Origin of the sequence: Pseudomonas poae, from assembly GCA_028869255.1 — a bacterium.
GTDB lineage: Bacteria > Pseudomonadota > Gammaproteobacteria > Pseudomonadales > Pseudomonadaceae > Aquipseudomonas > Aquipseudomonas poae_C.
In genome coordinates this window covers 3690332-3917491 of sequence record CP110972.1, presented here as the reverse complement: position 1 = coordinate 3917491, position 227160 = coordinate 3690332, and the positions used below count along the sequence as shown (strand labels likewise).

At 60.7% G+C, this 227160-nt stretch carries 202 protein-coding genes, 4 tRNA genes and 14 pseudogenes (2 of these 220 only partly in view); 131 read left to right on the top strand and 89 right to left on the bottom strand.

The genetic code is table 11. The features are described 5' to 3' along the window. A protein-coding gene (locus tag LRS56_17640) for a nucleobase:cation symporter-2 family protein (GenBank protein ID WDU60694.1) crosses the window boundary here: on the top strand, positions 1-1016 show its 3' portion. 487 nt of this gene lie to the left of the window's left edge; only the last 1016 of its 1503 coding nucleotides appear in the window; its start codon lies off the left edge, out of view; the stop codon is at positions 1014-1016. A 36-nt stretch (positions 1017-1052) separates the two neighbouring features. Here LRS56_17640 and LRS56_17635 read toward each other — a convergent pair whose 3' ends face one another. Both LRS56_17635 and LRS56_17630 read right to left on the bottom strand, forming a co-directional pair. Further along, positions 1053-1985, bottom strand: a complete 933-nt coding sequence (locus LRS56_17635; protein WDU60693.1) for a proline iminopeptidase-family hydrolase — start codon at positions 1983-1985, stop codon at positions 1053-1055. A 93-nt stretch (positions 1986-2078) separates the two neighbouring features. Continuing rightward, complete coding sequence (locus tag LRS56_17630) at positions 2079-2843, bottom strand: LuxR family transcriptional regulator (protein ID WDU60692.1); 765 nt, start codon at positions 2841-2843, stop codon at positions 2079-2081. A 182-nt stretch (positions 2844-3025) separates the two neighbouring features. Between LRS56_17630 and LRS56_17625 the strand changes: the two genes are divergently transcribed. Genes LRS56_17625 through LRS56_17600 form a run of 6 tightly spaced genes read left to right on the top strand, consistent with a single transcriptional unit; the run spans position 3026 to position 9186 of the window. Continuing rightward, the gene (locus LRS56_17625; protein WDU60691.1) at positions 3026-3913 is read left to right on the top strand and encodes a proline iminopeptidase-family hydrolase; all 888 of its coding nucleotides are present in this window, start codon (positions 3026-3028) and stop codon (positions 3911-3913) included. Positions 3914-3916: 3 nt separating this feature from the next. Further along, positions 3917-4864, top strand: a complete 948-nt coding sequence (locus LRS56_17620; GenBank protein WDU60690.1) for an ABC transporter permease — start codon at positions 3917-3919, stop codon at positions 4862-4864. Continuing rightward, positions 4861-5718 (top strand): ABC transporter permease, encoded by an 858-nt coding sequence (locus tag LRS56_17615; protein WDU60689.1) that lies wholly within the window; start codon positions 4861-4863, stop codon positions 5716-5718. The genes LRS56_17620 and LRS56_17615 overlap by 4 nt, the downstream gene beginning before the upstream one ends. Next, complete coding sequence (locus tag LRS56_17610) at positions 5715-6671, top strand: ABC transporter ATP-binding protein (GenBank protein WDU60688.1); 957 nt, start codon at positions 5715-5717, stop codon at positions 6669-6671. The genes LRS56_17615 and LRS56_17610 overlap by 4 nt, the downstream gene beginning before the upstream one ends. Next, entirely contained in the window at positions 6668-7639 is a 972-nt protein-coding gene (locus LRS56_17605; GenBank protein ID WDU60687.1) for an ABC transporter ATP-binding protein, read from the top strand. The genes LRS56_17610 and LRS56_17605 overlap by 4 nt, the downstream gene beginning before the upstream one ends. 32 nt (positions 7640-7671) lie before the next feature. Next, a complete protein-coding gene (locus tag LRS56_17600; protein WDU60686.1) occupies positions 7672-9186 on the top strand; it encodes an ABC transporter substrate-binding protein in 1515 nt (504 codons plus the stop codon). A gap of 189 nt (positions 9187-9375) precedes the next feature. Here LRS56_17600 and LRS56_17595 read toward each other — a convergent pair whose 3' ends face one another. The 4 genes from LRS56_17595 to LRS56_17580 form a co-directional block, all read right to left on the bottom strand. Continuing rightward, positions 9376-10116, bottom strand: a complete 741-nt coding sequence (locus LRS56_17595) for a YciK family oxidoreductase (GenBank protein ID WDU60685.1) — start codon at positions 10114-10116, stop codon at positions 9376-9378. Positions 10117-10279: 163 nt separating this feature from the next. Beyond that, positions 10280-10951 (bottom strand): N-acetylmuramic acid 6-phosphate phosphatase MupP, encoded by a 672-nt coding sequence (gene mupP / locus LRS56_17590; GenBank protein ID WDU60684.1) that lies wholly within the window; start codon positions 10949-10951, stop codon positions 10280-10282. A 4-nt stretch (positions 10952-10955) separates the two neighbouring features. Continuing rightward, the gene (gene ubiG, locus LRS56_17585; protein WDU60683.1) at positions 10956-11654 is read right to left on the bottom strand and encodes a bifunctional 2-polyprenyl-6-hydroxyphenol methylase/3-demethylubiquinol 3-O-methyltransferase UbiG; all 699 of its coding nucleotides are present in this window, start codon (positions 11652-11654) and stop codon (positions 10956-10958) included. Positions 11655-11718: 64 nt separating this feature from the next. After that, complete coding sequence (locus LRS56_17580; GenBank protein WDU60682.1) at positions 11719-13050, bottom strand: TRZ/ATZ family hydrolase; 1332 nt, start codon at positions 13048-13050, stop codon at positions 11719-11721. Positions 13051-13158: 108 nt separating this feature from the next. Here LRS56_17580 and mtnA point away from each other — a divergent pair, with 108 nt between their 5' ends. The 17 genes and pseudogenes from mtnA to LRS56_17495 all read left to right on the top strand — a co-directional run bounded on the left by mtnA (position 13159) and on the right by LRS56_17495 (position 33486). Beyond that, complete coding sequence (gene mtnA, locus LRS56_17575; GenBank protein WDU60681.1) at positions 13159-14235, top strand: S-methyl-5-thioribose-1-phosphate isomerase; 1077 nt, start codon at positions 13159-13161, stop codon at positions 14233-14235. 423 nt (positions 14236-14658) lie between these two features. Next, positions 14659-17313 (top strand): DNA gyrase subunit A, encoded by a 2655-nt coding sequence (gene gyrA / locus LRS56_17570; GenBank protein ID WDU60680.1) that lies wholly within the window; start codon positions 14659-14661, stop codon positions 17311-17313. Positions 17314-17555: 242 nt separating this feature from the next. After that, a pseudogene (gene serC, locus LRS56_17565) lies at positions 17556-18640 on the top strand (3-phosphoserine/phosphohydroxythreonine transaminase). After that, a complete protein-coding gene (pheA, locus tag LRS56_17560) occupies positions 18640-19734 on the top strand; it encodes a prephenate dehydratase (protein ID WDU60679.1) in 1095 nt (364 codons plus the stop codon). Before serC ends, pheA begins: the two are co-directional and overlap by 1 nt. A gap of 9 nt (positions 19735-19743) precedes the next feature. Next, the gene (hisC, locus tag LRS56_17555) at positions 19744-20856 is read left to right on the top strand and encodes a histidinol-phosphate transaminase (GenBank protein ID WDU60678.1); all 1113 of its coding nucleotides are present in this window, start codon (positions 19744-19746) and stop codon (positions 20854-20856) included. A gap of 28 nt (positions 20857-20884) precedes the next feature. Next, positions 20885-23095 carry a bifunctional prephenate dehydrogenase/3-phosphoshikimate 1-carboxyvinyltransferase gene (locus LRS56_17550; protein ID WDU65768.1) on the top strand — a complete coding sequence of 737 codons (2211 nt, stop codon included), beginning with the start codon at positions 20885-20887 and terminating at the stop codon, positions 23093-23095. Continuing rightward, positions 23092-23781, top strand: a complete 690-nt coding sequence (gene cmk, locus LRS56_17545) for a (d)CMP kinase (GenBank protein ID WDU60677.1) — start codon at positions 23092-23094, stop codon at positions 23779-23781. Before LRS56_17550 ends, cmk begins: the two co-directional genes overlap by 4 nt. Positions 23782-23900: 119 nt before the next feature. Further along, positions 23901-25592 carry a 30S ribosomal protein S1 gene (rpsA, locus tag LRS56_17540; GenBank protein WDU60676.1) on the top strand — a complete coding sequence of 564 codons (1692 nt, stop codon included), beginning with the start codon at positions 23901-23903 and terminating at the stop codon, positions 25590-25592. 159 nt (positions 25593-25751) lie between these two features. Then, a complete protein-coding gene (locus LRS56_17535) occupies positions 25752-26036 on the top strand; it encodes a hypothetical protein (protein ID WDU60675.1) in 285 nt (94 codons plus the stop codon). A 132-nt stretch (positions 26037-26168) separates the two neighbouring features. Further along, positions 26169-26465, top strand: a complete 297-nt coding sequence (gene ihfB, locus LRS56_17530) for an integration host factor subunit beta (protein ID WDU60674.1) — start codon at positions 26169-26171, stop codon at positions 26463-26465. Between the two features lie 24 nt (positions 26466-26489). Continuing rightward, positions 26490-26732 carry a lipopolysaccharide assembly protein LapA domain-containing protein gene (locus LRS56_17525; GenBank protein WDU60673.1) on the top strand — a complete coding sequence of 81 codons (243 nt, stop codon included), beginning with the start codon at positions 26490-26492 and terminating at the stop codon, positions 26730-26732. Positions 26733-27069: 337 nt separating this feature from the next. Then, positions 27070-28227, top strand: coding sequence for an NAD-dependent epimerase/dehydratase family protein (locus LRS56_17520; GenBank protein WDU60672.1), 1158 nt, complete (start codon positions 27070-27072; stop codon positions 28225-28227). Between the two features lie 20 nt (positions 28228-28247). Continuing rightward, positions 28248-29270 (top strand): glycosyltransferase family 4 protein, encoded by a 1023-nt coding sequence (locus LRS56_17515; GenBank protein ID WDU60671.1) that lies wholly within the window; start codon positions 28248-28250, stop codon positions 29268-29270. Between the two features lie 78 nt (positions 29271-29348). Further along, positions 29349-31343 carry a nucleoside-diphosphate sugar epimerase/dehydratase gene (locus LRS56_17510; GenBank protein ID WDU60670.1) on the top strand — a complete coding sequence of 665 codons (1995 nt, stop codon included), beginning with the start codon at positions 29349-29351 and terminating at the stop codon, positions 31341-31343. Positions 31344-31461: 118 nt separating this feature from the next. Then, entirely contained in the window at positions 31462-31794 is a 333-nt protein-coding gene (locus tag LRS56_17505) for a ComEA family DNA-binding protein (protein ID WDU60669.1), read from the top strand. A 183-nt stretch (positions 31795-31977) separates the two neighbouring features. Next, positions 31978-32622, top strand: coding sequence for a GntR family transcriptional regulator (locus LRS56_17500; protein ID WDU60668.1), 645 nt, complete (start codon positions 31978-31980; stop codon positions 32620-32622). Positions 32623-32637: 15 nt separating this feature from the next. Continuing rightward, positions 32638-33486, top strand: a complete 849-nt coding sequence (locus tag LRS56_17495; GenBank protein ID WDU60667.1) for a DUF1989 domain-containing protein — start codon at positions 32638-32640, stop codon at positions 33484-33486. A 7-nt stretch (positions 33487-33493) separates the two neighbouring features. Here LRS56_17495 and LRS56_17490 read toward each other — a convergent pair whose 3' ends face one another. Next, positions 33494-33661, bottom strand: coding sequence for a DUF2897 family protein (locus LRS56_17490; GenBank protein WDU60666.1), 168 nt, complete (start codon positions 33659-33661; stop codon positions 33494-33496). Positions 33662-33772: 111 nt separating this feature from the next. Further along, positions 33773-35137, bottom strand: a complete 1365-nt coding sequence (eat, locus tag LRS56_17485; GenBank protein ID WDU60665.1) for an ethanolamine permease — start codon at positions 35135-35137, stop codon at positions 33773-33775. 393 nt (positions 35138-35530) lie between these two features. Here eat and kdpF point away from each other — a divergent pair, with 393 nt between their 5' ends. The 6 genes from kdpF to LRS56_17455 all read left to right on the top strand — a co-directional run bounded on the left by kdpF (position 35531) and on the right by LRS56_17455 (position 43513). Continuing rightward, positions 35531-35620 (top strand): K(+)-transporting ATPase subunit F, encoded by a 90-nt coding sequence (gene kdpF, locus LRS56_17480; protein ID WDU60664.1) that lies wholly within the window; start codon positions 35531-35533, stop codon positions 35618-35620. Positions 35621-35629: 9 nt separating this feature from the next. Continuing rightward, positions 35630-37324, top strand: coding sequence for a potassium-transporting ATPase subunit KdpA (gene kdpA, locus LRS56_17475; GenBank protein WDU60663.1), 1695 nt, complete (start codon positions 35630-35632; stop codon positions 37322-37324). 9 nt (positions 37325-37333) lie between these two features. Then, positions 37334-39397, top strand: a complete 2064-nt coding sequence (kdpB, locus tag LRS56_17470; GenBank protein ID WDU60662.1) for a potassium-transporting ATPase subunit KdpB — start codon at positions 37334-37336, stop codon at positions 39395-39397. A 64-nt stretch (positions 39398-39461) separates the two neighbouring features. Next, a complete protein-coding gene (gene kdpC / locus LRS56_17465; GenBank protein ID WDU60661.1) occupies positions 39462-40007 on the top strand; it encodes a potassium-transporting ATPase subunit KdpC in 546 nt (181 codons plus the stop codon). 127 nt (positions 40008-40134) lie between these two features. Continuing rightward, positions 40135-42786 (top strand): sensor histidine kinase KdpD, encoded by a 2652-nt coding sequence (locus tag LRS56_17460; GenBank protein ID WDU60660.1) that lies wholly within the window; start codon positions 40135-40137, stop codon positions 42784-42786. Positions 42787-42823: 37 nt separating this feature from the next. Continuing rightward, positions 42824-43513 carry a response regulator gene (locus tag LRS56_17455; GenBank protein ID WDU60659.1) on the top strand — a complete coding sequence of 230 codons (690 nt, stop codon included), beginning with the start codon at positions 42824-42826 and terminating at the stop codon, positions 43511-43513. Between the two features lie 99 nt (positions 43514-43612). Here the strand turns inward: LRS56_17455 and LRS56_17450 are convergent. Beyond that, positions 43613-44649, bottom strand: a pseudogene (locus LRS56_17450) (patatin-like phospholipase family protein). Between the two features lie 216 nt (positions 44650-44865). Here LRS56_17450 and LRS56_17445 point away from each other — a divergent pair. From LRS56_17445 to LRS56_17435, 3 genes are all read left to right on the top strand, one after another. Beyond that, the gene (locus LRS56_17445) at positions 44866-45144 is read left to right on the top strand and encodes a hypothetical protein (GenBank protein ID WDU60658.1); all 279 of its coding nucleotides are present in this window, start codon (positions 44866-44868) and stop codon (positions 45142-45144) included. A gap of 53 nt (positions 45145-45197) precedes the next feature. After that, a complete protein-coding gene (locus tag LRS56_17440) occupies positions 45198-45959 on the top strand; it encodes a CHAD domain-containing protein (GenBank protein ID WDU60657.1) in 762 nt (253 codons plus the stop codon). 97 nt (positions 45960-46056) lie between these two features. Continuing rightward, the gene (locus LRS56_17435; protein ID WDU60656.1) at positions 46057-46854 is read left to right on the top strand and encodes a thioesterase family protein; all 798 of its coding nucleotides are present in this window, start codon (positions 46057-46059) and stop codon (positions 46852-46854) included. A 6-nt stretch (positions 46855-46860) separates the two neighbouring features. Here the strand turns inward: LRS56_17435 and LRS56_17430 are convergent. From LRS56_17430 to LRS56_17410, 5 genes and pseudogenes are all read right to left on the bottom strand, one after another. Next, positions 46861-47109 (bottom strand): annotated as a pseudogene (locus LRS56_17430) (terminase). 121 nt (positions 47110-47230) lie between these two features. Then, positions 47231-47635, bottom strand: a complete 405-nt coding sequence (locus LRS56_17425) for an Imm50 family immunity protein (GenBank protein WDU60655.1) — start codon at positions 47633-47635, stop codon at positions 47231-47233. Continuing rightward, positions 47632-52347 (bottom strand): HNH/endonuclease VII fold putative polymorphic toxin, encoded by a 4716-nt coding sequence (locus LRS56_17420; protein ID WDU60654.1) that lies wholly within the window; start codon positions 52345-52347, stop codon positions 47632-47634. The genes LRS56_17425 and LRS56_17420 overlap by 4 nt, the downstream gene beginning before the upstream one ends. Before the next feature lie 198 nt (positions 52348-52545). Beyond that, positions 52546-54027, bottom strand: a complete 1482-nt coding sequence (locus tag LRS56_17415; GenBank protein ID WDU60653.1) for a methyl-accepting chemotaxis protein — start codon at positions 54025-54027, stop codon at positions 52546-52548. A 96-nt stretch (positions 54028-54123) separates the two neighbouring features. Further along, on the bottom strand, positions 54124-54930 hold the full coding sequence (locus LRS56_17410) for a TatD family hydrolase (protein WDU60652.1): 807 nt from the start codon (positions 54928-54930) through the stop codon (positions 54124-54126). 236 nt (positions 54931-55166) lie between these two features. On the opposite strand from LRS56_17410, the gene LRS56_17405 reads away from it, so the two are divergent. The 3 genes from LRS56_17405 to LRS56_17395 all read left to right on the top strand — a co-directional run bounded on the left by LRS56_17405 (position 55167) and on the right by LRS56_17395 (position 57692). Then, positions 55167-56588, top strand: coding sequence for a transglycosylase SLT domain-containing protein (locus LRS56_17405; GenBank protein WDU60651.1), 1422 nt, complete (start codon positions 55167-55169; stop codon positions 56586-56588). A gap of 103 nt (positions 56589-56691) precedes the next feature. Beyond that, complete coding sequence (locus tag LRS56_17400; protein ID WDU60650.1) at positions 56692-57126, top strand: DoxX family protein; 435 nt, start codon at positions 56692-56694, stop codon at positions 57124-57126. 257 nt (positions 57127-57383) lie between these two features. Next, positions 57384-57692 carry a class I SAM-dependent methyltransferase gene (locus LRS56_17395; GenBank protein WDU60649.1) on the top strand — a complete coding sequence of 103 codons (309 nt, stop codon included), beginning with the start codon at positions 57384-57386 and terminating at the stop codon, positions 57690-57692. 4 nt (positions 57693-57696) lie between these two features. Here the strand turns inward: LRS56_17395 and LRS56_17390 are convergent, their stop codons facing one another. The 3 genes and pseudogenes from LRS56_17390 to LRS56_17380 form a co-directional block, all read right to left on the bottom strand. After that, positions 57697-59439: a Gldg family protein gene (locus tag LRS56_17390; GenBank protein WDU60648.1), complete on the bottom strand. Its 1743-nt coding sequence runs from the start codon at positions 59437-59439 to the stop codon at positions 57697-57699. A 15-nt stretch (positions 59440-59454) separates the two neighbouring features. Then, positions 59455-60180 carry an ABC transporter permease gene (locus LRS56_17385; GenBank protein ID WDU65767.1) on the bottom strand — a complete coding sequence of 242 codons (726 nt, stop codon included), beginning with the start codon at positions 60178-60180 and terminating at the stop codon, positions 59455-59457. 3 nt (positions 60181-60183) lie between these two features. Then, positions 60184-61104: pseudogene (locus LRS56_17380) on the bottom strand (ABC transporter ATP-binding protein). Positions 61105-61295: 191 nt separating this feature from the next. Here LRS56_17380 and LRS56_17375 point away from each other — a divergent pair. After that, the gene (locus LRS56_17375) at positions 61296-62282 is read left to right on the top strand and encodes a hypothetical protein (GenBank protein WDU60647.1); all 987 of its coding nucleotides are present in this window, start codon (positions 61296-61298) and stop codon (positions 62280-62282) included. A gap of 113 nt (positions 62283-62395) precedes the next feature. Next, positions 62396-62869, top strand: coding sequence for a transcription elongation factor GreB (greB, locus tag LRS56_17370; protein WDU60646.1), 474 nt, complete (start codon positions 62396-62398; stop codon positions 62867-62869). 45 nt (positions 62870-62914) lie between these two features. Here the strand turns inward: greB and LRS56_17365 are convergent, their stop codons facing one another. Both LRS56_17365 and LRS56_17360 read right to left on the bottom strand, forming a co-directional pair. After that, positions 62915-65425 (bottom strand): ABC transporter permease, encoded by a 2511-nt coding sequence (locus LRS56_17365; GenBank protein ID WDU60645.1) that lies wholly within the window; start codon positions 65423-65425, stop codon positions 62915-62917. Continuing rightward, a complete protein-coding gene (locus LRS56_17360) occupies positions 65425-66108 on the bottom strand; it encodes an ABC transporter ATP-binding protein (GenBank protein WDU60644.1) in 684 nt (227 codons plus the stop codon). Before LRS56_17360 ends, LRS56_17365 begins: the two co-directional genes overlap by 1 nt. Before the next feature lie 10 nt (positions 66109-66118). Between LRS56_17360 and LRS56_17355 the strand changes: the two genes are divergently transcribed. The 3 genes from LRS56_17355 (at position 66119) to LRS56_17345 (ending at position 68149) form a co-directional block, all read left to right on the top strand. Then, entirely contained in the window at positions 66119-66724 is a 606-nt protein-coding gene (locus tag LRS56_17355) for an arylesterase (GenBank protein ID WDU60643.1), read from the top strand. Between the two features lie 58 nt (positions 66725-66782). Beyond that, the gene (locus LRS56_17350; GenBank protein ID WDU60642.1) at positions 66783-67076 is read left to right on the top strand and encodes a hypothetical protein; all 294 of its coding nucleotides are present in this window, start codon (positions 66783-66785) and stop codon (positions 67074-67076) included. A gap of 104 nt (positions 67077-67180) precedes the next feature. Continuing rightward, positions 67181-68149, top strand: coding sequence for a L,D-transpeptidase family protein (locus LRS56_17345; GenBank protein WDU60641.1), 969 nt, complete (start codon positions 67181-67183; stop codon positions 68147-68149). A gap of 79 nt (positions 68150-68228) precedes the next feature. On the opposite strand, the gene oprI is transcribed toward LRS56_17345, so the two are convergent. Next, positions 68229-68480 carry an outer membrane lipoprotei OprI gene (gene oprI, locus LRS56_17340; protein WDU60640.1) on the bottom strand — a complete coding sequence of 84 codons (252 nt, stop codon included), beginning with the start codon at positions 68478-68480 and terminating at the stop codon, positions 68229-68231. A 612-nt stretch (positions 68481-69092) separates the two neighbouring features. Here oprI and LRS56_17335 point away from each other — a divergent pair. Beyond that, entirely contained in the window at positions 69093-69374 is a 282-nt protein-coding gene (locus LRS56_17335; GenBank protein WDU60639.1) for a GNAT family N-acetyltransferase, read from the top strand. A gap of 56 nt (positions 69375-69430) precedes the next feature. Here the strand turns inward: LRS56_17335 and LRS56_17330 are convergent, their stop codons facing one another. Then, positions 69431-70507, bottom strand: coding sequence for a 3-deoxy-7-phosphoheptulonate synthase (locus LRS56_17330; protein WDU60638.1), 1077 nt, complete (start codon positions 70505-70507; stop codon positions 69431-69433). A gap of 129 nt (positions 70508-70636) precedes the next feature. Further along, positions 70637-71070 (bottom strand): annotated as a pseudogene (locus LRS56_17325) (PilZ domain-containing protein). On the opposite strand from LRS56_17325, the gene LRS56_17320 reads away from it, so the two are divergent. From LRS56_17320 to cysB, 5 genes are all read left to right on the top strand, one after another. Next, positions 71069-71455, top strand: coding sequence for a thioredoxin (locus tag LRS56_17320; GenBank protein ID WDU60637.1), 387 nt, complete (start codon positions 71069-71071; stop codon positions 71453-71455). The pseudogene LRS56_17325 and the gene LRS56_17320 sit on opposite strands and share 2 nt — an antisense overlap. After that, positions 71452-72405: a putative 2-dehydropantoate 2-reductase gene (locus tag LRS56_17315; GenBank protein WDU60636.1), complete on the top strand. Its 954-nt coding sequence runs from the start codon at positions 71452-71454 to the stop codon at positions 72403-72405. The genes LRS56_17320 and LRS56_17315 overlap by 4 nt, the downstream gene beginning before the upstream one ends. 15 nt (positions 72406-72420) lie before the next feature. Continuing rightward, positions 72421-73338: a 5'-nucleotidase gene (locus LRS56_17310; protein WDU60635.1), complete on the top strand. Its 918-nt coding sequence runs from the start codon at positions 72421-72423 to the stop codon at positions 73336-73338. 66 nt (positions 73339-73404) lie between these two features. Then, positions 73405-73905 carry a universal stress protein gene (locus tag LRS56_17305; protein ID WDU60634.1) on the top strand — a complete coding sequence of 167 codons (501 nt, stop codon included), beginning with the start codon at positions 73405-73407 and terminating at the stop codon, positions 73903-73905. 104 nt (positions 73906-74009) lie between these two features. Then, positions 74010-74984, top strand: a complete 975-nt coding sequence (gene cysB / locus LRS56_17300; protein ID WDU60633.1) for an HTH-type transcriptional regulator CysB — start codon at positions 74010-74012, stop codon at positions 74982-74984. Between the two features lie 124 nt (positions 74985-75108). On the opposite strand, the gene LRS56_17295 is transcribed toward cysB, so the two are convergent. Both LRS56_17295 and LRS56_17290 read right to left on the bottom strand, forming a co-directional pair. Then, entirely contained in the window at positions 75109-75591 is a 483-nt protein-coding gene (locus LRS56_17295) for a transcription elongation factor GreAB (GenBank protein WDU60632.1), read from the bottom strand. 5 nt (positions 75592-75596) lie between these two features. Continuing rightward, a complete protein-coding gene (locus LRS56_17290) occupies positions 75597-75965 on the bottom strand; it encodes a hypothetical protein (GenBank protein WDU60631.1) in 369 nt (122 codons plus the stop codon). Positions 75966-76097: 132 nt separating this feature from the next. Between LRS56_17290 and earP the strand changes: the two genes are divergently transcribed. Then, positions 76098-77231, top strand: coding sequence for an elongation factor P maturation arginine rhamnosyltransferase EarP (earP, locus tag LRS56_17285; protein ID WDU60630.1), 1134 nt, complete (start codon positions 76098-76100; stop codon positions 77229-77231). A 49-nt stretch (positions 77232-77280) separates the two neighbouring features. Then, positions 77281-77853, top strand: coding sequence for an elongation factor P (locus LRS56_17280; GenBank protein WDU60629.1), 573 nt, complete (start codon positions 77281-77283; stop codon positions 77851-77853). A gap of 65 nt (positions 77854-77918) precedes the next feature. Here LRS56_17280 and LRS56_17275 read toward each other — a convergent pair whose 3' ends face one another. The 4 genes from LRS56_17275 to LRS56_17260 all read right to left on the bottom strand — a co-directional run bounded on the left by LRS56_17275 (position 77919) and on the right by LRS56_17260 (position 81119). After that, entirely contained in the window at positions 77919-78935 is a 1017-nt protein-coding gene (locus LRS56_17275) for an alpha/beta hydrolase (GenBank protein WDU60628.1), read from the bottom strand. 27 nt (positions 78936-78962) lie between these two features. Then, entirely contained in the window at positions 78963-79382 is a 420-nt protein-coding gene (locus LRS56_17270) for an organic hydroperoxide resistance protein (GenBank protein ID WDU60627.1), read from the bottom strand. A 254-nt stretch (positions 79383-79636) separates the two neighbouring features. After that, positions 79637-80089, bottom strand: a complete 453-nt coding sequence (locus tag LRS56_17265; protein ID WDU60626.1) for a MarR family transcriptional regulator — start codon at positions 80087-80089, stop codon at positions 79637-79639. Between the two features lie 79 nt (positions 80090-80168). Next, positions 80169-81119 (bottom strand): LysR family transcriptional regulator, encoded by a 951-nt coding sequence (locus LRS56_17260; protein WDU60625.1) that lies wholly within the window; start codon positions 81117-81119, stop codon positions 80169-80171. A 108-nt stretch (positions 81120-81227) separates the two neighbouring features. Between LRS56_17260 and LRS56_17255 the strand changes: the two genes are divergently transcribed. Beyond that, positions 81228-81977, top strand: a complete 750-nt coding sequence (locus LRS56_17255; GenBank protein WDU60624.1) for a sulfite exporter TauE/SafE family protein — start codon at positions 81228-81230, stop codon at positions 81975-81977. Here the strand turns inward: LRS56_17255 and LRS56_17250 are convergent. After that, positions 81967-82848, bottom strand: coding sequence for a LysR family transcriptional regulator (locus LRS56_17250; GenBank protein WDU60623.1), 882 nt, complete (start codon positions 82846-82848; stop codon positions 81967-81969). The genes LRS56_17255 and LRS56_17250 overlap by 11 nt on opposite strands. 70 nt (positions 82849-82918) lie before the next feature. Here LRS56_17250 and LRS56_17245 point away from each other — a divergent pair, with 70 nt between their 5' ends. Beyond that, positions 82919-83125 carry a DUF1127 domain-containing protein gene (locus LRS56_17245; GenBank protein ID WDU60622.1) on the top strand — a complete coding sequence of 69 codons (207 nt, stop codon included), beginning with the start codon at positions 82919-82921 and terminating at the stop codon, positions 83123-83125. A 45-nt stretch (positions 83126-83170) separates the two neighbouring features. Beyond that, positions 83171-84388, top strand: a complete 1218-nt coding sequence (locus tag LRS56_17240; GenBank protein WDU60621.1) for a winged helix-turn-helix domain-containing protein — start codon at positions 83171-83173, stop codon at positions 84386-84388. Positions 84389-84574: 186 nt separating this feature from the next. Here LRS56_17240 and LRS56_17235 read toward each other — a convergent pair whose 3' ends face one another. After that, positions 84575-85921: a 3-deoxy-7-phosphoheptulonate synthase class II gene (locus LRS56_17235; GenBank protein WDU60620.1), complete on the bottom strand. Its 1347-nt coding sequence runs from the start codon at positions 85919-85921 to the stop codon at positions 84575-84577. 124 nt (positions 85922-86045) lie between these two features. On the opposite strand from LRS56_17235, the gene LRS56_17230 reads away from it, so the two are divergent. Further along, complete coding sequence (locus LRS56_17230; protein WDU60619.1) at positions 86046-86801, top strand: spermidine synthase; 756 nt, start codon at positions 86046-86048, stop codon at positions 86799-86801. A gap of 107 nt (positions 86802-86908) precedes the next feature. On the opposite strand, the gene LRS56_17225 is transcribed toward LRS56_17230, so the two are convergent. Then, a complete protein-coding gene (locus LRS56_17225; GenBank protein WDU60618.1) occupies positions 86909-87700 on the bottom strand; it encodes a crotonase/enoyl-CoA hydratase family protein in 792 nt (263 codons plus the stop codon). 423 nt (positions 87701-88123) lie between these two features. Between LRS56_17225 and LRS56_17220 the strand changes: the two genes are divergently transcribed. After that, positions 88124-89797: a DEAD/DEAH box helicase gene (locus LRS56_17220; GenBank protein WDU60617.1), complete on the top strand. Its 1674-nt coding sequence runs from the start codon at positions 88124-88126 to the stop codon at positions 89795-89797. 206 nt (positions 89798-90003) lie between these two features. Here LRS56_17220 and LRS56_17215 read toward each other — a convergent pair whose 3' ends face one another. After that, positions 90004-90771, bottom strand: coding sequence for a class III extradiol ring-cleavage dioxygenase (locus LRS56_17215; protein WDU60616.1), 768 nt, complete (start codon positions 90769-90771; stop codon positions 90004-90006). A 104-nt stretch (positions 90772-90875) separates the two neighbouring features. Between LRS56_17215 and LRS56_17210 the strand changes: the two genes are divergently transcribed. After that, positions 90876-91532 carry a thiopurine S-methyltransferase gene (locus LRS56_17210; GenBank protein WDU60615.1) on the top strand — a complete coding sequence of 219 codons (657 nt, stop codon included), beginning with the start codon at positions 90876-90878 and terminating at the stop codon, positions 91530-91532. A gap of 956 nt (positions 91533-92488) precedes the next feature. On the opposite strand, the gene htpX is transcribed toward LRS56_17210, so the two are convergent. Together htpX and LRS56_17200 are read right to left on the bottom strand one after the other, a co-directional pair. Beyond that, positions 92489-93376: a protease HtpX gene (gene htpX / locus LRS56_17205; protein WDU60614.1), complete on the bottom strand. Its 888-nt coding sequence runs from the start codon at positions 93374-93376 to the stop codon at positions 92489-92491. A gap of 304 nt (positions 93377-93680) precedes the next feature. Next, the gene (locus tag LRS56_17200) at positions 93681-94892 is read right to left on the bottom strand and encodes a pyridoxal phosphate-dependent aminotransferase (GenBank protein ID WDU60613.1); all 1212 of its coding nucleotides are present in this window, start codon (positions 94890-94892) and stop codon (positions 93681-93683) included. Positions 94893-95094: 202 nt separating this feature from the next. On the opposite strand from LRS56_17200, the gene msrB reads away from it, so the two are divergent. The 3 genes from msrB (at position 95095) to LRS56_17185 (ending at position 96635) form a co-directional block, all read left to right on the top strand. After that, on the top strand, positions 95095-95487 hold the full coding sequence (gene msrB, locus LRS56_17195; GenBank protein WDU60612.1) for a peptide-methionine (R)-S-oxide reductase MsrB: 393 nt from the start codon (positions 95095-95097) through the stop codon (positions 95485-95487). A 174-nt stretch (positions 95488-95661) separates the two neighbouring features. Next, a complete protein-coding gene (locus tag LRS56_17190) occupies positions 95662-96147 on the top strand; it encodes a glutathione peroxidase (GenBank protein ID WDU60611.1) in 486 nt (161 codons plus the stop codon). After that, the gene (locus tag LRS56_17185; GenBank protein WDU60610.1) at positions 96144-96635 is read left to right on the top strand and encodes a MarR family transcriptional regulator; all 492 of its coding nucleotides are present in this window, start codon (positions 96144-96146) and stop codon (positions 96633-96635) included. The genes LRS56_17190 and LRS56_17185 overlap by 4 nt, the downstream gene beginning before the upstream one ends. Here LRS56_17185 and LRS56_17180 read toward each other — a convergent pair. Continuing rightward, positions 96589-98898, bottom strand: a complete 2310-nt coding sequence (locus tag LRS56_17180) for a response regulator (GenBank protein ID WDU60609.1) — start codon at positions 98896-98898, stop codon at positions 96589-96591. The two genes, LRS56_17185 and LRS56_17180, sit on opposite strands and share 47 nt — an antisense overlap. A 163-nt stretch (positions 98899-99061) precedes the next feature. Here LRS56_17180 and LRS56_17175 point away from each other — a divergent pair, with 163 nt between their 5' ends. Both LRS56_17175 and LRS56_17170 read left to right on the top strand, forming a co-directional pair. Then, positions 99062-99952 (top strand): ATP-binding protein, encoded by an 891-nt coding sequence (locus LRS56_17175; GenBank protein WDU60608.1) that lies wholly within the window; start codon positions 99062-99064, stop codon positions 99950-99952. Continuing rightward, positions 99949-100431, top strand: a complete 483-nt coding sequence (locus LRS56_17170; protein ID WDU60607.1) for a GAF domain-containing protein — start codon at positions 99949-99951, stop codon at positions 100429-100431. The genes LRS56_17175 and LRS56_17170 overlap by 4 nt, the downstream gene beginning before the upstream one ends. On the opposite strand, the pseudogene LRS56_17165 reads toward LRS56_17170, so the two are convergent. From LRS56_17165 to LRS56_17130, 8 genes and pseudogenes are all read right to left on the bottom strand, one after another. Then, positions 100432-104093, bottom strand: a pseudogene (locus LRS56_17165) (transporter substrate-binding domain-containing protein). Between the two features lie 8 nt (positions 104094-104101). After that, the gene (locus LRS56_17160; GenBank protein WDU60606.1) at positions 104102-104728 is read right to left on the bottom strand and encodes a response regulator transcription factor; all 627 of its coding nucleotides are present in this window, start codon (positions 104726-104728) and stop codon (positions 104102-104104) included. Between the two features lie 256 nt (positions 104729-104984). Further along, complete coding sequence (locus LRS56_17155; protein WDU60605.1) at positions 104985-105380, bottom strand: response regulator; 396 nt, start codon at positions 105378-105380, stop codon at positions 104985-104987. A gap of 171 nt (positions 105381-105551) precedes the next feature. Continuing rightward, positions 105552-106882, bottom strand: a pseudogene (locus LRS56_17150) (deoxyguanosinetriphosphate triphosphohydrolase). Positions 106883-106953: 71 nt separating this feature from the next. Continuing rightward, positions 106954-108117 (bottom strand): EAL domain-containing protein, encoded by a 1164-nt coding sequence (locus LRS56_17145; GenBank protein ID WDU60604.1) that lies wholly within the window; start codon positions 108115-108117, stop codon positions 106954-106956. Between the two features lie 108 nt (positions 108118-108225). After that, positions 108226-108564 carry a hypothetical protein gene (locus LRS56_17140; GenBank protein WDU60603.1) on the bottom strand — a complete coding sequence of 113 codons (339 nt, stop codon included), beginning with the start codon at positions 108562-108564 and terminating at the stop codon, positions 108226-108228. Then, positions 108561-108944, bottom strand: coding sequence for a phage holin family protein (locus tag LRS56_17135; protein ID WDU60602.1), 384 nt, complete (start codon positions 108942-108944; stop codon positions 108561-108563). The genes LRS56_17140 and LRS56_17135 overlap by 4 nt, the downstream gene beginning before the upstream one ends. Before the next feature lie 3 nt (positions 108945-108947). Continuing rightward, positions 108948-109262: a YqjD family protein gene (locus tag LRS56_17130; protein ID WDU60601.1), complete on the bottom strand. Its 315-nt coding sequence runs from the start codon at positions 109260-109262 to the stop codon at positions 108948-108950. 353 nt (positions 109263-109615) lie between these two features. Here LRS56_17130 and LRS56_17125 point away from each other — a divergent pair, with 353 nt between their 5' ends. Continuing rightward, entirely contained in the window at positions 109616-110824 is a 1209-nt protein-coding gene (locus tag LRS56_17125; GenBank protein ID WDU60600.1) for an ammonium transporter, read from the top strand. Here the strand turns inward: LRS56_17125 and LRS56_17120 are convergent. Then, positions 110811-112547, bottom strand: coding sequence for a monovalent cation:proton antiporter-2 (CPA2) family protein (locus tag LRS56_17120; GenBank protein ID WDU60599.1), 1737 nt, complete (start codon positions 112545-112547; stop codon positions 110811-110813). The two genes, LRS56_17125 and LRS56_17120, sit on opposite strands and share 14 nt — an antisense overlap. Before the next feature lie 318 nt (positions 112548-112865). Here LRS56_17120 and LRS56_17115 point away from each other — a divergent pair, with 318 nt between their 5' ends. The 3 genes from LRS56_17115 to LRS56_17105 all read left to right on the top strand — a co-directional run bounded on the left by LRS56_17115 (position 112866) and on the right by LRS56_17105 (position 114474). After that, positions 112866-113102 (top strand): glutaredoxin family protein, encoded by a 237-nt coding sequence (locus LRS56_17115; GenBank protein ID WDU60598.1) that lies wholly within the window; start codon positions 112866-112868, stop codon positions 113100-113102. 74 nt (positions 113103-113176) lie between these two features. Further along, positions 113177-113512, top strand: a complete 336-nt coding sequence (locus LRS56_17110) for a transcriptional regulator (protein ID WDU60597.1) — start codon at positions 113177-113179, stop codon at positions 113510-113512. A 71-nt stretch (positions 113513-113583) separates the two neighbouring features. Next, positions 113584-114474, top strand: a complete 891-nt coding sequence (locus LRS56_17105) for a pseudouridine synthase (protein ID WDU60596.1) — start codon at positions 113584-113586, stop codon at positions 114472-114474. Between the two features lie 57 nt (positions 114475-114531). Here LRS56_17105 and LRS56_17100 read toward each other — a convergent pair whose 3' ends face one another. Continuing rightward, positions 114532-114753 carry a YgdI/YgdR family lipoprotein gene (locus tag LRS56_17100; protein WDU60595.1) on the bottom strand — a complete coding sequence of 74 codons (222 nt, stop codon included), beginning with the start codon at positions 114751-114753 and terminating at the stop codon, positions 114532-114534. Between the two features lie 80 nt (positions 114754-114833). After that, the gene (mobA, locus tag LRS56_17095; GenBank protein WDU60594.1) at positions 114834-115436 is read right to left on the bottom strand and encodes a molybdenum cofactor guanylyltransferase MobA; all 603 of its coding nucleotides are present in this window, start codon (positions 115434-115436) and stop codon (positions 114834-114836) included. Between the two features lie 76 nt (positions 115437-115512). Here mobA and moaB point away from each other — a divergent pair, with 76 nt between their 5' ends. Together moaB and LRS56_17085 are read left to right on the top strand one after the other, a co-directional pair. Then, positions 115513-116052: a molybdenum cofactor biosynthesis protein B gene (moaB, locus tag LRS56_17090; GenBank protein ID WDU60593.1), complete on the top strand. Its 540-nt coding sequence runs from the start codon at positions 115513-115515 to the stop codon at positions 116050-116052. Continuing rightward, positions 116036-117262 carry a molybdopterin molybdotransferase MoeA gene (locus LRS56_17085; GenBank protein ID WDU60592.1) on the top strand — a complete coding sequence of 409 codons (1227 nt, stop codon included), beginning with the start codon at positions 116036-116038 and terminating at the stop codon, positions 117260-117262. Before moaB ends, LRS56_17085 begins: the two co-directional genes overlap by 17 nt. Before the next feature lie 95 nt (positions 117263-117357). Here the strand turns inward: LRS56_17085 and LRS56_17080 are convergent, their stop codons facing one another. Continuing rightward, on the bottom strand, positions 117358-117687 hold the full coding sequence (locus LRS56_17080) for an EscU/YscU/HrcU family type III secretion system export apparatus switch protein (GenBank protein ID WDU60591.1): 330 nt from the start codon (positions 117685-117687) through the stop codon (positions 117358-117360). Next, positions 117684-119261, bottom strand: coding sequence for a flagellar hook-length control protein FliK (locus LRS56_17075; protein WDU60590.1), 1578 nt, complete (start codon positions 119259-119261; stop codon positions 117684-117686). The genes LRS56_17080 and LRS56_17075 overlap by 4 nt, the downstream gene beginning before the upstream one ends. Positions 119262-119461: 200 nt before the next feature. Here LRS56_17075 and ccmA point away from each other — a divergent pair, with 200 nt between their 5' ends. From ccmA to LRS56_17025, 10 genes are all read left to right on the top strand, one after another. Continuing rightward, positions 119462-120097 carry a cytochrome c biogenesis heme-transporting ATPase CcmA gene (gene ccmA, locus LRS56_17070; GenBank protein ID WDU60589.1) on the top strand — a complete coding sequence of 212 codons (636 nt, stop codon included), beginning with the start codon at positions 119462-119464 and terminating at the stop codon, positions 120095-120097. Beyond that, complete coding sequence (gene ccmB / locus LRS56_17065; protein ID WDU60588.1) at positions 120094-120762, top strand: heme exporter protein CcmB; 669 nt, start codon at positions 120094-120096, stop codon at positions 120760-120762. Before ccmA ends, ccmB begins: the two co-directional genes overlap by 4 nt. An 84-nt stretch (positions 120763-120846) precedes the next feature. Then, entirely contained in the window at positions 120847-121602 is a 756-nt protein-coding gene (locus LRS56_17060) for a heme ABC transporter permease (protein WDU60587.1), read from the top strand. Continuing rightward, positions 121599-121775, top strand: a complete 177-nt coding sequence (gene ccmD / locus LRS56_17055; protein WDU60586.1) for a heme exporter protein CcmD — start codon at positions 121599-121601, stop codon at positions 121773-121775. The genes LRS56_17060 and ccmD overlap by 4 nt, the downstream gene beginning before the upstream one ends. Then, positions 121772-122227, top strand: coding sequence for a cytochrome c maturation protein CcmE (gene ccmE / locus LRS56_17050; protein WDU60585.1), 456 nt, complete (start codon positions 121772-121774; stop codon positions 122225-122227). Before ccmD ends, ccmE begins: the two co-directional genes overlap by 4 nt. Positions 122228-122230: 3 nt before the next feature. Continuing rightward, positions 122231-124219: a heme lyase CcmF/NrfE family subunit gene (locus LRS56_17045; protein ID WDU60584.1), complete on the top strand. Its 1989-nt coding sequence runs from the start codon at positions 122231-122233 to the stop codon at positions 124217-124219. Beyond that, positions 124216-124752, top strand: coding sequence for a DsbE family thiol:disulfide interchange protein (locus LRS56_17040; GenBank protein WDU60583.1), 537 nt, complete (start codon positions 124216-124218; stop codon positions 124750-124752). Before LRS56_17045 ends, LRS56_17040 begins: the two co-directional genes overlap by 4 nt. Then, complete coding sequence (locus LRS56_17035; protein WDU60582.1) at positions 124749-125222, top strand: cytochrome c-type biogenesis protein CcmH; 474 nt, start codon at positions 124749-124751, stop codon at positions 125220-125222. The genes LRS56_17040 and LRS56_17035 overlap by 4 nt, the downstream gene beginning before the upstream one ends. Further along, positions 125215-126399, top strand: coding sequence for a c-type cytochrome biogenesis protein CcmI (gene ccmI / locus LRS56_17030; protein WDU60581.1), 1185 nt, complete (start codon positions 125215-125217; stop codon positions 126397-126399). The genes LRS56_17035 and ccmI overlap by 8 nt, the downstream gene beginning before the upstream one ends. 15 nt (positions 126400-126414) lie before the next feature. Continuing rightward, on the top strand, positions 126415-126807 hold the full coding sequence (locus tag LRS56_17025) for a hypothetical protein (protein ID WDU60580.1): 393 nt from the start codon (positions 126415-126417) through the stop codon (positions 126805-126807). A gap of 176 nt (positions 126808-126983) precedes the next feature. On the opposite strand, the gene LRS56_17020 is transcribed toward LRS56_17025, so the two are convergent. Then, positions 126984-127259: a DUF6124 family protein gene (locus LRS56_17020; GenBank protein ID WDU60579.1), complete on the bottom strand. Its 276-nt coding sequence runs from the start codon at positions 127257-127259 to the stop codon at positions 126984-126986. Positions 127260-127637: 378 nt separating this feature from the next. Beyond that, positions 127638-127967: a hypothetical protein gene (locus LRS56_17015; GenBank protein WDU60578.1), complete on the bottom strand. Its 330-nt coding sequence runs from the start codon at positions 127965-127967 to the stop codon at positions 127638-127640. Between the two features lie 230 nt (positions 127968-128197). Between LRS56_17015 and LRS56_17010 the strand changes: the two genes are divergently transcribed. The 7 genes and pseudogenes from LRS56_17010 (at position 128198) to LRS56_16980 (ending at position 134179) form a co-directional block, all read left to right on the top strand. After that, a complete protein-coding gene (locus LRS56_17010; GenBank protein ID WDU60577.1) occupies positions 128198-128779 on the top strand; it encodes a histidine phosphatase family protein in 582 nt (193 codons plus the stop codon). A gap of 187 nt (positions 128780-128966) precedes the next feature. Beyond that, positions 128967-129086 (top strand): annotated as a pseudogene (locus LRS56_17005) (phosphonate C-P lyase system protein PhnL). Beyond that, positions 129076-130125, top strand: a complete 1050-nt coding sequence (locus LRS56_17000) for an alpha-D-ribose 1-methylphosphonate 5-triphosphate diphosphatase (GenBank protein WDU60576.1) — start codon at positions 129076-129078, stop codon at positions 130123-130125. The pseudogene LRS56_17005 and the gene LRS56_17000 overlap by 11 nt, the downstream one beginning before the upstream one ends. Then, entirely contained in the window at positions 130125-130697 is a 573-nt protein-coding gene (gene phnN / locus LRS56_16995; GenBank protein WDU60575.1) for a phosphonate metabolism protein/1,5-bisphosphokinase (PRPP-forming) PhnN, read from the top strand. Before LRS56_17000 ends, phnN begins: the two co-directional genes overlap by 1 nt. Further along, positions 130688-131437 carry a phosphonate metabolism protein PhnP gene (gene phnP / locus LRS56_16990; GenBank protein ID WDU60574.1) on the top strand — a complete coding sequence of 250 codons (750 nt, stop codon included), beginning with the start codon at positions 130688-130690 and terminating at the stop codon, positions 131435-131437. Before phnN ends, phnP begins: the two co-directional genes overlap by 10 nt. Before the next feature lie 715 nt (positions 131438-132152). After that, the gene (locus LRS56_16985) at positions 132153-133805 is read left to right on the top strand and encodes a M10 family metallopeptidase C-terminal domain-containing protein (protein WDU60573.1); all 1653 of its coding nucleotides are present in this window, start codon (positions 132153-132155) and stop codon (positions 133803-133805) included. Then, positions 133718-134179, top strand: a complete 462-nt coding sequence (locus LRS56_16980; GenBank protein WDU60572.1) for a M10 family metallopeptidase C-terminal domain-containing protein — start codon at positions 133718-133720, stop codon at positions 134177-134179. Before LRS56_16985 ends, LRS56_16980 begins: the two co-directional genes overlap by 88 nt. Before the next feature lie 27 nt (positions 134180-134206). Here LRS56_16980 and LRS56_16975 read toward each other — a convergent pair whose 3' ends face one another. Next, complete coding sequence (locus LRS56_16975; protein WDU60571.1) at positions 134207-135079, bottom strand: LysR family transcriptional regulator; 873 nt, start codon at positions 135077-135079, stop codon at positions 134207-134209. Between the two features lie 255 nt (positions 135080-135334). Here LRS56_16975 and LRS56_16970 point away from each other — a divergent pair, with 255 nt between their 5' ends. Beyond that, the gene (locus tag LRS56_16970) at positions 135335-135523 is read left to right on the top strand and encodes a type II toxin-antitoxin system HicA family toxin (protein WDU60570.1); all 189 of its coding nucleotides are present in this window, start codon (positions 135335-135337) and stop codon (positions 135521-135523) included. Between the two features lie 11 nt (positions 135524-135534). Continuing rightward, a complete protein-coding gene (locus tag LRS56_16965; GenBank protein ID WDU60569.1) occupies positions 135535-135939 on the top strand; it encodes a type II toxin-antitoxin system HicB family antitoxin in 405 nt (134 codons plus the stop codon). Between the two features lie 6 nt (positions 135940-135945). Here the strand turns inward: LRS56_16965 and LRS56_16960 are convergent, their stop codons facing one another. Beyond that, positions 135946-137142 (bottom strand): MFS transporter, encoded by a 1197-nt coding sequence (locus LRS56_16960; protein WDU60568.1) that lies wholly within the window; start codon positions 137140-137142, stop codon positions 135946-135948. 176 nt (positions 137143-137318) lie between these two features. Between LRS56_16960 and LRS56_16955 the strand changes: the two genes are divergently transcribed. After that, positions 137319-137933, top strand: coding sequence for a DUF5666 domain-containing protein (locus LRS56_16955; protein WDU60567.1), 615 nt, complete (start codon positions 137319-137321; stop codon positions 137931-137933). A 68-nt stretch (positions 137934-138001) separates the two neighbouring features. Here LRS56_16955 and LRS56_16950 read toward each other — a convergent pair whose 3' ends face one another. The 8 genes and pseudogenes from LRS56_16950 to gcl form a co-directional block, all read right to left on the bottom strand. Beyond that, a complete protein-coding gene (locus LRS56_16950) occupies positions 138002-139006 on the bottom strand; it encodes a sulfate ABC transporter substrate-binding protein (GenBank protein ID WDU60566.1) in 1005 nt (334 codons plus the stop codon). 105 nt (positions 139007-139111) lie between these two features. Beyond that, the gene (locus LRS56_16945) at positions 139112-139936 is read right to left on the bottom strand and encodes an ion transporter (protein ID WDU60565.1); all 825 of its coding nucleotides are present in this window, start codon (positions 139934-139936) and stop codon (positions 139112-139114) included. Positions 139937-139967: 31 nt separating this feature from the next. Next, positions 139968-140842, bottom strand: a pseudogene (locus LRS56_16940) (urea transporter). 109 nt (positions 140843-140951) lie between these two features. Continuing rightward, positions 140952-142367, bottom strand: coding sequence for a pyruvate kinase (gene pyk / locus LRS56_16935; GenBank protein WDU60564.1), 1416 nt, complete (start codon positions 142365-142367; stop codon positions 140952-140954). Beyond that, complete coding sequence (locus LRS56_16930; GenBank protein ID WDU60563.1) at positions 142357-143637, bottom strand: glycerate kinase; 1281 nt, start codon at positions 143635-143637, stop codon at positions 142357-142359. The genes pyk and LRS56_16930 overlap by 11 nt, the downstream gene beginning before the upstream one ends. A 109-nt stretch (positions 143638-143746) precedes the next feature. Further along, positions 143747-144637, bottom strand: a complete 891-nt coding sequence (locus tag LRS56_16925) for a 2-hydroxy-3-oxopropionate reductase (GenBank protein ID WDU60562.1) — start codon at positions 144635-144637, stop codon at positions 143747-143749. Positions 144638-144801: 164 nt separating this feature from the next. After that, positions 144802-145584, bottom strand: a complete 783-nt coding sequence (gene hyi / locus LRS56_16920) for a hydroxypyruvate isomerase (protein WDU60561.1) — start codon at positions 145582-145584, stop codon at positions 144802-144804. Between the two features lie 10 nt (positions 145585-145594). Continuing rightward, positions 145595-147370: a glyoxylate carboligase gene (gene gcl, locus LRS56_16915; GenBank protein ID WDU60560.1), complete on the bottom strand. Its 1776-nt coding sequence runs from the start codon at positions 147368-147370 to the stop codon at positions 145595-145597. 256 nt (positions 147371-147626) lie between these two features. Here gcl and LRS56_16910 point away from each other — a divergent pair, with 256 nt between their 5' ends. After that, positions 147627-148067 carry a heme-binding protein gene (locus LRS56_16910; protein WDU60559.1) on the top strand — a complete coding sequence of 147 codons (441 nt, stop codon included), beginning with the start codon at positions 147627-147629 and terminating at the stop codon, positions 148065-148067. 110 nt (positions 148068-148177) lie between these two features. Here the strand turns inward: LRS56_16910 and LRS56_16905 are convergent, their stop codons facing one another. The 3 genes from LRS56_16905 to LRS56_16895 all read right to left on the bottom strand — a co-directional run bounded on the left by LRS56_16905 (position 148178) and on the right by LRS56_16895 (position 150565). Then, positions 148178-148636 carry a transposase gene (locus LRS56_16905; protein ID WDU60558.1) on the bottom strand — a complete coding sequence of 153 codons (459 nt, stop codon included), beginning with the start codon at positions 148634-148636 and terminating at the stop codon, positions 148178-148180. 205 nt (positions 148637-148841) lie between these two features. Continuing rightward, positions 148842-149447: a TetR/AcrR family transcriptional regulator gene (locus tag LRS56_16900; GenBank protein WDU60557.1), complete on the bottom strand. Its 606-nt coding sequence runs from the start codon at positions 149445-149447 to the stop codon at positions 148842-148844. A 155-nt stretch (positions 149448-149602) separates the two neighbouring features. Then, entirely contained in the window at positions 149603-150565 is a 963-nt protein-coding gene (locus LRS56_16895) for a hypothetical protein (GenBank protein ID WDU60556.1), read from the bottom strand. A gap of 261 nt (positions 150566-150826) precedes the next feature. On the opposite strand from LRS56_16895, the gene LRS56_16890 reads away from it, so the two are divergent. Beyond that, complete coding sequence (locus LRS56_16890; GenBank protein ID WDU60555.1) at positions 150827-151741, top strand: DUF808 domain-containing protein; 915 nt, start codon at positions 150827-150829, stop codon at positions 151739-151741. A gap of 52 nt (positions 151742-151793) precedes the next feature. On the opposite strand, the gene LRS56_16885 is transcribed toward LRS56_16890, so the two are convergent. Further along, entirely contained in the window at positions 151794-152582 is a 789-nt protein-coding gene (locus tag LRS56_16885; GenBank protein ID WDU60554.1) for a VacJ family lipoprotein, read from the bottom strand. Beyond that, entirely contained in the window at positions 152575-153873 is a 1299-nt protein-coding gene (locus tag LRS56_16880) for a serine/threonine protein kinase (GenBank protein WDU60553.1), read from the bottom strand. Before LRS56_16880 ends, LRS56_16885 begins: the two co-directional genes overlap by 8 nt. Positions 153874-154108: 235 nt before the next feature. Between LRS56_16880 and LRS56_16875 the strand changes: the two genes are divergently transcribed. Beyond that, a complete protein-coding gene (locus tag LRS56_16875; GenBank protein ID WDU60552.1) occupies positions 154109-154477 on the top strand; it encodes a hypothetical protein in 369 nt (122 codons plus the stop codon). 97 nt (positions 154478-154574) lie between these two features. Here LRS56_16875 and LRS56_16870 read toward each other — a convergent pair. Beyond that, a pseudogene (locus LRS56_16870) lies at positions 154575-156129 on the bottom strand (glycosyl hydrolase family 17 protein). Positions 156130-156461: 332 nt separating this feature from the next. Here LRS56_16870 and LRS56_16865 point away from each other — a divergent pair. From LRS56_16865 to LRS56_16855, 3 genes are all read left to right on the top strand, one after another. After that, positions 156462-157313 (top strand): glycine betaine ABC transporter substrate-binding protein, encoded by an 852-nt coding sequence (locus tag LRS56_16865; protein ID WDU60551.1) that lies wholly within the window; start codon positions 156462-156464, stop codon positions 157311-157313. A gap of 262 nt (positions 157314-157575) precedes the next feature. Next, entirely contained in the window at positions 157576-157887 is a 312-nt protein-coding gene (locus LRS56_16860; protein ID WDU60550.1) for a DUF485 domain-containing protein, read from the top strand. Beyond that, positions 157884-159542 carry a cation acetate symporter gene (locus tag LRS56_16855; GenBank protein ID WDU60549.1) on the top strand — a complete coding sequence of 553 codons (1659 nt, stop codon included), beginning with the start codon at positions 157884-157886 and terminating at the stop codon, positions 159540-159542. Before LRS56_16860 ends, LRS56_16855 begins: the two co-directional genes overlap by 4 nt. Before the next feature lie 236 nt (positions 159543-159778). Here the strand turns inward: LRS56_16855 and gltA are convergent, their stop codons facing one another. After that, a complete protein-coding gene (gene gltA / locus LRS56_16850) occupies positions 159779-161068 on the bottom strand; it encodes a citrate synthase (protein WDU60548.1) in 1290 nt (429 codons plus the stop codon). A gap of 364 nt (positions 161069-161432) precedes the next feature. Here gltA and sdhC point away from each other — a divergent pair, with 364 nt between their 5' ends. The 11 genes and pseudogenes from sdhC (at position 161433) to LRS56_16795 (ending at position 175513) form a co-directional block, all read left to right on the top strand. Beyond that, positions 161433-161807, top strand: coding sequence for a succinate dehydrogenase, cytochrome b556 subunit (sdhC, locus tag LRS56_16845; protein WDU60547.1), 375 nt, complete (start codon positions 161433-161435; stop codon positions 161805-161807). Further along, complete coding sequence (sdhD, locus tag LRS56_16840) at positions 161801-162169, top strand: succinate dehydrogenase, hydrophobic membrane anchor protein (GenBank protein ID WDU60546.1); 369 nt, start codon at positions 161801-161803, stop codon at positions 162167-162169. The genes sdhC and sdhD overlap by 7 nt, the downstream gene beginning before the upstream one ends. Positions 162170-162172: 3 nt before the next feature. Beyond that, positions 162173-163945 carry a succinate dehydrogenase flavoprotein subunit gene (gene sdhA / locus LRS56_16835; protein ID WDU60545.1) on the top strand — a complete coding sequence of 591 codons (1773 nt, stop codon included), beginning with the start codon at positions 162173-162175 and terminating at the stop codon, positions 163943-163945. An 11-nt stretch (positions 163946-163956) separates the two neighbouring features. Next, positions 163957-164661 (top strand): succinate dehydrogenase iron-sulfur subunit, encoded by a 705-nt coding sequence (locus LRS56_16830; protein ID WDU60544.1) that lies wholly within the window; start codon positions 163957-163959, stop codon positions 164659-164661. Positions 164662-164923: 262 nt separating this feature from the next. Then, on the top strand, positions 164924-167755 hold the full coding sequence (locus LRS56_16825; protein WDU60543.1) for a 2-oxoglutarate dehydrogenase E1 component: 2832 nt from the start codon (positions 164924-164926) through the stop codon (positions 167753-167755). Positions 167756-167799: 44 nt separating this feature from the next. Then, positions 167800-169023, top strand: a complete 1224-nt coding sequence (odhB, locus tag LRS56_16820; protein WDU60542.1) for a 2-oxoglutarate dehydrogenase complex dihydrolipoyllysine-residue succinyltransferase — start codon at positions 167800-167802, stop codon at positions 169021-169023. A gap of 99 nt (positions 169024-169122) precedes the next feature. After that, positions 169123-170559 (top strand): dihydrolipoyl dehydrogenase, encoded by a 1437-nt coding sequence (lpdA, locus tag LRS56_16815; protein WDU60541.1) that lies wholly within the window; start codon positions 169123-169125, stop codon positions 170557-170559. 204 nt (positions 170560-170763) lie between these two features. Next, positions 170764-171930 (top strand): ADP-forming succinate--CoA ligase subunit beta, encoded by a 1167-nt coding sequence (gene sucC / locus LRS56_16810; GenBank protein ID WDU65766.1) that lies wholly within the window; start codon positions 170764-170766, stop codon positions 171928-171930. Next, entirely contained in the window at positions 171930-172811 is an 882-nt protein-coding gene (gene sucD, locus LRS56_16805; GenBank protein WDU60540.1) for a succinate--CoA ligase subunit alpha, read from the top strand. The genes sucC and sucD overlap by 1 nt, the downstream gene beginning before the upstream one ends. Before the next feature lie 416 nt (positions 172812-173227). Beyond that, positions 173228-174541 (top strand): branched-chain amino acid transport system II carrier protein, encoded by a 1314-nt coding sequence (gene brnQ / locus LRS56_16800; GenBank protein ID WDU60539.1) that lies wholly within the window; start codon positions 173228-173230, stop codon positions 174539-174541. Positions 174542-174775: 234 nt separating this feature from the next. Then, positions 174776-175513, top strand: a pseudogene (locus LRS56_16795) (DUF599 family protein). A gap of 95 nt (positions 175514-175608) precedes the next feature. Here the strand turns inward: LRS56_16795 and LRS56_16790 are convergent. Next, on the bottom strand, positions 175609-175860 hold the full coding sequence (locus LRS56_16790) for a hypothetical protein (protein WDU60538.1): 252 nt from the start codon (positions 175858-175860) through the stop codon (positions 175609-175611). Positions 175861-176018: 158 nt separating this feature from the next. On the opposite strand from LRS56_16790, the gene LRS56_16785 reads away from it, so the two are divergent. The 4 genes from LRS56_16785 (at position 176019) to LRS56_16770 (ending at position 179733) form a co-directional block, all read left to right on the top strand. After that, complete coding sequence (locus tag LRS56_16785) at positions 176019-176495, top strand: PaaI family thioesterase (GenBank protein WDU60537.1); 477 nt, start codon at positions 176019-176021, stop codon at positions 176493-176495. Then, the gene (locus tag LRS56_16780) at positions 176492-176944 is read left to right on the top strand and encodes a PaaI family thioesterase (GenBank protein ID WDU60536.1); all 453 of its coding nucleotides are present in this window, start codon (positions 176492-176494) and stop codon (positions 176942-176944) included. Before LRS56_16785 ends, LRS56_16780 begins: the two co-directional genes overlap by 4 nt. Positions 176945-177033: 89 nt before the next feature. Next, complete coding sequence (htpG, locus tag LRS56_16775) at positions 177034-178938, top strand: molecular chaperone HtpG (protein WDU60535.1); 1905 nt, start codon at positions 177034-177036, stop codon at positions 178936-178938. Between the two features lie 66 nt (positions 178939-179004). Then, a complete protein-coding gene (locus LRS56_16770; protein WDU60534.1) occupies positions 179005-179733 on the top strand; it encodes a dienelactone hydrolase family protein in 729 nt (242 codons plus the stop codon). 99 nt (positions 179734-179832) lie between these two features. Here LRS56_16770 and LRS56_16765 read toward each other — a convergent pair whose 3' ends face one another. Both LRS56_16765 and LRS56_16760 read right to left on the bottom strand, forming a co-directional pair. Next, positions 179833-180699 (bottom strand): pirin family protein, encoded by an 867-nt coding sequence (locus tag LRS56_16765; GenBank protein ID WDU60533.1) that lies wholly within the window; start codon positions 180697-180699, stop codon positions 179833-179835. A 64-nt stretch (positions 180700-180763) separates the two neighbouring features. After that, entirely contained in the window at positions 180764-181180 is a 417-nt protein-coding gene (locus tag LRS56_16760; protein WDU60532.1) for an OsmC family protein, read from the bottom strand. A 139-nt stretch (positions 181181-181319) separates the two neighbouring features. On the opposite strand from LRS56_16760, the gene LRS56_16755 reads away from it, so the two are divergent. Then, complete coding sequence (locus tag LRS56_16755) at positions 181320-182342, top strand: amidohydrolase family protein (GenBank protein ID WDU60531.1); 1023 nt, start codon at positions 181320-181322, stop codon at positions 182340-182342. Between the two features lie 96 nt (positions 182343-182438). Then, a pseudogene (locus tag LRS56_16750) lies at positions 182439-184065 on the top strand (methyl-accepting chemotaxis protein). A 915-nt stretch (positions 184066-184980) separates the two neighbouring features. On the opposite strand, the gene fabB reads toward LRS56_16750, so the two are convergent. From fabB to LRS56_16725, 5 genes are all read right to left on the bottom strand, one after another. Then, a complete protein-coding gene (fabB, locus tag LRS56_16745) occupies positions 184981-186201 on the bottom strand; it encodes a beta-ketoacyl-ACP synthase I (GenBank protein WDU60530.1) in 1221 nt (406 codons plus the stop codon). 11 nt (positions 186202-186212) lie between these two features. Continuing rightward, the gene (gene fabA, locus LRS56_16740; protein ID WDU60529.1) at positions 186213-186728 is read right to left on the bottom strand and encodes a 3-hydroxyacyl-[acyl-carrier-protein] dehydratase FabA; all 516 of its coding nucleotides are present in this window, start codon (positions 186726-186728) and stop codon (positions 186213-186215) included. Between the two features lie 249 nt (positions 186729-186977). Continuing rightward, positions 186978-188879, bottom strand: a complete 1902-nt coding sequence (locus tag LRS56_16735) for an ATP-binding protein (GenBank protein WDU60528.1) — start codon at positions 188877-188879, stop codon at positions 186978-186980. Next, the gene (locus LRS56_16730; protein WDU60527.1) at positions 188876-189805 is read right to left on the bottom strand and encodes an ABC transporter substrate-binding protein; all 930 of its coding nucleotides are present in this window, start codon (positions 189803-189805) and stop codon (positions 188876-188878) included. The genes LRS56_16735 and LRS56_16730 overlap by 4 nt, the downstream gene beginning before the upstream one ends. 1 nt (position 189806) lies before the next feature. Beyond that, a complete protein-coding gene (locus tag LRS56_16725) occupies positions 189807-191927 on the bottom strand; it encodes a TonB-dependent receptor (protein WDU60526.1) in 2121 nt (706 codons plus the stop codon). A 195-nt stretch (positions 191928-192122) separates the two neighbouring features. Between LRS56_16725 and LRS56_16720 the strand changes: the two are divergent. The 9 genes and pseudogenes from LRS56_16720 (at position 192123) to LRS56_16680 (ending at position 199967) form a co-directional block, all read left to right on the top strand. Beyond that, positions 192123-193147: pseudogene (locus LRS56_16720) on the top strand (NAD(P)H-dependent glycerol-3-phosphate dehydrogenase). Between the two features lie 10 nt (positions 193148-193157). Continuing rightward, positions 193158-193505: a DUF4389 domain-containing protein gene (locus tag LRS56_16715; protein ID WDU60525.1), complete on the top strand. Its 348-nt coding sequence runs from the start codon at positions 193158-193160 to the stop codon at positions 193503-193505. Beyond that, on the top strand, positions 193502-193951 hold the full coding sequence (gene sixA, locus LRS56_16710; GenBank protein ID WDU60524.1) for a phosphohistidine phosphatase SixA: 450 nt from the start codon (positions 193502-193504) through the stop codon (positions 193949-193951). Before LRS56_16715 ends, sixA begins: the two co-directional genes overlap by 4 nt. A gap of 85 nt (positions 193952-194036) precedes the next feature. Next, positions 194037-195686 (top strand): AMP-binding protein, encoded by a 1650-nt coding sequence (locus LRS56_16705; protein WDU60523.1) that lies wholly within the window; start codon positions 194037-194039, stop codon positions 195684-195686. A 31-nt stretch (positions 195687-195717) separates the two neighbouring features. Beyond that, positions 195718-196161, top strand: a complete 444-nt coding sequence (locus tag LRS56_16700; GenBank protein WDU60522.1) for a hotdog fold thioesterase — start codon at positions 195718-195720, stop codon at positions 196159-196161. A gap of 97 nt (positions 196162-196258) precedes the next feature. Then, positions 196259-197062, top strand: a complete 804-nt coding sequence (locus tag LRS56_16695; protein WDU60521.1) for an alpha/beta hydrolase — start codon at positions 196259-196261, stop codon at positions 197060-197062. Further along, on the top strand, positions 197059-197913 hold the full coding sequence (locus tag LRS56_16690; protein WDU60520.1) for an alpha/beta fold hydrolase: 855 nt from the start codon (positions 197059-197061) through the stop codon (positions 197911-197913). The genes LRS56_16695 and LRS56_16690 overlap by 4 nt, the downstream gene beginning before the upstream one ends. 101 nt (positions 197914-198014) lie before the next feature. Next, positions 198015-198833 carry a DUF4892 domain-containing protein gene (locus LRS56_16685; GenBank protein WDU60519.1) on the top strand — a complete coding sequence of 273 codons (819 nt, stop codon included), beginning with the start codon at positions 198015-198017 and terminating at the stop codon, positions 198831-198833. Between the two features lie 72 nt (positions 198834-198905). Continuing rightward, on the top strand, positions 198906-199967 hold the full coding sequence (locus LRS56_16680; GenBank protein ID WDU60518.1) for an AI-2E family transporter: 1062 nt from the start codon (positions 198906-198908) through the stop codon (positions 199965-199967). Here LRS56_16680 and LRS56_16675 read toward each other — a convergent pair. Then, positions 199964-200998, bottom strand: coding sequence for a HAMP domain-containing sensor histidine kinase (locus LRS56_16675; GenBank protein WDU60517.1), 1035 nt, complete (start codon positions 200996-200998; stop codon positions 199964-199966). The two genes, LRS56_16680 and LRS56_16675, sit on opposite strands and share 4 nt — an antisense overlap. Beyond that, positions 200998-201762 carry a response regulator transcription factor gene (locus LRS56_16670; protein ID WDU60516.1) on the bottom strand — a complete coding sequence of 255 codons (765 nt, stop codon included), beginning with the start codon at positions 201760-201762 and terminating at the stop codon, positions 200998-201000. The genes LRS56_16675 and LRS56_16670 overlap by 1 nt, the downstream gene beginning before the upstream one ends. 259 nt (positions 201763-202021) lie before the next feature. Here LRS56_16670 and pyrF point away from each other — a divergent pair, with 259 nt between their 5' ends. Continuing rightward, on the top strand, positions 202022-202720 hold the full coding sequence (gene pyrF / locus LRS56_16665; GenBank protein WDU60515.1) for an orotidine-5'-phosphate decarboxylase: 699 nt from the start codon (positions 202022-202024) through the stop codon (positions 202718-202720). 59 nt (positions 202721-202779) lie between these two features. On the opposite strand, the gene LRS56_16660 is transcribed toward pyrF, so the two are convergent. Next, positions 202780-203787 (bottom strand): NADP-dependent oxidoreductase, encoded by a 1008-nt coding sequence (locus LRS56_16660; protein ID WDU60514.1) that lies wholly within the window; start codon positions 203785-203787, stop codon positions 202780-202782. A gap of 228 nt (positions 203788-204015) precedes the next feature. On the opposite strand from LRS56_16660, the gene LRS56_16655 reads away from it, so the two are divergent. The 3 genes from LRS56_16655 (at position 204016) to LRS56_16645 (ending at position 208465) form a co-directional block, all read left to right on the top strand. Continuing rightward, the gene (locus LRS56_16655; protein ID WDU60513.1) at positions 204016-204777 is read left to right on the top strand and encodes an SDR family oxidoreductase; all 762 of its coding nucleotides are present in this window, start codon (positions 204016-204018) and stop codon (positions 204775-204777) included. A 203-nt stretch (positions 204778-204980) separates the two neighbouring features. After that, on the top strand, positions 204981-206393 hold the full coding sequence (locus LRS56_16650; protein ID WDU60512.1) for a PLP-dependent aminotransferase family protein: 1413 nt from the start codon (positions 204981-204983) through the stop codon (positions 206391-206393). Positions 206394-206497: 104 nt separating this feature from the next. Further along, the gene (locus LRS56_16645) at positions 206498-208465 is read left to right on the top strand and encodes a methyl-accepting chemotaxis protein (GenBank protein ID WDU60511.1); all 1968 of its coding nucleotides are present in this window, start codon (positions 206498-206500) and stop codon (positions 208463-208465) included. Positions 208466-208498: 33 nt separating this feature from the next. Here the strand turns inward: LRS56_16645 and LRS56_16640 are convergent, their stop codons facing one another. Both LRS56_16640 and LRS56_16635 read right to left on the bottom strand, forming a co-directional pair. Continuing rightward, positions 208499-209311, bottom strand: a complete 813-nt coding sequence (locus LRS56_16640; GenBank protein ID WDU60510.1) for an alpha/beta fold hydrolase — start codon at positions 209309-209311, stop codon at positions 208499-208501. A 118-nt stretch (positions 209312-209429) separates the two neighbouring features. After that, positions 209430-210200: a hypothetical protein gene (locus LRS56_16635; protein WDU60509.1), complete on the bottom strand. Its 771-nt coding sequence runs from the start codon at positions 210198-210200 to the stop codon at positions 209430-209432. A 359-nt stretch (positions 210201-210559) separates the two neighbouring features. Between LRS56_16635 and LRS56_16630 the strand changes: the two genes are divergently transcribed. The 5 genes from LRS56_16630 to gltS all read left to right on the top strand — a co-directional run bounded on the left by LRS56_16630 (position 210560) and on the right by gltS (position 212387). Continuing rightward, positions 210560-210635, top strand: a tRNA-Glu gene (locus tag LRS56_16630). Positions 210636-210639: 4 nt separating this feature from the next. Next, positions 210640-210715: transfer RNA gene (locus tag LRS56_16625), tRNA-Gly, on the top strand. Positions 210716-210819: 104 nt separating this feature from the next. Beyond that, positions 210820-210895, top strand: a tRNA-Glu gene (locus LRS56_16620). Positions 210896-210898: 3 nt separating this feature from the next. Continuing rightward, a tRNA-Gly gene (locus LRS56_16615) sits at positions 210899-210974 on the top strand. Positions 210975-211175: 201 nt separating this feature from the next. Then, positions 211176-212387 (top strand): sodium/glutamate symporter, encoded by a 1212-nt coding sequence (gene gltS, locus LRS56_16610; protein WDU60508.1) that lies wholly within the window; start codon positions 211176-211178, stop codon positions 212385-212387. Between the two features lie 30 nt (positions 212388-212417). Here gltS and LRS56_16605 read toward each other — a convergent pair whose 3' ends face one another. From LRS56_16605 to LRS56_16580, 6 genes are all read right to left on the bottom strand, one after another. Then, a complete protein-coding gene (locus LRS56_16605; protein ID WDU60507.1) occupies positions 212418-214157 on the bottom strand; it encodes a dipeptidase in 1740 nt (579 codons plus the stop codon). A gap of 95 nt (positions 214158-214252) precedes the next feature. Next, the gene (locus tag LRS56_16600; protein WDU60506.1) at positions 214253-215470 is read right to left on the bottom strand and encodes a phospholipase D-like domain-containing protein; all 1218 of its coding nucleotides are present in this window, start codon (positions 215468-215470) and stop codon (positions 214253-214255) included. A gap of 57 nt (positions 215471-215527) precedes the next feature. Then, a complete protein-coding gene (locus tag LRS56_16595) occupies positions 215528-216175 on the bottom strand; it encodes a MotA/TolQ/ExbB proton channel family protein (protein ID WDU60505.1) in 648 nt (215 codons plus the stop codon). Between the two features lie 17 nt (positions 216176-216192). Beyond that, positions 216193-218475 (bottom strand): TonB-dependent receptor, encoded by a 2283-nt coding sequence (locus LRS56_16590; GenBank protein WDU60504.1) that lies wholly within the window; start codon positions 218473-218475, stop codon positions 216193-216195. 23 nt (positions 218476-218498) lie between these two features. After that, complete coding sequence (locus LRS56_16585; GenBank protein ID WDU60503.1) at positions 218499-219227, bottom strand: energy transducer TonB; 729 nt, start codon at positions 219225-219227, stop codon at positions 218499-218501. Between the two features lie 2 nt (positions 219228-219229). Continuing rightward, positions 219230-219637, bottom strand: coding sequence for a biopolymer transporter ExbD (locus tag LRS56_16580; protein WDU60502.1), 408 nt, complete (start codon positions 219635-219637; stop codon positions 219230-219232). 190 nt (positions 219638-219827) lie between these two features. On the opposite strand from LRS56_16580, the gene LRS56_16575 reads away from it, so the two are divergent. Both LRS56_16575 and LRS56_16570 read left to right on the top strand, forming a co-directional pair. Then, entirely contained in the window at positions 219828-220382 is a 555-nt protein-coding gene (locus LRS56_16575) for a GNAT family protein (protein WDU60501.1), read from the top strand. Beyond that, entirely contained in the window at positions 220379-221953 is a 1575-nt protein-coding gene (locus tag LRS56_16570; protein ID WDU65765.1) for an alkaline phosphatase D family protein, read from the top strand. The genes LRS56_16575 and LRS56_16570 overlap by 4 nt, the downstream gene beginning before the upstream one ends. 209 nt (positions 221954-222162) lie before the next feature. Here LRS56_16570 and LRS56_16565 read toward each other — a convergent pair whose 3' ends face one another. Beyond that, entirely contained in the window at positions 222163-222789 is a 627-nt protein-coding gene (locus LRS56_16565) for an alanyl-tRNA editing protein (GenBank protein WDU60500.1), read from the bottom strand. Between the two features lie 89 nt (positions 222790-222878). Here LRS56_16565 and LRS56_16560 point away from each other — a divergent pair, with 89 nt between their 5' ends. Then, entirely contained in the window at positions 222879-223811 is a 933-nt protein-coding gene (locus LRS56_16560) for a LysR family transcriptional regulator (protein ID WDU60499.1), read from the top strand. A 130-nt stretch (positions 223812-223941) separates the two neighbouring features. Here the strand turns inward: LRS56_16560 and LRS56_16555 are convergent. Together LRS56_16555 and LRS56_16550 are read right to left on the bottom strand one after the other, a co-directional pair. Next, a pseudogene (locus tag LRS56_16555) lies at positions 223942-224348 on the bottom strand (dehydrogenase). A 75-nt stretch (positions 224349-224423) separates the two neighbouring features. Beyond that, positions 224424-226871, bottom strand: coding sequence for an acyl-CoA dehydrogenase (locus tag LRS56_16550; protein WDU60498.1), 2448 nt, complete (start codon positions 226869-226871; stop codon positions 224424-224426). Between the two features lie 191 nt (positions 226872-227062). On the opposite strand from LRS56_16550, the gene LRS56_16545 reads away from it, so the two are divergent. Further along, positions 227063-227160, top strand: the 5' portion of a protein-coding gene (locus tag LRS56_16545) for a transglutaminase family protein (protein ID WDU60497.1). Its footprint extends 562 nt past the window's final position; the window shows 98 of its 660 coding nt (coding positions 1-98); its start codon is at positions 227063-227065; the stop codon falls past the right edge of the window.

Here is a 227160-nt window from a genome sequence, read left to right as displayed (position 1 = left end):
GTGGCAACAGCCGTGCGGCAGATTTTGGCAGCATGCCCAATATCGGCCTGGCGGCGCTGACTCTGGCGCTGGTGCTGCTATTGAGCAAAATCGGCAGCGCCACCATCTCGCGCTTGTCGATCCTGCTGGCGATGGTGATCGGCACGGTAATCGCGGTGTTGCTGGGCATGGCGGACTTCTCCGGCGTGACTCAGGGGCCGATGTTCGGTTTCCCCACGCCCTTTCATTTCGGCATGCCGACCTTTCAGGTGGCGGCGATCATTTCCATGTGCATCGTGGTGATGGTGACCCTGGTTGAAACCTCGGCGGATATCCTGGCGGTGGGTGAGATCATCGACACCAAGGTCGACTCCAAACGCCTGGGCAACGGCCTGCGCGCCGATATGCTGTCGAGCATGTTTGCGCCGATTTTCGGTTCGTTCACCCAGAGTGCGTTCGCCCAGAACGTCGGCCTGGTGGCGGTTACCGGCGTGAAGAGCCGCTTTGTAGTGGCGACGGGCGGGGTGATCCTGGTGGTTCTCGGCCTGCTGCCGTTTATGGGGCGGGTGATTGCGGCGGTGCCGACCTCGGTGCTGGGCGGGGCCGGGATCGTGCTGTTCGGCACGGTGGCCGCCAGCGGTATTCGCACCCTGTCCAAGGTGGATTATCGCAACAACATGAACCTGATCATCGTCGCCACCAGCATCGGTTTCGGCATGATCCCGATTGCTGCGCCAAGCTTCTACGATCACTTCCCCAGCTGGTTCGCGACCATTTTCCACTCGGGTATCAGTTCGTCGGCGATCATGGCGATCCTGCTGAACCTGGCGTTCAACCATTTCACGGCGGGTAATTCGGACCAGCAGTCGGTATTTGTGGCGGGGACCGAGCGCAGCTTGTGCTTTCGCGATGTGTCGGAACTGCGTGACGGGGATTATTTCAGCGGCGGCAAGTTGTTTGATGCTGAGGGGCGGGAGATTCCGTTGGTGGCGGATACGCCGAAGAGAACACCCAAGCCTGAGACGACTGAGGTCTGAAAATGTGGGAGCCGGCAAGCCAGCTCCCACATTGATTCAGCCGGCTTTGAGTTCTTTGTAAGGCACCGAACACACCTCATCCAGGAACTTCACCACTGTCCCCATGCACGCCTGGCGTTCTTCCACATGGGGCATGTGGCTGGAGTCTTCAAACAGCGCCCAGCGTACATCGGCGATTTCATCCAGAAACGGCTTGACCACCAGCGGCGTCGCCTCGTCATGTCGGCCGGAGATCACCAGGGTCGGCACATTGATTGCCGACAGGCGGCCAGTCGACTTCCAGTCCTTCAAGCTGCCGATCACATGGAACTCGGTCGGGCCACTCATGGCGTGGTACACCGTCGGGTCTGAGTCGACTTGGGCGAAGGTCCGCGCCACTTCTTCCGGCCACGGGTTTACCCGGCATACGTGGTGGTCATAGAACACCCGCGAGGCGGCGAGGTATTCCGGGTCCTGGTAGGTGCCGGCGGCTTCATGCTTGAGCAGGGTTTCATGCACGCCTTCGGGCAGTAATTTGCGCAGGCGGTTGGCTTCGCTGACCCAGGTGCGCATGCACGTCGGCGAGTTGGCCGGGATGAAGGCGCGCAGGCCCTTGGGCTGCAGGATCGCGTGTTCACTGCCGAGCATGCCGCCCCAGGACTGGCCGAGGATCGCGTAGTTATCGCTGATCTGCAGGTGGTCCAGCAGGTTGTTCAGTTCGGCCAGAAACAGCTCGACCGTCCAGAAGGACGGGTCTTTGTCCGGCAAGTGGGTGGAGCGGCCGTTGCCCAGTTGGTCATAGTGGATCACGGCGTGGCCACTGGCGGCGACGTCTTTGAAAGCGTCTACATAGTCGTGGGTGCAGCCGGGGCCGCCGTGAATAACCACCAGGGGTGTGCGGCCGCTGCAGAGGTCACCGGTGACGCGGTACCAGGTCTGGTGGGCGCCAAACGCCGCATACCCTTCGCGGATTTTTTCGATGAATTCCATTTCGTACCCTGCTCTGAAAAAAGGATCAGGGGAACACGATAATGCGTGGGCGAAATTTAAGTAACTAGCAAAACAGCTAGGTTTTTGCCCAGGTCAGTCTTCGAGCAGGCGGTAATGGGTGGCGCGCACCACGGCCTGTACCCGGTTTTTAGCGCCCAGTTTGTGCATCGCCGAGGCCAGGTGCAGGGTGACCACCGCCAGCGAGCGGCTGAGTTGGGTGGCGATTTCGGCGGCGGTCAGGCCCTCGGCGGCCCACTTGAGGCACTCGCGTTCGCGTTTGGTCAGGTGAATGTGCGGGTAGGTGCGTAGCTCCTTGCTGAACAGCGGGTAGGCCGCTTCCTGCAAGGCATGGGTAATCAGGCTGAAATCCGACAAGGTCTGCTGCGCATCCTGCAGCACGCTACGTGCTTTACCAGTACGCAGGCCGGTCAGCGAAGCGAAACCACCACGGGGCAGGTGGATCGGCACGCTGACGCCGCAGGTCAGTTGCTGGTCGTGCAGGTAGGACGAAACAGGCGCGTGGCAGGGGTCGATGATCTTTTGCAAGGCAGTGTCGGCCTTGGCTTCGTACGACCACACAAACGGCGAAACCGTGCGCAGGGCCAGGTGCTGCACCGGGTCTATCTGGTAGAACCCTTTGCTGCACCACAAGGCATGCCAGTCGGCCGGAGTATTGCGCAGCTCCAGCACAGAGGGGGTGATCAGTGCACCATCCTGGTCGATCGGCACCGGCGTGTAGTCATACACCAATGCATCGAAGCCCAACTGCTGGGCGAGGATGAAAGTGTTGTCCATCTGCTCATCCAGGCTCCTGCCCGGCATCAGACGGTGATTTAAGGCAGTCAGCTTGGCCAGCATCCGTTCTGCTCCCGAATTCATTTGAATCTCGACTTGCTGCAAGTAGAATGCCACGCCCCGGCGAAGGACTGCCAGGCCAAACCTATAAGAAATGCTAGGTTATGGACGCACGGCATCCTAGGTAGTGTTGGCCGATACACGGCCGCTACCTGCCAGGCCGACACAACACAAGGAATGTATGCATGTGGCGTGAAATTACCCCCGACCAGCAGTACAACGTGCAAGTCGACGGCCATAACCTCGTGGTCTACAGCTTTGGCGACGGCGATGAGGTGCTGCTGTGCCTCAATGGCGGCCCCGGGCTGCCTTGTGACTACTTGCGCGACGCTCATGGCTGGCTCAAGGACCATAACCTGCGAGTGGTTGCATTCGACCAGCTTGGTACCGGCGCATCTGCCAGACCAACCGACGTTTCCTTGTGGGAAATCGGCCGTTATGTCGAAGAAGTTGAAACCGTGCGCCAAACCCTGGGCCTGGGCCGCGTGCATTTGCTCGGGCATTCCTGGGGCGGCTGGCTTGGGATCGAATACGCGATTCACTATCCCGATGCCCTTAAAAGCCTGATCCTCGAGAACACTGTCGGCGATATCCCGCACCTGTCCCAGGAGCTCGAACGCCTGCGCGGCGCGCTGGGCAGCGAAACCGTGGCCATGATGCAGCGCCACGAAGCCATGGGCACCCTGGACCACCCGCAATATCAGGCGGCCATCACTTTGCTCAACTATCGCCACGTGTGCCGTCTGGACGAATGGCCCGAGCCGGTCAAACGCTCCCTGGGCGACTGGAACATGGGCCCCTACGAAACCATGCAGGGCCCCAACGAGTTCCTCTACGTCGGCAACCTCAAGGATTGGAACCGTATCAAGGAGATGGGCGCGTTCCAGATGCCGATCCTGATCACCACCGGCCAGCACGACGAACTCACCCCGGCCTGCGCGATGCGCATGAAGATGGCGGCCCGCCACGCCGAACTGCATGTATTCCCCAACAGCAGCCATATGCCTTTCTACGAGGAACCCCAGGCGTATTTTCCGGTGCTGCTGGATTTCCTCGCTCGCCACCGAGGCTGACGGATGAACCTGGCGCGCTACCGTTTTGTGTTGTCCCGGCCGCTGCAATTGCTGCCGGTGCTGTTTGGCATCAGCCTGATTACCTTTGTGCTGGTGCGCTCGATCCCCGGCGACCCGGCGCGAGCCCTGCTGGGGTCGCGCAGTACGCCCGACGCCTTGCTGAAAATCCGCGCCCAGTACGGCCTCGACCAACCCTTGTGGCTGCAATACTTCTACTTCCTGAAAAACCTGCTCAAGGGCGACCTCGGCCAATCGCTGCTGTACAAGGTCGATGCTTTGAAGCTGATCGTCACCCGCATTGAGCCGACCCTGGTGCTGGTGCTCGGCAGCGTGGCGCTGGCGCTGCTGATCGCGGTGCCGCTGGCGACGTGGGCCGCACGCAATAAAGGTGGCTGGGCGGATAACCTGATCCGCGTGTTCACCACCATAGGCCTGGGCATGCCGGCATTCTGGCTGGGCTTGATGCTGATCCTGCTGCTCAGTGTGCAGTGGGGCTTGTTCCCGGTGTCCGGCTACGGGCGGACCTGGCTGGACAAGGCGCACCACATGGTGTTGCCCTGCCTGACCATCGCCCTGGCGCTCTCGGCGGTGCTGGTGCGTAACCTGCGGGCGAGCATGTTGATGGAATTGCAGGCGGATCACGTCACGGCTGCGCGGGCGCGAGGGTTGTCGGAAGCCGCCGTATTTCGCCGCCATGTGTTGCCCAATTCGCTGGTGCCGGCGGTCAACCTGCTGGCGGTGAATATCGGCTGGCTGATCAGTGGCACCGTGGTTATCGAAAGCCTGTTCGCCATTCCCGGCATTGGCCAATTGCTGGTGCGCGGGATTTTCACCCGTGACTACATGGTGGTGCAGGGCGTGGCCATGGTGCTGGCCTGTGCGACGGTGGTGGTCAACTTTGTCGCCGATGTGGTGACGGTGGCTCTCGACCCGCGAGTGAAGATGCAATGAGCAGCCGCCCGTTGATTGCCCCCTGGCGTTTGCGCCTGCGCTTTGGTTTTCGCAATGGCCGGCTGACGGCGGCATGGGGCCTGTTGATTCTGCTGCTGTGGTTGGCCCTGGCCGTGTTTGCCCCGTGGATCGCGCCCTATGACCCGATTGCGCAGAACACCGATATCAGCTTGCTCGGCCCGGGCCTGGCGCACCCATTCGGTACGGATAACTACGGGCGGGACATCCTGTCGCGAGTGATCTGGGGCGCGCGCATCGACCTGCAGCTGGCCATCGTCGGGGTGATCTTTCCGTTTATGATCGGCACCTTTATCGGTGCGGTGTCCGGCTATATTGGCGGGCGCTTCGACAGCTTCTGCATGCGGGTGATCGATGTGATCCTGGCGTTCCCGTTCCTGGTGTTGATGCTGGCAATCATGGCCATCCTCGGGCCGGGCTTGAAGAGCTTTTATATCGCCATGGCGCTGGTGGGCTGGGTGTCGTATGCGCGGCTGATCCGCTCGCAGATCCTTGTGCTCAAGGAAAGCGACTTTGCCCTCGCCGCCAAGAGCCTGGGCTTTGGCCATGGGCGCATTCTGTTTCGGCACTTGTTGCCGAATGCGATGTTCGGCTCGATTGTGTTTTCCATGTCCGATGCCGTGCTGGTACTGCTCAACGGCGCTGCCGTGAGCTACCTGGGCCTGGGTGTGCAACCACCGACCGCCGAGTGGGGCACCATGGTCGCTGAAGGCCAGGCGTTTATCACCACTGCGTGGTGGATCTGCACCTTTCCGGGCCTGGCCATTGTGACCCTGGCCATGGGCTTCAGCCTGCTGGCCGATGGTGTGGCGCAAGTGCTGGGGGATCGCGCATGAGCATTTTGCAGGTCCGGGACCTGAGCGTGATTGCCAACAGTACCGGGCGCGATGTCACCTTGGTTGACCGTGTGTCTTTCGACCTGGCCGAAGGTGAAATCCTCGGCCTGGTGGGTGAGAGCGGCTCGGGCAAGACCATGGCCTGTCGCGGGCTGATGCGCTTGTTGCCGTCGCCCAATCTGCGAGTGCAGGGCGGTTCGGTGCACCTGGCCGGGCAGGATTTATTGCAACTTGATGATGCCGGTATGCGTGCCGTACGCGGCGGCCAACTGGGCATGATCTTCCAGAACCCCAGCAGCCACCTCGACCCCTTGATGCGCATCGGCGAGCAAATCGCCGAGGGCATCCGGCTGCATCAAGGCGCGTCGAAAAAGGATGCACGCCGGCAAGCCATCGAGGTGCTGCGCCAGGTCGGCATTCCGGACCCTCAGGCGCGGGTCGATAACTATCCCCACGAGTTCTCCGGCGGTATGCGCCAGCGCGCCATGATCGCGGTGGCCCTGGGCTGCGACCCGCACGTGCTGATTGCCGACGAGCCAACCACCGCCCTCGATGTGACGGTGCAGGCGCAGATCCTGCGTCTGCTGCTGGAGCTGCGCGATCAGCGCGGCCTGTCGATCATCATGATTACCCACGACCTCGGCGTGGTAGCGCAGACCTGTGATTCCATTGCCGTGATGTATGCCGGGCGCCTGTGCGAACACGGCAGCAAATATGACCTGCTGGCCCATCCGCAGCACCCGTACACCGCCGGCTTGATCGACTGCCAGCCCGCCCACAGCAGCGGGCATGCCCTGCTGCGTACCATTCCCGGCCAGCCGCCGTTGCTGGATGCCTTGCCCGCCGGTTGCCGCTTCAACCCGCGCTGCCCGCAGGTGGGTACCCTGTGCACCGAGTTGCTGCCGGAGGGCGTGCGGGTGGCGTGTCACTATCCGTTGGGAGGCCGCCCATGAGCCTGTTGCAAATCAAGAACCTGGAGGTGCGCTTCGCGGCGTCCGGCAATGGCCTGTTCGGCCTGAACAAACAGTGGGTGAAGGCGGTGAACGGGGTGTCGCTGAACCTGGCCGCAGGCCAAACCCTGGGTTTGGTCGGTGAGTCCGGCAGCGGCAAAAGTACGCTGGGGCGGGCGATCCTGCACCTCAACCCGATCAGCGCCGGCCAGGTGTTGTTTGATGGCATCGATATGGCCCACGGCAGTGCGATTGACATTGCTCGCCTGCGCCATGAAACCGCGATGATTTTCCAGGACCCGTATGCCGCGCTGAACCCGCGCCATACCATCGGCGAAACCCTTGCCGAGGTCTTGCGGGTACAGCGCAAAGTCGCTTTGCAGCAGATCCCGGCCCGCGTGGTTGAGCTGCTTGACCTGGTGGGCCTGCGTCCGGAACTGGCCGGCCGCAAACCCGGCTCCCTCAGCGGCGGCCAGTGCCAGCGCGTGGGGATCGCCCGGGCGCTGGCGGTGGAGCCGCGCCTGATCATCGCCGATGAATGCGTGGCGGCGCTGGATGTGTCGATCCAGGGCCAGATCATCAATTTGCTGCTGGAGCTGCAGCAGCGCATGAACCTGGCGATCCTGTTTATCGCCCATGACCTGGCCATCGTGCGCCGCCTGTGCGACCGAGTGGCGGTAATGTACCTGGGCAAGATCGTCGAGGAAGGGCCAGTGGAAGCGGTGTTTACCGCGCCGCGCCATCCGTACACGGCGGCGCTGATCCAGGCGATTCCCGAGATTGATCCGCATCGGCCACTGCCCACGGAACCGTTGCCCGGTGAACCCCCGAGCCCGCTGAATTTGCCGACAGGCTGTGCCTTTCACCCGCGTTGCCGGTATGCGCGCGCCATGTGTTCCGTGGTGTTGCCGCCGACCCATTTCCTGCACGAGCATCGATACAGTTGCGTGCTTGAAGAACCGTTGCTTTAACCCTCTGCCATTCATTAACAAGGAGTTGTGATATGCAATCGCGCCACTTGAAGTTGCTCGCCGCCGCTACATTGACTGCATGGTCCCTTACCGCCGGCCTCGCCCAGGCCGCCGGTGTGCTGACCATCGGCTGCCGTGAAGACAGCACCACCTTCGACCCGATCAAAAGCGCGCAAAACCGCGATACCTGGGTGTTTGCCAACGTCTACGACACCCTGGTGCGCGTGGACAACCTAGGCACCAAGATGGAACCGGGCCTGGCAGAAAGCTGGGAAATTTCCAAGGACGGCCTGACCTACACCTTCAAGCTGCGCGAGGCGAAGTTCTCCGACGGCTCGGCGATCACCGCCGATGATGCGGCGTTCAGCCTGCTGCGTATCCGCGACAACAAAGCTTCGCTGTGGGCTGACCCCTTCAACCTGATCAACACGGCCAAGGCTGCGGACCCGAAAACCCTGGTGGTCACCCTGAAGACTCCGGCGGTAGCCTTCCTGTCGCAACTGGCGTCGCCGACGGTGTCGATTCTGTCGGAAAAGGCCATGACCAAAATGGGCGAAGACGCCTACTCGGAAAATCCGGTGACCTCCGGCGCATTTACCGTGGAGGAGTGGCGCAAGGGCGATCGGGTGATCCTGAAGAAGAACCCGAATTTCTGGCAGGCCAAGAACGTGAGCCTCGATGGCGTGGAATGGGTCTCCGTGACCGATGACAACACGCGTATGCGCATGGTGCAGAACAACGAGCTGGACACAGCGATCTTCGTGCCGTTTTCCCGGGTAGAAGAGCTGAAAAAAGACCAGAACGTGGTGATCCACTCCGACCCGTCCACCCGTGAGGATCACTTGTTGATCAACCACGCGCATGGCCTGCTGGCCAAGCCGGAAGTCCGCCAGGCGCTGGACATGGCCATCGATAAACAATCGCTGGTGAAAACCGCCACTTACGGCCAGGGTACCGTGGCCTATTCCTATATCCCCAAAGGCTCGCTGTACCACTACGCCAACAATCTGCAGCGCCCGTATGACCCGACGGCCGCCAAGAAGCTGCTGGCGGATGCCGGTGCCAAGGACTTGAAGCTCAACTACGTGGTCAACGCCGGCAACGAAGCCGACGAGCAGATTGCGGTGATCATCAAGGACCAGTTGGCCAAGGTCGGCGTAACGGCCAACCTGCAGAAAGTCGACCCGACCCAAAGCTGGCAGATGCTGGTGGACGGTGAGTACGATATTTCGGTGATGTACTGGACCAACGACATCCTCGACCCGGACCAGAAGACCACCTTCGTGCTGGGCCACGACACCAACCAGAACTACATGACCCGTTACAAGAACGACAAGGTCAAGGAACTGGTAGCGGCGGCGCGGATCGAGGCTGACCCGGTCAAGCGTGAGCAGATGTATGTGGACCTGCAAAAACTGGCGAAACAGGATGTGAACTGGATCGACCTGTACTACAGCCCGTACATCAACATCTCACGCAAGAATGTGAGCAATTTCCTGCAGAACCCGCTGGGGCGCTTCACCCTGGAAGAAGTGGTGAAGAACTAAACGTGTAACCCAATGTAGGGCGAGCCACGTGGCGAGCGGGCTTGCCCGCGTTGGGCTGCGAAGCAGCCGCACCGCGATCTAACAGAGCGCGCGCGGTGGCAGGTTTTGGGGCCGCGTTGCAGCCCAACGCGGGCAAGCCCGCTCGCCACAAAGGCCAGCCACTTTTGGGTTCTGCGGCGTTGCAGATGTTTACTGCGCGTCAAACGCCTGCCCATTAATGCCCGTGCTATCCGGACCCATCAGGTACAGGTACACCGGCATGATCTCCTCCGGCGTCGGGTTATCCGTCGGGTTCTCCCCCGGATACGCCTGGGCCCGCATGCTGGTGCGCGTGGCGCCCGGGTTGATGCTGTTGGCCCGTACCGGCGCAACCGTGTCCAACTCGTCGGCCAGGGTTTGCATCAAGCCTTCAGTCGCAAACTTCGACACCCCATAAGCCCCCCAATACGCCCGACCTTTACGCCCGACGCTGCTGGAGGTGAACACTACCGAGGCATCCTGGGACAGCTTGAGCAGTGGCAGCAAGGTGCTGGTCAGCATGAACATTGCGTTGACGTTCACGTGCATCACCCGCATGAAATTCTCGCCGGACAGCTGTTCGATTGGCGTGCGCGGGCCGATGATCGAGGCATTGTGCAGCAGGCCGTCGAGGTGGCCGAACGCCTTTTCGATCATCGCCGCCAGCTCATCATATTGATGGGGCAGGGCGGTCTCCAGGTTGAACGGAATGACCACCGGTTGCGGCTGACCCGCTGCCTCGATCTCGTCATACACTTGGGCCAGGTTGGCTTCGGTCTTGCCCAGCAGCAGCACGGTGGCGCCATGGGCGGCGTAGGTTTTTGCTGCCGCCGCGCCAATCCCGCGGCCGGCGCCGGTGACCAGGATCACCCGGCCTTTGAGCAGTTCTGGACGTGCGGAGTAATCAAACATAAACAACAACCTCTACAGAATTCGGATTGGTAACCCATTCATGTGGGAGCTGGCTTGCCTGCGATTGCGCAGTATCAGTCACCGCAAGTGCTGGCTGGCAGGCCGCAATCGCAGGCAAGCCAGCTCCCACATTGACCTCGGTGATTTCAAGAGCTTCGAACAGTCAGCAACTGCACAGAGCGTTATCCAGCACCTTGCGCAGTTCCAGCGGGTGATCCACCACCACGTCGGCGCCCCAGTGGCGCGGGTTGTCGTCCGGGTGGATGTACCCATAAGTGACCGCCGCCGTGCGCGTGCCGGCGTCGCGGCCGGACTCGATGTCGCGCAGGTCGTCGCCCACGAACAACACGCTGGCCGGGTCCAGGTCGAGCATCTTGCACGCCAGGATCATCGGCTCCGGGTCCGGCTTGCTGTTTTTTACATGATCGGGGCAGATCAGCAGTGCCGAGCGTTCGGCCAGGCCCAGTTGCTGCATGATCGGCTCGGCAAAGCGCAACGGCTTGTTGGTGACCACGCCCCAGATCAGCTTGGCTTTCTCGATGTCTTCCAGCAGTTCGGCCATGCCGTCGAACAATTTGCTGTGGACGGCGCAGCCCTTGAGGTAGCGCTCAAGAAATTCCTGGCGCAGCTCTTCAAAACCTGGGGATTCGGGGTCCATCGAGAAGGTCACGGCGACCATCGCCCGCGCTCCGCCGGAGATTTCATCACGGATGTGCTGGGGGTTGACCGGCGCCAGGCCACGGTCGGCGCGCATGGCCTGACAGATGGCGATAAAGTCCGGCGCGGTGTCCAGCAGGGTACCGTCCATATCGAAGAGAACCGCTCGCAACTTCACAGGCTCACTCCTCGCGCAGGGTCTGGATCATGTAGTTGACGTCAACGTCGCTGGCCAGCTTGTAGTGCTTGGTCAGCGGGTTGTAGGTCAGGCCAATGATGTCCTTGACGGTCAGGCCGGCCTGACGGCTCCAGGCGCCCAGCTCGGAAGGGCGGATGAATTTCTTGAAATCATGGGTGCCGCGCGGCAGCAGCTTCATGATGTATTCGGCGCCGATGATCGCGAACAGGTAGGCCTTGGGATTACGGTTGATGGTGGAGAAGAACACCTGGCCGCCCGGCTTGACCATGCGGAAACAGGCGCGGATTACCGAGGACGGGTCCGGCACGTGTTCCAGCATTTCAAGGCAGGTGACCACGTCGAACTGCTCGGGCAGCTCTTCGGCCAGGGCCTCGGCGGTGATCTGGCGGTACTCCACGCTCACGCCGGATTCCAGCTGATGCAGCTGGGCCACGGCCAACGGTGCTTCGCCCATGTCGATGCCCATCACGGTGGCGCCGCGCTGGGCCATCGCTTCACTGAGGATGCCGCCGCCGCAACCGACGTCCAATACCTTCTTGCCGGCCAGGTTGACGCGCTCGTCAATCCAGTTCACCCGCAATGGGTTGATGTCGTGCAGGGGTTTGAATTCGCTTTCGCGGTCCCACCAGCGGTGAGCCAGGGCTTCGAATTTGGCGATTTCGGCGTGGTCGACGTTGCTCATGGTGAATCCTCTAAACCTGATAAATCGTGTTGTCGGTGCTGAACGTAGGGGTTCAACACCGTCGTTATTCGCTGTGCCCGCTGATGCGTTCGCCCCAGGCAATGGCTGTGGCGGTCAACTGCTGTTCATCCATGCGGGTCAATTGCCGGTCGTCGAGTAACTGCTTGCCGGCGACCCAAAGGTGTTTCACACAATCGCGTCCGGTGGCATATATAAGCGTTGAGACCGGATCGTAGATCGGTTGTTGCGCCAGCCCGCAAAGATCGAAGGCCACGATATCCGCCGCCTTGCCGACTTCCAGCGAGCCGATCTCGCTTTCCAGGCCCATGGCACGGGCGCCGTTGAGCGTGGCCATGCGCAGGGCGCGGTGGGCATCCAGTGCGGTGGCCGACCCGGCGACGGCCTTGGCCAGCATCGCCGCGGTGCGGGTCTCGCCCAGCAGGTCCAGGTCATTATTGCTGGCGGCGCCGTCGGTGCCGATGGCCACATTGACCCCAGCCTGCCACAGACGCTCCACCGGGCAAAAGCCGCTGGCCAGTTTCAGGTTCGATTCCGGGCAGTGGATGATGCTGGTGTTGCTTTCTACCAGTAAAGCCAGGTCATCCTCGCTGATTTGGGTCATATGAACCGCCTGGAAGCGCGGGCCCAGCAAGCCTAGGCGACCCAGGCGGGCCAATGGCCGCTCGCCGGTCTGCTCGACGGCCTGTTGTACCTCAAACGCCGTTTCATGCACATGCATATGGATCGTGGCGTCCAGCTCTTCGGCGATCACGCGGATTTTTTCCAGGTTGGCGTCACACACAGTGTAGGGTGCGTGGGGGCCGAAGGTGATCTTGATGCGCGGGTGGTGCTTGAGGTCGCCGAACAGCTCGATGCCCTGGCGAATCGCCTCGTCGGCGGTGCTGGCGCCGGGGATCGGGAAGTCGAGGATCGGAATCGCGATCTGTGCGCGCATGCCGCTGTTGTGCACGCAATCGCTGGCGACCTTGGGGTAGAAGTACATGTCGGAGAAACACGTGATGCCGCCCTTGAGCTGTTCGGCGATGGCCAGATCGGTGCCGTCACGCACGAAGGCTTCATCGACCCACTTGGCCTCGGCGGGCCAGATGTGTTTTTCGAGCCAGGTCATCAGCGGCAGGTCATCGGCCAGGCCGCGAAACAGGCTCATCGCCGCGTGCCCGTGGGCATTGATCAGGCCGGGGCTGAGCAGCATGCCGGGCAGCTCGCGGACCTCGCTGGCCGCAAGCTTCAGCGCCGCTGCGCGGGGGCCGATAAACGCGATGCGCCCGTCGCGAATGCCCAGGCCGTGCTCCTTGAGCACGACACCGGCAGGCTCGACAGGTACCAGCCAGGTGGGCAGCAGCAATAAGTCGAGCGGGGCGGCAGTCGGTGTCATCGAGGGCGGTTTCCCAGGCATCTGTAAAGAACGGCGAAGTATACCCGAGCGTCTTGGCTGGCGGATCGCTATAATCGGCGGCTTTTGTTGATGAGTACGGGGTGAGGGATGCGCGATCGACTGTTGGCAGCGGAGAAAGTGAAGGCCATCGATTGGCGTGATGGCGCACTGCACCTGCTCGATCAGCGTTCGCTGCCGGCCCGGGAAAGCTGGGTGACCTGCAACACCGTCGAGGAAGTGGCCACCGCCATTCGTACGATGGTGGTGCGCGGTGCACCGGCCATCGGCATCAGCGCCGCCTATGGCCTGGTGCTCGCCGCCCGAGAGCGGATCGCCGAGGGCGGTGACTGGCAGGCTGCGTGGGAAGAAGACTACGCGCTGCTGGCCGATACCCGTCCGACTGCGTCGAACCTGTTCTGGGCCCTCAAGCGTATGCGCGACCGCCTGGACCGCCTCCGCAAGCACGCCGACCCCCAGGCGGTGCTCGAGGCCGAAGCCATTGCGATTCATGAAAGTGATCGCGAAGCCAACCTGGTCATGGCCCAACTGGGCGTCGAGAGGATTCGCAAGCACCAGGGCAACGCTCAGGCGATCCTGACTCACGGCAATGCCGGTGCACTGGCCACGGGCGGTGTCGGTACGGCCCTGGGGGTCATTCGTGCGGCCTTCCTGGAAGGGCTGGTGGAGCAGGTCTACGTCAATGAAACCCGCCCTTGGCTGCAGGGCTCGCGGCTGACGTCCTGGGAGTTGGCGGGTGAGGGCATCCCGGTCACGGTGAATGCCGACTCCGCGGGCGCGCATATCCTCAAGACCAAGGGCGTGACCTGGGTGATCGTCGGCGCCGATTGCATTGCCGCCAATGGCGATGTGATCAACAAGATCGGTACTTACCAGCTGGCGGTGTGCGCCATGCACCATGGCGTGCGCTTTATGGTGGTGGCCCCCAGCTCCACCCTGGACTTGATGATGGCTACCGGCGATGACGTCGCCCTGGAAGAGCGCGATGCGGGCGAGTTGCTGGAAGTCGCCGGCCAGCGTTTTGCCGCCGATGTGAATGCCTATAATCCGGTGTTCGACGTGACCCCGGCCGACCTGATCGACGTGATCGTGACCGAAAAGGGCGTCGTCGAGCGACCGGACACCGCCAAGCTGGCCAAGTTGATGTGCCGTAAACGGTTGCATTGAGGGCTTCGGTGTCGGTGAGGTCGCCATCGCAGCCAAGCCCGCTCCCACACTGAATGTGTTCACAGGTCAACATGTGGGAGGGGGCTTGCCCCCGATTGGCTTTATAAGTCAACAAAACCCTCGGATCTGCCCTCAGAAAACAGCACCAACCCAGCTCTGAGCCCCTCTCGTCGCCCTCAAGCCTGTCACCCGTCAACTTACTATGCTCCATGCGCATCAGGGGGATAGGTGCGTGGCGGCGATTGTGATAACATCCGGCGGTTTCCAGGGCCGCCCCAAGGGGTTGCCTATAACGTGCAGATCCGTGTCATAACTCGTTGATTTGTCGTAAGTCGTTGTCAGGCACTCTGCCGGCAGCGGCGAGCTTCGTTCGTCCCATATGGATGCGACGAGGTTTCACCCGAAAAAGGAATCAGGCTTCTCATGGGCGAACTGGCCAAAGAAATCCTCCCGGTCAATATCGAAGACGAGCTGAAACAGTCCTACCTCGACTACGCGATGAGCGTAATTGTCGGTCGGGCACTGCCTGATGCGCGCGATGGCTTGAAGCCCGTGCACCGGCGTGTGCTGTTCGCGATGAGCGAGCTGGGTAACGACTGGAACAAGCCGTACAAGAAATCTGCCCGTGTTGTCGGTGACGTGATCGGTAAGTATCACCCTCACGGCGACACTGCGGTGTACGACACCATCGTTCGGATGGCCCAGCCATTTTCCCTGCGCTACCTGCTGGTAGACGGCCAGGGCAACTTCGGTTCGGTCGACGGCGACAACGCCGCGGCCATGCGATACACCGAAGTGCGCATGACCAAGCTGGCGCACGAGCTGCTGGCCGACCTGCATAAAGAAACCGTGGACTGGGTGCCGAACTACGACGGCACCGAAATGATCCCGGCCGTCATGCCGACCAAGATCCCCAACCTGCTGGTCAACGGTTCCAGCGGTATTGCCGTGGGCATGGCCACCAACATCCCGCCGCACAACCTCGGTGAAGTCATCGACGGTTGCCTGGCCCTTATCGACAACCCTGAGCTGACCGTCGATGAGCTGATGCAGTACATTCCCGGCCCGGACTTCCCGACCGCCGCGATCATCAACGGTCGCGCCGGTATCATTGAAGCCTACCGCACCGGCCGTGGCCGCATTTACATGCGCGCCCGCTCGATGATCGAAGACATCGACAAGGTCGGTGGCCGCCAGCAGATCGTCATCACCGAACTGCCGTACCAGCTGAACAAGGCGCGTCTGATCGAGAAGATCGCCGAGCTGGTTAAAGAGAAGAAACTGGAAGGCATCACCGAGCTGCGCGACGAGTCCGACAAAGACGGTATGCGCGTGGTGATCGAGCTGCGTCGTGGCGAAGTGCCTGAGGTGATCCTCAACAACCTCTACGCCCAGACCCAGCTGCAAAGCGTGTTTGGTATCAACGTGGTGGCCCTGATCGACGGCCGCCCGCGCATCCTGAACCTCAAGGATCTGCTGGAAGCCTTCGTCCGTCACCGTCGCGAAGTGGTTACCCGCCGCACCGTGTTCGAACTGCGCAAGGCCCGCGAGCGCGGCCACATCCTGGAAGGCCAGGCGGTCGCACTGTCGAACATCGACCCGGTCATCGCCCTGATCAAGGCTTCTCCGACGCCGTCGGAAGCCAAGGAAGCCCTGATCAAGATGCCGTGGGAATCCAGCGCCGTGGTGGCGATGGTTGAGCGTGCCGGTGCCGATTCGTGCCGCCCGGAGACCCTGGACCCGCAATACGGTCTGCGCGATGGCAAGTATTTCCTGTCGCCGGAACAGGCCCAGGCCATTCTGGAACTGCGCCTGCACCGCCTGACCGGTCTGGAGCACGAGAAGCTGCTGGCCGAGTACCAGGAGATTCTCAACCAGATCGGCGAGCTGATCCGCATCCTCAACAGCGCCGTGCGCCTGATGGAAGTGATCCGCGAAGAGCTGGAAGTGATCCGCGCCGAATACGGCGACGTGCGCCGCACCGAGATCCTCGATGCCCGCCTCGACCTGACGCTGGGTGACATGATCCCGGAAGAAGAGCGCGTGGTGACCATTTCCCACGGCGGCTACGCCAAGACCCAGCCTCTGGCTGCGTACCAGGCCCAGCGCCGTGGCGGTAAAGGTAAATCGGCTACCGGCGTGAAGGATGAGGACTACATCGCTCACCTGCTGGTCGCCAACAGCCACACCACGCTGCTGCTGTTCTCCAGCAAGGGCAAGGTGTACTGGCTGAAAACCTACGAAATTCCGGAAGCCTCGCGTGCCGCCCGTGGTCGTCCGTTGGTCAACCTGCTGCCGCTGGACAGTGATGAATACATCACCACCATGCTGCCGGTCGAGGAATACACCGAAGGTCACTTCATCTTCATGGCCACCGCCAAAGGCACCGTGAAGAAGACCCCGCTGGAATCCTTCAGCCGCCAGCGCAGCGTGGGCCTGATCGCCCTGGAGCTGGATGAAGGCGACGTACTGATCTCCGCCGCGATCACCGACGGCGAGCGTGAAGTCATGCTGTTCTCCGATGGCGGCAAGGTCACGCGCTTCAAGGAATCCGACGTGCGTGCCATGGGCCGTACCGCTCGCGGTGTGCGCGGCATGCGTCTGCCGGAAGGGCAGAAGCTGATTTCGATGCTGATTCCGGAAGAAGGCAGCCAGATCCTCACCGCTTCCGAGCGTGGTTATGGCAAACGCACCGCCATCAGCGAGTTCCCGGAGTACAAGCGTGGCGGCCAGGGCGTGATCGCCATGGTCAGCAACGATCGCAACGGCCGTCTGGTCGGCGCGGTCCAGGTGCTCGATGGCGAGGAAATCATGCTGATTTCCGACCAGGGCACCCTGGTACGTACCCGAGTGGCTGAAGTGTCGAGCCTGGGCCGTAACACCCAGGGCGTGACCTTGATCAAGCTGGCCAAGGACGAAAAACTGGTCGGCCTGGAGCGTGTGCAGGAGCCTTCGGAGGTCGAAGGCGAAGAGCTGGAAGGTGAGGAATTCGAAGGCGAGGTGATCGCAGCAGGCGATGACAACGTCGACGAGCCAACCCTCGATGCTGCCGCAGACGAAGAAGAACCGCAGGAATAAGCGGACACACAGGGGGCGGATGAAGATTCGCCCCCTTGTTGTTTGTCCCCTTTGAAATACAGGTCCTTTGTCCGGACTCGGTCCATGTGGGAGCTGGCTTGCCTGCGATACAGGCACCTCGGTAGTTCAAGTGATACCGCGGTGATGCTATCGCAGGCAAGCCAGCTCCCACAAAGGTCCGCTCCAGAACAGGACGTTGCCGAATATGATTGCAGCCCCACCAGATCAGAGTGAGATTGGATGTGAGCAAGAGAGCCTATAACTTCTGTGCCGGTCCCGCGGCGCTTCCTGAAGCAGTCCTGCAGCGTGCGCAGGGTGAACTCCTCGACTGGCATGGAAAAGGCCTCTCCGTGATGGAAATGAGCCATCGCAGTGATGAGTTCATGTCCATCGCCACCAAAGCCGAGCAGGACCTGCGCGACTTGCTGGGCATCCCTCCAACTACAAAGTGCTGTTCCTGCAGGGCGGCGCCAGCCAGCAGTTCGCCCAACTGCCGCTGAACCTGTTGCCGGAAGATGGCACCGCCGACTACATCGACACCGGTATCTGGGGCCAGAAGGCCATTGAAGAGGCCTCGCGTTACGGTCACATCAATGTGGCAGGCACCGCCAAGCCTTACGATTACTTCGCGATTCCAGGTCAGAACGAGTGGAAACTGTCGAAGGACGCTGCCTACGTGCACTATGTGGCGAACGAAACCATCGGCGGCCTGGAGTTCGACTGGGTGCCGCAAGTGGGCGATGTGCCGCTGGTGTGCGACATGTCCTCGGACATTCTTTCGCGCCCGATCGACGTGTCCAAGTACGGCATGATCTACGCCGGTGCACAGAAGAACATTGGCCCGAGCGGCATCCTGGTCAACATCATCCGCGAAGACCTGCTGGGTCGCGCCCGCTCGCTGTGCCCGACCATGCTCAACTACAAGGTCGCGGCCGACAACGGCTCGATGTACAACACGCCGGCGGCGTTTGCCTGGTACTTGTCCGGCCTGGTGTTCGAGTGGCTGAAAGAGCAGGGCGGTGTCGCCGCCATGGGCAAGCTGAACGAAGAGAAGAAGCGCACCCTGTACGACTTCATCGACGCCAGCGGCCTGTACAGCAACCCGATCAACCTCACCGACCGCTCCTGGATGAACGTGCCGTTCCGCCTGGCTGACGACCGCCTGGACAAGCCATTCCTGGCTGGTGCCGACGAGCGCGGCCTGCTGAACCTCAAGGGTCACCGTTCGGTAGGCGGCATGCGCGCCTCCATCTACAACGCTGTCGACATCCACGCCGTCAAGGCGCTGGTTTCCTACATGGCAGAGTTCGAAAAGGAACACGGCTAATGTCTGAGCAAGAACTCAAGGCCCTGCGTGTACGCATTGACAGCCTGGACGAGAAAGTCCTGGAGCTGATCAGCGAGCGTGCGCGCTGTGCCCAGGAAGTGGCGCGGGTAAAAATGGCGTCCCTGGCTGAAGGCGAAGTGCCGGTGTTCTACCGGCCTGAGCGCGAAGCCCAGGTGCTCAAGCGCGTGATGGAGCGCAACAAAGGCCCGTTGGGCAACGAAGAGATGGCACGGTTGTTCCGTGAAATCATGTCCTCGTGCCTGGCGCTGGAGCAGCCGCTGAAAGTCGCGTACCTCGGTCCTGAAGGCACCTTCACTCAAGCCGCGGCCATGAAGCACTTCGGCCACGCGGTGATCAGCAAGCCGATGGCGGCGATCGACGAAGTGTTCCGTGAAGTGGCAGCCGGTGCGGTTAATTTTGGCGTGGTGCCGGTGGAAAACTCCACCGAAGGCGCGGTCAACCACACGCTGGACAGCTTCCTCGAGCACGACATGGTGATCTGTGGCGAAGTCGAGCTGCGCATCCACCACCACCTGCTGGTGGGCGAGAGCACCAAGACCGACAGCATCAGCCGTATCTACTCCCACGCGCAGTCGCTGGCCCAGTGCCGCAAGTGGCTGGATGCGCATTACCCGAATGTCGAGCGCGTGGCGGTGTCCAGCAACGCCGAGGCCGCCAAGCGGGTCAAGGGTGAGTGGAACTCGGCGGCGATCGCCGGCGATATGGCGGCTGGCCTGTACGGTCTGACGCGCCTGGCCGAAAAAATCGAGGATCGCCCGGATAACTCCACGCGTTTCCTGATGATCGGCAGCCAGGAAGTACCGCCGACCGGCGACGACAAGACCTCGATCATCGTCTCCATGAGCAACAAACCCGGCGCGCTGCATGAGCTGCTGGTGCCGTTCCACGATAACGGGATTGACCTGACGCGAATCGAAACTCGCCCTTCGCGCAGCGGTAAATGGACGTATGTGTTCTTTATCGACTTCATCGGCCACCACCGCGACCCACTGGTTAAAGGTGTGCTGGAGAAAATCAGTCAGGAAGCCGTGGCACTCAAGGTGCTGGGCTCTTACCCGAAAGCGGTTTTGTGAGGCTTTAACATGAGTGGCAACTTCCTCGCCCTGGCTCAGCCGGGCGTGCAACAACTGTCGCCTTACGTTCCGGGCAAGCCTGTGGACGAGCTGGCGCGTGAGTTGAACCTGGACCCTTCCAAAATCGTCAAGCTGGCGAGCAACGAGAACCCGCTGGGCCCTAGCCCTAAAGTATTGGCGGCGATTCGTGAAGAGCTGGCCGAGCTGACGCGCTATCCGGACGGCAACGGCTTTGCCCTCAAGTCCCTGCTGGCGGAAAAATGCCGGGTCGAGCTGAACCAGGTGACCCTGGGTAACGGCTCCAACGACATCCTTGAGCTGGTGGGCCGCGCCTACCTGGCGCCGGGCCTGAACGCGGTGTTCAGCGAGCACGCGTTTGCGGTGTATCCGATCGTCACCCAGGCCGTTGGCGCCGATGCCCGCGTGATTCCTGCCAAGAACTGGGGGCATGATCTGCCGGCCATGCTGGCTGCCATCGACGCCCAGACCCGCGTGGTGTTTATCGCTAACCCGAACAACCCGACCGGCACCTGGTTTGATGAGCAGGCGCTTAACGAGTTTTTGCAGGACGTGCCGGAGCACGTGCTGGTGGTGCTGGACGAAGCCTACATCGAGTACGCCGAAGGCAGCGACCTGCCGGACGGCCTCGACTTCCTGGCGGCCTACCCGAACCTGCTGGTGTCGCGCACGTTCTCCAAGGCTTATGGCCTGGCCTCGTTGCGAGTTGGCTACGGCTTGTCCACGGCTGTTGTCGCGGACGTGCTGAACCGCGTGCGCCAGCCGTTCAACGTCAACAGCCTGGCCCTGGCGGCGGCCTGTGCGGCGGTGAAGGATGCCGAGTACTTGGAGCAAGGTCGCCGTATCAACGAAAGCGGCATGCTGCAATTGCAGGAAGGCTTTGCTGAGTTGGGTCTGGGCTGGATTGCGTCCAAGGGCAACTTTATCTGTGTCGACCTCGGCCAAGTGGCCGCGCCGGTCTTCCAGGGCCTGCTGCGCGAAGGCGTGATCGTGCGTCCGGTAGCCAACTACGGCATGCCGAACCACCTGCGCATCACCATTGGCTTGCCGGCTGAGAACAGCCGCTTCCTGGAGGCATTGGCCAAGGTTCTGGCTCGTGGTTGATGTCACTGCATTGCAACCTGCTGTGCCTATGATCGGTCGCCTGGTGGTGGTCGGTCTGGGGTTGATCGGCGGCTCCTTCGCCAAAGGCCTGCGTGAAAGCGGGCTGTGCGGCGAAGTGGTCGGGGTGGACCTGGACCCGCAATCGCGCAAACTGGCGGTAGAGCTGGGCGTGGTGGATCGCTGTGAAGCAGATCTGGCGCTTGCGTGCCAGGGCGCGGACGTGATCCAGCTGGCCGTGCCGATCCTGGCTATGGAGAAGTTGCTGGCGGTGCTGTCCGGCATGGACTTGGGGCAGGCGATCCTCACGGACGTCGGCAGTGCCAAGGGCAATGTGGTGCGTGCGGCGCAGCTGGCGTTTGGCGGCATGCCGTCGCGCTTTGTGCCGGGCCATCCGATTGCCGGCTCCGAGCAGAGCGGGGTGGAGGCCTCCAATGCGCAACTGTTCCGTCGCCATAAGGTGATCCTGACGCCGCTTGAGCAAACCGACCCGGCGGCCTTGGCCGTGGTGGACCGTCTGTGGCGCGAGCTGGGGGCGGATGTGGAGCATATGCAGGTCGAACGCCACGACGAAGTGCTGGCGGCGACCAGTCATTTGCCGCATTTGCTGGCGTTTGGCTTGGTGGACTCCTTGGCCAAGCGCAACGAAAACCTCGAGATTTTCCGTTACGCCGCCGGTGGCTTCCGCGATTTCACGCGGATTGCCGGCAGTGACCCGGTGATGTGGCACGACATCTTCCTCGCCAATCGCGAAGCGGTGTTGCGCACCCTGGACACCTTCCGCAGCGACCTCGACGCCTTGCGCGACGCGGTCGATGCAGGTGATGGCCATCAATTATTGGGCGTGTTCACCCGTGCGCGAGTGGCGCGTGAGCATTTCAGCAAGATCCTGGCGCGCCGGGCCTATATGGAAACTGCTGTGAACGCCGATGAGCTGACCTTTCTCGCCAACCCGGGCGGCCGCTTGAGCGGGCAGATTCGGGTGCCGGGCGACAAGTCGATCTCCCATCGCTCGATCATGCTCGGTTCATTGGCTGAAGGCGTGACAGAGATCGAAGGTTTCCTTGAAGGCGAAGATGCCCTGGCGACCTTGCAGGCTTTTCGTGACATGGGTGTAGTGATTGAGGGGCCGCACCATGGGCGCGTGACTATTCACGGGGTGGGCTTGCATGGCTTGAAGCCCGCGCCAGGGCCGATCTACCTGGGTAACTCCGGCACGTCCATGCGCCTGCTGTCCGGGTTGCTGGCGGCGCAGCGCTTTGACAGCGTGTTGACCGGCGATGCGTCGCTGTCCAAACGCCCGATGAATCGTGTGGCTAACCCTTTGCGGGAAATGGGCGCGGTGATCGAGACCGGGCCGGATGGGCGCCCGCCGCTGACTATCCTTGGCGGGCAGGCTTTGAAAGGCGTGGCCTACTCAATGCCGATGGCTAGCGCGCAGGTCAAATCCTGCCTGTTGCTGGCCGGGTTGTATGCCGAAGGTAAAACCGCGGTAACCGAGCCTGCGCCTACCCGTGACCATACCGAGCGCATGCTGCGCGGCTTTGGGTATCCGGTGACGGTAGAGGGCGCGACGGCGTCGGTGGAAGCGGGGCATGCGCTGACCGCGACCCATATAGAAGTGCCGGGGGATATATCCTCGTCGGCGTTTTTCCTGGTGGCGGCGTCGATTGCCGAGGGTTCCGAGCTGTTGCTGGAGCATGTCGGCATCAACCCGACCCGCACCGGGGTGATTGATATCCTGCGGCTGATGGGCGCGGATATCACCCTGCAAAACCAGCGCGAAGTGGGTGGCGAGCCTGTCGCAGACCTGCGCGTGCGCGCTGCCGCATTGAAAGGCATCGAGATCCCCGAAGCGCTGGTGCCATTGGCGATTGACGAGTTTCCGGTGCTGTTTGTCGCGGCGGCCTGTGCTGCCGGGCGCACTGTGTTGCGCGGTGCTGCAGAGCTGCGCGTGAAGGAATCCGACCGTATCCAGGTGATGGCCGACGGTCTGCTGGCGCTGGGGGTGAAGTGTGAACCGACCCCCGATGGGATTATCATTGACGGTGGCCTGATTGGCGGTGGCGAAGTGCATGCCGAGGGCGATCACCGGATCGCCATGGCGTTCAGCGTTGCTTCCCTACGGGCGGCGGCGCCGATTCGTATCCGTGACTGCGCCAATGTTGCTACGTCTTTTCCGAATTTTCTTACACTGTGTGCCCAAGTCGGCATCCGTGTTGCCCAAGAGGCTCAATTGTGAATATCAAAGCACCGGTGATTACCATCGACGGGCCAAGCGGCTCGGGCAAAGGCACGATCGCCGGCATCCTGGCCAAGCGCCTGGGCTGGTGCCTGCTGGATTCCGGCGCGCTGTATCGCCTGCTGGCATTCGCCGCACGCAACCATGGCGTCGACCTGACCAACGAAGAATCCCTGAAGCTGCTGGCGGCGCATCTTGATGTGCAGTTCGTCGGGGCGACGGAAGGTCATCCGCAGCGCATCATCCTGGAAGGGGATGACGTGACCGATGATCTGCGCAACGAGCAAGTCGGCTCCTGGGCCTCGCAGGTTGCCGCGCTGCCGGCCGTGCGCGATGCCTTGCTGCAGCGTCAGCGGGCGTTTCAGGAGCCGCCGGGTCTGGTGGCCGATGGTCGCGACATGGGCACCGTGGTGTTTCCCGAGGCGCCGCTGAAGATTTTCCTGACTGCCAGCGCCGAGGAGCGGGCTCGCCGCCGTTACTTGCAGTTGAAGGGCAAAGTCGATGGTGTTAGTCTGTCGAGTCTGCTAGATGAGATCCGTGCACGCGATGAGCGTGATACCCAGCGCGCAGTAGCCCCGCTAAAGCCGGCGGCTGACGCCATACAGCTGGATTCCACGGAGTTGTCCATCGAGCAGGTGCTGGAACGCATCTTGAGTGAAATCGCCATTCGCGATATCGCCGGGTGACCAAGAAGGCCGCAGGGGACCAGTCATAGTCCTGTGGTGCTTCTTCTAATTGAAACTAACCCACACCGTCTGGGGTGTGGAGATGGGCGTATTCTTCGCCCTTATCAACAGGAATTAAAATGAGCGAAAGCTTTGCGGAACTCTTTGAAGAAAGCCTAAAAACCCTGAACCTTCAGGCAGGCTCCATCATCACCGGTGTTATCGTTGATATCGATTACCAAGCTCGCTGGGTAACCGTTCACGCTGGTCTGAAGTCTGAAGCTCTGATCCCGCTGGAACAGTTCTACAACGATGCTGGTGACCTGACTATCAATGTCGGTGACGAAGTTCACGTTGCTCTGGACTCGGTTGAAGACGGTTTCGGTGAAACCAAGCTGTCCCGTGAAAAAGCCAAGCGCGCTGAATGCTGGATTGTTCTCGAAGCAGCCTTCGCAGCTGAAGAAGTGGTCAAGGGCGTTATCAACGGTAAGGTTAAAGGCGGCTTCACTGTCGACGTTAACGGCATCCGTGCGTTCCTGCCAGGTTCTTTGGTCGACGTTCGTCCAGTGCGCGACACCACGCACCTGGAAGGCAAAGAACTCGAATTCAAGGTCATCAAACTCGACCAGAAGCGCAACAACGTTGTCGTTTCCCGTCGTAGCGTCCTGGAAGCAGAGAACTCCGCCGAGCGTGAAGCTCTGCTGGAATCCCTGCAGGAAGGCCAACAAGTCAAAGGTATCGTCAAGAACCTCACCGATTACGGCGCATTCGTCGATCTGGGTGGCGTCGATGGCCTGCTGCACATTACCGACATGGCTTGGAAGCGTATCAAGCATCCTTCCGAAATCGTCAATGTTGGCGACGAGATCGATGTCAAGGTTCTGAAGTACGATCGTGAGCGTAACCGCGTTTCCCTGGGCTTGAAGCAGCTGGGCGAAGATCCATGGGTTGCTATCAAAGCTCGTTACCCAGAAAGCACTCGCGTTACCGCGCGTGTTACCAACCTGACCGACTACGGCTGCTTCGCTGAGCTGGAAGAAGGCGTGGAAGGCCTGGTACACGTTTCCGAAATGGACTGGACCAACAAAAACATCCACCCTTCGAAAGTCGTACAAGTCGGCGACGAAGTGGAAGTTATGGTTCTGGACATCGACGAAGAGCGTCGTCGTATCTCCCTGGGCATCAAGCAGTGCAAATCTAACCCATGGGAAGATTTCTCTGGCCAGTTCAACAAGGGCGATAAAATCTCCGGCACCATCAAGTCGATCACCGATTTCGGTATCTTCATTGGTCTGGATGGCGGCATCGACGGCCTGGTTCACCTGTCCGACATCTCCTGGAACGAAGTTGGCGAAGAAGCTGTTCGTCGTTTCAAGAAGGGCGACGAGCTGGACACCGTTATCCTGTCGGTTGACCCAGAGCGCGAGCGTATCTCCCTGGGTATCAAGCAACTGGAAAGCGATCCGTTCTCCGAGTACGTACAAGAGAACGACAAAGGCGCAATCGTTAAGGGCACAGTGAAAGAAGTTGACGCTAAAGGCGCCATCATCACTCTGGCCGACGATATCGAAGCGACTCTGAAGGCCTCCGAAATCAGCCGTGACCGCGTTGAAGACGCGCGCAACGTTCTGAAAGAAGGCCAGGAAGTAGAAGCCAAGATCATCAGCGTTGACCGCAAGAGCCGCGTAATCCAACTCTCCATCAAGTCGAAAGACGAAGTGGAAGAGAAAGAAGCTATCCAGAGCCTGCGCGACAAGCCAGCCTCCTCGGATACTCCAGTTGACACCACTCTCGGTGCTCTGCTGCGTGCGCAAATGGAAAAACAGAACTAAGTTCTGTCAGACCATAGAAAAAGGGCGACTTCGGTCGCCCTTTTTTGTGCCTGAAATTCGTTGAATCAACACCGAGAACCAAGAGTCGCGGCTCACTGTCAGAACTGACTATAGTCTTATGAAAGCTGTTCCAGCGTTGTTGTTTCAATAAGGATTTGAATGAACAGGCTTATCGTAATATTCGTGGTACTCGTGCTTGCTGGCTGCTCGACCACCAGCGCCAAGACCCACGCCAGGCGTGGTGTCAGCGGTATAGAGATCGATTGCTCGGGGCTGGGCAACCACTGGGACAAGTGTGAGAAGCGCGCTGCCCGTGAATGCAAGATGCAGGGCTACAAGGTCATCACCCGGTCCAGTGACGCCAAGGATGAGGAGGGCGACTATCTATTCGGCTGGAACCCTGCTGGTGCAGTCACTCGCACTATGCTCGTCATCTGCAACTGAGCGTGTTGTGCGGCCGTTACGGCTGTTTATTCAACCAGCAGATAAGTTTATGTATGGGCTGTTCAAATTCATCAAGTCATGCTAAAACCTTCGAAGCGCTTTTCCTAGCTGCTTGAAAAAGAAGGGAAAAATATGACGAAGTCGGAGTTGATCGAACGAATTGTCACCCATCAAGGGCTGCTCTCATCCAAAGATGTGGAGCTGGCTATCAAGACCATGCTTGAGCAGATGTCCCAGTGCCTGGCGACTGGCGATCGGATTGAAATCCGCGGGTTTGGCAGCTTTTCGCTGCACTACCGCGCACCGCGGGTTGGGCGAAACCCCAAGACCGGGCAGTCGGTGAGTCTGGATGGGAAGTTTGTGCCTCATTTCAAGCCGGGGAAGGAATTGCGGGATCGGGTGAATGAGGATGAGGAAGAAGGCGTTTGAGTCTTTTCAGGTAAGGGGAAAGGTATGCTGAAGGCAAAGCGTATATTGCTGACCTTGATGGTTGCTGTCGTCATCTTGGCGATCTTGGCCTTTGTGCTTGAAAATCAGAATGGTGTTACGTTGTCGTTTCTGGGATTGAGTACAGCTCAGTTACCGGTGTCGGTATTTGTAGTGCTGGCACTCATTATAGGTATGCTGATAGGCCCGTTATTTGTGTTGCTGACCCGACGCAGCCACCGCCGTAAACAGACGGTTGTTGGTCAATAGTCTGCTTGGTTGCTGTCGCTATTGAAGTCCGAGGAACAGTAGTTGTTTGTCTTTTGCGAGACTTAACGCTTACGTGAAAAGGGCTTTAACTCCCGCGCACGTGCGCCGAACCTCTTTTTCCCGGGGCATGGTGTGCCTGTCCCAAGTTCACTGAACTGCTGAGGATAGAGCAGCACTCCTTGCCAGTTTTCCTGGGCCCACCCACAAGGCATTGTTGATTGCCTGGCCAGTTGGTCAGCCGATGAACTGAGTGTGGGGAACCCGACGCCCTCCCAAAAAAATCATCGTCACTTGCACCCTGCCTCGACTTCAATACGTACGCTTGGAGGTATAGGAAGTGCTGCGCGTTGCGTATGATGGCGCCTGCAGTTCGCTTGAACAAATGGCACCGCGTTTATCAATACGCGCTGAGAAACCATCGCTTTCCTGCCGCCGAACAGCTTCGGCAATTGGGTTTGGAAGAGGCCAATACTTTAATGATCGCCTTGAAGATACCGTTCAAGATTTCCAGTTGTGTTTTCAAATGAGGCCGCTCAGCAACGTGCTGCTTACGGGCGCAACAGGCTTCGTTGGCTCAGCGCTTCTGGCGCAGTTACTAACGCGTGCGGATCACTCGGTGACCATTGCGTCTCGAGCGGAAAATCCCGCCCTCGAGCATCAATGCCGTGTGCACAACCTCGGCAAATTCGGCGCTGAAACCTTATGGCATGACGCGCTGGCAGATATTGACTGTGTGGTTCACGTGGCAGGGCGTGCCCATGTCTTTGAGCAGGAGCACGACGCGCTTGAGCTTTTCAGGCAGGCGAATACTCACGCGACCCTGAACCTGGCCAGGCAATCTGCCGCATCCGGCGTAAAGCGCTTCATTTTCATCAGCTCGATCGGCGTGAATGGCGCGTTTACAACAGGCGCGCCTTTCTCCGAAGACTCCGTGCCCTCCCCAAGCACCGACTACGCCCTTTCAAAATATGAAGCCGAAACCGGTTTGATGCAGATTGCCGACGCCACGGAAATGGAGGTTGTAATTATTCGGCCGCCGCTGGTCTACGCAGCCCATGCGCCGGGGAATTTCTGGCGCTTGTTGAAGCTTGTCGGGACGGGGGTTCCTTTGCCATTTGGGCGCGTGAGAAACAGTCGCAGCATGATTGCTTTGGAAAATCTGGTTGATCTGATCATTGTCTGCATCAGTCACCCGGCGGCAGCGAATCAGATTTTTCTCGCGTCCGATGGCGAAGATCTTTCCACCGGACAGTTGGTAACCTGTCTGGCGCAAGGTATGGGGCGAGGGGCGCGATTGCTCCCGGTCTCCGTTGGGTTACTGCGAATACTCGCAACGCTTGCCGGTAAGCAGGGTATTTTTACCCAGCTGTGCGGTTCTTTGCAGATTGACTCATCCAAAGCTGTCCGCGTTCTGGGCTGGACGCCGCCGCTGTCGGCTGGAACTGCATTGAAGTCGGCGGGAAAAAAATTCATTGAGCGGGTTGCTGCTTCGTAGCGGCGTTTGGAGCTGGATAGATGGTTTGGATGTTTTTGATGATGGGCGGTGTTATTTCCTTGCTGCTCACCGCTGCATTACGACGTTATGCGCTAGCTAAAAGCTTGATCGATATTCCCAACGCTCGCAGCTCACATACCGTCCCTACGCCAAGAGGCGGGGGCGTGGCCATCGTGCTGAGTTTCCTGCTGTTGTTGCCCGTGTTCCCAGCCTTGTCCCTGCTGTCCTGGGCATTCACCTGGGGGCTGATTGGTGCGGGTGCTGGAATCGCCGTGCTGGGCTTCCTGGATGATCATGGGCACATCCCTGCGCGGTGGCGGCTGCTGGGGCATTTCGGTGCTTCGGCGTGGGCGCTTTTCTGGTTGGGCGGTTTGCCGCCGATCACCCTGCTGGGAACGACCTTCGACCTTGGTTATCTGGGCTATCTGCTTGCTGCCCTCTATCTGGTCTGGCTCCTTAACCTCTACAATTTCATGGATGGAATTGATGGCTTGGCCAGTCTTGAAGCAATCAGCGTGTGCCTGGGCGCATCACTGATCTATGCGCTGGCAGGTTTCAGTTCTCTGGCCTGGGCGCCGTTGTTGCTCGCATTTGCAGTTGCGGGTTTTTTGTATTGGAACTTTCCCCCGGCAAAAATATTCATGGGCGATGCCGGCAGTGGTTTTTTAGGTATTGCTCTCGGCGTACTGTCGTTGCACGCCGCCTGGATGGCACCCTCGCTCTTATGGGTCTGGATCATTTTATTGGGCGTATTTGTCGTGGATGCGACTGTCACGTTGATTCGACGGCTGGTTCGAGGCGAAAAAGTCTATGAAGCCCATCGAAGTCACGCCTACCAATATGCGTCGAGAAGGACGGGGCGGCACTTGCCCGTGACACTGGCCGTGGGGGTGTTGAATGTCTGCTGGCTGCTGCCTGTTGCTGTGTGTGTTGCTCTTTTCGGACTGGATGGGTTTTTGGGTGTAATAATTGCCTACACACCGTTAGTCGTACTGGCTTGGAAGTTTAATGCGGGTGCGGTGGAAGAACCTGTCAGCCAGTAGTGGATCCAGGGGTTGCGGCAAAGCGTTTGAATATCGGTAGTTGCTCATTTGTGAAGCGGCTCGCCTTTGGAGGTTGATATGGAGATGTTGCGAACCTACTTGTTGAGTTTGCCACGTCGATACAAAAGATCCATTCAGGTAGCGACCGATGTGCTCCTGGTATGGTTAGCGCTATGGATGGCATTTGTTGTACGGCTGGGTGTTGATGAAATGATCAACCCGGTCCGCATGCATTTCTGGTTGTTTTTGGCTGCGCCGGTTGTGGCTATCCCGTTGTTTATTCACTTTGGCATGTACCGCGCCGTTATGCGCTATTTTGGCAACGATGCGTTGATTGCCATTATCAAGGCCGTCAGCCTCGCCTCGCTGATGCTCGCCGTTGTCATGTTCTGGTACAGCAACCACCAGAACGTCGTGCCACGCTCGATCATTTTCAACTACTGGTGGCTCAGTATGGTGATGATCGGCGGTTTGCGATTGGCCATGCGCCAATACTTTCTGGGCGATTGGTTTACGGCTGCCCAACATGTGCCGTTCACCAATCGGGACAACGGCCTGCCCAAGGTTGCCATCTACGGCGCCGGTTCCGCCGGAAACCAGTTGGTTGCCGCCTTGCGTATGGGCAGGGTGATGCGCCCGGTTGCATTTATTGATGATGACATCAGTATTTCCGATCGGGTTATTTCCGGTTTACAGGTTTATAAACCCAAGCATATCCAGCGCATGATTGATGAGACGGGGGCCGAGGAAATTCTGCTGGCGATTCCCTCATCGAATCGCGGTCGCCGCCGTGAGATTCTCGGCTTTCTCGAAGGGTTCCCACTTCATGTAAGAAGTGTTCCAGGTTTTATGGATCTGGCCAGCGGCCGAGTGAAGGTCGACGATATTCAGGAAGTCGATATCGCCGATTTACTGGGTCGTGATTCGGTCCCGGCTCAAGCCGAACTGCTTGAGCACTGCATCAAGGGGCAAAGTGTGTTGGTGACGGGGGCGGGCGGCTCCATAGGGTCGGAACTGTGCCGGCAAATCTTGTCTCTTCGCCCCACTACGCTGCTGTTGTTCGAACACAGTGAGTTTAATCTCTACAGTATTCTCTCGGAGCTTGAGCAGCGTATTGCCCGGGAGTCGTTGCCGGTGAAACTTCTGCCGATACTGGGGTCGGTAAGAGACCAGTCCAAGTTGTTCGATATCATGAAGAGCTGGCGGGTAGACACGATCTATCACGCCGCTGCCTATAAGCATGTGCCGATGGTGGAGCACAATATTGCAGAGGGTGTGCTCAATAATGTGATTGGCACGTTGAATACCGCTCAGGCGGCGCTGCAAGCCGGCGCGTCCAATTTCGTGTTGATCTCGACCGACAAAGCGGTTCGCCCGACCAATGTAATGGGCAGTACAAAACGCTTGGCGGAGTTAACCCTTCAAGCCTTGAGTCGTGAATTGGCGCCGGTGCTGTTTGGCGATAAATCCAACGTTTCGCGCGTTAATAAAACCCGCTTCACCATGGTGCGGTTTGGGAATGTACTCGGCTCCTCCGGGTCAGTTATTCCCCTGTTCCACAAGCAAATCAAATCCGGCGGCCCGTTGACGGTCACCCACCCCAAGATCACCCGTTACTTTATGACGATTCCAGAGGCCGCCCAGTTGGTCATCCAGGCGGGCTCCATGGGGCAGGGCGGTGATGTGTTCGTACTCGATATGGGTGAGCCGGTCAAAATAGTCGAGCTCGCCGAGAAGATGATCCACCTCTCTGGCCTGAGCGTTCGTTCCGATAAAAACCCCCAAGGTGATATTTCCATCGAATTTACCGGGCTGCGCCCCGGCGAAAAGCTTTACGAAGAGTTACTGATCGGCGAGAACGTGGTGGCCACTCAGCATCCGATGATCATGAGTGCCAACGAGGATCATCTCTCGTGGGATGTGCTCAAAGGAAAGCTCACAGAGCTGCTGGCAGCCGTGGGCCAGGACGATTACACCCGCGTTCGCCAACTCTTGCGCGACACCGTCAGTGGCTATTCACCGGACGGCGAAATCGTTGACTGGATTTACCAGCAGCGTCGTCGGGAGCCTTGATTCAGCCGAGTTCACACTCTGTAACTCAGCCATTTTTGACACGCTCCAAACATCGCCTAAGTTTGAGAGGCAGCTTCGGAAAAGCTGCTTTTCTCTTACGCATGTCATGGAGCGTCAAATGCAAAACACCTACCTCACCTCGTTGATTTTCGCCTTCCTCACCACTCTCTCGGTCACCACCAGCGCAGCCCCGTCCATCAAGCCCGAAGCCCCGGCCCCCATCACCGCTCAAATCGCAAACCCCGAGCAATCCGCCAAGGTCAACCTGAACGCCGCGGACGCTGAAACCTTGCGTCGCGACCTCTTCGGCATTGGTGCCGCCAAGGCCAAGGCGATCGTTGCCTACCGCGAAAGCAATGGTCCGTTCACGGCGGTGGATGAGTTGTTGGAAGTGAAGGGCATCGGCAAGGCGTTGCTGGAGAAGAATCGCGACAAGCTGGTAATCAACTAAACCTCCAAGGAGGGCCGGTCATTGACCGGCCTTTTCAGCCTTGGGAATTTGCGCCTTCAGGCTTTCTCGCACCGCCTCCATATTCCGCATCGCCATCTCACAGAGCGTGTTCCGAAGACCTCTCGTTGGCATGAAAAGTGATTACTTCTTCGCATAGGATTGTTCAACAATCGTGAGGTAGTGATGACGCCCAGCCTGTCTTTAGCCGATCAGATTGCCCTGGAACTCCGTGCCGATATCATCGGCGGGCGGCTGTTGCCGGGCATGGCATTGGTCGAGGCGCAATTGGTGAAAGCCTATAACGCCTCGCGCAATACCATCCGCGAAGCATTGCACCGTTTGGAGCAGGAAGGGTTGACCCGTTACGTGCGTAACAAGGGCGTGATGGTCCGTAGGCTGGAGCGCACAGAGGTGCGTGATTTGTTTGTAGTGCGCCGCACCCTTGAACTGCAGGCCATTGCCCAGAGCGGCGGGCTCACCCACGACCAGGCCGAGCGCATGCAGCACGCCATCGACGCTACGACCCTGGCCCGTGAGCGCGAGGATTGGCGCGCCGTGGCCACCCACAGTCTGGTGTTCCACCAGCAGATCGTGGGGCTGATGCGCAGCCCATTGTTCGATGAGTTTTTCGCCCAGGTCATTGCCCAGCTGCGCCTGGTGTTTTGCGCGGCGCCCGATGAGCAGCGTTTTCAGTCGCCTTGGCTCGAGCGCGACCGTGAGATTTACACATTATTGATCCAGCAGGACAAACCGGCAGCCGGTGAGGCGATGAGCCTGTACCTGGATGATTCGGAACGCCTGTCGCTGGCCTTGTTTAACCACCCCTGATCGAGGATCCGCATCATGTACAAAGACTATCCGGCCGCTTACCAGGTCAGCAAAGGCTCGGCGTTGCAGATTGACACGGCGTTCTATGAGCGGATTCGCAACAACGTGGATCAGCGCACGCTGATCGAGCAGTTTGAGGTGCCGATCCGCACGGGCAGGGCGTGGAAGGTACCGGCCGGGCATGTGTTTCGTGTCACTACCCCGGTGGGTCCGCAGGTGGGGGACTTTAACGTGTGGAACGCCAACGATCCCCGCGAACGTCTCTGGGCGGCGCGTACCCGCCAATTGCAGGGCGCGCATGTGAGCACCCATGACCGGCTGTGGTCGAACCTGCCGTTTCTGCGCCCTCTGGTCACCATCACCGATGACAGCCTGGCCGGGTATGGCATTGATGAGCACGGCGGTCGCCTGCACGACTTACTCGGCACGCGTTGCGATCCCTACGTGAATCGCATGCTCACCGGTGAGGACTTCCACCACCACTGCCACTCGAACCTGACGCGTGCGGTTTTGCCCCACGGTCTGACGGAGTTCGATGTGCATGACGTGCTGAATATCTTCCAGTGCACCGGCCTGAACCACGACGATATGTATTTCATGAAGGCGTGCCCGGCGCAGAAGGGCGACTACCTGGAGTTCTTCGCCGAGATTGATTTGTTGTGCGCGCTGTCGACGTGCCCGGGTGGGGATCTGTCGCTGCCGATGTGGGGGCCGGACGCGCAGGACCCGTTGACGGTATGTCGCCCGCTGGGGGTTGAAATCTATAAGTTGGAGGAGGCGCTGCTAAACGGCTGGAGCCAGCCGGAGCGTGCTGCCTATAAAGGGCAGCACGGGTTGCAGATTGCCAGGGCAGATTGGGAGTAAACCGGCTTCAGCGATCCTGAGCGTCCTTGGCATCCGCCTGGGCGTTGCGCTCGGCCACGCGCTTGCGTTGTTCGTCGGTGAGTTCCACCTTGTTGGCGCTGTCACGCAGCATCATCAGGCCACCGACGATCGACCCGATGGCGACCACTAAAATCAACCATGCATACCACGGCATAAGGCTCTCCTTGAGGCAGATTGCCGTGGGAGAATTTTCCCACGGGAATAACTGCTTTGAGTGACGGGCTTTCTTACTAGTTCAGTGTAGGCCCGTTCTGCCTCCAGTGGATCAGAGCCCGGTCAACATCGCATCCGCTGGCGCATCGGCACGGTCTTGCGCGGTCATCTGGAAGTAGATGAAACCCACCGCCATAAAGCCGAGGAAGATCAGCCCGATCAGCGCGTTGAACCAGGCCATGGCCACCAGGCATACCACCGCCAGCACCAGCGCGATGCCCGGCACGATCGGGTAACCCGGTGCGCGGAACGTGCGCTCCAGCAGCGGTTCGGTCTTACGCAGCTTGAACAGGCTGAGCATGCTCATGATGTACATCACGATCGCGCCGAACACTGCCATGGTGATCATCGCTGCGGTCAGCGTCATGCCGCCCAGGTTGATCAAACCGTCGCTGTAGATCGCCGCGATGCCGACCACACCACCGGCGATGATTGCCCGGTGCGGTGTCTGAAAACGCGACAATTTGGCAAGGAAAGATGGCAGGTAACCGGCGCGGGCCAGGGCGAAGAATTGGCGCGAGTAACCAAGGATAATCCCGTGGAAGCTCGCCACCAGGCCGAACAGGCCAATCCACACCAGCATGTGCAGCCAGCCGGAGCTGTCGCCCACCACGGTTTTCATCGCCTGTGGCAGTGGGTCGTTGATGTTCGACAGGGTGCGCCAGTCGCCCACGCCGCCGGCGAAGAACATTACGCCCATGGCCAGGATCACCAGGGTCAGGATGCCGCTGATGTAGGCTTTTGGAATGGTGCGCTTCGGATCTTTCGCTTCCTCGGCCGCCATGGCGGCGCCTTCGATGGCGAGGAAGAACCAGATGGCAAACGGAATCGCCGCAAACATCCCGGCAATTGCCGGCGCGCCGAAGGTGTCGGAACCGGCCCAGCCATTCAGGGCGAAGTTGCTGAAGCTGAAGGCGGGGGCGACCACGCCCATGAATACCAGCAGTTCCGCGACGGCGAGCACGCACACCACCAGCTCGAAGGTGGCGGCGAGTTTTACGCCGAGAATGTTCAGGCCCATAAACACAATGTAGGCACCGACGGCCGCGTGCTTGGGGTCCAGTGCCGGAAACTGCACATTGAGATAGGCACCGATGGCCAAAGCAATGGCGGGGGGCGCAAACACGAATTCGATCAGGGTCGCGAGGCCGGCGATCAAGCCGCCTTTCTCACCAAAGGCGCGACGGCTGTAGGCAAATGGTCCGCCTGCGTGAGGAATCGCGGTAGTCAGCTCGGTGAAACTGAAGATAAAGCAGGTGTACATCGCGGCGACCATCAACGAGGTCACCAGAAAGCCCAAGGTGCCGGCTACGCCCCAGCCATAGCTCCAGCCGAAGTATTCGCCGGAAATCACCAGCCCGACCGCAATACCCCACAAATGCAGGGTGCCCAAGGTGGGTTTGAGTTGTGTGTTCATTGTGTTGCTCTCCCTGAACCGTTTGGAATGATTCAAGGTGTTGCAGCGGGCATGCCACTCCTGAGAACCGTGTCGTAAAGCTGCGCAACTGTCGCCGACGGGACGGTTTGGCGTTTGAAGTTTTCTCTTGTTGCACCAGATAAGTGCGGTGATGTTCGAACTGCCGTCATCGCGGGCAAGCCCACTCCCACACTGGAATGCAGTCACTGTGGGAGCCGGGCTTGCCCGCGATGGCCCGCTCCCAGCCTCTATAAATCCCCCTGTAAACCCCGCATAAACCCACTCTTTACGCCGTCTTTACGCCCCACCCACCGCCTCGCTCTCGTTCCTTTACGCCACTCCTGCCGACAATTGCCCCACACGCGGCACTCGCCGCTAAACGGAGAGACTTCCATGAGTGTTCTGGACGGGGTGTCACTGCTATTGGCCGTGGCGCTGTTCATTTATCTGCTGGTTGCGCTGTTACGCGCGGATCGGAACTAGGAGCAGGCTATGCACAGTTATGACTATTGGCTGATCATCGCCTTCTTTGCCGTGGTGCTGGTGCCGGCGCCGTTCCTCGGGCGGTTCTACTACAAGGTAATGGAGGGCCAGCGCACCTGGCTCAGCCCGGTACTGGGGCCGGTCGAAAATGCCTGTTATCGCCTCTCCGGTGTCGACGCGCAGGAAGAGCAGAGCTGGCAGAAATACATGCTGGCCTTGCTCGCCTTCAACCTCGCGGGTTTTGTGTTGTTGTTCGCGATCCTGTTGTTCCAGGACTATCTCCCACTGAACCCGCAGAAATTGCCGGGCCAGGAATGGACCCTGGCCTTCAACACTGCGGTCAGTTTCATGACCAATACCAACTGGCAGTCCTACAGCGGCGAGGCGTCCCTGAGCTACCTCAGCCAGATGGCGGGCCTGACCGTGCAGAACTTCGTCAGTGCGGCCACCGGCCTTGCAGTCCTGGTCGCGCTTTGCCGTGGGATCGGTCGCAAATCCACCAAGACATTGGGTAACTTCTGGGTCGATATGACCCGCGCCACCCTCTACGGCCTGCTGCCGATGTGCCTGGTGCTGGCGCTGTTCCTGGTGTGGCAGGGCGTGCCGCAAACCTTCGCGCATTATGTGAATGCGGTGACCCTGCAGGGTGTGGATCAGGTGATCCCGCTGGGCCCGGCGGCCAGCCAGATTGCGATCAAGCAATTGGGCACCAACGGCGGCGGCTTCTTCGGCGTCAACTCGGCGCACCCGTTTGAAGACCCGACCGCGTGGGCCAACCTGTTCGAACTGGCGGCGATCATTCTGATCCCGGTGGCGCTGGTGTTTACCTTTGGCCACTACGTGAAAGACCTGCGCCAGAGCCGAGCGATCCTCGGCTGCATGTTGGCGCTGTTCCTGATCGGCGGCGCGACCTCGCTGTGGGCCGAATACCAGCCCAACCCGACCCTGAACAACCCGGCCGTAGAGCAGACCGCTCCGCTGGAAGGCAAGGAGGCGCGCTTCGGCACCACCGGTACGGTGCTGTGGTCGGTGACCACCACGGCGGCGTCCAACGGCTCGGTGAATGGCATGCAGGACAGCCTCAACCCGCTCAGCGGAATGGTGGCGCTGGTCAACATGATGGTCGGCGAAGTGATCTTCGGCGGCGTCGGCGCCGGTATGTACGGCATGTTGCTGAACGTGTTGATCGCCGTGTTCCTCGCCGGCCTGATGATCGGCCGCACCCCGGAATACCTGGGCAAAAAGCTGCAGGCCAAGGAAGTGCAATTGCTGGTGGTAACCCTGCTGGTGATGCCCGTTGGCGTGCTGGTCCTCGGTGCCATCGCCGCAAGCCTGCCTGGCCCGGCCGGCGCCATCAGTAACCCTGGCGCACACGGTTTCAGCCAGTTGCTCTATGCGTATACCTCGGCCAGCGCCAACAACGGCTCGGCGTTCGGCGGCTTCAGCGCCAACACGCCGTTCCACAACCTGATGCTGGGCCTGGGCATGTTGATCGGCCGCTTCGGCTACATCCTCCCGGTACTGGCCCTGGCCGGCAGCCTGGCAATGAAGAAGACCGCACCGATTGGCCAGAACAGCTTCCCGACCCATGGCCCGCTGTTCGTGACCCTGTTGACCGTGACCATTTTGCTGGTGGGCGGCCTGACTTTCCTACCAACGCTGGCGTTAGGCCCCATCGCTGAACACTTGAGCATGGGCTTCTAAAAAGGGGATATGAAAATGAATATGCCTGCAAAAAACGCGGCTCCGGTGACCACCCAGGAACCGCCAAAAACCGCGATCTCCGCCCTGTGGCGCCCGGCGCTGGTCCAAGCGTTCGTCAAGCTGGACCCGCGCCAGCTGCAACGCTCGCCGGTGATGCTGGTGGTCGAGCTGACCGCCATCCTCACCACCGTGCTGTGCTTTGTGCCCGACACCGCCGTGCCGACTTTTGTCGCCGTGCAAATCGCCGTGTGGCTGTGGTTCACCGTGCTGTTCGCCAACTTCGCCGAAGCCTTGGCTGAAGGGCGCGGCAAGGCTCGTGCCGACAGCCTCAAGGCCGGCAGTGAGGGCCTTAGCGCACGCCGCAAGGAGGCCGACGGCAGTTTTAAAGTCATACCGGCCACCAGCCTGCGCAAAGGTGATGTGGTGCGTGTCGCCGCCGGGGAGATGATCCCGGGTGACGGCGAAGTCATCGAAGGCATCGCGGCGGTCAACGAAGCGGCGATCACCGGCGAATCCGCGCCGGTGATCCGCGAATCCGGCGGCGACCGCTCAGCCGTCACCGGCAACACACGCCTGGTGTCGGACTGGCTGCTGATCCGCATCACCGTCAACCCCGGCGAGTCCACGTTGGACCGCATGATCGCCCTGGTAGAAGGCGCCAAACGCCAGAAAACCCCCAACGAAGTCGCGCTGGATATCCTGCTGATCGGCCTGACCCTGATCTTCCTGCTGGTGGTGGTGACCCTGCAGCCGTTTGCGCACTTCGCCAATGGCAGCTTGCCGCTGGTGTTTCTGGTCGCACTGCTGGTGACGCTGATTCCTACGACCATCGGCGGCTTGTTGTCGGCCATCGGCATCGCCGGCATGGACCGCCTGGTGCGCCTCAACGTGATCGCCAAATCCGGCCGTGCCGTGGAGGCTGCAGGCGATGTGCACGTGTTGCTGCTGGACAAAACCGGCACCATCACCTTTGGTAACCGCCGGTGCTCGGCGGTGGTCGCGGCACCTGGCGTCAGCGGCCGGGACCTCGCCGAAGGCGCGCTGCTGGCGTCGCTGGCGGACGACACGGCCGAAGGCAAATCCATCGTCGAATACCTGCGCGCCCTGCATCCCCAGGCCGAGCCGTCGCTGGATGAGCTGACCGCCGTGCCGTTCAGTGCTGAAACCCGTTTGTCCGGGGTCGACTACCAGGGCCGCGTCTTCCGTAAAGGCGCGGTGGACTCGCTGCTGGCGTTTATCGGTCAACAACGTCGCGACCTTGCACCTGCGTTGTCGCGGGAAATCGACAAGATCGCCCAGAGCGGCGGCACACCTTTGCTGGTGTGTGCCGATGGCAAATTGCTGGGTGCGATCCACCTCAAAGACGTGGTCAAACCGGGCATCCGCGAGCGTTTCGCCGAGCTGCGCAAGCTCGGGATTCGTACCGTGATGGTCACCGGCGACAACCCGCTGACCGCCGCCGCGATTGCCGCCGAAGCGGGTGTGGATGACGTGCTGGCCGAGGCCACGCCAGAGAAAAAACTCGCGCGTATCCGGCATGAGCAGAACGACGGCCGTCTGGTCGCGATGTGCGGCGACGGCGCCAACGATGCCCCGGCCCTGGCCCAGGCGGACGTCGGCATGGCGATGAACGACGGCACCCAGGCGGCGCGTGAAGCCGCCAACATGGTCGACCTCGACAGCGACCCGACCAAGCTGCTGGACGTGGTGCAGATCGGCAAGGAACTGCTGGTGACCCGCGGCGCATTGACCACGTTTTCCATCGCCAACGACGTGGCCAAATACTTCGCGATCCTGCCGGCGCTGTTCGCCTCGATCTACCCGCAACTGGGGGTGCTCAACGTGATGCACCTGCAGAGCCCGCAGAGCGCGATCCTCTCGGCCATTGTGTTTAACGCGCTGATCATCGTGGTGCTGATCCCGTTGGCGCTGCGCGGTGTGCGCGTACAGGCGGCGAGTGCGGCGGCGTTGCTGCGGCGCAACCTGCTGATCTACGGGCTGGGCGGGATTCTGGTGCCATTCGTGGGCATCAAGGCGATCGACATGCTGCTGACCGCGCTGCACCTGGTTTGACCTGACTCCTGTGGACACCCAACGGGTGTCCACAGGTTGCAATGACTGAATTGAGGAATCCGAAATGTCCAACATGATCCGCCCGGCCCTGAGCCTGTTGGTACTCATGACCCTGATTACCGGCGTCGCCTACCCGCTGGTGGTGACCGGTGTCGCCCAGGTTGCGTTCCCGGACCAGGCCAATGGCAGCCTGGTGCGCGATGCCGGCGGCAAAGTGCGCGGCTCCAGTTTGATCGCCCAGGACTTTACCGGTGACAGCTGGTTCCATTCGCGCCCCTCGGCCGGCGCTTTTGCGACGGTGTCCAGCAGCGCCAGCAACCTGGGCCCCAGCAACCCGGCGTTGGCCACACGCATTTTTGATGATGCGAACAAACAACTCGTGCCAGGCCAGGGACCCGTGCCGTTGGCCTCGCTGACTACCTCTGGCAGCGGTCTTGATCCACACTTGCCACCACAGGCGATTGCCTATCAACTGGCGCGAGTGGCTGCGGCACGGAATGTGCCGGTGTCGACCCTGCAGCGCTTGCTCGATGAGCATATCGAAAGCCCGCTGGTGGGCCCGCCTGTAGTGAATGTGCTGGCGCTGAACATGGCCCTGGAAAAGTTGTAAGCAGCCGTGCCGCCATCGCGGGCAAGCCCGGCTCCCACAGGGAACTGCATTCCAAATGTGGGAGACGGGCTTGCCCGCGATGGCGGCCTGAAAGACTCTATATAAATACCTGAAGGAACCCCCGCGCATGAGCGACTCCGGCCGCGCCGATGCCCTGTTAGCCGATCTGCCCCGGGACGGCCGGGGTCGGCTCAAAGTCTTCCTCGGCGCCGCGCCGGGCGTGGGCAAGACCTACGCCATGCTCCAGGCCGCCCACACTCAGCTGCGCCAGGGCGTGCGGTTGCTTGCGGGCGTGGTCGAAACCCATGGCCGCGCCGAGACCGAAGCCCTGCTCAGTGGCCTGCCGCAGCAACCCTTGCTGCGCAGCGAGTACCGTGGCGTGATGCTCGAAGAAATGGACCTCGACGGCCTGCTCGCCGCCAAGCCCAAGCTGGTGCTGGTGGACGAGCTGGCCCACAGCAACGCGCCCGGCAGCCGTCATGAAAAGCGTTGGCAAGATATCCAGGAACTGCTCGCCGCCGGCATCAATGTGTTCACCACGGTCAACGTCCAGCACCTCGAAAGCCTTAACGACCAGGTGCGCGGCATCACCGGTGTGCAGGTGCGCGAAACCCTGCCCGACTGGGTGCTGCAGGAGGCCGACGAACTGCTGCTGATTGACCTGCCATCGCGCGAGCTGCTGGAGCGTTTGCGCGACGGCAAGGTGTATGTGCCGGAACAGGCCCGTGCCGCCATCGATGCGTTTTTCACCCAGACCAACCTGATGGCGCTGCGCGAACTTGCGATGCAAACCGCCGCCGCCCATGTCGATGATGATTTGGCCCAAGGCTATCGCCAGCTCGGCCAGGCTGCCCCGGCGGTGCGTGGACGCTTGCTGGTGGGCGTGGACGGCGACGCGCAGGCCGAGCGGCTGGTACGACATGCCAGCCGCGTGGCCCAGCGCCGGCATTTGCCGTGGAGCCTGGTGCATATCGATAACGGCCGTGCACGTGATGAACAATCGCGCCTGCGCCTGCAAAATGCCCAGCAATTGGCCGAACGCCTGGGCGGGGAGGTGGTGCTGTTGCGTGCGGGGGAGGTGGCCAAGACGCTGATCCAGCACGCCGCCGAACGCCGCGCCAGCCTGTTGTTGGTGGGGCAGTCGCGGATGCGCTGGCGCCGTCGCTTGTTCGGTGGCGGCCTGGCCGCACGTTTGTTGCGCAATGCACGGGGCCTGGAAATCAACGTGCTCGACAGCGACGACATTCCCGCACCGCCACGCCTGCCGGATGTACGCGGGCTGGTGTGGTTCGACTATGCCTTGGCCGTGCTCGCCACCGTGGTCGCTGCCGCCGTGGCCTGGGGCGTGTCCAGCGTGTTGCCGCTGCCGAATATCTCATTGGTGTTTCTCGCCGCCGTGTTGCTGGTAGCGGTGCGTAGCAGCCTGGGCCCGTCGTTGGTGTGCGCCGCGCTGTCGTTCATGACCTACGATTTTCTGTTTATTCCGCCGAATTTCTCCTTCGCCATCCAGCGCGAAGAGGATGTGTTGACCCTGCTGTTCTTCCTGCTGATGGCGGCGCTGACCGGCAACCTCGCTGCGCGCCAGCGCCGACAGCTGCAGGCGTTGCGCGACACCCAGGAGGAAACCAGCGAGCTGCTCGATCTGTCGCGCAAACTCACCGCCGCGACTGATCGTCAGGCGGTCATCAGCGCGGCGGCGCATCATCTGGAAGGCTGGAGCGACTTGAACCTGTGCCTGGTCAATCGCGACGGCCAGGGCGGCTGGAAGGTCGAGACCGGCGGCCCGCTGACCCTTACCGAAGCGGAACGCGCCGCCGCCGATTGGGCCTGGCAGCATGACCAGCCGGCAGGCATGGGCACCGGCACCTTGCCGTTCGGCCGCTGGTGGTGGTGGCCGCTGTCGAGTGAGGAGGGGCCCTTGGGCTTGCTCGGCGTCAGTGCGAAACCGGGCCTGGAATTGAGCGGCCAACGCCGCCGCTTGCTCACTGCATTAAGCCAGCCGCTGGCCCAGGCCCTGGCGCGGGCACAGCTGGCGCAGGAGCTGGAGTCGGCGCGCCTGCACGGCGAAACCGAACAACTGCGCAGCGCCTTGCTGGCCTCGGTGTCCCACGATTTGCGCACACCGTTGACGTCCATGCGCGGCAGTATCGACAGCCTGCTGGCGTTGGGTGAGGCCATCCCCCTGGAGGACCGCCGCGAGTTGCTCGAAGGCACCCGTGATGAGGCCGAGCGCCTCGACCGTTACATCCAGAACTTGCTCGACATGACCCGCCTCGGTCACGGCGCCCTGAAACTGGCGCGCGATTGGGTGTCGCCGGGGGATATCGTCGGCAGCGCACTCGGGCGTTTGCGTGCGGTGCTGGCGCCGCTGCAGGTGCACACCGATGTGCCGGCGCAGTTGCCGTTGCTGTATGTGCACGCGGCGCTGATCGAACAGGCCCTGGTCAACGTGCTGGAAAATGCGGCGCGGTTTTCACCGCCCCAGGGGCGCTTGCAACTGAGCGCCGGGGTAACGGACAGCCAGCTGTTTTTCGCTGTGGCCGATGAGGGGCCCGGGATTCCCGAGGATGAGCGTGCGAAGATTTTTGATATGTTCTACACCGCTGCCCGCGGGGATCGGGGCGGGCAGGGCACGGGCCTGGGCCTGGCGATCTGCCAGGGCATGGTCGGCGCCCACGGTGGGCATATCAGCGTGGCTGACGGCATCGACGGGCGCGGCACCTGCATCAGCTTGTTCCTGCCGTTGCCGACGCAGCCTGGCCTGGAAGGTGAGCCGTGAGCTACCCTCTTTTCTCCACGGGTTTTGATTGGACACCATGAGCCAGACCGCGACGATTTTAGTCATCGATGACGAACCGCAGATCCGCAAATTCCTGCGCATCAGCCTAGCCTCCCAGGGCTATAAAGTGATTGAGGCCGGCACCGGCAACGAAGGTCTGGCCCAGGCGGCGCTGAGCAAGCCGGATTTGCTGGTGCTTGACCTCGGCCTGCCGGACATGGACGGTCAGCAGGTGCTGCGCGAGTTTCGCGAGTGGTCGATGGTGCCGGTGCTGGTGTTGTCGGTACGTGCCAGCGAAGGGCAGAAGGTCGAGGCTCTCGACGGCGGCGCCAATGACTACGTGACCAAACCCTTTGGTATCCAGGAGTTTCTGGCCCGCGTGCGCGCCTTGCTACGCCAGGCACCGACGGGAGAAACCCAGGAAGCCGCCTTGCGTTTTGGCCCCTTGACCGTGGACCTGGCCTACCGCCGCGTGCTGCTGGACGGTGCCGAAGTGGCGTTGACCCGCAAGGAGTACGCGGTGCTGGCGCAACTGGCGCGGCATCCGGGGCGGGTGATTACCCAACAGCAATTGCTCAAGGATATCTGGGGGCCGACCCATACCGAAGACAGCCACTACTTGCGGATCGTGGTCGGCCATTTGCGCCAGAAGCTGGCGGACGACCCGACCCAGCCGCGTTTTATCGTGACCGAGGCAGGGGTGGGCTACCGGTTGTTGAATGCCTGAACCGGCGTCATCGCAGGCAAGCCAGCTCCCACATTTGGAATGCATTCTCCTGTGGGAGCTGGCTTGCCTGCGATGGGGCCATCAGCGTCACCCAGGATCTCAGCGCTGCTCACTCTCATACCGGTCCAACGTATCGCTGGCAATTTCCCTTCCCAGCGCAATCAACTCCGGCGCCTTGTAGAACTCGAAAAACCGGCACACCCGCTTGGGCACGTTGATCAGCACATCCGGGGGGTAGCCGGCAATCTTGTACTGCGCCAGCGACGTTTGCATCACCTCGAAACTCTGGTTGATCAGGTCCAGCAATGACGCCGGGCCGACGTTATCGATAATGAACGAGCCCGTCGCCGACTTCGGCGCCCCGGCTTTTCCGGCGCGGCGGCAGGTTGTTGGGATTCGGGCTCGGCGGAGTCCAGCCACGGGTTGATCTCGGCCGCCTGGGCCTGCAGGGCCTCCTGTTCGAGCTTCAATAACTGCTCAGCCTGTTTGCGGCGAAAGGGCAGGTGCGAACCGAGGGATTTCACCAGGCTGTCAAAACGACTTTTAAATGCCGGCGGGCGCTGGATCACCGGCAATTGGTAGTGCTTCTGGTTGGTGGCGTTGAGGTTGACCGCGATGATCAGGTCGCAATGGCTCGACACCACCGGCACGATAGGCAGCGGGTTCAGCAGGCCGCCGTCTACCAGCATGCGGTTGCCTTGCATCACCGGGGTGAACAGGCTGGGAATCGCCGCCGAGGCGCGCATGGCCTGGTGCAGGCAGCCCTCCTGGAACCAGATTTCCTGCTGGTTGGTCAGGTCGGTGGCGACGGCGGTGTAGGGGATGCGCAGCTCTTCGATATTGATCTCGCCGACGATCTTGCGGATTTGCCCGAACACCTTCTCGCCGCGAATCGCCCCCAGGCGAAAACTCACGTCCACCAGGCGCAGTACGTCGAGATAGTCGAGGCTTTCAATCCAGTTTCGATACTCATCCAGCTTGCCGGCGGCGTAGATCCCGCCCACCACGGCGCCCATCGAACAGCCGGCGACACAGGCAATGTCATAGCCGCGCCGTTCGATTTCCTCGATCACCCCGATATGGGCGTAGCCCCGGGCCCCACCGGAGCCCAGCACCAAGGCAACACGCTTTTTCATGGTCAATGTCCTCCCCTGGGCAGGTGCCCACAATGCACCCATTGAGGGGGCGGCTTCAATCTTCATCGGGCCTGCAATATTTTTCCAGAATAGCCACAGCGCTCGGGTATGCTTTGGCAATCGGCGAGATTGATTTCAGGCTGACTGACAAGGCACTTTTCCTTGTAGGCAACGTCTACACCGTACGACTGTTTTTCTTTAATTGAGGTGTCATCGATGAAAGCCTGGATGTGTGTGCCTGTGATCGTGTTGGCCCTGGCTGGTTGTGCCGGGAAAACCGCGTACCGCGACAGCTGCGGCACGCAACTGGATGCCGCATGGCACGAGCTGGACCTGGCCAAGGCCGAAGGTTTTGCCGGCACCGTGAGCTATTCCAAGGCCCTGTCGTTGTTAACGGGCGCCAAGACCCAGCAGCAATTCGAAGCGTTTGAAGGCTGCTCCAACAAGGCCGAGAAAGCGCGGTTCTATATTCGTGAGTCGCGCGCCGGGCGTTAAGCCGTCTAAGCTGGCGTGAGTCAGCGGGGCATTTTTATCGTCAAGGGGGAAGGATGTCTGCTTTGGTTGATCAGTTAGTCGCTCAGGTCATTGGCCTGGAAGTAGGGTTACTGAGCTGCCAGGCTCGCCTCGCGGCCGTCACCGACGATGAAGCCCTGCATGATCTGCGCACTACCGTGCGCCGTCTGCGCAGCCTGTTGCGCCCCCTGCGCGGGCTGCCGGGGGTGGAACAGCTTGAGTCGGCCGCCCGTGCGGTCGGCCAATTGACCACGCCGCTGCGCGACCGCGAGGTGCTGGCGGCGTATTTGCACCAGCAGGGTCATCATGAAGCGGCTGAGCGGCGCTTGCGCCTGCAACCCGATGCCTATCGCCAGGTGGCGCAAGGCCCGGAGCTTGCACATCTGCTGCAGATCCTCGATGCATTCCCGCGATTTATTCGCGCCTCCCAACACCAGAAATTGCTCAAGGGCCTGCGCCCGCGCATCGAGAAACGCCTGGCCAAGCAATGGCTCGGGCTAGATGATGCGCTGAAAGACCCCGGCCATGATCGCCATCGCCTGCGTTTGTTGATCAAGCGCGTGCGCTATGCCGCCGAGGCCTACCCCGAACTGGACAAACTCCCCGCCAACGCCATGTCACGCCTGAAAAGAGCCCAGGCTGCCCTGGGCGATTGGCATGACTGTTGGCAGTGGTTGGCCCAGGCCGAACACCAGGCCGACTTGCAGCCCTGCGTTGCGGTGTGGCATCGCACCATGGCCAAGGCTGAAGGGCAGGCGGACCGGGTGCTGGATAAACTCAGCGCCGATTGTTTCTGAGCCCTCACATTGTCCGGCTTTTGGCCGGAATAGGCGCTGTACCTGGCGAGCACGATGGTTAAGATCCCTCATCTGTTTCTTTTGATGTGAGGTCGTCATGCGCTTCAGTGATTTGCTCGACACTGCCCGTAGCAACCCGTTGGATGTGACCATCCCCGCCGAATGGGCCCAGGGCCGGGCCACCTTTGGTGGCTTGGTCGCTGCGTTGCAATATGAAGCCTTGCGCGCCCAGGTACCGACGGATCGCCCTTTGCGTTCGCTGGCAATCACCTTTGTTGGCCCGGTGGCACCCGATGTGTCTGCCAGTTATCAAGTCGAAGTGTTGCGCGAAGGCAAAGCCGTCAGCCAATTGCTCGGGCGTGTGGTGCAGAACGGCGAAGTGGCGACGCTGGTGCAGGCCAGTTTCGGCGCGTCCCGTGAGTCAGAAATCGCTGTCGAGAGCGAAGCACCGCCGGTGTTCAAACATTGGGATGAATGCCAGGAGCTGCCCTATATCAAGGGCGTGACCCCAGAATTCATGCGCCACCTGGCAATGCGCTGGAGTGTCGGCGGCTTGCCGTTCACCGGCAACAAATCTCGCGATATGGGCGGCTGGGTGCGCTTGCGCGGAGACGTGAAAGAAGAGCCGCTGACTGAGGCGCATATCCTCGCGTTAGTCGACGCTTGGCCCCCGGCGTTGCTGCCACACCTGAAAAAGCCCGCGCCGGGTAGCACCCTGACTTGGACCATCGAATTCATCCAGCCGCTGCAGAACCTGACGACCCTCGATTGGTGCCAGTACCACGTCAGCATCGAACACGCGCGCGACGGCTACGGCCATGCCGCCGCCGCACTGTGGAGCCCGACCGGCGAACTTATCGCCATCAGCCGCCAGACCGTGGTGGTCTTCGCCTGACTTTCAGAAACGCTTACTGGCTTGAGCTTCCAGCCTATGGCCGTGGCGTCGCAGCGCCACGCCTGCCAGCACACCGATCACACCGACGGCAAAACTCGCCAAGCTCACGCTAAACACACCGGACGCCAGCAGCAGAAACCCGATGATCAACAGCGGCACTGCAATCAATTGCAGCCCTACATTAGTCGGGTTTTGGTGGTTTTGTGGTTGATTGCGCCATTGCCAGGCGGGGAGATTAGGATGACGTTTGCCCATGATGGTGAATCCTCTGTCCGTTGAAACAACTTGGGCAGAGTTTAGGTGGGGTGGGTGGAGGGGGCGAATTGGGCTTGGCTATGGGGGGCATAGGAGGTCTATATTCATATACTTATAAGCCCTAGAAAAAATAATCATCAGGTCCGTTTATGTACACATTTGGATCGCAAAGTGAAATATATTTAGCCTTGAATTCAATTGAGGCGTTTTTGTTACTTGCTTGGAAGTGGAACTGATCATTATTACGTGTGATAGTTACGGAAAATACTTCACGAATGGGAAGGTTTTGAATTTTTAGGTCGCGGATGCCATGGCAGTCAATTCCCATTCTACAAGTGTTATAGCCTTTATCTTGCCATTTGGGCGGTAATATGTCTGGGAAGTCAGGGATGTCGAACCCCAACCCCAGCGACGGTCGATCGTTTTCTATCTGCAAAGAAAATAATGCAATTTTTCCAATCTCTACAGGTTTGCTAAATAGCTTCTCGAAAAATATATTCTGATCTAATTCGTTCCAGTATTTCATTTTTTAATCCTGAAGTTGTAATGTTCTTTCGCTCCGGAAATATGCCCGTTGCGGGGCTTGTCTATTGGCCGTAAGTTGAAGTGTGTTGTTTGGTCTCCCACTCCATCCGGTCTGCCAAATTTATGCCCGGCAGAATGGTCCTGAATAAGAACTTTGGAGCCATCTGCTCTGGTGAATTGATAAACCCTCGTATTAATGGTCCTGCCATTGTCATCCAGTACATTGTCATCATTCAAATCAGTCATTTTTTCTTTTCTGTATTGTGTTGCCCTGCCTGACTTCGAATGCGTAATCATATCTGGCTGTTGAGTCAACGGTATTTTGGCGTCTCTTTTGGCTTCCCGAAACGCCCCTTTACGAGATGCGTCAGGCAGTTCCGGCTCAGCAGCTAAGGCGCAGGTTGGTGTTTTCTCTGCTGAACCAGGGCAGTTAGCGTTTAGCCCTAACGGATCCACCCAACCCGTAGGATTGGGCACGTACTGGTACGCGTTAATCCCACCGGCCAGCTTCACCGGGTCCGGCGTCAGGTAGCGACCAATATCCGGATTGTAGTAGCGATGGCGGTTGTAGTGCAGCCCGCTTTCTTGGTCGAAGTATTGGCCTTGGAAGCGTAGCGGGTTGTCGACTTTGCCTACGTCGAGGCGGGCGATTTCGCCGTAAGCGCGGTAGTGCGCGGACCAAACGATTTCGCCGTCAGGGGCGGTGAGTTCCTGAGGCGTGCCCAGGTGGTCGAGTTGGTAGTGGAAGGGTTTGGTTTCTTTTGGGCCATAACCTTCGAGTAATGCCAGCGGCCGGAAGCTGTCCGGTTCGTAGAGGTAGCTGCGGTGGCGACCCGCGTGGTGTTCGGCAACCAGCTTGTCGCCTTGCCAAAAAAACTCGCTGGTTTTGCCATCCACGGTTTTGCTGATGCGCCGCCCAAACGGGTCATAGCGATAGCTGGCCGTCTGCCCGTTGGGTTGGGTTAGGCCGATCAGCCGATGTTGGCAGTCGTAGTGGTATTCGGTAACGAGTTGATGGCCCTTGCCTCGTCGTTCGCGGATCAGGTTGCCGAAGGCGTCGTAGTCGTAGTGGCGGTCGCCCTGGATGGTCAGGCGGTTGCCGGCGACGATGTCGGGGCCAGGGCGGTCTTGCATCAGGAGGTTGCCGGCGGGGTCGTGGGCGAAGCGTTCCTGGGTGTCTTGGGAGTGGTCGGCGCGGGTGAGGCGGTTCAGCGGGTCGTAGTGATAGTGGTGTTCGCCTTTGCGGGTGTCGAGCAGGCGGGTGAGGTTGCCGGATTTGTCGTAGTCGTATTGGCGTTGGTAGAGGGTGTGTTGCTGATGGGTGACGGCGTGGGCGTGCAGACGTTGCTGGTCGTCGTAGTGGTAGTGGCTGAGGAGCTGGCCTTGTTGGCGTTGGTGTTCCTGGCCGGCGTTGAACAGGTGTGAGGTCAGTACGGCGCCATTCAGTTCCACGGTTGATAGGTGCCCACCCTTACCGTGATTGAACACCAGGCGGTTGTTGTCCGGCAGGCGCAAGTTTTTCAGCTGGCCGCAGGCGTCGTAGCCGTAGCGCAGGGTGCCCCAGCCTTGATGCTCGGCGGTGAGGCGATTTTGCGCGTCGTACTCGTAGGCCAGCGCCCAGTGGCCGTCGTCGACGCTGAGGAGATTGCCCTGGCGGTCGTAGGCATAGTCCACAAGACTGCCATCGGGCAGGGTTTTTCGTACGAGTCGGCCGGCAGGATCGCGCTCGTAACGGGTGACTAGCTGACTGCCCTCGTCGCCGTGTTCGGTTTTCTCCAGCAGGTTGCCGTTGAGGTCGTAGGCATACGCCGTACGCTGGCCGTCAAACCCGGTCTCCTGCTGGATCAGGCCATTGGGGTGGTATTGCAAGCCGTAGGTTTCGCCGACTTCGTTTTCGATGTCGGTGAGCAATAACCGCACATTGTCGTAACGGTATTGGACCTGGGTGCCGTCGGCATTGATGCGACGGCTGATCAGGTGCAGCCCGTCGGCATATTCGTAGCGAGTGGTCTGCCCCAGCTCGTCACGTTCGGCGGTGATTTTTCCGTAGGGGTTGTAGCTGTATTCTCGCGTTGCCCCACCGGGTAGCACCACGCGAGTCAACCGTCCCACGCCGTCCCACTGATACTCGGTCAGCGCCCCATGCGCCTCCTCACGCGCTATCTGCCGCCCAAGATCGTCATAGCGATAACGCTTGATCCCGCCGTTCGGCAAGTGTTCCTCAAGCAGTTGCCCCCGCTCATTCCACACTAGCCGCAGACAGCTGTGATCCGGGTACCAAACCCCAATCAGTTGCCCATATTTGTCGTAGCTGTAATCGGTGACGTGGCCTTCAGGATCGGTCTTGCGGATGACGTCGCCTTGGTCGTTCCGCTCATACTTCCAAACCGCCTCACCGCGCCGCACCACCCGTACGAAACCATTGTCATGCTCGTAGGAAGTCGGCTCGTCATCCCCCGGAAACAACGCCACCAAGCGTCCGGCGTCGTCGTACTGATACGCCGTCACCGCCCCCAGAGGGTCCTGCTCGACCGTCAGCCGGCCTTTATCGTCGTAGGATTTGAAGTGTTCGGCGCCATCCGGATCGATGCGCTGCACCAGCCGCGCCCGATCATCGTGGACATACACTTCCTGGCTGCCATCGGCGTTAAAAACCGTGACGCGGCCTTTGTCGTTCCAGGCATACCGCGTGTCCATCTGCGAAAAGCTGGCCCAGTGTCGGATGCAGCGCGCCGCTTTGCCAGAGCGTTTCCACTCCCAGAAGAAACTCGCACCACCGGCCAGCCCACGTTCCAAAATGACGTGCTGTTCGTCGTACCGGTAAACCTCGCTTTCGCCGACGGCATTGGTCGCCGAGACCAGTCGGCCAGCATCGTCATAGGCGTAGGAAACAATGCAAAACTCGGTCATCCATTCGAAGGGTTCGCGGCCCTTGGCGCGCTGGATCTGGTAGTCCACCGCCACGATGCGGCCAGACTCATAACGCAGGAACAGCGAGCGGCCCACGCCGTTATCCAGGCGTTCAATTCGCCCCAAAAAGTCTCGGGAAATTCGCAACCGGTTGTCATACGCATCGCTGATGGAGACCAGCACGCCATCGCGAAAATGATAGAAACGTGATGCCTGGGCCAGCACCAGCTCATCTGGCAACGAGCCCAGGTAAATCGCGGCTTCAGCCAAGCTATTGGTGATCGCCGGTCGGGAGGCAGTTGGTAGAGGAAACTGAGTACTACGGTTTTCGTGGTCGACCCACACCACCGAATCGCCCACGACAGAAAGCCGCTGCGCCAGCGAATGACTCCACCCAAACCCCAACCCACAATCCACGTCCACCGCACTGGTGCGATACAACCGTGTCCACTCAAACGGAAAAATCCCGTCCAGCGTCCCATCGGTCAGGGTCAGCAATTCTTCGCCGGTGACCATCGACACCGGGCAGCCGTTGGTGGCCGTCTTATCCGCCGCCGCCGCCGCATCCCCGTTGAGGTTTTTACCCGAAGCCGGCGCATCGTCGACAAGCTCCTGGCGAACCAACACCGTCTGCTGCGTCTTGCTGCGCACCGCCAGCACCGGGTTGGAAGCCAACTGCTCCCCAGCCTTCAACTGCGCAGCCGGCACCGTCTTGATCTCCGCCGCCGGGCTGCTCAGCAAGAGCGGCTTAACCGCCTCGACATGCGAGTCCAGCTTGGGGCCCACCCGCCGATTCGCCAGTGTTTCCAGCCAGTTACGCACCCGCCCTGACTTGACATGACTCATCACCTGAGCACCCAACCGGAGCTGCACACCCATGCCCCGTGTCGCCCAGATCAGAAACAGATTGATCAATACTTCGCCGGTAATCTCACCCAGCAATTCATACATGTCCGGCGGCGGCAGCATCCGTATCCAGGCGAGCATCGCTGACAGGTAAATAAACAGCAGCGGCTCATCGCTGAGCACAAGCAAACCTTTAGCGATGGCGTCTTTGCCAAGTTTCAACAGTTCATCGAGCTCTGCCTGAGAGATGTACTGCAGTAGCTTTTCGCTGTTGGGCTTGATGTCCGCCAGCAGGTCATACAGCTGCGTTAGGTTGTCCCAAAGGTTGTAGAGGGCTTTGGCTATGCCGCTTGCAAACGCAACCCCTTGCAGTGCGCTGCGCTCCAAAGGCGTGGCGTTTGCAAAGTCGCTCCACTGCAGCTTGAAGGTGTTCTTCCATTCATCAAGCAAATGAGCTTCCAGCCCGGCAATTACCGACTGATAAGACGCATACAGTGCCTTGACGTGATCCTTGGAGAGGTCGGGGTAGAAGGTGATTTGGTACTTCTGGTCGCGGGTGCACTCCTTGACTTCAAGAATGCCGCTGGCACCGATGGTTTTATGAATTGGGGCACCCAGCGGGCTGCCATCCGCTGCAAGGGCTTGCAGCGTCACCGGTGTGTTGCCGATCGGCACGTACTGCGTGCTTTCAAACATATGCGCCAAGGTCATCGAACCTTGGGCTTTGCACACGGCTACCGTACGGCTTGGAGTTTTGGAGGAAACAGGCGCGACCAGCGCCACCTCATTCCCCACTTTAAACACTTGCTCGACTTGCAGCGTCGAACCACTCCAGAAGCTTTCGGCCCATTCATCAAAGGTGTTCAGGCAACCGCGGAAGTCACGAAGAATGTCTTCAGCGTCCGGCGTTTGAGCGGTCATCGGGGACAGGACAAACTTGCCTATGACCGGAATCAAGAGGCAGCCCCATTCAGCGGGCGGTTAAAAGACAAGCACATTGGCGGTCCCTCGCACTGGTTGGTCAGGCGAGAGACTTTGGAGAGGTTGCCAGGGAAAAGAAGTCGGCTTTATTCGCTACTAGTGGTGGGCAAATTCGCCAAAACCTTGGGTTAACCGAGGGGCTACTGTAGGAAGAGGATTACAGGTCGAAAGCGCCTACAGCTTCAACTGCCCAATCGCCTTGCTCAACTCCCCGGCCAACGTCGCCAACTCATTGCTGGTGGTGGCCGAATCCACGGTTTGCTGCACGGTGTTTTCGGTCACGTCTCGAATACTGACCACGGCGCGGTTCATCTCTTCGGCCACATGACTTTGTTGTTCGGCGGCGACGGCGATCTGGGTGTTGCTCTCGCGCATCTGCGCCACGGCGCCGGTGATTTGCGCGAGGGCGGCGCCAGCTTCCTGGGCCTGTTGCACACAGTCGTCGGCCTTGAACGAGCTCTCCTGCATAAAGTCCACCGCATCGCGGGTGCCGGCTTGCAGCGCCGAGACCATACGCGTGATTTCATCGGTGGAGCTTTGTACCCGCTTGGCCAGGTTGCGCACTTCGTCGGCGACTACGGCAAACCCACGGCCCATTTCCCCGGCGCGGGCGGCTTCGATGGCGGCGTTGAGGGCGAGCAGGTTGGTCTGTTCGGCGATGCTGTGAATCACATCGACCACGCCGTTGATTTTCTGGCTGTCTTCGGCGAGTTTCTGGATCATTTCGGCCGTCTGTTGCACGCCGGTCGATAGCCCGGCAATCGAGCGTTGTACGCGGCTGACCACTTCCTGGCCGCTGCCGGCAAGGGCGTCGGCGGTTTGCGAGAGGTCGCGAGTAGCCCCGGCATGTTGGGCGATATGGTGGACGGTGGCGGTCATTTCATTGATGGCGGTGGCGGCCTGGTCGGTCTCGCTTTGCTGGCCGAGCATGCCGTGCTGCACCTCGTTCATGCTGCTGGCCAGGCGCGCAGCGCCCTCGTCCAGCTGCCGGGCGGTGTGCGCCACAGTGTTGACCACCCGTTGGTAGCCGGCTTGCATGGCATTGAAGGCACTGGCCATTTGGCCGACTTCATCCTTGCAGGCCAAGGGCACGCGGGCCGAGAGGTCGCCGGTTTTCTCGACGTGCAGCATCACGTCCTTGAGGGTGTTGAGCTGGGCGAGCAGGAAGCGGATCAACAACTGCGAAGCACCGAGCATCGCCAGCATCAGGATCAACACCGCCACTGCATAGTGGGTAAAGCGTTCGCCAAATACCTGGATCAAGCTGGGGGCATAGGCAAGCACGGCAATGTATTGCCCATCAGGGCGGGCGATCACTTCGGCGCCCATCAGCGGGTTTTCGCCGAACAGCGGCATACGGTTGAGTTCGACCCAGCCGGTGGAGCGGCTTAGTGCTGACAGGTCGAGGTCGGCCAGATGTGGGACTTGGCCACGGGCAAACGTCAGCCAATGTTCGCTCTGGGGTAGGGCTTTGTCGGCTGGCCAGGCGCTGAGCAATCGCCCCTGCGCCTGCGCGGAAGCCATAGACGCATTACTGCGCGCTTGTTGTTCGAGCTGCACGGCGTACAGCACCAGCAGCAGTGTGGTGATGAACGCGACCGCGTTGACGGCCCAGAATTTGTATTTCAGCGAGATATTGCTAAGCCAGGCACCCATGGAAGGTTTTCTCTGATAGCGGAAACAGCATTGGCAAGGTGCCATTATTGTGCCGCTACTCAGGAAAACGGTTTTGACATGGGTCAATGCGCCGCATCAATCCACGGCCGGCAACCCAAAAAACGCGCGTGCACAGGCGCTGCTGTGCTGAGCCAGGTCGTCCACGGTCTCGTTGCGATGCAGGGCGACTTCGCGCAGCACCTCCGGCAAATACGCGGGTTCATTACGGCCATTTTTCGGCTTGGGTCGCAAGGTACGCGGCAGCAGGTAGGGCGCATCGCTCTCCAACATCAGACGGCCACGGGGAATTTCCCTGACCAGCGGGTGCAAGTGTGTCCCACGGCGCTCATCGCAGATCCAGCCGGTGATGCCAATGTGCAGGTCCAGGTCCAGGTAGCTGAACAGCGCCTGTTGTTCGCCGGTAAAGCAATGCACCACGGCGGCGGTCAGGTGGTCGCGGTAGTCCCTGAGGATGTCCAGCAGCCGCTGGTTGGCGTCGCGCTCATGCAGGAACACCGGCAGTTTCAATTCGACGGCCAAGGCCAGATGCTCTTCCAGGACTTTTTCCTGCGAAGGTCGCGGGGAAAAGTCCCGATTGAAATCCAGCCCGCATTCGCCCACGGCGCGCACCCGGGTTTCACCGAGCAAGCTGCGCAAGCGTTGGGCGCTGTTGCCGTTCCAATCGCTGGCAGAGTGGGGGTGAATGCCGGCGGTGCTGAACAGGCGCTGGCCGCTTTCATCGAGTTTTACACAGAGTTCCAGGGCCTGTTCGCTGCCGTCGATGCTGGTGCCGGTGAGTACCAATTGCTGCACGCCAGCGGCATAGGCGCGATCGAGAACAGCCTGGTGCTTCTCGTCGAAACTGGGGTTGGTCAGGTTGACGCCGATATCAATGAGTTGCATGGTGCTATCTCCGCCTGCGGCCGGAAAGCATATCAGAGCTGTAGATTTATAAGAAAATCGAAGAACTACAACGGGTTATAGCTGTCTTTGAACGTCGCAAGTGACATTGTGGTTGGTCGAACACCTTACCCTGTGCCACCGTTGCGCGCGAAGCCTGCGCATAAAGCGCTCTGTTTCTGACCCCCAGCGCCGCGTTTTTCGCGAGGTAGCTGGCCAGTATTCTTTCCGGAGAGCGGATGATCCGACCCTCGGCGTTGCTTATGTTGTGCCTGACGTTACTGCTGCCCATGGCGGCGGTCGCACGTTTGGACGGGCCGCTGGAAGTGACCAAGCCAAGCAAGGTCCGCGACCTGGCGGAGATTCGCGCCAGTCGAACCCTGCGTGTGCTGGTCAACCAGAGCCGCAACAGTTCCGGTGAGGTGCAGGGCCAGGCCATTGGAGTGGAATACCATCGCCTGCGCGCCTTTGAGCAATACCTCAATGGCCATGCCCGCGATGGCCAGGAAATCAATCTCAAGATCATCCCCAAGGCCAAGGACCAACTGCTCGGCGCGCTGGCCCGCGGTGAAGGTGACCTGGTTGCCCCCGGTGAACTGCTCGATGTGAACGCCGCGCACAAGATCACCACCAGTGACCCGATCGCCAGCGATGTGCCGTTGTGGCTGGTGGGGGTGAAGGGCGAGCGACGGTTTACCAAGCTGGAGCAATTGTCGGGGCGCACCCTGGCGCTGACCACCGGCAGCGCCGCGGCGGATGCCATCAGTCAGGTCAACCAGAAGCTGGCCCTGCATAAACAGCCGCCGATCAAAGTGGAGTGGGTCGATCCGACCCTGGCCGTGGAGGATGTGCTGGAGATGGTGCAGGCCGGCATATTTCACCTGACCATTGTTGAAAAGCCGATTGCCGAACGCTGGTCGAAGATCCTGCCGAAATTGCGCTTCGATAAGCAGGTGGCCATCAGCGAACCGGGCGACGAGTATTGGTTTGTGCGCCAGGATGCCTCGATGCTGCGGGCCAGCATTGATCGATTTCTCAAGACCTATCGAACCCCCTCCGATCAGGATGTAGCGTTCCAACGTATTTATCGCCGCCTCTATCAGGTGCGCAACCCGCTGGCACGGGCCGACCGCCAGCGCCTGGAGAAACTGCGCCCGGTCCTGCAAAAGCATGCCCGCGAGCAGGGTTTGGACTGGCTGAACCTCGCTGCGCTGGCCTTCAAGGAGTCGGCGCTTGACCCCGGTGCACGCAACAGTGGTGGGCCCACGGGTCTGATGCAGATCACACCGTCGGCGGCGCAGCGGGTGGGGGTCAATAATATCGAGAACCTCGACAGCAATGTGCAGGCGGGTGCGCGTTATCTATCGATGATTCGCCGCAAGTTTTTCTCCAGCCCCAAACTAAACGAGCGCGAGCGCATGGCTTTTGTGCTGGCGGCTTACAACATGGGGCCGGAGCGCGTGCAGGGCATGCGCACCGAAGCCAAACGCCGCGGGCTCAACCCCAATCAATGGTTCTTTCAGGTTGAACGCATTGCCATGGAGCAGGTGGGGATGGGCGGCGTCAGCTATGTTAATAGCGTGAACAAGTATTTCTTGGCGTTTGATCGGGAGCGAGAGTCCCTGGAGCCGTCGGCGCCGAAAGTTGCCTCACGCAAATGATCGGATTTATAGATATGTATTAAGCATTTTTTCGGCTTTTATCATTGTTTAATCCGATTAATATAGCGGCCAACCAACCCCTACTTTGAAAAGGATTATCCCCATGAGCCCACTGATCAATCGCATCCTGTCCACCCGCGCCGGTTACGGCCTGACCATTTTGCGCATTGTTGTCGGCATCATCTTCGCCGCCCACGGTTCGCAAAAACTGTTTGGCTGGTTCGGTGGCTACGGCCTGGCGGGCACCGCGCAGTGGATGGAAAGCATCGGCCTGGCGCCGGGTACCCTGATGGCATTGCTGTCGGGCGGTACCGAGTTCTTCGCCGGCCTGGCCTTGATCATTGGCTTGCTGGCACGCCCTGCGGCACTCGGCCTGGCCATCTTGTCGCTGGTGGCGATCTTCTCGGTGCATATCCATAACGGTCTGTTCATGGCCAACAATGGTTATGAGTTTGCACTGGCCCTGCTGGCCGGCTCGTTGGCGGTGCTGCTGGAAGGCGCCGGCAAACTGTCTGCAGACCGCGCGATCGCCAACTGATCCTCGATCAAGACCCTGAAAAGGCCCGCCATGTGCGGGCCTTTTCGTTGCTCGGGATTCTTGACACTGCACCACCGGCTTCTCTAGGATGCTGCTCAGCGCCGATTTAAACAGCTAATTGCGGGGCGCCACCGGGCTCAATGCAGCCCGACAGAAGCGTGTACTCATCGAGAGTCGGGCTTCGAAATACCGCTAAAGCGCTGGTTCGGTGTTGCCTCTCACCTGCCCGCAGACTTTTGAGGCAGAGACACGACACGATGAATGCACTACGCCCCCTGATACGCCTGGCCCCGATCACTGCGGACCTCACTCAGCGCAATCCGAAAATTCTCCTGGGCGGCAAGCACCAGCCGACGCTCCTGCGTTATCTGGATGGCTGGCCACGGCGTACCGGACGGCCTTCGGCGTTTCTGATCCAGTTTGTCGAAGACGGCGATTCCCTTGCCCGGTTTGCCAGCAACAGCTTTGACTTGGCGGTGATCCAGGCTCCGAGCGCTGACAACGCGGCTGACGTGATCCGCCAACTGACCCGCATTGCCCGGCAGGGGCTGATTGCCAGGCGTTGAGCGCTTAGCGAACCAGGCTGCCGGTTTGCATCCGACGCCGGCGGTGGCCTACAAAAATCACCCCGGCCATTAGGCATAACGTGAGCGGTATCGCAAAGGTTGCGACCAGCTTTATAGCCAGCTCCAGGCGATTCACCTTCGCGTAAGCTTCGACCCGCAACGCATTTAACTCGATGGGCAAGCGCAGGCGCTCTTTGTTGAGTGCTTGCAGTTGGGTCGTGGGGTTCACGGTCTGGGTGCCGAGAGGGGTTGTCTGCGGGTTAGTTTGTTGCCACTCCTGTTCCGTTCGCCGCAGGCGCCGTTCCAGTTCGCCGGCCTTCACGCGGTAGTCCTGCTCCGCGCTGTTGCGCAGGGTCTCCAGCACCGTTGGCGACTTTTCCAGCGTCATACGGGGGCGAACATTGGCCAGTGCATCCGGCACCGCCAGGTTATCCAATGTGTTCAAGACAAACAGTGAGTTGCCGTCAGGCGCCGAGCCGCTGACTGTGTCAGAGAGCACGTCTGTGTCGGCGACCACCACGACATGGATCTGCGCCGCTTTTTGCAAACCCGGTGGTTGCCCCTTGATGCCGTCAGGAAATGCCGAATACCCCGGCCCTTCGATACGGGCAGCAATCACATGGCGTTTTCCTTGGGGCGGCGTTTTTTCATCCAGCAAATCGAAGGCGGTCAAGGCCGAAAAACGCTCGGTGCCCAGCAATTCGGATTGCTCGGAGCTCTGCAGGAGTGGGATCACGGTGGTGCGGCTTTTACTGAGCCGTGAGAGGGCGCCGCTGGTCGATACCGTGACCCTGTTCAATCTCCATGTGCTGATATCTTGGGTATTCATCGCCGGACGGGGCAGATTCAATCGGGCCGGCGGCTGCGCGGATTGGTTTTCGGGACCTGGCGTGTCCCACAACGCATAGTTGTCGACCAGAAATTTGTCTGCGGGCATCTGCACACCCCATGCGGCAAGCAGCCCGTCCAATCGCGTATTGGCAGGCGTGGCATTTGGGCTTTGTTCGCTGAGCGGGTCGATAAAAATCATCAACTTACCGCCCCTCAGTACAAACTGTTCAATCCCATACAGGGTACGCTCGGGCAGTGCTCGGGGGTGCACGACCATCAGCGTCTGAACGTGTTCCGGTATGCGCTCGGTGGTCGATTCCAGGTTGACCAGGTTGAAGTGCTGTTGCAGCTCCGTCAGCAATCGCCCCCCGGACTCAGCCATCGCCACCCCTGACAGCAGCCCGATAAGAGGGCGTTCCGGGTGCTGCAATTTATAGATCAGGTGGCTGATTTCGTACTCGAGCAAGGGCTCTCGCTCGGGGCTGAACGATTCGATGCGTTGCGCACCGTGACCGGCACGTGTGCCGATAAGGCCAATAAACCCAACCTTGTTGTCGAGGCCAAATACCCCGGCCTTGTAAGCATCTTCTGAAAAAGGCGCTGGCTCGATAAGGTGCAGGTTGATCATGCCCTTGGCTGCTTTTTCATACTCCTTGAGCAAATCCTCAATGCGCTTGCCATAGCGGTTTATGGCGTAGCTTCTTCTCGGGTCGCTGTTTGCGTTGAAATAGTACAAGTCCAGTGGGTCATCCAGTGAGGCGAGCAACTGCCGGACAGGGGGCGATAATGTGTGAGTTTGTTGTTGTGAAAAGTCCCACCGGATATCGGGAAGCTTGCTTATCCAAACCAGGTTGAACGCCAGAAGAAGTAACAGTATGACGGTAAGTGTCATACCTGTACGCAGAGCGGATCGCATTGAGGGCTTCCCTTATCAACTGTTTTTATAGTTGAGGGTGACTGTCGTTGCAGCAAGAAAGGCGAGGATCATGCTGATGAAATAAAGCATGTCGCGAAGTGTGAACATTCCATCGTCGATAGTGCCGAATCTTGAGAAAGGACTCAGGGTGGTCAGGCTGTCGATCAGCCAGATAGGCCTGTGGTGTTCAAGCGCATCCAATAAGGCAGCAAGTCCGCTGGCAATCAGCAGTAAGCCCACTGTAAGGATGACGATGACCGTACGCTGGCGCACGAGCGTGAAAATAAAACAGCCGACGGCCAGGTAACTGCCTGCCAGTAGCCAGCTCGCAACAAATTGCGAGGCGATAACGCTGTTGTCTGCGTTGCCCAGGTAATTGGCGATGATGACCAGAGGGAACATCAGCATCAGGCCGAAGCCCACCACGACCCAGGCGGCCAGGAATTTGCCGGCAACCCATTCAAACGTCGTGATGGGCAGTGTTTTCATCAAGTCGAGAAAACCGGCATTGGCTTCATCCGACCAGAGGTGCGCAGCCAGGATGGGTATCAACAGGCAATAGAGCCAAGGATGAAACTGGAAAAACGCCAGCAGGTTACCGCTGTCTTGTTCCAGCCACGGGCTGGTTTGCAGCCCCGCGATCACGGACAGCACTAAAAAAATCGCGATACTCAGGTAGGTGCCTGGCGTGCAGGCATAGCTGGTGAGCTGGCGCTTGAATATGACGGGCAGCAGTTTCAAAGGGGGGGCCTCTCGGCTCAGGTGATGAACCACGTCTTTCAAGCGACCTGGCTCCAGCTTCAGTGAGTTGATTTTCCAGTGGCGATTGGCAATTAGTGTATTGATGTGGGGGTAGATGGCGTGACCCGGCATGGCCAGAACGGTCACCGTACCGGGCGCATGCCGATGTTCTTCGATGCCGGCCACACCCGGCAGTACGGCGAGGGCCAGCAGGTCGAGCGGAGTCTCGGCTGTGAGGGTGACCGCCTGAAAATGCCGCGAATCGCGCTGCAGGTCGGGCAGTGGGGTGTCGGCTACCAGGCGACCACCTGCGATAACCAGCGCTCGTGTACAGAGTTCGGACAGTGCGTCGCAGTCGCGGGAGGCGATGATGACCGTCATTTCTTGCGTCAATGACTGAATCAGCGCCCTGAGTCTGCGTTTTTGATCAGGCGCGAGTCCCGCCGTCGGTTCATCCAGTAACAATACGGCAGGGCCATGCAGAATGGCTTGGGCGATCGCCACTTTGCGCTTTAAACCGATGGAAAGGGCGTTGAGAGGGGCGCTGAGTATTGGCCATAACTCCAGCCGCGTGGCGGCCTCTTCTACCCTTGCACGCTTTTCGTTGCCGTGGAACCCACGAATGGCGGCGATGTAGGTCAGAAACTCCTTAACCGACATCATGGGATGATCAACGTCTTGGTCGAGTTGATAGCCAACCAGTTTTCTTGCTTTAAATGTCTGGGTCTGAGTATTTAAACCCTGAATGTTTATATGGCCGCTGGAAGGGTGTGTAGAACCCGCTATCATATTAAGAAGTGCCGTTTTAACGGCATGGTCCTCGCCAAAAAGTCCCAGGCATTCCTTTTGATTGGCGATGAAAGAAATGCTATCAATCAGGTTTTTCTTGTCCAGGTATTTTGTAAGATTTTGTACTTCTATCATGGGGTTACCGGACAAGTTTTGAATCATCTAAGGTGCGAAGGTGAAAAAGGGTACGGGCAATAGTGTCTTTTGGGAACGGCGCTCGGCATTTATCAGAAAGGTCCTACGTGCTTGTTAGGTGGGTCACTGAAACAATTGCTATGCGTTTTCAACCCTTAAATTGTCGCCCTTTATGATGAGGCCTGATTACCATGATGCTTCTACGTACCCTTGTTCTTGAACGCAACGGACAGGACGCTCCGGTCAACGGTGCACTGCTCTGTGGGTTTGCTGTTGGTCAGATCGCCTCCAATTTTCTTGTTTATAGCCTGGATGAGGAGGTGGAGCCGGGCAGTTCCAGGGTCTATATCGCGGCCTTGCGCAAAAAAGCCGATCGGTATTTTCTGGACGGGGTCGAGTCCAAGGAAGACCTGCAAGTGGCGATGCTTGTTTTCAAGCAAATCCTGACGTTGGCAGCGTCGGGGGCGAAGGCGGGCGGCGTTACCGAAACCCAGGTGCCTTATCATTTTGTCGATCTCAAAGGCTGCAAACTGCCGACTGCCAGGCCCGATGATCATCACTCGGTGATCATCAAGAAAGCGCTGGTGATGAAGGTGATCACTTTGGGGATGTCGGCGCCGGCGCTGCCGGCAATCGAAAGTGCTTCATTGATCGTGCCGACCATTCGCTTTTCGTCGCAAATGAACTCCGTTCCCAAGGTGGTGACCCCCTCTGAAGCTGCCAGGCGGCCAGAGCCTGAAGCGCTCGACGAAGTACCGCACCAGGTAGCGGTCGAAACGCCGATAACGCCCGTGCAGATCGCGCCTGTTGCCCCGCGTGAGCCAGAAGTATTGGCGCAGCCCAAACCTGCGGTGACTGTGGACGACAACGCATTGTTCGAAATGGACAGTACGCTGACCAACCTTGCCCGTGTCGCTCAGGAGCTGAGCCAGCAAAAACGCGCGGCCATCGAACGAGAGGCCACGCTTGAGCAATGGCAGGCTCGATTGCAGCAGCAGCAAACCCAGCTGGACGAGAACACTCGGGAATTGGAGCAGCGCACCACCCAACTGCAAGGCCAGTCGTTGGCGCTCAGCCAGCGGGCCGAAGCGCTGAAGGCGACGATGGCGCAGATATCTGGCCTGCGCCAGAATCTGCGAGGGGTGCTGCTTGAGCTGGATCAGGCGCTGGAGGGCTAGACTGGTCTGGCTACTTTCCCGGGTTCATTTATGATCAGCGTCAGCCTGCCTGCGCCAGGGCATGAATGCCTGGCCTATCGGCACCTATGGACATTGCCCGGGGATGCGTGCGTTTGAGTACCAAGCTGATCACCAAAGAAGGTCATGAAGCGCTGAAGAAAGAGTTGGATTACCTGTGGCGCGAAAAGCGCCCGGATACCACGCGCAAAGTGACGTGGGCCGCTTCGTTGGGGGACCGCAGCGAAAACGCCGACTACCAGTACAACAAGAAACTGCTGCGCGAGATTGATCGCCGGGTGCGCTATTTGCGCAAGCGCCTGGAGGACATGCGCGTGGTGGAGTACATGCCCGAGCAGGAAGGGAAGGTATTTTTCGGCGCCTGGGTCGATATCGAAAATGAGCAGGGCGAGACCAAGCGTTTTCGTATCGTCGGCTATGACGAGATTTATGATCGGATGGACTACATCTCCATCGATTCGCCGATGGCCCGTGCGCTGTTGCGCAAGGAAGTCGACGACGAGGCCATCGTGCAGACCCCCAGTGGAGATGTCTGCTGGTGGATCACCGGTATCGAGTACGTGAAGTAGGCATCGCTGGCCCGCCCCCCTGCCGAGGCGCGAGCCAGCCAGGTTTCAGCCTTCGCGCAACACGTTCAGCGGGCTGGCATTCAGTGCGCGGCGCGTACCAAATACGCCGGCCCCACCGATCAGCACGGCACCTATCACCGGCAGCAGTAACAACCACGGGTGCGGATGCCAGGCCAGGTCAAATGCATAGCGGTACAGCACCCAGGTCACCAGCTCTGTTCCCAAGGCCGCCAGCACGCCGCTGACGGCACCCAGCAAGCCGAACTCGATGCGCCTGGCCTTGACCAGCAACTTGCGCTCGGCCCCCAGGGCGCGTAGCAGCGCACCTTGGCGGATACGCTCATCAAGGGTGGCTTGCAGGCCGGAGAACAACACGGCCATCCCGGCGGCCAGCACAAACAACAGCACGTATTCCACCGCCAGGGTCACTTGCGCGAGGATGCTGCGCAACTGCTCCAGCAGCGCCTCGACCTGCAGGATGGTCACTGCCGGGAATGCACGGGACAGATCGACGATCTGCTGATCGTGACCGGGGGCCAGGTAGAAGCTGGTCAGGTAGGTGGCGGGCAGGTCTTTCAAGGTGCCCGGCTGGAAAATCATGAAGAAGTTGGGCTGGAAGTTATCCCAGTTGATGGTCCGCAGGCTGGTCACCCGCGCTTCACGATTTTCCCCGCCCACGGTAAATACCAGGTGGTCGTCGAGTTTGAGCTTGAGGCTCTCTGCGACCTTGGCTTCTACCGAGACCCCGGGAATTTCCTCGGTGGGTTGCTGCGACCACCAGGCACCCGCTGTCAGCGCGTTGCCCGGTGGCAGGTCGGCAGCCCAGGTCAGGCTCAAGTCCCGTTGTACTGCGCGATCGCCACTGGAGTCCTTGCTGACAATCTCCTGTACGGGTTCGCCGTTGATGCTGATCAGGCGCCCCGGCACCACCGGGTACAACGGTGCCGACTGTGCCTGCAGTTCCAGCAAGCGGGCGCCAAAGGCGTCTTTGTCGGCCGGCAGGATATTCAGCGCGAAATAATTGGGCGCATCCTTGGGCAGCTGGTTTTGCCAGGTGTCGAGCAACTCGCCGCGCAGCAAGGCGATCAACCCCATGGACAGCAGGATCAGGCCGAACGCCAGGGATTGGCCGGCCGCCGCCAGCGGGTGGCGCAGCAACTGCCCCAAGCCCAGGCGCCAAGGCAGCGAGGCGCGAGCCAGCAGGCGTCGCAGGCTTTGCAACAGCAGCAGGAGCAGGCCACCCAGGACCAACGCCGCCACTACGCCACCGCCCAGCAATGCGAAGGTCAGGACCAGGTCGAGGCTCAGGCGCCACATGATCAGGCCCAGGGCGAACAGTGCCGCGCCGTAGACCATCCAGGTGCTGGACGGGATGGGCAGCAGGTCGCGACGCAATACCCGCAGCGGCGGTACGCGACCCAATGCGGCCAGCGGCGGCAACGCGAAGCCGGCAAGGGCGACAAGGCCGGTGCCGATCCCGGCGATGGCCGGCAGTAGCCCGCCGGGCGGCACGTCTGCCGGCAGCAGATCGTGCAGGAAATAGAACAGGCCGAACTGCGCCAGCCAGCCGAGCAGGGCGCCGGTCAAGCTCGCCAGCAGGCCCAGCACGCTCAACTGCAGACTGAACAGCAACATCGCTTCACGACGCGACAACCCGAGGCAGCGCAGCAACGCACTGGCGTCGAAGCGCCGCGTGGCAAAGCGGTTGGCCGACAAGGCCACGGCCACACCGGCCAGCAGCACCGCCACCAGGCTGGCCATGTTCAGGTAACGCTCGGCCTTGCCCAGGGCGCCGCCGATCTGCTGGTTACCGTCCCGTGAGTCCTGCAGGCGCTGGTTGGCGGCGAGGCCCGGTTTGACCAGGTCGCGGTAGGTTTGCAGCGCCGTGCTGTCCTGCGGCCCGCGCCACAGTTCGCGGTAGCTGACGCGGCTGCCGGGCTGGACCACGCCGGTGGCGTCCAGGTCCGCCAGGTTGATCATCACCCTGGGCGTGAGGCTGTAGAAGTTACCGGCGCGGTCGGGTTCATAGGTGAGGATGCGGGCCAGGCGCAGGGTTTTCATACCCACGTCGATGCTGTCGCCGACTCTGAGCTCCAGGGCCGTCAGCAGCCGTGCTTCCACCCAGGCTTCACCGGGTTTGGGGCCGCCGCCTGGGGTCTCATCGCCAAACGGCGCGGCCGCACTTTTCAGCGCGCCCCGCAGCGGATACTGCTCGTTGACCGCCTTGATGCTGGAGAGCTGGATGCCGTTATCGGTGGCAATGACGCTGGAAAACTCCACGACGCGCGCGTGATCCAAACCCAGCTCGGTCCCGGAGCGGATTTGTTCCGGCCGGGCCGGCGAGCTGCCTTCCAGCACCAGGTCGGCCCCGAGGAACTCGGTGGCGCGCAACATCATGGCGCCATTGAGGCGTGCGCCGAAGTAACCGATGGCGGTGCTGGCGGCCACCGCCACCAACAGGGCGAAGAACAACACGCGCAATTCGCCGGCGCGGGCGTCGCGCAGCAATTGACGCATGGCAAGGCTGAACAGGCGCAACAGCGGCAAACGTGCCATCAAGGCTCCAGGGGCGCGACCATCAGGCCGGCTTCAAGGCGGATCAGGCGCCGGCAACGGTGGGCCAGGCGCTCGTCGTGGGTGACCAGCACCAGGGTCGTGCCGCTTTCTTTGTTGAGTTCGAACAGCAGGTCGCTGATGCGCTCGCCGGTGTGGCTGTCCAGGTTGCCGGTGGGTTCATCGGCAAACAGCACGTCCGGTTCGGCGGCGAACGCTCGGGCAATCGCTACCCGTTGTTGCTCGCCACCGGAGAGCTGGCGTGGCGAGTGGGTCAGGCGCTGGCCCAGGCCGACGCGCTCCAGCAGGTGTCTGGCACGCTCGCGGGCGTCCTTGCGGCCGTCCAGTTCCAGCGGCAGCATCACGTTTTCCAGGGCGTTGAGGCTGTCGAGCAACTGGAAGGATTGAAAGACAAAGCCCACATGCTCGGCACGGATGCGTGCGCGCTGGTCTTCGTCGAGGCTGCTCAGCGCTTGCCCGGCGAGGGTGACTTCGCCGCTGCTGGGCAGGTCGAGGCCGGCCAGCAGGCCGAGGAGGGTGGATTTACCGGAACCGGAAGCCCCGACGATAGCCAGGCTATCGCCCTTGTTCAGTTCCAGGCTCAGTTCGTGCAGGATAGTCAGTTCACCTTCCGCGCTGGGAACCACTTTGCTAAGGTTCCGCGCGGTGAGAATGCTTGCGCCCATGGAGAATCCGATGCGAATGTGGTTTTTGAGTGCTGGCCTGGCCTTGATGTGCATGGCCCAGAACGCAGCGGCGGGTACAGTCCTGATCGTTGGCGATAGTATCAGTGCCGGTTTCGGGCTGGATACCAGCAAAGGGTGGGTAGCGTTGCTGGGACAACGGCTCAAGAGCGAAGGTTTCGACGATAAAGTGGTCAACGCCTCCATCAGCGGCGACACCAGTGCAGGAGGGCTCGCGCGGCTGCCGGCGGCGCTTGCAGAGCATAAGCCGGACGTGGTGGTGATCGAGCTGGGCGGCAACGATGGCTTGCGTGGGCAGCCTCCAGCGCAATTGAAACAAAATCTTGCGTCGATGATTGATCAGTCCAAGGCCGGTGGTGCCAAGGTGCTGTTGCTGGGTATGCAATTGCCGCCTAATTACGGGCCGAAATACACCACTGCGTTTGCCGAAGTCTACGGTGTGCTGGCCAAGGAAAAAAACGTCCCGCTGGTCCCGTTTTTCCTGGAAGGCGTTGGCGGCCACCCGGAGCTGATGCAGGCCGATCAACTGCACCCGGCCGCCTCTGCACAGGGCAAGCTGCTGGAAAATGTATGGCCGACGCTAAAACCCCTGCTATGACGCTTTTCTACCGGCAGGCTTTCGGCTAAGGTGGCGCCCCCCCGATTTGGAGCCCCTGATGTCGCGTCCTGCCTGGTCCCTGTTTAACTACCAACTGATCGAGCCGGACGAGCAGCTGGATCTGTTCGCCTGCCAGGAAGTACGGGTGCACCTGGTGACACGGCAATTGGAACTGGGCGGCTCCATTGATCGCACGCTGTGCGGCACGTTATTGCCGGCGCAACCGCGCTGGTCTCGGGTTGATCGTTCGATTTTCCAGGACCAGCGCCTGTGCCCGTTGTGCCGGGCGATCCTTGAGTCTCAGAAGCGTGGCACGCCGCCGATCTGGCCGGAGCTGCGTTTTGAGCTGTAGAAGCAGCTGCAAGCTTCAAGCTATAAGCTGTAAGCTAGCGGCTGAAAGCGTGCAGCTTGCGGCTCGCTTTTAACCTACCCGTCGTTCTGCGAAGGATTTTCCGGATGTTGTCGCGCCTTTCCGTCGTCACCTGCTGCCTGTCTCTCGCTGCACTCTGTGCGGCCGGTTCTGCGTCAGCTTTGCAGTTGCCCTTGCCACCACCGGGTGAAGACATTGTCGGTCAGGTCCAGGTGATCAAGGCCAAGTACGAAGACACCTTTGCCGACCTGGGTACCACCTACGACCTGGGCTATTCGGAGATGGTCGCGGCCAACCCGGGCGTCGATGCCTGGTTGCCGGGGGCGGGCACCGAGATCGTATTGCCGACGCGTTTCATCCTGCCGCCGGGACCGCGCGAAGGCATCGTGATCAACCTGGCGGAATACCGGCTCTATTACTTCCCCAAGGGTCAAAGCGTGGTCTACACCTTCCCGCTGGGGATCGGTCGTGAGGGCTGGGGGTCGCCAATTGCCCATACCAGTATTATCGCCAAGACGCCGAACCCGACCTGGACCCCGCCAGCCTCGATCAAGGCCGAGCACGCCGCCAACGGCGACCCGCTGCCCAACGTGGTACCGGCCGGCCCGGACAACCCCCTGGGGCCGTTCAAGTTCACTCTGGGGACGCCGGGCTACCTGATCCACGGCTCCAACATGAAATTCGGCATCGGTACGCGTACCAGCCACGGCTGCTTCCGCATGTTCAACAACAACGTGCTGGAGATGGCCGGCATGGTGCCGGTCGGGACGTCGGTGCGCATCATCAACGATGCCTACAAGTTCGGCAGCAGTGGCGGCAAGGTCTACCTTGAGGCGCATACACCATTGAACGACGACGGGACGCCGTCGGTGGTCGATAAGCACACGGCGGTGATCAACGCCTTGCTCAAGCGTGAGGACCTGGCCAACAACCTGCGGGTGAACTGGGATCAGGTGCGGGATGTGGTGGCCGCCGAAGATGGTTTGCCGACCGAGATCGGGGTACCGGGTGCAGCGCCTATAGCCTCCAGCGCACCGATTGACCTGCAGCAATAAAACAGCGCGAACACCCACATTCAGGCAAAAAAAAGCCGACCCATAAATGGATCGGCTTGATAACAACCCCGAAGGATTATTACTTGCGGCTTGCTTTTTCAAGCATGCGCAGAGCGCGCTCGTTAGCTTCGTCAGCAGTCTGTTGTGCTTTTTGAGCAGCAGCCAGAGCTTCATCAGCTTTACGGTAGGCTTCGTCTGCACGAGCCTGGGAGCGAGCTGCTGCGTCTTCAGTTGCAGTCAGACGAGCTTCGGTTTCTTTGGAGACGCTGCTGCAACCGGTAGCCAGAACTGCGGCCAGAGCCAGAGCAGAGAATTTCAGAACGTTGTTCATCGTGTTCCCCTTCAAGGACTTTCTATTAAATGGCTACTTTCTCAGAGTGAGCTGATAGCCGGCGTACATACTACTCATTACTTGTAGTAAGTAAACTGACGTAGCGCAAGAAGCAAAAAAAATTCTTGTGCCGAATCTATTTTGGCTAATCTTTTGGAGTTTTGTATAAAAACTGTCCAATTTTTTTCAATCCGCTGAAGATTGGATCCAGGCTGAAAGGGCCAGCCCGCAGGCCTTAAGCCTTGTAAATAGATGACAATTTATATATCGAGGCTGACACTTTCGTTCAGCTAGCGTTTACCTTTCCCTGCATCTTTTACCCATGTAGAGGTGACTTTAAGAGCACCAGTTCGTCTTAAGGTTCAACTGCCGGCAATGTTCAGGCTATCGGTCACCGGTTGATCGAGGCCCTTTCTATATCCACCAGCGGCGGGGGATGACGAGCGCGCCTTGAGCAATTGCAGGATTGGCGCCTACTATTCCCTACGTGCTGGTTGTGAGCGCTATAGGTTTTCTCGTTGTCGAAACCGGCACGGGGTGGCGTAGATGTTCCTTCGCCGGAAAAACATCGGTAAGGTAGGGGTCGGAATCCAAGACCCGCGAGGAGTAGTGATGAGCGAGGCGTTGTCCATCCACCATGACCAGGCTGGTCATCAGTTCGAGACCAATGTGGACGGTCATCGTGCCTATCTGACCTATATGGACCTCGGCAAACAGACCCTGGATATCTATCGGACCTTCGTGCCCAACGCGCTGCGAGGCCGTGGCATTGCGGCGGCGTTGACCGAGGAGGCGTTGAAGTTCGCCGAAGAGTCCGGCTACACGGTGATCCCGTCATGCTCCTATGTCGAACGCTACATGGAGCGCCACCAGCGCCATGCCGCCAAGCTCTGAGTGATCAGCAGACAATAAAAAACGCCGGGCTAGCCCGGCGTTTTTGTGTGCGCCATTCAGCCGCGTTGGCGTTTGGGCAATACGTCCTTGAGCTTGGCGTGCATGCTGCGCAGGGTGGTCTCGGTGGCGGACCAGTCGATGCAGGCATCGGTGATCGACACGCCGTACTGCAAGTCGGCCAGGTCTTTTGGAATCGCCTGGCAGCCCCAGTTCAGGTGGCTCTCGACCATCAGGCCGATAATCGACTGGTTGCCTTCCAGGATCTGGTTGGCGACGTTTTCCATCACCAGCGGCTGCAGGGCCGGGTCCTTGTTGGAGTTGGCGTGGCTGCAGTCGACCATGATGTTCGGCTTGATCTTGGCCTTGTTCAGCGCCTGTTCACACAGCGCAACGCTGACCGAATCATAGTTGGGCTTGCCGTTGCCACCGCGCAGCACCACGTGACCGTAGGCGTTGCCTTTGGTGGTGACGATCGACACGCCACCTTCCTGGTTGATGCCCAGGAAACGGTGCGGGCTGGAGACCGATTGCAGTGCGTTGATCGCCACCGTCAGGCCACCGTCGGTGCCGTTCTTGAAGCCCACGGCGGAAGACAGGCCGGACGCCATTTCGCGGTGGGTCTGGGATTCGGTGGTGCGTGCGCCGATGGCCGACCAACTGATCAGGTCCTGCAGGTACTGCGGGGAGATCGGGTCGAGGGCTTCGGTGGCGGTCGGCAGGCCCATTTCGGCCAGGTCCAGCAGCAGTTGGCGACCGATGTGCAAGCCGTCCTGGATCTTGAACGAGTCGTCCAGGTATGGGTCGTTGATCAAGCCTTTCCAGCCGACGGTGGTGCGCGGTTTTTCGAAATAGACGCGCATCACAAGGTACAAGGTGTCGGACACTTCCGCCGCCAGCACCTTGAGGCGTTCGGCGTATTCGTGGGCCGCTTTGAGGTCGTGGATCGAGCAAGGCCCGATTACAACGAAGAGGCGGTGGTCGGTGCCGTCGAGAATGTCACGGATGACTTCGCGGCCCTTGGTGACGGTCTGCAGGGCAGCGTCGCTCAAAGGGATTTCGCGCTTGAGCTGATCGGGAGTGATCAGGGTCTCGTTGGATTCGACGTTTAGGTCATTGATCGGTAAATCAGCCATCGTGTTACTCGCCAGGGTCACGGGTGCCGGCCGCCAGCCATCCCCGTGCGGCGGGCACAGCATGATTTGAATGCAGGGGGAGGAACCTTAGCGCGTAACACGGGCCCGCGACAATGGGCAAAGCCCGGTTTAATCCAGCGCCGGCCGCACAAATGCCTCATGGGAGAACTCGCCGGCATGACGCGCCACCCACTCACGGGCCAGGGCCTCGAGTTGCGCAGGTGTCGGTTCGGCGTCTTCGTGCTGGCGGCAGTAGCGTTCCATCCGGCATGCTTGCTCACCCATCCGTGCGCCGAACAGTGCATGCTCATCGGTAAACGAGATGCCGATGCGATAGCCGTTTTCGACCTTGCGGCACCACGCGACATAGCCCGGATAGCGGGCGCTGGCGCCCAGGGAGGGATGTGCAGATCAACCGCCGTACCCTGGCGCCAGGCGCGCGGCCAATTGCAGGCAATGCCGCCCAGGCCGATAGTGTGCAGGCGTTGGCGGGGTAGGGCAGGTGAGGGGCGTTGGATTAGCAGGGCAGCGACATCATCAGGGTGAGGTAAAAAACGACCCATGTACACGGACTCCGAGCACCGTCCAGTTGACGGCGGTGGCAGCAGTATAGTGAAGGAACTGGAATTGACCGACCTGGATATTGACCAGCAACTGCTGGGATTGCCAGGTATTTCGCTCGTAGTGTTTACCAGCGTAGGGTGCTCCAGTTGCCGTTGGGCGCGCCAGCAACTGCCGGGCTGGCGCTTGCCGGTGGACCGCGTGTGCTGGGTGGATGCCGGGCACAACGGCGGTGCGGTCGAGCGTTACCAGATCTTTCATTTGCCGGCGTTGTTCGTGGTGTGCGAGGGTCAATTCCTTGGGCAATTGCAGGCGCGTCTCACACTTGCCGACCTTACCGCCGCGATCCATCAAGCATTTACCCGTACTCCAGAGGAACTGCCATGACAGTACAGTCGCCCCGTATCGGCATTATCGGCACCGGCGCCATCGGTGGGTTCTACGGCATGATGCTGGCACGCGCCGGTTTCGATGTGCACTTCCTGTTGCGCAGCGAATACGCGGCGGTCAGCGAGCACGGCCTGCACCTCAACAGCACGCTGCATGGCAGCCTGCACCTGCATCCGGTGCAGGCGTATGCCCGCGCCGCCGATATGCCGCCGTGTGACTGGTTGCTGGTAGGCACCAAGTCCACGGGCAATGTGGAGCTGGCCCCGACGCTCGCCCAAGTCGCCGCGCCGGGCGCCAAAGTGGTGCTGCTGCAAAACGGCCTCGATGTGGAAGACAGCTTGCGTGAACACCTGCCGCCCTCCCTGCACCTGTTGGGCGGGCTGTGTTACATCGGCGTGCACCGTTCCGCGCCTGGCGTGGTTGAGCATCAGGCCCTGGGCAGAGTCAATCTTGGTTATCACAGTGGCACTGCGGCCAATGATGAAGCGCGCCGTCAGGCGATTGTCGAAGAGGGCGCCGCGCTGTTTCACGCCGCCGGCATCGAGTCCCAGGCCATGGCCAATGTGCATCAGGCCCGCTGGCATAAGCTGGTGTGGAACGTGCCCTACAACGGTCTGTCCGTATTGCTGGGCACCGGCACCACGGCGATGATGGCGGATGAATCCAGCCGCGAGCTGATCCAGGCCTTGATGGCGGAAGTCGTCAAAGGCGCCCACGCCTGCGGCCATGAAATCCCTGCAAGCTACGCCGAGCAGATGTTCACCATGACCGAAACCATGGACGACTACCTGCCCAGCATGTACCACGACCATATACACAAACGCCCGCTGGAACTGGCGGCGATCTACGCCCGGCCACTGGCTGCGGCCAAAGCCGCCGGTTGCGAACTGCCACGCATGCAGGCGCTGTATCAGGCCTTGAGTTTTATAGATCGGCACAACCGCTGATTGGGGGGACACACCATGGCAAAGGGACTGGGCGACAAGCTGGTGCTGGCGATTTCTTCGCGGGCACTGTTTGACCTGAGCGACAGCCACAAGGTCTACCTGGCCCAAGGGGTGGAGGCGTACCGCAAATACCAGATCGAACACGAGGAAGAAATCCTTGAGCCCGGCGACGCCTTCCCGTTGGTCAAGAAGCTGCTCAGCCTCAACGCCAGCCTGGGCCGTGCCCGGGTCGAAGTGGTGCTGGTGTCGCGCAACAGTGCCGACACCGGCCTGCGCGTGTTCAATTCGATCCAGCATTACGGCCTCGATATTTCCCGCGCCGCCTTCGTCGGTGGGCGCAGCCCTTACCCTTATCTCGCGGCATTCGGTTGCCATCTGTTTCTTTCCACCCATGCGGAGGATGTGCGCAGCGCGCTCGATGCCGGCTTTGCGGCGGCGACGATACTGTCGGGCGGCCCACGCCGGGCCTCCAGCGAGGAACTGCGGATTGCCTTTGACGGTGACGCGGTGCTGTTTTCCGATGAGTCGGAGCGCGTGTACCAGACCGACGGGTTGGAGGCGTTCCAGGTCAGCGAGCGTGAGTCGGCGCGCCAGCCCTTGCATGGGGGCCCCTTCAAGGGCTTCCTGGCTGCGCTGAATCTGTTGCAGCGGGAGTTTGCGGACGACGCCTGCCCGATCCGTACCGCGTTGGTCACGGCCCGCTCGGCGCCGTCCCATGAGCGGGTGATTCGCACCTTGCGTGAATGGGATATCCGCCTGGACGAATCACTGTTCCTGGGTGGCCTGGAAAAATCCGCGTTTCTGGAGGCGTTTGCCGCTGATGTGTTTTTCGATGACCAGGCCGGGCATTGCGAGAAGGCCAGGAAGGTGGTGGCCACCGGGCATGTACCGCATGGCATCAGTAATGAGGTAAGAATCCAGAGCGAGAGCTGATCCGAATTCCACTCGGCGCTGCTAAGCTCAATCAATCTCCGCCGTCCTGGCAACCCAGGAGGTTTTATGATTCGTTCGATGCTGTACGCCACGGACCTCGGTCTGTATGCGCCCTATGTGATGCAGCATGCGCTGGCGCTGGCGCGAACGTTCAAGTCTGATCTGTATGTGATTCATGTGGTCGAGCCCATCGGGTTGTTCGCTGAATCAGTGTTGCAGAGCTACCTTGATGAGAAGGCTCTGAGTGAATGGCAAAGCCAGGGGCTGACCACCGTAATGGCGACGATCGAGCAGCGCGTGCTGGACAGTTTTCGCGAGGAGTTGGGAGACGGGGAGCAGGATCTGAAACTGATTCGCTCGGTGCGCGTGATCCAGGGGGACCCGTGCGAAGTGATACTCGACCAGTTGCGCAAACTGTCCGTCGATCTGTTGATCGTCGGCAGTCACAGCCATGCGACGGCGGCCGCCACACCACTTGGGCGCACCGCTGCGCGGGTGCTGCAGCTGTCTACCGTGCCGGTTTACCTGGTGCCTTCCTTACAACGTCGACGAAGTGATGACGTGTGATGGATAGAAAAGGATAAAAAGTTCTAGATTTATCCGTCAAACCTTTAATATAGTTATATACCGTCGCTGATACCCGTGGCGTCTATCTGCTTTGAGGGACACATATGAAGCTTCAACAACTGCGCTACATCTGGGAAGTGGCGCACCACGACCTCAACGTTTCCGCTACTGCTCAAAGCCTTTACACCTCGCAACCCGGTATCAGCAAGCAGATCCGCCTGCTCGAAGACGAGCTGGGCGTCGAAGTGTTCGCACGCAGCGGCAAGCACCTCACCCGCGTTACCCCGGCCGGTGAGCGCATCATCACCACCGCTGGCGAGATCCTGCGCAAAGTCGAAAGCATCAAGCAGATCGCCCAGGAATTCTCCAACGAGAAAAAAGGCACCCTGTCGATCGCCACCACCCACACCCAGGCGCGTTATGCGTTGCCGCCGGTGATCCGCGATTTCATCAAGCAATACCCGGATGTGGCCCTGCACATGCACCAGGGTTCGCCGATGCAGATCGCCGAAATGGCTGCCGACGGCACTGTCGATTTCGCCATCGCCACCGAAGCCCTGGAGCTGTTCGGTGACCTGGTGATGATGCCGTGCTATCGCTGGAACCGTTGCGTGGTCGTGCCCCAGGGCCACCCGCTGGCCAAGCTGCCGAAGTTGACCCTGGAAGCCCTGGCGGAATACCCGATCGTGACCTACGTGTTCGGTTTTACCGGCCGCTCCAAGCTCGACGAAGCCTTCAGCCATCGCGGCCTCACGCCGAAAGTGGTGTTCACCGCCGCCGACGCCGACGTGATCAAGACCTATGTTCGCCTGGGCCTGGGCGTGGGTATCGTCGCCAAAATGGCCGTCGACACCGCCCTCGATAAAGACCTGGTGGTGCTTGATGCCAGCGAGCTGTTCGAGTCCAGCGTAACCAAGATCGGCTTCCGCCGTGGTACCTTCCTGCGCGGTTTCATGTGCGATTTCATCGAGAAATTCGCCCCGCACCTGACCCGCGAAGTCATGGCCAAGGCGATCCAGTGCCACAACAAGCAGGAACTGGAAGAGCTGTTTGACGGCGTAGAATTGCCGGTTCACTGATACACGTCCCAGCATAGACAAGCTTGTGTGGCGAGGGAGCTTGCTCCCGTTGGGCAGCGAAGCGGCCCCGAACATTTTGCGGACGCTGCGCACCCGAGTGCGAGCAAGCTCGCTCTAAAGGGATTTATCTGGCCTCGGTAACCACAAACTGTTGCCGAGCGCCCGCCACCAGAATCTCCACCTCATCGCCTTCAAACTTGCCCAACAGGCTTTTGCCCAAGGGCGAGCGCGGGGTGATGACGGTCACCGGTTGCCCCACCACGTCCACCTTCAAACCCGCCGCATCCGGTGCCAGGAACAGCCACTGCTGCCGGCCGTTCTCGTCCTCCAGGCCCAATAGCGCGCCGACTTCTATCCCGCGCTGATCGTCGTACGGGCGCAGTTGCATGGCCTGGCACAGCGCCAGTGCCTGCTTGATTTCCTCGACGCGTTTGGCTTGCCCGGCGGCCAGGTAAGACGCCTCCAGCCCCAGAGTGTCGTATTTGTTTTCGGCGATATTTTCTTCGTGGGTCGCGGTTTCGTACGCGGTCTGCGCGGCCCGTTGCGCAATATCAAGGTCGACGCTGAGCTTTTCCAGGACCAGTTGGTGGACGGCGTGTTTATTCATAGTGATCAATCGCAGAATTGCAGCACATTGGCGCGAGTCTTTTCAGTGGGCGCGTTCTGGTCCTGTTGCAGCCAGAACTGGCATTTGGGGTTGGACAGGTTGCGTGCGTTGTTGCGCGCCTGATCCAGGGTTTGCTGCTGTTCCTGCTTTTGCAGGTTCTGCTGGTACTGCTCGAACATTCGGTTCGGCGGCTCCGGTGCGGCAGGCGCCGGCTTACGCAATGGCTCGACCGCCTGCACGGCCGACTCCAGGCCCTGTGGGAACAGGTAGCGCGATGCCAGCCAGGCGCTCAGCACAATGGCGATGAACCCCAGCCATAGGCCGAACGCCACAGCCATACTGAGCTTGAACAACGACAACGGACGATCGGACATGATGGCCTCCTGGCAGGCATTGACGGCATGGTGGCGATTGTCGCACAGCCGCTGTGCAGAATAATCGCGATCAAGCCTTCTGCATCAGGGCATTTATGCGGACAATCGAGCCTTTGAGCGTTGGAGCCCGGAATGAAAGCCCGCTGGGATATTTTTTGCAGCGTCGTCGACAACTACGGCGACATCGGCGTGACCTGGCGCCTGGCCCGGCAATTGGTGGTGGAGCACGGCTGCGACGTGCGTTTGTGGGTCGATGACCTGCGCGCCTTCGAACGCATGTGCCCCGAAATCGATGTGCACTTGAGCCAGCAATGGCAAGAAGGCGTCGAAGTACGCCATTGGCCCGCCGAATGGGCGGGGGCCCCCGCGGCGGATGTGGTGATCGCCGCTTTTGCCTGCCAGTTGCCGCCCGACTACATGGAAGCCATGGCTGCGCGCGCGCGTGTGCCGTTGTGGATGAACCTGGATTACCTGAGTGCCGAAGACTGGGTGGTGGGTTGCCATCGCTTGCCGTCGGTGAAGTTCAAGGGCGTGCAGAAGTACTTCTTTTTCCCGGGTTTCAAGCCCGGCACCGGTGGTTTGTTGCGCGAGGCGGGGTTGCTCGAGCAGCGTCAGGCGTTTCAGCAAGATGGCGCTGCGCAGCGCCAATTCCTGCAAGGCTTGGGGGTATTTCCCGCAACCGATGCGCGGTTGATCTCGCTGTTCGCTTACGAAAACCCCGGGCTTGCCGGTTGGCTGGACGTATTGTCGACGGACGGGCGTGCCACTCATCTATTGGTGCCGGAAGGGCGAATCCTCGGGGATGTGCAGCGCTGGCTTGGCGTGGAGGGCCTGGCGGTGGGGGCTATGCATCAGCGCGGTGCTTTGACCGTGCAGGTGCTGCCGTTCGTGCGCCAGGCGCAATATGACCGCTTATTGTGGTGCTGCGACTTCAACGCCGTGCGTGGCGAAGACTCCTTCGTGCGCGCCCAATGGGCCGCCCGGCCCCTGTTGTGGCACATCTATCGCCAGGACGAAGACATCCACCTCGACAAGCTCGACGCCTTCCTGGCGCTGTACACCGCGGCCTTATCACCGGCCGCAAGGGCTGCGCTGGTCGCACTGTGGCAAGCCTGGAACACTGATGGCGATATGGCACTTGCGTGGAAAATGCTCCTCGAGCACTGGCCGCAGATCAGTTTGCATGCCCAGACGTGGTCTCTGGAACAAGGCTTGCAGGCCGATCTTGCGACGGCGCTGGTACAGTTTTATGAAAGTTGGATATGATACGCGACCTTGATTTTTGTAAATCCCATCCAAATTTCGGATATACGCAATGAAAACTGGTAAAGAACTGAAACCCGGTACAGTGATCCGTCTCGAAAACGACCCTTGGCTGGTTCAGAAAGCTGAGTTCACCAAGTCTGGTCGTAACAGCGCAATCATGAAGACCAAGCTGAAGAACCTGCTGACCGGTTACAAGACCGAGATCGTCTACAGCGCCGATGACAAGCTGGATGACGTGATCCTCGACCGTAAAGAAGCGACCCTGTCCTTCATCAGCGGCGACACCTACACGTTCATGGACACCACCGACTACACCATGTACGAGCTGAACGCTGAAGACATCGAAGCCGTTCTGCCGTTCATCGAAGAAGGTATGGAAGACGTCTGCGAAGCTATTTTCTTCGAAGAGCGTCTGGTTTCCGTAGAGCTGCCGACCACTATCGTGCGTAAGGTTGCCTACACCGAAGGTTCCGCTCGCGGCGACACTTCGGGCAAGGTCATGAAGCCTGCCAAACTGAGCAACGGTACCGAACTGCAAGTAGCCGATTTCATCGAAATCGACGACCTGATCGAGATCGACACCCGTGAAGGTGGTTCGTACAAAGGTCGCGCCAAGAAGTAATTCTGGCCCCGCCGATACGAAAAAAGCCCGACCTTGAGTCGGGCTTTTTCATGGGCGTTCAGTGCTTATTTCAGATGTTGCTTAAGCTCATCCGAAGCTTGCAGCAAGGCCGAACGCACCGCAGGGACCTGGCTGACCACGTTGAGCAAACCGTAGTCGTGGATCATGCCGTTGTAACGCACGGCGGTCACCGGTACACCGGCCTGATCCAGCTTGCGTGCATAAGCTTCGCCTTCATCACGCAGCACGTCGGCGCCGGCAGTCTGAATCAGCGCGGGCGGCAAGCCCTTGAGCTGATCCGTGGTGGCCCGCAACGGCGAGGCGTAGATCTCGGCGCGCTGGTTGGCGTCGGTGGTGTAGTTGTCCCAGAACCACTTCATCATGTTTTTGGTGAGGAAGTGCCCTTCGGCGTATTGGTTGTAGGACGCGGTCTCGAAGCTGGCGTCGGTCACCGGCCATAGCAGCAACTGGAACTTGATCGCCGGGGTGCCCTTGTCCTTGGCCATCAGGCTGACCACCGCCGCCATATTGCCGCCGACACTGTTACCCGCTACCGCCAGGCGCTTGCCGTCGACGTTGATTTCCTTGCCGTGCTCAGCCACCCACTTCGTGGCGCCGTAAGCCTGGTTGATCGCCACCGGGTAGTGCGCTTCCGGGGATGGCGTGTAGTTGACGAACACCGCCACCGCCCCTGAGCCCACCACCAGGTCCCGCACCAGGCGTTCGTGCGTGGGGTAATCCCCCAGCACCCAACCGCCTCCGTGGAAGAACATGAACACCGGCAATGTGCCCTTGACCCCGGCCGGCCGCACGATGGTCAGGCCCAGCGGCTGGCCATCGACCTGAATGGTCTTCTGGCTGATATCGGCCTTGGGCAGCGTCAGCTTCACACCCGCCTGGGCCCCCGTCAGCACGGCGCGGGCCTCCTTGGGCGTCAGCTGTTCCATCGGTTTGCCGGTACCGGCGTTCAATACGTCCAGAAATGCCTGGGTGTTGTGCTCCACATCGCCTGGCGCGGCGAAGGCGGTATTGATCGACAGGGCGAGCAGGGTGCCGGTGAGCGCTTTACCAATTGTGTTCATGTTCTTCTCCTGGGGCGGCAAAGGTCATTACACGGTTACGTGCAGGCGGACATCGACGTTGCCACGGGTGGCGTTGGAGTACGGGCACACCTGGTGGGCGGCGTCGACCAGGCTTTGCGCGTCGTCCTGGGCCAGGCCCGGCAGGCTGATGTGCAGGTCGATGTCCAGGCCGAAACCGCCAGGGATCTGGCCGATGCCGACGTGGGCGGTGATCGAGGCGTCATCCGGGATTTTGCGTTTGGTCTGGCTGGCGACGAATTTCAGGGCGCCGATAAAGCAGGCCGAGTAGCCGGCGGCAAACAGCTGTTCAGGGTTGGTGGCTTGGCCACCGGCGCCGCCCAATTCTTTAGGGGTGGAGAGTTTTACATCGAGGATGTTGTCGCTGGAAACGGCACGACCATCACGGCCGCCGGTGGCGGTGGCTACTGCGGTATAGAGAGTTTGCATGGTGTCGTCCTCTTGGTTTTAAGCGCTAAATATTTGCGCGCTAAGTAGTTGGTGAGATGAATGTATAGCGCTAATGTTTAGTGCGCAAGATAAATTTATAAAATAGTTTGCAGTAGCGATTTTCCGGAGCGCCGCATAACCCAATGTGGGAGCGGGCTTGCTCGCGAAAGCGGAGTATCAGTCGACTGATTTATTGACTGATCCACTGCTTTCGCGAGCAAGCCCGCTCCCACATTGTTAGTGCTCAGAGGGCTTTAGATGGCGCCCTGCAGATTGCTGCGCAAGGCAATCAGGTCGCTTTGCAGCTTGCGCAATTGCGCAAGCTCCAGGCCGCTGGCGCCGAGGATGCAGTGCGGAATGCCCATGGCTTTTTCCTGCAGGGCACGGCCGGTGTCGGTCAATTCCACCACCACCACCCGCTCGTCTTCGCGGCTGCGGGTGCGGCTCAGCAGGCCCTCGGCCTCCAGGCGCTTGAGCAGCGGGGTGAGGGAGCCTGGATCGGTCAGCAGGCGGTTGCTGATTTCGCCCACGGTCAAACCATCTTCTTCCCACAGCACCATCATGGCCAGGTACTGCGGGTAGGTGAGGCCGAGGGCCTGCAGCAACGGCTTGTAGACCTTGGTCATCAACAGTGAGGTGGAATGCAGAGCGAAACACAGCTGGTTATCCAGCAGCAGCGATTCGCAGGGGTCAGGATTTTTGCTCATGGCGATGCCTCAAAAAGCGTGTATGGGCTGGAATCTAGCGGGCAAATCTTTAAGGCGCCAGATAATTCTGTCCGGGCGGTCAGACCAAGCCGCTTTGCAGCGCCAGATCCCAGGGGGGCACGGGGCTGAAACGCGACTTCAGGTACTCCAGCAGCAATCGACTCCGGGCGTTGGGCTGCTGCTCCAGGCGCAGCGCATAGATCCCGGTGGTTTCCGGACTGGGCAGGCCGCCTTCGCAAAACAGCGGCACCAGCTCGCCGCGCACCAGGTATTCACTGGCCAGCCAGGTCGGCAGGTGGGCGATCCCCAGTCCTGCGAGAGCCCCGGACAGCAGTGCTTCGGCGTTGTTGGCGCTCATGCGGATGCGCTGCGGACGATAAGTGGCGCGGCGCCCGTCCAGCTCGAAGCGCCAGGCGAACATCGGCGCCAGGCCATCCCAGTCCAGGCCGTCATGCTCGCTCAGTTCGCGCGGATGGATGGGCGTGCCACGGGTTTTCAGGTACGCCGGGCTGGCGCAGGCGATGCGCACGATACTGGCCAGCGGTGTGGCGATCAGCCGGGTATCGACGATATGCCCGGCACGCAGCACCAGGTCGACCTTGCCCAGGTGGGCGCCCTGCATATCCACAAAGCTGTCGATCAGGTGCAAGTGCACATCCAGGCCCGGGTACACGTTGAGAAAGTCGGCAATCACCGGCGCCAGATGCCGCCTGCCAAACGCTGCGGGCGCATCCACCCGAATCAGGCCCTCCGGCGCATGGCTCAGGGACACCGCTTCGGCCCGCGCCAGCTGCAACTCGTTGACGATCCGCCGCGCCCGCTCGGCAAAAGCCAGGCCCGCCGGGGTCGGCACCACCGCGTGGGTGCTGCGCTGGAACAAGCGGCTGCCCACGGAGCTTTCCAGGCTGTCGATGCGCCGGGCCACCGCCGAGGGCGTCAGCGGGTGGCGACGTGCGGCGGCGGAAAAGCTGCCGGTCTCTAAAACATCCAGAAACAGGCCCAGTTGATCGGTCAGGGTATTCGGGTTCATTGGCAGTCGCTTATGCGAAATTGGCACAGCCATTGTGCGTTGCTGTGCGTTTCCGTGCCAGAGGCGACTGCGTAGCATGCATGGCTTGGGATTGTGGAGTGGCAAGCGGTGTTCGATTTAGTGATGTACCTGGTATTGGGCGCGGCCCTCGGCACGGTGGGCGGGCTGTTTGGCATTGGTGGCGGGTTGATTGCGATCCCGGTACTCGGCGTATTGTTTGGCCTGGATCAGCAACTGGCCCAAGGTACGGCGCTGGTGATGGTAGTGCCGAATGTGATGCTGGCCCTGTGGCGTTATCACCAGCGCAATCGCATCGAACTGCGGCATGCGTTGCCATTGGGCGTCATGGGCTTCAGCTTTGCCTGGCTCGGTTCGATCTGGGCGGTGGGGCTGGACGCGGGCGCCATGCGCATCGGCTTTATCGCGTTTTTGCTGACGCTTTCGGCCTACAACCTGTTGCGAATGTTCACGCGCAACGCGCCGCCTACGGCACAGATGCGTTACTCCTGGCCCTGGCTGGGGGTGCTGGGCGCGGCGTCCGGCTCCATGGGCGGTTTGTTCGGTGTCGGCGGCGCGGTGGTTGCCACCCCGGTGCTGACCAGCCTGTTCGGCACCACCCAGGTGGTCGCCCAGGGCCTGTCACTCGCCTTGGCGTTGCCCAGCACCGGCGTGACTCTGGTTACCTACGCCTGGCACCACGAGGTGGACTGGATAATCGGCGTGCCACTGGCCGTGGGTGGCCTGCTCAGTATCAGTTGGGGCGTGAAGGTGGCCCATGCGCTGCCGGAGCGCGTATTGCGCGGCCTGTTCTGCGGCTTTCTGGTGGTGTGCGCGGTGATGCTGACGTTTAAAGTTTAAAACCCTCGAGGATGTACTCGGCCAGGCATTCGGTGATGGGCGAGGTCATCCCCGGGTTGCGCAGCAATCGAAGGTTCATCGACGGCAGCGGCGGAAACCCTTCCTCAGCAGTCAACACGCGCAGGTCTTCGGTGACCAGGCTTTCCATGCTGACCATCACCGCCAGGCCGGCGCTGACCACCGCCTGGATCGCGGCCACATTGGAGCTGTGATAGGCCAGGCGATAGTCGCGCCCGGCGGCGTCCAGCGCCGCCCGGGTCCACTGCGTGCAGAAACTGTCGACCCCGGAAATCGCCAACGGCAGGGCTTCATGCTCGTCCATGCAGAAGCACGGTGCGGCTACCCACACCATGCGCTCGGTGCGCAGCAGTTCGCCGATTTCATTGCCGGGCTCGCGGCTGATCACCGTCAGCGCCAAGTCGCGGCGTTGCATCAGCACGGTAGACGCTTCGCAGTGCATCTCGATCTGGATCAGCGGGTACGCCTTGGAGAACCGTTTGAGGATCCCCGGCAGGAAACGCATCACGTAGTCATCCGGCGTGCCGATGCGCACCAGCCCCACCATATGCGGCTCGCGCAGGGTGTTGAACACCTCGCTGTGCAGTTTCAGGATGCGTCGCGCATACCCCAGCAGCACCTGGCCTTCGGGCGTCAGCCGCACTTGCCGGCCATCGCGCTCAAACAGCTTGCGTTGCAACACGTCCTCTTCCAGGCGTTTCATCTGCATGCTCACCGCCGATTGCGTGCGGTTTACCAGCTCGCCCGCTCGGGTAAAACCGCCTTGGTCGGCGATGGCGACGAAGGTGCGCAGCACTTCAGTGTCGATGCTCGGGTAGCCGGACAATTGATCAATCTCCGAGATGTATTGCATAAGAAGCATTCGTTGGATTGATCATAAGGCCAGGCACACACTCGCGTCATCCCCACTGGAGGGCGAGAAGATGAAAGGTCAAAGAGGTTTTGTATTGATGGCGAAACGCCCGTTTTCCGGGCTGTTTCACAAGGTCGCTCGTTGGCAGGCGTTGCATGAGGAGCGTCAGTTGCTGGCGAGCTTGAGCGATGATGCGCTCAAGGACATCGGGCTCAACCGTGGCGATGTCGAGCAGGATCGCCATCTGCATTTCTGGCAAGACCCGCTGCGAAAGTGAGCCGGGATGCAGTAGGGTGGTGGGCGTGCCCTCACGGAGAACCCCATGCCCGCCAACCTGTGTTTTTCACTCAAACAAGCTCGACGCATGGCGCTGGCCGCCCAGGGGTTTTCCGGGCGCCAGGTGCCTGCATTGATCAAGGCTGCGCACCTCAACCGCTTGATCGAGCGCCTCGGTGTGTTGCAGATCGATTCGGTCAATGCGGTGGTGCGCTCCCATTACCTGCCGCTGTTTTCCCGCTTGGGCAATTACTCCCCGCTGCTGCTTGAGCAGGCAGCCTGGAGCCAGGGTCGGCGGCGTTCGCTGTTTGAATACTGGGGCCATGAGGCGTCGCTGCTGCCCTTGGCGTTGTACCCGTTGATGCGCTGGCGCATGGAGCGGGCCAAGCGCGGGCAGGGGATCTATGCGCAGATGGCGCGTTTTGGCCGCGAGCAGCAGGCGACCATTCGGCGTGTGTTGCAGACCGTGGAGCAACAAGGCGCGCTGGGCGCAGGCAGCTTGTCGACCCGCGAGGAGCGCGCCGGACCCTGGTGGGATTGGAGTGATGAAAAACACGCGCTGGAATGGCTGTTCGCCGCAGGCCAGGTCACCGTTGCCGGCCGGCGCGGCTTCGAACGGCTCTATGATTTGCCGGAGCGGGTGATCCCCGCTGACATCCTTCAAGTGGCTGTGAGTGAAGACCAGGCTCAGCGCGGCTTGTTGTTGCACAGCGCGACCGCATTGGGCGTCGGCACCGAAAAGGATCTGCGCGACTATTTCCGCCTGGACCCTGCCGACAGTCGCAGCCATTTGGCGGAGTTGGTCGAAGAAGGGCGGTTGCAGGTGTGCCAGGTGCAGGGCTGGAAGCAACCGGCATATTGCTTGCCCGAGTCCAAAGTGCCGCGCAAGGTACCGGCCAGTGCCTTGCTGTCGCCGTTCGATTCGCTGATCTGGGAACGCAGCCGCACCGAGCGACTGTTCGACTTCCGCTACCGCCTGGAGATTTATACCCCGCAAGACAAACGGGTGTATGGCTACTATGTGCTGCCGTTTCTGCACAATGAACGTATTGCGGCGCGCATCGACTTGCGCGCCGAACGCGCCAATGGGCGTTTGGCGGTGCATGCGGTGCACGAAGAGGAGCCGGGGCTGGATGAGGAGGGGATGCTGGCACTGGCATCGAACCTGCGGCAAATGGCCGACTGGCTGGGGCTGGAACAGGTCCAGCTCAACTGCCAGCGCCCGAGTGCCGATAGGTTGCGGGTAGCCTTGTTGCAGCGGTAAGCAGCCGCTGCTTTCGTGGCGAGCGGGCGTGGCGAGCGGGCTTGCCCGCGTTGGGCTGCGCAGCAGCCCCGGTTTAATCTCACCGCGTTTCTTCAGGCTGATGGTTTTAGGGCCGCTTCGCGCCCCAACGCGGGCAAGCCCGCTCGCCACAACAAGCCCGCTTGTCACAGGTTGAAGCATCAGTTATCAGCGTTTGACTTGCTTCAAGGTCTCGGCAATCAGAAACGCCAGCTCCAGCGACTGATCGGCATTCATCCGCGGGTCGCAATGGGTGTGGTAGCGATCCGACAGGCCGTCTTCGGTAATCGGCCGTGCGCCGCCGATGCACTCGGTCACGTTCTGCCCAGTCATCTCGATATGAATCCCGCCGGCATAGCTGCCCTCGGCCTGGTGCACCTGGAAGAACTCCTTCACTTCGCCGAGGATCTGCGCAAAGTCGCGGGTCTTGTAGCCGCTGCTGGCTTTGATGGTGTTGCCATGCATCGGGTCGGAGCTCCACAGCACCTGCTTGCCTTCGCGCTGCACGGCGCGAATCAGGTTGGGCAGGTGATCGCCGACTTTGCCTGCGCCCATGCGTGCGATCAGGTTCAGGCGGCCGGGATCGTTGTCCGGGTTGAGGATGTCGATCAGGCGGATCAGGTCGTCCGGGTTCATGCTCGGGCCGACTTTGACCCCGATCGGGTTGTTGACCCCGCGCAGGAACTCGACGTGGGCACCGTCCAACTGGCGGGTACGGTCGCCGATCCACAGCATGTGGGCCGAGCAGTCGTAGTAATCGTTGGTCAGGCTGTCGCGGCGCACGAACGCTTGCTCATAGTTGAGCAGCAGCGCTTCGTGGGCGGTGAAAAAGCTGGTTTCGCGCAACTGCGGCGAGCTGTCCATGCCGCAGGCGCGCATAAAGGCCAGGGTTTCGTCGATGCGATCGGCCAGTTGGCTGTATTTTTCGGCCAGCGCAGAGTTGGCGATAAAGTCCAGGTTCCACTTGTGCACCTGGTGCAGGTCGGCAAAACCGCCTTGGGCAAAGGCGCGCAGCAGGTTCAGCGTGGCGGTGGACTGGTGATAGGACTGCAGCAGGCGGTCCGGGTCCGGCACGCGGCTTTTTTCGTCGAAGCCGATGCCGTTGACGATATCGCCGCGATAGGCGGGCAGGGTAATGCCGTCGATGGTTTCATCGTTGGCCGAGCGCGGCTTGGCGAACTGGCCGGCCATGCGCCCGACTTTGACCACCGGGCAACCGGCGGCAAAAGTCATCACGATGGCCATCTGCAGCAGCACCTTGAAGGTGTCGCGGATTTTTGCGGCAGAGAACTCGGCAAAGCTCTCGGCGCAGTCGCCCCCTTGCAGCAGGAAGGCGCGGCCCTGGGTCACTTCGGCAAACTGACGGCGCAACTCGCGGGCTTCCCCGGCAAACACCAGTGGCGGGTAGCTGGCCAGGTTCTGCTCCACTTGCAGCAAGTGTGCAGCGTCCGGGTACTGGGGTTGTTGCTGGATCGGCAGGGCGCGCCAGCTGTCGGGGCTCCAGGGTTGGCTCATCATGAACTCGTTTGGCTGATTGACGGTCGGGCGCCAATGTTATCAGCAATTAGTGCGTGACCTGTTGCCGCCGCTTGGCCGACAATCGCGGCTTTGCCGTGCGGTAAACCCTTTAGGAGTTGTGATGAGCGAGGAGCGTGTCGAGCGCCTGCTGGCCGAAGTCCATGATGATTTCGGCATGATCCGTGTGCTCGAAGTGGCCGATTACCGGTTTCTTGAATTTGGCGACGCCATCGAGCAAAGCTGCGTGTTCACCGCCGACCCAAGCTGGCTGGAGTACGACTACACCCGCGCAATGCTGATTGGTGCGTTGTGCCATGAGCAGCCGGAGAGCGCGCTGTTCCTCGGCCTGGGTGCCGGTACGCTGACCCAGGCGTGCCTCAAGTTCCTGCCGCTGGAAGACGTCGAAGCCATCGAACTGCGACCGGATGTGCCGCGCCTGGCCATCGAGTACCTGGGGCTGGACGACGATCCACGCCTGTACATCCGCATCGGAGACGCCCTGCAATTGCTCGACACGGCCGAGTCAGCCGACCTGATTTTCGTCGACCTCTATACCGATGTCGGCCCCGGCGTGGGGCACCTGGCCTGGACCTTCCTGGAAAACTGCCAAAAGAAACTCAACCCGGGTGGCTGGCTGGTGATCAATCAGTGGGCCACCGACGACGGCAAGCCGCTGGGGGCCGCGTTGCTGCGTGGCTTGTATCACCGGCATTACTGGGAACTGCCGGTGAAGGAGGGCAATGTGATTTTGCTGGTGCCTTCGGAGCTGGATCAGGAGTTGAACCTTGATGCGCTGATGGCGCGTGCCGACGCTTTGGAGCCGCGGTTGGGCTATTCGTTGCAGGCGCTGATCAAGGCGATTCGGCCGGCGACTTAGTCGTCATCGTGGGCAAGCCCGGCTCCCACAGTTGAAGTGTGTTCACCGGTTGAAATGCATTCCCCTGTGGGAGCGGGCTTGCCCGCGATGAAGCCAGCACGGTCAATTCAAATCCCCTTGAACACCCCCGGCCGCTTCTCAACCATCGCCCGCACACCTTCCTTGGCGTCTTCGCTGTTGAGCAGTTTATCGACCATCGGCGGTAACGCGGCGGCGGCGACGGTTTCGCCTTCCATACGGGCCAGGCGCGCCGACATCAACGTGGCCTGAACGCCAAGCGGCGCCTGGCGTGCGATGCGGCTGGCCAGCTCGATGGCGCGCGGCAGCAGATCTTCACTGGCCATCACCTCCTGCACCAGCCCCAGGCGCAGGGCGTCATGGGCGTCGAACTCATCGCCGGTGAGCAACCAGCGCATCGCGTTGCCCCAGCCGGCGACCTGATGAAAGCGCAACGTGGCGCCGCCAAACGGGAAAATCCCGCGCTGCACTTCCATCTGTGCAAAGCGCGTGTTGCTCGCGCACAGATTGATATCCGCCGCCAGCATCAACTCGATACCGATGGTCAGGCAGTAACCCTGGGCCGCCACGATCACCGGTTTATTGACCCGTGGGCCGGCGAATACGCCCCATGGATCGCATCCCCCCAGCGGCGGTTGCCAGCCTCCCGCCATCACGCCGCTGACATTGGCCAGGTCCAGCCCGGCGGTGAAGTGGTCGCCATGGGCAAACACCACGGCCACCCGCGCCTCGTCGTTTCGATCAAATTCGCCATAGGCCAGGCTCAGTTCATTGAGCAAATCCAGGTCAAAGGCGTTGCGCTTGGCCACCCGGTCCAGGCCCAACAGCAGGACATGGCCCTGGAGTTCACGGCTGACGCGGCTGCTGCTGGCTTGATTCATGGGGTGTGCCCTCGGGCGCAATGAAGGGTTTCAGACCAAAGGGTCTCGAACTACAGATGAACCGTTTAAGCGTTATCACCAGCAGGGCCGGGCCTTTGAAAAATAGACCCTGGCGCGCCTCTGTGCAAAGACTGTGACGCAGCGCGGTTTGTCAGCCTTTTCCGATAAAAAAAGCTCCCTTTTTCAGGTATTTCCGGTATAGTGCGCGCCGGCCTTTAACCGGGCCGCGTTTAGGTAGCGCAATTCCCCGAAGTCAGCTTCGGCTGCACGTCCGCACAGCGGACTCTTCCTTGACGAATCTTTTTCATTCATTCGTTTTCGCAAATCCCCGCCGACAAAGCAGCCAGGGCGACTCTTGAGTCTCAACACGGCATGCGCAGCTTTGGAGCATGGGTCTTTGCGGATGCACTTAGAGGCAGACCCATGACCCAGGAAACCGGCGGCTTCGCCGCTTTTAATCTTAACCCGAACATTCTTGCTGCCGTCATCGCGACCGGCTACGAAGAACCTTCGGCTATTCAGCAGCAATCGATCCCGATCATCATGGCCGGCCAGGACATGATTGGCCAGGCGCAAACCGGTACCGGTAAAACCGCCGCGTTCGCCCTGCCTATCCTGCACTGCATCGATCCTGCCAAGCGCGAGCCGCAAGCCCTGATCCTGGCGCCAACCCGTGAGTTGGCGCTGCAAGTAGCAACCGCTTTTGAAACCTACGCCAAGCAAATGCCAGGCGTAACCGTTGTGGCCGTTTACGGCGGCGCGCCTATGGGCCCACAACTTAAAGCAATCCGTAACGGCGCACAGATTGTTGTCGCCACTCCGGGCCGTCTGTGCGACCACCTGCGTCGTGACGAGAAAGTGCTGTCGACCGTGAACCACCTGGTTCTCGACGAAGCTGACGAAATGTTGAAGCTGGGCTTCATGGATGACCTGGAAGTCATCTTCAAGGCGCTGCCACCGACCCGTCAGACCGTACTGTTCTCGGCCACCCTGCCACAGTCGATCCGTGCCATTGCCGAACGCCACCTGCGCGATCCGCAACACGTGAAGATCCAGACCAAGACTCAGACCGTTACCGCGATCGAACAGGCTCACCTGTTGGTTCACGCTGACCAGAAAACCTCGGCTGTATTGAGCTTGCTGGAAGTCGAAGACTTCGACGCCCTGATCATGTTCGTGCGCACCAAGCAAGCGACCCTGGACCTGGCCAGTGCCCTGGAAGCCAAAGGCTACAAAGCCGCTGCGCTGAACGGTGACATCGCCCAGAACCAACGTGAGCGCGTGATCGACTCCCTCAAGGATGGCCGTCTGGACATCGTTGTGGCGACCGACGTTGCTGCCCGTGGCCTTGACGTTCCACGTATCACCCACGTGTTCAACGTTGACATGCCTTACGATCCAGAGTCCTACGTGCACCGTATCGGCCGTACCGGCCGTGCGGGTCGCGAAGGTCGCGCACTGCTGCTGGTGACTCCGCGTGAGCGCCGCATGCTGCAAGTGATCGAGCGTGTAACCGGTCAGAAAGTTGCCGAAGTCCGCCTGCCGGATGCCCAGGCTGTTCTGGATGCGCGCATCAAGAAACTGACCAACAGCTTGTCGCCACTGGTGGCTGACGCTGAATCGACCCACGGCGACCTGCTGGACCGCCTGACCGCCGATATCGGTTGCACCCCACGTGCCCTGGCTGCAGCCCTGCTGCGCAAAGCTACCAACGGTCAGGCCCTGACCCTGGCAGCCATCGAGAAAGAGCGCCCACTGGTGCCGAACAACGCGCCACGCGGTGATCGTCCAGAGCGTACTGGCGACCGTCCAGACCGTGGTGATCGTGAGCGTCGTGCTCCGGTTCCATTGGCTGAAGGTCGTGCTCGTTGCCGTACCGCGCTGGGCGCGCGTGATGGTATCGCCGCCAAGAACCTGCTGGGCGCTATCCTCAATGAGGGTGGCCTGGCACGTGAAGCTATCGGTCGCATCCAGGTCCGTGACAGCTTCTCCCTGGTGGAGCTGCCGGAAGACGGTCTGGAAAAACTGCTGGCCAAGCTGAAAGACACTCGCGTTGCCGGTAAGCAGTTGAAGCTGCGTCGTTACCGCGAAGATTGATCTGCCCTTGGGCTGATTGATCGCACATAAAAAATCCCCGACTGGTTCGGGGATTTTTTTGCTTTGGATTTCTGGATCGGCACTCAATCAGCTGTGGGAGCAGGCTTGTGTGGGAGCCGGGCTCGCCCGCGATGCAGGCGCCTCGGTCTCATCGTAAACCGAGGTGATGCCATCGCAGGCAAGCCAGCTCCCCCTTTAGACTTCCGTTAGCCGAAGCGGTAGATGTCCATTCCAAGAGCGCCCATGGTGAAACCTTGGTGCGCGATGCTGAACTCGCCCCCGGCGCCGCGTGCAAAGTACAGCGGCAACAAATGCTCATCACTGGGATGGCTGCGTACGGCATGCGGTGCTTGGCGGCGATAGTCATGCAAGGCGCTTTCATCGTTGGCCGCCAGCTTGGTTACTACCCAATCACGGAAGTCACGCGCCCAAGGCTCGATGCTTTCAGGCCCGGCGTGCCAGTTAAGCTCACCCAGGTTATGGGTGATGCTGCCGGAGCCGATCAGCAATACACCTTGTTCGCGCAAGCCGGCGAGGGCATGCCCGACCCGGGTTTGCAGGGCGGGGCCCAGGCGGCTGGGCAGGGAAACCTGTACCACCGGGATGTCCGCCGCCGGGTACATCAACGACAGTGGCACCCAGGTGCCGTGGTCGAACGGGCGGCGGTCGTCAATGCGTGCATCCAGGCCATCGGCGTGGAGCAGTTGCACAATCTCGCCGGCTAACTGCGGGTCGCCCGGCGCCGGGTACTGCACGGCAAACAACTCACGGGGGAAACCGCCGAAGTCGTGCCAGGTTTCGGGCGCGGCGTTGCCGCTGACCAGCAGCTCCTGGCTTTCCCAGTGTGCCGATACCACCACAATCGCTTTTGGCCGTGGCAGCTCAGCGGCAAGACGCGCAAGGGCAGGGCCGCTGGCGCCGGGTTGCAGGGCGAGCATCGGCGAACCGTGGGAGATAAACAGGCTGGGGAACATAAGTGGGGTCCTGAGCGTTAACATGGGCCCATCTTCAATCAGATCATTGATCTAAATCTAATATAAGTTTTAGCACCATTTGATCGAATTTTTAGGGGTGATCCATGGAACCCAAGTTTTGGCAGGAGCGCTGGGCGCTCAATCAGATTGGCTTTCATTTGCCGCAGGTTAATCCTTACCTACAGCGCCATTGGCCGCATTTGGCCCTGGAGGAGGGCGCCAAGGTGCTGGTGCCGCTGTGTGGTAAAAGCCTGGATTTGATGTGGCTGGCGAGTCTGGGGCTGCGGGTTATGGGCGTGGAGTTGTCGCAGCAGGCGGTTGAGGCGTTTTTCAGTGAGCAGGGGCTTACGCCGCGTATTAGCCAGCGGGGTGGGTTCAAGGTGTACCAGGCTGATTTGATTGAGCTGTGGTGTGGGGATTTCTTTGCCCTGGAGGCTGAGGCGCTTTCAGGTTGTGATGCGGTTTATGACCGCGCTGCGTTGATTGCGTTGCCACCGTTGATGCGGGCGCGGTATGCCGAGTGTTTGAATCGGCTGCTGCCGTCGGGTTGCCAGGGGCTGTTGATTACCCTTGATTACGATCAGACGCAAAAGGCTGGGCCGCCGTTTGCTGTTAGCCATGAAGAGGTGAGGGTGTTGTTTGGGCCGTGTTGGGGGCTGGAGGTGTTGGAAGAGCAGGATATTTTGGGGGAGAGCTGGAAGTTTGTGCAGGATGGGGTTACGCGGCTGGAAGAGCGGGTTTATTGGCTGACCAGGGGGTAGTCGGGTTTTTTGGGGGGCATATCCATTTTTCTGGTAGCGGCTGATATTGGTTCCGCTCTTACAGCGGGTCACTTTTTGAAGAGCGCAAAAAGTAACCAAAAACGCTTCGCCCCATCACTTGGTGCCTCGCCTAGGCTCGGCATGCCCTCACTCCGGCTTGAATCCGTGGGCCGCCGCGATGGGCCATCCTTGGCCCAGCGCGGCTAACCCGGCGTCCTGCCGGGTTGCCCACGGATTCAAGCCTGCGTTCGGCCATCGTGATTGACGGGGCGCCTGAGATCAAAAGCGCAGATCAAAAGATCGCTGACTTCGTCAGCGGTAAGGATGTAAGGGCCAGATCAAAAACAAAGCAAAGCGAGGCGGCCTGACAGCCGACCTAATCATTAAAGCCTTCCTCGGTTCAAATGTGGGAGCTGGCTTGCCTGCGATGGCATCAACTGGGTGCCACTGATACACCGAGTTGCCTGCATCGCAGGCAAGCCAGCTCCCACAGAAAAGCACCCCACTGCGCACGCTGACCCGCTCTTGATCCACACCACTCAGGTCGGCTACTAGGCCGCCGTGCTCTGCTTTTGATCTTGATCTAGGCGCCCCATTAACCACGCTGGCCGCACGCAGGCTTGAATCCGTGGGTAACCCGGCAGGACGCCGGGTTAGCCGCGCTGGGCCATGGATGGCCCATCGCGGCGGCCCACGGATTCAAGTCTGCGTGCGGGCACACCGAGCCTAAGCGAGGTGCCGAGTGGTGGGGCAAGAGCCCTTTGGTTACTTTGGGGCTCTTTTCCAAAGTGACTCGCTGTAAGAGCGAAACCAATCCCAGCCGTTACTACAAAAATGGATATGTACCCAATCCAAAACCTAGCCCAGTTGCCAGGCCGCCACGGGCACAAATCCAGCGCAATAAAAAAAACACACAAAAAAGGGGCGATCAGATCGCCCCTTTTTCTACCTAGCTATCAACCCCGACGACGCAACGCGTCAATACGCTCTTCCAGCGGCGGATGACTCATGAACAGGCGAGCCATGCCCTGTTTGATACCACCGTTGATGCCAAAAGCGGTCAGGCTGTCGGGCATATGCACCGGCAGCCCCTGTTCGGAGCGCAGGTGTTGCAGCGCTGCAATCATCGCACCGGTACCGGCCAGGCGGGCACCAGCTTCGTCTGCGCGGAATTCGCGTTTGCGCGAGAACCACATGGTGATCGCGCTGGCCAGGAAGCCCAGCACCACTTCGGCGAAGATGGTCGCCACGAAGTAGGCAATGCCACGGCCTTCTTCGTTCTTGAAGATCACCTTGTCGACAAAGTTGCCGATGATCCGTGCGAAGAACATGACGAAGGTGTTCACCACGCCCTGGACCAGCGCCAGGGTGACCATGTCGCCGTTGGCTACGTGGCCGATCTCATGGGCCAGCACTGCTTTCACTTCATCGTACGAGAAGCGTTCCAGCATGCCCTGGCTCACCGCAACGAGTGCGTCGTTCTTGTTCCAGCCGGTGGCAAAGGCATTGGCTTCGTAAGCCGGGAAAATCCCGACCTCAGGCATCTTGATACCAGCCTCGCGGGACAACTGCTCGACGGTCTGCAGCAACCATTGCTCATGCCGGGTACGTGGCTGGGTGATGACCTGGGTGCTGGTGCTCATCTTCGCCATCCACTTGGAGATGAACAGCGAAAACAGCGAACCGGCAAAACCAAAGACCGCACAGAAAACCAGCAGCTGATTGAGGTTCAGGTCAACCCCGTTGGCCGCCATGAACCCGTTGAAGCCGAAAAGGCTCAGGGTGATGCTGGCAATCAGCACGACCGCCAGGTTAGTGGCCAAGAACAGCAAGATGCGCATCATGGTTGTAGAGTTCTCCTCATGCTTAATATGTCGCGTACTGCGGGGTATATAAGGTGCCGCATGGGGTGATTCAACCGGGCGACTATTTCAAACTGTGTCCTACAGCCAGAATGTAGAGCCTTGAAGGGAATTTCCGACGCAGAACAAGGGGCTGGCTCGCCTCGCCGCAGCCTCGCAGCCCCTTAATTACAGGGGGCAAGAGCCATGCTGGAAGCCCGGACAGCCAAGGCACGCAGCAAGGACAGAGAAGTGTTGCCAGATACTCGCCGTACGACCGAAAGTCGGTCGCACAGTGCCACATTCCTTACTGACGATAGGACTTGAGGAAGTTACCGATGCGACCAATGGCCATGTCCAGGTCATCCACACGCGGCAAGGTCACCACGCGGAAGTGATCCGGCCACGGCCAGTTGAACGCAGTGCCCTGTACAACCAGCAGCTTTTCCGACAGCAACAGGTCGAGCACGAACTTTTCGTCGTTGAGGATCGGGCACACCTTCGGGTCGATTCGTGGGAAGGCATACAGCGCACCCATGGGTTTCACGCAGCTCACGCCCGGGATCGCGTTGAGCAGCTCCCAAGTGCGGTTGCGTTGCTCAAGCAAGCGGCCCTGGGGCAGTACCAGGTCGTTGATGCTCTGATAGCCGCCGAGGGCGGTCTGGATCGCGTGCTGGCTCGGCACGTTGGCGCACAGGCGCATATTGGCCAGCATGTCGATGCCTTCGATGTAGCTCTGGGCGTTGTGCTTGGGGCCGGATATGGCGATCCAGCCGGAGCGGAAACCCGCCACGCGGTAGGACTTGGACAGGCCGTTGAAGGTCAGGCACAGCAGGTCCGGCGCCAGGGAGGCGGTGCACACGTGCACGGCGTCATCGTAGAGGATCTTGTCGTAGATCTCGTCGGAGAACACCACCAGGTTGTGCTGACGCGCCAGTTCGAGCATGCCCAGCAACACTTCCTTGGAGTACACGGCGCCAGTCGGGTTATTCGGGTTGATGATCACCAGGGCCTTGGTGTTCGGGGTGATCTTGGCCTTGATGTCGGCCAGGTCCGGGAACCAGTCGGCGCCTTCGTCGCACAGATAGTGCACAGGGTGGCCGCCGGCCAGGGTCACGGCAGCGGTCCACAGCGGGTAATCGGGCGCCGGCACCAGTACTTCGTCGCCGTTGTTGAGCAGGGCCTGCATCGACATCACGATCAGCTCGGACACACCGTTGCCCAGGTAGATGTCTTCGATGCCGACACCGTCGACCTGCTTCTGCTGGTAATACTGCATCACCGCTTTACGTGCGCTGAACAGGCCTTTGGAGTCACTGTAGCCCTGGGCGGTCGGCAAATTGCGGATCACGTCCTGGAGGATTTCATCCGGTGCTTCGAAACCAAAGGGCGCCGGGTTGCCAATGTTCAGCTTGAGGATGCGATGGCCTTCCTCTTCCAGGCGTTTGGCGTGCTTGAGCACTGGGCCGCGAATGTCGTAGCAGACGTTGGCGAGCTTGTTCGATTTGCTGACCTGCATGGCGATGTGATCCTGAAAATGAACGATCCAGACGGTGTGGACACTACCGTACTGCGAAACCTGCGGGGCCGGCACCCATAAATACGTTTGAATGCCGGTAGCGCGGGTGCCAGACTGGCGTTTTGAAGAGGCGCAATCATACGTGCCGCCTGATCCATGGAAAAGACACAGATCAGGCTTTTTCAGTTGCCGAGGTGTACCGATGGAAAAGTTGCAAAAAACCCTTGAAGAGTGGCGGGACATGCTCGATCCCGAGCAGTATCAGGTTTGCCGTCTCAAAGGCACCGAGCGTCCTTTCAGCGGCAAGTACAATGAAACCAAGACCGACGGTGTGTATCACTGCATCTGCTGCAACGAACCACTGTTCGATTCGGCCACCAAGTTTGATTCCGGTTGTGGCTGGCCGAGTTTCTACGCGCCGATCGCTGACAGCGCGATGATCGAGATCCGTGACGCCACCCACGGCATGATCCGCACGGAAGTCGTCTGCGCCAAATGCGATGCGCACCTCGGCCATGTGTTCCCGGACGGCCCGCCGCCGACCGGCCTGCGGTATTGCATCAACTCGGTGTGCCTGGACCTGGTGCCGCGCTAGATTAGCCGGCATCGTCCCAATGTGCAGGTGTGTGGGAGCTGGCTTGCCTGCATCGCGGGCAAGCCTGGCTCCCATATTTGAACCGAGTACGGATCATCACTGCGATAAATTGAATTGCACGCAATTTAATTGCCTACTATGTTTACGCCTACTTCCCCTTATTGAGGCACCGCCATGCGCGACAACCTGCTGAGCATCCCGTGCACCACCATCAAAGGTGAGCAAAAGACCTTGGCCGATTTTGCCGGCAAGGCCATTCTGGTCGTCAACACCGCCAGCAAATGCGGCTTTACCCCTCAGTACAAGGGGCTGGAGCAGCTCTGGCAGCAGTACAAGGACCAGGGTCTGGTGGTGCTGGGCTTTCCCTGCAACCAGTTCGGCAAGCAGGAGCCGGGTAACGAAGGCGCGATTTCCGAGTTCTGCGAGCTCAATTACGGCGTCAGCTTCCCGCTGTTCAAGAAAATCGACGTGAATGGCAGCGATGCCCACCCACTCTTCGTGCAATTGAAACAATCGGCGCCGGGGCTGCTGGGCTCCAAGGGCATCAAGTGGAATTTCACCAAGTTCCTGATCGGCCGTGACGGCCAGGTGGTCAAGCGTTTTGCCCCGACCACCAAGCCGCAGGACCTGACTCAAGAGATTGAAGCCCTGCTCAAATGACTGACCTGCCCACCGTGTCCCTGGCGCTGGATGATCAGCTGTGTTTCAAGCTGTATGCCGCGTCGCGGGCCGTGACCCGTGCCTATAAGCCGATGCTGGATCAGCTCGGCCTGACTTACCCGCAATACGTGGTGATGCTGGTGCTGTGGGAGTGGCACGCAGTGGCCCCCAGCCAGCCCACGGTCAAGGCGTTAGGTGAGCGCCTGATGCTCGATTCCGGCACGCTGACGCCGCTGCTCAAGCGCCTTGAGCAACTGGCGCTGGTGACGCGTCGGCGCAGTGCCAGGGATGAGCGTGAGGTGCACTTGGGCCTGAGCGAAAGCGGTGTGCAGCTGCGTGAACAGACCCATGGCCTCAAGACCCGGTTGCTGTGCGACAGCGGCATCGACCTGAACCAGGCCGAGGCCTTGCGCGATGGCCTGGACCAATTGCTGGGCCAGATCAGAGAGTTGTCGTCTGAGGCACCCAAAGCTCCAGCAGGCCGTTGAGTTCTTCGCGGCGAAACGGCTTGGCCAGGTAGTCGTTCATGCCCGCCGCCCGGCACCGCTCGCGTTCTTCGGACAGGGCGTTGGCGGTCAATGCGACGATCGGCAGGTCAGGCCAGCGCCCACTGCGGCGAATCTGCCGGCTGGCTTCGTAGCCGTCCATCACCGGCATATTGCAGTCCATCAGCACCATGTCGAAGTGTTGTTCTTCAAGGCGCTTGAGGGCCTCGCCACCATGGGCGGCCACGATGACTTCGCAGCCCAGTTTGCTGAGCATGCCTTTGGCCACCAGTTGGTTGACCGGGTTGTCTTCCACCAACAGGATGCGCGCGCGGTGGGCAATGGGCGCGGCGTCCAGTTGGACGGGGTCGAGGATCAGTTGGGCATCGCTGCGCAAATTGCGTTGCAAAATCTGGTACAGCGCGTTACGGCTCAACGGGCGTGCCTGTTGCTGCAGCGGCGCCAGCGCAGCGACTTCTTCGCTGGGCATAAAGTTGCCATAGGCGGTCACCAGCAGGATGGGCGCGCTGATCCCGGGACGGATGCGGAACAGGCATTCCGGGCAGTCGGTAATCAGCAGGTCAGGCGTCAGCCCGCTCAAGTCGCCATCGAGTGGCAGACAACGCGGCGTCAGCCCCCAATGGGGCAGCAGGCTGGTGAGCAATTCCGTCAGGCCGCTGCCAGGGCTGGTGATGGCGATCACCTCGCCTTTGAGCGGCAGCTGTTGGGCGGCGGGCAAATGGATGGGCAGCGGCAGGTCGGCGCAGAACTGGCTGCCGAAGCCCACCTCCGAACTGATGCTCAAGCGGCCCTTCATCGCCTCGCACAGGTTGTGTGTCAACGCCAGGCCCAGGCCGGTACCGCCAAACTGGCGAGTGATGCCGGCGCCCGCCTGGGTAAAGGGCTGGAAGATTTTCACCTGGGCGTCCTGCGCAATGCCGATCCCGGTATCACACACTTCAATGCGCACCCTGGCGTCGACCGCGTGCAGGCGTACATCGACTCTGCCGAAACGGGTGAACTTCAGGGCGTTGGACAGCAAGTTGCTGACGATCTGGCGTACCCGCGTTGGGTCGCCGAGTACCTGGGCGGGAAACTGCGGTTCGATCAGGCAGGTCAGTTCGACACTCGGCGCGGCGTTCTGCGACAGCAGGTTGGCGGTGTCTTCCACCAGTGAGCCGAGGTCGAACGGGATCACCTCAAGTTCAAGCTGGCCGGCGTCGAACTTGGAGAGGTCGAGAATATCGTTGAGCAACTCCACCAGCACCTTGCCCGAGTCATGGGCGATCGACAGTTGCTGGCGCTGCTCGGCGTTCAACGGGCTGTCCAGCGACAGGGCGATCATCCCCAGCAGGCCGTTGAGCGGCGTGCGGATTTCGTGGCTCATATTCGCCAGGAACGCCGCCCGGGCCTGTGCCATGCCGAGTGCAGTCATCTTCGCCGTTTCCAGCTCTTCGTTGGACTGGCTCAGCCGCTGGTTACTGGCCTTGAGTTCCAGGGTGCGGGCGGAAACGATGTCTTCCAGTTGCCCCAGGTATTCGGTCAGGCGGTCTTCGGCGTGGCGGCGCTGCTGGATTTCGGTCTCCATGTTTTCAAATTGCTGGTTGGCCACGTTCACCAGCACGCCGATTTCGTCATGTTCGTGCCCGGGCGGGCAGTCCAGGCGGGCCTGCCGGCGGTTGCTCAGCTCGCGGATAATGCGCACCAGCGGCTGGGTCAGCATCACGTAGAACAGGGCCAGCAGGATGCCGGTCAGCAGCAGGCTGCGGGCGAACCCGTTGAGCAGGGTGATTTCGGCACGATGCAGAAAGCGGCTGCCGAAGGCATAGGTATCGACGTCGAGGCGCAGCACGCCGAGGGATTCATTGGGCATGTGGCTCAGGAACAAGCGGTCTTCGAACTGGCGGTTGGCGCCAAACAGGAAGTCGCTGATGGGGCGGTAGGCGCTTTCCTTGCGCGGGCGGTCCACATTGGCCAGCACCACGCCATTATTGTCGATCAATTGCGCGTGGATGATCGCGGGGGAGTGCAGCAGGCCCAGGGCCAGCTCCTGCGCCAGTTCGGCGTCGATGTTGTAGGCGATGCGTGACGCGGGGTTGTGGCTGATTTCGATCAACGAGCGTATTTCACGGTTGATGGATGCGTCTTCACTGGCATAATCAATGCCGATTTGGATCAGACTGAGCAAGGTTCCCAAGACGAAACCGACCAGCACAGTCAATCTGGCTTGTTTATAAGACAAGCGGTGGGCGAACTTGATATCCATCGAGTGTTGAACCACTTCACGTTTCCCTTCGCCCGGCAAGCATAGCTGAACATCCACAGGCTCTGGCTTGCCCGGCATGAATCGTTTTTGACGCGGCCTCGTGCGGTCCGCCGCAGGGTTGCCAATACGCCATCTTTTGCAAGAAGTTGCCAGAGGAATAATTGTGGATTCTCGACTGAATGCCTTTCTTGAGCGGGCCGATGCTGTGCTCGCCCGCCTTGAGCCCTTGTTACCCGCGCCCCGCCAGGCGATCGACTGGAACCACTGCCTGGCCGCCCGTTGGCAGCGCGAAGGCCGTACGGGGTTCCTGTTGCCGCTCGAGGTCAGCCTGGATATGCGTCTGTCCGACCTGATTGGCGTGGACAAGCAGCGCGAAACCCTGGCGCGCAACACCCAACAGTTTCTCGACGGCCTGCCCGCCAACCATGCCCTGCTCTGGGGTTCGCGTGGCACCGGCAAGTCCTCCATGGTGCGCGCCTTGCTGGCTCAGCATGCCAAGGCCGGCTTGCGCCTGATCGAAATCGAGCGTGACCACCTGGCCGACCTGCCACGTGTGGTCGAGCAACTGCTCAAGCTGCCGCAGCGCTTTATCCTGTTCTGCGACGACCTGTCCTTCGAAGCCGGTGAAGGCGATTACCGTGTACTCAAAAGTGTGCTCGACGGCTCACTGGAGCAGGCGCCGGAGAACGTGCTGCTGTATGCCACCTCCAACCGCCGCCATCTGGTGCCGGAAAACCAGAGCGACAACGACAACTGGAAACGCGTGGATGGCGAGCTGCACCCCAGTGAAGCTGTGGAAGACAAGATCGCCTTGTCCGACCGTTTCGGCTTGTGGCTGTCGTTCTACCCGTTCACCCAGGAACATTTCCTCGATGTAGTGCAGCACTGGATCGGCGAGCTGGCGAGCAAAGCGGGCCTGCAGTGGCAGCGCGATGAGGCGCTCGACATCCTGGCCGTGCGCTGGGCCACCGGGCGCGGCAATCGCAACGGCCGCTGCGCTTATCAATTCGCCCGTTACTGGGTGGGCCTCAAATTGCTGGAGCGTCAACCATGATCGATCTACAACACGCCGGTATTGGCCTGGATGGCTATGCCATGCTTGGTGCGCAATTGGAATCGCTGCTGGCTGATGAGCGAGACTTCATCGCCAACAGTGCGCAGTTTTCCGCCTTTCTGTTCAGCCAGTTGGATGACCTGAACTGGGCAGGCTTTTACCTCAACCGCAACGAAGAGCTGGTACTGGGCCCGTTCCAGGGGCAGATCGCGTGTGTGCGCATTCCGTTCGGCCGTGGCGTGTGCGGCGCCGCCGCAGCGTCGCGCCAGACCCAACGCGTTGAGGACGTGCACGCATTCCCCGGGCATATCGCCTGTGACAGCGCGTCCAACAGCGAACTGGTGGTGCCGTTGGTCAAGCACGGCCAACTGATTGGCGTGCTTGACCTCGACAGCCCCTCGCTGGCCCGCTTTACCGAACAGGACCAGGCCGGTATCGAACAGCTGGCGGCGATTTTCCTGCGCTTGACCGACTGCTGATCAAAGAGGGGGCAGGGCCGCTGCCCCCTTATGGCTATCCAGCTCGTGAAGCTGCACCTGCAGCATCCTCTCTAGCTCCAGCATCAGCTTCTCCAGGGTTTTCACGCCGGTTTCGATCAGGGCGGGAGTATCGCCCCGGGCGCAGGCCTGTTCGATGGTTTCGCATTGCGCGGCCAGTGCGTTGGCTTGAACGATGCGGGCGGCGCCCTTGATCTTGTGGGCCTGCTCGATGATGTCCTGGGGGAAGCCTGCGCGGCCATCAGTGCGAGCAATTCCTCGCGGTCCCGACGGCTGCTGCTTAACAGCTCTTCCAGCAGGCGCCGGCTCATCAGCGGGTCTCCACCGGTCAGGGCCTCGAAGTTGCCGAGGTTCAGGCTGAGGCTGGCCGCTTGAGGGCTGATCCTGGCCAGTTGCCGCTCCAGCGCGGTGAGGCTGATGGGTTTGAACAGGCAATCATCCATGCCTGCCTCGGCGCAGCGCAGCTTTTCTTCGGGCTGGGCATTGGCGGTAAAACCCAGCACGACACAGGGCGTCAGTTGCTCGCGCTGCTCGTATTCGCGGATCGAACGGCTTAACTCGTAGCCATTCATGATGGGCATGTTGCAGTCGGCTATCACCAGGTCGAAGTGCTCCCGGCGCCACGCCTGGAAACCGGCGGAGCCGTTCTGAGCGGCGGTGAACTGGTGGCCCAGGTACCCGAGTTGCTGGCACATCAGCAGGCGGTTTGCCGGGTGATCGTCTACCACCAGCACATTGAGCACCGGTGCGGTTGCGGGGGCCTCGGGTTTGTGTTCGCCCACCGTCAGCACCGACTGCAGGCGCGTCATCTTCAGGCTGACATGCACCTGGGTGCCCACCATGGGCACGCTGCTCAGGCTCAACTGGCCGCCCATCATGGCGCAGAGGCTGCGGCAGATCACCAATCCCAGCCCGGCGCCGCTCCTGGCCAGTTGCCCGGAATTGTCGGCTTGGGCAAAGGGTTCGAACAGGCGCACCTGATCGTCCCGGCTGATACCGATGCCGGTGTCTTCCACCACCAGTTTCATCTCGACCTGCTGCGGCAGTTGGGTGGGGAGCACCTCGACCTTGATTTTCACCTGGCCTTGCTCGGTGAACTTGATCGCATTGCTGACCAGGTTGGACAGCACCTGTTTGAAGCGCAACGGGTCGATCAAGACGTCAGTGTCATCAAGGTCGGGTTTGAACTCCAGCAACAGGCTGAGGGTTTTCTGCCGTGCCAGGCCGTCGAAGACCCGTACCACCGACTCGATCACCTCACGCAGGTTGACGCGTTCCGGCGCCAGGCTCAGCCGACCGGATTCAATACGAGCGATGTCGAGGATATCGCCGATCAGCTCAAGCAGATCCTTGGCCGAGTTGTAGGCCACTTCGATGGCCGGGCGGTCGAGGTGGCCCTGGTCCGCACGCTTGAGGGTCAGTTCCAGCATGCCGATCACGGCGTTCATCGGCGTGCGGATCTCGTGGCTCATGGTGGCCAGGAACGTACTCTTGGCCCGATTGGCTTCGTCGGCGCGCTCTTTGGCAGCCCGCAGTTCGTCGAACAATTCGCGTCGCTCGCTGATGTCGATCCAGCCACCGATAATGCCCTGGACCTCGCCGATGGAGTCGCGGTACGGCAATATCCAGTGATAGATCATGAGTTTCTTGCCGCGAATATGCAGGACGCGGTCGAGGATCAGCGGGCTGCCCTCGGCCACCACGCGCTGATAGTCGGCATGGTATTGCGCGGTTTCTGCTGCAAGGGCTGTGCTGATTTGCATCACGCTTTTGCCGATCACGTCTTCGCGCTTGACGTCGAACACTTGCAGGTAGCTGTCGTTGCACGTCTGCAGCAGGCCCTTGCGATCTCGCACGTAGATCGGGTGCGGGGTTTCATTGACCAGGGCGCGCATGAACTCAAACTGATCGTTGAGGGCGCGTTCGGCCATTTTGCGGTGCTTGATCTGGCGCCGCATGTAGGCGTTCCAGCTGAGTGAAATCAGCAGCAGCAGCCCGGTGCCGATGATGATGCGGGCAATCAGTTGGTGATAGTCGCGCCAGTAGCTGTCCGACGCCGCCGTATAGCCGCGCCAACGGCTGTTGATCACCCCCAGTTCATCGGGGTCGATGCTGAGCAAGGCCTTGTCGAGGATCGAGCTGAGTTCGGTGGCGCTGCGCGAGGTCGCCAGCGAAAAGGCGGCGGGGGTCGCACCAATGCTGAAACTGATTTGAACCTTGTCCTGGAACACCGGCGAAGACAACAGGTAGTTGGCGACCACCAGGGTATTCACTGCACCGTCCACCTGGCCCTGCACCAGTAGCTCGGCCGCCATGAAGGTGTCACCCGTCTCTACCAGGTGGATCTTCGGGAAGTTGTCCTGCAGGAATTTTTTCAACGGGTTGCCTTGCGTCACTGCCAGGCGTTTGCCTTCCATTTCCTCAAGGCCGGTGGGTGCCTGGCTCTCTTTGCGCGTCAGCATGACATAGGAGTTTTCCAGGTAAGGGCGACTGAAACTCAGCTGGGCTTCCCGTTCGATGCTGGGGGTGATTGCGCCAATGATGTCGGCTTTGCCGGCCTCGATCTGTTTGATGATCGTGTTCACGTCGCGCCCGCGCTGGATCTCGAAGCGTAACCCGGTACGCAAGCGAATCAGTTCCAGCAAGTCGGCGGTGACACCCCGGAAATTACCATCGCTGTCGAAGAACGTCAGCGGCGCAAAGGTCGCGTTCACGATCACCTTGACCACCGGGTTGTCCTTGATCCAGCGTTCTTCACGCAGGGTCAGTTGCAGCTTCTGGTCGGTCAGCAGGATGTCGCTGCCGGCAGTCCAGCGCTTGGCGATGGTTTGACGTTCGCTGGTGGGCACAGCCTTCAGCACGGTGTCGACGATGCTCTGCAGGGTGTGTTCGTGCTGGCGCATCGCGAAGCTGAACCCGTAGGCTTCATGTTTACCGAAGTTCGCCATGCGGATGTTCTTCAGATAGCCCTTGTTGATCATGTAATGGGTGGAAATGGTGTCGCCAAGAAACACGTCGGCCTGGTCGAATGCCACCGCATTCAAGGCATTTTGATACGAGGGGTAGGCGCGGATGATTGCCTTGGGGTATAGCTTCTCCACCTCTCCCAGCGGCAGGTAGTGGTAGACCAATGACAGGCGCATCCCGGCCAGCCCGTTGCTCAGGCTGCGGGTTTCGCTTTCGCGGGTGACCAGTACCGGCCGGTCCACCGCATAGGGCTCCGACAGGGTGAGGCTGGGGTTTGCCGCCTCAAAACCGTTGGAGGAACCCAATAAATCGATATCGCCTGCTTCAAGGGCGCGGATAGCGGCCTCTCGGGAGGGATAGCGCAGCACTTTGACCGGTAAGGCCAGCGTCTTGGCCAGGAGGCCGGCGTAGTCAGCGGTGAGTCCCTCATAGTCACGCCCGCTGGAGGTGAGGTCGAAAGGTGGGTAGTCAGGGAAGGAGGTGCCCAGCACCAGTTCACGTTTATTCTGCAGCCACAGACGTTGGGCCTTGCTCAGGTGGGTTTCCAGTTGTACGGAACTTGCGCGACTCAGTAAGTTGAAATGTTCCGGGCCCGTTTGGGAGGTTGCAGGCACGGCGGTGCTGAAGCACAAGCCGGCACTCAATATAATCAGATAGTCCTTTATACACCTGGGCATCCGTTTTCTCACACTAGCGCGTTTCGTTTTGCCATCTCGATAAGTTCTACCAAGGACTTGGCTTGAAGTTTCTGCATCAGCCTCTTTTTATAAGTGCTTACCGTTTTATTACTCAGGAACATGCCTTTGGCGATTTCCTTGTTGGTGCGGCCTTGTGCAAAAAGTTGCAAAACCATCAACTCGCGATCATTGACTGCCTTGAACAGTTCCAGCTCCTTGCTGTCCGCACCCTCTGCACCGCTGCCGTTCAACGCCTGGCTGGGGAAGTAGTTATAACCGGACAACACGGCGCGGATGGCGCTCAGCAGTTCGCTCAGGTCGCCTTCCTTGCACACGTAGCCATCGGCACCCGAGCGCATGCAGCGCGTGGCAAACAGGGTGGGGGACTGGGCGGTCAGCACCAGGGTTTTCATCGAGGTGTTCATGGCATTGAACCGGCACAGTACCTCGAGCCCATCGAGTTTCGGGATGCTGATATCCAGGATGATCAGGTCCGGCAGGCATTCGCGGACCATTTGAATGGCGTCACATCCGTTGTCCGTTTCGCCGACGACTTCATACCCCTCATGTTCGAGCAACATTCGGATGGCGAGCCTTATAACCGGATGGTCATCAATAATAAAAACTGTGTTCATGATCACATTCCATGCAAGTGCAAATAAAGCGGGCACATTAGCTCAGAAGCTGAGGGCAGAGCATGAAGTCAAGGGGGAGTAGATATAAAACAGGAAGTTTCCTACATCAAAAGAGGTAAAGGATTACCTGTTGCTAAGGCATTGTGAGGTGAGAGGTCGGTATTTAGCAGGGGTGCAGGCCGAATCGTGACCCCAAGGAATTAACGGCGGTTATACGGATACCTTTCGACGGGTTTATATGTTTGAAGTCCTACATTTATAACTTGGGTAGTGAGTGAGTCAAACGTTCAAGCTCGTCTTTGTTCAACGGCTTTGGCAAGTAACCGAGCAGCGGCAGGCCGCGTGCCAGCGCTTGGGCTTGCAGGCTTGATAATTCCGCTTCGGGAAGCCCGCTGAGCAAGATGGCGGCCCTGATAAAACGTCGACGGCTGGCGATTTCGATCAATTCCAGCCCTGGCAAGTCAGGCAGGCACTGATCGCACAGGATGATATCGAAGGGCGTCACGGCCTGCGTCATCAACCGCACCGCTTGTTCGGCGTTTTCGGCCGGGGTCAGTTGTTCGAAGCCAAAGCTGCGCAACAGGCACTGGGTGGCCAGCAGTTGAAAAGGATGGTCCTCCACCAACAGGATGCGAAGGGGGTTACTGGGCATAGAAGGCACACGGTGAGTCAAGCATCGATGGGGGGCACGTAAGACCTGAGCGGCAGATTTACCCGGAGCGTGCGCGATTATTAGCGAGGTACCTGTGCGAATTCGATCAGGCCGCTCTGTTCCCGTCGTAGGCTGATTCTGTTCAGTGAACAGGCGGCTGGATCAGTCAGTTTATTGCGGGCTGGAACGGCCCGTCATCTCGCGGGCCATCTCGGTGGCATAGCTGTCGGTCATGCCGGCGATAAAGTCGATCATGCGCAGGAACGACGCGTGCAATGGCCAGGCCGGGTTCGGAGCATTATTGCCCAGCAGGTCGAGAATGCGCCGGTTCTTGAAGGAGGGCGTGCGCCCGCCATGTTGCTCCAGTGCCGCGCCGCAAAAGGCGTTCAAGAGGATTTCCAGGGTGGTGTAGGCGCCGATCTCGTGCAAGGTCTTGCGCTTGTCCTGGAAGATTTTCTTGCGCGCCATGTCTTTGGCATCCAACACGCAGCGTTTGGCGGGGCCGTGCATATGCTCCACGAGATCGCCGGGCAAGGTGCCGGCCAGCAAGGCATCTTGTTGTTCGACGAAGGCCCGTGCCGCCGCATTGGTCAAATGCTCGATGGCTTTGCCGCGCAGGATCGCCAGCTTGCGTCGGCGCGAGTCCTGGGAGCCCAGTTGTCGATAGGTCTGTGGCAGGTCGTCGCCCACCAGGTCGAGCAGCAGTGATTCGACCTCGGCGTATTCCAGCAACTCCATTTCCAGGCCGTCTTCCAGGTCGATCAAGGCGTAGCAGATGTCGTCCGCCGCCTCCATCAGGTACACCAGCGGGTGGCGGGCCCAGCGCTGTTCTTCAAGTTGCGGCAGCCCGAGCTTGTGGGCGATTTGCTCAAGGAGCGGCAACTCGCTCTGGTAGCAGCCGAACTTGTGTTTCTTGTAGCCCAGGAGTCGGCGTGGCGGGCGGTCCAGGGGTATTTGAGGTAAGTGCCCAAGGTTGCGTAGGTCAGCCGTGTACCGCCGTCGAACTGGTGGTATTCCAGCTGGGTCAGCACCCGGAACCCTTGGGCATTGCCTTCGAAGTTGAGGAAGTCATTGCGCTCGGCGCTGCTCATGTCGTCCAGCCAGCCGCGCCCTGCGGCCTGCTGGAACCAGTGGCGGATGGCATCTTCGCCGGAGTGCCCGAACGGTGGGTTACCGATGTCGTGCGCCAGGCAGGCCGATTGCACCACCATGCCCAGGTCACTCGGGTCGCACCAGTCGGGCAGGGCGCTACGCAGCGTTTCGCCGACGCGCATACCCAGGGAGCGACCGACGCAGCTGACTTCCAGGGAATGGGTCAGGCGTGTATGGATATGGTCGTTGCTGGACACCGGGTGCACTTGGGTCTTGCGGCCCAGGCGGCGAAACGCACCGGAGAAAATAATACGGTCGTGGTCTTTGTGAAAGGGGCTGCGGCCCAGTTCTTCCGGGCTGTGCAGCGGTTTACCAAGACGTTCGCGGGTAAGCAGGGTGGGCCAATCCAAGGCGGGTATTCTCCGTGCGGTGAATGACCCTCCCAGCTTCCCGGTTCAGCGTGGCCTGGGCAAGCGAAAATCTACAGGCCGGCCGCGTCGATATCGATTAACAGCAAACGTTGACCGTTATTAAAGAATTGTCCCGCAGTGAGGCAGTACTGGTTGGTGGTGGCGTCGCGGTAGGTGGAGGACAACGTCAGGCGCCGCTCCTCCCAGCCTTCGGCCAACAGATGATAGAAGTAGGGGCGCCATGACCAGTTGTGGCCCAGGTAGCGGCTGTCGGTTTGCCAGGCGCCCTGGCGCCATTCGAAATTGGGGGTCAGCTGGGTGCCGTGCCGGTCACACTGATAAAAGCGCAGCAGCCACGGAAAAGCCTGCAACTGCGGCAAGTCACTCAGCGGCGCCTGGGTCTCGGCCCACGCCTGCAGGATTTTCATCAACTCGGTCAGTTGCAGGCGCAGTTGCATGATGCGGCCGCGCTCCGCCAGTTTGTGCTGCACATACGCCCCACGCAGTTGGGCGAAGTGCGGCACGAAGGCGTCGGTGGCGAACCAGTCGAACTGCGCCTGGGCAAACAGATAACCCTGCACGTAACGCGAACCGCACTCCAGGGCGAAGCTCAGCTGAGCCTCGGTTTCCACGCCTTCGGCAATGATCCAGCAGCCGGTTTTTTCCGCCATCTGCGCCAGCGCACGTACCACTTCACTGCTCGGCCCACCCTTGGCGGCCTCCTGGAACAAGCGCATGTCGAGCTTGAGAATATCCGGCTGCAACGCCAGCACTCGGTCGAGCTGGGAATAGCCGGCACCGAAATCATCAATGGCAATGCGCGCACCCGCCTCGCGATAGCGCGCCACCACCTCTGCCAAACGCTGAATGTCACCGCCCAGTTCGGTGATCTCAAACACGATGCGCCGCGGGTCCACGCGATGGTTGTGGATCTGTTTCAGGCTCGGCAGTGCCTGGCCCGGGCGCAGGCGGTTGATCCAGCGCGGTGAGATGTTCAGGCTCAGGAACCAGTCTTCAGGGGCTTCATGCAGGCGGCTCAACGCATTGTCGCGGATCTGCCGGTCCAGGCGGCGCAAGGTCACGCCCGGCGTGCGCGGGTCGGCGAACAGCGGGCCCACGGACTGCAAGCGGCCGTCAGCCTGGCGCAGGCGGCCCAGGGCTTCGACGCCGGCGATGCGGCCGGTGGCGGTGTCGATGAACGGTTGGAAGCAGGCGAGCGGTTGCCCGTCGATCACGGGGCCTCCTTAGGTGCGGTTGACGAAGAACACATGGGCGAAAAAAAGCCCGACCCTCGAAAACGAGGACCGAGCCGTTTCTATTAGCAAGAATGCAGCCAGCAGGGCTCAACTTTTGCGCGAAGTGCCCTGCATCGCCAATTTGATCAGCGGGATCAGACCGGCGCCGAGTCGCACCAGGCGCGTCAGGCTACTGATCCCGCCGCCCTTGGCCCCTTTACCGGTAAAGAAGCCCATCAGCGTGACGGCGGCCACGCCCCACAGCGGCGCGTGCTTGATGCCCAGGCCGCCCTGAAAGCTTTGACCCATATTGCGCACCTTGTTCAGCGGCACCATCAGTTGCTGGGACTCATGGCGAATTTCCTGGCGGTGCATTTCCATGCGCAGGCGGATCAACGCCTTGCGCATTTCCCGGCGGGAGGTTTGCTGGGTTTCATTCGAGCTCATGGCAGCAGGCGCTCCCGGTCATTGGCCAGCTCTTCAAGCGTGGCGTGGAACGGCGTGGACTCATCGAACACCGCCGCTTTCAAGCGCACCCCGCAGAACGCTGCGGCCAGGCTGTAGAACACGCAAAGGCAGATGATCCCGGTCAGGCGGTAACCGGTGTCCCACACCAGGATCATCACCAGCGTCGACAACCCCACCAGCAACAGCAGGGCAAATACCAACGCCAGGCCGGCAAACAGCAGCAGGCTGACGGTGCGCGCCTTCTGCTCCTGCAATTCGATGCCAAACAGTTCGACATGGCTGTGCAGCAAGCCCAGAACGGCCGCGCCCAGACGTCGAGAGGTTGTGCCCGTAGACGAGCTGCTTTCGCCGATAGACATGATTTAGCGCCTTGTAGCCAACAGACCGATCAAAAAGCCCACGCCAGCCGCGATACCCACCGACTGCCAAGGGTTGGCTTGCACGTAATCTTCGGTAGCGGTGACCGCCGCCTGGCCGCGTTCGCGCAGCGAGTCCTCGGTCAGTTGCAGGGTTTCACGGGCCTTGAGCAGGCTGTCGTGAATCTTGCTGCGCAGCTCATCGGCCTGGTCACCGGCCAGCACAGCCGTGTCGTCGAGCAACTTCTCGGTGTCGCTGACCAGGGTTTGAAAATCCGCCATCAGTATTTCTTGAGCAGTCTTTGCAGTTCTTCTGGCCATGGTTATCTCCGTGATTGGCTGATCTGTACATCTACGTTTGTTTTCGAGTCACCGGTGTCGATGAAGGTTCAGTGCAATTGTGTGGTACAGCTTTTGCTTTGCCTTGGTGCGCATGCCCCAGGGCATGCGCTGAATCCGGGCGGCCTGAGGCCAATGCCTTGAAAAACCTTACCCTAAAACACTCAAACTCGCGGAAAAACCCTGTCGGCAACGGCCTGTTGTGTTAATCGCTGCGCTAAAGCGGTTCATGCCCTCTGAAGAAGGGTGGTGCCTGCGGTGCCAATTTAGTGCGCGAAACCCTGGCTTGAACCGCTTTGGTGCTTTTTGCCTTTAATGCAGGCCTGCCAACCTCCATGGAAAATTTGCAAAGCGCAGTGGATACCCTCGTCCACAGCTCCAACACCCTGTTTATTCTGATCGGTGCGGTCATGGTCCTGGCCATGCACGCCGGCTTCGCGTTCCTCGAAGTCGGCACTGTGCGCCAGAAAAACCAGGTCAACGCCCTGTCGAAGATCCTCAGCGACTTCGCCATCTCCACCCTGGCCTATTTCTTTATAGGCTATTGGATCTCCTACGGGGTGAGCTTCATGCAACCGGCGGCGGTGATCAGCGCCGATCATGGTTATGGCCTGGTGAAGTTTTTCTTCCTGTTGACGTTTGCGGCGGCGATTCCCGCGATCATTTCTGGGGGGATTGCCGAGCGGGCGAAGTTTGCGCCGCAGCTGTGCGCCACTGCGCTGATCGTGGCGTTTATCTACCCGTTTTTCGAAGGCATGGTCTGGAACGGCAATTTCGGCCTGCAGGCTTGGCTGCTCGCGACCTTTGGTGCCAGCTTCCATGACTTCGCCGGATCTGTCGTGGTGCACGCCATGGGCGGTTGGCTGGCGCTGGCGGCGGTGTTGTTGCTGGGCCCGCGCAACGGGCGTTACCGCGAAGGGCGCCTGGTGGCTTTTGCACCGTCGAGCATTCCATTCCTGGCGTTGGGCTCGTGGATCCTGATTGTCGGCTGGTTCGGCTTTAACGTGATGAGCGCACAAACCCTCAACGGCGTCAGCGGCCTGGTGGCGGTCAACTCGCTGATGGCCATGGTTGGCGGCACCGTCGCCGCGCTGGTGATCGGCCGCAATGACCCGGGCTTTCTGCATAACGGCCCATTGGCCGGGCTGGTGGCGATTTGCGCCGGTTCCGACCTGATGCACCCCGTGGGCGCGCTGGTCACGGGGGCAGTCGCCGGCGGTTTGTTCGTGTGGTTTTTCATCGCCGCCCAGGACCGCTGGAAGATCGACGACGTGCTGGGTGTATGGCCGCTGCATGGCCTGTGCGGTGTGTGGGGCGGTATCGCCTGCGGCATCTTTGGCCAGACCGCGTTGGGTGGATTGGGCGGCGTCAGCCTGATCAGCCAGTTGATCGGCACCGCCCTGGGGGTGGGGGTGGCGTTGGTCGGCGGCCTGCTGGTGTACGGCCTGATCAAGCGCGTGCACGGGCTGCGTTTGAGCCAGGAAGAGGAGTATTACGGTGCAGACCTGTCGATCCATAAAATCGGGGCGGTCAGTCAGGATTGATCGGCGCCTCTTCGTCGTGGTGCGCGGCCGGGTAAAAGCCGTGCAGCAGGCGGTAGCGGCTGTGCCGCACTTCGTCGACCCGCGCCTGCACCTGTTGGTCCGGCAGGCCCAGCAGGACCAGGGCGTGGGAGGCGAGCATCAGGCTCGACTCCAATAGCTCGGGCACCACTTCGCTGGCGCCTGCGGCTTTGAGCTCCGCCAACTGGCTGTCATCGCGGGTGCGCACCAGGATCGGCACCTGCGCATTGATCCTGCGTGCTTCCTTGAGCACGGTCAGGGCGACGTCACTGTTGTCCACCGCAATCACCACCAGCCTGGCGCGTTCCAGGCCGACCGCACTGAGCAAGGCGCCCCGGCGGCAGTCGCCGTAGTGCACGCTGCTGTCTTCGGTGGCCGCTTCCTGCACCCGTTCCGGGTCGTCATCCAGGGCGATAAACGCCTGTTGCTCGCGCCGCAGAAAACGCCCGATGGACTGCCCGACCCGGCCATAACCGCAGATCACCGCATGGCCGTGCAGCTCGGCATTGAGCGCGGTGATTGCTTCGAGTTGCACTTGCTGGTTGGGCTTGCGATGCAGGCGCAGGGCCAGCGCCGGCGCCGCTCGCAGCAGGAGCGGGGTCAGCAGCATCGAGCAGAAGGTGGCCGCGAGCAACAATCCGTTGAATTCATCCGGTACCAGCCGGCTTTGCTGCATCTGCGCCATCAAGGCAAAACAGAACTCGCCGCCCTGGGCCAGGGCCAGGCCGCTGCGCCAGGCGGTCTCACGGTCGCTGCCGCGCAGCTTGACCAAGGCGGCGACCACGCAGCCTTTGACCAGCATCAGTGTGAGCGTGAGGCCGAGGATCAGCAGGCTATGGCTGACGAACAGCTGCAGGTCGATCAGCATGCCGATGCTGACAAAGAACAGCCCCAGCAGGATGTCGCGAAACGGCCGGATATCCGCTTCGATCTGATGCCGGTAATGGCTTTCCCCCAGCAACATGCCGGCCAGGAAGGCGCCGAGGGCAGGGGACAGGCCCAGTAGGTGGGTGAGCCAGGCGGTCAGCAGTACGATCACCAGTGCCAGCAGCACAAACAGCTCGGCCGAATGCGACGCGGCCACTTCATCAAACAAACGCGGCAACAACCAGCGGCTGGCCAACAACAGGCCGACGAACAACACCACGGTTTTACCCAGGGTCAGCGGCAGCGCCCAGTACCAGGCTTGCTCGCTGTTGCCGGCAAACACCGGCACCAGGGTCAGCAGCAACACGGCGACCACGTCCTGAAACAGCAACACACCGATTGCGTTCTGCCCATGGGTGCTGAAGATTTCCCCGAGGCTGGTCAGTTCCTTGGTGACGATGGCTGTTGATGACAGCGCCAGGCCCGCGCCGAGTAACAGCGCGATGCCCGGTGACAGGCCGAAGCCCATCAGCAAACCGCCCAGCAATGCCCCGCAACCCAACACTTGCAAGCTGCCCAGGCCAAACACCACGCGGCGCAGGGCGAGCATTTTGCTGAGGGAAAATTCCAGGCCCAGGGAAAACAGCAGGAACACCACCCCCAGTTCGGCGAGGTCGGGCAGCTCTTCGCTGTCATTCACCCAATCCAGTGCGGTGGGCCCCACGGCCAGCCCCACGCACAGGTAGCCCAGTACCGGTGGCAATTGCAGCCGGCGAAACAGCGCAATCACCACCAGGGATGAGGCCAGAATGATCAGCAGGTTGGCAAACACACGCATCTCCCTTGCAAGGTGGTGGGCAAAAAGCCGCGAGAATCGCTGAATCAGTTATAGGCCATGCTGATCTGGGTCAGGGTTTAATGTGGGGTGTGGGGCCGTTGTGGCGAGCTAGCTTGTTGTGGCGAGCGGGCTTGCCCGCGTTGGGCTGCGAAGCGGCCCCTGAACCTGGCACCGCGATTGTCTCTGAAGGAAAGTGGCGGCTCTGCTGGGGCCGCTTCGCAGCCCAACGCGGGCAAGCCCGCTCGCCACGAAGCCTACTCGCCACAGGTTTTCGTCGGGCTTAGAATGTTCGCCTACTTCCTGATCAGGGCCATTGTCATGCTGCCTGAATGCCAGTTATTCGGCACCCTGGGTTGCCATTTGTGTGAGATTGCCGAAGCCGAGATCATGCCGCTCGTCGAACGCGGGTTGCTGGTGGAGTTGGTGGATATCACCGACCCGATTGATCTGAGCGACGCCTACGGCCTACGGATTCCGGTGCTTCGCCGGGTAGACAGCGGGGCAGAACTGGACTGGCCATTCGATGCCGAGCAGGTGGTGGCCTTCCTGCGCTGAGCTTTATCCGATAGCGGCTTTCCAAATATTAAGTTACTGTATGTTTGTACAGCGATTGAATAGAGGGAACGCCCGTGGTGAATGTTGAACAACTGAAAAGCAGCGTCAATCGCATGTCCGCCGACGTCGTGCGCGACGCGGTGAACGAGCTGCGCCTCGACGGCCTGGTCACGGAAGGCAAGACGCCGTTTAACAAAGTGCATTTCAACACCTGCTTTGCGGAGATCGAGGCGTTGTTCCAGCGCGCCGGCTACCACAAGCAGCTGGATGTGGTGGGTTACCAGGGCTTGCTGTACGCGCTGTATGACCCCGGCCGCTGGGAGGCGGTGGATGTGCTGCGTTGGCTCAAGGAGTTCACCGAGGCCGCCAGTGCTTCGCCGATCCTGAGGGCCGAATTGATCAAAGCCTGAGATCCGCCCTAGGCTCCATCCCGCTCCATGCGGGATAATGCCGGCCTGTTTTCCCAGGCTTCGAGCATTTCATGTCCACTTTCGGTTTTTCCGCGTCCCAGCATCAAGCGAGCACGCTTTATTTGCCACCTGGCCCGTGGGCGACGGTGTTGGATTGCCTGTGCGAGCACTTCCCGGCGATCAGCCGTGAACACTGGTTGGACCGCATCGCCCGAGGCCGGGTGCTGGATATCCACGGCAGCCCGATCCGCCTGGACCTGGCCTACAAGGAAGGTCTGTGCATCTACTACTTTCGTGAAGTGCCGAACGAAAAGGTGATCCCGGTGCAGGAAAACATCCTGTACGCCGACGAGCATCTGGTGGTCGCCGACAAACCGCATTTCCTGCCCGTGACCCCGGCCGGTGAATACGTCGAGCAAACCCTGTTGCGCCGCCTGATTCGTCGCCTGGACAACCCTGCGCTGGTGCCCCTGCATCGTATCGACCGGCATACGGCGGGCCTGGTGCTGTTCTCGGCCAACCCGGCCAGCCGCTCGGCGTATCAGCAGCTGTTTCCCACACGCCGCATCGATAAATTCTACGAAGCCATCGCCCCTGCCTTACCGAACCTGACCTTCCCCCTGGTGCACAAAAGCCGCTTGGTGGAGGGCGAACCCTTCTTTCGCATGCAAGAAGGCGCGGGCGCCAGTAACACCGAGACCGGCGTGCAGGTGCGCGAAAAAAACCGCGATTTATGGCGCTATGGCCTGTTCCCCGTGACCGGCAAGAAGCACCAGCTGCGCGTGCACATGACCGCGCTGGGGGCGAGTATCTGTAACGACCCGTTCTACCCCGATGTGCTCAAGGATGCCGTGGACGACTACGCCAACCCGCTGAAATTGCTGGCCCAGGGCGTGCGGTTTGTCGACCCCGTGACGGGCGAGGAACGCCACTTCAGCAGCCGGATCACCCTCGACTGGTAACCCTGCGCAAACGACAAGGCCCGCACGAGGCGGGCCTTGGTGGCAAGCGTTTGAGGCTTACAGATCTTTAACGGTGCGGACCTGATCCTTGTTGATACGGGTCTGCTTGCCGTCCAGTTGTTCGAACTCGTAGAAGCCCGAATCCTTGTCGAATTTAGGGGTGTCGACGGCCTGGATTTCGCGACCGTCATTCAGGGTGATCACTGTAGGCGAGGCGCAACCGGCGAGGGTAGCGAGGCCCAGTGCAAGCATGAGAGCGGCGATGGTCCGTTGAGTCATGAGTTTGTCTCCGAGAGAATACTTTTTAATTGCTGACCTTGTGACGCGTGACACGTCGCCAAAGTTCCTTATGCGAACGTTCATTCTGACACGTCGGACCCCGGGTGCAACAGCTCGGGGGTATTAAGGTTGGCCAGGCGTGGGTCATCCTCTGGGCATTCCAGGCCCACGCCACTCAGTTGCAGCAGGATCTTGCGCGGGCTCCGTTCACCGGCGTCCCAGGCCCGTTCTATCTGGGTTTGCAGGCCGGTGGGGATGATGCAGATCAAGGGTTCCCAGAATGCCCCATGACGCACCATGACCGGCAGCAGCGGGTTGCGGCGTGCAGTCTCACGCAGGTCGGTGAGTAGTCCTACGTCGATGTTTGGAACGTCACACGGCAGTACCAGCAAATGCGCACCACGCGCAGCCGCGAGTCCGGCCCGGATGCCCGCGAGCGGGCCGGGGAAGTCCGGGCTGTCGTCGCTCACCAACTGGTCGGCGTAGGGCCGGTAGCGGTCATGGTTGCGGTTGCAGGAGATGATCAGGTCATCGGTCAGTGGGCGGGTCAGGCGTTGCAAATGGGCAATCAACGGCTGGCCACGCCATTGCAACAAACCCTTGTCCTGGCCGCCCATGCGTTGGCCGCGGCCACCGGCCAACAGCAGAATCGAACAGGGCAGGGGCGAAGAATCGAAAGACATGGCGGTTCCGCTGCGGCAGGTAAATAGGGCCCTGTGATATAACACCGGGCTGTTCCTTCGACAACCGGACCCTGCCATGAAAGCCAAGGCCGATGCGCCCTTTGTACCCCTGAATATCGCTGTGTTGACCGTCAGCGACACCCGTACCCTCGAAACCGACACCTCCGGCCAGGTCTTCGTCGACCGCCTGACCGCCGCCGGCCACAACCTGGCCGAGCGTGTGCTGCTCAAGGACGACCTCTACAAGATCCGCGCCCAGGTCGCCCACTGGATCGCCGAAGACGTGGTGCAAGTGGTGCTGATCACCGGCGGCACCGGCTTCACCGGCCGCGACAGCACGCCCGAGGCTGTAAGCTGCCTGCTGGACAAGCAAGTCGATGGCTTTGGCGAACTGTTCCGGCAGATCTCCGTGGCCGATATCGGCACCTCCACCGTGCAATCCCGCGCCCTGGCCGGCCTGGCCAATGGCACGCTGGTGTGCTGCTTGCCGGGTTCCACCAATGCGGTGCGCACCGGTTGGGATGGCATCCTCGCCGAGCAACTGGATAACCGCCACCGCCCGTGCAACTTCGTGCCGCACCTGAAGCAGGCTGAACCCTGTGAATCGCGTGGGTAAGCCCGGCAAGACCGGTGCCCTGATGCCGGTGGAAGACGCGCTGCGCCAATTGCTCGACATGGCCGAAGCGGCGCCGATCCGTGAGCAAAATGGACTGCCGCTGGCCGAGTGCGACGGCCGCGTGCTGGCCCAGGACCTGATCTCTACCTTCGACCTGCCGCCCTGGCCCAACAGCGCCATGGACGGTTATGCCCTGCGCCTGTCGGACTGGGCCGGTGAGCCGCTGGTGGTCAGCCAGCGCATCTTCGCCGGCCAGGCGCCGCAACCCTTGGCGGCCGGCACCTGCGCCCGCATCTTCACCGGAGCGCCGGTACCCGAAGGCGCGGATTGCGTGGAGATGCAGGAGAACGCCGTGGTCCACGCCGACCAGCGCGTGAGCTTCAGCGAGCCGTTGCAGGTCGGCCAGAACATCCGCCCGCAAGGCCAGGAAACCACCGTTGGCGAGTTGGTGCTCAGCGCCGGAACACGCCTGGGCCCTATCGAACTGGGCCTGGCCGCCTCCCTGGGGCACGCCAGCCTGAGCGTGATCCGCCGACCGCGAGTGGCCGTGCTGTCTACCGGTGACGAGTTGATCGAGCCTGGCTTGCCGCTGGGGCCGGGGCAGATCTACAACAGCAATCGCCGTGTGCTGTGCTCTTGGCTGGAGCGCATGGGCTGTGAGGTGATCGACGCCGGCATCCTGCCGGATGATCTGGAACAGACCCGTGCCCGCCTGGCGAGCCTGGGCGCGGCCGACCTGATCCTGTCTACCGGCGGGGTGTCAGTGGGCGAGGCGGACTTCCTGGGCATCGCCTTGCGCGAAGAGGGCGAATTGGCCCTGTGGAAACTTGCGATCAAACCGGGCAAGCCGCTGACCTTCGGGCACTTCCGTGGTGTGCCGGTGATCGGCCTGCCGGGTAATCCGGCCTCGACGCTGGTGACGTTCGCGCTGCTGGCCCGGCCTTATCTACTGCGCCGCCAAGGTGTGGCGGATGTGGAGCCGCTGCGTTTCGAAGTGCCGGTGGGCTTCACCTGGCCCAAACCGGGCAACCGTCGTGAGTATCTGCGTGCGCGCATCGAGCAGGGCAAGGCGATCATCTACCGCAACCAGAGCTCCGGCGTGCTGCGCAGCGCGGCGTGGGCGCAGGGGTTTGTGGAGGTGTTGGAGGGGACGACGCTGGAGATGGGGGATCGGGTCAATTTCATCCCGCTCAGTGAAGTATTGAACTGACAATAGAGATCGACTGTGGGAGCTGGCTTGCCTGCGATGGCGCCATCGCAGGCAAGCCAGCTCCCACATTTAGATTTTGGTAGACCTTTGAGAATTCAGTAATCATCCCCACGCTCAGTCACATCCCGCTCCACCGGCCCCGCATCCGGGTCATAGCCGACCGGGAACTTGCCCTTCAATGTCCACGCAAACGCAATAATCTCGGCGATGGTGCGGTACAGCTCCTCCGGAATACTGTCACCCAATTCCATGCGCGCCAGCAGTTTCACCAGCTCGGCGTTTTCATAGATCGGGACTTCATTTTCCCGCGCCAGTTTCAGGATCGCTTCGGCCAGGGCATCGTCGCCCTTGGCAGTCAGGGTCGGGGCTTGTTGGCCGTCGTACTTGAGGGCAATCGCCTGGCGCGGTGGGGTAGGGTTCTTCATGCGGTTTCATCCACCCAGCGTTGCTCCAGTCCGGTTTTCGGCCCGCGTGGTGGCGTGCCGAGGTGGCAATCGAGGTCGCCGACGTTGATGCCCGAGGTCACCAGGCGTTCGCGCAAGTTGCCCAAATGGCTTTCGATCAGGCTGGCGGTGAACGGTCGCGTGGCCCACAGCTGGCTGGACAGTTTGCCCTGGGTCAGTTGAGCCTGAACCTGCAACGGCCCCAGTGGCTCCATGTCGAAGGCCAGCTCCACGCGCCAGAGCATCTGTTTTGGGTCTTTCTTGTCTTTACGGTCGGGTTGGTCCTTGTCCGCCGCGGGTTCTTCACGCTGGAACTTGACCTGCAGCGGCACGATGTCCTGCAAGGTGCGCATGGGGATCTCCAGTTGCCAGGTGGTTTGCAGGCGGCCATCGGCGGTAGTGCCGGTTTGTTCCAGGCTCGACAATTGATGGCTCTGCAAGCGTGAAATTGCCCCGGCGGCCAGGCGCAGCAGGTTTTCCAGGTCGCCTTCGCCTTCCAGTTTCGCCATCAACCGCTCGGGCAGCGGGAAGCTGGCCGGTGCTTGGCGAGCGCTGACCTGGCCGAGGGTGTTCAGCGGGCTGCGCACAAAGTTCGGCAGCACCTGAGCCAGGGTATTGGCGGCGAGGATGGCATTGAGGTTGGTGCTGGCAGGCAGGGCGGGCACTAAATCCGCGACCAGGCGCAGCAAGGCGCCCTTCATGTCCAGTGGCGGCACTTGCGGGTTTTGCCCGGCGAGTAATTTGGCTTCCAGAAACGCGCCGCTGTTTTGCACCACTTGTGCCAGCACCTTGGGATTACTGACTTGCGCCAGGTCGGGCAAGGCCGCCAGCAGTCGGTCGGCTGCTGCGCGCAGGTCGGCGGAGGTGCTGTCGCCACGCGGCAGGTTCTGGATGGCGTTGAACACGGCATCCAGCGAACCCTGGCGACTTTGCTGGGTGGCCAGTTGTTGTGTGACCGCCAGTTGATCCTTGAGCCCGCTCAACGGCACAAAGCTCAGGGTGTGTGGGGTTTGCACCACGGCACTGAGCAAACTGCCGACGCGCAGGGGCTGCGGGCTTTCTACCGTCAGCGTCGCACCCGCCAGGGCATTGTTGAGCACGGTCACCAAGGAGCGGTAGATCGCCGGTTGCGCCGTGCCCTGCGGCAGCATCTGCGTGGTCAGCACCTTGGCCTGCAACAGCGTGCCCACCGGCATCTGGTTGGTGTCGATGCGGGTGAGGGCGGCGACGTTGGCGCTCATGGCCTGTTGCAAGCTGAGGGTCAGGTTGCCGGCGGGCGTCTGGCTCACCGCCACATTGCTGCCCAGCGGCAGCGGCTGGGCGCTGCTGGCCTGCACCAGGGTCTGGCGGCCACCTTCCAGTGTCAGCTTGAGCAGCAACTGAAAGGCTTCACCGCCTTGTTTAAGGCCAATCACTTGCGCGTTCGCGGTTTTTCCGGGGTCGATCAAGCCGATCTGCGGCTCGAGCAGTTTCAGCAATTCACCGGTCGCAGGCACGGGGCTGGGCCCGGTTGCCGGGGCGGGTGGAAGGGTCGGAAGGTTGATCTCACCGGTCATCGCGCGCTTCGTCTCTGGGGAAATTGCCCTCTTTAGAGTAGGGCATCGCATGTATAATGCCGCCCGTCTGCAAAGAGAGCGGTAAAAACCTCACAACTATTTGATCCAGCTCTCTAAAATCGGTCGCCAAAGCCGTTATTGTGCATCTTTCTATAACGGCCGCTGCACCGCCGACTTGAACCGTAAAGGCCCGCGATCTCTTGACCAGCCCTCTTCTTGAAGCCGTAGCGCTTGCCTGTGAGCGTGACCTGCGCCTGCTGTTCGAACACCTCGAACTGCGTCTGGCGGGCGGCGACATGGTGCAAATCAGCGGCCCCAACGGCAGTGGCAAGACCAGTTTGCTGCGCCTGCTGGCCGGTTTGATGCAGCCGACGGCCGGTGAGGTACGACTCAACGGCAAGCCCCTCAACGAGCAACGCAGCGAACTCGCCCGTAACCTGATCTGGATCGGCCACGCCGCCGGCATCAAGGACGTGCTGAGCGCAGAAGAAAACCTCAGCTGGCTCAGCGCCCTGCATCACCCGGCGTCCCGCGACGCCATCTGGCAGGCCCTGGCCGCCGTCGGTCTCAAGGGTTTCGAAGACGTGCCCTGCCACACCCTGTCCGCCGGCCAACAGCGCCGCGTGGCCCTGGCGCGGTTGTATCTGCCCGGCCCGCTGCTGTGGATTCTCGACGAGCCCTTTACCGCCCTCGACAAACAAGGCGTCGCCCAGTTGGAAGAACACCTGGCCCAACATTGCGAGCAGGGCGGTTTGATCGTACTGACCACTCACCATACCCTCACGCGTGTGCCCGCCGGTTACCGTGACCTCGACCTGGGCCGGTGGTCGCTATGAGCGTGTTTGCCCTGTTGGTTTCCCGCGAAGCGCGGTTGCTGTGTCGTCGCCCGGCTGAGTTGGCCAACCCGCTGGTATTCTTCGCCATCGTCATCGCGTTGTTTCCGTTGGCGGTCGGGCCCGAGACTAAACTGTTGCAAACCTTGTCCCCAGGACTGGTGTGGGTCGCCGCGCTGTTATCGGTGTTGCTCTCGCTGGACGGGCTGTTTCGCAGTGATTTCGAAGACGGTTCCCTTGAACAGTGGGTCCTTTCGTCGCACCCTCTGCCACTTCTGGTACTGGCCAAGGTGCTGGCACACTGGGCTTTTTCCGGCTTGGCGCTAGTCTTGCTCTCGCCGCTGCTGGCGATGATGCTGGGCTTGCCCGCTGAATGCCTGCCGGTGTTGCTCCTGTCCTTGTTGCTCGGTACGCCGGTGCTCAGCCTGTTGGGGGCGGTGGGCGCAGCGTTGACCGTCGGTTTGAAGCGCGGTGGCCTGTTGCTGGCCCTGCTGATTCTGCCTTTGTATATCCCGGTGTTGATCCTGGGCAGCGGCGCCTTGCAGGCCGCGCTCATGGGCATGCCGGCGACCGGTTACCTCCTGTGGCTTGGTAGCCTGACCGCCCTGGCGGTAACCCTGACACCCTTTGCTATAGCGGCCGGCCTGAAGATCAGCGTCGGCGAATAATGAGGTCTGACCCGGCGTTATACGCTGGGTCAGTAAAGACCCTACGCTTCTCGCAATGACGAGAAGCAACCGTGAGAAACAGCAATGAACTGGACCTGGTTTCACAAGCTCGGCTCGCCCAAATGGTTCTATGGCATCAGTGGCAAGCTGCTGCCGTGGTTGAGCGTCGCCGCCGCGTTGCTGATCGGCATCGGCCTGGTCTGGGGCCTGGCCTTCGCGCCGCCGGATTACCAGCAGGGCAACAGCTTTCGCATCATCTATATCCACGTGCCCGCCGCGATGCTGGCGCAGTCCTGCTACGTGATGCTGGCGGTGTGTGGCGTGGTGGGCCTGGTGTGGAAGATGAAACTCGCCGACGTGGCCCTGCAATGCGCCGCGCCCATCGGTGCGTGGATGACTGCCGTGGCGCTGGTCACCGGCGCGATCTGGGGCAAACCCACCTGGGGCTCGTGGTGGGTGTGGGATGCGCGACTAACCTCCATGTTGATCCTGCTGTTTCTGTACTTCGGCTTGATCGCTTTGGGCAACGCCATCAGCAACCGCGACAGCGCCGCCAAAGCCTGTGCGGTGCTGGCGATCGTCGGCGTGATCAACATCCCGATCATCAAATACTCGGTGCAGTGGTGGAACACCCTGCACCAGAGCGCCACCTTCACCCTCACCGAAAAACCGGCAATGCCCGTGGAAATGTGGGCGCCGCTGCTGCTGATGGTGCTGGGCTTCTACTGTTTCTTCGGCGCCGTGCTGCTGATGCGCATGCGCCTCGAAGTACTCAAGCGTGAAGCCCGCACCAGCTGGGTCAAGGCGCAAGTGCAAAACAGCCTGGGAGCGCGGGGATGAGTTTCAACTCTTTCAGTGATTTTCTCGCCATGGGTCATCACGGCCTGTATGTCTGGACGGCCTATGGCATCTGCCTGGCAGTGCTGGCCCTCAACGTCGCCGCGCCGATCCTGGCCCGCAAGCGTTACCTGCAACAAGAGGCGCGTCGTTTGCGCCGGGAGACCGAAAAGTGAATCCGCTGCGTAGAAAGCGTCTGTTGATCATCCTTGCCATCCTGGCCGGCGTCGGCATTGCCGTGACCCTGGCCTTGAGCGCCCTGCAGCAGAACATCAACCTGTTTTACACCCCGACCCAGATCGCTAATGGCGAAGCCCCGGTTGATACGCGAATTCGCGCCGGCGGCATGGTGGAGAAGGGCTCGCTGAAGCGTTCCGGTGACTCCCTCGACGTGACCTTTGTGGTCACTGACTTCAACAAGGCTGTGACTATCACCTACCGTGGCATCCTCCCGGACCTGTTCCGCGAAGGCCAGGGCATCGTCGCCCTGGGCAAGCTCAACGCCGACGGCGTGGTGGCGGCCGATGAGGTGCTGGCCAAGCACGATGAGAAATACATGCCGCCGGAAGTCACCAAGGCCCTGAAAGACAGCGGCCAGTCGGCTCCAACACCTGCCAAGGAGGGCTAAGCCATGACGTCCGCATTGTTTATTCCGGAACTGGGCCAGTTGGCGATGATCCTCGCCCTGTGTTTTGCCATCGTCCAGGCCGTGGTGCCGTTACTCGGGGCCTGGCGCGGCGACCGCCTGTGGATGAGCCTGGCGCAGCCGGCCGCCTGGGGTCAGTTTGCGTTCCTGGTCTTCGCGTTTGGCTGCCTGACCTACGCCTTTATGACCGACGACTTTTCCGTCGCCTATGTGGCCAATAACTCCAACAGCGCACTGCCCTGGTACTACAAGTTCAGCGCCGTGTGGGGCGCCCACGAAGGGTCGTTGCTGCTGTGGGCGTTGATCCTCGGCGGCTGGACCTTTGCCGTGTCGGTGTTCTCGCGCCAATTGCCGCAAGTGATGCTGGCCCGTGTGCTGGCGGTGATGGGCATGATCAGCATCGGCTTCCTGCTGTTTTTGATCATGACCTCCAACCCCTTCAGCCGCATCCTGCCGCAGATCCCGGCGGACGGGCATGACCTCAACCCGCTGCTGCAGGACATCGGCCTGATCGTGCATCCGCCGATGCTCTATATGGGTTACGTGGGTTTCTCGGTCGCGTTCGCCTTCGCCATCGCCGCCTTGCTCGGCGGGCGCCTTGATGCGGCGTGGGCGCGCTGGTCGCGGCCGTGGACCATCGTCGCCTGGGCCTTCCTCGGGATTGGTATCACCCTGGGCTCGTGGTGGGCGTATTACGAACTCGGCTGGGGCGGCTGGTGGTTCTGGGACCCGGTGGAAAACGCCTCCTTTATGCCATGGCTGGTCGGCACGGCGCTGATTCACTCGCTGGCCGTCACCGAAAAGCGCGGCGTGTTCAAAAGCTGGACCGTGTTGCTGGCCATCGCGGCGTTTTCCCTCAGCCTGCTCGGCACATTCCTTGTGCGTTCAGGTGTGCTGACCTCGGTGCATGCGTTTGCGTCCGACCCTGAGCGCGGCGTGTTCATCCTGATCTTCCTGCTGTTTGTGGTCGGCGGCTCACTGACGCTGTTTGCGTTGCGTGCGCCGGTGGTCAAGAGCCAGGTCGGTTTTAACCTGTGGTCGCGGGAAACCCTGCTGCTGGGCAATAACCTGGTGCTGGTGGTGGCTGCATCGATGATCCTGCTCGGCACCCTGTACCCGCTGGTGCTGGATGCCTTGAGCGGCGCCAAGCTGTCCGTCGGCCCGCCGTATTTCAACGCGTTGTTCATCCCGTTGATGGGCCTGTTGATGGTGGTGATGGCCGTCGGCATGCTGGTGCGCTGGAAAGACACCCCGGTGAAATGGCTGGCCGGCATGCTGATGCCGGTGCTGCTGGGCAGTGTGGCGTTGGCGGTGATCGCCGGGTTTGCCTACGGCGACTTCAATTGGGCGGTGCTTGCCACCTTCCTGCTGGCCGCCTGGGTGTTGCTGGCCGGTGTGCGCGACATCGTCGACAAGACCCGGCACAAAGGCTTGATCAAAGGCTTGCCGACCTTGACCCGCAGCTATTGGGGTATGCAGATCGCCCACATCGGCATCGCCGTATGCGCCCTGGGTGTGGTCCTGTCCAGTCAGAACAGCGCCGAGCGTGACCTGCGCCTGGCACCGGGCGAGTCCATGGACCTGGCCGGTTACCACTTCATCTTCGAGGGCGCCAAGCACTTCGAAGGGCCGAATTTCACGTCAGACAAAGGCACCGTGCGCGTGGTGCGCAACGGCAAGGAAATCGCCGTGCTGCACCCGGAAAAACGCTTGTACACGGTGCAGAGTTCGATGATGACCGAAGCCGGGATCGACGCCGGTTTCACCCGCGACCTCTATGTTGCATTGGGTGAACCGTTGGGCGAGGGCGCCTGGGCAGTGCGCGTGCATGTGAAGCCGTTTGTGCGCTGGATCTGGTTCGGCGGCTTGCTCACAGGCTTTGGTGGTTTGCTGGCCGCGCTGGACCGGCGTTATCGGGTCAAAGTGAAAAGCCGGGTGCGTGAAGCCCTCGGTATGCAGGGAGCGGCGGCATGAAGCGTTGGTTGATGGTATTGCCGCTGGCGGCATTTCTGGTGGTCGCGGTGTTTCTGTATCGCGGGTTGTATCTGGACCCGGCCGAGTTGCCTTCGGCGATGATCGGCAAACCGTTCCCGGCGTTTTCGCTGCCGACGGTGCAGGGCGACAAAACCCTGACCCAGGCCGACCTGCTGGGCAAACCGGCACTGGTCAACGTGTGGGGCACCTGGTGCATCTCCTGCCGCGTCGAACACCCGGTGCTCAACAAACTGGCCGAAAAGGGCGTGGTTATCTACGGGATCAACTACAAGGACGACAATGCGGCAGCCTTGAAGTGGCTGGCCGAGTTCCATAACCCGTACCAACTGGATATCCGCGACGAAGACGGCAATCTGGGGTTGAATCTCGGTGTGTACGGCGCCCCGGAAACCTTCTTTATCGACGCCAAAGGCGTGATCCGCGACAAGTACGTCGGCGTGATCGACGAAGTGGTGTGGCGCGAGCAACTGGCCGCCAAGTACCAGGCGTTGGTCGACGAGGCCAAACCATGAAGCGTCTGTTAGCTGCGGCTGTTCTCGCACTTGGACTGGTCGGCGTCGCGCAGGCGGCCATCGACACTTACGAGTTTGCCAAGGACGCCGACCGCGAGCGTTTCCGCGAACTGACCAAGGAACTGCGCTGCCCCAAATGCCAGAACCAGGACATCGCCGACTCCAACGCGCCGATCGCCGCCGACTTGCGCAAAGAGATTTTCCGCATGCTGGGGGAGGGCAAGGACAACCAGCAGATCATCGACTTCATGGTCGACCGCTACGGTGATTTCGTGCGCTACAAACCGGCCCTCACCGGCAAGACCGCGCTGCTCTGGTTCGGCCCGGCCGGGCTGTTGCTGGCCGGCGTGGTGGTGATGGCGGTGATCGTACGCCGTCGCCGCGTCGCGCCGACCGATGGCTCCGACGCGCTGTCCCCTGAAGAGCGTAAACGCCTCGACCAATTGCTGGACACCAAGACTGATGATTGATTTCTGGCTCGCAGCCGGCTTGCTGCTTCTGATTGCCCTGAGTTTTCTGTTGATCCCTGTACTGCGCGGCCGCCGCGCCCAGCGTGAGGAGGACCGCACCGCGCTGAACGTGGCGCTCTACCAGGAGCGCGTGGCCGAGCTGCAAGTGCAGCAGGACGAAGGCGTGCTCAACGCCGCGCAACTCGACACCGGCCGCGCCGAGGCCGCCCGCGAATTGCTGGCCGATACCGAAGGTGTGGAAAAGCCCCGCGAATCGCGCCTGGGCAAACCGCTGCCGTTGCTCGCCGCCGTGCTGGTGCCGGTGTTGGGCCTGGGCTTGTACCTGCACTTTGGCGCCAGCGACAAGGTTGAACTGACCCGCGAATTCTCCCAGCCGCCGGTGTCCATGGAAGACATGACCCGCCGCCTGGAGCGCGCTGCCGCCGCCCAACCGGACTCGGCCGAAGGCTTGTACTTCCTCGGCCGCGCCTATATGGCCCAGGATCGCTCGGCCGATGCCGCCAAGGTGTTCGAACGCACCGTGGCCCTGGCCGGCCGCCAGCCGGAACTGCTTGGCCAGTGGGCCCAGGCGCAGTACTTTGCCGACAACAAACAGTGGTCGCCCAAGGTGCAGGCGCTCACCGATGAAGCCTTGAAGCTGGACCCCAAGGAAGTCACCAGCCTCGGCCTGCTGGGTATCGCTGCCTTTGAAGGCCAGCGTTATCAAGAGGCGATCGACTACTGGAACCGCCTGTTGGCGCAACTGCCACCGCAAGACAACTCCCGTGCGGCGCTGCAAGGCGGCATCGACCGGGCGGCCGAAAAGCTCAAAGAGAGCGGCGGTACTGTCGCGCAAAAAACCGTGATGAAAGTGCGTGTGGACCTGTCCGCCGAAGTGAAGGCCAAGGCCCTGCCCACCGACAGCGTGTTCATCTTCGCCCGTGCGGTAAACGGTCCGCCGGCGCCGCTGGCGGCCAAACGCGTGACCGTCGCCGAACTGCCGGTCACCGTCGAGTTGGGCGACGCCGATGCGATGATGCCGCAGTTGAAACTGTCCAACTTCCCTGAAGTCCAACTGGTTGCGCGCATATCCCGGGCCGGTCAACCGACTACAGGCGAATGGATCGGCCGCAGCCAACCCCTGGCCAGCAGCACCACTGCCACACAGCCGCTGACCATCGACAGTCCGGACAAATAATTCGAGGAAGTGCCTATGACCGCTCTTGCACGTATCACCCTGTTCAGCCTGGTATTGGGGCTGAGCGCTTGTGCGGTCCACCGACCTCCCGCGCCTACCGGCCCGACCATCCCACCGTCGGGCCCGTCGACCCAGCCGAGCACCAAGCCCTCCGGCCCGGTGACGCCGGCGCCGAAACCGCTGCCAAGCTCCTCGCCAACCTTCGCCCCACCACCGGGCGCCGCCAGCCACTGGGACGGCAAGATGCAGGTGTATGTGCTGGAAGAGCAGCCCGACACCTTCTACCGCCAGCGCACCTACTACCGCTGGAGCAACGGCTGGAGCCGCTCCATCAGCCCGAACGGGCCCTGGGAAGACACCGACGTGCACGGCGTGCCGCCGGGGTTGAGCAAGCAGTACGCGCAATGACAAAAGGCGACCTTCGGGTCGCCTTTTTCATGCCTTTGAAATACATGCTTCCAACCACTGCAGAACCAATGTGGGAGCCGGGCTTGCCCGCGATGGCGGTGTATCAGCCAGTCATTTATCACCTGATCCACCGCTATCGCCGGCAAGCCAGCTCCCACGGGAAATCTCCTCAGCCTTCAGGCTACCGGACACTCCCGATTCAGTGCTTGATCCACCAACAACTGCGCAATTTCAATCATCTGCACCACCGCCAGCACCTGCTTGCGGCCTATGCCCTCCAAGTGCTCGGCGCAGTCGTACGCACACACAGTCGCCGATTCCAGCATCTCGCTGGCATTGCTCAAGGCTGCTTCAGTGCTGAGGCCGGGGCGGACGGTGAAGAGGAGGTTGGGTGGGGTTTGTGGGGTGTCATCCGGGGTGGATTGCGGGGGATTTGGAGTGACTTTTTTCATGCAGTAAATCTCCATTCAGTTGGAGCTCACCACATCCGCGACCAAGCAGGAGGGTGGTGAGCTGTACGTAGGTTGGTCGACCAGGGAATGGAAACCCGGCAGGGCTTAAGCCCTCCCACGCACAGCTCGCCATAACGCGAACACAATAATGCCGCTTGCGCGGCACTGTGCGCCATTCTAACCCAGGCGACCAAGCCTGATCGCTGATGAGCAGCGACTGCGAGAGGCTAACGGTGAGTAATAGCAACTGCAACCTTCAGAGATTGTAGGAAAAGTCTAAAGCGGCATTCCCGCACGAAGCGTGGGAATGATCAGTCCGCTGCCTTATTTTGCCCGAAACTGTTGACCTACTGCTGGCGAGAGCAAATAGTTCGCTAACTAACAACCTACGGTAGATAACATGCTGTCGCAGTTAACAAGCTGTTTTACATATTTCAATGGTACCGAAACTATATTTCTTGCCCGGTCTGGTGATGTACGCATCCACTTGCCGCCAGCACTGCTGAACGTACCTTTTCCCAAGCACGTCTGGTCAAAATTGCAGGTGCCAGCGGGAATTTCAGTAGTCACTTCGTTCCCACTGCAAGTTTGCGCCGCTGAACTTTTCATGAATGCCGTGGGGCAATCATCTTCGGCAAAACCATGGGCACTGACCATAATTAGTAATAGTGATGCACATGGCAATAGCTGTTTTTTGGAGATTTTCATTTTCATCACTCCCAGAGACTTTATAAAGTCGCTCCTCCAGGCTCTTCACTATGGTGCTCTGACTGGTAGTCGCGATGGTTAACTCTAATCACAATCTAAAGACTAAGTACCTGTTACTTCTGACAGTTGTTTAGACCCATATGTAATTAAAACTTGCGCCTGCAAACGAGTTTCGACCTTTCTAATCAGTTATTACCATCCCGACCTCAAGCCTTCCCGAGACCGACCTCATGCACCTCTATGTCATACGCCACGGCGAAACCTGGGCCAACGCCGAGCACCGCTATCTCGGTGCACTCGATCCTCAACTCACGGAACGGGGCAGGGAGCAGGCTTTAACGCTGAGCAAGGAATTGCCCGACGGCATTGACGCGTTGATCGTCTCCCCACGCCTGCGAGCCCAGCAAACGGCGCAGATTCTCAACCGAGAGTTGCACCTCGAGCTTGTGACGATGGACCGCTTTCGCGAGCGCGATGTGGGGGTTTTCGAGGGTTTGACCCAGGCGCAAGCCAAGGCCCTGCACCCAGCTCTCTGGGCGCAGAACATAACGCGGCAATGGGCGGCGGGGCCAACGGGTGGTGAGTCGATTGCCGAGGTGGTGACCCGTGTACATCAAGGCTTGGTGGAGTTGGCAGAGCGCTATCCATCCAGTGTTGTGTTGCTGGTAGCACATGGCTTTGTCGCTAAGGTGGTTCGTGCGTTAGCCAGCGGCGACTTTTCGGATTTCTTCAATTGGCAGCTTTCGAATGGGGAGATGCTGGTTTTGGACGATTTCAAAGTTATGGCGCTTCCAGCGACTGCACCACTCTGACTTCGTGGCGAGCGGGCTTGCCCGCGTTGGGCTGCGAAGCGGCCCCATGACCTGGCGATGCGTTCTGCCTGAATTAACTCGGCGCTTTCATTAGGGCTGCTGCGCAGCCCAACGCGGGCAAGCCCGCTCGCCACAAAAATCCTGCTCGCTGCAACCTTTCATCAAATCGCGGTTTCATGGTGGCCTGGCCGGCGCCGCGCTGATCGGCATCTTTCACGACCGCGCTGCCCGTGAAGCGGTCGCCGACCGCCATTTCGACATGACCCCAACGCCCGCTGCGCAAGAGGAATACGCCCATGCCCGCTGAACAGATCCTTAGTAACGCCCAGATCGTCACGGCTGAGCGCATGTTCATCGGCTGCGTGGTGTTGCGTGACGGCAAGATCGACGATATCGCCGAAGGCCGCAGCCAATTGCCCCAGGCCCAGGACTTGGGCGGTGATGTACTGCTGCCGGGGCTGGTGGAGTTGCACACCGACAACCTGGAAAAACACATGACCCCGCGCCCCGGCGTGGACTGGCCGTCGATCTCGGCGGTGCTCAGCCATGACGCGCAGATCATCGCGGCGGGGATCACCACGGTGTTCGACGCGGTCTCCATCGGTGACGTGAACCCCAAGGGCAACCGCATGAAAAAGCTGCCGGCAATGCTCGACGCGATCGCCCAGGCCGAAGGCGCCGGCTTGACCCGCGCCGAACACCACCTGCACCTGCGCTGCGAGCTGTGCCACCCGGACACTCTCAGCGTGTTCCGCGACCTGGTGGAAAACCCGCTGGTACGGCTGGTGTCGGTGATGGACCATTCGCCGGGCCAGCGCCAGTTTGTGCTTGAATCCAAGTACCGTGAGTACTACATGGGCAAATACCACCTGAACGACGAAACCATGGACGCGTTTATCGTGCTGCAGATGGTCAACTCCCGGGCGTACAGCGACCGTTACCGCGCCGCCATCGCCGAATTCCCCACCACCCTGGAAGCCGCGAAGGGCTGCCAGGCGCTGAACATGAAAGTCTTGATGGGCGCGCCGAACGTGGTGCGCGGTGGGTCGCACTCGGGTAATGTGGCCGCCGCCGGCCTGGCTGCCGAGGGCTTGCTGGATATACTTTCCAGTGACTACTACCCGGCCAGCCTGTTGCAGGCCGCGTTTGTGCTGGCCGATCAACAAGACGGCGGCGACCTGTCGCGGGCGGTCAAGATGATCAGCCTGGCGCCTGCGCAAGCGGCGGGTCTGGATGATCGCGGTGAAATTGCCATTGGCTTGCGTGCGGACCTGGTGCAAGCCCGCAGCCGTGAAGGGCTTCCTGTAGTGCAACAAGTCTGGCGACAGGCAAAGAGGGTGTTTTGATGGCGGGCAGGTTGATCTATCTCATCGGGCCATCCGGTTCGGGCAAGGACAGCCTGCTGGATGCCGCACGCCCTCGCTTGGCCGAGCGCGGTTGCCGTATCGTGCGCCGCGTGATCACGCGCTCGGCGGAGGCGGTGGGCGAGGCGGCTCAGGGCGTGAGCCCGGAGCAGTTTGCCGCGCTGCAGGTCGAGGGCGCGTTTGCCCTCAGTTGGCAGGCGAATGGGCTGTCCTACGGCATTCCCGGGGAAATCGACGCGTGGCTGGCGGCGGGGGACGACGTGCTGGTCAACGGCTCCCGTGCGCATCTGGCGCAAACCCGTGAGCGATACCCGACCTTGCTGGTGTTGCTGCTGACGGTTGATCAAGCCGTGTTGCGCCAGCGCCTGATCGCTCGCGGGCGTGAGTCCCTGGCGGATATCGAGGAGCGCCTGGCGCGCAATGCGCGGTTTACCGCGCAACTGATCGCCGGCAATGGTTCGGGGTTGTTTGTGCTGGACAATTCCGGCCCCCTGGAACACACGGTCGAGCGCCTGCTGTGCTGCCTGGACCACGGGCATTCGGCATGCGCCTGACCCTGCTGGGCACTGGCGACGCACGGCAAGTCCCGGTGTATGGCTGTGAATGCGCTGCGTGCGGTCTGGCCCGCAGCGATGCCAGCCTGCGCCGCCTGCCGTGCAGCGCGTTGATCGAATGCGGCGACCAGCGCTGGCTGATCGACAGCGGCTTGCCCGACCTCACCGAGCGCTTCGCGCCGCGCAGTTTCAACGGGATTTTCCAAACCCACTATCACGCCGATCACGCGCAAGGCTTGCTGCATTTGCGCTGGGGCCAGGGCCTGGTGATCCCGGTGCATGGCCCGGCGGACCCGGAAGGTTTGTCCGACCTCTACAAACACCCCGGCATTCTCGATTTCAGCCAGCCGTTCGCCGCGTTCGAGACCCGGCAGTTTGCTGAGTTAAGCGTTACCGCGTTGCCGTTGCAGCATTCTAAACCGACCCTGGGTTACCTGCTGCAAGGCCAGGGGCGGCGCATCGCCTACCTCACCGACACCGTCGGCCTGCCACCGGCCACACTGGCCTGGTTGCAACGCGAACCGCTGGACGTGCTGGTGCTCGATTGCTCCATGCCGCCGCAGCCGCACGCACCGCGCAATCACAATGACCTGACCTTGGCGCTGCAAAGCATTGAGGACACCGGTGCGCAGCTGGGCGTGTTGACCCATGTGGGGCATACGCTGGATGCGTGGCTGCTGGCGCATCGGTGCGAGTTGCCGCGGCATGTGTCGGTGGGGTGGGATGGGCGGGTTATCTAGGTAGCGCAACTCCGCAGCGGGCAGATGCAATGCATTGAAAAATACCGGTGTGGAACCTGTCAGAGATAAGGAAGCTGATAGCGGGAAATTTTCCTTAAAGAACTGAAAGTCAGCTCCGGTCTTACACTGTTTTTTAATGCCTGGTCTCGATTAAGGAAGTGGCTGAGTGTTTTAATGTGCTGGATGAATCAGTTGCTTGGTTGTGGGTAGGTGTTTTTTATATTTTTTTCGGATTTATTTTGTAAGTGTAAAATCTATTGCTTTGCAGTCTTTTAGTTTTATTTTCGGTTGTTTTTTTGCGCTTTATTCCTGTGGGGAACTAGGCGTTACTGCGTCAGTCGAGCGTATGGGCTGACATTCGCCATTGCGGTTACTGGCCGTATCCCTCGTTTTCAAATAAGAGGCCTGAATTCTGGGCTCTCCCACCTGCGCGGTCGGTGCACGCCTGAGTGTGTAGAGTTTTATTTCCAAGTAGTGGCGAAGTTTTCAGGTGATTGTAGATTTATATGTTTTGGTTCTTTTGTTGAGTCTATAGTTTTTGGCCGGTTAAGCGATTTTCAAAGAGTGTGAGTGAATATTTGTGTGTGAATAAATTTGTTGTATGTTTCGGAATGTTTAATGCTCGCGGGTTGGAGGTTTTCAGGTCTGGCGTTATATTTTTTTATATGGGAGCTTAGCCTCTCGGTTGATTGCAGTGTTGCTCGGAAGAGGGTTTATGAAAGTCGCTAATTCACTTGTTAATTATCATGCGCAAGAGGCTGTACACCCAACGTTGAATGTTCCCGCTTCCGCTGATCTTGCGACGCCTTCCAAGGCGGTCGTGGATAAACCCTCTTTTAGCACGGACGAGGCGGCCATGCAGATCCTGCGAGGGGGCTATCGGCACTACGATCGTAATGGCGACAAGAAAATTGAATTGTCTTTTACGTTGGACGAACGCTTTTCTACGCAACAAAAAGCCTCCATCCGCCAAGCACTGCAAGACTGGCAGGAGTTGGCCCATATTGTATTCAAAGAACGTTCAGCCTCCGCAGACGGTTCAATCGACATTAAAGCCGATCCTGCCACCAGTGGAGGCGTATCGCATTTGCCCTCTAGGTCTCACCGTAACATGACCACTGTTATTGGAACGGAGGACGCCTGGGAGGCTCCCAGAAAGGGCGACTATTTTACATTGACGACCCTTCACGAATTGGGACATGCGTTGGGTCTGGGGCACCCGGGCGACTACGGTAAAAATGTGCACAGCTATGAAGATACCGTTTACCAGCAAGACACCAGAGCCCACAGCGTCATGAGCTATTGGAGCGAAACCAATCAGCCGGGTCATGATTTCAAGGGGGACCAACCTTCAACGCCAATGAAGGATGATATTGCGGCCATACAGAAACTCTACGGAGCCAACCTGAACACCCGGAAAACGGATACTACCTACGGTTTTAACGCCAACGCCGATCGTGAGCACATGAGGCTGAAATCCCGGAATGACAAACCGATCTTTTCAATATGGGATGGCGGGGGCAATGACACGCTGGACTTTTCCGGGTTTTCCCAGCGTCAGACAATCAATCTGCGTGCCCAGTCGTATTCCGATGTTGGCGGTTTGAAAGGCAATGTCTCCATCGCCAAGGGCGTTATCCTGGAAAACGCTATCGGTGGTTCGGGTGACGACCACATCATTGGCAACGAGGTGGGCAACAGGCTGCGCGGGGGCGTCGGTGCGGACCGCCTGAGAGGTGGCGGAGGCGCGGATGTTTTCGCTTACGACAAGGCGAACGAATCAACGCTTGCCAGGCCGGACGAAATACTCGATTTCACCAGCGGTACAGACAAGATTGATCTATCCGGCGTATTGAAAAACTCCTCAATCACGCATTTCAAAGTCGTCGAGCAGTTTAGCGGGCGAGCCGGCGAAATCGTGTTGAGCCATGACCCCAGCCGCGGGCAGGGCAGCTTGAGCCTTGACCTCACGGGTAATGGCAAAGCTGATTTGTTTATCAAGTGCGTGGGGCGGGTTCAGGCCAGTGACATTCTCGCTGGCGGGCTGTCCGAGCATGACGATACGGTGCCGACACCCAAACCGAAGCCAGCACCTGCCCTCAACCCTGGCGATACGGTCTATGGGTTCAACGCCAACACGGGTGACAGTGCCAGCAGCCTGCATGCGCTGAGCGGTGCGCCCCGTTTCGTGGTAAGGGACGCTGGCGGCAATGACACCCTGGATTTTCCGGTTTCAAGCAGAGCCAGAGTATCGACTTGCGCCAAGACGCAACCTCGAGCGTGGGTGGCCTGCGCAATAACGTCGCCATCGCTAAAGGCGTCACTGTGGAAAACGCCATCGGCGGCTCAGGCAGCGACAGGCTCATAGGCAACAGGGCGAATAACGTGCTCACCGGTGGCGCCGGAGGGGATGAACTCTGGGGAGTGGGTGGCCGAAACACGTTCAAATATGACCAAGCCAGTGACTCGACTTATGACGATGCCGACCTGATCATGGATTTCACCAGTGGCCAGGACACCATTGATCTGACGGCACTGGCAACCGAGTACGCAACACCTTTGCGCCTGGTGGAGGCCTACACGGGGCGTATAGGCGATACGGTCGTGAAGTATCACGCACAGAGCGGCCTTTACGTGGTGGGCATCGATCTGTTGGGGCAGCGTCAGTCAAATTTCCTGCTTGAAAGCGCCCGTTTGATCCGGCCGCAGGATGTACGTGGCCTGACGACGCGCCCGCGCTGAGAACAACACGCGCAGGCGCTGGCGGGCTTAGGCATTGATCAGCGCATGCACATACTCCACAAACGCCCGCGCCTTGGCACTCGCCATTCGGCCCGTGGGGAACACCGCCCATAGGTCCCGGGCGGGCAAGTGCCAGTCGGTCAGCACGGTCTTTACCTCGCCGCTGGCCAACTCCGGGGCAAACATCCAGGTTGACGATAGGGTCAGCCCCAAATGGCTCAGCACGGCTGCGCGCACACCTTCTGCCGCGGTGACGCGCACGCGGCCGTGGGCGACGAGGGGGTATTGCGTGTCGCCTTGAGTGAAGGTCCAGTGCGAGCCTTCGCCACGGGTATAGATGATTGCCTGGTGTTGCAGCAGATCCGCCGGGGTGACGGGTTCGCCGAAGCGTTCGAAATACGCCGGGGTGCCGAGGACGACGCAGGGCGACTCGCCGATCTTGCGCGCCGTAAGACTTGAATCATCCAGGTTGCCCATGCGCAGGGCGACGTCGATGCCTTCTTCCACCAGGCTAAGGTTACGGTCGTCGAGCACCACGTCCACATTCACGCCCGGGTATTGCTCCAGGAACGGCCCCAGGTGCGGAATGATGTGCATGCGGGCGAAGGTCACCGCCGCGCTGACGCGCAGGTTGCCCGACAGGCCCGCGCCGGCGCCACGGGCGGCGTCGTTGGCTTCGTCGATGGCACGCTTGGCTTTCTCGAAAAATGCCAGGCCCGCCTCGGTGGGCGTCAGGCCCCGGGTGGAGCGCAATACCAGCCGTACCGCCAGGCGCGCTTCCAGTTGCGCGATGCTCTTGGATACGGCGGGCTGGCCGATGCCCAGGCGTTTGGCTGCGGCCGAGAACGAGCCGGTTTCGACGACGTGGACAAAGGTTTCCATGGCGGTGAGGCGGTCCATCGGGTGTCCTTTCTTGGTGGGGCAGGGGCATGGCGAGTGAGGGGGCTGGGCGTTGAGTGTAATCGGGGTTGACCTCGGCGTAACGAATCACGCGGTCCTTGCCGGTCACTAAGAGTCGGGACCTATGCCATCCAGGACTAAATCCTCAGCTTTCAATATCCGGTAAAACAACCGCCAGTCGCGATCGGTGATTTTGTGCTTGAGTAAAGATAACTCTAGGGTTACTTTTATTCGGGCCAAGCCAAGGAGGCTGGAGTGCAAAGCAGGCTATTGATCAAGGAGCTCCAAGAGGCAGGTTGGGTGCTGGATCGGGTGACGGGCAGTCATCATATTTTTACGCACCGCTATAGCCCGTACACGATCCCGGTGCCGCATCCAAAAAAGGACCTGCCCTTGGGCACCGTCACAAGCATCAGGAAACGCGCCGGGCTGTTTCAGTTTTAAGGAGAGCATGCATGCAATACCCAATCTGTATCGAATGGGGCGACGACTTCATCGCCACCGGCATTCAGATCCCCGATATTCCAGGTGCGGTCACCGCCGGGGACAGTTTTGAAGAGGCGTACAACGCCGCTGTGGAAGTAGCGCACATCCTGTTGCAGGAGATCGCCGCAGAGGGTGGGGTGATTCCGATGCCGACGTCGGTGGCCAACCACCACGCCCACGAAGACTACGCCGGGATGGGCTGGGGCATGTTGGAGTTGGACATCTCGCCCTATCTGGGCAAAACCGAGAAGGTCAATGTGACCTTGCCCGGTTATGTCATTCAGCGCATCGACCGGTATGTGCGCGAGCACAAGGTCAAAAGCCGCTCGTCATTTCTGGCGGACGCGGCTTTGGAGAAGTTGGTGCGTTCGTAACGGCAATCAGGCGGTGGCGACAGCGGCGCCACGCGAAGCACTCAGGAACCGCAACAAGGCCAGCAGTGGGAACGCACTGCCCACCAGCATCACTCCCAACCAGCCGCCGTGTTCGTACACGCTGCTGGCGATGGCCGAGCCGAAGGCACCGCCGATGAAGATGCTGGTCATGTACAGCGCATTCAGGCGGCTGCGGCTGTTGGCGTCGAGGGCGTAGATGGCGCGTTGCCCGAGCACCATGTTCATCTGCACGCAGAAGTCCAGCACCACGCCGGTGACTGCCAGGCCGATCACGCTGTACAGCGGGTGCACAAAGGCCGGCAGGAAGCTCAGTGCGGCAAACAGCATCGCCAGCAGCGAGGCGCGGTGGGTGTGGCCGGCATCGGCCAGGCGCCCGGCGATCGGCGCGGCGATGGCGCCCAAGGCACCGACCAGGGCAAACAGCGCGATCTCGCTTTGGCTCAGGCCGTGATTACGCGCCAGCTCCAATGGCGCAGCAGTCCAGAACAGGCTGAAGGTGGCGAACATGCCGCCTTGGTAGAACGCTCGTTGGCGCAGCACCGGCTGCCGGCGCAGCAGGGTGCCCAGCGAGCGCAGCAGTTGGCCATAGCTGGCGCTGTGATCCGGCTGGCGCTGGGGGATGGTCAGCATCAGCACCACGCTGATAAACGCCATCAATGCGGCTGCCGCCATGAACATCGCTCTCCAGCCGAAGTGGTCCGCCACCACGCTGGACACCGGCCGTGCCAGCAGGATGCCGAGCAACAGGCCGCCCATGATGCTGCCGACGACCCGGCCGCGGGACTCTGCCGGCGCCAGATGGGCGGCCAGCGGGATCAGAATTTGTACCGAGACGGAACTGAATCCGATCAGCAGCGACACAAGAAGGAACAAATTCGGCTGCTCGGTAAACGCCGCGCCCAGTAGGCTGGCGATTGCCACCACGGTGGTGGTGATCATCAGCTTGCGGTTTTCCAGCAGGTCACCCAGGGGCACCAGGAAGAACAGGCCCAGGGCATAACCGATTTGCGTGAGGGATACGATCAGGCTGGCCATTGCCGGCGTGAGGCCGATGTCCGGCGCAATCAGTTCGATGATCGGCTGCGCGTAGTAGATGTTGGCGACGATGGCGCCGCAGCAAAACGCAAACAGCATCACCATGCTCCGGGTCATGGTGCTTGTAGCGTGGGTCGTAGCGTTCATGGTGTTCTCATAAATGCGAATGAAAGTGGGGCGAGCCTAAAGACAACACCGTAGCCAGAGTAGGCCGCTGGCAGTGATAACACTCATGCCCGGTAATGATGAGTGAATCGTTAACTTTCTGCGCGAGCGCCAATGATACATTCAGACACAACTGCCGAAACAGGAAATCCACTGCAATGAAAATCACGTTGAACAAGATGCTCCTGGCTTCAACCCTCGCTGCGGCCATGGCCGTAGGCTTGGCTCAGGCCGCCGATGCGCCGCGGGTCGGTGTACGCGGCGCCATCACCGCGATCGACGGCGACGCGATGCATGTCAAGGTAAACAGCGGCGAAGAGGTGACTGTGCACCTGACCAAAGACACCCAGGTCCGTGCCGTAACGCTGGCCAAGATCGACGAGATCAAGCCCGGCAGCTATATCGGCTCGGCCGCCATGCCCAATTCGGACGGCACCTTGACCGCCCTCGAAGTGCACGTGTTTCCACCGGCCATGGCCGGCACAGGCGACGGGCACCGGGCGTTTGATTTGAAAGAAGGCAGCAGCATGACCAACGGCACCGTCGGCGACCTGGTGGTCAGCAACGGGCGAACCTTGACCGTCAAGTACAAGGGCGGCGAGCAGAAGATCGTGGTGCCGGATGATGTGCCGATCGTCAACCTGGAGCCAGGTGATCGCAGTTTGCTCAAGCCGGGGACGAAGGTGGTGTTGTTTGCGGCGCAGGGGGCGGATGGCATTATCACCGCCCAGGCCATCTCGGCCGGTAAAGACGGCGTCACACCGCCGATGTAACTGCCCAACATAAAACCAACTGTGGGAGGGGCGGTGCCCCTCCCACAGTTTTTATCGCGTTTCTTCAGTTATTGACCGGAATAGATCTGATCGAAAACCCCACCATCATTGAAGTGGGTTTTCTGCACGGTGCGCCAGTCACCAAAGGTCTTCTCCACCGACAGGAAGTCGACTTTCGGGAAGCGGTCGGTGTACTTGGCCAGTACCTTGGGATCACGTGGGCGCAGGTAGTTGTTGGCCGCGATTTCCTGGCCTTCCGGCGACCACAGGTATCTCAGGTAGTCTTCGGCCGCCACGCGGGTGCCTTTCTTCTCAACCACTTTGTCGACCACCGACACCGGCGGCTCAGCTTCGGCGGACACGCTTGGGTAGATCACTTCGAACTGATCACGGCCAAATTCACGGGCGATCATTTCTGCTTCGTTTTCAAAGGTCACCAGCACGTCGCCGATCTGGTTGGTCATGAACGTGGTGGTCGCCGCACGGCCGCCGGTGTCCAGTACCGGGGCTTGCTTGAATAGCTTGCCGACAAAGGCCTTGGCCTTGTTTTCGTCGCCGCCGTTTTTCAGCACGTAGCCCCAGGCCGAGAGGTAGGTGTAGCGGCCATTGCCCGAGGTTTTCGGGTTGGGCACGATCACTTGCACGCCATCTTTAAGCAGGTCCGGCCAGTCTTTCAGGGCTTTCGGGTTGCCTTTGCGCACAATAAACACGGTGGCGGAGGTGAACGGCGCGCTGTTGTTCGGCAGGCGGGTGACCCAGTTGTCAGGCACCAGTTTGCCGTTGTCGACCAGGGCATTGATGTCGGTGGCCATGTTCATGGTGATCACGTCAGCCGGCAGGCCGTCGATTACCGAGCGCGCTTGTTTGCTGGAGCCGCCGAAGGACATCTGTAGGGTCAACTTGTCGTTCGGGTGCTCGGCTTCCCAATGTTTCTGGAAGGCGGCGTTGTAGTCCTTGTAGAAATCGCGCATCACGTCGTAGGAGACGTTGAGCAGTGTGACGGGGGCAGCCTGGACGGCGCCCGCCAGGGCAAGGCCGGCGGCCAGGAGAGAGGCGCTTACGAGTTTTTTCACTGCTCATTCCTTGTTGTTCGAGAAGGTTGTCGTTTGAGTGGGGGCATTTTGCCAGCGACTATAGCCGGGGCTGCATAGACGCTTAAAGATTAAAACGAACTTTGCTTATTCCACTTTCTTAAAAAGAGCGTTGCCACAGCGCGAGCAAAACGCCGCGTTGGGCTCATGGCTGTTTTTCTTGCACACCGGGCAGTCGGTTTGCAGCTGTTCTCCGCGCATGGCACTCGCCAGTTCGGCGGTGAAAATACCGGTGGGCACGGCGATGATCGAGTAACCGGTGATCATCACCAGCGACGAAATCACCTGGCCCAACGGGGTCTTGGGCACGATATCGCCAAAGCCTACGGTGGTCAGGGTCACGATCGCCCAATAGATGCCTTTGGGGATGCTGGTAAAACCGTGTTCCGGGCCCTCGATCACGTACATCAAGGTGCCGAACACCGTCACCAGGGTGCACACGCTGACCAGGAACACCACGATCTTCTGCTTGCTGCCGCGCAGCGCGGCCATCAGGTAATTGGCCTGCTTGAGGTACGGGCTGAGCTTGAGCACGCGGAAGATCCGCAGCATGCGGATGATGCGGATGATCAGCAGGTACTGCGCGTCGCTGTAATACAGCGCGAGGATCCCGGGGACGATAGCCAGCAAATCCACCAGCCCGTAAAAGCTGAAGGCATAGCGCAATGGCTTGGGCGAGCAGTACAGGCGCAGGCCGTACTCGATCAGAAAGATCAGCGTAAAGCCCCACTCGATATAGGCCAGCACATCGGAGTAGTTCTGATGCACCTGGTCGATGCTGTCGAGCATCACGATCACCAGGCTGGCGAGGATGATCAGCAGCAGGATGCCGTCAAAGCGCCGCCCGGCAACCGTGTCGCTTTGAAAAACCATGACGTAGAGCCGCTGGCGCCAGTCGTTGTTGCTGTCCATAAATCCCGCCTGCATTGAATATCGGGCAAGCCTAGGGGGATTCGAAGGGGCTGTCCATGCGGGGTTTCCTGAGTATTCGGCGGCCGGCGCGCACCAGCCAGCAGGCGAGGATGAACGGCGCGGTCAGCGCAGGCAGGTGCAGTGCCGCGAAGCCTGGGGTGAGGATGATCGCCAGCAGGATGCCGAGCAACGGTAGCCAGGGTTGGCGCTGCACTTGGCTCAGGGCCAGGGCGGCCAGCGCCGGGTTGTAGCTGTGCAGGCCAAGCAGGGCGCCGGCGGGTTCATCCAGCAGCAGGGCGACCAGCCCCCGGCACTGGCGCCGAACAGCGCCCAAAAGGCGGCGCGACGGTTGGCCAGCAGCAGACCCAGGGCGATCAAGGCGCCCGCCAGCGGCTGGTCCAGCAGCATGACTTGTGCGAGCCCGGTAAACGGTGCGGTGAGCACGGCCAGGGTGTCGGGGTCGCTCAGGGCGACGGTGCTCTGTGGCACGCGGCCCATCAGCAACCAGCCCAGGCCGACAAACGGCGCGGTGTAGGCGGGCAGGTCATCGGGCCGGGTCGCGTGTTTCAGCCATTGGCGCGTCAGGATCGCACCCAGGCCGCCGCACGCCAGGATCAGTGGCGGCAACATAGCCGACCAGGCGAAATGCTGGCTGATCAACAAGCCCAGCAGCACCCCGTTATAGCTATAAAGCCCGGCCTGACGCTCGGCCTTGGGGTAACCCCGGCGCTGGGCCGTGAGCAAGCCGGCGACGCCACCCAGCAACGCACCGCCGAGCAAGGCCGGGGCGCCGACCAGGATGGCCAGCAGGCACAGCAGGCCGCACAGCGGTTGGCGTTGCAGGAAGATCTGGCTGAAGCCATTGAGCAGGGCTTCGGCCCAGTCGGGGCAGGTTGGGTTGTGCATGGTGGTTTAGTCAGTGAGACCGAGTCGCCCCCAATCGCAGTCAAGCCAGCTCCCACATTTGACGGTGTTGTGGGAGCCGGGCTTGCTCGCGATGGGGCCCTTACAGGCGCTAGATCAACGTCTCGATACGCAAGGAATTGGTCGAACCCGGCTGCCCGAACGGCACCCCCGCAGTAATCACCAAAGTATCCCCGCGCTGCGCCATGCCCTGCGCCTGGGCGATTTCCAGCGCGGTGGAACACACCTCATCTACCTGGCGCAGCCGATCGTTGACCACCGAGTGCACGCCCCACGCCACGCTCAAACGCCGCGCCGTGGACAGGTTCGGCGTGAGGTTGAGGATCGGCGCCACCGGCCGTTCCCGCGCTGCGCGCAGGCTCGAGCTGCCGGACTCGCTGTAGTTCACCAGCACCGCCACCGGCAGGATGCTGCTGATGCGGCGGATCGCGCAGCTGATGGCGTCCGACACCGTGGCATCCGCCTTGGGCCGGCTCACATCCAGTTGGGCCTGGTAGTCCGGGCCGTTTTCCACCTGGCGGATGATCTTGCTCATCATCTGCACGGCTTCCAGCGGGTACTCGCCCGACGCGGTTTCCGCCGACAGCATCACCGCGTCTGCGCCTTCGGCCACGGCGTTGGCTACATCGGTGACTTCAGCACGGGTCGGCGCCGGGGAGAAACGCATGGATTCGAGCATCTGCGTGGCCACCACCACCGGTTTACCCAGCTGGCGGCAGGTGCTGATGATGTCTTTCTGGATTTGCGGCACGCTCTCGGCAGGCACTTCGACGCCCAGGTCGCCTCTGGCCACCATGATTGCGTCGCTCAGTTCGGCGATTTCCCGCAGGCGTTGCACGGCGGACGGCTTCTCGATCTTGGCCATCAGGAAGGCCTTGTCGCCGATCAACTCGCGGGCCTCGCGGATATCTTCCGGGCGCTGCACAAACGACAGCGCCACCCAGTCCACGCCCAGTTCCAGGCCGAAGCTCAAGTCGCGGCGATCCTTGGCGGTCAATGGGCTGAGTTCCAGCAAGGCTTGTGGGACGTTCACGCCTTTGCGGTCGGATAATTCGCCGCCATTCAGCACGGTGGTGTCGATAGCGTCGGCATGTTTGGTGATCACCCGCAGGCGCAGCTTGCCGTCATCCAGCAGCAGGTCCATGCCGGGCTCCAGCGCCGCGATGATTTCCGGGTGGGGCAGGTTGACCCGGCATTGATCACCGGGCGTCGGGTCCAGGTCCAGGCGCAGGGCCTGGCCACGCACCAGTTGCACCTTGCCCTCGGCAAAGCACCCGACCCGCAACTTCGGCCCCTGCAGGTCCATCAGGATACCCAGCGGGTAATTCAGCTGGCGTTCCACTTGGCGAATCCACTGGTAGCGCTGGGCGTGATCGGCGTGCTCGCCGTGGCTGAAGTTGAGGCGGAAAATATTCACGCCGGCTTCCACCAGCTCGCGGATGTCATCGATGCCGTCGGTGGCCGGGCCCAGGGTGGCGAGGATTTTGACCTTTTTGTCAGGCGTCATGTTTGGCAGTCTCAAGGATCAGAATGGCGCGGAAGTCGTTGACGTTGGTGCGCGTTGGCTCGGTGACGATCAACCCGTCGAGGGCGGCGAAATAGCCGTAGCCATTGTTGTTATCCAACTCATCGCTGGCCGATAGGCCCAGGGCTTCGGCGCGGGCATGGCTGCAGGGCGTCATGATCGCGCCGGCGTTGTCCTCGGAGCCGTCGATGCCATCGGTGTCGCCGGCCAGCGCATACACGCCGGGCAGGCCTTTGAGGCTGTCGGTCAGGCTCAGCAGGAATTCGGCGTTGCGCCCGCCACGGCCATTGCCGCGTACGGTGACGGTGGTTTCACCGCCGGAGAGGATCACGCACGGCGCGGCCAGCGGCTGGCCATGCTGCACAATTTGCCGCGCAATGCCGGCGTGCACCTTGGCCACGTCCCGGGCTTCGCCTTCCAGGTCGCCGAGGATCAGCGGGCTGAACCCGGCCTGGCGCACTTTTACCGCCACCGCTTCCAGCGACTGCTGCGGGCGGGCGATCAGTTGGAAGTGGCTGCGGGCGAGCACCGGGTCGCCGGGCTTGATGGTTTCCGAGGCGGGGTTCTGCAACCAGCTACGCACGGAGGCCGGGGCCTCAATGCCGTAACGCTTGAGAATCGCCAGGGCTTGCTGCGAGGTGCTGGGGTCGCCGACCGTGGGGCCGGAGGCGATCACGCTGGCCTGGTCGCCCGGCACATCGGAGATTGCGTAGGTGTAGACCGTCGCCGGCCATGCAGCCTTGGCCAGCCTACCGCCCTTGATCGCCGAGAGGTGCTTGCGCACGCAGTTCATCTCGCCAATGGTCGCGCCGGATTTGAGCAGGGCTTTGTTGATCGCTTGCTTGTCGGCCAGGCTGATGCCCTCGGCGGGCAGGGCCAGCAAGGCCGAACCGCCGCCGGACAGCAGGAAAATCACGCGGTCGTCTTCGCCAAGGTTGCTGATCAACGCCAGCACGCGCTGGGCCACGGCGAGGCCCGCCGCATCGGGCACCGGGTGGGCGGCTTCGACCACTTCGATTTTTTTGCACGGCGCGCCATGGCCGTAGCGGGTCACCACCAGGCCCGAAATGTCGCCCTGCCAGCAGTTCTCGACCACGAGCGCCATGGCGGCTGCGGCTTTGCCCGCTCCGATCACGATCACTCGGCCGCTGCGGTCGGTGGGCAGATAAGGTTCAAGGACTTGCCGGGGGTGGGCAGCGTCGATGGCTGCGGCAAACAGCTCGCGAAGCAGGTGTTGCGGATCGACCGACATAAGCGGGCTCCCGGAGGATTCTTGTTATTAGGTGTGTGACTTGGAACCAGGTCAAAAGGTGGGAGCAGGCAAGCCAGCTCCCACACTGGATCGCATTTCAAGTGAAGGCTTATTTATCGCGAATCGAAAAGTTCGCCATATGCTCCAGTCCCTTGATCAGTGCCGAGTGGTCCCAGTTGCCGCCGCCAATCGCCTTGCAAGTGCTGAACACCTGTTGGGTGCCGGCCGTGTTCGGCAGGTTGATCCCCAGTTCCTTGGCGCCGGCCAGTGCCAGGTTCAGGTCCTTCTGGTGCAGGTTGATACGGAAGCCCGGATCGAAGGTGCCCTTGATCATCCGTTCGCCATGCACTTCCAGGATTTTCGACGACGCAAAGCCGCCCATCAGGGCTTCACGCACCTTGGCCGGGTCGGCGCCGTTTTTCGAGGCGAACAGCAGCGCTTCAGCCACTGCCTGGATGTTCAGCGCGACGATGATCTGGTTGGCTACCTTGGCGGTCTGGCCGTCGCCGTTGCCGCCGACCAGGGTGATGTTCTTGCCCATGCTCTGGAACAACGGCAAGGCGCGTTCGAAAGTCTGCGGCTGGCCACCGACCATGATGCTCAGGCTGCCGGCCTTGGCGCCGACTTCACCGCCGGACACCGGCGCATCCAGGTACTGCGCGCCGGTCTGGTTGATCTTCGCGGCAAAGGCCTTCGTCGCGGTGGGGGAGATCGAACTCATGTCGATCACCACTTTGTTCGGCGACAAACCGGCAGCGACACCGTCGGCGCGGAACAGCACGTCATCGACCTGTGGGGTGTCGGGCACCATCACGATAATGAACTCGGCTTCCTGCGCCACTTGCTGCGGGTTGGCCAGGGCCACGGCACCGGCGCTGATCAGCTCGGCAGGCGCCTTGCCGTGGTGTTCGGAAAGAAACAGTTGATGACCGGCTTTCTGCAGGTTGGCGGCCATGGGTTGGCCCATGATGCCGGTGCCGATAAATCCGATTTTAGCCATGATTAAAATCCTCTTTTTATTCGATGGGCAGGCCAGTCTGCCAACACAGGAAATCTACGGTGGGAGCTGGCTTGCCTGCGATGGCATCAACTGGTCATGCCTGACACACCGCGGTGTCTGCATCGCAGGCAAGCCAGCTCCCACATTGTTCTGTGGTGTGTCGGTTAGATCGCGTTGTGGGTTTTGAGCCAGCCCAGACCCGCTTCGGTAGTGGTCAGCGGCTTGTACTCGCAGCCGACCCAACCCTGGTAACCGATGCGGTCCAGATGTTCGAACAGGAAGCGGTAGTTGATCTCGCCGGTGCCGGGTTCGTTGCGCCCGGGGTTGTCGGCGAGCTGGATGTGGTTGATTTCGTCCAGGTGCGCGGCCATGGTGCGGGCCAGGTCGCCTTCCATGATTTGCATGTGATAGATGTCGTATTGCAGGAACAGGTTGGCGCTGCCCACCTGCTCGCGAATCGACAGGGCCTGGGCGGTGTTGTTCAGGTAGAAGCCCGGGATGTCGCGGGTGTTGATCATTTCCATCACCAGCTTGATGCCCGCCGCTTGCAGCTTGTCGGCGGCGTATTTGAGGTTGGCGACAAAGGTTTTTTCCAGCGTTGCGTCATCCACACCGGCGGGACGAATCCCCGCCAGGCAGTTGATCTGCGTATTGCCCAGTACTTGGGCATAGGCGATGGCCAGCTTGACCCCGGCGCGGAACTCCTCGACCCGCTCCGGGTGGCACGCCAGGCCGCGTTCGCCCTTGGCCCAGTCACCGGCCGGCAGGTTGAACAGCACTTGGGTCAGGCCGTTGGCGTCCAACTGCGCCTTGATCTCGGCCGAGCTGAATTCATACGGGAACAGGTACTCAACGCCTTCGAAACCGGCGTCGGCGGCGGCTTTGAAGCGGGCGAGAAAGTCCTGCTCGGTAAACAGCATGGACAGGTTGGCGGCGAAGCGCGGCATAGGGCTCTCCTTAATCGAGCAGGGAAATGGCGGTCGGCGCATCGTTGCCGACCAGCGCCAGATCTTCGAATTCGTTGACGGCGTTGATCTCGGTGCCCATGGAGATATTGGTCACGCGCTCCAGGATGATTTCGACGATCACCGGCACCTTGAACTCCTCGATCATGTCCTGCGCCTTGCGCAACGCGGGTTGGATCTGACCCGGCTCGAATACGCGCAGGGCCTTGCAGCCCAGGCCCTCGGCGACGGCCACGTGGTCCACCCCATAACCGTTGAGTTCCGGGGCGTTGAGGTTGTCGAAAGACAGCTGCACGCAGTAGTCCATTTCAAACCCGCGCTGGGCCTGACGGATCAACCCGAGGTAGGAGTTGTTCACCACCACGTGGATGTACGGCAGCTTGAACTGTGCGCCCACCGCCAGCTCTTCGATCATGAACTGGAAGTCGTAGTCGCCCGACAGTGCCACGACTTTGCGGCTCGGGTCGGCCTTGACCACGCCCAGCGCCGCCGGGATGGTCCAGCCCAACGGGCCCGCCTGGCCGCAGTTGATCCAGTGGCGCGGCTTGTAGACGTGCAGGAATTGCGCGCCGGCAATCTGCGACAGGCCGATGGTGCTGACGTAGCAGGTGTCTTTGCCGAACACCTGGTTCATCTCTTCGTACACCCGTTGCGGTTTGACCGGCACGTTGTCGAAGTGGGTTTTGCGATGCAGGGTGGCTTTGCGCTGCTGGCAGTCATGCAGCCAGGCGCTGCGGTCCTTGAGCTTGCCGGCGGCTTTCCACTCGCGGGCCACTTCGATAAACATCGTCAGTGCCGAACCGGCGTCGGAAACGATGCCCAGGTCCGGGGTGAACACGCGGCCGATCTGCGTCGGCTCGATGTCGACGTGAATAAATTTGCGCCCCTCGGTGTAGACCTCCACCGAACCGGTATGGCGGTTGGCCCAGCGGTTGCCGATGCCCAGCACCACGTCCGACTTGAGCATGGTCGCGTTGCCATAGCGGTGGGAGGTTTGCAGGCCGACCATGCCCACCATCAGCGGGTGATCGTCGGGGATGGTGCCCCAGCCCATCAGGGTCGGGATCACGGGAATGCCGGTCAGTTCGGCAAACTCCACCAGCAGTTCACTGGCGTCGGCGTTGATCACGCCGCCGCCGCTGACCAGCAATGGGCGTTCAGCCTGATCCAGCAGCGCCAGGGCTTTCTCCACCTGGATGCGCGTGGCCAATGGCTTGGCCAGGGGCAGTGGCTGGTAGGCGTCGATATCGAACTCGATCTCGGCCATCTGCACGTCGAATGGCAGGTCGATCAGCACCGGGCCGGGGCGGCCGGAACGCATTTCATAGAAGGCTTTCTGGAAGGCGTAGGGCACCTGGCCGGGTTCGAGCACGGTGGTCGCCCACTTGGTCACCGGCTTGACGATGCTGGTGATGTCCACGGCCTGGAAGTCTTCCTTGTGCATCCGTGCACGCGGGGCCTGGCCGGTGATGCAGAGGATCGGGATCGAGTCGGCCGAGGCGCTGTACAGGCCGGTGACCATATCGGTGCCCGCCGGGCCCGAGGTGCCGATGCACACGCCGATGTTGCCGGCCTTGGTGCGGGTGTAACCCTCGGCCATGTGCGAGGCGCCTTCAACGTGGCGAGCAAGGACGTGATCGATGCCACCCACTTTCTGCAGGGCTGAATACAGCGGGTTGATCGCGGCGCCTGGGATACCGAAGGCGGTGTCCACGCCTTCACGGCGCATCACCAGGACGGCGGCTTCGATTGCTCTCATTTTGCTCATGATTTTGGTGCCTCTTGCGTTTTGTAATTGTATACAAGTGGTTTCTGTTCAAAGTGTATTCACGGCGAGCGGCGCAGGTCAATCCATTTTATTCGCTGGCCATTGCGTTCGTCGGAACAGCTTTTTACGACATATGGAGCGTTTGTTTGAAAATATTGTATACAAAAACAAATGTCATTGTGTTCTATTTGTTTAATCGAGCATCTGATCCAGCAGACCTCCATCGCATTCCCGATAACAAAAGAAGGACGGCACCATGAGCGCTTTAACCTTGAAACTCGCCACCCAACTGGCCAGTCAGGCCCTCACCGCAGGCCGCACGATTTCTGCTGCGCCGCTGACCATCGCGGTGCTCGACAGCGGTGGTCACTTGATCACCCTGCAACGCGAAGACGGCGCCAGCCTGCTGCGCCCGCAAATCGCCATCGGCAAGGCCTGGGGCGCCATCGCCCTGGGCAAAGGCTCACGCTTGCTGGCACTGGACGCGCAACAGCGCCCGGCGTTTATCGCCGCGTTGAACAGCCTGGGCCAGGGCAGCGTGGTACCGGCGCCGGGTGGGGTGTTGATTCGGGATCAGGGCGGGGTGGTACTGGGAGCGATCGGGATCAGCGGGGATACATCGGATATCGATGAGCAGTGCGCGATCACGGCGATCGAGGGGGTGGGGTTGTTGGCGGATGCGGGGGTGTCGGCTTGATTTTTGGGTGACGGGTCTGTCCCCTTCGCGGGCAAGCCCGCTCCCACACTTGGAATGCATTCAAAGTGTGGGAGCGGGCTTGCCCGCGATGGGGGTGACTCGGTATACAGTCAAAGCCAGATCGCGTCCCATAAGGGGTAGTCGCCAAACTTCTTCACCAGGCCCGCTCTCAATGGGTTGGCCACAATGTAGCGGGCGATACCTTCCAGGCTTTCCTCTCGGCGCACGGCATGATCGTGAAATCCAGATTGCCAGAGACGGCCCTGGCGACCAGCGACGCCATTGATGATTCGAGTACTTTTGGATTTTACCTGGCGCATCAGATCGCAAAGGGAGCCCTTTTCCAATGAGATAAGCCAGTGGAAGTGATCAGGCATGACCACCCAGGCCAAGGATGTCGCCAGGCCTTGGTTCTGGGCGTTTCTGAATTGCTGGACAACCAGTCGGCCTAGCCTGAAATCCTGGAAAACAGGTTCGCGATCAAGGGTGTTGGTTGTGAGTAGGTAGATGCGGTTGGGTTCGTCATAGCGTCCGATGCGCAGACGCTTTGAAGCGGGCAGATCAGGCATTCCATGGCCTCTCTAGAGATTGTGTTCTGAGAGGCTAGATCGGGGAACTTGATACTGATCGGCAGGCTTTTGGCAGGATGTGTCTGGCTAGGCTCTATCGCGGGCAAGCCCGCTCCCACAGGGGATTTGGGATGTTAATTCATATTGTGTACAACGCAGGACAGTGTGGGAGCTGGCTTGCCGGCGATGGCCGCTCCACGATCCATCAGCCTACCTCACACCCCTTGAGCACCAACCGAATAATCGTCTGCGCCGCCGCCTCATAATCCGCTTCATCCAGCGTGTCCTTGCCGGTCACTGCGGAAATCTGCCAGTCGAAATCCGCATAGGTCTGGGTCGCCGCCCAGATGCTGAACATCAAATGGTGAGGGTCAATGGCTGCGATCAGGTGGCGATCTACCCAGCTCTGGATGCAGTCGATATTGTGCTTGGCCTGGGCGTTGAGCTGTTCGACCTGCTCGCGGCTCAGGTGCGGCGCGCCGTGCATGATTTCGCTGGCAAATACCTTGGAAGCAAACGGCAGGTCGCGGGAGATGCGGATTTTCGAGCGGATGTAGTTGCTCAGCACCACCGCCGGCTCACCCTCGGGGTTGAACGGCGTGGAGGCGGCCAGGATCGGCTCGATAATGCTTTCGAGCACCTCGCGGTAGAGGTTGTCCTTGGACTTGAAGTAGTAATAGACATTGGGCTTGGGCAGCCCGGCCTTGGCGGCGATGTCGCTGGTTTTGGTCGCGGCAAAGCCCTTGTCGGCAAACTCCTCGCTCGCCGCCCGCAGGATCTTTTCTTTGTTGCGCTCGCGAATGGTGCTCATAAACCAGAAGATTCCTTGCCAGGACAGGCGGTTGCGCATGGTAGCACCGGCTCTGCGCAGCGCTCAAGAAACCTGCCGGCGTGGCGTGGCGAGGTCGCCAGCCGCTTGCGCAAGGGCTACAGCGCGTACTCTGCTACGCGCTGCAGCGATCAGCGTCAGTTGCTTAGTGCGCGATAGCCTTGTTGGCTGAATTCCACAAGCTTCCTGGCCGGGGAGTTATCGAGGGTAAAGTCCTCTGGACTCAACGTTTCGCCCAGTAATTTATACGTACTATGGAAAGTGCCTTCGACCACTCCATTATTGCGTTTGGGTTCATCACCCACCGACTTGTCGATGTATTGAAGAACGCGCTCGGCATCTGCGGCGATATGCCTGCGAATGTGTTCGGGGAATTTGGGATTGTTCCAATCCCCGCCGAGTACTTTCTGGAAGTCCTTCAGCACTGAGCTGGGGGTGGGTGCGTCGAACGCCTTGAACAGAGGGTTGGCGGTAATTTGCTCAAGGCTACGGTTGTCGCCAGGTGCCAGCCCGGCATGGGCGGTGGGGACGGGGTTCTGCGTTGGGGCCTGATCCAGGGGCTTGAGAACGCCATAACCCTTGGCGGCAAATTCGCGCACGCGGTCTTGTTCTGAAGGCTGTCCGGCTGTGGAAACATCGGACAGTTGCCCGTCGCCTCGTTGGTTGGGTTCAGCGTCAATATGCTTCAAGACCTGAACCAGGTTGAACATGGCGTCGGCCCGGGATTCAAGGTCTCGATTAGAGAGGGAGAAGTCGCCAACATGGCGCTTGAGGTCATCAAGCAGTTCGCCCCGGCTCGCGCTCCCTCCGGGTGGGAAAGGGTTGCTCAACCACAATGGGCCAGAGTTGAGAATAGGATTGTCGTATTCGATCTCAAGCTCAGTACGCCTATCCCCCAAGGGCCTGCCACTCGGTGACGGCACTTGCGTGTTTGCCTCTACGCCCTTGGCCGAAGCCGGTGCTTGTTGTGCTGCACTCGCGGCGGCGGACGGACTGCCAGGAAATTGGATCGTGTCAAGGCGCGGATTATTAATGTGCATGTTTGTTACCTTGAATTGAATGTGCATCGTCGGAAATAAGGTGCTGAGTGAACGCTTCATTTCCTGTCAATTTGAACGCGAGACTTTTCGGTTCGAGTTTATGTGGCGTTGTCGAGTCAGGTGGTTCCGGAGAGTGCGGTGGTTTCTTCGTAGGCTGAAGCAGGAGGTGTGCGCTTTGAGCTGAAGGAAAAATGACCTCACCCAAGCCGCCATTGCGCTACTGGCCTCCTGGAATTGATCGGCAGCCTGGGCAGTGCAGGCTCGCTTCCCTGAAGGCCGCCGCGTTATATTCGCGGCACTCTCACCGCAGGAATGTCCTCCATGGCAGGAAGCAGCTTACTGGTACTGATCGACGACATCGCCGCTGTGCTCGACGATGTGGCGTTGATGACAAAAATGGCCGCCAAAAAGACCGCCGGGGTATTGGGCGATGACCTGGCGCTTAATGCCCAGCAAGTGTCAGGCGTGCGCGCCGAGCGCGAAATACCCGTGGTGTGGGCCGTAGCCAAGGGCTCGTTCGTCAATAAGCTGATCCTGGTGCCGGCCGCCTTGCTGATCAGTGCGTTCGCGCCGTGGGCGGTGACGCCGCTGTTGATGCTGGGCGGTGCTTATCTATGTTTCGAGGGTTTTGAAAAGCTCGCCCACAAGTTTCTCCACAGCAAGGCCGAGGTCCAGGCCGAGCACTCGCAACTGACAGAGGCCGTGGCCGACCCTGCCACTGATCTGGTGGCCTTTGAAAAGGACAAGATCAAGGGCGCGATCCGCACCGACTTCATCCTCTCCGCCGAAATCATCGCCATCACCCTCGGCACCGTGGCCGATGCGCCTTTGATGCAGCAGGTGATCGTGCTATCGGGCATTGCAATCGTCATGACCGTGGGCGTCTACGGGCTGGTGGCCGGTATCGTCAAGCTGGATGACCTGGGCCTGTGGCTCACCCAGAAGCCTGGCCAGGCGGCGCGCAGTGTCGGCGGCGCCATCCTGCGCGCGGCACCGTACATGATGAAGAGCCTGTCGGTGATCGGTACGGCGGCGATGTTCCTGGTGGGCGGTGGGATTCTCACTCACGGGGTGCCGGTGGTGCATCACTGGATCGAGACCGTCAGCCAGGGCGCAGGCGGGGTGGCGTGGTTGGTGCCGCCGCTGCTGAATGCGGTAGCGGGGATTATCGCGGGTGCGGTCGTACTGGCGGTGGTCAGCGTGGTCGGCAAGACCTGGAAAACGCTCAGGGCATAAATTGCGCGCACAAAAAAAGGCCATTCAATCGAATGGCCTTTTTTGTGGGCGTTTACTCGGCGATCTGCAACTTGCGCGATTCCGTGTAGATATAGCGCACCTTCTCATACTCGAACGGCGAGTTCATCTGGCCGTAGCGGAAGCTGGTCTGGTAGCGCTTGTCGACGGCGCGCAGGGCCCAGATTTCCGGATGGTTGGAGCTGACCTCAGCCACGTTGAGGAAGTTGATCTGGTTCTCTGCGGTGTAGTCCACCAGCAGGCCGGTGGTGTCGCGCAGGTTCGATGGGCCGAAGATTGGCAGCACCAGGTACGCGCCGCCCGGTACGCCGTAGAAGCCCAGGGTCTGGCCGAAGTCTTCGCTCTGGCGCGGCAGGCCCATGGCGGTAGCCGGGTCCCACAGGCCGGCGATGCCGATGGTGGTGTTGAGCAGCAGGCGCCCGGTGGTTTCCAGGGAGCGGTGTCCCTTGAGTTGCAGCAGGCTGTTCAACAGGTTGGGCACGTCGCCCAGGTTGTTGAAGAAGTTGCTCACGCCGGTGCGCAGGAAGCTGGGGGTTACATACGTGTAGCCGTCGACCACGGGCAGGTAAACCCATTGGTCGAAGCGGTAGTTGAAGTGGTACACGCGGCGGTTCCACGACTCCAGCGGGTCATACACGTTAAGCGCGGTCAGCGACGAGCGTTCGAACTCGCGCTGGTCCAGGCCCGCGTTGAACTTGAGCTTGGTCAGTGGTTCCTTGAAGCCATCGGAGCCGACCACGGTCGGCGCGTGAGCCTTGCTGTTGTCGGCATTGGCCACGCCTGCGCACATCAAGGCAGCAAGCAGCAGAAGATATTTAGCCACGGAAGAACTCCAGCATGGCGTCGGCGTTGACGCGGTAATTGAGGTTGCCGCAATGGCCGCCCAGCGGGTAGACGGTCAAGCGGTCGCCGAAGGTTTTACGCAGGAAGCCGAGGTCGCCAGGGCCCAGGATCACGTCGTCGGCGTTGTGCATAACGGCGATCTTGGGGTTGGTATGCAGGTAGTCCTGGAGTGCGTAAAGGCTGACCTGGTCGACCAGTTGCAGCAGGCTGCCGCCGTCGGAGCGCGCACGCCACATCGGGATCACTTGTTCGGTGAGGTAGCAGTCGAAGTCGCATTGCAGCGCACGCTTGAGGAACGGCGTGAGGCTGGTGCCTTCGGTGATCGGGTACTTGGGCGGGATGATCAGGCCACGGCGGTTGATCAGGTCCGAGGTAAAGGCAATGTCGGCGGCCGAGAAACGGAACGAGGTGCCAATCAGCATGGCCATCTGTTCGTTGGTCAGGTGCTGCTTGGATTGCTGGAAGTCGTAAAGCAGGGCGTCATTGAGGTCGATATAGCCCTTTTGCTGGAAGTAACGGGTCAGCTTGTTCAGCACCAGCTCATAGAAGGTGGTGGTGTTGTTGATGCCCTTGACCTCGGTCTGTACCAGCTTGTCGAGGTTGGTGATCGAGGTATAGAGGTTGACCGGCGGGTTGAGCAACAGCACTTTCTTGAAATTGAAGCTGCGGCGGGTCTCATCCAGTTTGCTGACAAAAGCCGCATCCAGGGCGCCGAGGCTGTAGCCGGTGAGGTAGAAGTCGGTGACCGGCAGCGAAGCGTTCTGCGCGCGCACGGCTTGCATCACGCGGTACATGTCTTCGGCGTCTTCCTGGCTGATTCCCGGCGTGGCGAAGCGCGAGGCAGAGGCTATGAAGTCGAAACTGGTGGGCGAAGACAGCTGCACCACGTGGTAGCCGGCCTGGTAATACAGCTTTTTCAGGTATTCGTTGATGCTGCTGTCAAACCGCGCACCGGTACCGGCGATCAGGAAGATCAGCGGCGCGGCGCGGTCCTGCTTGGCGATGCGGTAGGTGAGTTTCTTCACCGCCCAGAAGTTGTCCGGCAGGCTGAACTCGCGCTCTGGGCGCATGTTCAGGGTGTAGTCGGACTGGTTGATCTCATCATCCGTCGGCAGTTTAGGCCGAAGGTCAGGAGGGGTGGTGGCAATGGTCGCTTCGAACGGGTTCGTCAAAGGGTAGCCATAGGTGGCCTGGTCGATATCGACGGCCAGTGCTGACGCACTCAAAAAAAGGCTGCCCAGCAAGGCAGCACAGCGCAAGGAACGGAGCATGACTTAATCCCTAAGAGGAAACGTGCTGAATGAAGTTCGCAGGCTATGACCACCGCGTTGCCACCGAAGTGCCTGCCCTCGGCACTAAAAGTCGGAAAAAAACGTCGGAATCGGGGTAATAGTAGCCAGAAGATACACTTTGCAGCGCTTGGATGAACACTTATCTGCGTACACACCTTGCTAACGGCCGCTGGGGGATTAAGCTGAGCGCCGTTTTTGCTTATCGGAGTGCTCCATGTCCCGTCGTTTGCCCCTGATCCTGCTGCTTATTGCCCTGCCGCTATGGCTGGCTGCCAGCTATGCCGCACGTTACGGCTTTATGGAGGATGGCCGGTGGGTCGGCCTCTGTGCCGACGAGGCAAGCCGTTGGGAATGCCAGGTGCGTTCGAACCTGGGGTTGATGATTCACTTCAAGGTGATGGGCTGGGCGGCGCTGGTGACGGCGGTGCTGGCATTTTTTGTGCCGGGCCGGGCGGGGTGGGGGCTGGCAGTGCTGGCGATGGTGTTCGGGTTGCCGGCGCTGGCGTTGTACAACACCACGTTTGCGGTGTTTGCGGTGGTGATAGCGGGGTTGCGGTTGGTCAGGAAGCCTCGGGCTGTCTGATAGCGCCTCTTCGCAGGCAAGCCAGCTCCCACAGTCGACCGCATTCCAAGGGATGCACTCGGTCACTGTGGGAGCTGGCTTGCCTGCGATTGCAATCTTAAGCCTTGCGCACCCGCAAGCAACGCCACAAAGCCACAACCATCAGCAGGCTGACCACCGCCCACCCCCACGCCTGCTGGTTCTGCAAACCTTCGCGATACAGCTGCGGCGCAATGCCAGCACCGATAATGAAGGCCAGCAACGCAATCTCCCGACGCGGCCCGGTTACAGGGCGCACCAGAGTACACCAACGCCGGCAGCACCAGCGCCGCACTCGGAAAGCTGCGATAGCGCGGGTCAAACACCAGCGCCAGCATCATCACCGCCCCCGCAAACCCGGCGATTGCCATCAGCCAGCCTGCCCGTTGCTCCAGCCAGTTGAAGGCACGCTCGCGCCAGCCTTCCCGTGCGCTCAGGGCCAGGGCCGCGTGGGCCAGCACCAGCAGGTTCAGGGCCACCAGCAAGCCGGCCCACACCCACTCATCATTAAAGCGTGCGGTGACGCGGGTCAATTCGGCCCAAGTGCCAATGGAACAGGCCGCCACCGCACCGAGTAACGGCAGCATCAGCGCGGCGCGTGTGCTGCGAACACGACCGCCAATCACCAGCGTACCCAGCAGGATAATCCCGCCCACGCCCAGCCACAGCGGCCAGTAAGGCACATTGGTCACCGGCCCGGCGAGGATGCCCTTGTCCTGGCGGTCCGCGTCGAACAGGCCCCAGTAACCGCCGACTGCACCTTCGCTGGCGCGCTTCCACGGCTGGTCAAAGGCTTCGATCAGGTTGTAATGCCAGCCATTGGCTTCGGCCATCGCGACAAAACCACGCATGAACTTGGCCTCATTGACCCGGCTCGGCACCGCGGTTTCGCGCTGGCGACCTTCGCTGGGCCAGCCGGTCTCGCCGATCAGCACGTCCTTGGGCGCAAACTTGTTGCCGAACGTCTGGCGTACATCCCCGACATGCTTGAGGGCCTGGTCGATGCCCGACGGGTCATCCTCCCAGTACGGCAGCAGGTGGATGGTCAGGAAATCCACGGCAGGTGCGATTTCCGGGTGTTGCAGCCAGAACTCCCAGACGTCGGCGTAGGTGACCGGCTGCTGGATCTGGCTTTTGACCTTGTGGATCAGCCTCACCAGCTGCTTGGCCGTGACTTCCTTGCGCAGCAGGGCTTCGTTGCCGACGATCACCGAGGTCACGACGTCGGGGTTGGCGTTGGCCGAGGTGATCAGCAGGTCGACTTCTTTTTCGGTGGCGATCGGGTCACTGCTGACCCAGGCGCCGATCATCAACTTCAACCCATGCTTGCGCGCCAGGTCCGGCAAGGCTTCCAGGCCGGTCATCGAATAGGTGCGGATGCATTCGAAGCGGGTGGCCAGCAGGGCCAGGTCGGCGTCCATGCGCTCGGGGCGCAGCTTGAACGGCTGGTCAAAGGGCGACTGGTCCTTGTCGAACGGTGTGTAGGATGCACATTGCAGCTTGTGGCTGGCGCTGGCGACATCCGGCAACACCACTGGCCGGCCAAGGCCGTACCAATAGCTGAAAAGGGCCAGCAGCCCGAGGATCACGGCGAAGAAATAGGGCAGGGCAGGGAAGCGGGCATTCGCGGGCATGGTCGGCTTATCTGGGGGAGCAAAGGCGCGCATCTTACCCGGATTTGCCCCGTCCCAGTGGGGCTGCATAATTTTGACATGCAAAGTTCGGGCGGGATCGTGCTGCCAAGTCCTACAAAACGTCCTACTGGCGATGTGATGTCGTTTCTTGCTTGTACGAGGTCGCTGACAGAGCAGGTCGAAGGCCCGGGCAGGTTGATGATCGAAGTGTCAGCACTCCACTGATGTCGCAGTCTCCGGATCGATGCGCGTGAAGGGGGCGCGGTGCACCACATAACAACAGGTTGACGTCGCTCGGCATCCGCCGGGCGCAGCACTTTCGGGGAAGTACTATGAAGATGCGACGACTCTTGGGCGCAGCTGCCACTCTGGTAGTTGCGATGAGCTCCACACTGGCCAGCGCCGACAGCAAAACCCTGAGCATCGGCTACGTGGACGGCTGGTCCGACAGCGTTGCCACCACCCACGTGGCGGCAGAGGTGATCAAGCAAAAGCTCGGTTATGACGTGAAACTGCAAGCGGTCGCCACCGGGATCATGTGGCAGGGCGTGGCCACCGGCAAGCTCGATGCCATGCTCTCCGCCTGGCTGCCTGTGACCCACGGTGAGTACTGGGCCAAGAACAAGGACAAGGTGGTCGACTACGGCCCCAACTTCAAGGATGCGAAGATCGGGCTGATCGTGCCGGAGTACGTCAAGGCCAAGTCCATCGAAGACCTCAAGACCGACACCACCTTCAAGAACAAGATCGTCGGCATCGACGCTGGTTCAGGTGTGATGCTCAAGACCGACGAAGCCATCAAGCAATATGGCCTGGACTACAAACTGCAGGCCAGTTCGGGCGCGGCGATGATCGCCGAGCTGACCCGCGCCGAAGACAAGCAGGAATCGATTGCGGTCACCGGTTGGGTGCCACACTGGATGTTCGCCAAGTGGAAACTGCGTTTCCTGGATGATCCAAAAGGGATTTATGGTGCTGCTGAAACCGTCAACAGCATCGGCAGCAAGGGCCTGGAGAAGAAAGCGCCGGAAGTTGCGGCCTTCCTGAAGAAATTCCAGTGGGCCTCCAAGGATGAAATCGGCGAAGTCATGCTCGCTATCCAAGAAGGCGCCAAGCCGGATGCCGCAGCCAAGGATTGGGTTGCCAAGCACCCTGAGCGTGTGGCCGAGTGGGTTGGTAAATAACTCCCAATGCCTTGATACAACCCCTGTGGGAGGGGGCTTGCCCCCGATTGCAATGCATCAGTCAGCTTATCTGTAGCTGACCCACTGCCATCGGGGGCAAGCCCCCTCCCACATTAATTCTCGTGACCCGCAAATGTTTCTTCGCCCTCTCAATCCCTCGCTACACTCCCTCTAATACTAAGGTCGTCTGGAACCTGTTCCGCAGCCGCATACAGTGGATACGTTCCAATAATAAAAAAGCTGTGCTGCGAGGATAAAAACAATGAACGACAGCATTTACCTCTCGATTCAAAACAGCCCGCGTTTCAAGGAGCTGGTAAGAAAAAGGGAAAAGTTCGCCTGGATTCTCTCGGCGATCATGCTAGGGCTTTACTCCGGATTCATCCTGTTGATCGCCTATGGGCCACAAGTGCTGGGGGCCAAACTCAGCCCCGGTTCGTCGATTACCTGGGGCATTCCCCTGGGCGTCGGGCTGATTGTGTCGGCCTTTATCCTGACCGGCATCTACGTGCGCCGCGCCAATGGCGAATTTGACGACCTGAACAATGCGATTCTCAAGGAGGCTGCGCAATGATCCGGCGTCTACTGGCTCTATTCGGCGCTTCGCTCTTTGCTCCAGCCCTTTGGGCGGCGGACGCATTGACCGGTGAAGTACACAAGCAACCGCTGAACGTCTCGGCCATCGTGATGTTCGTCGCGTTTGTCGGTGCCACTCTGTGCATCACCTACTGGGCTTCCAAACGTAACAAGTCGGCGGCCGACTACTATGCGGCCGGCGGCAAGATCACCGGTTTCCAGAACGGTCTGGCGATTGCCGGCGACTACATGTCGGCGGCGTCTTTCCTGGGTATTTCCGCGCTGGTGTTTACCTCCGGCTACGACGGCCTGATCTACTCGATCGGCTTTCTGGTGGGCTGGCCGATCATCCTGTTCCTGATCGCCGAGCGCCTGCGTAACCTGGGCAAGTACACCTTTGCCGACGTGGCGTCCTATCGCCTGGGGCAAACCCAGATCCGCAGTCTCTCGGCCTGTGGCTCGCTGGTGGTGGTGGCGTTCTACCTGATCGCGCAGATGGTGGGGGCGGGCAAGCTGATCCAGCTGTTGTTCGGCCTGGATTACCATGTGGCGGTGATCCTGGTGGGTATCCTGATGTGCCTGTATGTGCTGTTCGGCGGCATGCTGGCGACCACCTGGGTACAGATCATCAAGGCAGTGCTGCTGCTGTCCGGTGCCTCGTTCATGGCGCTGATGGTGATGAAACACGTCAACTTCGACTTCAACACGCTGTTTGCCGAGGCGATCAAGGTTCACCCCAAAGGTGAAGCGATCATGAGCCCTGGCGGTCTGGTGAAAGACCCGATCTCGGCATTCTCTCTCGGCCTGGCACTGATGTTCGGTACCGCCGGCCTGCCGCACATCCTGATGCGCTTCTTCACCGTAAGCGACGCCAAGGAAGCGCGTAAGAGCGTGCTGTATGCCACTGGCTTCATCGGCTACTTCTATATCCTGACCTTTATCATCGGTTTCGGCGCGATCCTGCTGGTCAGCACCAACCCGGCGTTCAAGGATGCTGCAGGCGCGCTGTTGGGTGGTAACAACATGGCGGCGGTGCACCTGGCCAATGCGGTGGGCGGCAGTATCTTCCTGGGCTTCATCTCGGCCGTGGCGTTTGCCACCATCCTGGCAGTGGTTGCCGGTTTGACCCTGGCCGGTGCCTCGGCGGTGTCCCATGACCTGTACGCCAGCGTGATCAAGAAAGGCAAGGCCAACGAGAAAGATGAGATTCGCGTGTCGAAGATCACCACCATCGCTCTGGCGGTGCTGGCTATCGGCCTGGGTATCCTGTTTGAAAGCCAGAACATCGCGTTCATGGTCGGCCTGGCGTTCTCGATTGCCGCCAGCTGTAACTTCCCGGTGCTGCTGCTTTCCATGTACTGGAAGAACCTCACCACCCGTGGCGCCATGATTGGCGGCTGGTTGGGCCTGGTCAGTGCCGTCGGCCTGATGGTGCTGGGTCCGACCATCTGGGTCTCGATCCTGCATCATGAAAAAGCCATCTTCCCGTACGAGTACCCGGCGCTGTTCTCGATGATCATTGCGTTTGTCGGTATCTGGTTCTTCTCCATCACCGACAAGTCGGCGGCGGCGGAGAAAGAGCGTGCGCTGTACTTCCCGCAGTTTGTGCGTTCGCAGACTGGCCTGGGGGCGAGTGGGGCGGTCAACCACTAAGGGTGTAGCTGAATGAGAAATGCTCCGGTCGCAAGGCCGGGGCATTTTTTTTGCCTGGGGTTATGGGGTGGCCGGGCTATTGCTATCGCAGGCAAGCCAGCTCCCACATTCGACCGAGTAGGAACGCAGTCAAAAGTGGGAGCTGGCTTGCCTGCGATGGCGACCGCACAGGCGACACAAACGAAAACGGCCTCCACTAAGGGAGGCCGTTCTCATTACAAACAAGCAGTTAATGCTTACTTGCGATCTTCCAGCTTGGTGATGTCACGCGACTCGTAGCCGGTGTACAGCTGGCGCGGGCGGCCAATCTTGTACGGGCTGGAGAGCATTTCTTTCCAGTGGGAGATCCAGCCCACGGTCCGCGCCAGGGCGAAGATCACGGTGAACATGCTGGTTGGAATGCCGATCGCCTTGAGGATGATCCCCGAGTAGAAGTCGACGTTCGGGTACAGCGAGCGTTCGATGAAGTATGGGTCGGTCAGGGCGATCTCTTCCAGGCGCATGGCCAGTTCGAGTTGCGGATCGTTCTTGATACCCAGTTCCTTCAACACTTCGTCGCAGGTCTGCTTCATGACGGTGGCGCGTGGGTCGCGGTTCTTGTAAACGCGGTGACCGAAGCCCATCAGTTTGAACGGATCGTTCTTGTCCTTGGCCTTGGCGATGAAGGTGTCGATGTTGGAAACATCGCCAATTTCGTCAAGCATGGTCAGAACGGCTTCGTTCGCACCGCCGTGGGCAGGGCCCCACAGTGCGGCGATACCGGCGGCGATGCAGGCGAACGGGTTGGCACCCGAAGAGCCGGCCAGACGTACGGTAGAGGTGGAGGCGTTTTGCTCGTGGTCGGCGTGGAGGATAAAAATCCGGTCCATGGCCTTGGCGAGCACCGGGCTGATCGGTTTGATCTCGCACGGGGTGTTGAACATCATGTGCAGGAAGTTTTCCGCGTACGTCAGGTCGTTGCGCGGGTACATCATGGGTTGGCCCATGGAGTACTTGTAAACCATTGCGGCCAGGGTCGGCATCTTGGCAACCAGGCGGATCGCGGAGATTTCGCGATGCTGCGGGTTATTGATGTCGAGGGAGTCGTGGTAGAAGGCCGACAGGGCGCCGACCACGCCGCACATGACGGCCATCGGGTGGGCGTCGCGACGGAAGCCGTTGAAGAAGGTCTTCAACTGCTCGTGAACCATGGTGTGGTTCTTCACGGTGCTGACGAACTGGGCTTTTTGCTCGGCTGTTGGCAATTCGCCATTTAGCAGCAGGTAGCAGGTTTCCAGGTAGTCCGATTTTTCAGCCAGTTGCTCGATCGGGTAGCCCCGGTGCAACAAAATGCCATTGTCACCGTCGATATAGGTGATCTTCGACTCGCAAGAGGCGGTCGACATGAAGCCTGGGTCGAATGTGAAACGGCCCGTGGCCGTCAGGCCCCGTACGTCGATAACATCGGGACCAACGGTGCCGGTTAAAATGGGCAGCTCGACGGGGGCTGCGCCCTCGATGATCAACTGCGCTTTTTTGTCAGCCATGTGGCCTCCTATTTATGCTTCAAATCATCAGACAGACCCCCCACGCAGGGCCCGCACCACTATATTGATATAAATCCAGATGTCAATTTGCCTAAAGTCTTGCGCCAGAAGGCTTTAACCGTACTTTTTCCTCGAAATTAACTGCCATTTACGCCTTTTATCCCGCCAGCGCAATCAGCTATTAGGGTGAGGAGTGCGCGTTGTCATTAGTAACCTAACTGTCTATACTCGGCCACCGACCGCCAAGGGCTTTTGGGCTTGCTTTCATTGGGGGTCGCACTCCCTGGGTGGTGCTTACCTGACCAGTGCACTCCCCAACAACTTTGCCCTGATTGTTAGGGGCTCTTCAGTGTGAAAAAAAGCCGTGAATAGCCAACGACCTGTAAACCTAGACCTAAGGACCATCAAACTCCCCATCACCGGCGTTACGTCGTTCCTGCACCGTGTTTCCGGCATCATCCTGTTCCTGGGCTTGGGCATCATGCTTTATGCATTGAGCAAATCCCTGGGTTCCGAGGAAGGTTACGCCGAGGTGAAGGCATGCTTGACCAGCCCGCTGGCCAAGTTCGTAGCATGGGGCCTCCTGTCCGCTCTGCTGTATCACCTGGTAGCCGGTGTGCGCCACTTGATCATGGATATGGGCATCGGTGAGACGCTGGAAGGCGGCCGCCTGGGCTCGAAAATCATCATCGCCATTTCCGTGGTGCTGATCGTTCTGGCAGGAGTTTGGATATGGTAACCAGCGTTACGAACCTTTCGCGTTCGGGCCTCTATGACTGGATGGCACAGCGTGTGTCTGCGGTCGTTCTCGCGGCTTATTTCATTTTCCTGATCGGATACCTCGTCGCAAACCCGGGCATTGGCTATGAGCAATGGCACGGCCTGTTTTCCCACAATGCGATGCGAATCTTCAGTCTGCTGGCACTTGTAGCCCTGGGCGCTCACGCCTGGGTCGGCATGTGGACCATCGCGACCGACTACCTGACGCCAATGGCGCTGGGCAAGTCCGCGACTGCAGTACGTTTCCTCTTCCAGGCAGTATGCGGCGTTGCGATGTTCGCTTACTTCGTCTGGGGTGTGCAGATTCTTTGGGGTATCTGATTCATGGCTAACATTCCAACTATTTCATTCGACGCCATCATTATTGGTGGCGGCGGTGCCGGCATGCGCGCTGCGCTGCAACTGGCCCAGGGCGGTCACAAGACTGCCGTGATCACCAAGGTGTTCCCGACGCGGTCCCACACCGTATCGGCCCAGGGTGGCATCACCTGCGCCATCGCCTCTGCCGACCCGAACGATGACTGGCGCTGGCACATGTACGATACCGTCAAGGGTTCCGACTACATCGGTGACCAGGATGCTATCGAATACATGTGTCAGGAAGGCCCGGCCGCGGTGTTCGAGCTGGACCACATGGGTCTGCCATTTTCCCGCACCGAACAAGGCCGCATCTACCAGCGTCCATTCGGCGGTCAGTCGAAGGACTACGGTAAAGGCGGGCAGGCTGCCCGTACCTGCGCCGCTTCCGACCGTACCGGTCACGCGCTGCTGCACACTCTTTATCAGGGCAACCTGAAAGCCGGTACCACGTTCCTGAACGAGTACTACGCGGTCGATCTGGTGAAGAACGCACAAGGTGAGTTCGTCGGTGTAATCGCCATCTGCATCGAAACCGGTGAAACCACCTACATCCGCGCCAAGGCTACCGTGCTGGCGACGGGCGGTGCAGGCCGTATCTACGCCTCCACCACCAACGCCCTGATCAACACCGGTGACGGCGTTGGTATGGCTCTGCGTGCTGGCGTGCCGGTACAAGACATCGAAATGTGGCAGTTCCACCCGACCGGCATCGCCGGCGCCGGTGTACTGGTTACTGAAGGTTGCCGTGGTGAAGGTGGTTACCTGATCAACAAGCACGGCGAGCGTTTCATGGAGCGTTATGCTCCGAACGCCAAAGACCTTGCCGGTCGTGACGTTGTGGCCCGTTCGATGGTTAAAGAAATCATCGCCGGCAACGGCTGTGGCCCGAACGGCGACCACGTACTGCTGAAACTCGATCACCTCGGCGAAGAAGTGCTGCACAGCCGCCTGCCAGGCATCTGCGAGCTGTCCAAGACCTTTGCTCACGTTGACCCGGTGGTTGCTCCGGTTCCGGTTGTTCCGACTTGCCACTATATGATGGGCGGCGTGCCGACCAACATTCATGGCCAGGCGATCACCCAGAACGCCGATGGCCAGGACGAGATCATTCATGGTCTGTTCGCGGTAGGTGAAGTGGCGTGCGTATCGGTGCACGGTGCCAACCGTCTGGGCGGCAACTCGCTGCTCGACCTGGTGGTATTCGGTCGCGCTGCCGGCCTGCACCTGGAAAAAGCCCTGACCGACGGCATCGAATACGATGACGCCACTGACGCCAACATCGAAGCTGCCCTGGCCCGTCTGAACGCTCTGAACGAGCGCACTGATGGCGAAGACGTGGCTACCCTGCGTCGCGAGCTGCAAAGCTGCATGCAGAACTACTTCGGTGTATTCCGTACCGGCGAATACATGCAGAAGGGTATTGCCCAGTTGGCCGATCTGCGCACGCGCATCGCCAACGTCAAGATCAACGATAAGAGCCAGGCGTTCAACACCGCTCGTATCGAAGCCCTTGAGCTGCAAAACCTGCTGGAAGTGGCTGAAGCGACTGCGATCGCCGCCGAGGTTCGTAAAGAATCCCGTGGTGCTCACGCTCGTGAAGACTTTGAAGATCGCGACGACGAAAACTGGTTGTGCCACACCCTGTACTTCCCGGGTGACAAGCGCGTAACCAAGCGTGCCGTGAACTTCTCGCCGAAGACGGTTCCGACGTTTGAACCGAAGATTCGGACTTACTAAGGGTGGCTGCCATGTTGAAAGTCAGTGTTTACCGCTACAACCCTGATCAGGACGCTGCGCCGTTCATGCAGGAATTCCAGGTCGATACCGGTGGTAAAGACCTGATGGTGCTGGATGTATTGGCACTGATCAAAGAGCAGGACGAAGGTTTCTCGTATCGTCGCTCTTGCCGTGAAGGCGTTTGTGGCTCCGACGGCATGAACATCAACGGCAAAAACGGCCTGGCGTGCATCACGCCGCTGTCCGCCGTGGTTAAAGGCAACAAACTGATCGTTCGTCCTCTGCCAGGTTTGCCGGTTATCCGTGACCTGGTCGTCGATATGAGCATCTTCTACAAGCAATACGAAAAGGTTAAGCCGTTCCTGCAGAACGACACGCCGGCTCCGGCCATCGAGCGTCTGCAGTCCCCGGAAGAGCGCGAGAAGCTCGACGGTCTGTACGAGTGCATCCTGTGCGCTTGCTGCTCGACTTCGTGCCCGTCCTTCTGGTGGAACCCGGACAAGTTCCTGGGTCCAGCCGCTCTGCTGCAAGCGTACCGCTTCCTGGCAGACAGCCGTGACACCAAGACGTCCGAGCGTCTGGCTTCACTGGATGACCCGTTCAGCGTATTCCGCTGCCGCGGGATCATGAACTGCGTCAACGTATGTCCTAAAGGCCTGAACCCGACTAAGGCCATTGGTCACATCCGTAACATGCTGCTGCAGAGCGGCGTGTAACTGACGTTGTAGTAAAAGCAGGACCGTTGTGCCCGTAAATGCTACGGCGCAGGCTTCAACCGGCGCCGTAGTTTTAACTTGAGCAGCGACTTACAAAGCCGCGGCTCTTATTTTGAAGAAATGAGACAAGCAGGGGCATTCGGGTTGGTACCCGAACTATCAGCGTGATCCTAAGTGGCTTGTTTTGGTCGCTGCACTTGGCCTTTTGCAAGCAAACTCGGTGTTTTCGCCGGTGGTGTCCCCAAATCGAGGGTGACCAAGCATGCAAGAAAGCGTGATGCAGCGCATGTGGAACAGCGGCTATCTTTCAGGTGGTAACGCTGCCTATGTGGAAGAGCTTTATGAGCTCTACCTGCACGACCCTAACGCTGTGCCAGAAGAATGGCGCACCAAATTTCAGACGTTGTCTTCAGACGGCAACGCTGCCACCGATGTATCGCATGCAACAATTCGCGATCAGTTTGTGCTGCTGGCAAAGAACCAGCGCCGCGCTCAACCGGTTTCCGCCGGCAGCGTGAGCAGTGAGCACGAGAAGAAGCAAGTTGAAGTACTGCGACTGATCCAGGCCTATCGGATGCGTGGCCACCAGGCGGCCCAGCTTGACCCGCTGGGGCTCTGGCAGCGTCCTGCACCTGCTGACCTGTCGATCAATCATTACGGCTTGACCAATGCCGATCTTGATACGACCTTCCGTGCCGGCGACCTGTTCATCGGCAAAGAGGAAGCGAGCCTACGCGAAATTCACGAAGCGTTGCAGCAGACATATTGCCGCACCATTGGCGCTGAGTTCACGCACATCACCGATTCCGAGCAACGTCACTGGTTCCAGCATCGCCTGGAAGGCGTGCGCGGCCGTCCGGTGCTGTCGGCCGACGTACGCGGCCACCTGCTTGAGCGCGTGACCGCGGCTGAAGGTCTCGAGAAATACCTGGGTACCAAATACCCGGGCACCAAGCGTTTCGGCCTGGAAGGCGGCGAAAGCCTGATTCCGATGCTCGACGAGCTGATCCAGCGTTCCGGTTCCTACGGCACCAAGGAAATCGTGATCGGCATGGCTCACCGTGGTCGCCTGAACGTGTTGGTCAACACCTTCGGCAAGAACCCGCGTGAGCTGTTCGACGAGTTCGAAGGCAAGAAGAAGGTCGAGCTGGGTTCCGGTGACGTTAAATACCACCAGGGCTTCTCGTCCAACGTGATGACCACCGGCGGTGAAGTTCACCTGGCCATGGCCTTTAACCCATCCCACCTGGAAATCGTTTCTCCAGTGGTCGAGGGTTCGGTTCGTGCTCGCCAGGATCGTCGTAACGACACCACCGGTGAGAAGGTCCTGCCGATTTCCATCCACGGTGACGCGGCGTTCGCCGGTCAAGGCGTGGTGCTGGAAACCTTCCAGATGTCGCAGACTCGCGGCTTCAAGACCGGCGGTACGGTTCACATCGTCATCAACAACCAGGTGGGCTTCACCATCAGCAACCCGCTCGACGCGCGCTCTACCGAGTACGCGACCGACGTGGCCAAGATGATCCAGGCGCCGATCCTCCATGTGAATGGTGATGATCCGGAAGCCGTGTTGTTCGTGACCCAGCTCGCCATCGACTACCGCATGCAGTTCAAGCGTGACGTGGTGATCGACCTGGTGTGCTACCGCCGTCGCGGTCACAACGAAGCGGATGAGCCTAGCGGTACCCAGCCGTTGATGTACCAGCAGATCACCAAGCAGCGCACCACCCGTGAGCTGTACGCCGAAAGCCTGACCAAGGCCGGCGTGGTTGACGATGCGCGTGTTCAGGCGAAAGTCGATGAATACCGCAACGCGCTGGACAACGGTCTGCATGTAGTAAAAAGCCTGGTTAAAGAGCCGAACAAAGAGCTGTTCGTGGACTGGCGCCCGTACCTGGGCCACGCCTGGACTGCGCGTCACGACACCTCGTTCGATCTGAAAACCCTGCAGGAACTTTCTGCCAAGCTGCTGGAAATTCCGGAAGGTTTCGTGGTGCAGCGCCAGGTGGCGAAGATCTACGAAGACCGTCAGAAGATGCAAGCCGGCGGCCTGCCGATCAACTGGGGTTACGCCGAAACCATGGCGTACGCGACCCTGGCGTTCGAAGGTCACCCGATCCGCATGACCGGCCAGGACATCGGCCGTGGTACGTTCTCGCACCGTCATGCTGTGCTGCACAACCAGAAAGACGCGGGCACCTACATCCCGTTGCAGAACCTGTACGAAGGCCAGCCACGTTTCGACCTGTACGATTCGTTCCTGTCCGAAGAAGCCGTACTGGCGTTCGAATACGGCTACTCGACCACCACGCCAAACGCGCTGGTGATCTGGGAAGCCCAGTTCGGCGACTTTGCCAACGGTGCCCAAGTGGTTATCGACCAGTTCATCACCAGCGGTGAGCACAAGTGGGGCCGTTTGTGCGGTCTGACCATGCTGCTGCCACACGGTTATGAAGGTCAGGGTCCGGAGCACTCCTCGGCCCGTCTGGAGCGTTACCTGCAACTGTGCGCCGAGCACAACATCCAGGTGTGCGTGCCGACTACCCCGGCCCAGATCTACCACTTGCTGCGTCGTCAGGTGATCCGCCCGCTGCGCAAGCCGCTGGTAGTGCTGACTCCGAAATCGCTGTTGCGTCATAAATTGGCCATCTCGACCCTGGAAGATCTGGCCGACGGTTCGTTCCAGACCGTGATTCCGGAAATCGACACCCTGGACGCCGCCAAGGTCACTCGCCTGGTCCTGTGCAGCGGCAAGGTTTACTACGACTTGCTGGAAAAACGCCGTGCCGAAGGCCGCGAAGACATCGCCATTGTGCGTATCGAGCAGCTTTACCCGTTCCCGGAAGACGACCTGATGGAGGCCATCGCGCCTTACACCAACCTCACCCATGCGGTGTGGTGCCAGGAAGAACCGATGAACCAGGGCGCGTGGTACAGCAGCCAGCATCATTTGCGTCGCAGTATCGGTAACCACAAAACAGGCCTGGGCCTGGAGTACGCCGGTCGTGATGCTTCTGCTGCACCTGCGTGTGGTTATGCGTCGATGCACGCCGAGCAGCAGGAAAAACTGCTGCAAGATGCTTTCACTGTTTAACGCCTTCGCGCTGACTGAAACCGAATTTTAAGGACCCACAGATAATGGCTATCGAAATCAAAGCCCCGTCATTCCCGGAATCGGTTGCCGATGGCACCGTTGCCACCTGGCACAAGAAACCAGGTGAGGCCGTCAAGCGTGACGACCTGATCGTTGACATCGAAACCGACAAAGTCGTACTGGAAGTGTTGGCCGAAGCTGACGGCGTACTGGGCGCAATCGTTGCCGAAGAGGGCGCTACCGTCCTGTCCAACCAGGTACTGGGCTCGATCGAAGAAGGCTCTGCCGCCGCCGCAGCACCTGCCGCTGCTGCTGCACCGGCTGCTGCTCCGGCTGCCGCTGCCCCGGCTGCCGCCGACGAAGACGCTGTTGCCGCGCCAGCCGCGCGCAAGCTGGCTGAAGAAAACGGTATCAACCTGGCTTCCGTAAAAGGCACCGGCAAAGACGGCCGTGTAACCAAGGAAGATGTGGTTGCCGCTGTTGAAGCCAAGAAAAACGCTCCGGCTGCCGCACCTGCCAAGGCTGCTGCTCCAGCTGCTGCCGCGCCTGTGTTCGCTGCTGGCGACCGTACCGAGAAGCGCGTACCGATGACCCGCGTACGTGCCACCGTGGCCAAGCGCCTGGTTGAAGCCCAGTCGAACATGGCGATGCTGACCACGTTCAACGAAGTCGACATGACTGAAGTCATGGCGTTGCGTTCGAAGTACAAGGACCTGTTCGAGAAGTCCCACAACGGCGTGCGTTTGGGCTTCATGTCGTTCTTCGTGAAAGCGGCCACCGAAGCGCTGAAACGCTTCCCGGCAGTCAACGCTTCCATCGACGGCGGCGACATCGTTTACCACGGCTACGCTGACGTCGGCGTTGCCGTGTCCAGCGACCGTGGCCTGGTGGTACCGGTTCTGCGTAACGCCGAGCTGATGAGCCTGGCTGAAATCGAAGGCGGCATCGCCGGCTTCGGCAAGAAAGCCCGTGACGGCAAGCTGACCATCGACGAGATGACCGGCGGTACCTTCACCATCACTAACGGTGGTACCTTCGGTTCGATGATGTCGACGCCGATCGTCAACCCGCCGCAAGCTGCGATCCTGGGCATGCACAACATCATCCAGCGTCCGATGGCCATCAACGGCCAAGTCGTGATCCGCCCGATGATGTACCTGGCGCTGTCGTACGATCACCGCCTGATCGATGGTAAAGAAGCCGTGACTTTCCTGGTGACCATCAAGAACCTGCTGGAAGACCCGGCTCGTCTGCTGCTGGATATCTGATTGAAGCAGCTGCAAGTTGCGAGCTACAAGCTGTAAGAAAAAGCAGCTTGGCTTGCAGCTTGCGGCTAAAAGCTTGTCGCAAATAGAGGATCTATTTTCATGACACAGAAATTTGACGTCGTAGTGATTGGTGCAGGTCCTGGCGGCTACGTTGCCGCGATCAAGGCCGCACAACTGGGCCTCTCGACTGCTTGCATCGAAAAATACACCGACAAGGAAGGCAAACTGGCCCTGGGCGGTACCTGCCTGAACGTCGGTTGCATTCCTTCCAAGGCGCTGCTGGACAGCTCCTGGAAATTCCACGAAGCCCAAGACGGCTTCGCGATCCACGGCATCAACCATGCTGGCGTGACCATGGACGTACCAGCAATGGTCGGCCGTAAAGCCAACATCGTTAAAGGCCTGACTTCCGGCGTTGCCACCTTGTTCAAGGCCAACGGCGTGACTTCCCTGCAAGGCCACGGCAAGCTGCTGGCCGGCAAGAAAGTTGAAATCACCAAGCCGGACGGCTCGGTTGAAGTCATCGAAGCCGAAAACGTGATCCTGGCTCCAGGCTCGCGCCCAATCGACATTCCACCGGCTCCGGTTGACCAGAACGTGATCGTCGATTCGACCGGTGCTCTGGAATTCCAAGCCGTGCCTAAACGCCTGGGCGTGATCGGCGCCGGCGTTATCGGCCTGGAACTGGGTTCGGTATGGTCCCGTCTGGGTGCTGAAGTCACCGTGCTGGAAGCCCTGGACACGTTCCTGCTGGCTGCCGACACCGCGGTGTCCAAAGAAGCGCTGAAAACCCTGACCAAACAAGGTCTGGACATCAAGCTGGGCGCTCGCGTGACCGGCTCGAAGGTTAACGGCGAAGAAGTGGTCGTGACCTACACCGACAAGGATGGCGAACAGACCATCACTTTCGACAAGCTGATTGTTGCCGTTGGTCGTCGTCCCGTGACTGCCGACCTGCTGGCTTCCGACAGCGGCGTGAACATCGACGAGCGTGGTTTCATCCACGTTGACGATCACTGCGCTACCACCGTGCCAGGCGTGTACGCCATCGGTGACGTGGTTCGCGGCATGATGCTGGCGCACAAGGCTTCCGAAGAAGGCATCATGGTTGTCGAGCGCATCAAGGGCCACAAAACCCAGATGAACTACGACCTGATTCCATCGGTTATCTACACCCACCCGGAAATTGCATGGGTCGGCAAGAACGAACAGCAGTTGAAAGCTGAAGGCGTTGAAGTTAACGTCGGCACCTTCCCGTTTGCCGCTTCTGGCCGTGCCATGGCAGCCAACGACACCGGTGGTTTTGTCAAAGTCATCGCTGATGCCAAGACTGACCGCGTATTGGGCGTCCACGTGATTGGCCCAGGCGCAGCAGAACTGGTTCAGCAAGGCGCGATCGGTATGGAATTCGGCACCAGCGCCGAAGACATCGGCATGATGGTTTTCTCCCATCCGACCCTGTCCGAAGCGCTGCATGAAGCCGCGTTGGCAGTGAATGGCCATGCTATCCACATCGCCAACAAGAAGAAGCGCTAAGCGAGATAATAAGAAACCACGGCGGAGTTGCCCGTCGTGAGCCTTGCGCGCAAGACTCACCGCGGAATATCCGCTGGACGCAGTCTTGTGCAGCTTTACGGGCCTTGAGCCCCGCAAGTTGCGCAAGCAGCAGTCACAGGTGGCGCGGCACTCATAATGAGCGCAGCGCCGAATGCGCAGTACCTAACGAAGACGGTAAAAAGCATGAATCTTCACGAGTATCAGGGTAAGCAGCTGTTCGCTGAATACGGCCTGCCAGTTTCCAAGGGCTACGCAGTAGACACCCCGGAAGCAGCAGCAGAAGCTTGCGACAAAATCGGCGGCAGCGAGTGGGTTGTCAAAGCCCAGGTCCACGCCGGTGGTCGCGGTAAAGCGGGCGGCGTTAAGCTGGTTCGCAGCAAAGAAGACGCCAAGGCCTTCGCACAGCAGTGGCTGGGCAAGCGTCTGGTGACTTACCAGACTGATGCCAATGGCCAACCAGTCACCAAGATCCTGGTTGAATCGTGCACTGATATCGCTAAAGAGCTGTACCTGGGCGCTGTCGTTGACCGTTCGAGCCGTCGCATCGTGTTCATGGCTTCCACCGAAGGTGGCGTGGACATCGAGAAGATCGCTCACGAAACCCCAGAAAAAATTCTGAAAGCCACTATCGATCCACTGGTTGGCGCTCAGCCATTCCAGGGTCGCGAGTTGGCATTCCAGCTGGGTCTGGAAGGCAAGCAAGTTGCCCAGTTCGCCAAGATCTTCGTCGGTCTGGCCAAACTGTTCCAGGATCACGATCTGGCCCTGCTGGAAGTGAACCCGCTGGTGATCAAGGCTGACGGCGATCTGCATTGCCTCGACGCCAAGATCAACATCGACGCCAACGCCATGTACCGTCAGCCTAAGCTGAAGACTTTCCACGATCCGTCGCAAGACGATCCGCGCGAAGCGCACGCTGCCAAGTTCGAACTGAACTACGTAGCCCTGGAAGGTAACATCGGCTGCATGGTCAACGGTGCTGGCCTGGCCATGGGTACCATGGACATCGTCAACCTGCATGGCGGCAAACCAGCCAACTTCCTCGACGTGGGCGGCGGTGCTACCAAAGAACGCGTTACCGAAGCGTTCAAGATCATCCTGTCCGACTCCAACGTCGCTGCAGTACTGGTCAACATCTTCGGCGGCATCGTTCGTTGCGACATGATTGCCGAAGGCATCATCGGTGCAGTGAAAGAAGTTGGCGTTAAAATCCCGGTTGTTGTTCGCCTTGAAGGTAACAACGCTGAACTGGGCGCTAAAGTACTGGCAGAAAGCGGTTTGAACATCATCGCGGCTACCAGCCTGACCGACGCTGCTCAACAAGTTGTCAAAGCTGCGGAGGGCAAATAATGAGCGTCCTGATCAATAAAGACACCAAAGTTATCTGCCAGGGTATTACCGGTTCGCAAGGTAGTTTCCACACCCAGCAAGCCATCGAATACGGCACCAAGATGGTGGGTGGCGTAACGCCGGGCAAAGGCGGTACCGAGCACCTGGGTCTGCCAGTGTTCAACACCGTGAAAGACGCTGTAGCTGCCACTGGCGCCACCGCCAGCGTGATCTACGTTCCAGCTCCTTTCTGCAAGGACTCGATCCTGGAAGCGGCATTCGGCGGCATCAAGCTGATCGTTTGCATCACCGAAGGCATTCCTACCCTGGACATGCTGGACGCTAAAGTTAAGTGCGACGAGCTGGGCGTAGTCCTGATCGGCCCTAACTGCCCAGGCGTGATCACCCCAGGCGAATGCAAGATCGGCATCATGCCAGGTCACATTCACTTGCCAGGTAAAGTCGGTATCGTTTCCCGTTCCGGCACCCTGACCTACGAAGCTGTGAAGCAGACCACTGACGCCGGTTTCGGTCAGTCGACTTGCGTCGGCATCGGCGGTGACCCGATCCCGGGCTCGAACTTCATCGATATCCTGAAACTGTTCCAGGAAGACCCGAAGACCGAAGCGATCGTGATGATCGGTGAGATCGGCGGTTCGGCTGAAGAAGAAGCGGCTGCCTACATCAAGGCACACGTGACCAAGCCGGTTGTTTCCTACATCGCTGGTGTGACTGCCCCTGCTGGCAAGCGCATGGGCCATGCTGGCGCAATCATCTCCGGCGGCAAAGGCACTGCAGACGAGAAATTCGCTGCGCTGCAAGACGCAGGTGTAAAAACCGTGCGTTCGCTGGCAGACATCGGCAAGGCTTTGGCTGAGCTGACCGGTTGGGCTGTCAAGTAAGCCTCGCGCTTAGCTGACGCTTCACCCCACAAAGGCCACCTTCGGGTGGCCTTTGTGCGTTCTGCAGGTTGTTGAAGATCAAAATGTGGGAGCGGGCTTGCTCGCGAATGCGGTGGGTCAGCACTGGATCTATCCACTGATACACCGCATTCGCGAGCAAGCCCGCTCCCACATTGATTCGTATTGTCAAATTAGGTATGAAAACGCGACATGAATATGTCGCTTATCGGACAGTTCGCCCCGCAACAGTGCGTTTGTCAGCCCAATTCTGTACCCTAGCCGCCTCTTTATGCGTCCGCCTCCCAAAAGGAAGCTGCGCGCTAGACCGTTCGGTCCCCATAAGGGCCGGCAGTATTTCCCTCATCCATAGGGAATCCCTCTCTAAATTCCGATTCAGTAGTGTGGTATTTCCTCAAATGAAAGTGTTGAAAAGCCAGGACATCCTGGCGTTGGGCTTTATGACTTTTGCCCTGTTCGTGGGCGCCGGCAACATCATCTTCCCGCCTATCGTCGGCTTGCAGTCCGGGCCGCATGTCTGGATGGCAGCGCTGGGCTTCCTGATCACCGCAGTCGGTTTGCCGGTGGTCACCGTGATTGCCCTGGCCAAGGTCGGCGGCGGTATGGACGCGTTGAGCAGCCCGATCGGCAAGATCGCCGGCGGCCTGCTCGCGGCGGCGGCGTATCTGGCGGTAGGGCCGCTGTTCGCCACCCCGCGCACCGCGACCGTGTCCTTTGAAGTGGGCCTGGCACCGCTGACCGGGGAAAGCCCGCTGGCGCTGTTCCTCTACAGCTCGGTGTATTTCCTGGTGGTGTTCTTTGTGTCCCTGTATCCAGGTCGACTGCTGGACACCGTCGGGCGGTTCCTTGCGCCGCTGAAAATCATCGCCCTGGCCATCCTTGGTATCGCCGCGTTTGCCCTGCCGGCCGGTGATGTGGGTGTCGCTACGCCGGAATACGTGGCTGCACCGTTCTCCCAAGGCTTCATCAATGGTTACCTGACCATGGATACCCTGGGCGCGTTGGTGTTTGGCATTGTGATCGTCAACGCCATTCGTTCGCGTGGAGTCGAGTCGCCCAAGCTGATCACCCGTTACGCGATCATTGCCGGGCTGATTGCCGGCGTGGGCCTGGCGCTGGTGTATGTCAGCCTGTTCCGTCTGGGTTCGGGCAGCCATGCAGTGGCCGCCGGCGCCGCCAATGGTGCCGCTGTGCTGCACGCTTATGTGCAACACACCTTCGGTTCGCTGGGCAGCGGCTTCCTCGCTGTGCTGATCTCTCTGGCGTGCCTGGTCACCGCCGTCGGCCTGACCTGCGCCTGTGCCGAGTACTTCAGCAAGATCCTGCCACTGTCCTACAAGGCCCTGGTAGTGATCCTGGCGCTGTTCTCGCTGTTCGTGTCCAACCTGGGCCTGACCAAGCTGATTGCCTTCTCGATCCCGGTACTCACCGCGATCTACCCGCCGTGCATCGTGCTGGTGGCCCTGAGCTTCTGTAAAGACTTCTGGCAGGAGCAGGGCCGCATCGTGGGGCCGGTGATGCTGGTGTCGTTCATCTTTGGGTGCATCGATGCGCTCAAAGGCGCAGGGCTGGCGGGCTGGATGCCGTCGCAGTTGGCTAACTTGCCGTTGAGCGAGCAGGGCCTGGCGTGGCTGGTGCCGTCGGTGATGACCCTGGTGGTCGCTGTGGTGGTTGACCGTGTGCTCGGCAAACGTAGCGAAGCTATCGCCTGACACGCTCGATTCAGGCTGCACTGAAATGCCCCGTATCAGTCGATACGGGGCATTTTTATGCTTGGGAGGCAACAATCTTCTACAGTTGGAACTCGGTAAGTGTGGGAGCGGGCTTGCTCGCGAATGCGGTGAGTCAGTGCCAGATATATAAACTGAGCCACCGCATTCGCGAGCAAGCCCGCTCCCACATTTTCAGACCGTGTTCGCCTTTATCCAACGTGTCTAAGGACCCGCATGTCGTTCGTCGAAACCAATCAGATCCACCTGCTCGCCGCGCTATGGTTCGTCCTGTGTTGGGGCGGTTACACCCGTTATGCCACCTGGAAAGCCCGTGACACTGCATGCTTGGCCAGCGTGCTGCATTTGTATCGTGAAGACTGGATGCGCCGCATGCTGCTGCGGGACAACCGCATCGCCGACGCCAGTGTGATCGGCAACCTGGAGCGCAATGCCTCGTTCTTCGCCTCCAGCACCTTGATCATCCTCGCCGGCATTCTCACCGTGCTGGGCGCTTCTGAAAGGGCGGTGTCGCTGCTGGCGGATATCCCGATGGTGCAGCAGGCCTCCCAGGGGATGTCGGAGATCAAATTGCTGTGCCTTGCGCTGGTGTTCGTCTACGCCTTCTTCACGTTCAGCTGGTGCATGCGCCAATACAACTTCGCGGCGGTGCTGGTGGGGTCGGCGCCGATGATCGGTGAGCGGCATGTGTCCGAAATGGAGCGCAAGGCGTTTGCCCTGCGCGCGGCGCGGGTGATCTCCATGGCCGCCAACCAATTCAACTTTGGCCTGCGCGCTTATTACTTCGGCATGACCATGCTGGCCTGGTTTGTCAGCCCCTGATTGTTCATGTTGATGAGCAGCGGGGTGGTGTTAGTGCTTTATCGTCGTGAGTTCCATTCCGACGTACTGCAAGTGATGGTGTATACGCAAACTGATACGCCTTTGCCGGAGGCTCTCAAAGACGCGACTTAGTCGTAATAACGCGATAAATAAAAACTGCAGACAAAGAAAAGCCCGCTATCTAAGCGGGCTTTCTTTTTACAGCCAGGCTATGTCATGCCGCGGTATCAAGAACCGGTGGCAGGGGTAGCAGGTGCTGCTTCTTTTGCGGCGGCGGCGTTCGATTCGGCCTGAGCTTTGGCAGCATCGGCGTTTTCTTTCGCAGCGTCGTTCACTTTATCCTGAGCCTTCGCCATATCTTTCTGAGCTTGCTCAGAGTGCGCGGCGGCGTCTTGGGCTTTGTCTTCGGATTTTTTATCGCAGGCAGCGAGACCGAGGGCAGCGGCCAACATCATGGAAATAGCTAAAGTCTTGCGCATGGGGTGTTTCTCCTTATTGAAGATATCTACTGGCCTTTCGAGCGTGGGCGTTCAGCATTAGTTCCTTTTATTGCGTAGATATATAAACCACGCGCGCCAAGGAACTTTCAGGCGCATCGCCCATACCGCGGATTAACACAAATAAGAGTCTGTATCGAATGACCGAAAATCCCTTGTTAGAGCGTGCGAAACGCTTCGTATCGGCCTTGCGCCATTGTCAGGTGCTGGGTATTACCGCTCATCAGGCCAGCGAGGAGGGCATCACGCTGATCATGCCCTATGCGCCCCAACTGGTCGGTGACCCCCTTACAGGGGTTATCCACGGCGGTGCATTGACCTCCCTGATGGACACCGCCTGCGGCATGGCCACCTTGTGTGTGCTGCCGGAGTTCGAGGTGTGCCCGACCCTCGACCTGCGTGTCGACTACATGCATCCTGCCGAACCGCACAAGCCAGTGTATGGTTTTGCACAGTGCTACCGGGTCACCACCGACGTGATCTTTACCCGCGGTTTTGCTTATCAGGATGACCCGCAACAGCCTATCGCGCATGTGGTCGGCACCTTTATGCGGATGGGCAAGCGCCTCAAGGGCACACAAGGGCTGGGCAGCGCCATCAAGGGAGTGCAGGCATGACGCACAGGTTCAAGACCCGGCTGGAGCAGGCTCATGCACGCGGAGATTACGAGGCACTGCTCGACCTGATCCCCTACGCCAAACTGATCGGCATCGAATGCACGCGCCTGGGGGATGAGCTGCTGTTCCGCCTGCCGGCCAACCAGGACAATATTGGTAACCCCATATTGCCGGCACTCCACGGCGGGGTGATTGCCGGCTTTATGGAACTCTCGGCGGCGCTGCATCTGCTGGTGTTTACCGGCGCGCCGGGGATTCCGAAAATCATCGACTTTTCCCTGGATTACCTGCGCGCCGGGCAGTACCGCGATACCTACGCCAAATGTCAGGTGTGGCGCCAGGGCCGACGGGTGGCGAATGTGGCGATCACCGCCTGGCAAAGCACTGCAGCCGAACCGATTGCCACCGCCCGTGCGCATTTCAAGATCGAGGAACCGGCCCGCCCTTGAAATCCTGGTCTTAGCCCCCAACTTTGATGACAACCCGCCGCCAACCCTGAAGGGCGCGGCCACTGCCATCCAATTGGAGTTTGATGACCATGAGTGTGGAAACTCAAAAGGAAACCCTGGGCTTCCAGACCGAGGTGAAGCAACTGCTGCACCTCATGATCCATTCGCTGTATTCCAACAAGGAAATCTTCCTTCGCGAATTGATCTCGAACGCCTCTGACGCTGTCGACAAATTACGTTTCGAAGCCCTGTCCAAGCCTGAGTTGCTGGAAGGCGGCGCAGAACTGAAAATCCGTGTGAGCTTCGACAAGGACGCCAAGACCGTCACCCTCGAAGACAACGGTATCGGCATGAGCCGTGACGATGCGATCACCCACCTGGGGACCATCGCCAAATCCGGCACCGCCGATTTCATGAAAAACCTGTCGGGCGATCAGAAAAAAGATTCGCACCTGATCGGCCAATTCGGTGTGGGCTTCTACTCGGCCTTTATCGTTGCCGACAAGGTTGAAGTATTCAGCCGTCGTGCCGGCCTCGACGCCAGCGAAGGCGTGCACTGGTCGTCCCTGGGCGAGGGCGAATTCGAAATCGCCACTGTCGACAAGGCTGACCGTGGCACGCGCATCGTGCTGCACCTGAAATCCGGCGAAGACGAATTCGCCGATGGTTATCGCCTGCGCAACATCATCAAGAAATATTCCGACCATATCGCGCTGCCGATCGAGTTGCCGAAAGAGCAGGCTGCTGCCGAAGGCGAAGAAAAGCCCGCGCTGGAATGGGAAACCGTCAACCGCGCCAGTGCCCTATGGACCCGTCCGCGTACCGAAATCAAGGACGAGGAATATCAGGAGTTCTACAAGCACATCGGTCACGACTACGAGAACCCGCTGAGCTGGAGCCATAACAAGGTCGAAGGCAAGCTGGAATACAGCTCGCTGCTCTACGTGCCGGCCCGTGCTCCGTTCGACCTGTACCAGCGTGAAGCGCCGAAGGGCTTGAAGCTCTACGTGCAGCGCGTGTTCGTGATGGACCAGGCAGAATCCTTCCTGCCGTTGTACCTGCGCTTTATCAAGGGCGTGGTTGACTCCAACGACCTGTCGCTAAACGTGTCGCGGGAAATCCTGCAGAAAGATCCGATCATCGATTCCATGAAGTCGGCGCTGACCAAGCGCGTGCTCGACATGCTGGAAAAGCTGGCGAAAAACGAGCCTGAGCAATACAAGGGCTTCTGGAAAAACTTCGGCCAGGTCATGAAAGAAGGCCCGGCAGAAGATTTCGCCAACAAGGAAAAAATCGCCGGCTTGCTGCGCTTCGCGTCCACCCACGGTGACGACGGCGAGCAAGTTGTGTCCCTGGCTGAGTACCTGGCACGCGCCAAGGAAGGTCAGGACAAGATCTACTACCTGACCGGCGAAACCTACGCCCAGGTCAAGAACAGCCCGCACCTGGAAGTCTTCCGCAAGAAAGGCATCGAAGTGCTGCTGCTGACCGACCGTATCGATGAGTGGCTGATGAGCTACCTCAACGAGTTCGACGGCAAGTCTTTTGTCGACGTGGCCCGTGGTGACCTGGACCTGGGTAACCTGGACTCCGAAGAAGAGAAGAAAGAAGCCGAAGAAGTCGCCAAGTCCAAAGAGGGCCTGGTTGAGCGGATCAAGGCGTCCCTGGGCGATGCCGTCAGCGAAGTGCGGGTTTCGCACCGTCTGACCGACTCCCCGGCGATTCTGGCCATCGGCGAGCAGGACCTGGGCATGCAGATGCGTCAGATCCTGGAAGCCAGCGGTCAGAAGGTGCCGGACTCCAAGCCGATTTTCGAGTTCAACCCGGCTCACCCGCTGATCGAGAAGCTCGACGGCGAGCAGAGCGAAGAGCGTTTTGGCGACCTGTCGCACATCCTCTTCGACCAGGCGGCGCTGGCCGCCGGCGACAGCTTGAAGGACCCGGCCGCCTACGTGCGCCGACTGAACAAGCTGTTGGTTGAACTGTCGGTTTAACAACGTTGTAGAAAAACCCGCTTCGGCGGGTTTTTTCGTTCTCATGCACCTCAACTGGAGTAAATGATGAGCCAAGTCACTGTGCGTTCCGTGGTCTATCAGCTTGATGGCCAGTCTTACGAAAGCCGTCTGGCGTTCGATGCCAGCCACAAGGGCCCGCTCCCGGGCCTGTTGATGGCGCCGAACTGGATGGGTGTGAGTGCGGGTGCTGAAGAGATCGCCAAGGCCGTTGCCGGCAAAGGCTACGTGGTGCTGATCGCCGACCTGTACGGGCAAACTGTGCGCCCGACCAATGGCGATGAAGCCGGCGCTGCGATGATGCCGCTGAAGAACGACCGTGTGTTGTTGAACAAGCGCATGCAGGCGGCCTTCGAGCAACTGCAAGGCCAGACCGAAGCGGCGGTGGATACCTCGAAGCTGGCGACCTTTGGTTTCTGCTTCGGCGGTTGCTGCTCCCTGGAGCTGGCCCGTACCGGCGCGCCGTTGAAGGCTGCCATCTCGTTCCACGGCACCCTCGACACGCCGAACCCGGCCGACGCGAAGAACATCAAGGGTTCAGTGCTGGTGCTGCACGGCGCCTCCGACCCCCTGGTGCCGAAAGAGCAACTGCCGGCATTTGAAGATGAAATGAACGCGGCCGGTGTGGATTGGCAACTGCTGAGCTACGGCGGCGCGGTGCATTCCTTCACCGACCCGCACGCCAACGTGCCGGGCAAGATGATGTACGACGCGAAGACCGCTGCGCGGGCGTTCCAGTCGATGCATAACTTGCTGGATGAAGTGTTCAAGGGCTGATTCTTCAGCGCCTGCTCCGGCCTCATCGCGGGCAAGCCCGGCTCCCACATTTTGATCGGCGTACACCGGTAAATGTGGGGGCTGGCTTGCCTGCGATGGCTATCTCAAAGGCAACTCAATTCTTTCAGACTCACCGGGCACCGTCGGCCAATCCCCTGCCGCCCACCGCTGCCTGGCCTGCTCGATCACCGCCGGATCACTCGCCACGAAATTCCAGTTGATCCGCCGTGGCCCATCCAGCGGCGCGCCGCCGAACACCATCAGGTGGCAGTCCGTTTCGGCAAATAGGGTCATTTCCTGCCCGGCCGGCAACACCACCAGGCTGTGCACCTCCAATGCCTCACCGTCCAACTGCGCCTCGCCCGCAAGCACATACACCGCACGCTCCTCGTATTCATCCGGGATCAGCAGGGTGGTGGCCGTCTGCATCTGCACCTCGGCATACAGCGTGGGCGACAGCACCGGCACCGGCGATTTGAGGCAGAACCCGCTGCCGGCGATCAAGCGAAGCTGCACGCCGAGGTTGTCACTCACCGGCAGGCTCGCGGCCGGGTGATGGCTGTAATGCCCTGGCCCTGTCTCGTGGTGCTGGGGCGACGCCAGCCACACTTGCAGCCCATGCAGGTTGAAACCGCTGGCCTTCAGCGCATCGGGCGTGCGCTCGACGTGGGCAATCGCGCTGCCGGCGGTCATCCAGCTCACATCACCGGCCTGCACCACTTGGTCCGAGCCCAGGCTGTCCTTGTGTTGCAGCGCGCCTTCAAACAGGTAGGTGAGCGTGGACAGGCCAATATGCGGATGCTGGCGGATATTCATGCCGGTGCCCGGCGCATAGCGGGTCGGCAACATATGGTCGAAAAACACAAAGGGCCCGACGCTACGGCATTCCCGCGATGGCAGCGGCCGCAGGATGGGCTGGCCTTCGACATCTTCGGCGCGAGGGCGGATCACGGTGAGGGTGGTCATGGTGCGTCCCAGTCTGAGCGGGTTGGATGCTGCTGAGCATAACCCGCTCGACGGGAGGTTGCCGCTATTGGCTGAAGGCGCCTTCCGACAATTTAGTCTCGATCGTGACCTCGGCGGTGGTCATCAGCTTGTGCACCGGGCAGCGGTCGGCCACGTGGTGCAACTCGTCGCGCTGCTCATCGGTGAGCACGCCCTTGAGGGTCAGCTTGACGCTGAGCTTGTATTTGCCCTTTTGCTCTTCGGTGGCGTCGTGGGTGACCTCCACCGTCACGCCGGTGAGCGGGATATCCTTTTTCTGCGCGTAAAGCTTCACGGTCAGCGCCTTGCACGAGGCCAGCGCTGCATCGAAGTAGTCGTGGGGGGAGGGCGCCGAGTCGTCACCGCCCAGGCTTTTGGGCAGGTCGGTGAACAGTTCGTGATTGTTGATATTCACGCTATGGCGAAAGTTGTCGTGGTTCAGGGTATTGACGGTAACAGGCATGGTGAACCTCACAAGTGGGCAGGATGAAGGTCATGCAGTTATAGAGCATGCTGGCACTTGGGTGTTCCGCGATTTTTGCCGGTGAACCCGTTTATGCCGCACAAGGTCTACCGGTATTGAGCCCATTTGAGGTTGTACCGTGCCCTGGACCCACCTGAGTCTTGCCCTGTTACTCGCCGCCGGCAGCCTTGCCGCGCAGGCCCGCGACTATGCCTACAGCGATGCGCACCTGCATTACGTGGATTTCTTCCAGGAAACCGCGGGCATGGACAAATTGCTCAAGGCCATGGCCGAGAATCACATTGAACACGTGATGATTTCCGGGATTCCGGTGGCCAAGAAATGGCACGAAGACGAGCCCAAACGCCCGCGTTACTACGCCGGTGACGATGCCGATGCCTATTGGTACAGCGCCACCGATGTAATTGTCGCGGCGGCGGTCAATAAACTCACGCCTGAGCAACGCCAGCATTTTCATCCGTTTTTGTCCGGCTTCAACCCCAACGACAAGAACTCCGCCGCTCATATCCAGCGCATGCTCGACCTCAACCCGGGGTTGTGGCAGGGCATCGGCGAGGTGTTTACCCGTCACGACGACCTGACGGCCCTGACCTCCGGCGATACCCCGCGCGCCAACAACGAAGCCATGACACGCATCTATCACCTGGCCGCCGAAAATGACCTGCCGGTGATGCTGCATTCCAATATCACCTCCAAGCGCGAGCGCAACCCGCTGTACCTGGCGGAGGTCGAAGAATCGCTGCGCAATCATCCTCACACGCGCTTTATCTGGGCCCATGCCGGCACCAGCAAGGAGATTCACCGCCACCAGAAGCAGATGGATTTTTTGCTGCCCACCCTGAGCCGCCTGTTGGAAGCCTACCCCAACCTGTACATCGACCTGTCATGGAGCATGCTCACGCCTTACTTGCTGGACGATGCGGGCAAGCCCCGGCCGGAGTGGTTAGCGCTGGTGGAGCGCTTCCCGGAGCGCTTTATGCTGGGTTCGGACGTTGTAGGGCGCTTCAATAAATTGGGTAAGGAGATGCGCCGCTTTGAACCCTTCCTCGATGCGCTGCCCGAAGACGTGGCCCACAAAGTTGCGCGGGATAACTTCCTCGCGATCCTGCCTAAAGCGCGTCGCGATGGTGCCGCCCATTGATATCGCGTTTTGGTCTTACGCAAATACAGGAGAGCGCCGATAACTTTCAGGAGACCTGCTGCAGGTGGATGCAGCGCTTTTGGAAGGAACCCTGTAATGAATGTTCGCAGTTTGAATATCGCGCCGCGTGCCGGCTTGGGCTTTGGGGTACTGGCATTGATGGTGTTTGCCCTGGGCGGCTTCGCCCTGCTGCAGATGGCCAATATGCGCCAGCAATCGGACCAGGTGGAAAACAACTGGCTGCCCAGCGTGATGGCGGTCGGGCAGATGAGCCAGGACCTGCTGCGCGTGCGCGCCCTCACCTTGCGCCTGTTGCTCAACCGCGATTCCCAGGCGGTGGCGCAGAACGAACAGAAGCTCAACGAGCTTAAAAACGGTCTGCATCAGGCGCAGAGCCTGTATGAAGCGCTGATCGTGCTGCCCGAAGAACGCACGCTGTTTGATCGCTTCAAGGTCCAGGAGCAGCAGTACCTGCAGCGTCAGGAGCAGGTGATGGGGTTTTCAAGGGCCAATCAGCTGGATGACGCGATTACGGTGGTCAACGGCGAGATGAACCAGCTGGCCGACGAAATGGCCATGACTCTGCGCGACCTTGATCAACCTCAATAAAACCAATGCCAACCAGGCAGCGAGCCTGGCGCAGACGGTGTTCAGCCAATCACGCAGTTGGGTGGTGGGCATGATTGTGCTCACGGCGCTGATCACCATCGGGCTGGCAGTGTGGCTGACCCGCAGCATTGTGCTGCCGCTGGCCCAGTCGCTGAAGGTGGCTCAGGGCGTGGCCAGTGGCGATCTGACCGGTGAGATCAGCATCACCGGCAACGACGAACCGGCGCGCTTGCAGCAGGCGCTCAAGGGCATGCAGGAGAACTTGCGCGACACCATCCGGCGTATCGCTGAGTCCTCGAATCAACTGGCGTCAGCGTCCGAAGAACTCAGTTGCGTGACGGAAGACGCCACGCGTGGCCTGCACCAGCAAAACCAGGAAATCGAACAGGCTGCCACGGCGGTGAACCAGATGACGGCGGCGGTGGAGGAGGTGGCGAGCAATGCCGTGGCCACGTCCCAGGCGTCTCGTGAGTCCGACCGCATCGCCCAGCAAGGGCGTGAGCAGGTGCAGCAGACGGTGGTGTCAATTGAGGCGCTGGCGTCGGACGTGACGGCCAATGCCAGCCAGGTTGAGGACTTGGCGCAGAAGGTCTATGGCATCAGTAAGGTGCTGGATGTGATCCGTTCGATTGCCGAGCAGACCAACTTGCTGGCGTTGAATGCTGCGATTGAAGCGGCACGCGCCGGGGATGCCGGGCGTGGTTTTGCGGTGGTGGCTGATGAGGTGCGGGCGTTGGCCCATCGTACGCAGCAGTCGACCCAGGAAATCGAGCAGATGATCAGTGGGATTCAGCAGGGTACGGATCAAGCGGTCAGTTCGATGCAGCAGAGTAATACGCGGGCGCGGTCTACGCTGGATATCGCCAAGTTGGCGGGGGGAGCGTTGGAGGAGATTGCGTCGGCGTTTGCCTTGATCAATGAGCGTAATCTGGTGATTGCCAGTGCTTCGGAGCAGCAGGCGGCGGTGGCGCGGGAGGTGGATCGGAATTTGGTTAATATTCGGGATTTGGCGCATCAGACTTCGGCTGGGGCGAATCAGACGAGTGCGGCGAGTCAGGAGTTGTCGCGGTTGGCGGTGGATTTGAATTCGATGGTGGCGCGGTTTTCGGTGTAGCGGGTGGGGGGCATATCCGTTTTTTGGGTAGTGGCTGATATTGGTTCCGCTCTTACAGCGGGTCACTTTTGGAAGAGTCCGAATGCGGCCCAGCCAAAAGTAACCAAAAACGCTTTGCCCCATCACTCGGCACCTCGCCTCCGGCTCGGTGTGCCCTCACTCCGGCTTGAATCCGTGGGCCGCCGCGATGGGCCATCCTTGGCCCAGCGCGGCTAACCCGGCGTCCTGCCGGGTTGCCCACGGATTCAAGCCTGCGTTCGGCCATCGTGATTGACGGGGCGTCTCAGATCAAGATCACGATCAAAAGCCTAGATCAAAAGATCGCTGACTTCGTCAGCGGTAATGATGTAAGGGCCACGGCAAAAACAAAGCAAAGCACGGCGGCCTGACAGCCGACCTCGGTCAAATGTGGGAGCTGGCTTGCCTGCGAAAGCATCAACTCGGTGTGCCTGATGTACCGAGGTGCCTGCATCGCAGCGATGCGGCGACCCGACAAGCCAGCTCCCACAGAAAAGCCAATCCACTGCAAGCCCGCTCTTGATCTACACCACTCAGGTCGGCTACTAGGCCGCCGTGCTCTGCTTTTGACTTTGATCTGAGGCGCCCCATTAACCACGCTGGCCGCACGCAGGCTTGAATCCGTGGGTAACCCGGCAGGACGCCGGGTTAGCCGCGCTGGGCCAAGGATGGCCCATCGCGGCGGCCCACGGATTCAAGTCTGCGTGCGGGCACACCGAGCCTAAGCGAGGTGCCGAGTGGTGGGGCAAGAGCACTTTGGTTACTTTGGTGCTTTTCCAAAGTGACCCGCCGTAAGGGCGGAACCATAATAAGCCACACCCCAAACACCAGATAATCACCCAAAGAAAAGCCCCGAACCAGTCGGGGCTTTTTCAAAACATGATCAACCTACAGGCCTTACTTACCCTGCCAGCGCTTCAACACCAGGGTAGCGTTAGTGCCACCAAAGCCGAAGCTGTTGCTCATCACAGTATCGATTTTGGCATTTTCAACAGTCTTGGTCAGGATCGGCATATCAGCGACGACCGGGTCGATCTCGTCGATGTTGGCCGAACCCGCCATGAAGTTGCCTTCCATCATCAGCAAGCAGTAGATCGCTTCGTGAACGCCGGCGGCGCCCAGGGAGTGACCCGACAAGCTCTTGGTGGAGCTGATGGCCGGAGCCTTGTCGCCGAATACCGCACGCACGCCTTCCATTTCCTTGGCATCGCCGACCGGAGTCGAGGTGCCGTGGGTGTTCAGGTAGTCGATTGGGGTATCCACGGTGGACATCGCCATCTGCATGCAGCGAATAGCACCTTCACCGCTTGGCGCAACCATGTCGTAGCCGTCGGAAGTCGCGCCGTAGCCGACGATTTCCGCGTAGATCTTGGCACCACGGGCCAGAGCGTGTTCCAGCTCCTCGACCACCACCATGCCGCCACCGCCAGCGATGACGAAACCGTCACGCTTGGCGTCGTAGGCGCGGGAGGCCTTTTCCGGGGTTTCGTTGTACTGGGTGGACAGTGCGCCCATGGCGTCGAACAGGAACGACTGGCTCCAATGCTCTTCTTCACCACCGCCGGCGAACACGATGTCCTGCTTGCCCAGCTGGATCTGCTCAACGGCCGTACCGATGCAATGAGCACTGGTGGCGCACGCCGAGGAGATCGAGTAGTTCACGCCCTTGATCTGGAACGGCGTGGCCAGGCAGGCCGAAACGGTGCTGCCCATGGTCCGCGTTACACGGTACGGGCCAACACGCTTAACGCCTTTTTCGCGCAGGATGTCCAGCGCTTCCATCTGGTTCAGGGTGGATGCGCCGCCGGAACCGGCGATCAGGCCGGTGCGTACGTTCGATACCTGGTCTTCGCTCAGGCCGGAGTCGGCGATTGCGTCTTTCATGGCCAGGTAGGCGTAGGCGGCAGCGTGGCCGACGAAGCGATAGATCTTGCGATCGATCAGCTCTTCGAGGGGCAGGTCGATGGAGCCGGAAACCTGGCTACGCAGACCCATTTCGGCATATTCCGGGTTGAAGCGGATGCCAGGGCGACTTGCACGCAGGTTAGCGGTGACGGTCTCTTTGTCATTGCCCAGGCAAGAAACGATGCCCAGACCAGTGATAACGACGCGGCGCATGCGGATAACCCTTAAAAGTTGTCAGTGGAAGTGAATACGCCGACCCGAAGGCCTTCGGCAGTATAGATCTCGCGACCGTCGACGCTCACTGAGCCATCGGCGATGGCGAGGTTCAGCTTGCCCTTGAGGACGCGCTTGATCTGAATGTTGTAGGTGACTTTCTTGGCGGTCGGCAGGACCTGGCCGAAGAACTTCACTTCGCCCGAACCCAGGGCACGGCCGCGGCCCGGCAGGCCTTGCCAGCCGAGGAAGAAACCGACCAGCTGCCACATGGCGTCGAGGCCCAGGCAGCCCGGCATCACAGGGTCGCCTTCGAAATGGCAGGCGAAGAACCACAGGTCCGGGGTGATATCCAGCTCGGCGACCAATTCACCTTTGCCGTACTTGCCACCCTCTTCGCTGATATGGGTGATGCGATCCACCATCAGCATGTTCGGGGCGGGCAGTTGCGCGTTACCTGGGCCGAACAGCTCACCGCGACTGCAGCGCAGCAGGTCTTCCCGAGTAAAGGCGTTTTGTTTGGTCATGCGAGCTCCTCAATAATCCCATGCGGCAGGGTAGGGCAAATCTTCCCGTAACCGACGAAGCGTTCATGCCTCATGTCGGCAGCCTACACATAGACTATTGCGTTGTAGTGAAAGTCACAGCGTCAAGGCACTGAATGTACACTTGTTCACTGAAATTTTAAACCGGGCCTGTTTATCGGCCCGTTCGGGTGCCTAAGACTGCCGCACTTTCGCCTTTCACGCCAGTCGGAGTTGGCTGATGGCGCGGCGCTATTGCACCCAGCGCTGCAGTATTTGCTGCAAATCCGTGCGTTTGAACGGCTTCGCCAGGTAATCGTTCATTCCCGCTGCAAGGCAGGCTTCCCGGTCGCCCTGCAAGGCGTTGGCGGTCAGGGCGATGATCGGCAGGTCGGCGCAGCCCGGCAGTTGGCGGATCTGCCGCGTGGCCTCGTAGCCGTCGATCAACGGCAGGCGGCAATCCATCAGGATCGCGGTAAAAATCAGGCTCTCGGCGCTGCGGATCGCCTCGGCGCCATCGGTGGCCAGGCTCACTTCAAACCCCAGGCTACGCAGCATGGCTTCGACTACCGTGCGGTTGACCGGGTTGTCTTCCACCAGCAGCACATGCCGGCCATCGCCCGCGCCGGTTTTGCCTTCGGCGTTGGCGGCAATCGCCGGCAGGCTCTGCTGGTCGACGGCCAGCGGGATTTCCAGGGTAAATACCGAACCGCGTCCTTCTTCGCTCTGGGCGCGCAAGGTGCCGCCCATGCGTTCGGCCAGGGTGCGGGCGATGGGCAGGCCCAGGCCGGTGCCGCCGTAACGTCTTGAAATGGAACTGTCGGCTTGCTGGAACGCGTCGAACATCAATTCCAGGCGTTCGGCGGAAATACCGATGCCACTGTCGCGCACGGTGCAGGTGAACCACACCAGTTCATGGTCGAGGGTTTGCCAGTGCGGCTCGACGCTGACGGTGCCCTGCTCGGTGAATTTGAGTGCGTTGCCGATCAGGTTCACCAGGATCTGGCGGATACGCGTCGGGTCGCCCTGCACGCGCAAGGCGTCCATGCCCGGCGGAATCGGCAGCGTCAGCGCCAGCCCGCGCTGCTGGGCGCTGTGCTGGAAGGCTTGGGCGCAGCTGCTGATCAGCTCCGCCAGGTTGAACGGGATATGTTCCAGCTCCAGCGCGGCGCGTTCGATGCGCGAGAAGTCGAGGATGTCGTTGATGACCTTGAGCAAATGCTCGGTGGACTCAGAGGCCAGCGCCGCGTATTCGGTCTGCTCCTCGGTCATCTCGGTGGTTTCCAGCAATTGCAGCATGCCCAGTACGCCGTTCATCGGGGTGCGCAGTTCGTGGCTCATCATTGCCAGGAAGTCCGACTTGGCGTTGTTGGCGCGCTCGGCCTCTTCGCGGGTCTGGATCAACTGGGCCATGGCCTGCTGCTGTTCGCGGCTGGCCTGGTTGAGGCCCTCGGCGAGGTTGTTGATGTGGCGCGACAGGTCGCCCAGTTCCGAGTCATCCACGATCGGCAGCGGGGTCTTGTAGTCGCCTTGCTGGATCGCCTTCACCGCGTGGCCCATGGCGCTGATCGGCTGCGACAGGCTGGCGGCCAGGCGCCGTGCGAGCAGGAAGGTGAACAGCAGCGCGAACAGTGCCAGGATCCCGGCCTTGAACAGGATCTCCTGTTGGCGCTGGCTGAATGCATCGTTGGACATGCCGACAATCACCCGGCCCAGGTAGTCGGCGCGGGGCGCCTTGGGTTCGTTGAGGTTGTCCTGGAAAAAGTCGTTGCCCAACTGGATATGCTGCAGGCGGATCGGCGCCTGGAAGACTTTTACCGACAGCGAGCGGTCATCTTTCTCCGAGGGCTGCTCGACGTATACCAGGATGTTCTCGCTGCTGTCCTGGATTTCCAGAAAGCGCACGTGAGGCGTTGCCAGCGTGGCGCGCAGCAGGCTGTCGAGCACATCGTTGTTGCCGGAAATCACCCCGTACTCGGTGGCAGGCGCCAGTTGGTTGGCGATCAGTTGGCCGGTGTGGTCCAGTTCCTGGCGCAGGTCCTGGATACGCACGAAGGTAAAGAAGCTGATCAACAGCAACGTCAGCAACAGCGCCGGGCCCAGGGTGATGAGTTGGGTGCGGGTGTTGATATCCCAACGGCGACGCAAGGTCATGGGCGTTTTTCTCCTTCGGCCAATCGAGCGGCGACGCTGGTTTCGTCCACCTGTTCGATCCCCAGTGATCGCGCAACCTGCGGGTTGCCCACGACTTTGAAGTGTTGCGGATACAGCGTGTGCGGCCAGTTGGCCGGCGGGTGGTCAAGCAGGCCGTCGAGTACCGCCAGCCAGTCGGCCTGGTCGCTGTAAGTGCTGGCCAGGCTGCCCGCCCGCACGAATCCGGCATTGGGCCCTACCAGCGGCAATTGTTGGGCGTAACTGCTCAGCAACAGGTTCTTCGCGGTTTTCGGGTTGTACAACTGCGGGTCGTCGAGGCCAAGCAGCACGTCGCTGTTGCGAAACAGGGCTTGCAGCGGGCGGCTGTCATTAATGTTGTCCCAGCGCTGGGGTACGATTTCCAGGCCCAGCAGCGTGGCGTGCTGGCGCAGTTCGGGCAGCAGGAACTCACTGTCGGCGCCGTACAGCACGCCGACGCGCCGGGCCTGGGGCAAGATGCCGGCGATCAGGCGCAGTTGGCGCGCAAGCGGCGGGTCGCTCCATAACAGGCTGATCCGTGCGTGCTGCGTGCCGCCCAGGCGCTGATTGGCCTGCAACCGGCTGATGCGCAGCACCAGGGTCGGCGGGCCCTGGTTTTCCTGCAGGCGCCAGTCGAGGGCGGGCAGGTCCAACAGAATCAGGCGCGTGCTGGCCGGCAGTTGGCCGGGGGGCGGCAACTGGTCGAGGGGCGTGAAGGTGACGTGATCTTGCGGGCGTTGCTGGGCCAGGGCCTGGGTAAAGGTCTGCACCCCCGCACCGTCTTCTGCGGCGGTCAGCAGGATATCGGCGCTCCACGCTGGCACGGCCAGCAGCAAGCCGACCAGCAGCACAGCGCGCCGGCAGAGGGTGTAGATAAAGAACAAGGTCATCCGTGACGAGTCGCCCATGTCAGAACTCTAGCTCCGCGCTGAAGTAGAGGACGTGGCGATGATCGTAATTGTTATCGGCCCACGTGGTGGGCTGGTTATCGAGACGTTGTTGCAGCATACCGGCCAGCTCCACGTTGGCTTTGCCCACGGCAATGCGCTTGGCCACCCGCAGGTCGACCCGTTCGAAGCGATATTGGTTAAGTGCGTCATCGCCATAGTAGAACAGCGCGCTGGACCAACCATGGCCCCATTCGCGCAACCAGCCGGCGGAGCCACTGTTACGTGCAGTTTGCGCTTTGTCCAGTGGGTTGCTGGAAGTGGCATCAACATAGGCGTAGGTAAGGCGCAGGCGGTCGGCGTTGCTCACCCGCCAGTCGAACTGGGTTTCGGCACCGGTAAACCGCGAACTGTTGGCGTTGCTGGCAATGTACTGGTTGTTGCGCAGCGGCGAACTGATCATGTGGGTGATTTCGTCGTAGAACAGTTTCACGTCCATGTTCAGCCCGAAATCGGCAAAGAAACCGTTGTAGCCCAGTTCCCGTGAGCGCATCAGTTCTTTGTCGAGGTTGCCCGGGCCTCGCGTCTTGACGAAGTATTGGCCGCTGTTCTGCCCATAGGCCGGGGAGCTGAGGTTGGTGACGCGATAGCTCCAGTTGACGTTGTTCTCGAACATGTCTGGCGAGCGGATGGCCTCGGAGTACACCGCACGCAGGCCGTGGCGCGGGTTGATCAGGTAGTTGACCGCTACCCGTGGCGTCAACGAGTTGCCGCTCAGGTGCGTGTCTTCGTACATGGCGCCGCCTTGCAGCAGCCAGTGTTCGCTGGCGCGCCATTCCATCTGGCCGAACAGGCGCCAGGTGGTGTCGTCCAGGGTGCCGTTGAAGTAGGTGTCGGAGTCGGCGCGGTCGTAGCGGTAGTTCATGCCGCTGACCAGGCGCAGGCTGTCGGACAGGCTGAGGGTGTCCTGAATCTCCAGGTCGTAGCGGCTTTCGCGGGTGCTCTGGTCGATGTCGCCGCACACACTCTGGTTGGCACCGTTGCGCCACTGGTTCAACACCTGGTTGGCCAACGCTTGCTCGGCGGCGCTGCCGGGTGGAGCGCTGCCCTGGCTGTAGGTGTCCATATGCCGGGCCAGTTGTTCGGCGTAATTGGGGTTTATCTGCCACAACTGGGTCAGCTCGGGGCTGAACGAGACCTTGGCATCGCAGGCTTTCCAGATTTGCTGGCGGTCCCATTGTTGGGCCGAGCCCTGGATATACAGGCTGTGGTCAGGGTTGAAGTCGAAATTCCAACGCAGGGAGCCGGCGTAGTCCTTGGCCGTGACATCGGAATTATCGCCGCCTTCGGTAATCCCGGCGAATACCGGGGTGTAGGTGTAAGGACGCTGGTTGGTGCCTTCCTTGGCGTCAAACTGCCAGTCGAGGCTCTGCTGCGCGTTCAATGTCTGGCTGACCGCCAGGCTGAAGCGGCTGAGGCGCCGGCTGTCACGGCGGTCGGCGCCGGCGGCATCGCTGTCGAAGCCATCATCCTGTTGCCCGGACAGCGACAAGCGCAAATCGCCGGTTTCCCAGCCCACGCCCTGGCTGGCATAAAAGTCATTGATCCCGCGTTCGCCACGCACCACTTTTACCCGTGAGCCGTGGCTGTTGGCCGGCGAGCGCGTAAGAATGTTAACCACCGCCATCAGTGCATTGGCACCGTAGCTGACGGTGTTGGGGCCACGGAACACCTCGATGCGCTCGATATCTTCCATGGCGACCGGAATGTCGCTCCAGTCCACGGTGGCCAGGCCCGCGCGGTACACCGAGCGGCCGTCGATCAGCACCTGCATGCGCCGCGCATCACTGGCGCTGGTGCCGTGGTAGTTCACCGCCGCTTGGTTGCCGGTGGTGTAGCCGACCATCATGCCCGGCACCAGGCGCAGCAGTTCGCTGATGTCGCGGGCGCCGCTGGCCTTGATCAGCTCGCTGTCGATCACGGTCATGCTGCCGGGCACGGCGGCGGCCGATTGCTTGAGGCGCGTGGCGGTCAATACCTGCGGCAGCGGCTGGTTGTCGAGGAACAAGTCGTCGGCCAGCACAGGCGTACCGAACAACAGCATCAGCAACAGAGATGAACGAGGAGGAGGGCCCAAATACACGGCTCGGCCTTGATAATTACGGATAGCCGCCCATGTTAACTGAGGTGAGGCAATTTGCCAGTCGGCAGCCCTGCAATTACTTCATACACCCATGGCACTTTCCGACAAGCGTGCGAATTGACACGGGGGCTGGCCGCAAGCGGGTCGCTCCGTATAATGCGGCCATCGCCACTGGTATGGATTAACGGATTGCATATGACTGAACAGCGCCCTATTGCGGTCCTGGGAGGCGGAAGTTTTGGTACCGCCGTGGCTAACCTGCTGGCCGAGAACGGCCACTCGGTGCGTCAGTGGATGCGTGACCCCGAGCAGGCCGAGGCCATTCGGGTGCACCGGGAAAATCCGCGTTACCTCAAAGGCATCAAGATTCATCCGGCGGTCGAGCCGGTGACCGACCTGTTGGCCACCCTGACCGACTGCGACCTGTGCTTCGTCGCACTGCCGTCCAGTGCCTTGCGCTCGGTGCTGGCGCCGCACGCCGAGCGGCTGGCGGGCAAGCTGCTGGTCAGCCTGACCAAAGGTATCGAGGCGCAGACCTTCAAGCTGATGAGCGAGATCCTCGAAGAAATCGCCCCCCAGGCGCGTATTGGTGTGCTGTCCGGGCCGAACCTGGCGCGGGAAGTGGCCGAGCACGCGCTGACCGCCACCGTGGTCGCCAGTGAAGACGAAGAACTCTGCGAGCGCGTGCAGGCGGTGCTGCATGGCCGTACCTTCCGCGTGTACGCCAGCAGCGACCGCTTTGGCGTCGAGTTGGGCGGGGCGCTGAAAAACGTTTACGCGATCATCGCCGGCATGGCGGTGGCGCTGGGCATGGGCGAAAACACCAAGAGCATGCTGATCACCCGTGCCTTGGCGGAAATGACCCGCTTTGCGGTGAACCAGGTGCCAACCCGATGACCTTCCTCGGCCTGGCGGGCGTGGGTGACTTGATCGTCACCTGCTCGTCGCCCAAAAGCCGCAACTACCAAGTGGGGTTCGCCCTGGGCCAGGGCTTGAGCCTGGAAGACGCAGTGACGCGCCTGGGTGAAGTGGCGGAGGGCGTCAACACCCTCAAGGTGCTCAAGGCCAAGGCCCAGGAAGCGGGCGTGTATATGCCGTTGGTCGCCGGGCTGCACGCGATCCTGTTTGAAGGGCGCACCTTGAACCAGGTGATCGAACTGCTGATGCGGGCCGAGCCGAAAACCGATGTCGACTTTATTTCCACCAGTGGTTTCAACTGAGGAACGCGCCATGAATGATCCGAAAGCAGCCCCCAAGTACGAGTCCATCCTCCTGCGTATCCTGTGGATGCTGGTGTTTGCCCTGGTGTGGCAGGTGGCGCAGTTCCTGCTCGGCGCGCTGGTGGTGGTGCAGTTGATCTACCGCCTGGTCTACGGCGCGCCGAACCTGGGCCTGATGAACTTTGGCGACAGCCTCAGCCAGTTCCTCGCGCAGATCGGGCGTTTCGGCAGCTTCCATACCGAGCAGAAGCCCTGGCCGTTCGCCGATTGGCCTACCCCGCGTGCCCCCGAGGGCGAGGCGCCCCACAGCGTGCCACCGGCACCGCACCCGGCGCGTGATGAGGAGCCGAAGCTGTGAAACTGTGGATCTTGCGCCACGGTGAGGCACAAGGGCATGCCCGCACCGACGCCGAACGCAACCTCACCGAGCACGGCCGCGCCGAAGTGTTGCGCAGCGCGGCGCACCTGATCGGCCAGCCGCTCAGCGCGATCCTCGCCAGCCCCTATGTACGGGCGCAGCAGACCGCAGAGCTGGTACGCGAGGCGTTGGGTTTTGAAGCGCAAATCCGCACGGTGCCGTGGCTGACACCGGAGGGTAACCCGCTGCAGGTGCTGGAAAAACTCGACACCGATGACAACGTGCTGCTGGTCAGCCATCAGCCGCTGGTGGGCAGCCTGATCAGCTTCCTGCAGCACGGCCATCAGCGCCAACCGCAACCGATGTACACCGCCAGCCTGGCGGAATTGGAAGGCGACTTCCCGCTGGCGGGGCTGATGAGCCTGGTCAGTGTGAAGAATCCGTAGGCTTTATCGCGGCTTTGTGTGTGCTATATAGTCAACCGAGCAAGTGCTTGGTTGGCTATCATCGGACCACAAAGGAGCGCGTCCCATGCCCGTCGCTTTTCGTTTGCCGTTGCAGGTCTTCTTCGAACGTGAAGCGCGGCACCCGCGCAAAGCCTTTCTGGTGCAGCCCGTTGGCGGGGCAGAGGTGCAGACCCTGTCCTGGGGCGAAGTCGGCCACCAGGCCCGTTGCGCCGCGCACTGGCTGCGCGCCCGGCAACTGCCGCCCGGCTCGCACATTGCGCTGATCTCGAAAAATTGCGCGCACTGGATCATCGCCGACCTGGCGATCTGGATGGCCGGGCATGTGTCGGTGCCGCTGTACCCCAACCTCACCGCCGATTCCGTCGCCCATGTGCTGACCCATTCCGAGGCGGCGCTGGTGTTTATCGGCAAGCTCGATGACTGGCGGGCCATGGCCCCCGGCGTACCGGTGGGCGTGCCGACCATCAGCCTGCCGCTGTGCCCCACCGGCGCGTTCGATTACCGCTGGGCCGACCTGCAAGCCGGGCCGCCGATCGAAGATGACCCGCAGCCTGCCGCGTCCGACCTGGCCACCATTATCTACACCTCCGGCACCACCGGCCTGCCCAAAGGCGTGATGCACAGCTTCGGCGCGCTGGGGTTTGCGGCCACGCGGGGCACCGAATTGTTCGGCCTGGGGGAGGGCGACCGGCTGTTGTCCTACCTGCCGCTGTGCCATGTGGCCGAGCGGATGTTTGTCGAGATGGCCGCGATTTACACCGGGCAAACCGTATTTTTCGCCGAGAGCCTCGATACTTTTCTGACCGACCTGCGCCGGGCTCGGCCGACCGCGCTGTTCGGTGTGCCGCGCATCTGGACCAAATTCCAGTTGGGGGTCTACGCCAAGATCCCGGAGAAGCGCCTGGACACCCTGCTGCGCCTGCCCTTTATCGGCACGCGTGTAGGCCGCAAGGTGCTGGCCGGGCTGGGCCTGGATGCGTTGCGCATTGCCCTCTCCGGTGCGGCGCCCGTGCCGCAGGCCCTGTTGCGCTGGTACCAGCGCCTGGGCCTGGATGTGCTTGAGGTGTATGGCATGACCGAGAGCTGCGGTTACTCCCATGTGTGCCGCCCCGGCCAGCAGACCCTCGGCTGGATCGGCCTGCCATGCCCCGGGGTGGAGGTGCGTCTCGACCCCTCGGGCGAAGTACAGGTGCGCAGTGGTGCGACCATGCTCGGCTATTTCAAGGACCCGGATAAAACCGCTGAAACCCTCACCGCCGATGGCTTTCTGCGCACCGGTGACAAGGGCGAGCAGGACGCCGACGGCCGCCTGCGCCTGACCGGGCGGCTCAAGGAAATCTTCAAGACCAGCAAAGGCAAGTACGTGGCCCCGGCGCCGATTGAGAACCGCCTGGCCGAGCATGCACGCATCGAGCAGGTATGTGTGGTGGGCGACGGGCTGATAGCGCCCATGGGCTTGTGCGTGTTGTCGGCGGGCAGCCAGGACCGAAAGGCGCTGCACGCCAGCCTTGAACCTTGGCTGGAGCAGGTCAACGCGGCGCTGGATAAACATGAGCGGCTGCGGCAGTTGGTGGTGGTCAAGGACAACTGGGCGGTGGAGAACGGCTTTCTGACGCCGACCTTGAAGATCAAGCGCAATGTGATCGAGTCGACTTACGGCGCGCAGTTTCAGGCCTGGAGCGAGCGCAGCGAGGCGATTGTGTGGCAGGATTAGGGTCGTAATAAAACCAATAAGGACAATTCGCATGAGCCTGTGGCGTACCCAACCGAATATCGAGCAACTCAACGCGGCCCAGAAAAACACCATCGGTGAGCTGCTGGATATCCGCTTTGAACGTTTTGACGACGACTCCCTGACCGCCAGCATGGTGGTCGACCACCGCACCCATCAGCCCTTCGGCCTGTTGCATGGTGGCGCGTCGGTGGTATTGGCCGAGAGCGTCGGCTCCATGGCCGCCTACCTGTGCATCGACGCGAGCAAGTTCTATTGCGTGGGCCTGGAGGTGAATGCCAACCACCTGCGCGGTGTGCGCAGCGGGCGGGTGACGGCGGTGGCCAAGGCGATCCATATCGGCCGCACCACCCAGGTCTGGGACATTCGCCTGACCAGCGACGACGGCAAGGCCAATTGCGTCTCGCGCCTGACCATGGCCGTGGTGCCGCTGGGCGAGAACCCGCCGGTACGATAGATGTGGCGTGAGTGTCATCATTCCTGGCGGTTACGGTCATTGCTGTGGGCCTTGCGGCTGGCGACAATCAATCTCTGTTTTTGAAGATGGAACCGGTATGTCGCAGCAGGTGTTTTTTGCCCACGCCAATGGGTTCCCGTCGGCCACCTACGGCAAGCTGTTTGCCGCCCTGGCCCCGGAATACGCAGTAGCTCACTTGCCGCAGCACGGTCACGACTCCAGGTTTCCGGTGGACGATAACTGGCAGAACCTGGTGGACGAACTGATCCACCATCTGCAGCTGCAACCGGAGCCGGTGTGGGGCGTGGGGCACTCCCTGGGGGGCGTGCTGCACCTGCACGCGGCCATGCGTTGCCCGCAGCTGTATCGCGGGGTGGTGATGCTCGACTCGCCGGTGCTGACCCGTGCCGACCGCTGGGTGATCCGCGCCGCCAAGCGCTTTGGTTTTATCGACCGGCTGACTCCGGCCGGGCGCACCCTGGGCCGGCGTGAAGAGTTCAGCGACCTGGAGGCCGCACGCAGCTACTTTGCCGGCAAGACACTGTTTCGCGGGTTCGACCCGGAATGCTTCGATGCCTACCTGCAACATGGCCTGCACCAGGTGGGCGATCGCCTGCGCCTGCGCTTTGATCCGGCCACCGAAATCAGCATCTACCGGGGCGTGCCACACACCAGCCCCGGCCAGGTGCGCCAATTGAAAGTGCCGCTGGCGGTGGTGCGCGGTCGGCAAAGCCGGGTGGTGATGCGTCACCACGCCAGCGGCGTCGGGCGCCTGCCCATGGGCGAAATGCTCACCATGCCCGGCGGCCATATGTTCCCCCTTGAACGCCCGCAGGACACCGCGACCTTGATCAAGACCCTGTTTTCCCGCTGGCAAGCCCGTGAGCAGAGTTGCGCATGAGCACACCTGTCGAAGAAGTGCGCCTGAGCCTGCCGCACATCGAATTGGCCGCCCATCTGTTCGGCCCTGAACACGGCTTGCCGGTGATCGCCCTGCATGGCTGGCTGGACAATGCCAACAGCTTTGCGCGGCTGGCACCCAAGCTGAGCGGCTTGCGCATCGTGGCCCTGGACATGGCGGGGCATGGGCATTCGGCGCATCGTCCCGCAGGCGCGGGTTATGCCTTGTGGGATTATGTTTTTGATGTGCTGCAAGTCGCCGAACAGCTGGGCTGGAAACGTTTTGCATTACTTGGCCATTCGCTGGGCGCCATTGTCTCGCTGGTGCTGGCCGGTGCCTTGCCGGAACGGGTCACGCACCTGGGTTTGATCGACGGGGTGATACCGCCGACCGCCAGCGGTGAGAACGCCGCCGAGCGGCTGGGCATGGCCTTGCAGGCGCAATTGAGCCTGCAGCACAAGCGCAAGCCGGTCTACAGCACTCTGGATCGAGCGGTCGAGGCGCGAATGAAAGGCGTGGTGGCGGTGAGTCGCGAAGCCGCCGAACTGCTGGCCCAGCGCGGTTTGATGCCGGTGCCGGGTGGGTACACCTGGCGCACGGACAGTCGCCTGACCCTGGCCTCGCCGATGCGTCTTACAGACGAACAAGCCATGGCCTTCGTGCGACGTGTAGGGTGCCCTGCACAGCTGGTGGTTGCCGCCGACGGCATGCTGGCGAAACATCCCGAATTGCTTTCTCAGCTACCTTTTGCCGTCACCACGCTGCCAGGAGGCCATCATTTACACCTTAATGATGAGCCCGGCGCAGCTCTTGTTGCAGACTGTTTCAATCGGTTTTTCTCCACGCCTTGACTTGGCGGGGTCAACTGCCGAGGCTGGGCGGATTGAAAGGAGTCAACCATGAACCATCTCAACACCGCTGTGCGCTCCGATGGCCAGGGCTCAATCATCCGATGAGCCTACGTAAAGGATGTATCCGTGCCCTCGGGCTGTGCTGTTTCAGCCCCCTGGTATTCGCCGCCGACGTGCCGGGCAGCCAGGACCTGCCCACCGTAGCCCGTCAGGTCGACTCACAAATCGTCGATTACCGCCCCGCTGAAGAAAAAGAACGCATCTACCCCATGGGCGCGATCCGCAAGATCAGCGGCCAGCTGCGCTACGAAGGCCAGGCCACCGCACGCGGCCAAACCACGGCAATCACCTACGAGCTGCCCGCCGAACACACCTCCAGCGCAGCGTTTACTTCCACGCGTGAAGCGTTGCAGGCCCAGGGCGCGCAACTGTTGTTCTGGTGCCAGGCCCGTGATTGCGGCGAAAGCAGCCTGTGGGCCAATGAAGTGTTCGGTAACGCCAAGCTGGTGGGGGCCGATGGCCAGCAGGAATACCTGCTCCTGCGTCTGGCCGCCCCGCAGGCTAACTCCCTGGTGGCGTTGTACGGCATCACCCGGGGCAACCGCCGCGCCTATCTGCACGTAGAGCAACTGGACGCCAACGCGCCGCTGGGCGACCTGCTGCCCACCTCGGCCACGCTGTTGCGCGAGCTGAAAAGCACCGGCGAGCTGGATTTCCCGGCGCTCGGCGGCGAGCCTGACGACACCTGGCTGACCTTGATCTCCCGTGGGTTGAACCTCGACGCCACGTTGCGCGTCAGTTTGACCGGCCCGAATGCCGAGGCCTGGCGCCTGGCCCTGATCGACAAGGGCGTACGCGCCGCACGCATGGAAACCGGCGCCACTGAAACCAAAGGTCTGCACCTGCATCTGATACGCTGACCGTTACAAGGCGAACGGACCCGCGCCGTTCGCCTAAGCTCTCTTCCTACAGCCTTCTTCTAGAGAAACCCCATGCTCAATAACGATCGCCTGCTGGTGCAAATCCTGCTGCTGGTGCTGTTCGGTGCCAGCCTCTGGGTGATGGCACCGTTCTGGTCGGCGCTCTTCTGGGGCGCTGTGCTGGCCTTCGCCAGTTGGCCGTTGATGCGGTTGCTCACGCGCGCGCTGGGCGGGCGCGAATCCCTGGCCGCCGGCATCCTGACCCTGGGCTGGATGCTGCTGGTGGCGGTGCCGCTGGTATGGCTGGGCTTCAACCTGGCCGACCATGTGCGCGATGCCGTGGGGTTGATCAAGGATATCCAGGTCGATGGCCTGCCCGAGGCGCCGACCTGGCTGGGTTCGATCCCGTTTGTCGGTGAGCGGCTGGTGGCGATGTGGGACAGCATCGATCAGCAGGGTGCAGCGTTGATGGTCAGCATCAAGCCGTACCTGGGGCAGGTGGGCAACTGGTTGCTGGCGCGCAGTGCGCAGATCGGCGGGGGCATCCTCGAACTGACCCTGAGCCTGGTGTTCGTGTTCTTTTTTTACCGTGACGGGCCGCGCCTGGCGATGTTTGTGCACCGCTTGCTGGAGCGTTTGATTGGCGACCGCGCCGGTTACTACATCGAACTGGTGGCCGGTACGGTGCAGCGGGTGGTCAACGGCGTGATCGGCACCGCCGCCGCCCAAGCGTTACTGGCATTGATCGGCTTCTGGATCGCCGGGGTGCCGGGCGCGCTGGTGCTGGGCATCGTCACCTTCCTGCTCAGCCTGATCCCCATGGGGCCGCCGCTGGTGTGGATTCCGGCCACGGCCTGGCTGGCGTGGAAGGGCGACTACACCTATGCGGTATTCCTCGGGGTATGGGGTACGTTCATCATCAGCGGCGTGGACAACGTGCTCAAGCCTTACCTGATCAGCCGCGGCGGCAACCTGCCACTGGTGATTGTGCTGCTGGGGGTGTTCGGCGGGTTGATCGCCTTTGGTTTTATCGGCCTGTTTATCGGCCCGACCTTGCTGGCAGTAGCGTACAGCCTGTTGATGGATTGGAGCGCGACCCAGGCACAGGGCCGCCGGGAAGACAAAACTCTTTAAGCGCGGGGCAACCACATCACAGCGGTCAAGCCGCCGCCAGGGGTCTCTTCCAGGCTCAGGCGGCCGCCGAGGCGCTCTGCCGCTTCCTTGGAAATCGTCATGCCCAGGCCGACGCCGCCGGAGTTGCGGTTGCGTGAGGCTTCCAGCCGATAGAACGGCTCGAACACCGCTTCACGCTTGTCGGCGGCAATGCCCGGGCCATGGTCGATCACGCGAATGACCAGGGCGTCGCGGCTGTCCGTCAGCTCGATACGCGCCGTACCGGCATAGCGCAAGGCGTTGTCGATCAGGTTGTTGAGGCAGGAGCGCAAGGCCATCGGCTGCACCTGCAACGGTGCACAGGTACCGGCGAATTGCACATCGGAGCCCTGGTCCTGAGCGTTTTCGCTCATGGACTCGACCAGCGCCTGCACGTCCAGCCAATGCCGGGTTTCGCTGGTGCGCTGTTCGTGCAGGTAGCTCAGGGTGGCGTCGAGCATACCGATCATGTCATTCAGGTCCTGGCGCATCTGGCCCTGCAGTTTCGTGTCTTCGATTTGCTCCAGGCGCAGCTTGAGGCGTGACAGCGGGGTGCGCAGGTCGTGTGAGACCGCGCCGAGCATGCGCGCCCGCTGGCTGACCTGTTCGCGGATACGGCGTTGCATCAGGTTGAAGGTCGATGCCGCCTGTTTCGCCTCCCAGGGCCCGGATTCGTCGAGGGGCGGGCTGTCGAGGTCGAGGCTCAAGCGCTCGGCGGCTTCACTCAGGCGCTGGATCGGCCGGCTCAGCAGCTTGGCGCCGTACCAGGCGGCGATGATCAGCGAGATGAACTGGAACGTCAGCGGCACCACCGGGCCGCCAAACCACGGGCGTTTATGTTTGGGCAGGTGTTTCATCGTGCCATTCGGCTGCTCGATGAAGGTCTCCTCAGGCGGCGGTGGCGGTGGGCCGTAGTGGTGAAACCAGAAAAACGCCAGCGCATGGGCCAGCACAATCGCCACCAGCAACACGCCGAACAGCCGACCGAACAGCGTGTTGAAGGGGGCCCGCATCAGCCGATATCCCGGGCGTCGAACAGGTAGCCTTCGCCGCGCACGGTCTTGATCAACTGCGGCGCCTTGGGGTCATCCCCGAGTTTCTGGCGCAGGCGCGAGACCAGCAAGTCGATGCTGCGATCAAAGGCTTCAATCGAGCGACCACGGGCGGCATCCAGCAATTGCTCGCGGCTGAGCACCCGGCGCGGGCGTTCGATAAACACCCACAGCAGGCGGAACTCGGCGTTGGACAGCGGCACCACTAGCCCGTTATCCGCCACCAATTGGCGCAAGACGCTGTTGAGCCGCCAATTGTCGAAGCGGATATTGGCGCGCTGCTCGGTACGGTCATCACGCACGCGGCGCAGAATGGTCTGGATGCGCGCTACCAGCTCGCGGGGTTCGAACGGCTTGGACATATAGTCGTCGGCCCCCAGTTCCAGGCCGATAATCCGGTCGGTGGGTTCGCAGCGGGCGGTGAGCATCAGGATCGGGATGTCCGATTCGGCACGCAGCCAGCGGCACAGCGACAGGCCATCCTCGCCGGGCAGCATCAGGTCGAGCACCACCACATCATAGGTTTCGGCTTGCATGGCCAGGCGCATCGCGGCGCCGTCGGTCACGCCCGTGGCGAGAATATTGAAACGCGCCAGGTAGTCGATCAGCAGTTCGCGGATCGGCACATCGTCGTCAACGATCAGGGCGCGGGTGTTCCAGCGCTTCTCATCGGCGATCACCGCGCCTTTTTGCTCGTCATTCACGGGGACGGAAGGGGTATGCATAGTGCGATCATCTGCCTGATTGTTGCGGTCAGCATAGGCGCCCGGCCACATGGCGGGTAGTGCTGGTCGGTGGGTCGTGCGAGCGAGGCTAGCCTTGGGGCGTGTTGGGGGCATGTCGTGAATGTATCAGCTTTGACATAATTACTTGAAACGCCCGCCAAATGGCGGTTGATCAGTATTTACCGATCATCGGATCCCGCAACGGCGCCGCTTGCGCTACAATCCGCGCCGATTTCGACTTGCCTGAGAGCCCATTCCAATGTCCGTCTGCCAGACTCCTATCATCGTCGCCCTGGATTACCCCACTCGTGACGCCGCACTGAAGCTGGCTGACCAGTTGGACCCGAAGCTTTGCCGGGTCAAGGTCGGCAAGGAACTGTTCACCAGCTGCGCCGCAGAAATCGTCGGCACCCTGCGTGACAAAGGCTTCGAGGTGTTCCTCGATCTGAAATTCCACGATATCCCCAACACCACCGCCATGGCGGTCAAGGCCGCCGCCGAAATGGGCGTGTGGATGGTCAACGTGCACTGCTCCGGCGGCCTGCGCATGATGACCGCGTGCCGCGAAGTGCTGGAACAGCGCAGCGGCCCCAAGCCCTTGCTGATCGGTGTGACCGTGCTGACCAGCATGGAGCGCGAAGACCTGGCCGGCATCGGCCTGGACATCGAGCCGCAGGAGCAGGTATTGCGCCTGGCCGCCCTGGCGCAGAAAGCCGGCCTCGATGGCCTGGTGTGCTCGGCGCTGGAAGCCCAGGCCCTGAAGACCGCCCACCCGTCGCTGCAATTGGTCACCCCGGGGATTCGCCCGGCGGGCAGCGCGCAGGATGACCAGCGCCGCATCCTGACCCCGCGTCAGGCACTCGACGCCGGTTCGGACTACCTGGTGATCGGCCGCCCGATCAGCCAGGCGGCTGATCCGGCCAAGGCGTTGGCGGCAGTCGTCGCAGAAATCGCCTGACCGTCACCGATCTAAAATGTGGGAGCAGGCTTGCTCCCACATTAGGTTTTGTTGCGGGGTCAGCTGACCTTAAGCACCAACTTCCCAAAGTTTTCACCGTTGAACAGCTTCATCAACGTCTCCGGGAACGTCTCCAGCCCCTCCACGATATCTTCCTTGCTCTTGAGCTTGCCCTGCGCCATCCAGCCGCCCATTTCCTGGCCGGCGGCGGCGAAGTTGGCCGCGTGGTCCATCACCACAAAACCTTCCATGCGTGCGCGGTTGACCAGCAGTGACAAGTAGTTGGCCGGGCCTTTCACCGCTTCCTTGTTGTTGTACTGACTGATAGCACCGCAAATCACCACGCGGGCTTTGAGTGCCAGGCGGCTGAGGACCGCGTCGAGGATCTCGCCGCCGACGTTATCAAAATACACATCCACGCCCTTGGGACACTCGCGCTTGAGGGCGGCGGGCACGTCTTCGCTTTTGTAGTCGATGGCCGCGTCGAAACCCAGCTCATCCACCAGGAACTTGCACTTGTCGGCGCCGCCCGCAATGCCCACCACGCGGCACCCTTTGATCTTGGCGATCTGCCCGGCAATGCTGCCCACCGCGCCGGCTGCGCCGGAGATCACCACGGTTTCGCCGGCCTTGGGCGCACCGGTGTCGAGCAGCGCGAAGTAGGCGGTCATGCCGGTCATGCCCAGGGCGGACAGGTAGCGCGGCAGCGGCGCGAGCGTGGGGTCGACCTTGTAGAAGCCACGCGGCTCACCCAGGAAATAATCCTGCACCCCCAGCGCGCCATTCACGTAGTCGCCCACCGCGAATTTCGGGTGGTTCGAGGCAATCACTTTGCCCACCCCCAGTGCCCGCATCACCTCGCCGATACCGACCGGTGGAATGTAGGATTTGCCCTCATTCATCCAGCCACGCATGGCCGGGTCGAGGGACAGGTATTCATTGCGCACCAGTACTTGCCCGTCCTGGGGCGCGCCCACCGGTACTTCCTGGTAAGTGAAGGTGTCCCGGGTGGCCGCGCCGACCGGGCGCTTGGCGAGCAGGAATTGGCGGTTGGTCTGGGCGGTCATGGCAGCGGCTCTTATAGAAATGAACCTGAAGTGATAGACCCAGAACAGTCCGGGAGCAAGGTTCACCGAGGGCGCGAATGCTCCTCGATAGGTGTTGCTGATAGTTGGCCCGTGGGCCTTATCACTGCCACTCATGCAGCTATAACCGGCCTTTTGATAGTGCTGACGCGCCCGTGGCGGCGTTGGCTAGACTCCAGCCACCGCTATTTTCCCCATAGGACATCCCCCATGAGCATGACGTTTTCCGGCCAGGTCGCCCTGGTGACCGGCGCCGCCGCCGGTATTGGCCGCGCCACCGCGCTGGCGTTCGCCGCCGAAGGCTTGAAGGTGGTGGTAGCCGACCTGGATACGGCGGGCGGCGAGAGCACTGTTGCGCTGATCCGCCAGGCCGGTGGCGAGGCGCTGTTTGTGCGCTGCAATGTCACGCTTGAAGCGGACGTGCAGCAACTGATGGCGCAGACGATCAGCGCGTATGGCCGCCTGGATTACGCCTTCAATAACGCCGGGATCGAGATCGAGAAGGGCAAGCTGGCGGACGGCAGCCTGGATGAGTTCGACGCCATCATGGGGGTCAACGTCAAGGGCGTGTGGTTGTGCATGAAGCACCAGTTGCCGCTGCTGCTGGCGCAGGGCGGCGGGGCGATCGTCAACACCGCGTCTGTGGCGGGTTTGGGGGCAGCGCCGAAGATGAGTATTTACGCGGCCTCCAAGCATGCGGTGATCGGCCTGACCAAGTCGGCGGCGATCGAGTATGCGAAGAAGAAAATCCGCGTCAACGCCGTGTGCCCGGCAGTGATCGACACTGATATGTTCCGGCGTGCCTATGAAGCCGACCCGCGCAAAGCCGAATTTGCGGCGGCCATGCACCCGGTCGGGCGCATCGGCAAGGTCGAGGAAATCGCCAGTGCAGTGCTCTACCTGTGCAGTGATGGCGCGGCGTTTACCACCGGCCAGGCCTTGGCGGTGGACGGTGGCGCAACGGCGATCTAGGACCTCGCGTGGTCGCTCATTCGAAAAGGGAATCAGGGTATGTGGGGCATTTCCACAACTGGCAAAGTGCCTTGCCTGAATGTGTATCACTAGGTAAATAACTCAATAAAATCAATAATTTAATAAGTTTTTGCAGCCGGCAAACAGAGGCTTCTGTGCTTAACTCTTTGGGTTGAATAACAGACAGTTGAAGTGAGTGGCTCATGGATTTAGGGATCGATCGACAAGCCCTTGTACCGGTGGTGCAGCAAATCGTCAGTGCAGTGGCCGAGTGGATTCGCACAAATGGGGTCAGCCCCGGCACGCGCCTGCCGTCTATCCGTCAGTTTGCCCTCGATAATCTGCTCAGCCAGTCCAGCGTGATCGAAGCCTTTGAGCGCATGGTCGCTCAAGGCTTGCTGGCGTCCAGGCCGGGGCCGGGCTTTGTGGTGGCCCAGCCGCCGGTTTTGCACGAAGGCTATTGGTATGAGGGGGCGGAGCGCGGGTGGGGAACGTTTGCCGATAGCCCTTTGGGGGAGCTTAAGCTGGGCTGCGGTTGGCTGCCGGATGCCTGGCGCGAAAGCGATGACATCAGTTATGCGATTCGTGAGGTCGCGCGTACCGACACCGCTGGCCTGTTCAACTACAGCACGCCACTGGGGTTGCCGGCGTTGCGCGAACAATTGCTCAAGCGCCTGACCCAGGTGCATGTCGCCACCAGCCTTGATCGTATTCTCACAACGGCCGGCGCCAGCCATGCCCAGGACCTGCTCATCCGCACGCTGCTCAGGCCCGGCGACAGCGTGGTGGTCGAAACGCCGGGGTATGGCAACCTCTATCGCCAGTTGGCATTCCACGGCGTGCAGATGCTGGAGGTACCGCGCACCCGTGGCGGCCCGGACCTGGCGGCGCTGGAAACCCTGCTGCAGCGGCATCGGCCCAAGTGCCTGTTCATTCACAGCCTGTATCACAACCCCACCGGCACCAGCCTGAACCGTGCCGTGGCCGAGCGTTTGCTGGAGCTGGCAGCCGGCAGTGACTTCCTGATCATCGAGGAAGATGTCTACGGCGACTTGCAGCACGCCAGTTGCACGCGGCTTTCGGCGCTGCCCCATGCTGACCGGGTGATCTACATCGCAAGCTTTTCCAAGAGCCTGAGCAGTGCCTTGAGGGTGGGCTATCTCAGCGCCAGTGCGGCGATCATCGAGCAACTGGTCAGCCTCAAGACCTTGACCGGTTTCGGCACCTCGCGGTTTGCCGAGACGGTGGTCGCCACGCTGCTGGCCAATGGCACCTATCGCAAGTGGGTGCAGCGCCTGCGCAAGCGGCTGAGCACGCAAATGGTCGCCACCTTGCAAGTGCTGGAGGACGAAGAGTGGGAGGTATTCGCCGTGCCCGCCGGCGGCATGTTCGTGTGGGCACGGCCGGGGGTAGGCGACCCTTCGCGGTTGCAGGCGTGTGCCCGGCGGCTTGGGGTCTTGCTGTCGCCGGGGGCGTTGTTCAACCCGGGCGGCGAACACAGTGATTGGCTGCGCATCAACGTGGCTTATGCCGCTGACCAACGGGCCTTGGCGTTGTTCCGCGCCATGGGGCCCGCCAGATCGACCTCGACCATTCTGAAAACGACGGGTATGTAGCTTTTTGCCATTATTGTGGCGCCAATGTCTTGTGTTCAGGCCCTTGGGGTTGCCAATCTCGCTGCTGGGCAAACCATCTGGCATTGCAAGAGGATCCAAGTGCAATGATTTCGGGCGTGCAACGACGTTTCGCCAACCTCGGTATGGCGAAAAAACTGGGCTTGGGCTTCACCCTGGTGCTGCTGCTGACGGCTGTGGTGGCGGCGATTGGCGTGTGGTCGTTGCAAACCGTTGGCCAGCGTTTCGAGGGCCTCAAGGCCATGTCGTCGCTCAACAGTGGCTTGCTCAAGGTGCGCCTGATCGAACAGGACTACGCCCTGCACGCCGACCCCAAGGCAGTCGATGCCCTGCATGAAAGCGTCGATGCCCTGGCCGCGCTGGCGGCAAGCCTCAAGGCCCAGTCGGCCGCCAATGTGCCGGTGATGACCGATGTCGAGCAGGCCCTGGCCGCCTACCGCAAGGCGTTCGATGAGTTTGTCGAGCTGACCCAGACCAAGGACCTGGCATTGGAAATGGCCAGTTGGTCGGTGTCCAGCGTGGCGAATAACCTCGACGTGTTGCAGGCCGGGCTGGCGGACGACGGCGCCTATGGCCTCAAGGAAAGCCAGGGCAAAGAGGGCGCGGAGTTTATCGAGCAGGCGGGGCAGGTCAGTCAGGTCTCGCGCCTGATGCTGCAGGCGATGAACGAGGCGCACGTGCGGTTGGATCAGAGCCGCAAAGTGGACGCCGATGACGCCGAGCAGGGCAAGATCGAGCAGGCCGACCAGGCGCTGGCCCAGGTCGAGCAACTGAAAACATCGGTCAAGGACCCTGGCTACCAGACGGTGCTCAATGAAGTCTCCGGGCATATCGCCGCCTTCAGCGAAAAGCTCGGCGAATACACCGGCCTGTTGGCGCAGGAAACGCTGGTCTACAAACAATTGCATGACCGGGCGGGCGAGGTGGTCAGCCGGGTCAACCAGGCGTATGACGCCGAAGATCAATCGATGCAGGCGCAACTGCAGAAAAGCGCGCTGCTGATCATCGGCTCGTCGGCCCTGGCCCTGCTGGTGGGACTGATTGCGGCGTGGGTGATTACCCGGTTGATCGTCGCGCCGCTGCGCAGTGTGATCGCCGTGGCCCAGCAGATTGCCGCCGGCGATTTGAGCGGGCGGATGGAAGTCACCCGCCGTGATGAAATCGGCCAGTTGATGCAGGCCATGCAACAGATGGGCAATGGCCTGAGCCAGATGGTCAGCGGGCTGCAGGCCGGTATCGAGCAACTGGCCAGCTCGGCGCATACGCTGTCCAGCGTCACCGAGCAGACCAACGTCGAAGTCAGCAGCCAAAAGGACGAAACCGAGCAAGTGGCCACGGCCATGAACCAGATGACCGCCACCGTGCACGACGTGGCGCGCAATGCCGAACAGGCGGCGCAAGCTGCGCAGACGGCGGATGACAAGGTCGACAGCGGCCAACAGGTGGTGCGCCAGAGCCTGCAGCGCATTGAGTTGCTCGCGACCTCCAGCACCGATGCGAGTGCCAGCATCGAGAGCCTGAGTGCCGAGATCCAACATATCGGCACGGTATTGAGTGTGATCAAAAGCGTGGCCGAACAGACCAACCTGCTGGCCCTCAACGCCGCTATCGAAGCTGCGCGTGCGGGCGAGCAGGGCCGGGGCTTTGCGGTGGTGGCCGATGAAGTCCGCGCCTTGGCCAAACGTACCCAGCAGTCCACCGAGGAAATCGAGCGCCTGGTCAGCACCTTGCGCACGGCGGCCCAGTCCTCGGTGCAGCAGATCCAGCAAAGCGGCGAGTTGGTGAAACTGGCGGTCAGCGATGCACTGGAAACCGAAAGCGCCCTGGGCAGCATCGCCGCGGCGGTGTCGTTGATTCAGCAGATGAACCAGCAGATCGCCGCCGCCGCCGAAGAGCAAAGCTCGGTGGCCGAAGAAATCAATCGCAGCGTCACCAGCATCCGTGCCAGCGCCGATCAGTCGGCGTTGAGCATGCAGGGCAATGCCGCGTCGAGTATCCAGCTGGCGCAGTTGGGGGCGGAGCTTAAAGGGATGGTGGGGCACTTCCGCCTGTAATCGCCGCGTTACGCAGCGATCACAGGGGGGCAGTCAGGCGTTATTGGCGAGGAAGGTCAGCAGCGCTTCATTGACGTAATCCGGGTTTTCACGGGCGCTGATATGCCCGGCGTCCGGGATCAGGATCAGGCTGCAGCCGATCAGGTCGGCCATTTCCCGCGATTCGGCAGGCGGGCGTGGCTTGTCCTGCTCGCCGCACATCACCAGGGTGGTGTCAGCGTCCAGTTGCGGCAACTGTTCAAGCACATCCTCGCGACTGAAGATCAGCCGGCCGAGGGGCACGATGCTGCTCAGCAGGCGTTCCCGCGGGAAATCCTGCAGCGACTGGCGAAAGCCCTGGTACAGCGCGCAGTCGCGGTCGATAGTCGGGCGGAAGAAGATCGGTGCAATCACATCCAGCAACGGCTCAGGGATGGCGCCGGCGTCTTCGATCATCTTGAACAGCGAGAAATAATACTGGCGCGTGGCCTCCGGCTCGGCGCCCAGATAGGTGTCCATCAGCACCAGGCTGTTGATCCGCTCGGGGGCCAGCAAGGCCAGGCGTGCGCCCCACATGCCGCCCACCGAAAGGCCCACCAGGTTAACCTGCGCGATGTCCAGGTGGTCCAGCAGGGCCAGGGCCTGGCGTGCGAGCTCGTCAAGGGATTCGGTGCGTGCGGGCAGCGGGCCCGATTCGCCATGGCCCCACAGCTCGGGCACGATCACGCGGTACTGGTGCGACAGGGCTTCGACCTGCGGCGCCCACATGTCGCGGCTCCACAGGTAACTGGAGCCCAGCAGGACGACCGGGCCGGAGCCCTGGTCGACGTAGTGCAGCGGTTGTCCATCAATGACGGCGACAGGCATAGCGGGCCTCTGACTTCACGGAGTTAGGGGCACTTTTTTACGCTAGTCGTGGGGCGGGGGATAGGTGCAAAGTGATGGCATCTGGCGAACAGCGTTCGCCAGGCAGGAGGGAGGCTGATCAGTCGTAGATGACTTTCTTTTTCCACTCGGCGTCGGCATCCACCACTTTCAGGCCTTCGGTCAGTTCGTTGACTTCATCTTCAGCCGGCTTGCTGTTGGTCAGCACCGTGGAGTTGGCGCGGGCCAACTGGGCTTCCAGCTGTTGCAGCTGTGCACTGTAGAGCACCGGCTCCGGCTGTTTGCGCAAGTACTGCACGCCGCGTTCGAAAGCCAGACGCGCCTGACCCGGTTGGCCTTGTTGCAGAGCATGTTGGCCGAGGTTGTTGAAGAACTCGATGTGCAGCAGCACCAGGATATGGCGAATTTCCTTGATCCAGTGCTTGGCCTCGTTGGCCGGCAGGAAACCGTCCTGGGCAGCGCGGGTGACTTGGCCGTGCAGGGCTTCAAGCAGGAAGCGTACGTCCTTGGCCTTGGCTTCGGTCTGGATCGGGGCGGGCGGGTTGGCCACCGGGATCGACTCGCCCTGGGCAACCAGCGCATTCAGCTCGGTAATGCGCGCCTTGAGGGGGGCGCTGGTCTTGTTGAGGTTCAACAAGCGCTGGTTGACGTTGAGCTCCAGACGGGCCAGCAACAGTTTGAGCGCCGGGGACATCAACTGGCCGGGGAACGTCTCGGTGATTTCACCGCAACGGCGCAGGCGATCATTAAGCTCGATCTCGGTGCGCTTCTTTTCCAGCTTGTTGTTTTCCACCACGTGGTTCATGTAGCCAATGGCGATCAGTATTACGATCCCGGCTATTACCAGCAGGGTGATCATGAGTGGTGTCACCGGTGTGACCTCTTTATAGGGTTTGCTGTGGAGTGTAGTGACTGGGCCAGCCGACGGATAGCGTTGATCGACCAGTTGCCCAGGTAGTTTCTTCTATATAGCAACAGCGTTCCCTGCATGGATGCACATTGCCATCATTTGCTGCTGCGAACTATAACGTCTTGTTGAGTGCCAGAATATAGGCGCCAATGCCCAGACGGGCAGAATGCCCGCCAGGGACTTTAAAGCAGGGCGAAGTCATTGATTTAAATAAATTTATCCTTGGGGGTTGACGACCTTTCAATCCATCCATAGAATGCGCGCCACTTACAGCGTAAAGCACACAGCGAAACGCGGTAGGGAGTGAATGTTGTACGTGTGTCCCCTTCGTCTAGTGGCCTAGGACACCGCCCTTTCACGGCGGTAACAGGGGTTCGAGTCCCCTAGGGGACGCCAATATGCGGGAATAGCTCAGTTGGTAGAGCACGACCTTGCCAAGGTCGGGGTCGCGAGTTCGAGTCTCGTTTCCCGCTCCAAATTTAAGCAGTGTTGCTCTCGGGCGACACTGAGTGAAACCAGGGCGTAATCTTCGGATTTAATCTCTGGACACTGAAATACACACCATGTGTTTCAGTTGTGTGTCCCCTTCGTCTAGTGGCCTAGGACACCGCCCTTTCACGGCGGTAACAGGGGTTCGAGTCCCCTAGGGGACGCCATTTGCGGGAATAGCTCAGTTGGTAGAGCACGACCTTGCCAAGGTCGGGGTCGCGAGTTCGAGTCTCGTTTCCCGCTCCATATTTAACGAAAACGCCGATCAGTGATGATCGGCGTTTTTGTTCGTGCTGCTTTTTATCCGGCGAAACGCGTGGGTCTTGTAGGACTTGTTGTGAAGTGTGTGGGAATGCTCTGTAGCTGATCTCTGGTGGATGTGCGCCGGTTGCACTCTCTCTACTCTGGCCAGCCCATTGCCCTTGCTCACTTCAGAGAACTGCCCGGATGCTTCAGCTTGATTTCTATTCCACCCTGGTGGCGGCCTGCCTGGTGCTGTTGCTCGGGCGCTGGCTGGTGGCGCATGTCGGCTTTTTACGGACCTACAGTATTCCGGAGCCGGTTGCCGGTGGTTTGCTGGTGGCCGCGTTGCTTCTGGCATTGCGTGCGCTAGCGGACATCGAGGTTCGATTCGACGCGTCACTGCAAACGCCTTTGATGTTGGCGTTTTTTGCCACCATTGGCCTGAATGCCGATTTTGCCAGCCTGAAGAAAGGCGGGCGCGTACTGGGTATCTTCCTGCTGGTCGTGACGGCGCTGCTGGTGGTGCAAAATGCCATGGGCATCGCCTTGGCGACGGCGTTGGGCCTCGACCCGTTGATGGGGTTGCTCGCTGGCTCCGTTACATTATCGGGCGGGCATGGCACAGGCGCCGCGTGGGGGGCGGTGTTCAGTGAGAAATATGGCGTGGCGTCGGCGTCCGAGCTGGCGATTGCTTCAGCGACCTTTGGTCTGGTGCTGGGCGGTTTGATTGGTGGCCCGGTTGCACGCTTATTGATCAGGCGTGTCCAGGTGCCGGGCGTCGAACACGTGCCACCGCGTCTGCCCAAAGGGTTCGAACAGCCCGAGCAGGAGCGCATGCTCAGCGCCTTCTCGTTTATCGAAACGCTGGCGCTGCTGGCGGTCAGCCTGCTGGTCGGCACGTTCCTGAGTGACCTTATTCAAGGCACGGCAGCCGAGTTACCAACATTTGTCTGCGTGCTGTTTGTCGGCGTGGTGCTGCGCAACGGCCTGTCGGTAGTGGGCCGCCAGCAGGTGCTGGAGCGCGAGGTGTCGTTGCTGGGCAATGTCAGCCTGTCGTTGTTCCTGGCGATTGCGCTGATGTCGCTCAAGCTCTGGGACTTGAAGGCGCTGGCCTTGCCGATTCTGATCCTGTTGGCCGCACAGGCGTTACTGATGGCGCTGTTCGCGATTTTCGTGACGTTTCGGGTAATGGGCCGCAACTACGATGCGGCCGTGTTGGCGGCTGGGCACTGTGGTTTCGGCTTGGGTGCCACGCCAACCGCGATTGCCAATATGCAGGCGGTGACTCAGCGCTTCGGTCCTTCGCAGATTGCCTTCCTGGTGGTGCCGATGGTCGGGGCGTTTTTCATTGATATCACCAACGCGGTGGTGATCAAGGTGTTTCTCGCGCTGCCATTCCTCGGCGCGGCAGGCTGAGCCCGCCATCACGGCGGGCTCAGCCTCAGCTCAGAGTTTCGGCAACTGACCGATACGGCCCATCATCTCGGTCACGATCTGCAGGTCCAGTAAGAACTGGTCAACCGTCTTGAACTCATTGTCGGTGTGCCCGGTGTACTTCACTTCCGGCCGGGCCAGGCCGAATTGCACGCCATTGGGCAATTCATGCACCGAGGTCGCGCCGGCGGAGGTGCCGAATTTGTGCTCCATGCCCAGGTTCTCGCTGGCCACCGCCAACAGGGCCTTCACCCATTCACCTTCCGGGTTGCGGTACATCGGTTCGGCAACTGAGTAGGTGAAGCCCACTTTGACTTTGGTTTGCTGGTCCCAGGCGCTCAGCTTGTCGGCAATTTCGGCCTTGAGTTTTTCCGGCGACTTGCCCTTCGGCACACGCAGGTTCACCGCCAGCTTGAAGGCTTTGTCATCCAGGCCGACAAAGGTCAGCGAGGTGGTCAGCGGGCCCATGAACTCATCGGAGAAACCCACGCCCAACTTGCCGCCCAGGTAATCCAGGCCCCAGTTGTCGGCGGCATAACGGGCAGCGTCGGTGATGTGGTTGTGCTTGAGCGCAATTTTGCCATCGACGCTGTGGATCAGCTCCAGCATGCGTGCCACCGGGTTGATACCGGATTCGGGTTCGGAGGAGTGCGCAGACACACCGGTCACCGTCAGCTTGACCTCTTTGCCGACCACCTTGGCCGCCACCTCGAAGTCACCGCCATTGCGCTTGGCATAGTCCGCGCCGGCCGTTTGCAGGCTGGCTGCCAGTTCGGCAGGCTGGTCGCTGATAAAGGTGGCCACCGAGGCCGATGGAATCTGGTTAGTCGCCATGCCGCCGGTCATCGCGATGATTTCCGCGCCTTTGCCCTCACCCTTGCGCCGTGGGAAGGTGGCCATGATGGTGCCGTAGCCTTTCTCGGCGATCACCACCGGGTAGCCGCCATCCAGCGCCAGGTTGTACTGCGGCGTAGGATTCTTTTCGAAGTAATACGGGATCGCGTCACCGGAGGTTTCTTCGGTGGTGTCCACCAGCAGTTTGAAATTGCGCGCCAGCGGCAGCTTCTCTTCCTTGATTACCTTCATCGCATACAGAGCGACCACGATGCCGTTTTTGTCATCTTCGGTGCCGCGGCCATACATGCGGTCGCCGATCAACGTGACCTTGAACGGGTCGAGCTTGGTGCCGTCTTTCAATACCCAGTTTTCCGGAGTCACCGGCACCACGTCGGCATGGGCGTGGATGCCGACCACTTCATCGCCGCTGCCTTCCAGGGAGATCTCGTAGACACGGTTGTCGACGTTGCGGAAGTTCAGGTTGAAGTCTTTTGCCAGGGCCTGGATTTTGCCGGCGATCTTGATGAACTCCGGGTTTTTGTACTGCGGCACGCCGTCCACATTGAAGGTCGGGATTTCCACCAGCTCACGCAAGGTTTCGAGCGCGGCCTTGCCGTATTTCACGCGGGTGTAGAGGCCCAGCAGGCGGTGAATTTCGTTTTGCTGGTCGGCGCTCAGGGTTTTGTTCTCGAGGAAGGCGCTGATCGCCGGGCCCACGTCGCTGGTTTTGCCCAGGTCGCCCTTGGCCAGGGTGCCGAGGAAACCGCGAAAGTCAGTGACGGACGTTTCGCTGAAACTCTTGAGAATCGCCGTGCTTTGGTCCGGGGTGATGTTGGCCAAGGCGGGGGTGGTGATGACCGAAAGGCCGGTTGCGAAGAGGGTGGCAGCAACCAATTGCTTGAGTGGAAAGTGCATTGGGGGACGCATTCCTTTGCAGGTAGTGAGTGGGAGGTTTCTGATCGCTCCGTCAGAAACATCTCCACACACTACCATTACTCAGGTGCTCTTGGTCAATGCTGGCCAGGATGGGGCGCGGGGTACTCATCGGTGATGCTCAAGGCTTTAGCGTAGGGTCCATCCCACAATTGTGCATGCAGTTCACCTACGCGCTTGGCCATGGTTTCGCTGCGCATCACCACTTCCAGGTTGCGCGAATTATCCAGGTAGCCGCCCAGCCAATTACTGGTGCCCACCCACGCCACTTGCCCGTCGATCTCCAGGGTTTTGCTGTGGATCACCCGTGCATAGGGGATAAAGCCTTGCTTGGCCTCGGGCAGGGTGACGATCTTGATCTGCACGTTGGGCAGTACCGCCAGGCTTTTCAGGTAGGGCAGTTCCAGCGCGTCGGTATTCCAGTTGGAGACCATCAACTTGATCGACACCCCACGTGCGGCCGCCGCCCGTATGGCGTTGTCGATCACCGCGTAGTACGGGCGGGTTTTATCCGGGCCATACGACAGCGGCGCGTAGTCCAGCAGTTGCACACGCACTTCGTGTTTGGCTTCGCTCAACAGGCGCGGCAGTTCCAGTTGGGAGTCACCCACGCCTGGCGGGTTGTAACGTTGCGGGCTCGCGACCAGGTAGTTACCGGTGCGTGCAGGCTGTTGACCGGCAATCGGCAGCGGCAGCGGTTTTTTCTCGCTCAATGCCTGCTGGGCGCGCCAGTCCTGATCAAAGATCGCCTGCACTTGGCCCACCACCGTGGCGTCGCTGATGCGCAACCCGGTTTCGTGGATATGCTCGAGCGAGCGCCAATCGAAATTCTGGCTGCCCACAAACGCCTGCTTGCCATCCACCACCAGGTATTTGGCGTGGATGATCCCGCCGCTGACTTGTGCGTATGGCAACACGCGCAAGGTCAGGTTGGGAATCGCACGCAGGCGTTCCAGGGTCGATGCTTCTGACAACTTGATGCCTTTTTCTTCCAGCAGAAAGCGAATCTTCACGCCGCGTTTGCCGGCGGCTTCCAGGTGTTGGATCACCGTGTCCATCACAGAGCCCTGGTGGTCGGCCGCATAGAACTGGCCGATATCGATAGTGCTTTTTGCACCGTCGAACAGCTCGATCCACACCGGGCCGGGCTGGCGTAGGTCGTCGGTGGCAAGCTCGGTGTCCACTGGCACGGTGTGCACCAGTTCAAACCCTGGAATTGAAAAGTCCGCCTGGGCGAGCGGACTGAGCAGCAAGCCGGCGAGGCCTGCGATACGGCATTTCATCGATATGGACATGGGCGTCTCATCGCGCAAAAAAAAACGGGCGGGCGCATTCCGCACCCGCCCTGGAGGTCACGCCGTACGGCTGTGCAACGCAGTCGGCACCAAGTGCGGCACTTCACCTTGCACGCGGGCACCGGTGGCGGCGCGGATCAGCAGGATTTTCAGCTGGTCGTTGATGCGCTCCAGGCTGTCCTGGAAGAAGTTGTGGAACACCACGCAGAACAGCGCGATGGCGATACCCAAACCGGTGGCGAACAACGCCGTACCGATGCCACCGGAAATCTGCCCCGGGTCGGACACACCGGCACTGGCCAGCGCCTTGAAGGTGTCGATGATGCCGAGGATGGTCCCCAGCAAACCCAACAGCGGCGCGGCGGTGGTGATGGTTTCAATGATCCACAGGCTGCGGGCCAATGGCGCACGGGTAGTCAGGTACTGGGTTTCGATCACGTCATCCAGATCCTTGCGCGACCCGTGTGATGCCTTCTGTGCCAGTACCGGCAACACCATGCCGAGGGGCAGGCTGTCACGCCGGGTCAGGCTTTGCGGCAAGTCGCGCTCACTGTGCACGTTGGCGTCCAGCACCTCGGTAAGCGCCCGCGCCTGGCGGCGCACATACGCAAAGTAGATACCGCGCTCGATGGTGATGAAGATGGCGATGGCCATCGCGGCATACATCACATAAAAGGTGATGTCGTGGAGCAGGTTCATGTCCATGTTCGCTTACCTCGCAATTAGAAATTGGCTTCCAGGGAAACCGTCACGGTGCGTTCCAGGCCCACGATGTAAGCCGGGTCGCCGTCGCGGAAACCGCCGTAGGTGCCCGCGTTGGTCTTGGTGGTGTACACGCCGTCCAGGTATTTCTTGTCGAACAGGTTGTCGACGTTCAGGCGCAGGGTCGCGTCCTTGACCACTTTTTTGTCCACCGGCAGGTAGATACCGGCGCCGGCGTTGAACACGGTGCGCCCGGAGATGGCTTCATCGTTGGTCAGGTCGCCGTAGAGCTTGCTGGTGTACTTGCCGCCGAAGGTGCCGTAGAAGCGGCCATCGTCATAACCGATGTTGGCCGCCAGCATGTTTTTCGGCACGTTGGCGAACTGCTTGCCGCTGGTGGGCAACAGGATCGCTTTGCCGGCGTTGTACACCGTCAGGTCGTCTTGCTGCTCGGCCTTGGTGTAGGTGTAGGAGGTGTAGTAGTTGAAGTGGTTGGGCAGCAGGCCGCTCCACTCCAGCTCCAGGCCGCTGTTGTTGACGGCGCCGGCGTTGATGTCGGCGAAGTCGCCATTGATATCTTTGGACGAGACCTGGCGGTCCTTGAACTGCATGTAGAACAAGGTAGCCGCCACGGTCATGTCGTCGCCGGTGAAGCGCCAGCCCAATTCGTGGTTCCAGCTGGTTTCCGGCTTGGAGTTGATCGAGTCCAGGCCCTTGTCGTACAGCACATAGTTCTGCGGGATACGCATGTTGCGCGACAGGCTGTAGAACAGCTGGTCACGCTCATCCAGCTGGTATTTGAGGCCGACGTTGGGCAGCAGTTTGTTATAGGTCTGGTTACGTTTTTCGGCCTGCTCGGTGAGGCTGCCGTTGTTGGTGCCGTCACGCTTGACGTTCATGTAGGCCAGGCCCGCTACCAGGGTCCAGTCCGGGTTGATGTACCAAGTGTCCTGGGCCCAGACCTTCTGGGCCGGGGTGATGGTGAAGCGATCACGCCCCTGGATGGTGTTGCCGTTGGCATCGACCACGGCGTCGTTGGAGTCCGGCCAGGTATCCACCGGCTTGCCACTGGCCTTGAGCGGGATAAACGGCTGAGTCTGGCTCTGGCGTGCGCGCTCGTACCAGTAACCGAATTGCACGCTGTGGTCGCCCAGGTCCCAGTTCAGCTTGGTGGTGATCCCCGGACGCCAGGTTTGCGTGCGCGAAGGGCGGTAGTACACGCCGCTGTTCGGGGTGCCGTCGGCATTGTATTGGGCGGCGGAGGGCAGGTTGCCCAGGTCGAAAACACCACCCTGGTTCGAGCCGCTGTTCAGCGCATAGCTGGACGAGGCGACACCGCTGCCATTGCCCCAGTAGTAATACGGAATCACCGACAGCGCGAGGTTGTCAGCCAGTTTGAGCTGGGTGTTGAACACGGCGGTGAAGGTCTGGAACGGGTTCTGCGCCAGCGCGTAATAACTGTTGTATTTGCCGTTGCTGCCCACGGTCGGCGTCGCGGGGTACGGGTCGTACTTGCGGCCGTTCTGCTGGAACTGCGCCTTGGTCAACTGGCTGTAACTGTTGTTGTCCTGCTCGTGGTACTTGAGGATCAGGTTAGCGGTGTTGCCGTCGCCGGCGTCGAAGAAGCTGTTCCACTCCACCTTGTCCGCCCGCACCGCGCCTGAGCCGCGCCACATCTGGCCTTCGGTATGGGATGCCGACAACCAGTTGCTCAGGCCGTTGACTTCGCCGGTGTTCAGGCGGGCGAAGGTCTTGCGCGTGGCGTTGCTGCCCATCACCTGTTTGACGAACGCCCCGGTTTCCTTGGTGGGGCGAATGGTCACGATGCCGATGTTGCCGCCGCTGGAACCGATGTGCGGGCCGTCGGCTTCGGACGCGCCCTGGGTGACGAAGATCTGGTCGATGTTTTCCGGGTCGCCCAGCAGGTTCGAATACAGCGCGTAGTTGCCCGAGTCGTTGATCGGCATGCCGTCCACCGACATCCCCACCTGGTCGGAGTTGAGCCCGCGCATGGTGAAGCGAAAACCCGACAGGCCGGTGTTGTCTTCGCTGGAAATGTTCAGGCCCGGGGTGTACTTGAGCTTGTCGATCGCGTTGCCGGTGGCGGTCTGCTTATCCAGCGCCTCCTTTGTCACCGTGGAGCGGCCCTTGATGCTTTCTTCCTGCACCATGTAGCCGCCACCTGCAGTGGCCTTGCCCTGTACGCCGATGGTGCCGACGTCGCTGTTGCCGGTGTCGGCCATGGCCATGCCCTGGCCCATGCTTGCGGCAACAAGTGCCAGATGAATACGTGTGAACCTCATCACTGTCGTCCTGGTGTCGGTGCTTATTGCACGCTGTAGTTGAAGGTGGCGGTGAAGCGCTGCTCGTTACGCCCCCCAAAGGCTTGCTCGGGGAACGGCTTGACTTGCTTGATACGGCGCAAGCTGTTGGTGGCGGCCCGGTTGAGCAACATGCTCGAAGCCTGGGTTTGCAGGCCGGAGTCCAGAACGCGACCCTGGCGGTCTACCAGCAGCCAGACCACGACTTCGCCGGTAGGGCGTTCGAGGGAAGCCTGGCGCCCGGTGGGGTATTGCTTGTAGGTGTCCAACTCGTTGCGCAAACCCTTGAGGTAGCCGCCTTCCAGGGCCTGGCCATCGACCTTCGGCGGGGCCGGCGGTGCAGGTGTTGGCGCGGCCGGGGAGGCCACGGGTGGGGCCGGTTTGGCGGCGGCGACCGGTGGCGGGGTCGGCGTGGGTTTGGCCGCTACCACCGGCTTGGGCACGGGTTTCGGCTTGGGCTTGGGTTCGGGTTTTGGCAACGGCTTTGGCGGCGGCGGCGGCGGGGCCGGCTCGGCTTCTTCATCCTCGATCACCGGCGGTGGCGGCTCTTGCTCCACGACCGGCTCCGGGACCTCTTGCGGCTCGGGCTCGACCAACGCCAGCTCGACCGCCGACTCGTCGTACACCGGCTCGACCTTCAACGTCTGGGACTGGATACCCAGTGCAATCAGCACCAGGGCGATCAGGGCCGGGACACCGCCCAGCAGCTGTCGCGCACGAAACAGAACGTACATGATCAGGACTTACGCGTAGCGATGGAGACGGAGGTAAAGCCACCCAGACGCAGGGTGTCCATCACTTCCACCAGGCGCGAAACCTCTACGCCCTTGTCGCTGTTGACGATGATTGTCGACTTGGTATCGGGCTTTTGCGCCGCCTTCAGCGCCGGTACCAGGGCGTCGACCGTGAGGTCTTTGCCGTCGAGTTGCAGCTGGCCTTCCAGGCCCAGGGTCAGGATGAATTTGTTCTGTGGTTTGAGCTGCTGTGAACTGCTGGCGCTGGGCAGTTGGGTCTTTATGCCGAGCGCGGGAATCACGTTCAGGCTCACGAGCACGAAAACACCATGGAGGAACATCATCACGTCGATCATCGGGATCAGTTCGATGTGTGCCTTGCGCTTCTTGGGTTCATCCCAGGTTCTCATTCCGTTACCCCGTTATTGAATTAGGGGCGACACGCTAACAACCAAAAATGACCGATTGGTTAACTTTAATTTACGTTTTGAGTGCTCTAGGACGCGTCTTTCAGACGTTTTACCTTGCAGTTTTATGACGTAATAAAAATGCAACGACACGGGTACATTCTCAAAAACTTTACACCGAGGGCCCCCACGCATGAGTAGCCAATTGCCACACTTGTCCACCCCGCGTCTGTTATTGCGCGCCCTGGAAAAACACCAGGCCGAGACGTTGTGCGCTCTCGCCAACGGCCCGAAGATCGCCGACAACACCGCCAGCATTCCATCGCCCTACACCCTGCACACCGCCCTGGATTTCATCGACGGCATGCAGGCGAAATATCGTTCGACGGGCTTGTTGAGCCTTGGGGTGCATCTGCGTGACACGGGCGAGTTGGTTGGTGTCGCCAGCTTGCGCATCAATGCGGCGCATCAGTACGGGCACCTCGGCGGTTGGGCGGCTGCGGATGTGCGCAATCAGGGGTATGCGACCGAAGCGGCAAAGGCGCTGATGGACTACGGGTTTGCCGAACTGGGCCTGTATCGCGTGGGCAGCCAATGTTTCAGCCGCAACAAGGAATCGGCGCGGGTCATGGAGAAAATCGGCCTGCATTACGAGGGCTGCATGCGTGGGGCGTTTCTCAAGAACGGTGTGCATGAGGACATGCTGGTATTCGCCACGGTGCGTGAGGATTGGGAGTACCGACTGTGAGCGGCGCGGTGGACCCTGATCGGCGTCGGGTGCTCGCCGGGCTGGCCGTGGCTAGCGCGTTTTCGATCCTCAGCCCCTTTGCGCGCAGCGCCGGGGTCGACTATCCGTTTACTTTGGGGGTGGCCTCGGGCGATCCGTTGCCGGATGGGTTTGTGCTCTGGACGCGTCTGGCGCCGCTGTTCAATGCGCGGGACGGCCGGGGTGGCTTGAGTCGTGCAGTTCCAGTGCGTTGGCGGGTGGCCAGCGATGCCGCAATGACGCGGATCGTGCGCCAGGGCGAGGTCATGGCGACCGAGCGGTTTGCCCATTCGGTGCATGTGGAGGTGACGGGGCTGGAGGCGGGCAGGCCGTACTGGTACCAGTTCGAAGGCCTGGGCGCGCAGAGCCCAGTGGGGCAGTGCCGCACGGCACCGCCGCTGCAGGCCATGGCGTCGGCGCGTGTGGGGTTTGTGTCCTGCTCGCACTGGGAGCGGGGTTATTTCAGCGCCTATCGGCACTTGGCGGCAGAGCAGCCCGACCTGGTGTTTTTCCTCGGTGACTATATCTACGACAGCTCTTATGCCGCGGACTCCGGCAAGGTCATCCGCCCCCACGGCAGCGGCAATGCGGTGAGCCTGAGCGACTATCGCAATCGCTACGCCCTGTACAAGACCGACCCCGACTTACAGGCCCTGCATGCCACGGCGCCCAGCGTGGCGACCTGGGACGATCACGAGGTGCAAAACGATTACGCCAACCGCTGGTCCCAGGACCCGAAGATTCCGGTGGCGCAGTTTCTGCAGCAGCGGGCGGCGGCTTACCAGGCTTTTTACGAACATATGCCACTGCGCGCCGGCAGCCGGCCCAACGGCCCCGACATGCGCATCTATAGGCGTTTGGACTACGGCCGGCTGGCGCGTTTTCATGTATTGGATGGTCGGCAATATCGCTCCGAGCAACCGTGCATTGCGGCCAATGGCAGCCATCAGGGGCATATCGCCGCGAACACCTGCAGCGACTTGCGCGACCCGGGCCGGACCCTGCTCGGTTGGCAGCAGGAAGCCTGGCTGGACCAGGGTTTTGCGCAATCGAAGGCGCAGTGGAATGTGATCGCGCAGGACCTGCTGGTGGCGCCACTGATGCAGCGCGATTTGAGCAATCACAAGCCGGGGCGTTGGACCGATGGCTGGGACGGCTATATGGCTAACCGCGTGCGGATGTTGGCGTCGATCCAGCGTCACCGGTTGAGTAATCCGGTGTTCTGGGGCGGTGATATTCATTCGTTCTGGGCCACGGACCTGCATGCCGACGGCAATGACCTGGACTCACCGATTGTGGCCACCGAGTTCGTGGGCTCATCAGTGACCTCCGACGGGCCGCCCTTCGAGGCGTTCAGCCAGCTCTTGCCGCTGAACCCTCATGTGAGGTTTTTCGACAGTCGCCAGCGTGGGTATGTGTCGGTGGAGTTGGAGGCTTCAAGGATGCTGACCCACTTGCGGGTGATCAGTGACCCACGCGACCCGGCCGCTACGGTTTCGACCCTGAAGTCGTTTGTGGTGGAGCCGGGGCGGGCGGGGGCGATAGCGATGTAGCGCTTCCTGTGGCGAGCGGGCTTGTTGTGGCGAGCGGGCTTGCCCGCGTTGGGCTGCGAAGCGGCCCTGATTGGGACTCCGCATTATGTCAGATAAACCTCGCAACAGGTTTTTGGGCTGCTGCGCAGCCCAGCGCGGGCAAGCCCGCTCGCCACAAAAAAGCCCGATTGTCACAAGAAGCCCGACTGCCATAGGCGTGATGTGCCGCCTCAGGCGATTTCGTAGCGCACCGACAACGCGCCCTTTTTTTCCGACAGGGCCAGGATCCTGACCTGGCCCAGTTCACCCAAGGTTTGCACATGGGTACCGCCGCAGGCATAGGCGGGCAGCTCGCCGAAACCGACTTCGCGAGTGCCATCTTCCAATGTCATATGGCGCGGGTAGTCGGCGGCGATCCATTGGTTGACCTGTTGTTGAATCGCCTCGGCCTCGATGGCCTGCGCGGCTTCGCCACGGATGAAGGTGATCTTGCCTTCGCCCGGCCAGTGATGGGCTTTGATCGGCATCCAGCCCAGGGTTTCGCCGGCGTTGCCGATCAGGTGCCCGGCGGAATGCAGGCGGGTATGCAGGGCACGACGCTGTTCATCGACGCGGGCGCTGATCGGGCCTGGCGCCACAGGCTGTGCGACATAGTGCACCACGCGCTCGGCTTCCTGGGTGACCCGCAGCACTTGGCTTGCACCAAGCCAGCCGGTATCGAACGGCTGCCCGCCGCCCTGAGGGTGGAAAATCGTCGACTGCAAAATGACCGCATAGTGGTCTTCGTGCGGCCTGCAACTGAGCACTTCAAGCTCGGCAGTCAGGTGGTCGTGGGTGAAAAACAGGCGCTCGGTCATGATCTACATCCGCATCTAGGTTCTGCGCGCAGTATAAATTGTGCGTGATTGGGTGATAATCCGCTCCACTATCAATGGACCTGTGCGCTATGAGCATCAATCTTCCTTTGCCATTACTGGGCGAAATGGCGATTTTCGTCAAAGTGGTGGAAGCCGGCAGCTTTTCCGAAGCGGCTCGGCAATTGAGTGTTTCGCCCTCGGCGGTCAGCCGCAGTATTTCGCGCCTGGAAAAGGCCTTGGCGACCCGCTTGCTGCAGCGCACGACGCGCAAGTTACGCCTGAGCGAGGGCGGTGAAGAAGTGTTCACGCGCTGCCAGGAGATGCTCAACGCTGCGCGCTCGGTGATGGAAATCAGCGGGCAGTTCACCCACGAGGCCGAGGGCCTGGTACGGGTCAGCGTGCCCAAGGCGGTGGGGCGGTTTGTGGTGCACCCGCATATGCCGGAGTTTCTGCGACGTTATCCCAAGGTCGATGTGCAATTGATCCTTGAAGACCGCCCGATGGACCTGATCGACGACAATGTTGACCTGAGCATTCGAATCACCGACAGCCCGCCGCCGGGGCTGGTCGGGCGGCAGTTGTTGCCGATCGAACACCTGCTGTGTGCAACCCCGCAGTACCTGGCCGAGCACGGTACGCCGGGCCATCCGCATGATTTGCCCGGGCACAGTTGCATCTACTTGGGCGAGACCCCGGCGGACTCACGCTGGAAGTTTCGCCAGGCGGGCAAGACCGTGACGGTAGGCGTGCGTGGGCGTTATGCGGCGAACCACACCGGGGTGCGGTTGGATGCGGTGTTGCAGCATGTGGGGATCGGCAGCTTGCCGTATTTCACGGCGCGCCATGCCTTGGAAGAGGGGCGGGTGGTGCAGGTATTGCCGGAGTGGGACTTTATTGCGTCCTACCATGGCGAGGCGTGGTTGCTGCATTCGCCGACGCGGTACCTGCCGCCGAAGTTGCGGGTGTTTATTGATTATCTGGTGGCGTGCATGGCGACAGAGCCGACGCTGCGGCGGCGATAGGAATACGCTAGAAACTATGGGAGCGGGCTTGCTCGCGAATGCGGTGTGTCAGTTACTGTCTTCAGCGACTGACACACCGCATTCGCGAGCAAGCCCGCTCCCACATTTGGCATTGCGCAGGTCTGAAAAGTCAGTGCTTGCTCTGATCCTGCGGCATCGCCAGCAGCTGCTTTTCCTGGTTCCAGTCGAACGGTTCGTCGTTCTGTTCGGCTTCAAAACGCCGCTCTTCCAGGGCCTGGTAGAGGTCCAGTTCTTCGTCGGGCATGAAATGCAGGCAATCGCCACCGAAGAACCACAGCAGGTCGCGGGGCACCAGGTGGGCAATTTGCGGGTAACGCAGGATGACCTGGCTCATCAGGTCCTGGCCCAAATACTGGCTTTCGATCGGGTCGATCGGCAGCAGGGCGCGCAATTCGTCGAAACGCTCCAGAACAGGGTGTGGCTTTCCTCGGGCACCTGTTCGGCTTCGCCGACGGCAACCAGGATGCTGCGCAAGTGGTCGAGCAAGACGAGATGATCGGCAACGACGTTGGACACGAGATAAGTCCTCTAAAGCAAAAACGGGCGCGAGAGTATATAGCCCCCGCGCCCGTATTTATATGACCGCTCGACTCAGCGGACCTTGCCCTCGGTGTGTTCCAGCTCCTCCTTGCTGAAATCATCCACGTCGATCACCTTGCGCCGTGCCGCTTCGGCGTCGCGCAGGGTTTGCGCTTCGGCCGGTTGCAGCACCCCGGCGTGCAACGCCGCATCAATGGCGTGCTCCCCGGCGGTCGGTTTGACCTGGCCGCTTTTGAGCGCGGCATGCAGTTTTTTCTGCAACGGATGGCTGGCGCCGAGCAGGTCGTAGGCATGTTGCAGCGCGCCCACCGGATCATGCGTCGATTGCGGGCGGTAGCAGCCGGCCAGCAGCTCTTCCAGGGTCGGGTCGCCTTTGGCGCGGCCAATCACTGCCGCCACTTCGGCATCGAGTGCATCGGACGGCCCGGTATGGCGACGCCCGAACGGGAACACGATCACCCGCAGCAGGCAACCCAGCACCTTGTTCGGGAAGTTGCTCAGCAATTCATCCAGTGCCCGCTCCGACTCGCCGAGGCTTTCTTCCATGGCCCAGGCGAACAGCGGTTCCAGGTGGTCCGGCGAGTCCAGGTCGTGATAACGCTTGAGCGCCGCCGACGCCAGGTACATATGGCTCAGCACATCCCCCAGGCGAGCCGACAAGCGTTCGCGCCGTTTCAGCTCGCCGCCCAGCAGCATCATGCTCAGGTCGGCGAGCAGGGCGAAGGCGGCGGCCTGACGGTTCAGTGCACGGAAGTAACCCTGGCTCAAGCGGTTGCCCGGGGCTTTCTCGAAGTGCCCAACACCGAGGTTGAGCACCAGGGTGCTGGCGGCGTTGCTCACGGCAAAACCGATGTGCTGCATCAACAGCCCGTCGAACTCCTTCAGTGCCTGGTCATGGTCTTCGCGCCCGGCCAGGGCCATTTCCTTGAGCACGAACGGATGGCAGCGAATCGCACCCTGGCCAAAGATCATCAGGTTGCGCGAGAGGATATTCGCGCCCTCCACCGTGATGAAAATCGGCGCGCCCTGCCAGCTGCGGCCCAGGTAGTTGTTGGGGCCCATGATGATGCCCTTGCCGCCGTGCACATCCATCGCATGGCTGATGCACTCGCGGCCGCGCTCGGTCAGGTGGTACTTGAGGATCGCCGACAGCACCGAGGGTTTTTCCCCCAGGTCCACGGCGTTGGCGGTGAGCATGCGTGCGCTGTCCATCAGCCAGGCATTGCCGCCGATGCGCGCCAGGGCTTCCTGGATACCTTCGAAGGCCGACAGTGGCACGTTGAACTGTTCGCGAACCTGGGCATATTGGCCGGTCACCAGGCTGGTGAACTTGGCGGCGCCGGTGCCCACGGCCGGCAGAGAGATCGAACGGCCTACAGACAGGCAGTTCATCAACATCATCCAGCCCTTGCCGAGCATCTCCTGGCCCCCGATCAGGAATTCCAGGGGGATGAACACATCCTTGCCCGAGTTGGGGCCGTTCATGAAGGCGGCGCCAAGGGGCAGGTGACGACGGCCGATTTCCACACCCGGGGTGTCGGTGGGGATCAGCGCCAGGCTGATGCCCAGGTCTTCCTCTTCGCCCAGCAGGTGGTCCGGGTCATGCGCCTTGAAGGCCAGGCCCAGCAGGGTCGCAACCGGGCCAAGGGTGATGTAGCGTTTTTCCCAGTTCAGGCGCAGGCCGAGGGTTTCCTTACCTTCCCACTCACCTTTGCAGATCACGCCGGTGTCGGGCATGGCGCCGGCGTCGGAGCCGGCCAGCGGGCCGGTCAGCGCAAAGCACGGAATATCATCGCCACGCGCCAGGCGCGGCAGGTAGTGGTTGCGTTGCTCGTCGGTGCCGTAATGCAGCAGCAATTCGGCCGGGCCGAGGGAGTTGGGGACCATCACGGTGGACGCCAGATCGCCGCTGCGGGTGGCGAGTTTCATCGCGACCTGGGAGTGGGCATAGGCCGAGAAACCCTTGCCGCCGTACTCCTTGGGAATGATCAGGGCAAAGAAGCCGTGGGTCTTGATGTGCTCCCAGGCGGCGGGCGGCAGGTCCATGGCCTGACCGATTTCCCAGTCGCTGACCATGGCACAGAGTTCTTCGGTGGGGCCGTCGATAAACGCCTGTTCTTCTTCGGTCAGTTGCACCTTGGGGTAGGCCAGCAATTTGTCCCAGTCGGGGCGCCCGCTGAACAGTTCGCCGTCCCACCACACCGTGCCGGCGTCAATGGCATCGCGCTCGGTCTCGGACATCGGCGGCAGGACTTTCTGGAACCAGCTGAACAGCGGCTTGGTGAAGTATTGGCGACGCAGGTCGGGCAGCAGCAAGGGCGCGGCCACCACAGCGATCAACACCCAGAAGACCAGCAGCAGCCAACCCGGTGCGTGGCTCCAGGCGCCCATCGCCAGCAGGTACACAGCGACCACACCCAGCGCGGGCAGTGGGGCGACGCGGCGGTGTGCCAGGTAGGCAATGCCGACCACCAGAACCAGTATCCACAACAACAGCATATTCAATCCTCCGTGAAACCAGGGGCGAAACCACCAAGGAGCTTAGTCGGCATCCGAACAAGCGGGGTGATCAGGGTGTAACGAGTTGTGCTGGGAGCGCCGACCACCAGGCGCCGACATTTGGCCGAATCGTCGTTATCGCGATGGCCGACCTGCCGTTAAACTCCAGGCTTCCCCCGGAGATCAAGCTCATGGATACGTACCTGAGTCCCAGCCGCTTCATCGATAGTGACCACCCTGCGGTGGTGGAGTTCGCCGAAAAACATCGCGGAACCAGCGCGGATTTAAG

What these genes read in the sequence shown, in the direction of transcription:
- LRS56_17635 (WDU60693.1), bottom strand. Translation starts at nt 1,985, where the DNA reads ATGGAATTCATCGAAAAAATCCGCGAAGGGTATGCGGCGTTTGGCGCC.
- LRS56_17630 (WDU60692.1), bottom strand. Translation starts at nt 2,843, where the DNA reads ATGCTGGCCAAGCTGACTGCCTTAAATCACCGTCTGATGCCGGGCAGG.
- LRS56_17625 (WDU60691.1), top strand. Translation starts at nt 3,026, where the DNA reads ATGTGGCGTGAAATTACCCCCGACCAGCAGTACAACGTGCAAGTCGAC.
- LRS56_17620 (WDU60690.1), top strand. Translation starts at nt 3,917, where the DNA reads ATGAACCTGGCGCGCTACCGTTTTGTGTTGTCCCGGCCGCTGCAATTG.
- LRS56_17615 (WDU60689.1), top strand. Translation starts at nt 4,861, where the DNA reads ATGAGCAGCCGCCCGTTGATTGCCCCCTGGCGTTTGCGCCTGCGCTTT.
- LRS56_17610 (WDU60688.1), top strand. Translation starts at nt 5,715, where the DNA reads ATGAGCATTTTGCAGGTCCGGGACCTGAGCGTGATTGCCAACAGTACC.
- LRS56_17605 (WDU60687.1), top strand. Translation starts at nt 6,668, where the DNA reads ATGAGCCTGTTGCAAATCAAGAACCTGGAGGTGCGCTTCGCGGCGTCC.
- LRS56_17600 (WDU60686.1), top strand. Translation starts at nt 7,672, where the DNA reads ATGCAATCGCGCCACTTGAAGTTGCTCGCCGCCGCTACATTGACTGCA.
- LRS56_17595 (WDU60685.1), bottom strand. Translation starts at nt 10,116, where the DNA reads ATGTTTGATTACTCCGCACGTCCAGAACTGCTCAAAGGCCGGGTGATC.
- ubiG (WDU60683.1), bottom strand. Translation starts at nt 11,654, where the DNA reads ATGAGCAACGTCGACCACGCCGAAATCGCCAAATTCGAAGCCCTGGCT.
- LRS56_17580 (WDU60682.1), bottom strand. Translation starts at nt 13,050, where the DNA reads ATGACACCGACTGCCGCCCCGCTCGACTTATTGCTGCTGCCCACCTGG.
- mtnA (WDU60681.1), top strand. Translation starts at nt 13,159, where the DNA reads ATGCGCGATCGACTGTTGGCAGCGGAGAAAGTGAAGGCCATCGATTGG.
- gyrA (WDU60680.1), top strand. Translation starts at nt 14,659, where the DNA reads ATGGGCGAACTGGCCAAAGAAATCCTCCCGGTCAATATCGAAGACGAG.
- pheA (WDU60679.1), top strand. Translation starts at nt 18,640, where the DNA reads ATGTCTGAGCAAGAACTCAAGGCCCTGCGTGTACGCATTGACAGCCTG.
- hisC (WDU60678.1), top strand. Translation starts at nt 19,744, where the DNA reads ATGAGTGGCAACTTCCTCGCCCTGGCTCAGCCGGGCGTGCAACAACTG.
- LRS56_17550 (WDU65768.1), top strand. Translation starts at nt 20,885, where the DNA reads ATGATCGGTCGCCTGGTGGTGGTCGGTCTGGGGTTGATCGGCGGCTCC.
- rpsA (WDU60676.1), top strand. Translation starts at nt 23,901, where the DNA reads ATGAGCGAAAGCTTTGCGGAACTCTTTGAAGAAAGCCTAAAAACCCTG.
- LRS56_17535 (WDU60675.1), top strand. Translation starts at nt 25,752, where the DNA reads ATGAACAGGCTTATCGTAATATTCGTGGTACTCGTGCTTGCTGGCTGC.
- ihfB (WDU60674.1), top strand. Translation starts at nt 26,169, where the DNA reads ATGACGAAGTCGGAGTTGATCGAACGAATTGTCACCCATCAAGGGCTG.
- LRS56_17525 (WDU60673.1), top strand. Translation starts at nt 26,490, where the DNA reads ATGCTGAAGGCAAAGCGTATATTGCTGACCTTGATGGTTGCTGTCGTC.
- LRS56_17515 (WDU60671.1), top strand. Translation starts at nt 28,248, where the DNA reads ATGGTTTGGATGTTTTTGATGATGGGCGGTGTTATTTCCTTGCTGCTC.
- LRS56_17510 (WDU60670.1), top strand. Translation starts at nt 29,349, where the DNA reads ATGGAGATGTTGCGAACCTACTTGTTGAGTTTGCCACGTCGATACAAA.
- LRS56_17505 (WDU60669.1), top strand. Translation starts at nt 31,462, where the DNA reads ATGCAAAACACCTACCTCACCTCGTTGATTTTCGCCTTCCTCACCACT.
- LRS56_17500 (WDU60668.1), top strand. Translation starts at nt 31,978, where the DNA reads ATGACGCCCAGCCTGTCTTTAGCCGATCAGATTGCCCTGGAACTCCGT.
- LRS56_17495 (WDU60667.1), top strand. Translation starts at nt 32,638, where the DNA reads ATGTACAAAGACTATCCGGCCGCTTACCAGGTCAGCAAAGGCTCGGCG.
- LRS56_17490 (WDU60666.1), bottom strand. Translation starts at nt 33,661, where the DNA reads ATGCCGTGGTATGCATGGTTGATTTTAGTGGTCGCCATCGGGTCGATC.
- eat (WDU60665.1), bottom strand. Translation starts at nt 35,137, where the DNA reads ATGAACACACAACTCAAACCCACCTTGGGCACCCTGCATTTGTGGGGT.
- kdpF (WDU60664.1), top strand. Translation starts at nt 35,531, where the DNA reads ATGAGTGTTCTGGACGGGGTGTCACTGCTATTGGCCGTGGCGCTGTTC.
- kdpA (WDU60663.1), top strand. Translation starts at nt 35,630, where the DNA reads ATGCACAGTTATGACTATTGGCTGATCATCGCCTTCTTTGCCGTGGTG.
- kdpB (WDU60662.1), top strand. Translation starts at nt 37,334, where the DNA reads ATGAAAATGAATATGCCTGCAAAAAACGCGGCTCCGGTGACCACCCAG.
- kdpC (WDU60661.1), top strand. Translation starts at nt 39,462, where the DNA reads ATGTCCAACATGATCCGCCCGGCCCTGAGCCTGTTGGTACTCATGACC.
- LRS56_17460 (WDU60660.1), top strand. Translation starts at nt 40,135, where the DNA reads ATGAGCGACTCCGGCCGCGCCGATGCCCTGTTAGCCGATCTGCCCCGG.
- LRS56_17455 (WDU60659.1), top strand. Translation starts at nt 42,824, where the DNA reads ATGAGCCAGACCGCGACGATTTTAGTCATCGATGACGAACCGCAGATC.
- LRS56_17445 (WDU60658.1), top strand. Translation starts at nt 44,866, where the DNA reads ATGAAAGCCTGGATGTGTGTGCCTGTGATCGTGTTGGCCCTGGCTGGT.
- LRS56_17440 (WDU60657.1), top strand. Translation starts at nt 45,198, where the DNA reads ATGTCTGCTTTGGTTGATCAGTTAGTCGCTCAGGTCATTGGCCTGGAA.
- LRS56_17435 (WDU60656.1), top strand. Translation starts at nt 46,057, where the DNA reads ATGCGCTTCAGTGATTTGCTCGACACTGCCCGTAGCAACCCGTTGGAT.
- LRS56_17425 (WDU60655.1), bottom strand. Translation starts at nt 47,635, where the DNA reads ATGAAATACTGGAACGAATTAGATCAGAATATATTTTTCGAGAAGCTA.
- LRS56_17415 (WDU60653.1), bottom strand. Translation starts at nt 54,027, where the DNA reads ATGGGTGCCTGGCTTAGCAATATCTCGCTGAAATACAAATTCTGGGCC.
- LRS56_17410 (WDU60652.1), bottom strand. Translation starts at nt 54,930, where the DNA reads ATGCAACTCATTGATATCGGCGTCAACCTGACCAACCCCAGTTTCGAC.
- LRS56_17405 (WDU60651.1), top strand. Translation starts at nt 55,167, where the DNA reads ATGATCCGACCCTCGGCGTTGCTTATGTTGTGCCTGACGTTACTGCTG.
- LRS56_17400 (WDU60650.1), top strand. Translation starts at nt 56,692, where the DNA reads ATGAGCCCACTGATCAATCGCATCCTGTCCACCCGCGCCGGTTACGGC.
- LRS56_17395 (WDU60649.1), top strand. Translation starts at nt 57,384, where the DNA reads ATGAATGCACTACGCCCCCTGATACGCCTGGCCCCGATCACTGCGGAC.
- LRS56_17390 (WDU60648.1), bottom strand. Translation starts at nt 59,439, where the DNA reads ATGCGATCCGCTCTGCGTACAGGTATGACACTTACCGTCATACTGTTA.
- LRS56_17375 (WDU60647.1), top strand. Translation starts at nt 61,296, where the DNA reads ATGATGCTTCTACGTACCCTTGTTCTTGAACGCAACGGACAGGACGCT.
- LRS56_17365 (WDU60645.1), bottom strand. Translation starts at nt 65,425, where the DNA reads ATGGCACGTTTGCCGCTGTTGCGCCTGTTCAGCCTTGCCATGCGTCAA.
- LRS56_17360 (WDU60644.1), bottom strand. Translation starts at nt 66,108, where the DNA reads ATGGGCGCAAGCATTCTCACCGCGCGGAACCTTAGCAAAGTGGTTCCC.
- LRS56_17355 (WDU60643.1), top strand. Translation starts at nt 66,119, where the DNA reads ATGCGAATGTGGTTTTTGAGTGCTGGCCTGGCCTTGATGTGCATGGCC.
- LRS56_17350 (WDU60642.1), top strand. Translation starts at nt 66,783, where the DNA reads ATGTCGCGTCCTGCCTGGTCCCTGTTTAACTACCAACTGATCGAGCCG.
- LRS56_17345 (WDU60641.1), top strand. Translation starts at nt 67,181, where the DNA reads ATGTTGTCGCGCCTTTCCGTCGTCACCTGCTGCCTGTCTCTCGCTGCA.
- oprI (WDU60640.1), bottom strand. Translation starts at nt 68,480, where the DNA reads ATGAACAACGTTCTGAAATTCTCTGCTCTGGCTCTGGCCGCAGTTCTG.
- LRS56_17335 (WDU60639.1), top strand. Translation starts at nt 69,093, where the DNA reads ATGAGCGAGGCGTTGTCCATCCACCATGACCAGGCTGGTCATCAGTTC.
- LRS56_17330 (WDU60638.1), bottom strand. Translation starts at nt 70,507, where the DNA reads ATGGCTGATTTACCGATCAATGACCTAAACGTCGAATCCAACGAGACC.
- LRS56_17320 (WDU60637.1), top strand. Translation starts at nt 71,069, where the DNA reads ATGTACACGGACTCCGAGCACCGTCCAGTTGACGGCGGTGGCAGCAGT.
- LRS56_17315 (WDU60636.1), top strand. Translation starts at nt 71,452, where the DNA reads ATGACAGTACAGTCGCCCCGTATCGGCATTATCGGCACCGGCGCCATC.
- LRS56_17310 (WDU60635.1), top strand. Translation starts at nt 72,421, where the DNA reads ATGGCAAAGGGACTGGGCGACAAGCTGGTGCTGGCGATTTCTTCGCGG.
- LRS56_17305 (WDU60634.1), top strand. Translation starts at nt 73,405, where the DNA reads ATGATTCGTTCGATGCTGTACGCCACGGACCTCGGTCTGTATGCGCCC.
- cysB (WDU60633.1), top strand. Translation starts at nt 74,010, where the DNA reads ATGAAGCTTCAACAACTGCGCTACATCTGGGAAGTGGCGCACCACGAC.
- LRS56_17295 (WDU60632.1), bottom strand. Translation starts at nt 75,591, where the DNA reads ATGAATAAACACGCCGTCCACCAACTGGTCCTGGAAAAGCTCAGCGTC.
- LRS56_17290 (WDU60631.1), bottom strand. Translation starts at nt 75,965, where the DNA reads ATGTCCGATCGTCCGTTGTCGTTGTTCAAGCTCAGTATGGCTGTGGCG.
- earP (WDU60630.1), top strand. Translation starts at nt 76,098, where the DNA reads ATGAAAGCCCGCTGGGATATTTTTTGCAGCGTCGTCGACAACTACGGC.
- LRS56_17280 (WDU60629.1), top strand. Translation starts at nt 77,281, where the DNA reads ATGAAAACTGGTAAAGAACTGAAACCCGGTACAGTGATCCGTCTCGAA.
- LRS56_17275 (WDU60628.1), bottom strand. Translation starts at nt 78,935, where the DNA reads ATGAACACAATTGGTAAAGCGCTCACCGGCACCCTGCTCGCCCTGTCG.
- LRS56_17270 (WDU60627.1), bottom strand. Translation starts at nt 79,382, where the DNA reads ATGCAAACTCTCTATACCGCAGTAGCCACCGCCACCGGCGGCCGTGAT.
- LRS56_17265 (WDU60626.1), bottom strand. Translation starts at nt 80,089, where the DNA reads ATGAGCAAAAATCCTGACCCCTGCGAATCGCTGCTGCTGGATAACCAG.
- LRS56_17260 (WDU60625.1), bottom strand. Translation starts at nt 81,119, where the DNA reads ATGAACCCGAATACCCTGACCGATCAACTGGGCCTGTTTCTGGATGTT.
- LRS56_17250 (WDU60623.1), bottom strand. Translation starts at nt 82,848, where the DNA reads ATGCAATACATCTCGGAGATTGATCAATTGTCCGGCTACCCGAGCATC.
- LRS56_17245 (WDU60622.1), top strand. Translation starts at nt 82,919, where the DNA reads ATGAAAGGTCAAAGAGGTTTTGTATTGATGGCGAAACGCCCGTTTTCC.
- LRS56_17240 (WDU60621.1), top strand. Translation starts at nt 83,171, where the DNA reads ATGCCCGCCAACCTGTGTTTTTCACTCAAACAAGCTCGACGCATGGCG.
- LRS56_17235 (WDU60620.1), bottom strand. Translation starts at nt 85,921, where the DNA reads ATGAGCCAACCCTGGAGCCCCGACAGCTGGCGCGCCCTGCCGATCCAG.
- LRS56_17230 (WDU60619.1), top strand. Translation starts at nt 86,046, where the DNA reads ATGAGCGAGGAGCGTGTCGAGCGCCTGCTGGCCGAAGTCCATGATGAT.
- LRS56_17225 (WDU60618.1), bottom strand. Translation starts at nt 87,700, where the DNA reads ATGAATCAAGCCAGCAGCAGCCGCGTCAGCCGTGAACTCCAGGGCCAT.
- LRS56_17220 (WDU60617.1), top strand. Translation starts at nt 88,124, where the DNA reads ATGACCCAGGAAACCGGCGGCTTCGCCGCTTTTAATCTTAACCCGAAC.
- LRS56_17215 (WDU60616.1), bottom strand. Translation starts at nt 90,771, where the DNA reads ATGTTCCCCAGCCTGTTTATCTCCCACGGTTCGCCGATGCTCGCCCTG.
- LRS56_17210 (WDU60615.1), top strand. Translation starts at nt 90,876, where the DNA reads ATGGAACCCAAGTTTTGGCAGGAGCGCTGGGCGCTCAATCAGATTGGC.
- htpX (WDU60614.1), bottom strand. Translation starts at nt 93,376, where the DNA reads ATGATGCGCATCTTGCTGTTCTTGGCCACTAACCTGGCGGTCGTGCTG.
- LRS56_17200 (WDU60613.1), bottom strand. Translation starts at nt 94,892, where the DNA reads ATGCAGGTCAGCAAATCGAACAAGCTCGCCAACGTCTGCTACGACATT.
- msrB (WDU60612.1), top strand. Translation starts at nt 95,095, where the DNA reads ATGGAAAAGTTGCAAAAAACCCTTGAAGAGTGGCGGGACATGCTCGAT.
- LRS56_17190 (WDU60611.1), top strand. Translation starts at nt 95,662, where the DNA reads ATGCGCGACAACCTGCTGAGCATCCCGTGCACCACCATCAAAGGTGAG.
- LRS56_17185 (WDU60610.1), top strand. Translation starts at nt 96,144, where the DNA reads ATGACTGACCTGCCCACCGTGTCCCTGGCGCTGGATGATCAGCTGTGT.
- LRS56_17180 (WDU60609.1), bottom strand. Translation starts at nt 98,898, where the DNA reads ATGGATATCAAGTTCGCCCACCGCTTGTCTTATAAACAAGCCAGATTG.
- LRS56_17170 (WDU60607.1), top strand. Translation starts at nt 99,949, where the DNA reads ATGATCGATCTACAACACGCCGGTATTGGCCTGGATGGCTATGCCATG.
- LRS56_17160 (WDU60606.1), bottom strand. Translation starts at nt 104,728, where the DNA reads ATGAACACAGTTTTTATTATTGATGACCATCCGGTTATAAGGCTCGCC.
- LRS56_17155 (WDU60605.1), bottom strand. Translation starts at nt 105,380, where the DNA reads ATGCCCAGTAACCCCCTTCGCATCCTGTTGGTGGAGGACCATCCTTTT.
- LRS56_17140 (WDU60603.1), bottom strand. Translation starts at nt 108,564, where the DNA reads ATGAGCTCGAATGAAACCCAGCAAACCTCCCGCCGGGAAATGCGCAAG.
- LRS56_17135 (WDU60602.1), bottom strand. Translation starts at nt 108,944, where the DNA reads ATGTCTATCGGCGAAAGCAGCTCGTCTACGGGCACAACCTCTCGACGT.
- LRS56_17130 (WDU60601.1), bottom strand. Translation starts at nt 109,262, where the DNA reads ATGGCCAGAAGAACTGCAAAGACTGCTCAAGAAATACTGATGGCGGAT.
- LRS56_17125 (WDU60600.1), top strand. Translation starts at nt 109,616, where the DNA reads ATGGAAAATTTGCAAAGCGCAGTGGATACCCTCGTCCACAGCTCCAAC.
- LRS56_17120 (WDU60599.1), bottom strand. Translation starts at nt 112,547, where the DNA reads ATGCGTGTGTTTGCCAACCTGCTGATCATTCTGGCCTCATCCCTGGTG.
- LRS56_17115 (WDU60598.1), top strand. Translation starts at nt 112,866, where the DNA reads ATGCTGCCTGAATGCCAGTTATTCGGCACCCTGGGTTGCCATTTGTGT.
- LRS56_17105 (WDU60596.1), top strand. Translation starts at nt 113,584, where the DNA reads ATGTCCACTTTCGGTTTTTCCGCGTCCCAGCATCAAGCGAGCACGCTT.
- LRS56_17100 (WDU60595.1), bottom strand. Translation starts at nt 114,753, where the DNA reads ATGACTCAACGGACCATCGCCGCTCTCATGCTTGCACTGGGCCTCGCT.
- mobA (WDU60594.1), bottom strand. Translation starts at nt 115,436, where the DNA reads ATGTCTTTCGATTCTTCGCCCCTGCCCTGTTCGATTCTGCTGTTGGCC.
- moaB (WDU60593.1), top strand. Translation starts at nt 115,513, where the DNA reads ATGAAAGCCAAGGCCGATGCGCCCTTTGTACCCCTGAATATCGCTGTG.
- LRS56_17080 (WDU60591.1), bottom strand. Translation starts at nt 117,687, where the DNA reads ATGAAGAACCCTACCCCACCGCGCCAGGCGATTGCCCTCAAGTACGAC.
- LRS56_17075 (WDU60590.1), bottom strand. Translation starts at nt 119,261, where the DNA reads ATGACCGGTGAGATCAACCTTCCGACCCTTCCACCCGCCCCGGCAACC.
- ccmB (WDU60588.1), top strand. Translation starts at nt 120,094, where the DNA reads ATGAGCGTGTTTGCCCTGTTGGTTTCCCGCGAAGCGCGGTTGCTGTGT.
- LRS56_17060 (WDU60587.1), top strand. Translation starts at nt 120,847, where the DNA reads ATGAACTGGACCTGGTTTCACAAGCTCGGCTCGCCCAAATGGTTCTAT.
- ccmD (WDU60586.1), top strand. Translation starts at nt 121,599, where the DNA reads ATGAGTTTCAACTCTTTCAGTGATTTTCTCGCCATGGGTCATCACGGC.
- LRS56_17045 (WDU60584.1), top strand. Translation starts at nt 122,231, where the DNA reads ATGACGTCCGCATTGTTTATTCCGGAACTGGGCCAGTTGGCGATGATC.
- LRS56_17040 (WDU60583.1), top strand. Translation starts at nt 124,216, where the DNA reads ATGAAGCGTTGGTTGATGGTATTGCCGCTGGCGGCATTTCTGGTGGTC.
- LRS56_17035 (WDU60582.1), top strand. Translation starts at nt 124,749, where the DNA reads ATGAAGCGTCTGTTAGCTGCGGCTGTTCTCGCACTTGGACTGGTCGGC.
- ccmI (WDU60581.1), top strand. Translation starts at nt 125,215, where the DNA reads ATGATTGATTTCTGGCTCGCAGCCGGCTTGCTGCTTCTGATTGCCCTG.
- LRS56_17025 (WDU60580.1), top strand. Translation starts at nt 126,415, where the DNA reads ATGACCGCTCTTGCACGTATCACCCTGTTCAGCCTGGTATTGGGGCTG.
- LRS56_17020 (WDU60579.1), bottom strand. Translation starts at nt 127,259, where the DNA reads ATGAAAAAAGTCACTCCAAATCCCCCGCAATCCACCCCGGATGACACC.
- LRS56_17015 (WDU60578.1), bottom strand. Translation starts at nt 127,967, where the DNA reads ATGAAAATCTCCAAAAAACAGCTATTGCCATGTGCATCACTATTACTA.
- LRS56_17010 (WDU60577.1), top strand. Translation starts at nt 128,198, where the DNA reads ATGCACCTCTATGTCATACGCCACGGCGAAACCTGGGCCAACGCCGAG.
- LRS56_17000 (WDU60576.1), top strand. Translation starts at nt 129,076, where the DNA reads ATGCCCGCTGAACAGATCCTTAGTAACGCCCAGATCGTCACGGCTGAG.
- phnN (WDU60575.1), top strand. Translation starts at nt 130,125, where the DNA reads ATGGCGGGCAGGTTGATCTATCTCATCGGGCCATCCGGTTCGGGCAAG.
- phnP (WDU60574.1), top strand. Translation starts at nt 130,688, where the DNA reads ATGCGCCTGACCCTGCTGGGCACTGGCGACGCACGGCAAGTCCCGGTG.
- LRS56_16985 (WDU60573.1), top strand. Translation starts at nt 132,153, where the DNA reads ATGAAAGTCGCTAATTCACTTGTTAATTATCATGCGCAAGAGGCTGTA.
- LRS56_16975 (WDU60571.1), bottom strand. Translation starts at nt 135,079, where the DNA reads ATGGACCGCCTCACCGCCATGGAAACCTTTGTCCACGTCGTCGAAACC.
- LRS56_16965 (WDU60569.1), top strand. Translation starts at nt 135,535, where the DNA reads ATGCAATACCCAATCTGTATCGAATGGGGCGACGACTTCATCGCCACC.
- LRS56_16960 (WDU60568.1), bottom strand. Translation starts at nt 137,142, where the DNA reads ATGAACGCTACGACCCACGCTACAAGCACCATGACCCGGAGCATGGTG.
- LRS56_16955 (WDU60567.1), top strand. Translation starts at nt 137,319, where the DNA reads ATGAAAATCACGTTGAACAAGATGCTCCTGGCTTCAACCCTCGCTGCG.
- LRS56_16945 (WDU60565.1), bottom strand. Translation starts at nt 139,936, where the DNA reads ATGGACAGCAACAACGACTGGCGCCAGCGGCTCTACGTCATGGTTTTT.
- pyk (WDU60564.1), bottom strand. Translation starts at nt 142,367, where the DNA reads ATGACGCCTGACAAAAAGGTCAAAATCCTCGCCACCCTGGGCCCGGCC.
- LRS56_16930 (WDU60563.1), bottom strand. Translation starts at nt 143,637, where the DNA reads ATGTCGGTCGATCCGCAACACCTGCTTCGCGAGCTGTTTGCCGCAGCC.
- LRS56_16925 (WDU60562.1), bottom strand. Translation starts at nt 144,637, where the DNA reads ATGGCTAAAATCGGATTTATCGGCACCGGCATCATGGGCCAACCCATG.
- hyi (WDU60561.1), bottom strand. Translation starts at nt 145,584, where the DNA reads ATGCCGCGCTTCGCCGCCAACCTGTCCATGCTGTTTACCGAGCAGGAC.
- gcl (WDU60560.1), bottom strand. Translation starts at nt 147,370, where the DNA reads ATGAGCAAAATGAGAGCAATCGAAGCCGCCGTCCTGGTGATGCGCCGT.
- LRS56_16910 (WDU60559.1), top strand. Translation starts at nt 147,627, where the DNA reads ATGAGCGCTTTAACCTTGAAACTCGCCACCCAACTGGCCAGTCAGGCC.
- LRS56_16905 (WDU60558.1), bottom strand. Translation starts at nt 148,636, where the DNA reads ATGCCTGATCTGCCCGCTTCAAAGCGTCTGCGCATCGGACGCTATGAC.
- LRS56_16900 (WDU60557.1), bottom strand. Translation starts at nt 149,447, where the DNA reads ATGAGCACCATTCGCGAGCGCAACAAAGAAAAGATCCTGCGGGCGGCG.
- LRS56_16895 (WDU60556.1), bottom strand. Translation starts at nt 150,565, where the DNA reads ATGAAGCGTTCACTCAGCACCTTATTTCCGACGATGCACATTCAATTC.
- LRS56_16890 (WDU60555.1), top strand. Translation starts at nt 150,827, where the DNA reads ATGGCAGGAAGCAGCTTACTGGTACTGATCGACGACATCGCCGCTGTG.
- LRS56_16880 (WDU60553.1), bottom strand. Translation starts at nt 153,873, where the DNA reads ATGCTCCGTTCCTTGCGCTGTGCTGCCTTGCTGGGCAGCCTTTTTTTG.
- LRS56_16875 (WDU60552.1), top strand. Translation starts at nt 154,109, where the DNA reads ATGTCCCGTCGTTTGCCCCTGATCCTGCTGCTTATTGCCCTGCCGCTA.
- LRS56_16865 (WDU60551.1), top strand. Translation starts at nt 156,462, where the DNA reads ATGAAGATGCGACGACTCTTGGGCGCAGCTGCCACTCTGGTAGTTGCG.
- LRS56_16860 (WDU60550.1), top strand. Translation starts at nt 157,576, where the DNA reads ATGAACGACAGCATTTACCTCTCGATTCAAAACAGCCCGCGTTTCAAG.
- LRS56_16855 (WDU60549.1), top strand. Translation starts at nt 157,884, where the DNA reads ATGATCCGGCGTCTACTGGCTCTATTCGGCGCTTCGCTCTTTGCTCCA.
- gltA (WDU60548.1), bottom strand. Translation starts at nt 161,068, where the DNA reads ATGGCTGACAAAAAAGCGCAGTTGATCATCGAGGGCGCAGCCCCCGTC.
- sdhD (WDU60546.1), top strand. Translation starts at nt 161,801, where the DNA reads ATGGTAACCAGCGTTACGAACCTTTCGCGTTCGGGCCTCTATGACTGG.
- sdhA (WDU60545.1), top strand. Translation starts at nt 162,173, where the DNA reads ATGGCTAACATTCCAACTATTTCATTCGACGCCATCATTATTGGTGGC.
- LRS56_16830 (WDU60544.1), top strand. Translation starts at nt 163,957, where the DNA reads ATGTTGAAAGTCAGTGTTTACCGCTACAACCCTGATCAGGACGCTGCG.
- LRS56_16825 (WDU60543.1), top strand. Translation starts at nt 164,924, where the DNA reads ATGCAAGAAAGCGTGATGCAGCGCATGTGGAACAGCGGCTATCTTTCA.
- odhB (WDU60542.1), top strand. Translation starts at nt 167,800, where the DNA reads ATGGCTATCGAAATCAAAGCCCCGTCATTCCCGGAATCGGTTGCCGAT.
- lpdA (WDU60541.1), top strand. Translation starts at nt 169,123, where the DNA reads ATGACACAGAAATTTGACGTCGTAGTGATTGGTGCAGGTCCTGGCGGC.
- sucC (WDU65766.1), top strand. Translation starts at nt 170,764, where the DNA reads ATGAATCTTCACGAGTATCAGGGTAAGCAGCTGTTCGCTGAATACGGC.
- sucD (WDU60540.1), top strand. Translation starts at nt 171,930, where the DNA reads ATGAGCGTCCTGATCAATAAAGACACCAAAGTTATCTGCCAGGGTATT.
- brnQ (WDU60539.1), top strand. Translation starts at nt 173,228, where the DNA reads ATGAAAGTGTTGAAAAGCCAGGACATCCTGGCGTTGGGCTTTATGACT.
- LRS56_16790 (WDU60538.1), bottom strand. Translation starts at nt 175,860, where the DNA reads ATGCGCAAGACTTTAGCTATTTCCATGATGTTGGCCGCTGCCCTCGGT.
- LRS56_16785 (WDU60537.1), top strand. Translation starts at nt 176,019, where the DNA reads ATGACCGAAAATCCCTTGTTAGAGCGTGCGAAACGCTTCGTATCGGCC.
- LRS56_16780 (WDU60536.1), top strand. Translation starts at nt 176,492, where the DNA reads ATGACGCACAGGTTCAAGACCCGGCTGGAGCAGGCTCATGCACGCGGA.
- htpG (WDU60535.1), top strand. Translation starts at nt 177,034, where the DNA reads ATGAGTGTGGAAACTCAAAAGGAAACCCTGGGCTTCCAGACCGAGGTG.
- LRS56_16770 (WDU60534.1), top strand. Translation starts at nt 179,005, where the DNA reads ATGAGCCAAGTCACTGTGCGTTCCGTGGTCTATCAGCTTGATGGCCAG.
- LRS56_16765 (WDU60533.1), bottom strand. Translation starts at nt 180,699, where the DNA reads ATGACCACCCTCACCGTGATCCGCCCTCGCGCCGAAGATGTCGAAGGC.
- LRS56_16760 (WDU60532.1), bottom strand. Translation starts at nt 181,180, where the DNA reads ATGCCTGTTACCGTCAATACCCTGAACCACGACAACTTTCGCCATAGC.
- fabB (WDU60530.1), bottom strand. Translation starts at nt 186,201, where the DNA reads ATGCGCCGCGTCGTTATCACTGGTCTGGGCATCGTTTCTTGCCTGGGC.
- fabA (WDU60529.1), bottom strand. Translation starts at nt 186,728, where the DNA reads ATGACCAAACAAAACGCCTTTACTCGGGAAGACCTGCTGCGCTGCAGT.
- LRS56_16735 (WDU60528.1), bottom strand. Translation starts at nt 188,879, where the DNA reads ATGACCTTGCGTCGCCGTTGGGATATCAACACCCGCACCCAACTCATC.
- LRS56_16730 (WDU60527.1), bottom strand. Translation starts at nt 189,805, where the DNA reads ATGGGCGACTCGTCACGGATGACCTTGTTCTTTATCTACACCCTCTGC.
- LRS56_16715 (WDU60525.1), top strand. Translation starts at nt 193,158, where the DNA reads ATGAATGATCCGAAAGCAGCCCCCAAGTACGAGTCCATCCTCCTGCGT.
- LRS56_16705 (WDU60523.1), top strand. Translation starts at nt 194,037, where the DNA reads ATGCCCGTCGCTTTTCGTTTGCCGTTGCAGGTCTTCTTCGAACGTGAA.
- LRS56_16700 (WDU60522.1), top strand. Translation starts at nt 195,718, where the DNA reads ATGAGCCTGTGGCGTACCCAACCGAATATCGAGCAACTCAACGCGGCC.
- LRS56_16695 (WDU60521.1), top strand. Translation starts at nt 196,259, where the DNA reads ATGTCGCAGCAGGTGTTTTTTGCCCACGCCAATGGGTTCCCGTCGGCC.
- LRS56_16690 (WDU60520.1), top strand. Translation starts at nt 197,059, where the DNA reads ATGAGCACACCTGTCGAAGAAGTGCGCCTGAGCCTGCCGCACATCGAA.
- LRS56_16685 (WDU60519.1), top strand. Translation starts at nt 198,015, where the DNA reads ATGAGCCTACGTAAAGGATGTATCCGTGCCCTCGGGCTGTGCTGTTTC.
- LRS56_16680 (WDU60518.1), top strand. Translation starts at nt 198,906, where the DNA reads ATGCTCAATAACGATCGCCTGCTGGTGCAAATCCTGCTGCTGGTGCTG.
- LRS56_16675 (WDU60517.1), bottom strand. Translation starts at nt 200,998, where the DNA reads ATGCGGGCCCCCTTCAACACGCTGTTCGGTCGGCTGTTCGGCGTGTTG.
- LRS56_16670 (WDU60516.1), bottom strand. Translation starts at nt 201,762, where the DNA reads ATGCATACCCCTTCCGTCCCCGTGAATGACGAGCAAAAAGGCGCGGTG.
- pyrF (WDU60515.1), top strand. Translation starts at nt 202,022, where the DNA reads ATGTCCGTCTGCCAGACTCCTATCATCGTCGCCCTGGATTACCCCACT.
- LRS56_16660 (WDU60514.1), bottom strand. Translation starts at nt 203,787, where the DNA reads ATGACCGCCCAGACCAACCGCCAATTCCTGCTCGCCAAGCGCCCGGTC.
- LRS56_16655 (WDU60513.1), top strand. Translation starts at nt 204,016, where the DNA reads ATGAGCATGACGTTTTCCGGCCAGGTCGCCCTGGTGACCGGCGCCGCC.
- LRS56_16650 (WDU60512.1), top strand. Translation starts at nt 204,981, where the DNA reads ATGGATTTAGGGATCGATCGACAAGCCCTTGTACCGGTGGTGCAGCAA.
- LRS56_16645 (WDU60511.1), top strand. Translation starts at nt 206,498, where the DNA reads ATGATTTCGGGCGTGCAACGACGTTTCGCCAACCTCGGTATGGCGAAA.
- LRS56_16640 (WDU60510.1), bottom strand. Translation starts at nt 209,311, where the DNA reads ATGCCTGTCGCCGTCATTGATGGACAACCGCTGCACTACGTCGACCAG.
- gltS (WDU60508.1), top strand. Translation starts at nt 211,176, where the DNA reads ATGCTTCAGCTTGATTTCTATTCCACCCTGGTGGCGGCCTGCCTGGTG.
- LRS56_16605 (WDU60507.1), bottom strand. Translation starts at nt 214,157, where the DNA reads ATGCACTTTCCACTCAAGCAATTGGTTGCTGCCACCCTCTTCGCAACC.
- LRS56_16600 (WDU60506.1), bottom strand. Translation starts at nt 215,470, where the DNA reads ATGTCCATATCGATGAAATGCCGTATCGCAGGCCTCGCCGGCTTGCTG.
- LRS56_16595 (WDU60505.1), bottom strand. Translation starts at nt 216,175, where the DNA reads ATGGACATGAACCTGCTCCACGACATCACCTTTTATGTGATGTATGCC.
- LRS56_16590 (WDU60504.1), bottom strand. Translation starts at nt 218,475, where the DNA reads ATGAGGTTCACACGTATTCATCTGGCACTTGTTGCCGCAAGCATGGGC.
- LRS56_16585 (WDU60503.1), bottom strand. Translation starts at nt 219,227, where the DNA reads ATGTACGTTCTGTTTCGTGCGCGACAGCTGCTGGGCGGTGTCCCGGCC.
- LRS56_16580 (WDU60502.1), bottom strand. Translation starts at nt 219,637, where the DNA reads ATGAGAACCTGGGATGAACCCAAGAAGCGCAAGGCACACATCGAACTG.
- LRS56_16575 (WDU60501.1), top strand. Translation starts at nt 219,828, where the DNA reads ATGAGTAGCCAATTGCCACACTTGTCCACCCCGCGTCTGTTATTGCGC.
- LRS56_16565 (WDU60500.1), bottom strand. Translation starts at nt 222,789, where the DNA reads ATGACCGAGCGCCTGTTTTTCACCCACGACCACCTGACTGCCGAGCTT.
- LRS56_16560 (WDU60499.1), top strand. Translation starts at nt 222,879, where the DNA reads ATGAGCATCAATCTTCCTTTGCCATTACTGGGCGAAATGGCGATTTTC.
- LRS56_16550 (WDU60498.1), bottom strand. Translation starts at nt 226,871, where the DNA reads ATGCTGTTGTTGTGGATACTGGTTCTGGTGGTCGGCATTGCCTACCTG.